The sequence below is a fragment of the Larkinella rosea genome (genome assembly GCF_003858635.1).
In the GTDB taxonomy this organism is placed as follows: domain Bacteria; phylum Bacteroidota; class Bacteroidia; order Cytophagales; family Spirosomataceae; genus Larkinella; species Larkinella rosea.
The window spans coordinates 519,043-749,728 of sequence record NZ_RQJO01000010.1 but is presented as its reverse complement, the minus strand read 5'-3'; the positions used below and the strand labels follow the sequence as shown (position 1 = coordinate 749,728).

Here is a 230,686-nt window from a genome sequence, read left to right as displayed (position 1 = left end):
ACGGCCCTGGCAATCTTCGGAATTTTATTGGGCAGCTACCTGACCCGGTTTGTGGCCGGTTCGAAATTGAAAAAAGCCTTCGGCTGGTTTGTGCTCGCAATGGGGGTCTATATCATCGTCAAAGAAACTTTTCTTTAATCAGTCCGGCGTGTAACAAAAGTCACGGAACGCCCAAAGCAGCCATTTTACCTTTGAATCCGATTTACCCATTGACCTGATTTTCGTTTGATCATAACCGAATCGATTACCATGAAAATTGAACAGATTTATACGGGCTGTCTGGCCCAGGGCGCTTATTACATTGAGAGCGAAGGCGAAGTCGCCATTATCGACCCGCTACGGGAAATAAAACCGTATGTGGAAAAAGCGGCCCAAGCGGGTGCCACCATCAAATATGTGCTGGAAACGCACTTTCACGCCGATTTTGTGTCCGGCCATCTCGATCTGGCCCGGCAAACCGGAGCTGACATTGTTTACGGGCCACTGGCGCAGCCCAATTTCAAAGCCCACATTGCCACGGACGGCGAAGAACTGCCGCTGGGTTCGGTAAAAATCCGGGTACTGCACACACCCGGCCACACGATGGAATCGAGCTGCTACCTGTTGATCGATGAAACCGGAAAAGAAACCGCGCTTTTCAGTGGCGATACCTTGTTCATCGGTGACGTCGGACGGCCTGATCTGGCTCAGAAAGCGGACCTGACGATGAACGACCTGGCGGGTTATCTCTACGAGTCGCTGCGTACTAAAATCATGACCCTGCCGGACGACGTTCTCGTCTACCCGGGTCACGGAGCGGGTTCGGCCTGTGGCAAAAACATGAGTTCAGAAACCTCCGATACGCTGGGCAACCAAAAGCGGTTTAATTACGCGCTACGGGCTTCAATGTCGAAAGAAGAGTTCATTCGGGAAGTAACCGATGGCCTGCTGGCTCCCCCGCAGTATTTTCCGCAGAATGTTGCGCTCAACAAACAGGGGTACGAAAGCATCGATACGGTGCTGGAACGGGGTGCGCACGCCCTGAGCCCGGGGGCCTTTGAAGCGGCTGCCAACGAAACCGGGGCTTTGATTCTCGATACCCGTCCGGCGCAAATTTTCCGGCAGGGCTTTATTCCGAACTCGATCAACATCGGACTGGGCGGGCAGTTTGCTCCCTGGGTTGGTACGTTGATTCCGGATGTAAAGCACCAATTGCTGCTGGTCTGTGAACCGGGGCAGGAGCAGGAAGCTCTGACGCGCCTGGCGCGGGTGGGCTACGACCAGGTGCTGGGTTTTCTGGCGGGCGGTTTTGGCCCGTGGCAAGTCAGTGGTAAGGAAATCGACACCATTTTGTCGGTATCGCCCGAGTCGCTGGCCAGCCGGATGGCAGAAAATGAAGGGGAGATCATCGACGTTCGGAAACCCGGTGAATTTGCGGCCGAACACATCGCCGGTGTGCGGAACATACCGCTGGAATACCTCAATGAGCACATGGCGGAATTGCCCAAAAATAAAACCCTGTTTATCCACTGCGCCGGGGGCTACCGCTCCATGATTGCGGTTTCCATTCTGCGAGCCAGGGGATACGAGAATCTGGTGGATGTAACGGGCGGTTTTGACGCCATCAGAAAATCCGGGCTTTTTGAGATCACGGATTACGTTTGTCCGACTGCTTTGAACAAGGAATAGACTGGTTTTTCACAGATCCGGTAACTAAAAACTTACAAATTGATGGATTTATTCGGGTTGATCCGTCAGCCCTGGCCGTGGTATGTGGCCGGGCCGCTGATTGGGCTCACGGTACCTGCATTGTTGCTGAGTGGCAATAAATCATTCGGCATCTCGTCGTCGCTCCGGCACCTCTGTGCGGCCTGTTTGCCCGCCAATATCCCCTTTTTTACCTACGACTGGAAGCGGGAGGTCTGGAACCTGGTTTTTGTGACCGGTATTTTGATCGGCGGTTTTCTGGCCGTTCAATTTCTCCACAATCCGGCTGAGGTTCAGATTTCTCCCCAAACCGTTGCCGATCTGAAAGCGCTGGGTGTTCGTCATTTTACCGGAATGATGCCGGCCGATATTTTCAATGTCGACCACCTTTTCACGCTGAAAGGACTGGCGTTTTTCGTGCTGGGTGGTTTTCTGGTGGGTTTCGGCAGCCGCATGGCCGGAGGCTGCACATCGGGCCATGCTATTATGGGGATAGCCAACCTGCAAGGGCCGTCGGTGGTGGCCACCTGCTGTTTCATGGCGGGCGGTTTTGCCATGACGCACCTGTTTTTGCCTCACCTTATGAAATTGTTGTAAATCCGGAAGAAACTGATGGAAAAAGTGGAAGAAACGTTGATGTGCGATGCACCCAATGACTTGAAACAAGAGGAGCATGTTGTCGGAAATCTGAAATACGGTATCCTTGGAATTCTGTTTGGGATCGTCTTTGTCAAGGCCGAAATCATTTCGTGGTTCCGGATTCAGGAGATGTTCCGGCTGCAAAGTTTTCACATGTACGGCGTCATCGGTTCGGCCATCGCCGTGGCCATGCTATCCGTTTGGCTCATCAAACGATTCCGGCTCAAAACCCTGGCGGGCGAAGACGTGGTATTTCATCCGAAAAGCTTCCGGCCCGGCCAGATCTACGGAGGCCTACTGTTCGGCCTGGGCTGGGCGTTGACCGGCGCCTGTCCCGGCCCGTTATTTGCCCAGATCGGAACGGGTTATGGGGTGGTAATCGTGACGCTCCTGAGCGCCATTGCCGGAACCTGGGTGTACGGTTTTTTCCGGGATAAACTGCCCTGAGAAGTTTGCAGACTCTAAACGACTGCGTCTTTATTGTATTTTGCCCGGTATTCCAGGGGCGACAGACCGGTGATTTTCCGGAATACTTCCCGAAACGCTTTTACATCCGAATAGCCCACTTCATACATCACTTCGTTCACGGTTTTGCGACTGGTTTCGAGGGCTTTTTTGGCTGATTCGATTTTGACCCGCTGCGCATATTCGATGGGGGTATTTCCCGTGGCTTTGATAAACCGCCGGTCGAAGTTCCGGCGACCAACCGAAAACCGGGCCGACAAATCCTCCACCGAAATTTTTTCGTGCAGTTTACTTTCGATGTACGACTGCGCCTGCTGCACCATGTCATCACCGTGGAGCTTCTGGCCGGTAAAAATGGTGAAGGCCGACTGGCTGTTCCGGTCCATCTCAATCTGAAATATTTTGGAGCAGTAAATGGCGGTTGGCCGGTCGTAGTATTTCTCGACGAGGTAAATTACCAGGTTCAGGAACGAATACGCCCCCCCATTGGTGTAAATCCCATTTTCGTCGGTAATCAATTGGTCGGCCTGCAACTGCACCCTGGGGTACTGATTTCGGAACGTATCGGCCGCCGACCAGTGCGTCGAGCATTTTTTTCCATCCAGTAAACCGGATGACGCCAGCAGAAAAGCCCCGGTACACATGCTGGCTACTTCCGCGCCGTCCTTGTATTGCTTTTTGATCCAGTCAATCAACAACTGATTTTCCTGTGTGGCTTTCAGGTGGCTCCGATCCAGCGACGGAATGATAATGAGATCGGTTTTGGCGATGGCCGAAATGTGAACCTGGGATTTCACCGTAAACAAACCGCCGTAGACTTCCGCCTTGTCGGAAAGGCCGGCCAGCGCGACGGTGAACAACTCCTTTCTGCCGGTTTCCTTCCAGTAGTCGTTGGCGCGGGTAATGACTTCGTAGGCCCCAACAATACAGGCGATGGTGCTCAGGTTGCTCTGTCCGTCCGGAACAATGATCGTCAACTGTTTCATCGGCTTTTTTTCTCAAAGATAGTCATTCGATTGCGTCCAAATCAACCCGTTACAAAGTCCATTTTACACCCTCTCGAAGTACAAATAAGACCATACATTTGCAGGACAAATTTGACAACAAATCAACAATGACAACATCTGATTTCACCAAAACCCTGTTGGTTGACCAAACGGCGGGCGAAGTTTTCAAGGCCATCAATGATGTTCGCGGCTGGTGGTCCGAAGATTTTGAAGGCGACTCCCAGAAGCTGAACGACGAGTTTTCGGTCCGGTTCGGCGATGTGCATTATTCCCGCCAGAAACTGGTCGAGGTCATCCCGGATCAGCAAATCGGCTGGCTGGTGACGGACAGCCAGCTGAATTTCCTGCAGGACAAAAGCGAGTGGACCGGCACCCGTATCCATTTTGAGATTTCCACCGTCGGGCCCCAAACCCAAATTCTCTTCACGCACCTGGGCCTGGTGCCCGGAATTGAATGTTTTAACGACTGTTCCAGCGGCTGGCGGTTTTACCTGGGAAGTTTACAGAATTGGATCACAACCGGGGTCGGGCAGCCGAATCTGGTGAGCCAGGCCTGAGTTTCGGATCTGTTCGGTAACGTGTCAATTGGTGTTGATGTAAATAGGTACGCAACACGTCACCCGCATCGATTGCGTACCTGACGGCACGCGATAGAATTTGGAAATCTACCTTGCTACAAACATGTCGTACCTACAGCACGTAATCGACATAGATTCAGCCACGTCCCTATTTTTTTAACTCAACTAAAACGGATACACTACGAAACAACGCATACGATGAACAAGCAAAGTTTTACAACCACCCTGACCGTCGACCAGTCTCCGAAAGCGGTTTTCGACGCCATCACGAACGTTCGCGGCTGGTGGTCCGAAGAAATTGTGGGCCATACCGCAAACCTCAACGATGAATTTTCTTACCAGTATCAGGACGTTCACCGCTGCAAAATGAAACTGATCGAAGTCGTTCCGGCGAAAAAAGTGGTTTGGCAGGTGCTGGACAATTATTTCAGTTTTACCGAAGACAAAACCGAGTGGATCGGCACGAACGTCATTTTTGAAATCCTGAAGCAGGATAACCAAACGCAGCTCCGCTTTACGCACGAAGGCCTGGTTCCCGACTACGAATGCTACAACGCCTGTGTGCACGGATGGACACAATACATCGATCGCAGCCTGTTCAGCCTGATCACCATCGGGAAAGGGCAGCCCAACACCAGCAAAACCGCTTACACGGTTCACGAAGTAGCCGCCCGTTTCCACGAACTGGCCCAGCAGGAGAAGTGGTTTGAAATTCAGGACGAACTTTTTGCGAACGAAGTCAAGAGCCTGGAACCGGCTAATTCGCCGTATTTTCAAAGCACGCAGGGCAAAGTATCGGTTCGGCAAAAAGGGGAAGATTGGGTGAAACGCATTGCCGCCGGTCATCGGCTGCACACCACCGCGCCCGTCGTGGGCGGCAATCATTTTGCGGTCGGCCGGGAAGTCGATATTACGGTGGAGGGACACGGCCGCGTCCAGATCAACGAAATCATGCTCTACGAAGTGAAAAACGGCCAGATTGTCTCCGAGCAATTCTTCTATTAGACCTCATTTCAATTTCAGGGATGCAACATACCCGGTTTTATTCACGAACCGAACCGGGTATGTTTAGCCGGTTGGGCTGTCTTACTGATAAAAACCGTCGATCGGGGCAGTATCTGGCCCGCCGATTGGGCTATTAGCTATTGACACGCAGCCAAACCAATGCCATTCCTGAACCCTGCTTTTAAAACGTATTCGAACCGATCCGGCTTCCTTTGCCTGAGTTTTTTTCTGTTGCATTTTACGGTTTTACGGGCCGAAACCGTCTTTTCGGTGCAGTCCGGCGGCTACCGGTTTTCCTGGGATCTGGCAAAAGACTCGGCGGTTTTGACGAAAGAAAAACCGGTCGCCATGCTCTGGAAGGGGAGTTTATTGCCCGCTTTCTCGCTTCAGACGGCATCCGGCGAAAATCAGTACGTAAAAGCCACCGTTTCCGACGCGGCCAGTCTGCGCGGAGACGGTGGTTCTGTTCAACTTGCTTTTGGTACCGTTGGCACGGGCGTTCTCGAACTTGATTACAGTCAGGGTATTTTTCGGATCAGGAAGCTGACGGTAAACTGGAAAGGCGATGTGCCGAAACTGATTTCGATGCATTTCGGCACCTCGCCCCTGAAAACCGCCGAGAAAAACCGGGCACCGAGTCCGGAACAACCGTTCTGGCCGGATTGGGAAGCCGCCGGGGTCTGCATTCCGAGTGCCAAAGGAAACCCGATTCAGAGTTTTTTCCGGATGTGGGATTTTGGTCAGGCCACCCTGCCGCTGGGGAGTTTCGGGCCGAGTCTGGGAACGCCTTACGCGGCCGCCTATCCCCGCCCGATTTACAGCTGCGCGATGGGCAACGATCCCGGCTGGCTGGTGCTGGGCGCAGGTTCGATTCCGGATGCGGCCATGGTTTTCCAGATTCAGTCGTCCAACGGTAGTTTGCAATATTTGTATCGGGAGGATCTGTGGAACAAACCGGCCGGATCGCAGCGTGTCTGGACGGAACCGCTCCGAATCGCCTGGTCCGCAACCGCTTACGATGCGTACGAAGCGTATTTTAATTCATTTGGTCCCTTCACACCGGTTTCCGAAACGCACCAGCTCAACGTCTGGAACACCTGGGGCGACTTCAAAAACCGGGACTTCAACCTGAAAGCCATTACCGACAAAGCTCTTGATTTTAAGGCCGATGTGCTCGCCATCGACGATTCCTGGGAAAGCTCGCAGGGCAGCGGATTGTGGTTTGAACAGCGGTTTCCGAATTACCGGGCCGATCTGGACTATGCTCGTTCGAAGGGACTGAAAACCGGGTATTGGCAGAACGTGGTCTGGATCGACAAACCGGAGCAATTCGGGCTGACGGCCGACGATCTGCTCTGCGGAACCGATGGCCAACCCGTCAAAACGTCCTGGAACATGAATCCGCACGGCAGCGGAAATTACTGCCTCGACCCCAGTTCGGCCAAAGCCGTCGCCTTGATTCAGAACCGTACACGGAAGATTGTCAGGGAGTTAAAGCCGGATTTGTTGAAGCTGGATTTCGGCTACGGCGTTCCGAGCCCGAACCTGGCAACGGCCCGCAACCCGGCGTTTCGGGGGGAGAAACTGGCGTACACGCTCATCAAACTGATTGCGGATGCCGCCCGCGAAATCAATCCGACCATCACGGTGCAGTATTATTCCATCCATCCGCTTTTTCGGGATATTCAGAACCTGCTCGCGCTCGATGATCTGGGCGACGCCGGTGGGCGGGAAGCGGAAGGCCACGGCCAGTGGAGCATCTGGAGCTCGCTGGCGGGGCGACAGGGCATGGCCATCATGGCGTCGAGCGGTTACGACTGGAATGCCGACGACGAAGTGTTGCTCAATACGGCCATTATCGGGTCGCAAGGGGCGGTTTTACCCCGAAAGCTGAACGATGGTTCGGCGGTTCCGGCCCGGAAAATCAGTCGCCGGGTGGCACTGGCGCGCTGGCACCGGCGGTCGGTGGGCTGGACTCCTCTCTGGCTGAACAGTCCGAAAGGCGATTTTTTGCAGGAACCGAAACCCAACTGCTGGGGGCGGCTGGAAAATAACCGGTTAACGGCGCTGGCCCTGCGCGAAAGTTCGGTTCCGTTCGACCGGTCGCTGATTCGGAATATTCAGTTTCGGGGCCGCTGGGCCATCATTTCGCAGGACGATCAGAGTATTTTTGATGCAAAAAAAGTGGCGTTGGTGCCATTCGATGGCGGTTTTGTAGAAATGCCATTCGGAAAAGCGCCGTCGAAAGTGGTCGCGGTTTTCAACAAAGAGGAAAAACCGTTCAAACTTTGGGAGTGGAAAGCCGGAAAACTCCGAATCGATGCCCACTCGTTGCAGAGCAATCCTTCCTTGAATGGTTTTCTGGTTTATAAATGAGAAAGTAAATTGTTTCGCGGAGTTAAGCGGAGGTTAGCAGAGTTTTTTCTCTGTTAAACTCTGCTAACCTCCGCTTAACTCCGCGAAATAACTCTTACCATAAATATGAAATTTCTACTAATAACCTGTAGTTTTCTGTCTACAATCCACGCCTTCGCCCAATCACGAACCCGGCTTTTCGACGCGGACTGGCGGTTTTTGAAAGACAGCACCGTAACCGCCGAAAGCCGCGACTTCAACGACGCCAGCTGGCGAAAACTCGATTTACCCCACGACTGGAGCATCGAAGATCTGCCGAACCAAAGCCCGGACCAGGTAGCCGGGCCGTTTTCGCGGGCCAGCGTCGGGGCCACATCCACCGGTTATACGGTTGGCGGCACGGGCTGGTACCGGAAGGCGTTCAAAATCGGTCCATCTGAAAAAGGGAAAACCGTATCCATTTATTTCGATGGCGTTCACATGGAAACCGACGTTTGGCTGAACGGGCATCACCTGGGCTACCATGCGTACGGGTATACGCCCTTTTTTTACGATTTGACACCCCATTTGCTGCCGCCGGGGCAGGAAAATGTGCTGGCGGTTCGGGTAAAAAATAGCGGCAAAAACAGCCGCTGGTACACCGGTTCGGGTATTTACCGGCACGTCTGGCTGACCGTTGCCGAACCGGTTCACATTGCACCTTTCGGTATTTCGATTACCACACCGCAGGTTTCCGAGAAAGCCGCTCAGATACAGGTTGTTACCACTGTCGAAAACCCGTCCGGAAAACCGGTTCCAATCACTTTACAAACTTCGTTGATCGCGCCGAATGGGAAAACCGTCGGCAAAAATCAGCAAACGATTACCGTAAGAGCCAACGGACAAACTGAGGGAAAGCAACTGATTACGATTGCCAATCCGCAACGCTGGTCGCCCGCGACGCCCCGCTTGTACCAAACCAAAGTCGTGCTTCTTGCCGGTAAAAAACGGCTCGACAGCGTGACGACGGCCACCGGCATCCGGTCGATTGCCTACAGTGCCCAAACCGGTTTTCTGCTGAACGGGAAGCGGTTTTTGATGAAAGGCGGTTGTGTTCACCACGACAACGGGCCGCTGGGTGCCGTGGCCATCGACCGGGCCGAGGAACGCAAGGTGGAACTCCTGAAAGCCAACGGATTCAATGCCGTTCGGACGAGCCACAATCCACCGTCGACGGCGTTTCTGGATGCCTGCGACCGGCTGGGGCTGCTCGTCATCGACGAAGCGTTCGACATGTGGCAGCGGCCCAAAAAACCGCAGGATTACCACCGGTTTTTCGATGAATGGTGGCAGCGGGATTTGCAGGCCATGATTCACCGCGACCGCAACCATCCGTCGGTGGTGATCTGGAGTATTGGCAACGAAATCAACGAACGCGCCGAACCGTCGGGGCTGGCCATCACGAAAAAGTTGACCGAGGAAGCCCGTCGGCTGGACCCCACCCGACCCGTAACGGAAGCGCTTTGCGTGTTTTGGGAACATCCCGGCAAGGTCTGGACCGACTCCGACCCGGCTTTCGCGCTGCTGGACATTGGCGGTTACAATTACGAGTGGAAAAATTACGAATCGGACCACCAGCGCCATCCGGATCGGGTGATGGTCGGAACGGAAACGTTCGCCAAAGAAGCTTTCCAGAACTGGCAGATGGTGGAAAAACACCCCTATGTCATCGGTGATTTTGTCTGGACGGCGATGGATTACATGGGCGAAACCGCCATCGGGCATTCGCTTTTGCAGCCGAAAACCGACAAAGACAGCACGATTGCGGTTTTTCCGTGGCCGTGGTTCAACGCCTATTGCGGGGATCTCGACCTGATCGGTTTCAAAAAACCGCAGTCGCATTACCGGGATGTGGTCTGGCGGAACAGTCCAATCGAACTGGCAGTGCACAGCCCGATTCCGGCCGGCATGAAAGAAACCGTCACCAATTGGGGCTGGCCGGACGAACAGCCGAGCTGGACCTGGGCGGGCGCGGAAGGACAACCGCTGCAGGTGCGGGTTTTTTCGCGCAGTCCGTTGGTAAAACTGGAGTTAAACGGGAAAGTGATCGGTGAGCAAACGATACCGGACACGTCTGTTACGGCCACATTTACGGTTCCCTATCAGCCGGGTGTTTTGAAAGCAACCGGTTTTGAAAACGGCAAACCAGTCGGTTCGGTTGAGCTGAAGACCGCCGGAAAACCGCATCGTCTTCGGCTCAAAGCCGACCGTTCGGTCGTCCGCGCCGATCGCAACGATTTGTCGTACGTCGCCGTGGAGGTGGTCGATGAAAACGGTAATCGGATTCCGTCGGCAGCGGTTCCGGTTTCGTTTCAGTTCAGCGGGGAAGGCCAGCTGGCGGGGGTCGGCAACGCCAATCCGACGGATCTGAGCAGTTTTCAGAAACCACAAAAATCAACGTTCCGGGGCCGTTGTCTGGCGATTCTGCGCCCGAATGGCAAACCGGGAATCCTGACGTTGAAGGCCACGGCGCCGGGTTTGCTGGCGGGGGAGATTACGGTTTCTGTGCGGTAAATGGCAGTAAATCAATACTTCCCGGATTAATTAATTGTGACCGGAATTGCTACTTCTGAATTCATTTAGTTGTACACTATATAATATTAATTATTGATTGTACATTTAAGGCATTTTTAATCATTTTTATAACTTCTTTATTCTATTCAAAATGAAAATTAAAATTTATCTATTCGTTACCTGCCTGTTTACGCTGACGTTGTTTGGCTGTTCCAAATCCGAAGAAGAATCCGTAGCGCCCGACACCGCAAGTTTACTGGTTCGTAAATGGTCATTCACTGACATCAGCGTTAAAACAAACGCCAAAACGTATTCAATTCCCACCAAAAGTGGCGCTTTATTTGGCGATGATAATGTCATTACATTTAATAAAGACAATACCATATCCTATCTTGATGGGGGAAAAACCGTATCGGGTAAATGGAAATTGTCAAACAGCGATAAAATGCTTTCGATAACCGATGCAGATAATACGACCATTAACATGACCATCAATAGTCTGACCAGCACAGCCATCGACCTTGCCAGTGCCAATGCGGATATTACAAAAACGAATCCTACGCTCGATGAAATGGTCGTTGGGTTTGTTGGCGAATACCTGTTGTATACACTGGATAAAGATGCAGGAGGTACGATTGATTTCACGAAGGAACCGGAGTATAAAACGCTTCAGATTCTGGCAAAGGGCAAAGCGCTGTAAGCCGGAAGTCATTATTGGTGCCGGATTCGAAAATCCGGCACTTTTTTACCTTATGAGTGAGAAAATTTATGTTGGAAATTGATCAGTGAAATGGAACCCCAACACCCGCATATACCACCATTAGAATTGCTTTATTTTTGTTAATACCGCTGCGTAATTTATAAAGCACCAGGATCCGTATTCTTTCCCCAAACGCAACTAATTAATGAACTTATTTAAGATTCTAATGCCACTACTGCTATTTTGCTCATCCGGAAGTGCCCAACAAATTCGTGCAAATCTCCTGGATAGTATTGCGATTGCAGGGAGTAATGGCACTTATCCTAACCTTGAAGGAATTACGATAACCCAACGTGGCAAACTTATTTTCGAGAATTATTTTCATCAGTTAAATAAAGATAGTCTGCATGATTCCCGCTCTTCTTTTAAATCAGTTACGGCAATTTTGATTGGTATTGCCATTGACAAAGGATTTATTAAAAATGTGCATGAAAAAGTATATACTTTTTTTCCGGAATATAAGCCATATGGAAACTGGAATACTTTAAAAGACAGCATGACCATTGAGCACTTGCTGGAGATGAAGTCTGGTTTTGATTGCGAAGAATGGGAAGGAAGCAAAGATTGTGAAGACGACATGGCAAATACACAAGACTGGATAAAGTTTTGCCTTGATCTACCAATAAAAAATAAACCAGGTACTCAGTGGGATTATACATCAATTAACTCAATGCTGTTAGGGGGTATCATTGCTCATGCTACACACATGACGGTTTCAGATTTTGCAGATAACTATCTATTCAAGCCTTTGGGCATTACCAAATACAGGTGGACTAAAGATCCGGTTGGCCACGAAATGACGGCGGGTTCTTTTTATATTTCTCCGAGAGATATGAACAAAATTGGGCAATTAGTTTTAAATGAGGGTGTTTTTAATAACAAAAGGGTTGTTGCCGCGAAATGGATAAAAAGAATGACAAAGGGACTTATAAAAATCGAAAACTTTTCAAATGTGCGGATTTCTAAAAATAAAACCGCTTTCCCACAGCCTACATATTATGGTTATGCCTGGTATTCTGAAGAAATAAAGACCGAAAAATTCAAACACTCGGTTGTTTTTGCTTCCGGAAATGGTGGACAGTATATTATGGTGATCCGAGATTTAGATCTGGTGGTAACATTTACGGGAAACAGCTACAATTCTTCAAAATCAAAACTGCCTTTTGATTTACTGATAAAATACATAATGCCTTATTTTAATCAGAAATAACACAGCTATAACAAACGATTTTCTACAAGCGGGGTAGGAGATATTTCCAGCGTTATCGAAAAGGGGATTAGCAGTTAGTTGGTTTTAGGTAATTTCAGGTTATTGTCCCTTCACCGAAAATACGTATGTCCCCGAGCCAATGCCCAGCCCGGATTTGCCATTTTCAGTCCGAAGAACCTTGATGTCATTGCGGTTTTCAAGCGATTTTCCGCTTTCGGAAATCCGGTCGGCAGTCGATGCCGGCAGAAAAACCGTTGCCGTTGTGTTGGCCGGAATGCTCACCGTTAGCTCGAGTTGCGAACCGGTTTTCTTCCATTCGCTCCGGATCGGGCCGTAGGGCGAAACGTACCGAACGTTGGTGTGCGTGATGTCGCCCACCACCTCCGGTTTGATCACGATGGCTTTGAAACCCGGCACGTTTTCGTCCTGCTGAATGCCACCCAGACCGCTGTAGAGCCATTCCATGAGGTGCCCGAGCATGAAATGATTGTTGGATACAAACCGCAGCGCGGGCCAGGATTCGGTCAGTGCGGTGGCGCCGTGGGCCAGTTGGTAACCGTAGCCGGGCACATCCGAGCGGTTGTTCATGGCATAAATGGCGTCCGACGCATCGACTTTCGTCAGCGCCAGCAGCAGATACCGGAACCCGATGCCGCCCGCCGTCAGGCTATAGTTGTTTTCTTGGAGACTCTTCAGCAAACTCGCCGTAACAGCGGCTTTATTTTCGGGCGTCACCAGATTCATGTAAATCGGCATGGCGTTAGAGGTCTGACTCCCAGAGCCATAGTAGCCTTTCTCTGCATCGTAATATTTTCTGTTGAACGCCTGTTTGACGCTTTCGGCCAGTTGGCGATAGTGATCGGCATCGGCGGTTTTTCTGAGCAAACGGGCGGTTTTTTCCAGAATCGTCAGGTCATAGTAATACGTAGCCGTCGCTGTAATGCCTTTCGGCGTCAGCTGCGATTCGCCGGGCGGTTTTGGCCCCAGATCGCACCAATCGCCCAATCCGTGGGTCAGAATGTGGTCACTGGCTTTGGTCCCCAGGTAGTTTACGTACTTTTTCATCATGTCGTAACTGTCCAGCAGAATGCTTTTATCGCCGTACCATTGGTACGTATACCAGGGAAGAATCGCCCCCGCGCTGCCCCATTCGGGCGAATCGCGAAAACCGCTCACAAAAGCAGTGTATTCCGGCGCAATGTCCGGAATCAGGCCGTTTGCCAGCTGTGCCGACTGCATATCTTGGATAATTTTTGGCAATAGCGTTGCCAGATCGTAGGTGTAGCGGGCCGAACCGCTCATGAGGTGGGTTTCTTCCAGCCAGCCCAGTTTTTCGCGGTGCGGACAGTCCGTTAACGTGCTGACCATGTTGCTTTTAATGGCCCAGTCAATCAGTCGGTCGATGCGGTTGAAGAGCTCGTTCGAACACGAAAACGTCCCGACGGTTTCGGCCGAACCCCGGATGTGCAACCCTTTCACGGCGGTCAGCACCGGTAAATCGCCTGGCGGGTTTGAAACCGTACTGACCAAACGTTGATCGGGAACCGCTCCTTCAATTTGCAGGTACCGAAAACCGTAGTACGTAAAGCGCGGCTGCCAGGTTTCGGTACCGCTTCCCTTTAGCGTGTATTGATAAAAATGCGGATCGCCGGTGGCCTGCTGGGTCACCAGACTATCGTTGCCCAGCAATTCGCCGGGTGTAATTCTGACGACCGAGCCGGTTTTTCCCCGTACCGAAATCTGCGGAATACCAGACATATTCTGTCCCAGATCGACAACGAAAATACCCGCTTTCGGCTCCGTTATCCGCACGGGCGCAAACGTTTCCATGATTTTTACGGGCGGAGCGGTTTGCGAATGCAACCGGGGCGGCCCCTGAACGACGAGCGGGATTTGCCAGTTCGAATCATCATAACCGGCTGACATCCAGCCGGTCTGCTCCAGCGTGGCATTCCAGTCTTCTCCGCCGTAAATGCTGGAATACGTGATCGGACTTTTGGTTACTTTCCAGGACTGATCGGTAACAACTTCTTCCTGCGTGCCGTCGATATATTCCAGCTGGAGCTTGCAAATCAGTTTCGGATAACCAAACGAGCCCACAATTTTCCGGTATCGCTCCACGGGAATGTTGTAAAAACCGTTGCCGAGCAGTACGCTTACCACATTGGTGCCTTTAGCGAGTGAGGGCGTCAAATCGTAGGTAGCATACAGGGCGTATTGGTCGTAATTGGTCCAGCCGGGATCGATGAAGTGATCTTTCACCCGCTGTCCGTTGAGACTCAATTCATAATGACCTAAACCAGAAATAAAGGCGGTGGCCCGTTTCAGCGGTTTTTTTAGCGTAAACTCTTTGCGGAATTGCGGCAGTGCGTTCTGCGCCGATTTCCGGTCTCCGAGCGGTTTTTTCGACACGGGATTGTGAACAAACGGAACAATTCGCTCCGACGCGGGCAGGTCTTCCAGGGCAATCCACTGCGCCTTTCCCCAATCGGCTGGCGTCAGCAAACCCATTTGCCAGGATGCGGTTTTACTCCAGGCCGAGGGTTGGCCGTCCTTGTCCCAGGTCTGCACCTTCCAGAAATACAGCCGACTGGCCCGCAGCGGTTTTCCCTCGTAAACCACCTGAATGGACTGGTCGGAAACCTGTTTGCCCGAATCCCAGAAATCGCCCTGATTGGCCGCTAGTAACTTTGGATTATCGGACACCAGAATCCGGTAGGCGGTTTGTTTTTGCCCCCGAATATCCGACACCAGCTGCCAGCTTAACCGGGGCTGACGACGCTCGATACCCAGCGGATTATCACGGTAGTCGCACCGGAGTCGGGTTAGCGTGGGAGGGGCGTTTTTGACGGCCCAGGCATTCAAGCTGAGCAGCAAAAAATAGAAAAGGCAATGGCAAACTAACTTCATAAAGGTCAGGATGGGCCGATTTGGTAGCAAAAAACAAATATCATCAGAAAGAAGTAAGCTTTTTAGTGAAAAGAATAACTAATAAATTAGTTATTAAACTTATTTGTTAGTTACTTTGGGTTGTCTGGCGGATTTTGACGAAGATCGGCTGATAAATTTCAGTCAATAGGAGTAAATCCGCCAAAATAGTACCAACTAGCTTCCGACTTTCATGAAAAACTGGCTGTTGATTACATGCATTCAATTTCTGATAGGCAGCTCACTTGACGCATTTTCACAGCATCAATCACAAGCCTACCTGCTTACCAGCGTGTTTGATTCTACGGCGAATTCCTTTACGTATATCCATCCCGCCAAGAACCACATCAATGTAAAACTACCAAAGCTTGAGTCGAAATATTATTCCTTATCCCGGAGTATAAAACTCCCTGATTTTAATACAGAAATTGCCGTTTTGATTGGAAGAACTACGTCAAATGTGGATTATATTATCATTGATGCGAATTTTAATCAGGACCTGTCGGACGATCAGGTAGTGTATTTTCCGGATACGTTAAAAAGTCCTACGAAGGGTAATTACAAACGATTTACAACCGATTTAAAAATAGCCGGAAAAACGCTGCCAATCCAATTTGATTATTCAATCATTAAACCCGTTCAGCTAAACATTGATCATGGTGATCCGCTGGAAAATAAGATTCATTTTATGGTGCGACCTTACCAGTACCGGTATACTCAACTAAAAGTGGATACAGCCTCGTATAAGCTGGTTTTGTTTTCAAAAAACATTTTTGATTTCTCAAAAACCTCTTCGTATCTGCTTGTTGTTCCGGATCGGATTGACATCAAAACAATAAAAAGCACGTATAAAGCCGATAACAAGTACGTAAAAGGAGATATTATTTTAGTCGGGAATAGTAAGTTTCTGTTTGAAAAGATATCTCCAGCCGGAGATTCCATTTATCTGGAATCAATGAATTTGAAATCAGATGTTTACGGAAGCAAGGTTGGCTTTCTGGCGGCTGATTTTTCGGGAAGCGATGTAATGTCGAACGCACCGGTTTTGTCGCAAAAATTGAAGGGAAAGTACATTTTACTGGATTTTTGGGGCACTTGGTGCGCGCCCTGCCTAAAAATCCTGCCGGATTTGAAGAAACTGCATACAACGCTCGATAAACAAAAAATAACGATGATTGGGGTGTGTTACGATAAAAATATTGGAATCGTAGAAAACTTCCTGAAGAAAAGAGAAATTGACTGGACTCAGTTATTTGATTCACAAACGAACAGTATCTATGCGATACAATTTTCGGTATCATCCTATCCAACCTTTATTGTTATTGACCCTTCCGGAAAAATTGTTTTTAAAGACGAAGGATTGACGGGATTTCAACGGTTGTCGGAACAGATTGAAATGATTATTACTAAAAATTGAACACCTGCAAAAGTGCTCGGTAGCGATGCTGTTTTATTCAATAGCTGAGCACTTTTGATCTATTTGCGTATGCTATTTATATTCCTTTGTATAACCTGGCCGACCATTTTTAATGATAAAAATGATCAACACGCTGGCGGGCGTTGTTGGGTCCGGATTGCGGGTCAATGAGTGCATTACGTTTCGTTTCTCGTAAAACATTTGCCCGGCGGTATAGGTTTTCGGGACACCTTTGTCGAGCCCGATTTCTACTTTTCCTTCCACGATATACCCAAAAAGTTCGGCGTCGTGCCGATGGGCTACGGTATCCTGGCCACCCGGCGCAACCGTCATCAGCGACGACTCCATTTTATAGTCCTTTAATTCCGGGTCGGTGAGCATTGTCGCAAAAACCGGGGCAAAACTCAGCGGATCCGGTTTTTTCTCCATTTGTGTAGCGTGCTGGTGCTGCGAAAAACCGGTCGAAATCCGGAGGATGCTAAGAATAAGAACAATCCCTGTTTTGATTGGAAGGATTTTGAAGAACATTTTGCGGGCGTTTAAGGGTGAACGCCCGCAAAATAACCGGTTCCTGGGCCAATGTAGTAGTCCAGTTTAAAAAACCGGGTAGCCCAGTGTGCTTGCTGATTTCTTAGATCGTAACCACCACTTTCCCGGCGGTTTTACCCGTTTCGACCTGTACGTGGGCTTCTGCCATTTGATCGAACGGAAACGTTTTGAAAACGCGTGCTTTCAACTGGCCTTTTTCCAACTGATTGGCGAGTGTTTGCATGTCGTCACCACTGGATTTAACCCGAAATGTGTAGCCGTTGATGCCCTTCGCTTTGGCTTTTTCGGTTACCAGTTCATTCAAACCGCTCGGAATACTGATGATGGTGCCGCCCGGCTTGATCACCTCCAGCGAACGGTCGATGTTCTCTCCGCCAAGGGTATCCAGCACAAAGTCAATCCCGGAAACGACCGCTTCAAACGGCCGGGCTTTGTAATCGACGTGTTCATCGGCCCCCAGACTGAGCACAAAATCGCGGTTCTCTGCCGACGATGTCCCGATCACGTAGGTACCTAATTGGTGGGCGAACTGCACGGCAAAATGCCCCACACCACCGGCTGCGGCATGGATCAGCACCCGCTGGCCTGCCTGAATGTTGGCGTGATGCACCAGCCCCTGCCAGGCCGTGAGTGCGGCCAGGGTTGCGGCAGCGGCTTCTTCATGCGAGATCGTCGCGGGTTTCAGGGCGAGCTGATCGGCCGGGGCAGCTACGTATTCGGCATAGGCTTTTCCGTGGCCGGGAAAATTCACCATCCCAAAAACCGCATCGCCCACCCGGAAATGGGTTACATCTTTTCCGATTTCGGCAACAATGCCGGAAACGTCCCAACCCAAAATAATCGGGTCAAACTCCCGGAGTAGTCCGGTAACCCCTTTTCCAACCCTGGTTTTTACGTCTACCGGATTGATACTGATCGCTTTGGTCCGGATCAAAACTTCGTGGTTGGCGATCACGGGTTTGGGAATGTCCTGCAGAACCAGGTGCTCAACGCCACCGGAACCGTTTAACGTTATTGCTTTCATTTGGGTGAATGATTTTGATTGGACGCAAAAGTATACCGGATTTTCCGGTAAAGTCGGGTATATATTTTCGTGTTTTTGGTAGATACCCATCATGAAAAAAGAAAGGAAAGAGCCCGACCGCTTTCCGAAAGGAATGGCTGGTGCGTTGAATCCGACCAGTTTTTTAAGGAATCGTATCAGGAAAAACGAAGGAGCGAAGGCAATTCGGGGCGAATAAAAACCGCTTACATCGGGCGGTTTGCGCAGCTAACGGAGGGCTTCCTTTCAGGGAAATTGGGAGAGAAACGGAATCTGAAAAACTCATTGATTGTTAGGGTATTACTAAAAAAAACAGGTTAGTGAAACGTTTAGTAAGTATATACGTCAATAAGTTGTTTTTTTTATATTTATAGTTATACTTTACCTGATATTTAACAACAAAACCGCCTGCACCCTTATGAAAAAGACGTACTTACTTCGTGGATTACTTTATTTATCCGTCATTGTTGCCTTTTATAGTTGTGGCGACCACCTCATGCCGAACGTTTCACCGGGTTCTCCAACGGAACACCTGCGGATTAAGACGTTAACGCAGGAAATCGGCGATCCTACTGCCCGGGGCATGTTGACGCAGTACATCAGCACGTTCGGTTACGATGGGCAGGGGCGTTTGAACGCGATTACGACTACCCAGAATCCCAGTCAGGATGCGCCGGTCGAAGTCAGCGCTTTGACCTACAACGACCAGAACCAGGTCACGCAGCTCAAGCGCGAAATTACGCCTTCGGGTCAGGCAAAAATTACGGAAACCTATTCCTACACGTACGTCAACAGCCAGATGACCCGGCTGTATTATACCAATGATAAAGACGGACGGGATGACAACGTCTGGAATCTGACATTTACCTACAATCCTGATTTTAAGGTGAAAAGTAGCCATAAAACCTTCGCAACCGGGGGGGCATCCTATACCGAAGACAGTGATTACTTCTTTACCGGAAACAACCTGACCTCCGTTAATACGACGGTGCAACAATCGCCAGGCCCCGGGGGAGGTACATTTACCACCACCTTTACGCACGACGCGAAAATAAACCCGTTTTACAATGTCGCCGTTATTCCGGCACCTTATGCCACCGCCGGGGTGTCTACGCCCTTCAACGGAATCGTGGATTTCTATACGTACTACGGCGGAGTTGACAATGTGCTCCACCTGAGCCAGAACAATGTAACCTCGGCCGCAACCGTCGCCGGGGGAACGATTACCTATGCGTACACCTACAACGGCAACCTGCCGGCAACCCGCATAACCACCGATCCCAATAGGCCCCAGGAAACGTTGACCTATACCTACGAGAGCTTTTAAGGTTCGAACAGGCACCCGGTTTTCCTAAGCTCGGGGTGTGCGTCCCGATTTCGGTTCGATTTGCGCCGGACTAATCCAGCCTTAACAGAACCGAAATCGGGACGTTTTTTATTGGCTCAAGACGAGGTAAAAGCGTTTGGCTGGCGGCCTTGAAAGAAAGTTATACGACGGAATTTGTGACTCATTTCCGCTGAAAAAGTCTTAAAGAAAATACGGAAGTGGGCGGTTTTCTCGTTTTTAAAGGGTAAAAATAGTCAAAAACCGGGATTAGGTATAAACCGCTTATTTACAAAATACTACGTCAGATTTGCCGGGTGGATCAATCAGTTTTACGACCATTTTTGCCTAAAAGTTTGACGAAAACTATTTTTTGTCCTATTTTTATCGACCATACCGTACTTACCTTGAAGAATACTTAACCATTATGTAACCCCATTCCCTGCTCATGTCGAACCTGAAGACGACCCTTCACGGCCTCCGATTGGCTTGCACCGTACTGATCTTTGTTTGCATTGTTCCCCACAGTTGGGGAGCCTATTTTCAGGCCGACACCAACGGAGTCAGAGCCGACACAACCCAGGAACCGATTGAAATAGTGGATGTTCCGGATATTTTGTCCGTTCCGGAAGCCGTTCTGCGTGATCGACTGGCCAAACTGGAGCAGAGCATTCCCCTGAATTACAACAAAACCGTCCACGGTTTTATCGATTATTTTACATTCCGCCGTCCGAGTTATACCAAAAAGGTAATGGAACGGATGCCGATGTTCTTCCCTTTGTATGAGCGCCTGCTGGCGCAGCACGAAATCCCCGACGAACTGAAATACCTCTCAATCGTGGAGTCGTCGCTCGACCCGAAAGCGGTTTCGCGCGTTGGTGCAGGCGGTTTGTGGCAGTTCATGCCGTATACGGGCGCGGACTTCAAACTGTATCAGGATGAGTACATTGATGAGCGCATGGACCCGGTGAAGTCGACGGATGCGGCCTGTCGGTATCTGAAAGATCTGTATCGGATATTTGGTGACTGGCACCTGGCACTGGCGGCTTACAACAGCGGGCCGGGAACGGTGAAACGCGCCATGCGACGTTCCGGGGGCGACTCTTTCTGGACGATCTACAATTTTCTGCCCAAAGAAACCCGCGCCTATGTGCCGCAGTTCATTGCGTTGACCTACATGATGAACTACGCCAACGACCACGGGATTTACGCTGAACAACCTGAATACCCTATTCCCTGCGATACCATTCACGTGAACGGTTATCTGTCGATCGAGCGGTTTTGCCAATACAGCGGGGTGCCGCTGGCCGAGGTACAGAAAATGAATCCGTCGATTATGACCGGTATTTTGTCGGACCAAACCCGCAGTTTTGTGCTTCGCGTTCCGAAGGCCCATTTTGATTATTTTGCCGCCAACCGTCGCGCCATTCTCGATTCGGCCGGGCGCACGCCCTCGCTTTCGACCAATATGCTACTGGCGTCGACCGAAAGCGTAACCTATACGTCAGACTCCTCCAAAAAACGGGATTATTTTCCGTTTACGAACGCCAATGAAGAACAGGCGCGGGAATCTCAGCCCGTCGTAGCGGCCAATGCCATTTCATCGGAAGATGATGATATTGAGAAGGTTGTCCGGCGAAACCCCAAAAAAGTAGTTTATGTCGTCAAAAAAGGGGAAGCGCTTTCGCGGATTGCCGAGAAATACGATGTGGACGTTTACGACCTGAAAAAATGGAACCATCTGCGTTCAACCCGCATCCAGCGGGGGCAGAAACTGGTGATCCTGCGCGAAACGCCCGCACCGGAAACCGCCAGCCGTCTGGCCAAATCGACAAAAAACCGCAGCAGCAAACCGGAAGTTGCGAAACGCACCAAAACGTATAAACCCAAATACCACCGGGTTCAGGATGGCGATACCCTCTGGAATATCTCGCAGCGCTACAGCGACCTGACCGTTGATCAATTGAAAAAACTGAATAAAATTAAAGGAAATTCGCTCAAGCCCGGCCAGCGCTTGATTGTAGGGTAACGCCAGATTCCGGTTACCAATGACGACCCGCGTTTCAGCTTCGGAATGCGGGTCGATTTATAAAGAAAAACCGGTCGTGAAAACCGCCTGGCAGAAACGGGCGAACTGCTTGCTGCCGGTGAGGAAATAAGCCGTTGCATGACCGCATAAATCAACCTTAATTCGTATATTTGTCTGTTTAAGACCGGTTTGTAATCGGTTGAAATAGCTATCTATGATTGCGTATATTTCCGGAAAGATTACCCATAAAGATCCCACACTCGTTATTTTGGAAGCCAATGGGGTCGGCTATGAAATCCATATCTCGCTGTATACCTCGACGGTTTTGCCGAAGCTCGGGGAACCGTCCAAATTGTATACGTATCAACATATTCGTGAGGACGCCCAGACGCTTTACGGCTTCGGCGATCTGGACGAGAAAATCCTTTTTATGGATCTGATCGGTGTGTCGGGAATTGGACCCAACACCGCCCTGACCATGCTGTCGACCATGACGCCCGTCGAACTCCGTCAGGCCATTCTGATGGAAAACGTGGGAGCCGTGCAGAAAATCAAAGGGATCGGCAGTAAAACCGCTCAACGGGTTATATTGGAATTGCGGGATAAGATGAAGAAAGCGGGCATTCTGGCCCAGGCCGGTACGCCCAATTACCGGATGGCCATCAACCCCGTTCGTGATGAAGCCCTGGCGGCACTCGTCACCCTGGGAATTCCCAAACCAACGGCCGAGAAAAGTCTCGATACCATCCTCAAACGGGAAGGTGAGGATCTCAGTGTTGAACAGCTTATTCGTCTGGCTCTTAAGTAATTATGGGTTATAAATGATGAATGCCTGGTAAACAGGTATTTGCTTTTTAACGCATAACGCATAACTCATCATTCATAACTAAAATATTGGCAGGGTTTTCGCCGTTTGGTGTATTGAGATGACTATGAATTAATCTAACTACCTATTCCACCGAACTAAATTATACGTGCTTCTCTTGGAATGTGTTGAGTCCCACCGATTGACCCGGCTGAGGTTAGTATATGACCGGCTTGGGCCTGGGCTGATTGTGTTGTGTGCGTTAATATTAGGATCGACCTGGATGAACCCGGTAGCCGCGCAAACTCCCGCCCGTCGGCGCCCTGTGTCATTGGCCGACTCCATTGCGCGGGCGCGTCAGGACAGCATTCGGGCGACCCGTTCGGCGGAGCGCCGACCCATTATCCGTTGGCGGGACCGGTACGTGAGCCCGTTTTCCGTCGTTACCCCCAAATCCCCTTTTTTACTGCGCGATCCGCGGGCGGTTTCCACCGAAGTACAGCTCAATGGTCCTGATCAGATTTCGGTATTGGAACGAATCGGCGGCCAACCGGAATCATCGCGACCCACATCGGCAACCGCCACACTACCCGCAGCTACGACGGGTGCCATTGCTCCAACACCGGGTATTCCGGGTTCGCCGACCCGACCCTCGCCGGGTTTGCCCTACCGGCCGGCCGAGACCATGTCCTACGGAGACTATAACCGCTTACAGAACCAACGTGTTCAAAAAAGTTTGTGGCGGGAATACAGCGCGCGTACGGACGGGCAAAGCGCTGTCAGTGGCCGGGGCCTGCTGCCGAAGCTGGAACTGCCGCCGGTTTTCGATCGCCTGTTTGGCGGGAATCTGGTCGATTTCAAGCCGAATGGGTTTGTGATGCTCGATTTCGGGTATCTCTACCAGTTTATCGATAACCCCATTATCCCGGTTTTGCAGCGTCGAAACGGGAATTTTATCTTTAACGAACAGATCAACATCAACTTCAACGGGAAGATTGGGGAACGGTTGGGCGTAACGGCCAACTACGATACCAAATCCAGTTTCAATTTTGAGAATGTCCTGAAACTGAATTACCGTCCTCCGGTTCCGAACCTGCCCAATGCAAATGGCCTGACCAGCGGACTGCCCGGTTTGCCCAGCCCGGGCGGTTTGCCCAATGGATTGCCATCGACGGGCAGTCTGATGCAGCCAACGGTTCCGCCGTTTCAACCGCAGGATCCCAGCATTATTCAGGGCCTGGAAGCCGGTAACATCAGCTGGCCGCTCAGCAGCCAGTTAATTCCGGGTGTGCAGAACCTGTTTGGGGTGAAAACCCAGCTCCGGTTTGGGAAATTATACGCTACGCTGGTGGCTTCCCAACAGCGTTCGAAGCAGGAGGAAATCACCATCAAAGGCGGTAATCTGCAGAAAAATTACGAAATCCGCGTCGATACCTACGATGAAAACCGCCACTTCTTCCTGTCGCAGTTTTTCCGTAACAATTACGAGCGGTCGCTGAAACGCCTGCCCCAGATCATGTCGGGGGTTACGATTACGCGTTTAGAAGTATACGTGACCAACCGGACCAATACCACGACGACCCTGCGGAACATCGTCGGTTTTGCGGACCTGGGCGAACCACGACCTTACAACACCGCCAATCCGAACGTGCAGCCCGTTAACCCGGATGCCAACGCTGCCGCAGACAATGCGACCGGCAACGGTCTGTTTGCCAAAGTGTCTGCCAATACGGGCATCCGCCAGGTCGATCAGGCCGGTTTTTTGCTGGATGGAACCTTCGGGTTTGCCAAAGGAATCGATTATGAACTGCTGCGGGGGGCCAAACGCCTGACCGAAACCGAGTATAAATTTCAGTCGGAACTGGGCTACATCTCGCTGGTAACGCCCCTGCGCAACGACGAAGTGCTGGCCGTTTCCTATGAGTATACCTACCAGGGGCGAAAATACAAAGTGGGGGAACTGACGGAAGATTACCAAAACCGCCAGGATAACGAAGTGCTGATTCTGAAGCTGTTGAAGTCGGCAACGATCCGGAACAACACGCAGTTGCCGATGTGGAATCTGATGATGAAAAACATCTATTCCCTCAACACCACCCAGATCAACAAACAGAATTTTCAGCTGCGGATCATTTACAAGGACGACCTGACCGGGATCGATAACCCGAATTTGCAAGAAGGACCGGGTGGTGTGAAGGACATTCCACTCGTTCAGGTGTTCAACATGGACCAGGTGAACGCCCAGCTCGATCCGCAGAAGGACGGTAATTTCGATTACATTGAAGGCGTCACGGTCGATAGTCGCTATGGCCGGGTTATTTTCCCGGTTCTGGAACCCTTCGGATCGTATCTGGCCAACCAATTGAAGAATGACGCCTTACAGGCCAAGTACGTCTACAATGAGTTGTACCGCAACACCCTGGTCGACGCCCAGCAGGTGGCGGGTAAGAATAAATTTTTCCTGAAAGGCAGTTACCAGTCGGCCACGGCGGGCGAGGTGACCTTGCCGTATGGTGTCGACGAAAAATCGGTGCAGGTAACGGCGGGCGGAGTGCCGTTGTCGCCCGGAACCGACTTTGTGGTCGAGTCGCAGATTGGCCGGGTTCGCTTCCTGAACGAGAGCATGATGAACTCGGGCCAGGAAATCAAGGTGAAATACGAGCGGCCGGATCTGTTCCAGAACCAGATCCGGCGGTTGGTCGGGACGCGTCTGGACTACAAAATGAGTCCGGAAGTGAACATCGGGATGACCGCCATGAACATGCGGGAAACCCCGGCCGGTTTCCTGACGCGCGTCGCCATTGGCAACGAGCCGGTGAACAACACCATTCTGGGTTTTGACGCCACCATCCGGAAAGATTCGCGGTTTTTAACCAAGCTGCTCGATGGCCTGCCACTGATTCAAACCAAGGAATTGTCGAGCATTGCGTTTCAGGGCGAAGTGGCGCAGTTGTTTCCCGGTGTGGCTCCGCGGGTGAACAACAATGCGTTCATCGACGACTTCGAAGCTGCCCGAACCCTTTATGACCTGACCCGCCAACCGACCCGCTGGCGGCTGGGCTCGACTCCAACGACGCCGGAGCGGGCTTTTCCGCAGGGGACATTTGCCGAACCGCTGGCGTTTGCCTACAACCGCGCCCGGATCTCGGTCTATACGGTGGATAACACCTTCAGCACATCGACTGGTATTGCCAATAACCGGGTGCCGCAGAGTACGTTGACGGACGAAGATCTAAAGAATTTTTACGAGCAGTTTTTCCTTTCCAACGAACTCTTCAAAGGGCGTTCGGCGCGACTGGTCAACCTGCCGGAAAACATTCTGGACGTTGCCTATTTCCCACGGGAGCGCGGGATGTATAATTTCAACCCGAACCTGACGGCGGATGGGCGGCTGGCTGGCGATCCGAAAAAGAACTTTGGTTCGGTGATGCGCGCCATTTCGTCGGATGCGGATTTTGACAATGCCAACATCGAAAACATCGAATTCTGGTTGATGGACCCCTTTTTAGGACCAACGGATGCCAAATATGCAGTGATTAACGACGGTTTCGAGAACAAGCCCAACTCCACCGGTGGAAAACTGGTGTTTAACCTCGGCGACCTTTCGGAAGACGTGATCAAAGACGGTCGGTACGGTTTTGAAAATGGTCTATCGGTTCCGAATGGCCTGTCTCCCGACTCAACAGCCTGGGGGCGTGTCACGCGTTCGCAGTTTGTGACCCAGGCTTTCGATAACGTCGCCCGGCCGCAGCAGGATGTCGGTCTGGATGGGTTGAGTAACCGCGAAGAAAACCGGTTTTTCAAGAGTTACATCGATCAGGTTTCGCCCCGACTGAACGCGGTGGCCCGTGAACGGCTGCTGAGTGATCCGGCCAACGATGACTTTATTTTCTACTACGGCCAGCGGGCCGATTCCGTCCAGCACATTGTCAGTCGGTATAAACAATACATGGGGATGGAAAACAACTCGCCCGAGTTGCAGGACCGCAACCAGCTGGTGACCCCCGCATCGACGACCTTGCCCGACATTGAAGACTTGAACACCGACAATACCATCAACGACAACGAAGCCTATTACGAATACGAAGTCGACCTGAGACCGGGTCAGCTGGCGGTTGGGAAAGGCTATATTGTCGATAAAGTGGACGTGCAGACCAAAGCCGGAAAAGCGGTAACCTGGTATTTGTTCCGGGTTCCGGTGCGCGATAATCCGAAGAAAGTCGGCAACATCAACGGGTTCAAATCCATGCGGTTTGCGCGGATGTACCTGACGGATTTTGAACAACCGGTTGTGTTGCGGTTTGCGCAGTTGCAGATGACCTCCAACCAATACCGGAAATACACCGGCGATCTGTCGGCCCGGGGCTTGCAGGAAGTGCCGGAACCCTATGATGCGCAGTTTAAGGTGACGGCGGTAAACATTGAAGAGAACAGCGCCCCGGGTACTAACAAATACGTGTACAAAGTTCCCCCCGGTTTTCAGCGTGACCGTGATTTTACGCAGATCAACCAGGTGGAGCTGAATGAGCAGTCGATGAGCCTGAGCGTCACGAATTTGCGCGATGGCGATTCGCGGGCGGCTTTTAAAAACACCAATACCGATCTGCTGTTTCGGGAACGCCTGAAGATGTTCATTCATATGCACAATGAACAGAACGAAAGCGGTCAGGTGTCGGCGTTTATTCGGTTGGGAACGGATTTTACGGATAACTACTACGAAATCGAAATTCCGAAACTGGTCAATACCCGCGATGGAAACTTGCCGGACGATGAGGTTTGGCCAGCCGCCAACGACCTGGACATTGCGATCGATGAACTGATTAACCTCAAGGCGGAGAAAAACCGCCAGTTTACGCGAACGTCGGCGCAACCCTTTTCCATGCTGAGTCTCGACGGGCGGTATAACCTGACGGTGGTCGGAAATCCGGATTTGAGCGCGGTGCAGGTGATCATGATCGGGGTGCGGAACCCCAAATCACCCGACGAACAGGCCAAGAGTTTTACGATTTGGGTGGACGAATTCCGGGCCAACGGATTTGACCAAACCGCCGGGCGAGCTGCGGTCGGGGTGCTGAATGCCAAACTCGCCGATGTAGCGACGGTAACGGCTTCGGGCAAAATCACCACGTTTGGGTTTGGCGGAGTCCAGCAACGGATTGCCGAGCGTTCGCGGGAGACCTCCACGGAATACGGTATCCAATCCCAGATTTCGGTTGATAAGCTGTTGCCCGAAAAATGGGGATTGCGGATTCCCCTGTTTGTCAATTACGACAAACGGCTGATTCAGCCCCATTTTAACCCGCTCGATCCCGACACGCCACTGGAAACGACGCTGTCGACACTGAACGAAAATGAACGGGAAAAATACCGGCGGCTGGTGGAGGACAACTCGGTCCGGCGCGGTTTTAATCTTTCGAATCTGCGGAAGGTGAAAACCAATCCGAACGCCAGGAATCACTTCTATGACGTTGAAAACCTGGCATTTACGTATGCGTTCAACGAAGCGACCCGCACCAATATTCTGACCGAGCAGTTTGTGCAGAAGCAAACCCGGGGCAGTTTGGCTTATGTGTACAGCGCCCAACCCAAACCGTTCGAACCGTTTAAGCAGTTCCAGTCTCTGGAACGGCCTTATTTGCGGTGGCTGAAGGATTTTAACCTGACGTTGTTGCCAACGCAGGTGAGCATTCGGGGGGAAGTGGACCGTAGTTTCGTAAAAACCCAGCTCCGCAATTCGGAATTGACCACCGCAGGGATGGTGCCGCAGTTTGAAAAATACTTCTGGTTCAATCGAGACTACAATTTGCAGTGGAATTTGACCCGAAATCTGATTTTGACTTACCGGGCACATACGAACGCGATCATCGACGAACCCGCCGGGGATCTGAATACGCAGGCAAAAATCGACTCGGTCTGGGCCAATGCCAAACGGTTTGGCCGAACGAAAAATTACGAGCAGGACATTCGGACAACCTACCGGATGCCGCTCGACAAGCTGCCTTTGCTCGATTGGATCGCTGCTGATCTGACCTACAATATAAACTATCAGTTTCAGGCCAACTCGTTTGGGATTACCGATACACTGAATGTTCCGTTTGGCAATATCATCCGGAACAGCCGGGATTGGGGGGTGCAGGGACGGGTGGATTTCATCCGGCTGTATAATAAAATCAAATCGCTGCGGTTTGCCAATACGCCGTCGGTTCCGCGAAAAAACTTCACCCGAAACCCCGGAGATGTTGAAGATATTCAGCGAACGGAAAGCCGGTTGCTGAAAAGTTTTGTCCGCACGTTGCTGACCATCCGCGGCATCAACTTTAATTATACAGTTCAGGAATCGACGATATTGCCCGGTTTTCTGCCCACGCCCCGGTTCTTTGGCCTTTCGCGCGAAAATGCCCCCGGTTTGCCGTTTGTGCTCGGAAGTCAGGATCGGAACATCAACCGCAAAGCCGCCGAACGGGGCTGGCTGTCGAAAAGCACGGTGCTCAATCAGCCGTTTACGCAAACACGCGGGGTGAAATTCGACGCCCGAACCACGCTGGAGCCTTTCAAAGATTTCCGGATTACGGTCGAAGCCCGGCTGACCCGGCAGGATAGTTACCAGGAAACGTACCGGGTGGATACGGTCGGTGGGTCATTCAGAAGCCTGAGCCCGTACCGCAACGGGCAGTTCAGTATGTCGTTCCTGTCGTTCAAAACCGCTTTTTCCAAGTTGAACAAGGATAATTCATCGCCGATTTTCGACAAGTTTGCCGAGTATCGTAAGATCATTCTGAATCGCCTGATTCGGGATAACCCTGCATCAGGAAATGGGGGACAATACAATCTGACATCGCAGGATGTACTGATTCCGGCCTTCTTCGCAGCCTACAGCGGAAAAGATCCCAATACGGTGAAATTCAATCCGTTTCTGCGCTTCCCCTTGCCCAACTGGCGCATCGATTACAACGGATTGTCGCAACTGAATGGGTTTAAAAAACTGTTCAGCGCCTTCACACTTACCCACAGTTACAACTCGACCTACAGCGTCGGGAACTTTACGTCATCCCTCGATTACGAATCAGCATATGTCAACCTGGCTGTGATGGGCTACCCGCTGGCTTCGCGTTACAATACACAGTTTCAGTACGTTCCGATTTTTGTCATGAGTACGATCACGATGACGGAGCGGTTTGCGCCCCTGGTCGGAGTTACGTTCCGGACCCAGAGCAAAATCAGCGGAGGATTGGAATACAATCAGGACCGCAGTGTGGCCTTGAACCTGTCCAACGCGCAGGTAGCCGAACTGAGCAACAAAGACATCACCTTCCGGTTTGGTTTCACGAAAACAAACTTCAAAATTCCCTTTAAGATCAACGGAGCCTACAAACGCCTGAAAAATGATCTGACCTTCAATTGCAACCTGACCTTCCGCGATACGCGGACGGTTCAGCGGAAATTTGACGATTCGTCGGTCTCGGCTCCGACGAGTGAAAACGGCGTTGGCGAACAGATCATTACGGCCGGGAACGTCAACTTCCAGTTGCGGCCGCAGGTGAGTTATGTGGTCAGCCGCCGGTTAAACGTGCAGGTTTATTTCGACCGGACGTTTAACGATCCGCTGGTTTCCAACTCGTTCCGCCGGGCCACCACAGCCGGTGGGGTCCAGGTGCGGTTTAATCTGGCCGAATAACCCGGTTTTTCCGGGCGTTTTTTGGAAGCAGTCAAATCAATCGGGCGGTTTTTCCAGTTGTGATTCTGACTAGATGACGAACCATGGAAATTCGCCTGCGAATACTTCTACTGATAGTGCTTCACGGAGGCTTGTTTTCGCCGGTTTGGGCTCAGGGACAGGTGGTGCGGTTTGTGAAAAAAGTGCTGAACGACACCTCATCGGCAGCTACATCAAAACTGCTGGTGTTTCCGACGCTCGGTTTTTCGCCCGAAACCAGTCTGGAAGTAGGCATCCGGACGTTCTCGTTATTTTATGCGAAGGGCGATACGGTCGTCAACCGCCTGAGCGAAGTCAATCTCAATACCTTCGTAACGCTGAAAGGCCAGTTTGGTGCCTTGCTCGAAAATGCCGTTTATACCAACCGGAATACGTATTTTTTTCTGGGTCGGGCGCGCTACCAGCAGTTTCCGCTGCTCTATTACGGCATTGGTCCCGCCACCTCCAAGTCCAGTCCGGTGTTGGTCAATTCGGTTTATTTTCAAATCCGCCAGCGCATTCTCCGCAAGGTCAAAAACAACTGGTATGCAGGCATTGAAGCCGATTTCCAAAGCATTCGGCGGGTGAATTTTGAATCCGAGGAAACGCCAAACTTTGAATTACCGGTGGGCGGAACGGGTTCTGAAACAACAGGACTGGGGCTGGCGCTGGTCTACGACGATCGAAAAAATGTCCTGAATGTTCGCAAAGGACAGTTTCTGGAAACCGGAATTTTGTGGTACCAACCCGGGTTGGGCAGCGATTTCAGGTACCGGAGCGTGGTGCTCGACGGGCGGTTATACCGGCCACTGGGCCGCCCCAGCCGGGTGCTGGCGGTGCAACTGGCCGGAACGTTCATGACCGGGCAGATTCCGTTCAATAACCTGGGCCTGATCGGGGGCGAATCGCTGATGCGGGGTTATTACCTGGGGCGCTACCGTGACAAAAATGTGCTGGCCACGCAGGCCGAACTCCGCTGGTTACCGTTTGGATTCAGTAAACGCTGGGGTGGAACGGTGTTTGCCGCAATGGGGACCGTTGCGCCCTCGGTGGGGGCCGTCCAGCTCAATCACATTCGCTGGGCTGCGGGCGGGGGAGTGCGGTTTTTATTTTTCCAGAAAAAAGATGTGTTTCTCCGGGCCGATCTGGGCATTACGCGCGAAGGAACGGGCCTATACATCTCGCTGGGCGAAGCATTCTGATCACCCGATATTGCGCCCGATCCAATAAACAACCACGATTCCAAAGACAACCAGACTGGCTGTTTTTCCGTAAAACCGCTGGTGGAAAGCCGCCTGTGTTTCCCGCAAAGGCGTGTACTCCATTACCAAACCGGTCAATACATACGGCAGGGAGATCACCATCAACGGATTATGGTGATACGCCTGCCGCAGGTTGCCGTGCAAGAGTTGATGAAAACAGCGTTGCGAACCGCAGCCCGGACATTCGAGCCCGGTGAGCAGCCGAAAGGGGCAGGGCGGAAAGAACGACACCCGGCTGGGGTCGAACCAGAAATAGACCGAAGCCATTCCCAGCAGCACCAGCGCGCCGATCACCATCCCCGGTTTTTTAGAAATAGGAATTGGTAAACCCACTGAAAACGCCGACAACAATCGCGATGATGTATAAGACCCAGAAACCGATCGAGACAAAAAAACCAACTTTGGTCCATTTGGCGGCTTCGTCGGAAGCCCGCTGCGCACCGGCAAAATCGCCGTTGCCGTAACGGGAGTCGACGTTGGAGGCATTGACAATACCGGCAATTCCAAAGGGCAAACAACAGAAAAGCGTCACCAGGATCGATTCGACCAGCCAGGTTTTAGGCCGCTGGGAACCGCCGACCAATGGTTGATTGGGCGTATACGACTCCTGAAACGGTCGGCTGGCGGGCTGGCCCTGGACGGGGGGCAGCGACGGATTATACGGTGGCACCGGAGCGCCGGAAAGCCATTCGTTGATTTCGGGAACCGTGCTGGCAGCCACCCAGTCGGGCAATCCCTGCGTCCAGACTTTGGTGTCGGGCTTGATCGGTTTTGACCGTAATTCTTCCAGCGTAAACGGGCCCAGCTGTTGGTTGCCCTCCAGGTAGTAATATTGTTTCATGTAGAAAAAGTAAGTAGCGGTTTTGGGATTGATACTGAATGGGATGGCAATCAATCCGCTCCGTCGTAGGGAAAGATAGCGGATTGAAAGATAGAAAAAGATGGCAATTGATGCGGTATATGAAGGGTGCTTTTTTTGTAAACGGTAACAAAGTGGTATCAACTTCAATTTTTCGGTCACGATCCTTCCGGCGAAGGAGTAATAAAGCGGGGTAAAAGCCTTTCAAAAGATCAGATAGAACGGTTTGAATCCAAGTCAGATGCTCCGGAACTTTGCTGCCTGGTGGCCCGCCAGTTTATTAATCGCATTGATTGTTGCCTTTGTACCAGTCCCTTTCCCGGATTCACCCGATACCGACTGGCGCGAATACAACGGCAATGCCGAAAAAAATCATTACTCGTCGCTCCATCAGATCACGCCCGAAAACGTCAGCCAACTGACGAAGGCCTGGGAATACGCTTCCGGAGGTGCCGATTCGGTACGCAATCAGACGCAGATGCAGTGTAACCCGATCGTGATCGACGGTATTTTGTACGGCGTTTCGGCGGGTTCGCAGGCGTTTGCCCTGGATGCGGCCACCGGACAGGAACGCTGGAAAACCGCCCTGAACGACGAAACCTTTAAAATGAACAGCCGGGGCGTTACCTACTGGGCCAATGGGGCGGATAAACGTATTTTCTTCTCCTTCGGACACTGGCTGTATGCGCTCGATGCCGCGACCGGAAAACCGGTACCGACCTTTGGGCGGGCGGGAAAAATCAGCCTGCGCGATGGCCTGACCCGAACCGGCGCCGACGATTACGTGATTTCCAATACACCGGGCATCATTTTTGAAAACCGCATCATCGTCGGGACCCGGGTATCGGAAGGGCCGACGGCGCTGAAAGGCGATATTCGGGCCTACGACGTTCGAACGGGGCAATTGGTCTGGACGTTCCGAACGATTCCGGAACCGGGCGAATTTGGCTACAACACCTGGCCCAAAGATGGCTACCGGAACGTGGGCGGTGCCAACAACTGGATGGGCATGGCGATCGACCGGAAACGCGGGATCGTGTATGCGCCCACCGGTTCGGCTGCATTCGACTTTTACGGCGGAAATCGCCTGGGCAACAATCTGTTTGCCAATTGTTTGCTGGCGCTTAACGCCCGAACCGGGCAACGGATCTGGCATTACCAGCTCGTCCACCACGACATCTGGGACCGTGATCCGCCCGCTCCGCCGAATCTGCTGACGGTGACTCATACGGGCCCCGACGGTCGGCCCCGAAAAATTGATGCGGTGGCCCAAATCACCAAACAGGGACAGGTTTTTGTGTTTGATCGGGTAACCGGAAAACCGCTGTTTCCGATCGAGGAAAAACCGTTTCCCGCTTCCGATATTCCCGGCGAAAAGGCGAGTCTAACCCAGCCAATACCCCTGAAACCAGCGCCGTTTACCCGGCAGATTTTTACCGAAAAAGACATCAACGAAACCGTAGCCGACCGGGACGAGATTGTAGGTCAACTGCGGGCCAGCCGAACCGGAACGCCGTATAATCCGCTGGGCCGACAGCGAACGATCTTTTTTCCGGGAACCGATGGCGGAGCGCAATGGGGGGGAGCCGCCGTTGACCCGAATGGCATTATCTATATTCCGGCCAAGGAAATACCGGTTTATTCATCACTGGTGGACGCCCCGAAACCAACGGCGGTGAGCAGTGCGGAGAAATTGTACGCAACGAATTGCGGGGCCTGCCACGGCGCCGACCGCCGGGGTGATCACAGCGGAGCCTATCCGTCGTTGCTGGGGATTGCCGATCGGATGAAACCGGAAGCGATTCATCAGCTGTTGCAGAAAGGGCGGGGCATGATGCCCGCTTTTTCGCATTTGTCGGCGGCCGAACGCACGGCCATTGTCGATTTTATTTCCGGGGCAAAAACCGGTCAGGAGGCCGTAGCGACCACGAAAACACTCACCTGGGTGCCGTACACGCACACGGGTTATAACCGTTGGTACGACCGAAACGGGTTTCCGGTCAGCCGCCCGCCCTGGGGAACGCTGACGGCCATCGACCTGAACACCGGCGATCACCGCTGGCAAATTCCGCTGGGTGAATTTCCGGCGCTGACCCAACAGGGACTGCCACCGACCGGAACCGATAACTACGGCGGCCCCGTTGTAACGGCCAGCGGCTTGCTTTTTATTGCCGCAACCCCCGACGAGAAATTCCGGGTCTTCGACCGACAAACCGGCAAACTGCTCTGGGAAACGCAGCTACCGGCGGCTGGCTACGCAACTCCCGCAACGTATTCGGTGCGCGGCAAACAATATGTCGTGATTGCCTGCGGTGGTGGAAAACTGAAAACCCGCTCCGGCGACCGGTACGTGGCCTTTGCTCTCAAATGAGTACTAACAACGCCGGTTCGGGGGTTTGTAAAACCGGTTTACCTGTGTAAATTGCAGCGCTAAACGAAACGTTACGTATGAATTTTCCCGGAGAATTAAAGTATACGCAGGATCACGAGTGGATTCGCATCGAGGGTGACACTGCCGTTGTTGGAATTACGGATTTTGCCCAGAGTGAATTAGGTGACATCGTCTTTGTGGACATTACGAGCGTGGGTCAGAGTTTGGCGAAAGGCGAGGTATTTGGATCGATCGAAGCCGTTAAAACTGTCTCGGATCTCTTTTTGCCGATTGCCGGCGACGTACTTGAAATTAATCCGGAAGTTGAAAAATCGCCCGAACTGGTCAACGATGACCCCTATGGCCGGGGTTGGATTATCCGTTTGAAATTGACCGATGGTGCCGAAACCGATGACCTGTTGTCGGTCGAAGCCTATAAAGATTTGGTGGGTGCTTAAGCCACCGATTTAATCAGGAAGCTCCACCCGGGGCTTTTTTTTTGCATTTTCCATGAAAGTACTTATCCGTGCCGCCCGAATCGTAGACGCCCAGTCGCCCTTGAATGGACATGTTCGTGACGTGTTAATTGAAAATGGTCTCATCCGCCAGATCGGCGAGTCGCTCACCGTTGAGGAATCCGACGGCCCGATTCAGCTTATCGAACGGGACGGGCTGTGTATTTCGCCGGGTTGGGTCGATATGCGGGTTTCGGCGAAAGACCCCGGTTATGAGCAGAAAGAAGACCTGAGCACGGTTTGCCGGGCGGCCATGCTGGGCGGTTTTACCGACATTGCGGTTTTGCCCAACACCAAACCGGCGCTCGATTCAAAAGATACGCTGGGCTACATCCGACAGGCCGCGCAGGGCCATGCGGTCAACGTGCACCCCATCGCGGCCATTACCAAACGGACGGAAGGTCAGGATTTTACGGACATGATCGATTTGCACCATGCCGGAGCAGTGGCCTTCTCGGATGGTGAACTGCCGTTGACGCATCCCGACCTGCTACTGAAAACTTTGCAATACCTGCGGCCGTTCAACGGGTTGCTGATGAACCGACCGGAAGAGCAGAACCTGACGCATTTCGGGCAAATGAACGAGGGACTTTCCAGCACCCTTTTGGGCCTGAAAGGAATGCCCGCGATGGCCGAAGAAATGATGATCGAGCGCGATCTGCGGCTTCTGGAATACACGTATCCCGGGGCCACCGGGCGGTCTGTGGGGACGGTTTTACACTTTTCGACCATTTCGACGGCACGTTCCGTGGAACTGATTCGGCAGGCGAAGGCGCAGGGGTTGCCGGTAAGCTGCGACATTGCGGCTCACCAACTGGCGTTTACCGACTCGGCCCTGATGGGTTTCGATACCAATTTGAAGGTAAATCCACCATTCCGGCTGCCCGCGGACGTTGAAGCCCTGAAGCAGGGATTGGCCGACGGAACCATCGACGCCATCGTTTCGGACCACAATCCGCAGGACGACGAGAGCAAAAACATCGAGTTCGATCACGCTGAATTTGGCATCATTGGGCTGGAAACCGCTTTTGCGCTGGTCCGAACGCATTTTCCGGAACTGCCACTGGAGGATTTGATCGATAAATGGACGAATCGGCCGCGTGAAATTCTGCGGCTGCCCGCGCTGACCATCGGTGAAAACCAACCGGCGACGCTGACGTTGTTCGATCCGGAGGTGGAATGGACGTATGAACGCACGGCTTCGCGGTCAAAAAACTCGCCTTTTTTTGGCAAGACGTTGCGAGGCAAGGCGTTAGGAATTATAAACAAAGGTTTTGTTGACCATTTATAAAACCCGGTGAAACAACTTTTTGCATTTTTTAACCATCCCTTGCTAAAGCTCCCCGTTTTTTTCGGGCTGCTGGCGGGTGTATTGTGTTTTGTGTATTTTCTGGTGCTGTCTTCCCTGAATATCATGCCGTTAGGGAATAAAAAAGTACTGGATTTCGGATTTCAGATCATCATGATGGTAGCGGCTGTCTGGTATTACCGGAAGAACATTGGGCACGGTTTTCTGCACCTCTGGGAAGCTCTCACCATCTGTTACGTGGTCAATACGGTGGGCGCGTTGCTGACGGCCTGGCTGATTTATTTGTTCCTGAAATACGTTGATCCTGCCGTTTTTACGCAATACCTTGACGAAATGCGGCAGTTAATCGTCTCAACGAAAGGGCGGCTGGTTGAAACGCTGGGGCAGAAGGAGTACCTGAGTGTGCTCAAAGGCGTTGACCGGATTACGCTGGAAACGCTGGTAGGCGACGAAATCAGCAAGAAAACCGTACTGGCCATTTTGCCCGTATTGGTTATTTCGTTACTTTTTCGGAAGCAGGATTACAGCCTGTATAATCCGGCGCCCGACGCACCCAACCCTTCAAAATCCCCTAAATCGTAATTAACTAAACGTGTATTGACATGGAAGAAAAACCGTCTACCGCCCGCCTTGCCCTGAAATGGGGTCTCATTTCCGGGGTTGTTTTTATGATCTGGACCACCATCATCAACGTGGCGGCTCTGTACACCAATCAATCCGTCCAATGGGTAAGCCTGATCATCTCCATTGTGGTCATTATCATGGCCATGCGCGAATACCGCACGTTGAATGGCGGTTTTATGAGTTTCGGCGAAGGAGTTGGTTTGGGAACCTTGCTATCGGTCGTTTCCGGCCTGATCTCGATTACCTATAACCTGATCTATACGAATTTTATCGATACCACCATCCGCCAGCAAATGCTGGACAATGCCCGCGAGCAACTCGAAAACCGGGGCATGGCGGATAGCGACATCGAAAAAGCGATGGAGATTACCGAGAAAGTGCAAAGCCCCGGGTTGCAGTTTGGAATCGGTATTTTGTTTGCGGCCATTTTCGGGGTCCTGATTTCCCTCGTTGTAGCCGCCTTTCTCCGCCGGAATCGCCCTCCCTTCTCCGATTTTCAGAATTAATAGTGAGAGGTGAGATGTTTGACAAGAGAAGTGAGACATGCAATAAATTGATTACTGAATGAGTTATTTTATCTTTTATCTCTTGTCTATTCTCTTTTAGTCTCCTGAACATGCTTCCAGTTTTTCGGAAAGAAATCAACGGTTTTTTCAGCTCTCCAGTTGCTTACGTCATCATGATCGTGTTTCTGACGGCGGTGGGGCTGATGCTGTGGGTCTTTCCCGATACGAGTTTGCTGGACTATGGATATGCTGATCTGGGCGTTTTTTTCAACCTGACACCCTACGTCATGCTGTTTCTGATTCCGGCCATTACCATGCGCTCTATTGCCGAGGAAGTGCGGGCCGGAACCATCGAATGGCTGCTTACCAAACCGCTGACCCGCTGGCAACTGGTGCTCGCTAAATTTCTGGCCAACTGGCTATTAGTGGTACTGTTATTGCTGCCAACGCTGGTATATTATTATTCGGTTTACCAACTCGGTAACCCGCCCGGCAACCTGGATTCGGCATCGGTTTTCGGATCGTACGTGGGGTTGCTGTTGCTGGGGGGCGTGTTTGTGGCGGTGGGCCTGTTTGCCTCATCCATCAATGAAAATCAGGTAGTTGCGTTCGTTTTGGGCGTATTTCTGTGTTTTCTGCTGTACGTTGGCATCAGTTCGGTAGCTGGTCTGGAGTTTTGGGGTTCGCTGGCCTACCCGCTGACGTGGCTTGCGCTCGATGAGCAATACCAGGCGCTGGGCCGGGGCTTGATCGACTCCCGGAATGTGCTTTATTTAATCAGTGTAATAATGGTTTTTTTATTTCTGACCGAGTGGCGAATGACCGCCCTCACCCGCTGATATGCGACTGGAAGTTCTGATCAAATGGGCCGCCATTGCCTGGACAATCATTATTTTTATCGGCTGTGCCTGGCCGAGCGATTACCCCTCGCCGGGGCTAACGGTGAATGATAAGCTGATGCACATCAGTATTTTTGGCCTGTGGGCTTTGCTTTGGGTAACGATTTACCGGTTTCCGGCGCGCCTGTTCGTAATTGGCGTCATCTACGGTTTTCTGATCGAGATTTACCAGTTGGTAATGCCCATCAACCGGGATTTCGAATGGCTGGACCTGGCCGCTGATGCCGTTGGTATCGTTTTGGGGCTGGTGGCTGGCACACTGGTGATACGACGGTTGATGAAGGGCTGAGTTATACTAAGAACCAAAATGAAAAAGGATCTCTGAAAAGCTCAGAGATCCTTTTTCATTTTCTACGGTTTCAATACCGTCAAAACCGGCGGCCCAACCGGGTGTTCACACTTGAAATCCTGCCCCAGTAACCGGGCTACGGTAGCCGCCAACTGGTTCTGATACAGTACCGGGCCGCCGGACTGTTCGCCCGTGGGCGGGGTGTCGGGACCGATCACGGCAAACCACATCTGGTACGAATCCGGCGTTTTCGTGCCGTGGCCTTTCCAGGTTGCTTTGGGCGTATGACCCCGCCCGTGGTCGGTAGTGACAATCAGCGTCGTTTTTCCGGCGTATTGCGGAATTTGCTGCACGGTTTTCCAGAGGTCGGCCAGGAACGCATCCACGGCATGGACCATCCGCAGATCGTCGGCGTAGCGACCGGCGTGGGCCAGCCCGTCGGTTTCATCGAATTGCATGAACAGCACTTTCGGGCGGTTTTGGAGTAGGTAATTCTTCGCCATGTAATAGGTCAGGAAATCACTGCGGACCGTTTTATCCCAGACTTGCGGAGGAATGGTGGACATCATGCTGTTGAGCAGCGAATCCGCAGCGGTTTTTGGTGATGGAATCGGCTCGTTGCCGGAGTTGGCGTAAATACCGGTTTTCTTCTCATTCACGGCCGCTTCAATCACATCCCAGGACGAAAAAGCCGCAATTCTGCCTTTGTAGTCGGGTTGGTTGTGTAAGAATTCGAGAACGGTGGTATTGGGGTTATCGATTTTATCGTTCGATTTGATGCGATCGTCGGCGTAACCGGACAGAATTTCGTTGTAGCCCGGATAACTGAACCAGAACGGATTCGAATTATTGACCCGGTTGTTTTTCAGTCGGTTGCCATAAAGCTGGCCCTGCCTGGAAACCGTGTTCCAGAGAAAAGGGAAAACCAACTGGCGTCGTTGCTGCTGCGTCGAAGCCCAGAAGTTTTTGCGGGCCGCCGAGGTGTCCGGCGAATAAACCGGATCGAATAACAGCGTCGAATCCGCTCCGGTGAAGACTTCCTGCCAGCGGACGCCGTCGAGCGTGACCAGAATGACGTTTTGGGTTTGCTGCGCATTCGCGAGCGAAAAACCGCTCAGCATCAGCAAAAGAATCCGACAAAAATGACGTAAGGATTGGTTCATGCCAGGTAGAATAAAGCTTGGGTGGGGGATAGATGGAAAGGTAAAATAGCAAAAAGCCAGCAAACTCTTCCGCATGGTGGCTGTTAATTTTTCGTGAAGACTTGAAAAAATTTGTACCTTGAAAATTCAATTTCCGACCCTGATAACCGTATGAATCATCCTCTTAACCGCCGGGAGTTCCTGAAGCAGAGCAGCGCGGGAGCCCTCGGATTCGCTTTATTTCCAACCCTTCGGAAAGTGGCCCCCAGCGACCGCCTGCGCATCGCCCACATTGGTCTGGGCGGAATGGGCAACAACCACATGGGCTGGTTTGCCAAACTGCCCGAAGTTGAAATTGTGGCGCTGTGCGACCTGGATCAGGACCACCTGAACGGCAGCCTGAAACGCTTGTCGGAACTGAATCCCGGAACAAAGGCGCAGGGCTACGGGGATTTTCGCCACATTCTGGACCGGAAAGACATCGACGCCATTACTGTGGCCACGCCCGACCACTGGCATGCCCAGATCGCCATTCTGGCTTTCCAGGCCGATAAGGACGTGTATGGCGAAAAACCGCTCTCGTTCGACGTGCGTGAGGGGCAGAAAATGTTGAAGAACCTGAATCGGCACAAGCGGGTTTTTCAGCTCGGAACCCAGATTCACGCCGGTGATAACTACCACCGCGTAGTCGAGCTGATTCGGGGCGGAGCCATCGGCAAGGTGCATACGGTTCGTTTGTGGAAAACCGGTTTGCCACCCGATCTGGGTCCGGCTAATTACCAGACGCCACCTTCGACGCTGAACTGGGATATGTGGCTCGGGCCGGCCCCGCAGTCGCTGTATACGCCCCAGCGGTGCCATTTTACGTACCGGTATTTTCTGGATTATTCGGGCGGGTTTTTTCAGGATTTCTGGTGCCACATTGCCGACGTGGTCTGGTGGTCGATTCAGCCGAAAAACCTGAAAAGCGTCAGCGCGACCGGGGAAGCACCGGACGGAATTGCCGACGCGCCCAAGTCGATTACTATTGATTACGAATTCGAAAACCTGAAACTCCATTGGACTTCCGAGCCGCCCAACGTGCCGGGGGCCGCTAAAAAGGGCATTGGAGCCTATTTCGAAGGCGATAAGGGAACGTTGCTGTGCGATTATGGCTCCCGGGAAATCACCATCAACGGGGTGATCATGACGGATATTGCCGAGATTCCACAAACCATTCAACGTTCCCCCGGCCACCAGCAGAACTTTGTCGACGCCGTCAAATCCCGCTCGCAGCCCGAATCCAATCTCGAATACGCCCGGCAAATGACGATGCCGATGCACCTGGGACTCATTTCCTACCGGCTGGGTAAAAAGCTGGAATGGAATGCCCGAAAGGAAAAATTTGTCCACGACCGGGAAGCCAACGCCTATCTCTCGCGGGAATACCGGCGTAAATGGGACTTGATCTAGCGGTTTTCACACACGCGCTCAGGTGTCCGACGTGACGTACAATTTCAGCCGGATGCGATCGGTCGTATTTTGCCGGTTGCCGAGCGTTGCCCGTTGCAACATGGTCTTCATCGTGGCTTGCCCAATCGGAACCCGCAGCAGCATCGGTCGGTTGACCGCCTGACCTTTCATGACCTGATTGACGTAATGCGTGATGTTGAATACGTACGCATCTTCCAGTTCAATGGCGTTGGGTAAAAACGCGTAGGTGGCCACGGCCGAGGTCGCGCCGGTACTGGTGCCCGGAACCGCATCCGTGGTTTCATTCTGGTTGTTGGTAAAATAGAGACCGAGACTGGATGGGGGGGCAGCATTGTCGCGCACATCCTTTCGAACGGGTTCGATGATCAGTTCGGCCAGATTCAACCCAATGAACTTCTCCGGTTTGATGAATTCGGTCAACGACGGTATTTCAATCCGCGTACTGAGGAAAGCGCCCGGAACCACAAACGAGGTGTTTTGCGTCAATCGACTGGAAACCGCATCCGACGCCCGTTGCAGCGACTGCAATGGGGTGCCGGTCCGGTTGTTGGTTAACTGCGTAAATTGCGAAGCCACAAACGGAAAAAGCAGGTTGTGATTCGTTTGGTTGATGTCATTGCTGCGGTAATAAAGCCGGATTCCGGACAGCGACGACGTCAGGTTCAACCCGAGAAAAACATTGTTGGTCGACGAACTCAGAAAAGCCATTCCCTTCCAGAAATCCCCCATGGTTTCGAGGCTGTTGATTTCTTTGCTGATCAACTTGTCGTAAAACGACTTCGCCAGTGCTTCCGGAATCCGGATCCGAACCTGCCGGATTTCCTCTTTGAACTGGGGAACAAGGGTGGTTTGAAGCAATGGTGTGGGATTGTAGGCCACCGATTGCGTATTGTAATGAACCGCCCCGGGTTCGATGGGTTGCCGGAGTTGATGCACCTGGAGGGTAAACGGACGGAGGGTGTCGCCGACCGAATAAGCGTGAACGACCTCCAGAACGAGTGAATCGAATCGAATGCCTTTTTGGTCGGGCAAATCGTTGGTGACGTACGATAAAGAGGCAAAACCGCGGGCCGACATCAGCCCGGTTTGCGAATCGGACCAGCGACCGACCAGAATGCTGCTGTCGGAAGAGGTTACAAACGAATCCGGCACCATGATGGTTGACAGATTGACGCTCACCGTATCGATGTATTGAAGCAGCATTTCGTCGGGTTTAACCACCCCCTGACCGACGTCCAGGTCTCCCGACATACAGGCCGAAAACAGGACCCCGGCCAGGATCGGTAGCGCAAAAAAGCGCAATAGTGTTCGCATAGAATAGTTCTCGGAAAAATAAATCAGGTAGAATGGGTTTACGGTTTACCGTTTTCAGTATACGGTTTTCGGTTGCTGGCGCATGCCAATGGCGTGTCGCGGTTTACCAAAAAACGTATACGGTATACCGAAAATGGTAAACCGCAAACCATAAACTCGTTACTGCACTGTAATGCCCAACTGGCTGAGCTCCGACGGATTGAGCGTGGGCGGAAATTGCCCCTGACGTAGTTTGGAAACGACGCGCTCGCCGACTTTTCGGGCCAGCATCTCCGTGGGAAAACCGTGCTGGCCCGGCTGGCCCGGCACGGTTGGCTGATCAATCACGGTTTTGCCATTGTGAACGATTTGGTAACCCCAGCCGTTTCCGGTGGCCCTTGTCTGGAGCTCATAGTCCGGTTTTCGAAAAAAAAGACTGTAGACCGTTATCAGCGCCAACCCAACCAGTAAGGTCGTGAGTGATCGAAACTGTGTGGTTCTCATCGACTTAGTTCGTTGATGTATCCTGCACAAGCGTTGGGTCGTATTCCCACAAATCGTCGAAACGGCCGGAACCGCTGCTGCCGGTGGTGATGTATCCCTTGCCATTGATGGCGAAACCAAAGGCATACTGGCGGCCGGTGCCCTCAAACGTGCCCTGCTCGTACCAGTCATCGGTGGCGGAGTCATAGACCCAGACGGCATTGCTGCCATCCCCAACGGTTACGTACCCTTTTGTGCCGATGGCAAATCCGACGGCGTAGCTGCGCTGCACCAGTTCGTCGCTTTCGAAGTCTCCTTTTTCAATCCAGGTGTCATTGGCGGCATCGTAGGCCCACCAGTCTTTTTCGGCCGAGCCATTGTTGTTACCGGTACCGACATACGCCAGACCGTTGATAACGAAGGAAATCGCGCCCAGCCGCTTTGCCCCGCCGTAGCTGGCAATTTTTTCCCAGGAATCCTTGGAAGGGTCATACGCCCAGAAGTCTTTCAGGTAATTTCCGTCGAAACCGGTGCCGACGTATCCTTTGGTGCCTACCGAAAACGCTACGGCATTCCGCCGGGCGGTGCCACCAAAGTCGGCAATGCGTTTCCAGGAATTGGTCGCCGGGTTAAACTCCCAGAAATCTTTCAGCCGTTCGCTGTTGACGTTCAGTCCCGTACCAATGTAACCTTTCGTGCCAGCCGTAAAACCGACCGCCGTGTTGCGGGCTTCTCCCCCAAAATCAGCGAGTTGGGTCCAGGTATTTTTGGCGGGGTTGTACGACCAGAAATCTTTCAGCCGGTCGTTGTCGGCGTTGGTTCCCGTACCCATGTAGGCGATGTTATCGAGAACAAAACCGGCTACGGCATTTCGGGCCACCCCTTCAAAATCGGATCGGCGGTTCCAGTCACCCAGCACGTCAGCTGTATCTTCATTTTTACAGCTGGTGAGCACACTCCCCCATAAGGCCCAGATCAAGGCGTAAAAAACGAAGGTAAGTGTAGCAGAACGGCGGTTTTGAATAAATTTCATTGTTGTTGAGAACGGATTGCGCGGCCAGGGCTTGAATGAACTTTTCATAGAAAAAAGGGGAAAGTGAATAAACGGAAAAGCCGTTGCCGGACTGGCAACGGAATGGGGAACCGGGTACTGAAAGATGTTGTCTGGTATTGATCATGAATTTAGAGTTGATTATTTCGTCGTTTTTCACTGGCCGAACCGGCGCGATTGCCCCGCAGATTAAAAATCCCCGGCATGGTGCGCAGGTCATACCGGAGGGCGTAAACATAGCGCAGGGAAATGCCTACGCTCCAGCCGCTGCCGTTGCTCTGCAGAGCGGCTGCCTGCGACTCTCCGCGATTGACGCTGTACATTAGGTTGGTGGTGATTGAGTTACTAAGTCCCCAGATTTTTCGGGTAAAAAAACTGAGTTCGGCGCGTCCACCGAGTCGGACGGTGTATTCCGCCGAGGCTTCGGCCATCGTGCTGAGGGCGGAACTCAAACGGGTTTCACCGAAAATCTGGATGGTGTCGAGCCGGGCGCGGTTGGTGCGCCCGAATCCACCCCCCGAACCGCTGTAATTATATCCTTCTACTAAAAAGCTGCTCACCTGCCGGCCGTTGTTTGGAACCGCCCAGACCCCGGCACCGAGCCAAAAACCGGATCGTCCGGGAGCCCGGCGGCCAAACCGCAGGAGCCTTTTGCCCCGCAGCACCAATCCGTTTTTGTTGTTCTCGAACCGCAGGTCAAGGGCGTTTGAACCGCTGCCAACAACCAGTGTGTTGTGGATGGGTGAGCGGGCATAACCACCTTCAACTGCCCAGCGTTCGTTGCTGACCCAGCCCACCACGGCGCTCCAGCCGGACCGGGTGGTGGCTTTGGTACTGATCAAGCCGTTGAAAGTCTGGTCGAGCTGACTCTTGTCCATTCGGAAAAAACCGTCGGCACCCACGTACCAACGTTCACGGATATACGCTTCTCCATAGCGGGCCACCAGCTGTTTCATGTCGGTTCGGCGCGTTTTTGCCGATCGCTCGACCGGGTTGTAGGCATCGATGGACTCCACCGATGGACGATAGTAGTCGCTGATTCCCTGGCCCAATGCCGGGCAAACAATAACGGAAAGCCAGAACGTGGTGAGAGCGGTTTTCATGAGAGATGGCCTGCTTAGACGTGTTGCTTATAGCTTGAAAGTTTTAACGTTTAACATGTTTTTAATCATCCGACCCCCTCCGGCTTTCCGTTGGAACGACGAACCGAGGCTGGTCAGGTGGTTGGGCTCTGCCGCGGCCCGCCGGGCAGTACGGCTGCCAACTATCTGAAACAGAGCCTCATTCAGCAGCGCTTCGTTCACATCGCCGAGCGGCAGCAGGTTAATGGGCTCCTGTACTTCCACATTTGGCGTGAAGCCGGACGAATAATCGGACTGTCCCAGACTATTAAAAGATTTGAAGACGATTGGTTGCATGCCCCATTTTATTTTTCCGGAATCATCGACAATCGTAATAGACCCCACATTTTTGCCATAGGTTGTAGTGCCGATGGTTGTAACGGTCATATAAGGTCGGAGGCCGTTGATAATCAATTCGCTGGCCGAAGCGGTTCCTTCTGTCGTCAGCACGAACACCCGCTGGAGGTTACTGCCGATGTTCTGCGATTTGTTGACAAACCGTTGCAGAAAGAACTCATCACCGTATTGCTGCTTGAGATAGGGCGTCAGGCTGGTGTTCCATTCTTCCCGGAAATACACTTTCGTTTGGTCCACATTCTTGCCGATCAGGCTGGCCAGATTGGCCGAAGAAGACGTATAACCGCCCGGATTGTAGCGCAGATCAAGAACCAGTTCGTTGACGCCTTTGGCTTTGAAATTGCTGAAAATGGCGTCGATCTGATCGTCGTATTCGGAACCGGTGCTGTTATTAGGCGCCGGAACAAACTGATTGTAAACCAGGTAGCCGACGGTTTTTCCGCCGACGTTATACACCGAATCCATAAAAACCGGATTGGCCTGGAAAGTGGTGGCCGTAACCGAAATGGATTTGTCGGTATCGACAAGGGCACTGTTCTGCACTTCGGCCAGGCCGAAGGCAAAAGACGTACCGCCCGAATACAGCAGCGAAGCGTAGTTGCTGGTGGTAAGGGTTTGTCCGTTGACTTTACTGATGATGTCGCCCCGTTTAAAACCAGCTGCGGCCGCCGGGGAGTTGGGTAGCACATACAACACCTGCGCAATGACGTTGGTTGAACCCTGGGAACGCAGGTACAGCGTAAATTCCACACCGGTGGTGGTGGATTCTCCGCTCAGCGAAGCCGACAGGTCATCGGCATTTTCCTCGATCCACGAAAACCGGTCGCCGTCGGGGCGCAACGTGGCGTCAAACGAGTACAGGAGCGACTCAAAAAAATCCGAAGGAGCCAGCGTCAGATCGGGGGTGGCGGGAATTTTATCGTTCCAATAATAATACTCCCGCATGTTTTCCAGAATCCAGTTATCGACGGTTTGATTATCCGACGTTGTACCGGTCGCTGTTGGCGTTACGAGATCGGTTTGTTTATTGCACGACGACAGCAGCCAGATGGACAGCAAGGCCATGCCCCACCCGGCGGTTTTTAGGCGCAACGTATTTTTCATAGATTATTTCAGGTTGTATTCAGTATCACTCCTCCCATTCAAACACACAGTCACCCGTTTCCCCCGGCAGCGATGCCATCTCATCGCCGAACCGGGGAAAAGAAAGGTGAGAAACTTACATCCTCGGCTTCAGCTCCTGTTTGAAGGTGCCATCAGCCGCAAAAAGAAGCGCAACCGGTTTGCCATCACTCGTTTTCACCATCACAATGAATTCGCCCTCCGGGGTTTTGGCGGCATCTTTCACCGTCGAACCGGCGTAATGATCCGTCACGTACTTTGTCACGGCGGCTGGCAGATCCGCCACGGCCACAGCCGTCAGTTTACCCCGAAGCGGTTTGGTGACTTCCTTGTTGAAGCTGCCGTCGGTATTGAACAGCAAAGTTTTGGACTGATTGCTCACCACAATCATGACCAGGTAGCCACGGGTACTGTCCTTGGCCGCAGTTTTGATTTCCGCTCCGGCATAATTCGCGCTGACGTAGCTGGTAATTGTAGCTGGCAGATCCGAAACGGCGATTTGCTCCAGGCTGCCTTTTTTGCCGGGACCGCCTTTTCCGTGCGGACCACCACCCTTGCCACCGGGTCCGCCTTTCAGCGCCAGCTCTTCGTTAAACGTGCCGTCCGCGTTGAATAACAGGGCTTTCCCTTCGCCGTTCTGCGTGATGGCGACCAGAAAATTTCCGGCATCGTCTTTGGCGGCATAATCCGTTGTGGCACCGGCGTAATGGGAAGAGATGTAGCTGGTAACACCCGCCGGGAGGTCAGTGACCGCAATTTTCGTTACTTTCTTTTTGCAAAAAAAACCGGAACTGTCGGAAGCCAGCCGGGCCGAACTGATGGATAACGTGGAAGAATCAGAAGCCGGATCGACCGACTGTTGACTCTGATTACATCCGTACAAGCACGCGCCAAGAACCGTCAATGCAATTAACAGGGATTTTTTCATGGTTTTGATATAGTTATAATTGGTTGGTAATGAGTTGGTGAGTACTAGGTGTCCAGTTTTAAATGGCCGGTTGTGATGCTGGGTTCGGTGCGGAAAAAATCATAGAGCCGACGGCCGATCAGTTCGTGGCTGATGGCGTTCAATCGTTCGCGGTCGCCGGTGATGAAAAACTCTTCCCGCGAATCAACCAGCGCCTGTACATCGAACACCTGAAAACCCCGGTGGTGGCCTTCACTTTTTAGAATGGCACTGCCTTTCCGGCGCAGCCAGCCGCTGACCGGTTCACGGTGGGGGAAAGGTGTCATCAGAATAACCCGGCTCCGGTGAAACCGCAGGGTTTCCAGGATCAGCGTCAGGTGACTGTACATTTCGCGCAGCGGTTTGACCCGGCCCAGGAACGACTGCCCCCGTAATTTCCAGGCATTCAGGTATTCGATTAGCTTTTCGCCCGTGCTGGGCCGAAGCACCATGCGGGCATCGCGCAGGTGACGGTTGGCAATCTGTAGAATGATCAGATCATACCGGCGGAGGGGCACCCGTTGCAGCACGTCCGCAATGGTGCAGAGCGCCATCGGAGCGTGGTAAGTGACGACGACCTCCAGTCCTCCGCGCTCCAACTGCTGCACGAACTGATCGATGTAGCTTTGCCGCGTGTTCAGCCCCGAGTCGTAATGGAGACTATCCGCAATGACCAACAGATGTATTTTCATTGCCTTATTCATTTCAGGTTCGGCGTCGGAGCGGTTTTGCTGGCCTGGAAGCCTCCCGGTTTTCCAACGATACAATTGCCATTACGCCGGAGAATTTGGCACCGTTGCAGCGGTATTCGAAAAAAAAGGCAGAAATTGAGGAAAAAGAAAAAATAAAAAAAAGTCGTTGGCTCCTGCAACAGTCGCCTGATTTTTGACGTATTGGCGGTGTATGCGTGAATTATTTACTTAAATCGTTACGGCCTTGTTCTTCCGAAAGCGCCCTTCCTTCGCGGAAAACGATATTGATAGTGTGATTGAAGCCTGCCGCAACCATGATGCGCAGGCTCAGCGCGTTTTGTTTAAAAAATTTTATAGTTATTCCAAAAGTATCTGCATGCGGTATTCGGCCAATACGGAGGAAGCAGAAGAAGTATTGAATGAAAGTTTTTTGAAGGTATTTCAACGGCTGCACCAATACGACGCTTCGCATCCTTTCAAAGCCTGGCTTCGGTCCATTCTGATCAACACCTCAATCAGTTACTACCGCAAATACCACAAATTAGACACGATGGCGTTGGAGGCCGGTCAGGATGTGGCATTTGAGGACGATGTGATTGGCCAGATTTCGGCCGACGAAATTCTGGCACTCGTGCAGCAATTGCCGCCCGCTTACCGAACGGTGTTCTCGATGCATGTAGTAGATGGCTACAGCCTCCGAGAAATTGCCGAGGTGTTGCAAAGTAACGAAGCCACGATCCGTTCGCATTTCCTGCGGTCGCGGCAACGCCTTCAGCAGGCTATCAAGTCTGCTTATCCACACCTGTTTCCATCCGATCCTGCGATTCCTATTCGTTACTATGAAAACTGATAAATTTGAGGAAAATATACGACAAAAGCTGGAGGGCATAGACCCTCCGTTCCAGGAATCAGATTGGTTGCATCTCCGGTCTTTTCTGCGTCGCAACGGCATACCGTCCATGGGCGGTGGAGCTGCTCAGTGGCTTATGCCGATGTTGAGTGCCGCCACGGTGGCCGGGCTGGTTATTCTGACGGTGTGGCAATACCGCACCAATCAAAACCTGGAACAATCCGTCCGGACACTCCGGGATTCGGTGACGATTCTTCAACAACTTCCGGTGGAAACGCCGGTGGCAGTGGCACCGAAAACCGATACGGTTTACATTACCCGTGAAGTTCCGGTGCCTGGTTTGGTACCCATTTCGCCGAAATACCGTTCGGATGATCGAACCCTGGCGGAACGTCTGGAAACGAACGAACGCGAATCTGCTTCGGACAACGCCAATTCAACGGATGAGCAGTCGCAGGGGACGGGAGAAAATCGGCCCCGGAGCAACGGTTTTCCGGAGCGTTCGGGGACCAAAGAGCGGTTTTCTGAATTGGAAAACCGCCTGAATGAAGGGGAACGGCCGAATCCTTCAAATCGGAGAACGGAGTCATCGGAACGGAATTATCCCCGGTTGTCGAATCCGGCCAATTCGGTGGGCGACCGCTGGAACCGACAGGATGAAACGCGGTATTCGGGGCGGCAAAAACCGACCGGTTTTGAAACCACGCGGCCTTTGTCATTCAATGGAAATGGCGATTCGGGTTCCGGCAGTGGATCGGATCGTTCGGGATCGGGCTCGCCTTTGGCCGAATCGGCTTCGATTTCCTGGGAACCGGTGCCGACCCGGCCTTTGGAAATTGATTCGAGTTATTACACCGAACGATTTGATCGTCGAATCCGGCGCATGCGGGCTTCTTCTCCGCGCCTGGCTGCGTCGTCGCTTCTGAAACCGGAGGTTGAAAAACCGAAAAGCCCGTTTGTACACGTACGGGCGGGAGCCAGCGCCCAGATTGGCGGGCGTCAATCCGGTTTTGGATTTGCGACGGAAGTGCTGATGGGCGAACACCTGACCATTGGTCTGGGCCTGAATACGCTGAAAGTAACGGGTGAAAAATTTGTGAATGAGATTCAATACTCCTTCAATCGCAGGAGTGATTTTCGGCGGGATTACCCGGGCAAAGTGCCACCCGAAATCCGCACGCAGATTCTGGACATCAACCGGGGGGGATCGACCCTGCAGTTGCCCATTACGTTCGGCTACCGGATTCCGCTCGGCGAATCGGTAACGCTAACACCTTCTGTAGGAGCTAGTTTCAGTCTGGAAGCAAAGGATAAAATTACGTACCTGCATCAGGTTGGCCCGTTTGATTACATCGAGAAAAAGTTCTCGGAGAAATGCACGCCCAACGTTTATAATAGCTGGCTGGTGAACGTTGCCATCGAGAAACAGTGGGGTCACTGGGTGGTCCAGGCCAGTCCGTATTTGTCGAATCCATTGATGTCGACGCAATTTAGCCTGAACCACACGTCTGCTGGTATGCGGGCGCGGTTGCTGTATCAGTTCTAAAAACCGATTTAACCCAACGACGATTTAATTGCCGGACGACCCCGTCAGTTTGCCGGATCGGACCTGAAGCAATGACGCATTCGGTTTTTTTAGCAGGTATTTCTGGAAAACAGAGTTTTCATGCATCAGGTATTGCTTCGCGGCTTTGGGTCCACCGTAGGTTTTTGCTAAAAACTCAAGTGTATTTGTGCAGCCTTTAATGAACGGTTTTTCAATGGAATTCTGAGGCTTGTCAAACGGAAAAAAACCGGCATAGAGTTTAAAAACCGAAATAGAATTAATAAAAAATAATAGTCCCGCGGCAACGGAAATCCAGTGCCGGGTAATTGATTCGCTCACTAGTTGTTGGACGATAAATAAGCCCAATATACACAAGGCCGGGGCATTGGCTCTCATCTGCAAGTCGTTCCACATGCCGATTTTATAAAGGGGTAAAATACATAAAGTAGCTAAGGTGACCCAGAGTATAGGCAGGAGGTTGGTCGCGAGCGTTCTTCGGAGAAAGAAAACCCACAGTATAAAATTTGAAAGAACATACAGAAGGTAATAAACCGGCCACTCGGGCACACCGGCCTGCCAGATAAACATATTTGTTTTGTTATTGGAAATCACCTGGGAACTGGTTAGATAAAAGGCGATTGGCAAAAAACCTAAACCGGTTAGCAGTAAGTGGATAATCGTTTTTCCATCTTTTAATACCTCAAAACGGTATTTCCAGCTGATAAAAACCATGAAAGGAGTGAGTCCAATTGTGGCAAAAGGGCTCCACATCATGCAGCTCAACCAGACAATGGTCAACTCGATAAACCGCCATTTTGTAAAGTTCGTATACACAAATAAAAAATACCAGGCGCCGATAATTGCAGGTAGAACGTGCTGCGGTGCCCAGGCAATCTGGTCGGAGAAAGGCGACATATAGATCAAATGATACCCATTGATGCTGACGAAGTTCGGCGGTAAATAGGTCGTAATGCCCAATTCCCGGAGTGTGCGGATAAAAAACCAGCTATCGTTAAAAAGTAAAATGAGCATGACAACCCATCCTGCTCTTTTAGGACTCAGAACAACGATCCAGACCAGAGCGAGCAGAAGACCCAGCCAATTCCAGAAAAAAGCGTAATAGCGACCATATTCCAATCCCGTTAATTTGCACAAAAAGGCTACGGGTAAGTAGTAGGCCGTGTAATAGCATAAATAAGCATCGTAATCTTTATAGTAGACCGGCCAGTTATAGACACTTAAATCATAATATTTAAAATTATTAGTTAAGAAGTCCAGTATCTGCTGATTGAATTCACCAATGCCAAATACAATTGTAATAAATAAGGACGCAACTAAAATGATTATAAATTTCGGAATTGTTAGGGAATAACTACTGAAATTAAAATCATTTATGTGGCGAATGAGCTGAAAAATAATACCTATAACCAAAACAGAATTGATCAGCGAAAACGGAAAAGAAAGCCAGGTTGATAAAAATAATACCGACGGAATTGCGAGATACAAAATGGATGAGATCCGTAAGGTATTGACGAACGATTTTTTTTCTTTGAACATGATTTAATGAGAACCTTCTAGTCAATTATTCCCTGCTTCCTGAGTATGAAAAAACGTTAGAACAACTTCGTATACACGTTAATTAAATAAAGTTGTTTTAGTAGCTTTTTACCTGATCAGGAGTCTGGTTATATGGTCCGGTTTTCTGGGTTATAGTGTTAGGGAGGTTGGATTCGGAAATGAGGATGACTCCAGTCCCAAATATAATTGATAACCAGGCTCTTATTCAATTCTACTGATAAACGGTTTTATTTTGTGCGGTAATTCACCTGAACACCCGTTTTCCAGTATACGAGCGCGGTTGCCGAGTAATTTTGATAAAATGGAGCGAGGGGCGAAATCAGACAGAAAACCCCGGTCTTTCTTTTACCTGCTTCGGTCTCATTTTTAAAGTCAAAACAAGAATCATAAAAAGGTCGTTAAAAGTATAACCAAACTGCCTTTCTATGAAACCACTACTAGGAGCCAAAGCCAGTCCGGCAATGGTACATTTCGCGCTGCTCTTGCTGCGGATCGGTGTATCGGCATTGATGTTGACGCACGGCTGGCCGAAATTCATTAAACTCATAACGGGCAATTTCAATTTTGGCGATCCCATCGGTATCGGTAGCGCTCCCTCGCTGATTCTGGCCACTCTGGCAGAATTTGGCTGCTCCCTACTCATCCTTCTCGGTTTTCAGACCCGGGTGGCGGCTATTGTCCTGATGATCAATATGCTGGTGGTCACCTTTTTCGCCCACGGCACCGATCCATTTGGGAAAAAAGAAATGCCGTTGTTATTCTTCCTGATTTACCTGACCATCTATTTCGTGGGGCCGGGCAAACATTCGGTGGATGGCCGAAGCAACAAAACCTGGCCTGGTTGATGGAAAGACGGATAAAACCAAAAGGGCTATTGCTGCAAACGAAATCCATGACCGTTTACACAGAAGTGCCGCGAAATTGGTCCGGACAGGCTGATTTTTCCTACTTTTAATCAGACACTTTTGATGTAATACCCGTATGCTCCGCGACGTGTTCGCTTTTCTGGGAAAGCTATACCAACTTCTCGTTTCGCTGGTTCTGGTGGCGCTTCTGAGCGTGGGGGCCTGGGCAATGTGGCATTTTTACGAAGAAGAACGACTGCAAAATCAGTTTTTGAAGGAAGGCAAGGTTGTTGAAGTGCAGATTTCGGACACCGATATTTCACAGCGTTCCTGGCGCGACATACTGGGTAACGTCACCTACATCACGTTCCCGTACCAGCACAAAAACTACCGTGCGCGGGTGGTTCGGGACACGGCCTGGGTGAGTTCCGGCGACCGCGTCAAGCTGCTTTATCACCCGGAGCGCGACGAGTTTCGCCAGCAGCGTATGGAGCGAAAACCGGGCCGGGTGACGTCCCGGCTGGTTCACTGGAGTTCGGTCGGCGGGTTCAGCCAGGAGCATAAATTGCTGATTGGCTTTTTGGCAGTATCCACGTTTTTATTCTTTTTTGCTTCGGGCGTACTGGTTTCCTTAACCGGTTTGACGATCCTGCAAACCATCGCCCGGTTTATGCTGGTCATAGTGCTGGGCTTAGCGGCATTGTTTTTTTCGTACGACACCTGGGTCTATTTTCAATATTACCGACACATCAAAGCCAATGGGCAGCCGCTGGAGGTAACGGTGCTGGATAAAGACCGGCATCGCGTGGGCCGGGGCAGCAGTGCTTCATCCTTTGAATTGTATGAATATGATGCCACGGTCAACTACCGGACTGGCCAACGGGTCGTTCCAATTACGGAGAATGAATATGAAACGCTAAAACCGAAAGAATCGCTGCGGGTGCTCTACGATGCGGACCTGGATGATCTGATGTCGGCTACCTATCCGGGCAATTATTCGCAGGTAATTGTGCCGCTCTTCTTCTGGATTTTATTCCTCGTCATTTTCTGGAATACGGTTTCCGGGTCAAAAACGAAGCGTTGAGAGGGTAATACGGTTTTCAGTATTCGGTTTACGGGTTTCGGTGAGTAGCTCCGAGCTCGTTTTACCGTAAATCGAATACTGAAAACCGTATCCTATTTATTTGCATTGAACGCTAACAGCAGATCGTCACCGGCTGCGGATTTTCCGGAAACATTGAAAATGATGAAACCGCCGTCTGCGTCGCCTATCCGTTCGCCGTCCGAATAAAGCCCGAAGACTTTCCCGGATTCCTGCACTTCGATCTCAAATTTCTCCAGAATGGGAAGCGTGCCTTCGCCTTCGATAAAAAGCGACAGGTCCAATATGGCTTTTCCGTCCGATTTTCGGGTGATTTTAGCGGTTCCTGACGCAACGGTTTTGCCACTTTCCAGAACCGGTAATTTTTCCAGTTCAACTTCATTGGCTCCGTTTATGAAATGAAATGAAGTTAGTTTATACGTCCCCGCCACTTTGGCCGCAGGTTCGGTCAATGATTCCTGCTCGTCGGGTTTCGGATCATTGTCTTTTTTACAGGCGATAAAAGCTCCGAGGACAAACAGGAAAATGACTAATTTTTTCATTGGTAGCGTTGTTTCGTTCGCTGCAAACCTAGCGTTGAATGCACCGAAACTCAACCAATGAATACATGAATCGTCAATTTGCCCTCCTGAACCGTTAGCAACCCCGATTGAAGGTGTCCAATGGCAACGTGCGGTTTTTGAATAGCCCGGTCCCCTTTCCTTAGTTTAGCTATACGCTGCAATTCTGACCAAAAACCGGGTTCGAAAAAGCCCGGCATCTTTCTTTCAAGGTTCGTAGCTGACCCGGAATCGGCTCAAATCCGGCGGATTAATCCGTTTTCGTTCCACTTCATAGTCAAAAATGATGCGCCCGAGATTGGCCAGAAAGGGATAGCCAATGGTCTGGTAATCGTATTTGTCGTCGTTGAAAATACCGTCTTCGTTGCAGTAAATAACCGCCGACAACAGAAACTCCACGCCTTTGTCAAAATCCACGATGTAGGCATTGTCGATCAGATACCCGTAAGCGCCACCAATTTTATTGAAAATCCGGATGGAAGGAGGAATCTTGCTTTTCGCATCGCCAAACACCAGGAATTTGGATATACTGTCGTAGAAAGTCGTGTCGTATTTTGGGTGGTTGGATTCACGCGGCAGTTGCGACATGTAGCGGTACAAAAATCGGTAGTCGTCGGAAGTCAGGTCAAATTTTTCGCGGGCCGGAACATCGTCCGGAAACAAAACCGCCCGCAGCATTTCCTGTTGGTCTTCCAGCGAAAAGTAGTTTTTTTCGGTAAAATCGAACGATTCTTTCACCAGTGTTCCATTCTTCATGTAACCGACGCCCCGGCGAATCGGTTTGTCGGGCCCGACGATTTTGTCGCAAACCTGCGCCGGTTGCTGGTACAGAACCGTATCGGATTTCGCAAACGAGATGGCGTTTGTATGGCGGTTTTGTTCGGGCGTTAACGGCAGCGAAAGCCGGTGAACTATCCGGAGATTCCGGTAACCTTTATCGCGCAGTTTTTCGTTAAAATCACACGCCCCAATGAACTCATACAATCGGTTGAAGGCGTTGTTATCACTAACGAGAAAAATCTTTTTGGCATACTGCGCCACCGAAGGTAACCCATTTTCGGCCGACAAATCTTTGCGGGCCGTTGTCTGGTAAGTCTCCGACGAATCGGTCAGCATTGGCGTATAAATTGACAGGCCGGGGTGTTTTTTACTGAGCTGATTGATCTTCTCCAGGGCAAGCAAAACCGCCGGGAATTTGACGGTGCTGGCCGGATAAAAATACCGGTCTTTGTCGAGCCGGTAGCGGTAACTTTTGAATAGCGGGCGGTTTTGCTCGTTGCGGTTAATCTGCGTATACAGGATTTGAACGTCGTATTTCGCCGGATTTTCGAGAATACGTCCGAACAGTTCCGGATTCTTTTTCAGCAGTTCTTCCAGAAACTTGTCGGTATGCTGGGCGTAAACGGCCTGAAAAACCGGAATGGTAAGCAGGAAATACAGAAGTAAACCGCTGATTTTCGGGTAATTATTCCGGAATGTCTTATGTACATCACGTTTTTCCATACAGTTGGTCGCCTAATTGTTCGATGTCCTCGGGTTGGTGCAGCGCATTGATGACGATGCGGGTGTTGGGCTTGTCGGTGGGCGATGGATAGGCAAACGAATAAACAAAAATCCGGTTCGCTAACAGGGACGAATATAACCGATCCTGCACAGTATAAAAGACCGGATAATCAGGAATATGCTGGAATAAATCCGAATGACCAACCCGGTTTTCGAACCGGCGGATGTTGGCCAGCAGTCGTTCAAAAGCCGAGCGGTAGATTTCCGTTGCCCGGCAATAGGCGTACAGATAGGCCGGAGGCATGGGCGAACAGGCACCGAAAAAAGCCGTGCGCCGAATGGCGTTCAGGGTTTCGGAATTGGCAAAAATAACCCCGCCGGGCATCCCCATCGCCTTCGCCAGTGAAGCCGTGATGATCAGCCGGACGTTGGGCCGAACCGGAATTCGGTCCCGGATTCCGCTACCGCCCGGGCCTATAACCCCAAGGCCGTGCGAATCATCGACCAATAGGGTAATTTCCTGATTATCGGGTAATTGATGAACCCAGTCGAACGAGTAATCGATCGAAAACAGGGCATCGACTGCGTTCACCGCAATGACGATGTGTTGCGTGGTGGCAGCCGACACCAATCCGGGCAGTTGCCGGGCCCAGGCGTCGAACGATTGTTGGGGGAGGGTTAGGGTCGGTTCCTGCCAGATCGCCGGGTGTGCATTAGGGCCGTAAATAAAGCCAAAATCCTGTGCCTTGAGCCAGTTCACCACGGCCTGCCCCGCCAACATTCCCGACGAGACCGTTAAGGCGGCTTCGGCGCGGGCAAATTCGGCGAGTTTGGCTTCGGCTTCTTCGTAGATTCGCAGTTGGAAATTTCCGTTGCGCGATGAACCGAAAACCGTACCGTATTGCCCCATGCCTTCGATCAGCAACGCCCGAAAGTGGGCATTCTGGGCGATTCCGAGGTAGGACGTACCGCTGAAAAATAAACATTCCTGCCCGTCGAGATCGATGGTTCGGCCGGGAAGTTGATCAATTTTAAAATTTTCCGTCATAGGTTGGCGCCCGTTCCGTTTTCTGCCGCGTAAATCACCCGACCCCAGTCGAAGGTCACGCCCGTGGCCGGGTCGTTGGCGATGAGCAGTGTACCGTCCATGTCCACGTAATCGAGCAGGGGCAGCAACTGCGCAATGGCCGAGATACCCACACTGGTTTCGTTCATGCAGCCCACCATCACTTTTAACCCCAACTGACGCGCTGTATCAATCATCCGCCGGGCGGGCGTCAGTCCTCCGCATTTGGTCAGTTTGATATTGATGCCGTGAAAATACCCCGCGCAACGTTCCACATCATGTTCCACGATGCAGCTTTCATCGGCAATAACCGGGAGCACACTCTCCTGAAAAACGCGTTTCATGCCTTCCCAATCATCGGCTTTGAGCGGTTGTTCGATGAATTCGACGCCCAGCTCTTTCAAAACGACTGCGTTCTGAAGGGCGGTTTCGGCCGTCCAGGCGCAGTTGGCATCTACCCGAAAAACCGCATCGGTGTGTTTCCGGAGTTCGCGGACAATGGTCAGATCGTCGGGCGTGCCGAGTTTTATTTTATACAACGGCCAGGGCAGTTCCTGCATTTTCTGAACCATCGTTTCCACCGAATCAATCCCGATCGTGTAATCCGTAATCGGGTTATGGGTGGCATCCAGATTCCAGTGTTGGTAAAGCGGTTGTCCGGCCCGTTTGGCCACCAGATCGTGCGCGGCTTCGTCTAAAGCGCACTGCGCGAACGGGTTATCTTTCAGATGGGCATGACTCCATTGCCAGAGTTCTTCGGCGGTTTTCCATTCACTGGCTTCAATCAGCCCGCGTATTTCTTCGAGGGCTTCAATCATTCGGTCGATGGTGATGCCGTAATATTTGTTGGAAGTGGCTTCGCCAAAACCGCTCAGCAGACCATCCCGCAATTCGACAATGAGCGTCGGCTGTACGTTGCGCGAATCGTGAGCGATCGTAAAGGTGTGTTTCAGTCGAAGGTCGAAACGGTGAAAACGGAGTGAAATGGGCATGTTGTACATTTTCGTTTAAGGATGATGGAGGATCGACCATGGACGATTGACCATTGACGATCGTCCATTGTCATTTGTCAATCGTCGATGGTCAATCGTCAGCAATCCACCCCTCACTGCCGGTTTGAAATCATGATGGCCGTCAGGTCTTCGGCGTTTTTCAGGTCCTCCGCGATTTTCCGGTTCCAGCGTTCCTGTTCCGCCTGGTTGATGCCGTGCTGGGTTTCGTCGTCGTATTGTTGCTGCCAGCGGTTCATGTCGCGGTACGCGTCCAGATACAGAAACTGCACCCGGCTGTTGTAATCGTCGAGGTCCATGTGTTCGTCGGCGGCAATGCGCTGTTTAAACCGTTCAACGATCAATTTGGCAATATCGAAATGTTTCTGTTCGTGCCGCAACCCGTAATCGTCCTTGTGGCCCGGTCGCACCCATGACATGTTTTTGACCATGAACGTCTTGAACGTCAACTCCACCAGAATATACCCGTTCACCCACCGGCTGTGGCCTTCGTAGGAAAACGTCGGAAAAATGGCGGCTGCGTTCCGACTGCCCAGCCGGGGTTCGGCCTGGAAATCGTCCCAGGTCAGCGGGCGGAGCGGATGATAAAAAACCGTATCGCCCGATGCCTGCTGAATGCTGTGGTCGATAAACGCAAACTTAATGCCTTTGACCAGCGCCGGGCTTTTGTCGCGGTTGATTTTTATCCAGTTGGAAAGGTACTGGACGGCATTTTCCAGCGCTTTTCGGGCCACAAACTCCAGCCGATCCGTCTGCCCAAACGAGCGCGTATAAATCGTTCGGGCCGTGTAAGTGGTCAACTGAACGGGTTTTCCTTCCCGCATGACGTCGAACGCCAGTTCCAGTCGGCAGGTACCGTCGACCTGACTATCGGTTTTGGGCTTTTCCGTAAATGCCAATTCCTGGATGCGAATGACCACCGGTACGCGCATCGAATCGGGCCGAAATCCGACGCTTAGTAAATCGTCGAAAACACCGCGCAGCTCCTCCTGAATCCGAACCGGAATGGCGGTTTTGGGTGCGGACAAAATGGCTCCGATCTGCGATTTTCCCCTGCGTTCGTCCAGAATCCGCAGCAACGAAAAAGTGCTGGACCGCAACACAATGGGTTCTTTCTTGAATGCCAGCCACACCGGTTCCTGCGGTACCGGCAACGGCCGCAAAACCAGCAAAAACCAGGTGAGCCAGAGGAGTTTCATGTTCGTTGGATGCGTTAACGAAATGTATAAACCGGAAACGCTTCGCTTTCGTTAAATTCGGATCGTTCGGGCGGTAATTCCATAAAACCGTTGCAATGCAACAAATTGGCGTAATCGGCTGATCCACTGCCGGGTAAAGGTTTCGCTTGCCACACGCCTTCCGGGTTGACCGATAAACTGACCGGTAAAAAATACGTTAATTTTGGCGGAAAAGAAACCACCTGGGCCAATTGCGCGACGGATGGCGGCAAAACCGGCAAACCGATAGACCCTTTCAGCCACGGCACCAGATACCGGTAGGCGCATAAAAACGTCGAAACCGGATTTCCCGGTAGACCAAAAGCCACTTTCCCAGTGTCGGAGGCACCAAACCAGAAGGGTTTTCCAGGGCGTTGTGCTACCTGATGAAACACTTGGTTGACGCCCAATTTTGCCATTACTGTTGGCACAAAATCGGCTTTCCCGGCTGAAACGCCACCGCTCAATACCAGCGCGTCGTAGTCTGCCAGAATCGTTTTCAGTTCGGTTTCCATCGCCAGCGGGTCGTCGGGCAAATGAAACAGGGCGGTTTCAGCCCCGGTGGTTTGTAGAACGGTTTGTAAAAGATAGGTATTGGATCGGCGGATCTGATACGGTTTGGGGCTTTCGGACACGTCGACGAGTTCGTCCCCCGTCGAAATCAGGGCAATTCGGGGCGGCTTACTCACCAAAACCGATGTTTTTCCGACTGATGCAGCAACGGCCATTTCGGCCGGACCAAGTCGGACGCCCGCCGGAACCAACTCCTCGTTCTGTTTCCGATCCACGGCCCGGTGGTGAATATTCTGGCCCAACTGAATGGTTTCGAGTCGGATTTCGGCGGTTCCTTCAACCATCTGAATATCCTCATACCGAATGACCGCATCGGCGCCGGCGGGTAACATGGCGCCGGTCATCACTTCCAGACAGGCGGTTTCGTTTGTCAGCGTCTGGGCGGGTTGCCCGGCAAACTGGGTCCCAATGATCGGAAACCTCCGTTGTCCATTGGCAAAGGCACGGTATTGAATCGCAATGCCATCCATCGAAACGCGGTCGAACGGCGGCAGATCGCGGTCGGCCACCAATGGCTCGCGGAGAACCCGTCCGGCAGCCTGCGTCAGCGGAATGGACTCGGCGGAAACCACCAGTGAATGATTAAGGACGAGGGAAAAAGCTTCGGAAACGGAAAGCATGGTCGGTTTTTTACAAGAAAACGAAAGATGTGAACGCAATAACGCGGATTGCCGGGAATTTACCAGCATGTTAGTAAATACCCCACAACCCGCGTTTTTCGATCAACTTCTTTTAGTCCTCGATCAATATTCCCATTTTGCCCATCCGGTAATCGCGGTAGGCTTCCATCACTTCCACTTCATTGTTCAACACAAACGGTCCCTGGGCAATGATTTTCTCCCCAATGGGCTCGCCCGACATGAGCAGAATCCGGGTATCTTCGAGGGCTTCAAGGGTGATGCCAGCTCCGTCGTTTTCCGGAACCACCATATAGCGGGCATTGACCTCCGTCTGATCGCCCACGCGCAATTTTCCGTCCAGCAGATACAAAAATGCGTTGTGGCTGGCGGGCAGCGGCAGGTAAATTTTTCCCCCGGTTTTTAACTGTAAAGTCGCCGAATTGATCGGAGTAAACGTCGGAATCGGGCCTTTCAATCCCAGCAGCTCACCCGAAACGACGTTGACAGTGACGGTTCCGTCTTCGCTCTCAAAAACCGGTGTTTCTTCTTTCAGCAGCGGATAATAAGTTGGCTGATCCTTTTTATGGGATTGGGGCGTATTCACCCACATCTGAATGATTTCGAGCTCGTCGGAAAGTGGCCGTTCGCTGTGCATGATGCCCATGCCGGCGTTCATCCATTGCGTACCGCCTTCGAAAACGCTCCGGTCGTTGCCCCGACTGTCGCGGTGGCGCACCCCGCCTTTGAAGACAAACGTAACCGGTGAAAAACCCCGGTGGGGATGCGGCCCAACGCCCGAATGATCAGGGTTTTCATTTTCTTTCAGAAAGCTATGCCCGTGGTGCAGTAAAACAAATGGATCAAGGTAGCTTAGGCGTCCCGAAGGCAGCGGCTGGCGAACCCGGAGTTCTCCCATGCTCATTAGGGGTGCCGGTATCAATTGCTGGATGGTGCGTTCCGTTTTCATTTTATTCCGAGTTTAAGAGTATCAACATTTAATGTATATACATTAAAATTGATAAGAAAGTTCAATTGCATTGCTTTCCCAACGGCTTGTTATTCGTTATAGTTGACCAGGTGAAAATTTTTGATGTTTTTTGCCAGATTGGCGGTTTTGCTAAAAAAACCGGCCTTCAATAACCACGAATAACCAAACGTACACACGGCCACGGCCTCACCCCAGAAAATTCCCTGATGGTCTTCAAACCATTTTTTATCGATCAGCCAGCCGTTTGCGCCCAGCAAAATGATCAGCATGGAAACGATCATGACAAGGCCACTGGCCCGGTACATGAAGATATCCAGCGGTTTTGGTTTCTCGTCAGAAGAGTCGTCTTTGGGAAAACGCAGTAAAGACATCAGAGCCAGGCTACCTAAAAAGATTCCCGCTGATGTAAAATGCACGGTTGAGCGGGTGCAATTATCCGCAATGAACGTCGCAAAATACGGGGGTAGCTGACGGGCATCTTTATATCCGATGTTCGTGGGGAGAATCACAACCAGCATGGCAAATACGGCCGCCGTGGTTGAGAATATAAAGTCGATCAGTTTCTTGCCTTTATACGCAAGGAGAACAACCGCCAGTATTCCTAATGTGCTGCAAAAAATACTGCCAACACGGGTGTAATAATAATGACTGATTGAACTGAGGGGCTTTGGATAACAGCTATATACGAAAAGTCCACCCACCAAAATAAATGGAAGGAAAAAACCAAGCAACCCGATGATGATCCGAATCGTGTCCTGACCGGAAACAACGGGTTTTTCCGGCGCTTTCGGATTTGAATTGTATTCGAGGAGAGCCATGAAGCGAGGAGGGGAGTAAACTTTTCGCTAAGGTCAACAGAGGAGGAATAAAATAACATGGGGTATTTCCCGTATTTTACCGGGTGCTTTCTGCCCGATTTCCAGATTTATTTGCCGAATTCAGGGAAAAAACCGTCTTTTTAAACTCCTGATGACGCTTACTCGTTTACCTTCTGAATCTATTTTTCAATACAATGACTGCCGACGCATCCACGGGACCAACTTCGTTGACGTTAAAACCAACGATTTCTGATCAAACCGCTACCGGCCAAACCGGTGTTCATTACGAAGTATTCGTCCGCGCTTTTTGCGACTCCAACGGCGACGGCATTGGCGACCTGAACGGCGTTACCTCGAAACTGGACTACCTGAAAGACCTCGGAATTGCGGCCCTCTGGCTCATGCCCGTCAATCCGTCGCCCAGTTACCACATGTACGATGTGACGGATTATTACGGGATTGCCCCCGAATACGGCACGATGGACGACTTCCGGCGGCTGGTTTCGGAAGCGCATCGGCGGAATATCAAGGTCATCCTGGATTTTGTGATCAACCACACCAGCCGCCAGCATCCGTGGTTTGTGGAAGCCTGCAAAAGCAAAGACAACCCGTATCACGACTGGTATGTCTGGATGGCGCAAAAAGACATCGATGCACTGAACATTGCCACCCGGGAAATCACCGCCGATTCGCAGGAAAAAAGTCCCTGGCACCGTGTTCCGGGTGCCCCCTTTTCGGAGAAATACTACGCGTTGTTCTGGAGCGGTATGCCCGACCTGAACTATGACAATCCGGAGGTGCGGGAAGAAATTTACAAAGCCGGAAAATTCTGGCTAACCGATGTGGGCGTCGACGGTTTTCGGCTCGATGCCGCCCGGCACATTTACCCGGAGTGGGAAGAACCGAAAAACCACCAGTTTTGGGAGGAGTTCGGGCAGGTGATGGAAGCCGCCAAACCGGGCGTTTATACCGTGGGCGAAGTCTGGACGCGGGCCGAACGCATTGCCCCGTATTTTCGGGGACTGAAAGCCAATTTCAACTTCGACCTTAGTCTGGCGTTGCAGGAAATCCCGTATAAGGAGCGGGATACGGCGGAAATCGTGCAGATGCTGGTTCGGAATCACACCATTTTTGCGGAAGTAAATCCGAATTTCATCGATGCAATTATGCTTTCAAACCACGACCAGACGCGGATTGGAAGTTTTCTGAACGGAAATCAAAACCACCTGAAAGTAGCCGCCAATTTACTACTGACGTTGCCCGGCAATCCGTACGTATATTACGGGGAAGAAATTGGGATGCTGGGCGCAAAGCCCGACGAAAACATCCGGGAGCCGTTTTTGTGGGATGAAAAAAAGCAGGACCGGATGCGAAGCCGCTGGCGTCGGGCTAAATTCTCAACCGATTCGACAGTAGTCCCACTGGCAGCGCAGCAAACCGACCCCGGTTCCCTCTACAATCATTACAGGCGGCTGATTCATTTTCGCAACAGCCATCCGGTTTTGAACGACAACCTGAGTAAGCTGGAAGCCAGTCAAATTCAGCACAAAAACGTGATTGCATTTACCCGAAAATCGGGAAACCGGTCGGTTCTGGTGATTCACAACCTGACGAAGCGCGGACTGGATGTGGTAATTTATCCGCTGGAACTGGCGGAAGGCCAAAAAATCGTGCTCGATACGGTCGGTGGCGCCAGCTTACTGAACGACGGCAACGTGCGGGTTCCGGCGTATGGGTGTGTGGTGCTGGAATAAGTTGGTACAACTGATTATTAATTAGCGTTTTAGCAGGCATTGTTCGAATATAACTTCTATCTTGTTACGGAATTTTGCGCGTAACAAATGGAAAAAATTTACCTCACAAAACGGTACATCAGAAAACCGGGTAAAGCAATTGCACTTCTTTTGTCCATCGTAATCCTGTTTGAAGTGTTCGGGTGGACGTTGCATTTCGAAAAAAAGGTGGCCCAGATTCGTCACTTTGGCGGACCACTCGCGTATTTGTATATCGTGCTACGTGGGGGTATCTTTCCCGAATTAGTTACCCTGATTATGGTTCTATTTCTGGTAGAGCTGACGCATACTGCACTCAAAATTTATACCGTCCGGTTTTCATTATCAGCCATCCTGCGGTATGAAATTACTTTTTTACCGGTAATGGCGCTGGCCTTTTTCTTTTTCAATCCCATTACGCAATCTGTCCGCTATTTGCTGGTTAACTTTCCTGTTTATGATTTGGCAACCTATTGGGATACGTATATTATCGCCACCTACTCCCTGAAAATGTATTTCAATTACCTAATTCCCGTTTTATTGATTGGTTACATTTCCATTAACCTTTCCCTGCTGAGCGATTTACTTCGTGATGTAAGGATCTGGAAATACCGGAATGCTATTTCCGGTTAACGGTTTGTCTATCAGGTTTTTATCCTTTTCGTGATGGAGCAAACCTGGCATCGGTTTTCTGCCCTGCTGAAGGGAAAACCATCTCCGACGGCGAATTATAAAAATCCCGTCCTTTGATTAATCCCGCATTACTTCTGATTTTACTAAATTTGAATTCCTGAAAGAATCCGGGGAATGTCGGTATTTAGATCGAAAAACCGGGGGAGTACCTTTAGTGACGAGTTAAAAAGCACCATGAAACGAACGGGTATCAGTTTTTTATTACTCTATATGATTGCTGCCGACGGTTTTTCGCAATCCCTCAGCCAATTTGTCGATGCCGTTCGGAAGCAGTATGCGCCGGATAAGCGGGTAGCGATCTTCAACGTGGAAGCTGATTCGTCGGGACAGCTAACCGGTTTTACGAATTTGCCGGAAGCCAAACAGGCGCTACTTGCCCAGCTCAAAGCCGCCGATCGGGCCGTTGTCGATCAGATTCAATTGCTGCCCGCGTCGTCGTTGGGGGAGAAAATCTACGCGATTGTCAATGTGTCGGTCGCCAATCTGCGTTCGAATGCCCGCAATGCCGCCGAATTGTCGACGCAGGCATTGTTGGGAATGCCGTTGAAGGTTTGGGACAAAGATCGGAGTTGGTACGAAGTTCAAACGCCCGACCAATACATTGCCTGGACGGATGCGGGAGCCATTCAACTCATGACCAAAACCGACTTTGAACAGTGGCAGTCGGCCGAAAAAATCATTTTTACGCGCCCCTTTGGTTTTGTCTACAGCCAGGCCGACAAACGTTCCCAGACCGTATCCGACATCGTTGCCGGAAACACGCTGGTTTTGCTCAATGAACAACGGCAGTATTTTCAGGTGCGGTATCCCGACGGCCGGACCGGTTTTGTCGCCAAACGGGAAGCGCAGCGGTTCGATCGCTGGCAGGCAGCGGCCAAACCAACGGAAGATGCACTGGTGAGCACGGCAAAACAGTTCATTGGTATTCCGTATTTGTGGGGCGGCACCTCGGTCAAAGGCATGGATTGCAGCGGTTTTACCAAAACCGTCTACCTGCTCAACGGGCAGATGTTGCCGCGCGATGCCTCCCAACAGGTCAACGTCGGCGAAGAAATCGCGACACCGGGCAAGAACTTTGCCTCGCTCAAACCGGGCGACCTGCTTTTCTTTGGCGAACCCGCCACCGCCGATAAACCGGAACGCGTCGTGCACGTGGGAATGTGGATTGGTAACAACGAGTTTATTCATTCATCCGGCCACATCCGCATCACCAGCGTTGATCCGACCGCACCCAATTTTGATGCGTACGAACTGAACCGGTTTTTACGGGTGAAGCGGGTGGTGAATTGATGAAAGACCATTGACGATTGACGACCGACGATTGACCATTAACAAAGGAATGATAAGCTTATGACCCTTTGTCAATGGTCGATGGTCAATCGTCAATAGTCTTTTCTAACCCCTATCCAAAAAATGTCCTCACCGGTTCCGGTTTACAAACTTCAGGCTTTTCCTCGGCACGAGCCCAACGCGCTTTTTTACATGACGCGCCTGGAAAAACTGGTGCAGGAATTCAAGGGCATTGATAAACCGCACTCGCACACGTTTTACCTCGTGATGTGGATCATTAAAGGGAGTGGCACGCACACGATCGACTTCAAAACGTACGCCATCGCGCCCCATCAGCTCTATTTTCTGACGCCGGGGCAAGTGCATAGCTGGCAGTTGTCGGCGGATGTGGAAGGGTTCAACCTGTTTTTTGAAGCGAATTTTTTCCGGAGCCGCTTTCCAAATCGTTTATTTCAGTATCCGTTCTTCCATTCGCACCAGCACCAGCCGTTGCTGGAAGTGGCCAGTTCGGCGGCTCTTTTTCAGGATTTGTTTCGGTATGCCTGGCAGGAATACGATTCGCAGCAACCCAATCGTCCGGAGGTTTTTCTGTCGTTTGTCCACCTCATTCTGGAAACCGCCAACCGGCTTTATACGGAACGGCAAACGGAAACCGATACTAACCTGTTCGATCGAATAAGGCAGTATGAAGAATTGCTCGAGCAGCAGTTTCTGACCGTTCGGGAAGTGGCGTCCTATGCCGAACAAATGCACCTGACCCCCAATTACCTCAATGCCATCTGCAAAAAAGTGCTTGGAAAAACCGCCAGCCAGCTTTTGCACGAACGACTGGTGATTGAAGCCCAGCGTCTGCTGACCCACACGGCGCAATCAGTGAAGGAGATCGGGTTTCGGCTGGGGTTCGAAGATCCTTCGTATTTCGTCCGATTCTTCAAAAAACACACGCACCAGACCCCCGCCGAATTTCGTCAGTCGGCGGCCTGATCGTTGATTTGTACCATACCTATCCGGTTTTGTCTTTTCGTTGGGAAAAAACACATTGTACCTTTGTCATGTACTCACGAACTAATGCGGTGGGTACCTGAGCCATGCTGAAAGACAATCGATTATACAGTGTCGTATTCAATAAATGCCCGCGCTGCCATCAAGGCGACTTTTTCATTACCAGCAGCGCCTACAGCCGCCGGTTTGACGAAATGCACGAAACCTGCGAGCATTGTGGTGAAGTGCTCACGCCGGAACCGGGATTCTACTGGGGATCGATGTTCGTGAGTTATGCGTTTTATACCCTGTACACCTTAGCGACTTTCTTCACGTTTGTTACCTGGCTGAAGGTCGATCTGGATTATTACCTGATTGGACTGGTGCCAACGCTGGTGGCTTTGACACCGTATTTTTTCCGGCTGGCGCGCCGTTCGTGGCTGACGTTTTTCATCGCCTATGATCCGCAGAAAAACCGGTCGGCGAGCGGGAAACAGCTGAAAATTTCCGCTTGAGTTGATTTGTTACACACCTGAATAAGTACTAAAAACCGCCCCCGATCGACTGTGATTGGGGGCGGTTTTTGTTTGGAATGCTTATTTTAAACGCTGTAAAAAGGCCACACTTTCCGGCATCTGTTCCATCGAGCGCGACGATTCGTCTTCAATGAAAAAGTGCTTGACACCCGACTTTTTGGCTTGTTTCATAATTTCCGCAATCCCCAGATCCCCTTTTCCAATCGCCACATTCGATTCCACGTCAACGTGACCGGTGTTGTTACCGGGCGTACCGGGTTTGCGATCTTTGAGGTGCATGAGCGGAAACCGGTGCGGGTATTTTTTCAGGAGCGCAATCGGGTCCTGACCGGGGTGTTTCACCCAGAACACGTCCATTTCAAAGTTTACGTACTGCGGTTCGAGGTTCTCGGCCAGGTAGTCGAAAAACGTACCATCCTTGTAGGGCTGGAACTCATAACCGTGGATGTGGTAGCAAAATTGAAGGCCGTGGTCTTTCAGGAGTTTACCGGCCGTGTTGAGTACATCCGACGCCTTTTTGGCGTCTTCCAGCGTAAAGATGTCGCCATTGTGCGGTATCCAGGCACACATTACGTATTTGACGCCCAGCGCTTTGGCTTCTTCAATCACCTTGGGAACGTTGTTTTCCAGATCGGCGTACGAGGCTCCGGTGCTGATGGGTTTCAGACCATTTTTGTCGAGCAGTTTCCGGAAATCCGCGTATGAAAGGCCGTAGGTTCCGGCCAGTTCAACTTCCCGAAAGCCCATTTCCCGGACTTTGGCCATTGTTCCGGCGACATCTTTCGGAAACTGCGCCCGAAAACTATACAGCTGCAGGCCAACCGGCGATTTCGGCTGTGCCAGGGCCAGAGTTACCAGGCCGACAACAAACAGGACTGAAAACAGAGACTTTTTCATAGGTTACGGAATTAGGGTTGCCTAATGGGTCGAAGGAAAATTAATCAATCATCCTAGTTAATCCTTTAATCTGTGGAATCCGAGTTCAGACGGTTTTATTTCGCACTCCTGACTTTCTTTACATCCTCCGCTGAAACGGCCTCGGCTTTGTTGCCAAAACTACTGCGAATAAAGGTCAGCACATCGGAAATCTCCTTGTCGGAAAGGAAATCGTGGGCTGGCATGACGTTATCGAACGTGTCGCCGTTGATTTCAATGGGCTCCTGTAACCCTTTCAGAATCACATTGATCAGCCGGGTTTTGTCGCCCGTCACCCAGTCCGATTGTTTCAGGGGCGGATTCAGGTTCGGAACGCCCCCGCCGTCGGCCTGGTGACAGGCCAGGCAATATTGTTCATACACTTGCTGCCCCGGTCCAGCAACGGGTTTTGGAGCCGGTTTTTTAGTTTGTGCAAAAAGAGATGAAGTCAAAAGGCAAAGACTCAATGCAAACACAATTCTCATAACGAAAAATGACTTTTTGTAAAGATAGGCCGGAAGGAGGAGGAAAGGAAGGAGGGAGGAGCGGATGAAAGGAAAATTGTCCGGCGAATCTCTTTTTCCTTTTGCTCGTTTTTCCCTTCCTGCTTACTTTTTTTACTCCTTTACCTGCGTATCAAAAACGCCCGTTAGCACCTTTCCATTGCGTTTTACCTGCACCCAGATGCGATAGTGGCCCGCCCGCGGAAAAGCATACGGAAATTCCACCATGTTATTGACTTTCATTTGATGCGACATCGGCGGCATGGAAGCCATCAGAATGGCATTTTTCTCGGCTTCGGGCAGGGTTTTCAGTTGGGAAACATAGCGATCGACACTGTCGCGGAACAGCTTTGCGTTGGGATAGTGAAAACTGCGCGTGGTGTCGGCAATGCGGTTAACCAGGAACGTTTCAGCCGCCATCGAATACGTTCCGACCGGATGCAGGTGGATATAAACCGTCCCGTCCGATCGCACAATGGCCGCGTGCCCACCCATGCCCAGGTAAGGCTCCAGCGGAGCGGGTTTTCCCAGCGAATCGGCAACGGCGAATTTGAGCAGGTAGGGCGTGCCGGTTTCCAGCACCTGAGCGGGTTTGTCGGTCCAGAGCATGGTGGCACCGTCGGCCAGTTTCGAGCTGGCACCCGGAATGCCACACAGCACCATGTCGTCGTCGAGGTGGGGGAGACCCACGGCATTCGATCTAACGCCCATCGGTTCTGTCACCAGCCAGCTATCGTCCGGATCCGTTTCTGACCGGTTTTTTGAATCCACACCGGTTTTTTGCGTCCGGCCCGGGATAGCAACCGTATCCGTCAGCGTTTCCGAAAAACCGCTCCGGAACACAATGTCGGCGTAGACCAGGTAGTTACCTGCGGGCAGATTCGGCACGTTTGAACGAAAATCGGTGGTGCCGTCCCGGTCGGGGTGCAGGTGGGCGAACGCATCCAGACCCGGCGTCCGAACCAGAAAAACGTGCATCAGTTTTCCGTGATCGGGTACCAGAAAGCTCAGCCGACGGTTTTTCGTTCCGCCCTGTGCAAAACCGGACGTATCCAGGCGGATGGTCAGAACCGGTTGATGAACTGCGTTTTCGTGAACTTCGGAATGGATGGGCAGGGCAACATACAGTTCATGGTTGCGGTAATGATTGGCCCAGGCGGTCCACCACGCCCGCCAGCCCGTTAGCCCGACGGTGATTAAAATAGCCGCAATGCCCATCCCAACCAGCCGCTTCCGCCGGAACGAAACGGGGACTGACTGACCCGGTTTTACCGTTCCATCGGCCAGACTGGCGCCAACGGTGGTGATGAACAGAACAACGAGCAAAACGCCAAGTGCGGCCAGACCAAGACCCGTGCCGGCAGGCATGGGCGTCATCGTTGTCGGAATCGACAAAACCGGAACAACGATGCTGGCTTTGCCATCGGGGCCGTCCAGTTTCAGTTCAATACTGGACGAACCGGAATCCATCATCCAGACGACCCCTTCGAAGCGGTTGGCGGCCACGGGTTTCATTTCGTCGTGAACGGGAGCCCCCTCGTCGCCGGAGCTGAAATAAATGGGGCGGGCCAGCACGGTTTTGGCGCGACCGGCTTCGACAAAAATCGTCACTTTGGCCGTTCCGGGAACAACATCCGGCGGAATGACGCTCACCATCACCTGGTATTTTCCGGCCTCTTTCTGCACCATCACTCCCGGACTACCGATGTGCGCAAAGCCAGGGAGTGAATGCGTGAGGTAGAGAATGAGTGAATAAAAAAATAGCCTTTGTTGAAAGTGCTTCACAGGTAATTGCACGGAAGATTCCAGTTTAACTTGAAATGCCTAAATCGTTATCGCTGTACTTTTTTCATCCAGTTTCCCCACAGCAGACCAATTCGCGCGGATGCGATTGCCCAGAGAATCGCAATGCCGATGCCCAGTAAGAAATCCGGGGTCGATTCGAGCCAATGGGGGTGGAAAGTGGTGTGATAGGGCGAGGTGGGGTCATCGCTGTACGACATGGACTCGGCCAGAAAAAACCAGTTCCGGGCGTAGGGCGAGGTTTGCAGAAAGCCACCGAAATACCATTGGACGACGCTGATGATCACTATAAAAACCGTTCCGGTGAGAGCCGACAGCAACCAGTCGTTGAGCCTGCCGTTTCCAAACCGGTGCAGTAACTTGTCCAGCACAAAACCCGGAATGACCAGTAAAAGGGGGAAGACAAAAGCCTGATAATGCGTAATCGGGTTCAGAACCGGTCCAAGCCGGGGCGTTGCGGGAAAGAGTGGCAGAATCCAGCTCGGAATCAGCATCGCCAGCATGTACGCGAGGGTGGTAATCGTAATCGGATACCGCAGGGTGGATGCTCGTCCGACTGCCAGCAGGTAGAACGGGAACGCAATGCCCATCGTGATGTAGGACGAAGAATGGTGGGAGGTCCAGGGACCCAAATTTTCGGCCAGCATCGTATAGAGAATACTCAGGAGTAAACCGGCGGCAATCGTGAACATGATTTTGAGCCGCTGGGCCTGCCGGTGGTTCCATTGGGTGTCGGAGCCGGGGCTGTTGGGCTGCGTGCCGGACGCCCGGTTCTGCAACGCCAGCACGCCGATCATGGCGCCGAACTGTACCGTCATCATTCCCACCAGTAAAACCGTATGCGGTGGTGTAAGGATTTGAACATCAAGACCATAGGTATTGTGCCACCAGTCGTCGAAAGGGGCCGAAGTCAGCATGGTCAGCGCACCCCAGACGCAGTACATCGCGCCCAGCGAACCGTAGAAGATGCCCCAGAACCGGACGGAACCGGTCCGTTCGGGATTTCCTTTGGCGAATGTCAATTGTAAAATCTTGATGCCCGAAAACAAACCCGCTACGACCGCACCAACGTACATGAGCAAATGCGGGGGGGCAAACAGACCGTCGCGGCCGATACTAATGTGCCACATGATGTCCCAGAGCAATCCCCACACAATGCAGAGCGACGAGAACACGACAGCGTAGATGTAAGTGGGTATGTTGGTTCGGGTAATCGGGGGAGAAAGAGTGGCTTGCATGGACTCTTTAGCATTTAGAAGAACGGAAGTAAATATAGGAAAAAGACCCCGAAAACTACATTTTTAGGGCCCATAGTTATGATAGTACGTCGTTTAACCAGAAAAAGACCCGTGAATGGGTCTTTTTCGATTTGTTTTTTTCAGCGGGTTCAGTCGGCCTTGATTTCGATTCCGTGTTTTTTAGCCGCCCGCTGAATGCGGTCTTTGATGGTTTCGACTTCATCGGCGTCGTACTTGGCCGCGTTATCTTTGTGGTTGATGTACGACCAGGCCGCCCGGACGTGCTCCGGGGTGTCGATCGGATACTTCTTGTTGGTTGGGTCGGCAAACGTAACGTCGCCGTATTGATGCAGCCCCTCTTTCGGACTCACATCCTCCCGTCGATCAATCTTGTTCATAGCGTTGCGATGTTTGACTTATTTTCAAGTTTGGTACGAACGTACCTTTTGTAGAAAACGGTAGAATCGCGCGTTCGGGTTTCGGAGAAGCGGCATCTTTATTATTTGGTCCCTGATGAATCGGACATCGTTCCACCGGAACTTGGGTTCCTTGCTACTTGATTCCGTTTTGATAGAGCGGTTTTACCAGCTTAAACCGGTTTTAACTAAATAGCCACGCAGCAGTGGCTATTCTTTTATCTCAATCCGCATGGTTACTATTTTTTAGTTATATATCTAAAATTCAGTAGGTTAAATCAAAAAAACTATTCCTTTTTGATAGTCGTAGAAGAGTGTTCCACCCAACAAGCGATCGCTGGTTGGATCATATTGCCAGGCCTGCATTTTCCGCTTTTTAGGGACGAGACATCAGAACGATCCATGAACAGCTGACACATTCCTGATTTGCCGGAAAATCAGCGACCATGCGCACGCCTTCCGGTTTGTTAAGCCGGACCGTCGCGGGTGGCCCTCCAAGCGATCAGGGTTTTCGGTGGTTTCTTTTTACCTTTCCGATTCGAACGGCACCTGTTGTGATACCTTTATGAAAAAGATTCTGTTGACCACTTTTGTAATGGCTTCCCTGATGGCTTGTAATTCTAATAACGGGCAGGAAAACACTGCCGGCAATACGGATTTTGCAAAAACCGTAGACGAGTACTACGAAGAACGGCTGAAGCTGTACCCGTTGGAAGCTACCTTTCAGGGCGATAACCGCTATAACGATCAACTGCCGAACAGCAATTCGCAGGCGTTTCTCGATCAGACGAAGGAATTTTACACCGAAAGTCTCAAAAAAGTAACCGCATTTGACCGGGAAAAACTGCCGGAACAGGACAAAATCTCGTATGACATTCTGAAACGTGAGCTGGAGCTGCAACTGGAGCAGTTCAGGTACCACCTTGAATACGTTCCGTTTTCGCAGTTTGAGGGCTTGACGCTGACATTCGGACAACTGGGGAGCGGGGCCGGAGCGCAACCCTTCAAAACCGTCAAAGACTACGACGACTGGCTGAAACGGGTATCGGCGTTCACGGTTTGGGGCGATTCGGCGGTTGCTAATTTCCGGAAAGGAATGGCCGCCGGGATTGTCTGGCCTAAAAGCCTGGTCGTTAAGATGATTCCGCAAATGACCGATCTGGTGGTGACTGATCCCACCAAAAGCCTGTTCTACGGACCGATTACGAAACTGCCCAAGGATTTCAGCGCGGTTGACAAAAACCGCCTGACTTCGGCGTATAAAATTGCCATTCTGAACGAAATCGTACCCACGTATAAAAAACTGGGCGATTTTCTGAAAAATGAATACCTGCCCAAAGCCCGCACTACTTCGGGCGTCGATGCCGTGCCGCTGGGACCGGAATTGTACCGGTATCTGGTGAAAACCTGGACGACGACGGATAAAACACCGGAAGAAATCTACCAGACCGGTTTGCGGGAAGTAACGCGGATTCGGGGCGAAATGGAAAAAGTGAAGGCGCAGGTGGGTTTTAAAGGGACACTGAACGAATTTTTTACGCACTTAAAAACCGACCCCAAGCTGTATCCGTACCAACAACCGAAGGAGGTGCTGGATGCCTTCAACGCCATTCTGGCGCGGATCGAGCCGAATCTGAAGAAAATGTTCACCAAAACGCCGAAGTCGAAGTTCGAAATCCGGCAGACCGAAAAGTTCCGCGAAGCTTCGGCCAGCGCGGAGTACAATCCGGCGTCGGCGGATGGCAGTCGGCCCGGTATTTTCTACGTTCCGATTCCGGACGCCAAAAAATTCAACATCACTTCGGGTATGGAATCGCTGTTCCTGCACGAAGCCATTCCGGGCCACCATTATCAGTTCTCGTTGCAGCAGGAAAATACCGATTTGCCCAAATTTCGGCGGTTTGCGTGGTATGGTGCCTACGGCGAAGGCTGGGCGCTGTACTGCGAGTCGCTGGGCAAGGAACTGGGCATTTACACCGATCCGTATCAGTACATGGGCGCGTTGAGCGACGAAATTCACCGGGCGATCCGGCTGGTGGTCGACGTGGCGATTCATACCAAACACATGACCCGCGAAGAAGCCATTAAGTACATGATGGAAAACGAACCGATTGCGGAAGACGGCGCCGTGGCCGAAATCGAGCGGTACATGGCGATTCCCGGACAGGCGTTGTCGTACAAGATCGGAGCGTTGAAAATTCGGGAACTGCGCACCAAATACGAAGCGCAACTGGGGGCCAAATTTAATCTGGCAGCTTTTCACGACGAATTTCTGCAAGACGGCTGCATGCCGCTGGACGTGCTGGAACATAAAATGGATGCCTGGGCCGAACGCCAGAAGGACTAGTCAGGGGCTGAAAATCAATAGAATGATACAAATTGGAAAAATAAATACCCTGGTCGCGCTGCGCGATACGAGCGTTGGGGTTTTTCTGGGCGATGAGGAGGGAAATGACATCTTGCTCCCCAATAAATACGTCCCTGATTCACTGCGGCTCGACGACGAGATCGATGTGTTTGTGTACACCGACTCCGAAGACCGGCTGATTGCCACCACCTTGACGCCCAAAATCAGGCGCAACGAGTTTGCGCGTTTGCAGGTGGTTTCGGTCACGAGCGTGGGAGCGTTTCTGGACTGGGGGCTCGAAAAAGATTTGCTGGTGCCTTACCGTGAGCAAAGCCGCCCCATGGAAGTGGGTCGCTGGTACGTGATTTATCTGTACCTCGACCACGAAACCGACCGGCTGGTGGCTTCCAGCCGACTCAACCGGTTTCTGGATTCGCAGGTGCCCAATCTGGAAGAAGGGCAGGAGGTGGCGCTGCTGGCGTGGGAGCCTACCGATCTCGGCATCAACGTCATCATCAATAACCGCTACCGGGGACTGGTGTACGCGAATGAAATTTTCCGGCAGGTTTATCCAGGCGACCGGTTGACGGGCTACATCAAGCAGATCCGCGACGACAACCGGATCGATGTCAGTCTGCAAAAACCGGGTTACGAACACGTCGAACCCAACGCCCGGCGGATTCTGGCTGCGCTTAAAGAACAGAGCGGATTTCTCTCCCTCAACGATCACAGCGAACCGGATGCCATTTATCGGGAGCTGGAAATGAGCAAGAAAACCTTCAAAAAGGCCATCGGAGCCTTGTTTCGGGAACACAAGATCGTGATTAAGGAAGACGGGATTTACCTGGTGTAAGTTACCCGATCTGTCCGGTTTTGGTAGCTCATCAGCTTCGCGCTTTTAAGTTGCAGTATGGAAAAAGAGGATACCGGCACTCAACCAGAGAAGGATATGCGGACTTTCCAGTTGCTATGCGCCCCCAAAATAGGTGTGTGTATTCAATAATCTCAGAGGTATTTTTTCAGATAGGCAACAATGTGCGTCCAGTCGGTAGGCAGAACGCTGTGACCTCCTTCGTGCATAAAATAGCCGAGATGATTCATTAACAGTGACGTATCCTCCGCGGCAGGCATCACTGTCGTTTCCGGTGCGGTTTCGCCAAAAAGCCTGTAAACCGGAGCCGCTGCCACTGCCGACAAAAACTCGCCCTTCGGGTCCGACCAGTAATCCGTGCTGCCGGTCTGGAGCAGGAGCGGCCGGGGCGCCATCAGGGCGACCAGCACATGCCCGTCGATGGGCAGCGTGTTGATCTTGTCGGCATACGAATGGTAGTTGGTTGCAAATTGGTACAGATACCGGGAAGGATCGGTAATGTGTCCGACGGTTTCCCCAAAATTGCGCCGACTCAGGGCCGCTCCCCCTTCGCCAGAGATGCTGGCTACCACCACTTTATACCGGGTGTCGTGGATACCCGCCCACAAAACCGCTTTTCCCAGGCGGGAAGCACCCTGCAAAGCAATGCGTTTCGAATCGATCTGTTTATCCGTTTCAAAGTAATCCATCGCCCGGCTGAGCCCCCAGGCCCAGGCCGAAATCGCTCCCCATTCATCGTTGGCGGGTTCGGTCTGACTGGCTTTGAGATAGGTCTTCCGGATGCCATCGCGGATGCCTTCCTTGAAATCGGGCTCAATTGATCCGTAATACACACTGGCAAAACCAATACCGGCGTCCAGAAACTGTTCGACATTCATTTTGCCGAAGGGCGTCGGTTTGTCCGCTTTCGCCCGTTTCCCGTCTCTCGTCCAGATTGTGCCGACGCGTAAACCGGGATCATCAATGAGCTGATTATACGCCACAAACGAAATGTTCATCAGGAGAGGAACCGGTTTTTTGACCGCACTGGGCAGGTAAATCACCAGATCCATTTTGTGATCGGACGTATCGCCGGTAAAATACACGGTCACCTGTTTACGGATTGCTTTGCCGTTAAAAGCGGGTGTTCCGGGATCGAAAGCGTTGAATTTGAGCGATTTCGGGCGGTCGGGCATTTTGCCGAACTGAATTTCTTCCACGAGCTTTAGGAGCTCCGGGCGTCGTTTCTGCGTCCATTGTTTGGCCGTGGTGACCGGTTTTCCGTCGGCAAATTTCAACAGTTCGGGCAGGACGTAAGAGCCCACGGAATCTTCCTGATAATTGACGGGGATACCGGCCACTAGCGTGGGGCGGTTGGCGGTCTGCTGCTGGGCAAAAGTCGCCAGCGAAACCATCATAAACAGGGTCAGGAGCAGGGGTCTTTTCATCGTTTCGGCTGATGAGTTTAGCAGGAAATCAACCCGTAAAGGCCAACAAGTCAGGAAACTACCCGTTCGTTCCCGGAGAAGCCAGAACAGCGGCTTTGGCAATTCGATAGGGCTTTTTAACGGTTTTAGGCATTTTTAAAGAAATCCTTTTCCAGCCCCAGCGTAACCGTAGCCCGGCTTTTGTTGTAATAAAGCGTGTCGTATTTGTCGCCCGGATACTACTATTTTAAACTTTAGTGCTTACCTTAAACCGGTTATTTCAATTAGCCAGGTGTTCTGTTCAATTAAGACAAAAGGGTCTTTCTATTATTCACTATCATCATCAAAACCCAAAAAAATGAGCAAGATTACAGTAAGTGACGGTACCGAAATCTATTACAAAGACTGGGGAACCGGACAACCGATTGTTTTTCATCACGGCTGGCCTTTATCGGGCGACGATTGGGATGGACAAATGATGTTTTTCTTAAATCAGGGATTTCGGGTTATTGCGCACGATCGCCGGGGGCATGGAAGGTCTAGCCAAACGGCCGACGGGCACGATATGGATACCTATGCCGCTGATGTTGCAGAGCTTACCAAAGCGCTTGATTTAAAAGATGCCATACACGTTGGCCACTCAACCGGTGGCGGTGAAGTGATTCGCTACGTAGCTAAATACGGCCAGGGACGCGTTGCCAAAGCCGTATTGGTCAGTGCCGTTACCCCGATCATGGCACAAACCGAAACCAATCCGGATGGCATTCCTATGTCGGTATTCGATGAAATACGGGAAAATACCGCGACCAACCGCCCCCAGTATTTTCAGGATTTTACCCTTCCATTCTATGGGTACAATCGGGAAGGTGCCAAGGTATCGCAGGGTGTTCGGGATAACTGGTGGCGTCAGGGAATGATGGGCGGCATAAAAGCCCATCACGATTGCATCAAGGCTTTTTCACAAACCGATTTTACGGAAGATCTGAAAAGTGTGGACGTGCCGGTGTTGGTTTTGCACGGCGAAGATGATCAGATCGTTCCATTCCCGCTGACCGGCGCCAGGGCGGTCAAGCTGTTGAAAAACGGGAAACTGATTTCATACCCCGGTTTTCCGCACGGAATGCCAACGACCGAAGCGGCAACTATTAATGCCGATCTTCTGGCTTTTTTTAAAGCCTGATCGCGAAAAAGCAGCAATCAAAATCGAAAACCGTCAATTCGTTGACGGTTTTTTAATGAAATAGCAGGCATCTAAAAATCCAGCCCTTTTCTAGGGCGAATCCACATTAACGGCGGCCTGAATGAGCGGCAGCCGAACGATAAACCGCCGGTTTTCAGCGATTATTTCCGGACTGGGCTGGTCGAGTTTCTGGTACTGGGCCAAAATGGTCGACAAACCAACGCCATTTGACAGAATCGGTGTACGCTTGCGTTGCAGGTTATTACTCACCATCAGATATCCGCCTTCATCGGTCGCAATGTCGATTTGCAGCGGCTCGCTGGCCTGCACAATGTTGTGTTTGACGGCATTCTCGACCAGCAGCTGAAGCGTCAGCGGGGGCAATAAACGGTTTTGGTAAACCGGATCGACCTGAATCCGGAGCTGTAAACCGTTGCCGTGACGGGTTTGGAGCAGGTGATAATACGATTCGATGAAATGGAGTTCACTGGACAGGGTGGCGACGGACTGGTCGCGGGTGGTGAGCAGGTACCGGTACACCTGACTGAGCTGATCGACAAACAGGCTCGCCCGCTCCTGATCGTCGTCGATCAGCGCCGACAACGAATTGAGGCTGTTGAAGAGAAAATGCGGGTTGACCTGCGCCTGTAAAGCCCGCAACTGAACATTGGTTTTTTCCTGTTCCAACCGTCGCATCGACAGCTCATTCTCCAGCCGTTCCTGCTTGATTTGTTCGGTCAACTGCGTCTGTTCCACTGCTTTAACAACGGCCATGTGGCGCTGATAAAAAACCAGGCAAAGCGAAAAACAGAGTAATTCAAGAATTCGGCCGCCCCAAAGAACCTGCCGTTGCAGATCGATCGACACGACATGGTCCGGAAAAGGCCAGCGGTGTAGCAGGGCATAAATCAGGACATACAGCTCATTCAGCAGCATAAAAATACTGCCCATGATGAACGTCAGCCCGGTAGCGTGTCGTTTTTTGGCCGCAATTCCGATTCCGACCGCGCTGAGTCCGATCAGTAAACTCCAGTACAATCCCGAAACGCTATGGCCCGCCAGCGACTGATACCAGTTTTCATTCCCTGAAAGCAGTAAAACTGTATCGAGCAAAACAAAAGCCGATAGCCCGAACTGGCCCCAACGCCAGCGTTGCCGCGACGAAACGGGCCAGTTCACCCCGTTGAAAAGCAGAAAGATCAACTCCATCAGCAGGAGTTTGACCAGACCCCGGTGCAGCACGTGAATGACCAGATAACCCGCTTTCGACAAAACTACGGTTTCGCCGAAGAGGGCGAAAAAAACCGCCTGGGCGAACGAAATGAGCACCACCAGCGTGAATAGTCCGTCGATCCAGCTCTGGGAAAAACTCCAGCGCACGGCGTTCAGCACCAGGATGGCGCTCACCGCGCCAAAATAGAAAAACATGACAGTTTCGCCGGACATACGCAAACGAATCGGATTATCCTGGTGGTTTACTGCCCAATCGTGTAGAATTCGTACGCAATTTTCCAGGTAAATTCCTTACCCGGTTCGACGTTGACGGCTACGAAAGGCTCGGGTGACAGGTTTCGGGGATTCGACCAGAAGGCCAGCTTCGACAGCGGCCGGTCGCCCCGAATCCGGACACCCGCACCGGTTTGGGCATTTTCAACTTTGATGTCGTAATCGGTGGCGCTGGTTCCGTAGCCATCCACGAGCGTGTAAATGTTTTCGTGGCTCTGGAGCGGACGGGCAAAGGTGAGCGCCTGCCCGCTGTTGGACAAAATTCCCCTTAAATCACCGGTTTTGGCCGTAAAGGGAAACTCAACCTTGAAACCCGGCCCCGAAGGCAGCTGATCGAAGACCAGAAAATTGTGGTTGAAAACCGCCGTTTCGATCCGCTTCTTCCCGGTATTTTTCAGACGGTGTTCCAGCACCATTTCCGGTTTGTTCGGGATCAGCTTTACGGTTTTTTCGTATTCATACGAATAACCGGCGGCATCCTTCAAAACATGCGTAAACCGCACCTGATCGCCCTTTTTCTGCACGGACCATTTGCCCTTGTCCACATGCTGGTAGTTTACCATGAATTTATACGGCTCGTTGTCGATTTTCCGCAGACTCCCCACGCCCACTTTTACAAACAATTCACCAGGTTTGGCCTGATCGTAACCCAGCGGATCAAAGGCTTCGACGGGACCCGTGATCGCGTCGTGCAGGAACGGATCGTACTTGTCGAACCACTTGCCGAAATAGCTGTGGCCTTTGTATTCCAGATTCGCAATCACGCCCGCCCAGTCGAAGCGGGTTCCCCGGTAATAACCGGCCTCGGTATCGGGCAAGTACAAGGTTGCTTTGACGGAATTATTGGAAATAACCGCCTGCGGAACCTCATCAGCAGTGGCGGCAATCAGGAAAGTGACCAGTAAAAGGGCAAGGAGGGAGGTTTTCATTGCGGTTTTTTGAGTTTAGGAATTCTTGTTTAAGGTATACGGTTTTCGGTGTACGGTTTTCAGTTTTCGCCGGACCGACGTTTCAGAAGCTGACGCAAGCTGAATAAAACGCGTTAGCCAACCGTAAACCGTATACCAATTTTACAACGCCTTCAGCAATCCTCTCCGGCGGAGCAGCGGTTTGATGTCCGGTTCGGCACCCCGGAATTTTTTATACAACGTCATCGGCTCTTCGGTGCCGCCCTTTTCGAGGACATTCTTGCGGAACGACTGGGCCGATTGCGGATCGAAAAGTCCTTTCAGCTTGAACACCTCGAACGCATCGGCATCGAGCACCGCCGACCAGATGTAACTGTAATAGCCTGCCGAATAACCGCCCGCAAAAATGTGCTGGAAATAGGTGCTCCGGTAGCGCGGGGGAATCTGCTCGATCAGGCCGATTTTATCCATCGATTTCTTCTCGAATGCCAGCACATCGGTGGGCGTCTGGTCGGGTTTCAGGGTGTGATAATCCATGTCGAGGAGCGAAGCGGCCAGGTATTCGGTCGTTTCAAAACCCTGGTTGAACAGGCTGCTTTTATTGATTTTCTCGATCAGTGCGTCCGGAATCACTTCACCGGTTTTGTAATGTTTGGCGTAGAGTTTCATCATTTGCGCTTCTGTCGACCAGTTTTCCATGATTTGCGACGGCAATTCCACGAAGTCGCGGGGTACCGAGGTACCGGACAAACTGCCGTAAGTCACGTTGGAAAGCAACCCGTGCAGGGCGTGACCGAATTCGTGGAAGAACGTCCGGGTTTCGTCCAGACTTAACAATGCCGGGGCGTCGCCCGACGGCCTGGAGAAGTTACAGACAATGGAAACTACCGGACTTATTTTCCTGCCGTTTTCCACTTCCTGCCGCCGGAAACTGGTCATCCAGGCACCCCCGCGTTTGCTGGCGCGCGGGTGAAAGTCCATGTATAGGATGCCGATGTGTCGTCCGTCGGCTTCCTTGACTTCATAGCCCTGCACGTCTTCCTGGTAAACCGGTAAATCCGCCCGGCGTTCGAAACGCAGTCCGTAGAGCCGGTTGGTGAGCATGAAAATGCCTTCGCGCACGTTTTCCAGCGAGAAATACGGTTTCAGTTGCTCGGCGTCGAGGGCGTATTTTTGTTTGCGTAGTTTCTCGGCGTAATACCGCCAGTCCCAACTGGCGAGTTTTTCATTTTTGCCCCGGCGGGGATCCGCATCTTTATCCATCATCGCCTGCAACTCAGCGGCTTCCTGGCGCGTCACCGGCACGGTGGCGGCCCAGAGTTGGTTAAGCAGTTCGCTCACTTTGGCCGGAGTCGAAGCCATGCTTTCTTCCAGCACATAAGCCGCGTGGTTTTCGTAGCCCAGCAATTGCGCCTTTTCGGCCCGCAGCGTCACCATTTGGGCCATAACTGCCTTGTTGTCGCGGGCGTCGTCGTGATTGCCCCGTTCGAGGTACGCCTTTAAAATCTGCTCGCGGAGCGCCCGGTTATCGGCGTAATGCAAAAACGGCATGATGCTCGGGTTTTGCAGCGTAAAAACCCACTTTCCGGGCAAGTTCCGCTTTTTGGCTTCATCGGCTGCCGCGCTCACCAGCGAAGCCGGCAAACCGCTAAGGTCCTCCGGTTTCTCGATCACCAGCGCATAGGCGTTATTTTCGGCCAGCAGGTTTTGCCCGAACTTGATCGTCAGTACCGAAAGCTCTTCGTTGATTTTCCGCAACCGATTCTGTTTTTCCGCCGTCAGCGCAGCCCCGCCCCGGACGAAATTCCGGTAGGTTTTTTCGAGCAGCCGTTGCTGTTCGCCGGTCAGCTTGAGTTTATTGCGCTGGTCGTATACGGTTTTTACCCGCTTGAAAAGCGCCGGATTCAACGAAATATCATCGCCATTTTTCGCCAGTTTCGGTGCTACCGACTGGGCGATTTTCTGCAATGCTTCGCTGGTGTTGGCATTATTGAGATTGAAAAATACCGTACTGACCCGGCTCAACAAATCGCCACCGGTTTCCAGCGCTTCGATGGTGTTGGCAAAGGTCGGAGCCGTTTTTTGACTGGTAATTTTCGTAATGTCGGCCATCTGCTGTTTGATGCCTTCATCAAATGCCGGTTCGAAATGTTCAGGCTTGATTTTGTCAAAAGCCGGTACCCCAAACGGCGTGTTGTACGCACTAAAAAAAGGATTATTCACGGTGGTTTGTCCGTTCGCGGGCCCTAGAGCCGTCAAAATGAAAGTCGATGCCAGAAAAGTAAGCGTTAATCGCATAGAAAGACGCGTTGAATGAAGTCATTCAAAACTACTGAATCGCAGTGCGAAAGCAAAATGTATCGATACTTACCCACGGACCGCCGGGCGGCCCGTGGGTACGTTTAAACGCTGATTCTGTCAGTTCATACCCAACTTTTGCCGGTTTAGTATGTATTGCATTGATTATCAGATGGATTAGTAGCTACCTTTGTCATGTCTAAAGCGGGAAATAGTTGAATGTAACTGAAAATAAAGAGCCGGAAACGATAGATCATTTTCCGTACACTTTTGTCCGCCAGCGAACAGCAGTTGTCCGGCATCGTACAGTGAAAAAAGGAAGAAAAATTTTCTGACTGCTGATTATCAAATTGTTACAGAATTGGCACGGCATTTGGCTTATTGGTAACCGAACACGTAAACAACAACTTTTGAATCATAACAGTAACAACAACAACGATAACAACAAATACTAAACGTAAACAACACCATGTTAAATCTCCTGAGTAACCTGATCTGTACCGCGCTGTTGAGCGCCCCTGTCGTTAGCGAACCGGCAAACCCCAAAGCACTGCCATTCGAAGTAAGCGCCTACGTAACCAGCGAAAACAAGATTCGGGTGGCCGTTGAAAAATCGGCTCCTGAGTCGGTAGTGGTTTTACTGCGCAACAGCAAAAACGAAATCCTTTTTCAGGAAATGATTTCGAAAAAAGAGCTGAAATATGCGGCCAAACTGGACATGAAAAACCTGACCGATGGCGCGTATGAACTGGAATTTAAGTCGGCTCAGGGAGCGATCCGCAAGCAGGTCAACGTGGCTACCAAACCGGTAGCGGAACCAGCCCGGGTGATTCTCATGAATACCCCCGCAGAATAATGTAATTTAGAGTGTAGATTTAGACAAACTGGAAACCCACTTCTGCCCGACGGAGGTGGGTTTTTCTATTTTTGCCGGAACGGTTTCTCAGGAATATTCGACTAATTCGCACTATCATTGCGCGAAACCGGTTGCGGCCCGGAGTTCAACGTACATCCCATGAAATTTGACGATTATTACATTGCCCCCGAAATCAAGCGGAATCTGAACGAGCTGGGGTTTAAAAAACCGACCGATATTCAGTTTAAGTCGATCCCGAATATCCTCAAGGGGGAAGACGTGCTGGCGATTGCCCAGACCGGCACCGGAAAAACCGCAGCTTTTGCCATTCCGGTGGTCAACCTGCTGTATGAACGTAAAACGTCGCGACGCGCCGATGGAATCAAGTGCCTGGTGATGGTGCCCACCCGCGAGCTGGCGCTCCAGATTGCGGGTGTTTTCGAGCAGCTTTCCCGGCACCTGAACCTGAAAGTGTTTTGCGTGTTCGGTGGCGTAGAGCAGGGACCGCAGATCGCTCAGCTGGAGTCGGGCATCGACATTCTGATTGCCACGCCCGGCCGCATGTTCGATCTGGTGAGTCAGGGCTATATCCGGTTGCAGCGGGTCGAAATTCTGATTCTGGACGAAGCCGATCACATGCTCGATCTGGGTTTTATCAGGGACATTCAGGATTTGATGCGGTTTTTGCCCCGGAAACGACAAACGCTGTTTTTTTCGGCGACGATCAACGAGAAAATCAAGAAGCTGGCGTATTCGCTGGTGCATAATGCCATCCGAATTCAGATTTCACCGAAAGATCCGGTGGCGAAAAACATCGACCATTCCGTGGCTTTCGTCGGGATGGACGACAAGCGGTTTTTTCTGGAACGGCTGATCAACGAGCACGCGGAGAGCAAGATTCTGGTGTTTGTTCGAACCAAAGTCCGGGCAGAGCGGGTGCAGAAGGCCCTCGAACGGGTCGGGATCAAAAGCGAAACCATCCACGGCGACAAGGAGCAGCCGGATCGGTTGAAGGTGTTGAATGCCTTCCGAACCGGAGCGGTTAAAGTGCTGATTGCCACTGACGTCAGTGCGCGGGGCATCGACATTGCCAATGTGGATTACGTCGTCAATTACGATCTGCCGGAACAACCCGAAAACTACGTCCACCGCGTGGGCCGGACGGGGCGGGGCACCCAGAAAGGCCAGGCTTTTTCGTTTTGCAGCCCCGAAGAAAAACCGATTCTGGACGAAATCGAAACCTTTCTGGACAAACCGATCCGCGTGGCCCACATCGACCAGATGGATTATTCCGAAACCGTCGACGCCAGTAAGGAAGCCAAATTTGACTTGAAGGCACTGATGAAGGAAGCCGAGGAATTTGAGTCAGGCCGGAAGAAAAAGAAGAAAAAGTAGCAATACGGTTGCCAGCGTCAATTACGGTTTTAGTTTCCCATAACTGTTGTTGTAGACTTTCCCTTTTTTGGGATGCGTAAACTTCAGGGCCGACCAGATTTCGTTCACACGGAGGCTTTTGCTTTCGACCAGCCCGTAATCGTAGCCGATTTCAATCACTTTGGTGAGCGTCAGATCGGTGTTTAGTTGCCGGTTTTTCGGCCACGAAACCCAAAGCGTTCCGGTTTCTTTTAGATGGGCTTTTAATCTTGAAAACTCTTTATGAAGTTCCGTCTGCTGCGTGACAAACAGGTGAATGTAATCGAACTCGCCCGAAAGATTGGAGGCCCGGTTAAGATTGGGAAGATTGATGGCTTCCAGCGCATCGTCCGGCGCGTCGAGGAAGAAGGCACGGGCACCCGGTTTGATGCCCATTTTTTCGGAGACGGTTTTGACCATGATTGTTGCGTTGTTTTAAGACAACAACCCACAGGTGATCACAATGTTAGGCAGAATTGCGTTCAACCAAAGAAACACAAGCCTTTTTAACGCATTTCGGGCAAAAGAAGCCATTTCATCACTTCCTTTGCCCGAAAAATAACAGCGGTTTTACTCGACCGGAATGCGGTTTATTTGAGCGAATAGGCTTTCACCGTATTGTGGAAAAACGTCGGGACGTACAGCGTTTTGGTGGCTGGATTGTACCCAACATCCGCCGAGTTGATTTTCTCTTTGGTCGTGTCCAGTTTCAGGTCCGTGCTGCCGTCGGCCTTGACGTGCCAGATTTTTCCGCTCCATTCCGTCACGATGTATTCCTTTTTGCCGAGGGCCACAATGCCATCGATACCGCCGGTAACCTTGGCAATGGTGCCGAGTTGCTTGGTGGCCGGATTCATCGTATACAAGGTGCCGTCGCCGTTGCCGATCAGCACCTGATCGTTTTCGAACAGCAATCCGTTGGTGCCTTTGAGCGGAGCGCCGGACAGTACCTCACTGGTTTTTCCGTTCGTTAACGCCCACACCTGACCGTTGCCCGAATCCGTGATGTAGACAATTTTCTTTTTGGCATCCACGGCGATGTCATTCAGGAATTTTGCCCCGGCGATCGGATACCGGTTGAGGATTTTACCCGAAGACAGCGCAATTTCCGCAACCTGATTCATTTCGGTAACATAGAGTTTGTCACCCAAAATCCCCATGCCTTTGGTCGAATTGAGATTTTCGGCAAATTTCAATTTGATCACTTTTCCATCCAGGCCCACTTTCGCAATGAAGCTGCCTTTGTTATCCAGTGACGGGCCGCCGTTGATGCAGGCAACGTACAATATTTTCTGGCCCGGATCGAACAAAACGCTTTCGGGCGTCCGGATCGTTGTGTCGGTTTCCCAGACCGCTTTCAAATCGCCGGTTTGCGCTAAAACGGAAGGCGTAACCCGAACTAATAAGGCCATTAATAGAATGAAAACTGATTTTCGCATGATTGGCAAGGTTAGAATATGGAGTAAGAAGAAAGGATTCTAAGCGCGGCCAATGTATGGAATTTCTGCCAAATTTTTGACTTCGCTCAATCTGAATAATTGAAAAAGCCCTTACTTTCCTTGTTCCCTCAACGGCTTCAGAATTTAAACATGGACGGTTTTTCATAAACTACTTCAAATGAATCAGGAGGGACTACTAAGGCTACACACACAAGAAATACTCTATACAAACCTTCCCCAATGAATTGTTCCTTAAAATCTCCCCTTTGATGAAAATTAGTTTATGTCATTAGGCCCTTCGTCCATTGGAAGATCCACCTTTGAAAGATTATGAAATGCAAAATTGGTAAAGATCACTGTGATGATATCCTAGTGAGAGAAGTACACGGGCAAGCTTCATACTGACCTGAGTTACTTTGTCGGGTATTGTCCGTCTAAGGTAATGATTCTAACTTCTTTACTATGAAAACAATTTCTACCATCGGCGCTATTCCAACAAATAGCCTCTTGCCTATCCTGCTGTTATTTTGCATGATGATCTCTGTTCGGAGCAACGGGCAGCAATATACCATAAATCAAGACGCTTTGCCTATCGATTATACGCCTTACTTACGAAACGGGACTTTTAAAAATATGCACGATGTCGTCAGCAAATCGCTGGTTATGCTTAGAAGACAAGGTGTCCGATACGATGGTAGTGTGGGTTATTATGCTGGAACGGCCTATTTTATCAAAACCGATCCGGACAAAGAATATTATTGCCTATTGACGGCGGGGCATAACTTATTTGACGGGATAGACGTAGATCGAAGCAATGAAGTATATGGTCTAGATTTCGCATATCAGCCTATCTTCTTCACGGATGCTGCGTCCCGACTTGGGGGATACGGAAATTATTCAGTAGCGTGGGCCGATCGGCAAGATCCGAGGATGCAATTCTATAGCAATAATGTAACAGTTGTCAAAGCTCGCGTGGCCGGTAATAAGCATGACGACTGGACCGATTTTGCTCTGCTCAAATTGGACAAAGATGATTTGCCCCCTGGCATTGATTTGGTGCAACTGGGATATGAATTTAAAGATGAATTTCCGGTCAGTCGGTTGAAGGACGACCCCTATAAAACGGGATTCGTCCTTCATCACTCGCTTTACTGGCCCACGTTGTTTTCCTACATCACCGCGTCGGATTATAAAAATCAATTCAAGGACCCCTCCCCGCGTAATGTACCTAATACTTTCAGCACCATGTTTAACTTTAAAAGGGTCAAGGGAAAAATGACAACTGGGGCTTCAGGATCACCGCTTGTAATTCCTTACAGCACCTCCAATAACGATGGATCAGCCATTGGAATTCACGTCGGCGTCGGTGGTGATTTAGGGTTGCCTGACGATGAGACTGAACTCGCCTTTTATAAACTTTCCAATATCAAAAGTCTCATCCGAAAACATTGCTTTAAATCAGAGGATGAAGAAGAAAACAAGGGAAGTTCTAGCGAAACGACGAAGATTGTCATATCGCGGGCGGATGCAGCCATTAAGGTGGCAAAAAATGTGTTGAATTCTATGAAGACAACTATCAAGAATTTGGCGCCTAATGTAGTACGACCTTTATCTTCTCAGAATGAACAGGAATCCGTCGATGCGATTGCCAACAAATCGAAAGAGGCTTTAGAGATACTGGATAATCTTTCGGATGCAGTAGCGAATCGAAAACCCCTGAAAAAGATTCATCAATTGTTCGATGAATATGATTTAAAAACATTAGATCTACAGAAAATGCTGCAGCAAACGACTCTGGATGACATCGGCCGGGGGGATACCGTTTATGATCCGGAGAAAATAGCCCAATTAATGAAAACGCTGGAACATGTTGGGGGTTCGTTCGATGACGTCGAAACAGATAAGGTCATTGGAACATTTTATGTGAAGGATTTGCTCACGCAGTATGTTCCGGTGGCTTTTCAATTTATCCTCTCCAAGTTGAATATCCAGAAATTTGTCATTGGTCGAACGTTGGGGCGAATATTACAACCTCAACCAGTTGTACGGGACACTCCCTTTTATCAAATGCAGGCCCCGGAGGAGTTATCGGCTATTCGGCAAAAGGTTAGAACCGTTCTCAATGAGATGAATTCGGTCCTGGCCGATTTCCCGTCGTATAAAACCAAGAATAAGTATTTGTACGATGGGTCGCTGGAGTATTATTATTATCTCCCCCAATTCTCCAATAGTTTTTTAACCAAGAAGTATTACAGCCTGGAAATTAGCTTAACAAAAGGCCTGCTGAAAACGATTTCTGATGAACTAAGTAACTTGTATTTTCAAAACCTACAGCATTTTAGAGACTTCGAATCCAATGGGAGAGGGCGTCTAATCAATCACTGCACACTACTGAATCAGCAACTGAATGCTGACCTGGAATCATTTGAACAATTGAATTATCCGGAAGGGTTTGTAAAGCAGATTGATTCAAATGCCGGTTTTTCTACCTCTTATTCGCATTTTGTGGGATCGTCGACGAGTTCCCGAAAAATAACGGATCCACTCGACAATTTAACCTGGAAAAGTTTTGGTCTGACGGAAGGGGCAAAGATGAGCCCTTTTCCCTACAAGGATCTGAAGGCCCCGGTGGAAGTGAAGCGGAAAGACGTGATTGGAGATGACGATGTTAATGTTCCATATGACCCTAAGGGAGATATTCAGGAATATTTGAAATTGTTTTTTACCAGGCAATCCTTTTATTCGAGTAATCTGCAGGTCGGCGGTGAATTGGATTTGGAAAAAGTGAGATTTACCTATCACCCCTACCTGGCCAACTATCTTAAAGTTAACTCACAATCCATTCAAAAAGAAGTATTTTTTGACTGGAAGGGAGTTCAGCCATCCGTCACTTTAAAACAGGTTTTTGATGATATGAAACCACAACCAAAAAAAGTAAATCTGTGGAAGGAAGCCAATCCGGATGTATCAACTTATCTAAAATCAGTAAGTACTCCATTGCAGCTAGAAAAAGTATCTTCTATAGTACCCAATAAATATTATATAAATGCCTTTACGATTTATGAAGATTTAGTTTTTCAACGATCCGTATTGGAAGAGGCCTGGGATAATAAATACACTGATGAAGTTTTATATAAAACAGACCAAGACTATCAATCGATTCCTAATGTAAAAGAAGACTTTCAAACGATCGAATCGGCCCTCAAAAACAATTTACAAATAACATACCGTTTGACTCTCGGAACAAATTGGAGTTACGAACCATGGGTATATACGCAAACCCTCTCGCCGGTACAATCACCATCTAAAACGTCATCCCGGCAACCCGCAGTAACAACGGTTAAAGTAAAAGAAAGAGTAGATGCAGAAAAAGTAATACTATACCCCAACCCGGTAAAAGATCAACTTTTCCTGAAAGGGCTAACTCTGACAAGCCTACAAACGGTCAATATTTCGGATATTTCAGGTAAAGCGTTTCAGTTGCCGGTTCAATCGCAGGGAACCGATCAGAAGGTCGATGTTCAATCCCTACCAGCAGGTTTATATTTTCTTAAAGTTCAGCCCGAAAATCAACCTCAACAAGTTCTCAAGTTTGTGAAGGATTAACCCATTACTGATCGGGATTGAAGTGGTGAAAACGCGCCTTCATCTAATGTTCAATCAAACAACCAAAAGACCGTTCGAAGCCGGGGTGTTTAAAGAATAGTGTGGTGATTGCAACTCGATGATGAGAAAAAGCAATTAGTCGTCACTCTCCCCAGTATTTTTGGAGTTAGGAAACTAAACAGGAGCTTTTGTTAATGGACATAACTGCAAGAATTCAAACTAGTTTCAATTTTTGCAGCTGTGTCCATTAATAAAAGCGGTTTTTAATACGCTACAATCTCTTTCTTGCTCGATTCAAGTTTCCGGTACGGATTTTCCAGAAACTGCTGCATAAACCGCGTCATGTCTTCGCCACCGACGCCATGTGCTTCATTCCGGAACAGCAACCGCTGGCTGTTGGGCATGTAGTGATGAATCCTGTCGATGTAGAGCGGCCGGCAGGCGTTATCCAGTTCGCCATCAGCTAGTAAGGCCGGTTTGTTCGAGTAAAAAGGTTGTTTGGTTTCCGGTTTGACGGGCGGGACTTTCCAGCAATCACACAATTCTTTGTACACATCATTGATGTGATACCCCTTCAGATACGGAAACGCATCGTAGAGTTGCTGGCTAATTTTTTCGCTGTGATACGCCGTCTGATCCGCACAATACACCGACAGGCGCATCCCCGACGGACCGTTGCCGTACTCGAACGTGCGATCAAGCAGCCGCTTGATATACGGGTAATGATTGCCTTTGATCAGATCAGTTATGACCAGAGGCAGGCGTTTATAATACGTATTTACCAGGATTCCCACTAAATCACTGCGAGTGTATTCAATTCGGACCGTGTCCTTCGTGCCCTTTTCCAGATACGGAATAGAGAACGGTTTCGTGCCGATGGATGTAAAATACTGCTGAAACCGTTCTTTCAAATTCCCGTAAACCGCTTTGTCGGTCGAGTCCCGGGCGACGCGTTCGAACAGGATGTTGAGCGACTCATTGAAATTGGCCGGTTCATCTTCATCAATCGGGACAAAGGTCGGCAGGGGCGAATCCAGAATGAGTGACCGGATGCGGGACGGATCTTTCTTCAAAACCGCCAGCATGAGCCCTCCGCTGTAGGAAATCCCCAACAGATTGACCGAATCCACTTTCAATGTAGCCAGCAGATCGTGAATATCCGATACGGTTTCGTCGGTATTGTAGCCCGAAAGATCGATTCCGCGGGCCTCGAGTGCCTTTTTGTAGCGTTTGACACCGACCACCATCATGCTGTCTTTGTTCCGGTTTTTTCGGTATGATTCTTTAATGGCGTCATCCAGCTCGGGGCTCGACAGATGGGGTTGGGCGTAGCGGGTTCCCCGTTGTTCAAAGGCAATGCAATCGCGGTCGTTGATGAGGGGCGATCGCGCAGCTCCTCTGGCCCAGCCTAACGAGCTGGCGCCCGGTCCCCCGCCGGTGAACAGCAGTGGATCTTTCTTTTTGTTCGGATTTTTGCTCTCCACCAGCACGAAGGGCAATTTGATGGTTTTTCCATTCTTTTTCGACCGGTTTTCGGGCACAATCAGGTACGCGCAACGGGTGCGAAAACTGCTGTCGATCGAAACGGGGCAGGAACAGGGTTCAAGGGAACGCACCACTCCCGGCTGGGCGTAGGCGTAGAGAGGGGACAGGAGAAAAACTGCCTGCGTGATTAACATCGAAAGTTTGTTCATCAGTTTTTGAATTACTTTTCGACAAAACAAGGCGGTTTTGGATCGGGATTTTAGTAAAAAACGGACAATTTCATCCGACGTTCTCGATTAATTTTCGGCCGGTGAATTTTACGACATCCTTGTAAAAATGGCTCATGTCGTAATAGCCAAAGTCGTAGGGTGAAAACCGGTTTTTATGCGCAACGTACTGGTGTAAAGCGGTTCGGGCGCGTAAGGTCGTAAAGTAGTTTTTGGGAGCAGTTCCCACAACCCGGTGAAAGTAGCGATTGAGGGTTTTGGATGTCGAAAACAGGCGTTCCGCCAACTGGCCGGTATTCAAGGCCATGCCGCTGGCGTCGAACGTGCCAATCGTACATTCCACCAGGTGCCGGTAATGGTCAGACTTTTTCCGACCGGTGTACTGGCTCAGAAAATACTGCTGGAATAGTGCAACACGTTCCTCAAAATCAGGTAGTTGGCGAATGCGTTGCAGGAATGTCGCCGGAAGAACGGTTTCCAGCTTCACGACCTGGTCGGCCAGTTGAACCTGATTGATGCCCAGAATAGCCTCCAGACCGCCGGGGTAAAACTTGACCGTGAAAATGTGATCCGTGGGCAGGTTGTGCCGTTCTACGACGGTATTTCTCAGAATCAACACGTCAGCACTCTTTTGAATCGGGTGCCGGGCCGATCCCACGGTCAGTTGATACGGTTCGCCCAGATTGATGTAAAACGTGGGCGTCCAACTGGGAAACATCCGAATGGAAAACCGGTTGGTGGCAACCGTGCGAAAGGTTTCTTCCGCCGACGATTCGGAAAAAAACTCGATGTAGTCGGCCAGTTCGTTTTCGGGAACATAAAACCGGTACAGTTTCCGGATGTTATCAAAAATTTCCGTCATCGGATTCAGACATTGAACGCACTCTAACGCCTTTTGCAAGGCGGTTTTTGAAAAATTCGTTCCTGAAATATACGGATTTCCTATTTTAACTGCTCATCGCCAGCGGATTGAGCGACTGGTGCGTGGCAGAAAAAACGTTCGGATCAAAACCAGACGGCGAGCGATCTGATCTGATCGGTCGTATGCCGTGCACCCGCCCTGATCGCCCTCACGTTTTGAATTTGTTGCTCAGGTTGTTTCGGACAATATAAGGCATTTCCTCAATCGATTCGATCAGATCAAGTTTTACCTGCTTTGGCCGAAAATTGATCGGGCCTGAAAATTCGTAGGGAATGGCCGAAAAAAGCTTTCGCTTTCCTTCATAAACCGTGAAAACAAGGACAGAGTCGTCGGTTTTCGGCAACGGATCGAATAAAATGAGCAGAAAGGCACCCAAAGGGCTACTGTTCAGGATGATTTCAGGCTACGTCTCTCCGCGCTATGGCCAGAAAACCGCCGATTCCGGCCAGCAAAAAGGTCAGCATCCCAATCCAAACGTAGGTATACTGCCAGTCGTCAGTCTGAATGGAACTGTTAAAGACCAAAACCGGCCACAAATACGGCGAAGCGCGGCTGATGGGCAGCGACCGCGAAATTGCCCCCGTCAGGGTCACCATCAGCCCAAAGCCCGCCGGCAGAATAAAACTACTGAATCGCATTCCAAGGTAGAACTGAACCGCGATCATACCCAAACCGCTCAGCAGACTGGCGAAACAGCCTTCCGCCAGTACCCGGTGGAGTGAAAATAATTGAAAACCATACTGTGGTTTCAGCATTCCCAGCAGCCAGCCACCGCCTTCGGCCAACCCAAACACCAGCAAATGACTCAGGAGAATAAGCCCGGTCAATACGACCAGTTTGGACACATATACACTCCATTTGGGCATTGGAAGGCTATACACGGTTTTCCAGGTCTGGGACTGGTGTTCGATGGCATGAACCAATGCCGATTGCAGGCTGGTGTAAATGGGAAATACGAATAGCGTCCACCCGATCAGAATGTGCGTGGAATACGCAAGCCAGGGATTCACGTTGTGCTGGTAAAGTCGATTGCCATCCAGATAACTGGCCATAAAAGCCACGACGACCACAAAAACCGGTGCCAGAATCGCCAGCCAGACCACCTGCGTTCCTTTGGCTTTTAGCCGTTCCTGCGCGAAACTGCGCGTAAAGTAATCAAGTTGTTTCATCGGTTTTCGAGGGTTTTCGGGTGACTTGTTAACGTGAAAAACAGGTCTTCCAGCGTTGGCTGATGCATGTGCAACTTGTAAATCGACACGCCCTGATCCAGCAGCAGGCGGTTGATGGCACCGATTTGGGGTCTGTCCTTCACGGAGACAGTCAGTTGTTCGGTCCCGCCGTCCAGGAGCTGGTAACCGGCGCGTTGCAGCAGAGCGCGTGCGGTCGCGTTATGATCCGTTTCGAGGGAAAGTACGGGCAACTGGAGGTGTTGTAGCTGGGCCATCGTTCCCTGAAATAGCAGATGGCCTTCGTTGAGAATCGCCAGGTGCGTGGCCATCTTTTCCATTTCTCCCAATAAATGACTCGACACAAAGACGGTTTTTCCGTGACGCTGACTCAGTTCAATCAGTAATTCCCGAATCTCCCGAATTCCGGCGGGGTCCAAGCCGTTGGTCGGCTCGTCTAGAATCAACAGGTGGGGATCACCCAGCAGCGCCATCGCAATGCCCAGGCGCTGCCGCATCCCCAATGAATACGCACGGACTTTTTGCTGTGCATCACCGGTTAGCTGCACCATGCCCAGCACCCGATCGATCTGCTTTTGGTCGACCTGCCGGGCCAGCCGGATCACTTCCAGATTATCGCGGCCCGACAGGTGGTTATACAGGGCGGGCGATTCGATGAGGGCGCCAATGCGGCTTAAAATTTCCAGTCGGTGCGTCCGGCTATCCTTGCCCATTAACCGGATGGCCGTTGAGGGGCTTCGAATTAAGCCCAGCAATAACCGGATGGTGGTGGTTTTCCCCGAACCATTTGGCCCTAAAAATCCGAAAATGCTGCCGGTCGGAACCTGTAAATTGAGATCGTGCAAAACCGGGCGATTGTGGAAGGCATGGCTGAGGTGATGCGTTTCGATGCTAAAAGGAACCATAGTTTTTCGTTTCCCAAAGCAACTTCCCTGCAACGGGACCAAAAAATAATGTCGACGGAAAGGCGTCGCTGCCCGTTAAAACCGCAGCGGAGCGGGGCCGAAATTTTCGTCGGCAAAAAAGGGGCTTCCGGCGCTGTCAGGAGCCTTTCTGCGGGAAACGGCGGTTCGGAAATGGTTCTTTTGTACCTTGTTGCGATGAAACCGACTCCAACGTGGACACTTCCTTTTCTGCCATCGCACGGGTCCGTGTGGTTGCACGGAACGGCCTGGACACTTTACCTGTCCTTGATTGTGTATATGGCCACTGCGAACGGAACCCCGGTTTTGCTGGCTCATCCCAGTGTTCACCTGGTGGGCCAGGTCATCATTTTTTACGTAAACTACGGTTATTTCATCCCCCGGTTTCTGGGTCGGATGAAGATTGCCCGGTTTTTACTTTTCAATCTGGGATGCATATTCCTGCTGGAAATGACGACCATTCAACTGTACCACGCGCTTCGAAGCTGGTACCTGGGTCCGTCGATCACCGCTTTTCCGCTTACGTATACAAACCAGCTGGTGCTGCGGTTTTTCGAACTGGTATTCTGTGTTGTTTTGGCGGCAATGGTCCGGTTTACGGGCGATTGGTTCGTTCATCAGCAAAAAGCGAAAGACCTGGAAAATACGCAGCTGCGAACCGAATTATCGTTTCTGAAGTCGCAGCTGAATCCGCATTTTCTGTTTAACAGCCTCAATTCGCTCTATGCACTTTCGCTACGGCAGGCGCCCGAAACAGCGCAGGGCATTATGCACTTGTCGCAGCTCCTGCGGTATATGCTGTACGAAACGAATGAGGAACGGATTGCTTTAAGCAAAGAAATAGAGATCATCCGTCGGTATCTGGATCTGCAAAAACTACGGCTTCCCACTCACTTTTCCATTCAGTTCGCCGTCAATGGACCGGTAGAGCCCGTCCAATTGGAGCCTTTGCTGTTTGTGCCCATCATCGAGAACATTTTTAAACACGGGGAGTCACCGGTTTTTATTCGGGTAGATATTTCGGAGCGGTTTATTCAGATGTGCACGACCAATCGAATCCGGAGCCGGAAATCGGAGGGAGTGGGTGGAATCGGGCTGAATAACCTGCGTCGGCGGCTGAAGGTTTTGTATCCCAACCGCCACCAGTTGATGCTGGAGGAAAAGGATGAGACTTTTTTTACTACGTTGGTACTCAATCGTTAGGTGTGTTATGATCAGATGTCTGGTGGTCGATGATGAAAGGTTAGCGCTGGAGGTGATGGAAAACTACATCGAAAAGATCCCTTTTCTTCGGCTGGTTCAACTGTGCAGCAGTCCCATGCAGGCATTGCAGGTGCTTTCCCGGACGCCCGTCGATTTGCTGTTGCTGGACATTGAAATGCCGGAACTAACCGGTCTTCAGTTTCTGCGCACCCTGAAAGACCCGCCGTTTGTCATTTTGACTACTGCCTATCAGGAGTTTGCGCTCGAAGGATTTGCCGTCAACGCCATTGATTATTTACTGAAACCCATTCCCTTCGAGCGGTTTCTCACCGCGATTCATAAAGTACAGCAGCGCATGGCCATTCCGGCGAAAGAAGTGCCTTTACCGCCCGCCCCCAAGGTGGCTGCGTTGGAAAGTATTTTTATCCGAAGCGAATCCCGAACCGTTCGGATCGATCTGGCGGATATTCTGTTTGCGGAAAGCCGCAAAGACTACGTCCTGATTCACACGCAGGAAAAGAAATGGGTTACGCAACTCACCCTGAGCCGGTTGGAGGAAAAGCTGCCGCCCGGTCACTTTGTCCGCATTCATCGCTCGTTCATTGTCGCTATCCATAAAATAGACAGTATTGATCAAAACCGGGTTGAAATAGGCGGAAAACACATCCCCATCGGGGATTTTTACCGTGAAAATCTAATGAAACGAATTGGATAAGGCGTTTGTCTGAAAGGGGACTGACCGGATCATTCGTTTCCGGTCAGTTTCCGAATGGTTTCTCGGTAACTCATCCCAATCGGGACATCCCGATAAGCGGTTTCGATCAGGTTGCCATGAACAGCGGTAATAGCCGCAATCGGTACGATAAAGGAGCGGTGTACCCGCAAAAACTCGCTGGCGGGCAGCAGCTCTTCCAGCATTTTCATCGTATAAGCCGCGAGGAGGATTTTATCGGTCAGGTGTACCTTTACGTAGTTTTGCATCCCTTCAATCAGCCTGATGTCAGCCAGGTCCACTTTCACCAGTTTATGGTCTGCCTTCAGGAAAAGATGAGTACGGTTTGGGGATGGCCGGGCGGTTGACTCCGTCTGTTGTTTTCGGCGCTGCGCCTTTTCAAGGGCCTGTACTAGTCGGGGTAAGGCAATGGGTTTGAGCAGGTAATCCACCACTTCCAGCTCAAATCCTTCCAGCGCATATTTGGGATAAGCGGTGGTCAAAATAACCAGGGGCGGTTCTTTCAGTGAACGCAAAAAATCGATGCCCGATACCAGCGGCATTTTAATGTCCAGAAACAGCAGATCGACCCGATTCAGGTGCAGTGCTTCGTAAGCCTCCAGGGCATTTTCGCACAGTTTCACCAACTGAAAGTGGGGCAGACTGTGCATGTAAACCTGCAGAAGTTTGCGCGCTTGCGGTTCGTCGTCGACAATCAGGTAATTCATGCCTTTTGGATGTGGAGTTCCACGCGATACATATCCCCGGTTTGCTCAATATGCAGCGTATAGCGACCCGGAAAATAATGCGCCAAACGCTTTCGCACATTCGGAAGGCCAATTCCTCCCGGTGTTCCCGCATCCGGACGGCAGGTATTTTGGGTGGTTAAAACCAGCTTTTCCGGATCATTGAACAGCTCAATGGCAATGTGAATCCGGGCAGTGGGCAAGGAACCGCCGTGTTTAAACGTATTCTCGATAAATGGCAGAAAGACATGCGGGGGGATGGGATAATCCGGATCGGCATTGCGGAATTGAAAGCTGATGGCGGCCTGCTCATCAAATCGGACTCGCTCAATGGTAACGTAATTGGTCAATAGCTCCAGTTCCATCTGCATACTGATGTATTCCCGGGTACAATCATACAACGAAGTGCGCATAAAATCGGCCAACCGGGTGAGCAGATCCACGGAGCGGTCTTTTTCATTCTGGATAATAAACGATTGAAGATTGTTGAGGGTATTAAAAAAGAAATGGGGATTGAGCTGCGCCTTCAGCGTGCTGAGCTGCAACTCGGTATTTTGCTGGGCCAGCCAGGCTTGCTGAAGCTGCGAACGGTAGGCGTCCCGAATGAATTTAAGCAGGATCGGAATGAGGATAATTTGGGCCAGGCTGGTCAGGCTGCTGAAAAATGTCTGCACCAGAACCATCGGCTGAAACTGGTTCTGAATGACCATTTGCCAGAAATCCTGCCCAACCACCCCGGCCTTTTTTAAATTGTACCAATTCAGAATCAATTGAATGTGGTAGGTGCGCCACAGAACCGCCAGGAGGTAATAAGCGATCAGCGACGCGAGAGCCGCCAGCCAGTTTCGCGTCTTCAGCAGGGGGACGATTCCGTAAACCAGGGGATAAAAAAGGAATAAAGCCAGGCCCATACCGACCAGCGTGACCGCATAATGCTGTTGCCAGGTGATGCGGACCACTACATTCTCCCGCATTCCGACCGAAAATAAAACCAGCCAGAAGCCCACATGCAGGGCTACCCGATACGGAAGATCGGTTAAGCTCCTTTCCCAAAATTGTTTCAACGCCTTCACCCGGTGAAGATAAACACGCGAGGGCATTTCACCACCGAAGAATGACGAATCCCACTCCTTGGTTGACGAACCGATCTTCTGCCCGTACCAATAAAATAACCCGTCGATGGTCCAGGGTTTACTAGTCTACGGATCAGATCTCGTCAACGTATCTCCCCGGTTCGTCAAGATTGCTGGATTAATCGGCTGTTGACCAGTTGCTTCGTTCATCACTTTGAAACCTGGACCATCGGATAAAATGAAAACCCATTTGTTTATCAGCTTACTAAGCGGTCTTTTCTTGATTGCTTCTCCATCGCAGGCGCAACGATCTTACCGGCCACTTAAATCAGTAAAAGCTTATGTGAAGATTGCCAGCCGGGTTGTGAATTACGCGGGAAAACAATATGCGTCTGTTTATCCCGAGTTGCGTCAACCGGCTCAGGACTCCACCGCTGTATTGATGCAGCGCTATCATCGCCGGTTTGAATATATTTTACAGAATAAAACGCAGTTCAACGATCTGGCGGATTGGTATCCCGATACAGTTCGTATGAATGCGGTTTATACCCACCGGCTGGAAGCCAGCAAATCATTCCTGATGTACCTCAATCAACTCCTGAAACCGTTGATTACACCCGCCAGGGGCAGGCCAATCACCTACCGGACGGACGAACTGATGCTGGTGGCTTCCCGCTTTTTCCTGTGCGATCAGGTGCGGCCCGATACCACGGTCAGCTGGCACGTTTGCATTGGCCTGAACGGCATGAAGGAAGCGAATTGGCCCAACGATTATACGTTACTGGAAGCCTTCTGTTTTGAAGCCATTTTTGACAAGATGTTCAGTAAAAACCCGGAAGACACCCGCTACATGAACCAGTTTTTGAAGGCCGTCGATGAGTCGACCCAAAAACGCAAACCGTTCATGACCGGCAAGGTGCACTTGTTGGAGCAGGTGAGAAGGGATGTTTTCCGGGCCATGCAGTCGGACCGCATTCTTCAAACGCATTTATTGAGCTATTATCACCAGCACGCGGCAACGTTGCCCTTCCGGATTTTGGAAGGTTTTTAAAAACACGCTGAAAAGTCATTCCTGGCCACTATGGATCGTTTTCTAACGATCCTGCCCGCGCCATCTTGGCATACCCAACTAAAAAAGAAGGGAAACGCCATGATCTAAAAAACGGAGGTCAGACAAAAACCGCCCCAGTTCCCCTGATAAATGGGCATAATGGCGGTTTGTTTCCGACGAATCACCAGGTGTTTCAGCCAGGGATACGCCAGGTAAACGGCTTCGGTGGAAGCAATTCCGATACCGGCCCCGAAAAGGACGTCGGCCAGCCAATGCCGGTTTTTGATGATCCGAAATCCACCCACGGTGGTCGCGGTTGCATAACCGGCGATGGCGTACCAGGGGCTGCGTCCGCCGTATTCCTTGGCCAGCAGGGTGGCTCCCGTAAACGCGGAAGCGGTATGACCCGACGGAAACGAGTCGTGGCCATTGCCGTCGGGCCGGGGATAGGCCACGGTATATTTAAGCGTGAAGGTCAGGCCCTGCGCCAGGCCATTTGCCAGAACGGCCAGCGCAAGCTGATCGCCAAATCCGTGTTTCCCTTTGACCCCCGCAGCGCCCAAACCCAGCACCACCACCGTGGGCGTTAGTTGCAGGTAGTCATCGACGGACGACCGGAAATGGGGGAATTGCCGGAGCACTTCGCTCCGCACCTGCCGACTTATGGGTCCCTGAACCAACAAGCCGGCCGTCAGTAAGGTGGCCGGAACAATGAAAGTCGTCGGGCGGAAAACCGGTCGGTTGTTTTCGACACTAACCGGGTTGAAAGCTGATCGATTGACCGTGACAGACGTATCGACGGGGGCGATCTGGGCCTGAATTGGCCTGTTGAAACTGAGCGAACCAATGAAAAACCAAAAAATGAGTTGTTGCTTCATTCCGTATCAGATTGGGTGAACTGCCGGTGAATACCGGTTTGCCTCGAAGGTATTCTTTGATTTTGAAGAAATTCTGACGGCCTTATGGCGGGTTACAGAACCAGTGTTCCGCCGACGATTAATGGGGTTCCCACGACGGTTTTTAGCGTTAGGGGTTCACCCGGAAAGAGAACGGTCAGGGCAATACTGAGTATATCGACCAGAGCCACCTGCGACACGGCGCCCAAGCCTTTGCTCCCTATTTTGGCAAAGATGGCCGTTAAGGCGGCAAAAAAAGCGGATAACAGAGCGAAAAGCCACCACATAGTTCCGGTTTGATGGAAAGGTATACTACCTCAACGAAATCCAGACCAAAAAATGAGTGGTTGACGCTATTTTAGATTTGTACCGATGTCATCGCGTCAGAATGTCTTCACGATTGCGGCACTTTCGGGGTGCGGAGAAGCCACCAACTTCCTATTTTCAGACCGGTGATTTTCGTTACGTTGCAACTTTCCTGATTTTGACCGGTCTTATTCCGATAGTGGATCAAAACGAAGATACGAGACGGATCGACCAGGCGCTGGTTGAGCAGGTGTTACGGGGTGACACGAAGGCCTTCGCGTTGATTATTAAGAAAACCGAGGGCCTTGTGGCCCAAATCATCTTCAAAATGATCGCCAACCGGGAAGACCGCAAGGACATCGCCCAGGACGTTTACCTGAAGGCTTTTCAACACCTGAACGGATTTCGTTTTCAGGCGAAACTCTCGACCTGGATCGGCCAGATTGCTTACCACACCTGTCTGACGTGTCTGGAGAAGAAGAAGCTGGTTTTGGTAGATTACCCGGCTACCGAACCCGATCACGAATCCCTGGATCGGCTGGGTGTGCCCGTGAATCCGTTTGAAAACGAAATCGAAAATCAAATGCTAGACCGGGAATTTTCGCAACTGGTGGCGACCGAAATCGACAAACTCGCGCCTTTGTATAAGACCTTACTGACCTTGTACCACCAGGAAGACGTAAGCTACCGCGAAATCGCGCAAATTGTACAACTTCCGGAAGGTACCGTGAAAAGCTATTTATTCAGGGCGCGGAAAATCCTTCGGGATCAGATTCTGCGAACGTATAACCCGCGAACGTTATGAAAAACGACCATCCTGCCGATGAGGGCATTCAACAGTTTGTTTTACACAAAACCGATTGTGACCAGCGTCTGATCGATCATATCGCCCATTGCCCGGAATGCCAGCGCAGGGCAAAACTGTACGTCCTCCTTCGGGAACGCATAGAAGGGCTGGAAAAACCGGTTTTTGAGTTTAACCTCACGGCGGTCGTCATGAGTCAACTCTCTCTACCCAAATACGTCGGAGTTTTCGAAAACGTACTCAGTTACGTGCTGGTGGCAATGGCCGGTTTGTGGGTGGGACTGGTTTATTACCTGATCAGACCCGATCTGGTGAAGCTGGTTTCGGCCTTGTCGCCGATGTTTATCTATTTTTTCGTCCTGACCGCGGGCGGGGTTTTCTTTTTTCTGCTGGCGACGCTATACGCGGATTTCCAGCAAAAACTGAAAACGCTCACTTTTCGTTGACGGAACTGCAACAAACAAAACGGCTGCGGGTCTAATCAGGTAACAAGCATGATTCAATCAAAATGAAAAAGTTACTCAGTGTGCTGGCCGGAATGGCCGCTCCTTTCGTCGTACAAGCCCAAAATACCACTCCGTACATCGACCGGGATCTCGTGGCAGTGGGCGTCGCGCTCGTTGCCGGAGGGTTCGGACTGCTCTTTATACTGGAAATTATCAAACGTCTATTTGCTTACCAATTGAAACGCAAAGCGCTGGAACTCGGTCTTTCCGAGGTTCCGGCGCAAACCGGGCAAGAGTCGCGGACGACGATCAAATGGTTCGCAATCTGGACCGGCATCGGAACCGGCCTGACGCTCGTTTATTTGACCCTTCCCGTCGGCATTCATTCCCTGGCGATAATGGCTTTCTGTCTGGCCGCCAGCTTCCTGGGGTATTTCTTTTATCTGAAACAATCCCGAAACTAAAACACCCAATCGAATAACGGTCATGAAACGAACTAAACGGCCCGCAACCTGGGCCTGGCTGCGCATTGCCTGTTGGGTACTCCTGGTAGTTCGTACGCCATTGGCTTGGGCTCAGAAACAACTACCGGTCGTTCGGGCAACCGCCCGATCGGTGGACGTCCGTGACGGGGGCATCGTGCGGAAAGGTGTCTGGAACTTGTCGCCCGAAATCAGGCCCGACATTTACTACGTCCTGGAGCCGGTGCGACCCCGGCGGATCACGTTTTATACGGACATCGATTCCCTGTCGTTCGACGTAGTTCCGGGGCAAAACTATGATTTTCTCATCGTGTTGAACAAAACCGATACGTGTTATACCCGAATCGAAACGGCAAAACCGGTGGTGCAAACCCAGGCCAGTTCGGATCCGCTCAAGCGGTTTTCGGTGGATCAGGTTCGGCAGGATTTTACCCTTTTCTGCGAAAACCTCCGGCAGCAACACGCTGGTTTATACCGCTACCGATCGAAAAAAGAAATGGATCGACTCCTCGACAGTTGCCATGCCACCCTGAGTCATTCCATGACTTCCACCGAATTTTCCAACACCATTCGGTTCGTGATCAGCGCCATTGGCTGCGGGCATACCAATTGCAGTCTTCCTGCCGAACTCATGGACTGGTACGGTACATCCGCCAAAATGTTTCCCCTGCAGCTCTGGTTTTCGGGTCGGAAGGCATTTTCGCTCTGCACCAGTCGCACCGGTATTCCCGCCAAATCCGAAGTAACCGCGATCGACGGTCGACCCATTGATGAAATCCGGCAAACCCTGTTTCGCTACCTGCCGTCGGATGGTCGAATTCAATCCAGGAAGTATTGGATCATGAACCGGGATGGTTTTCCCTTTCTCTACCGGTTTATCTACGGCGACAAAACCGCTTTTAGGGTGACCTACAAAACCCCAACCGGTGCTATTCAAACCACTTCTTTGTCGGCCGACAGCTTGAAAAATACGTCTTGTTTTCAATACAACTCGGGATCCGAAAAACTACTTCAGTTGACTTACACGGCTGACAACGTGGCTTTACTAACGATAAAAACCTTCAGTAATGACCGGTTGAAAGCCTCCCGTGACGATTTTGAGACGTTTCTGAAAACCGCATTCAAAGAGCTTCAGGCAAAAAACGTAAGCCGTTTGCTGATTGATTTACGGGGCAATGGCGGGGGAGATGATGTGAACGGTTCGCTGTTGTATTCGTATTTGACCACTAAACCGTTCGCTTATTTTGCTTCGTTACAATCCACAACGCAGACCTTTTTGAATAAAACCGATCATCCCGGGTTAGAAATGCAGAATCCGAGCGAAAACAATTACAAGGGAGCGGTTTACTTCCTGATCGATGGACTCAGTTTTTCCACAACCGCCGACTTTTGCGCCATTGCCAAAAGTAATCACCGGGGAACGTTTATCGGGGAAGAAACCGGTGGGGGATACGCGGGCAATAATTCCGGCGAAATGTTTCGGATAACCTTACCGAATACCGCCATTCGCATCTCCATTCCCAAAATCCGGTATGCGAATGCCGTGAAGAAAGTGACGCCCGACGATCGGGGGGTTATCCCGGATTACCCGGTTAACCCAACCATCAACGAACTGCTTCAGAAGCGGGATGTGGCATTGGAGTTTGCCGTTGACCGGGCCCGGATGAGAAAACGGTCAAAGTAAGCGATGCGCCCCGTCATTTATTGGATTTTTATTTTCCAAGGTTTTATTTTACTCGAAAACTACATGGACGTCCGTTTGGGAATTGATTGTTTTCTGGATCAATCTGCTCATTATCAAGGAAAAAAGCTGGCGTTGGTGACGAATCACGCGACTACCACGTCGTCGTTTGTTCCTTCACGGCAGGCCTTGAAAACCGCCGGTTTTTCAATAACAAAACTTTTTTCACCCGAACACGGTCTGGAAACGATTGGCGCCGACGGGCAATTTATGCCAAACGGATTCGATTCCCTAACGGGCCTGCCCGTTGTCAGTTTATACGGCGATAAACTCCGCCCCAGTGCCGACGATCTGGCGGATGTCGATGCTGTCGTGGTTGATTTGTCGGACATTGGCTGCCGGTTTTACACTTATTTGTGGACACTCACGCACGTTATGGAGTCCTGTGCGGAATACCGGAAACCGCTCATTTTGCTGGATCGGCCGAATCCATTGTCCGGGGACTTGCGGCTGGCAGAAGGGCCGATGCTGGACGAAAACCGGTGTTCGTCGTTCATTGGCCGCTGGGCCATTCCAGTACGGCATTCCTGCACGATGGGCGAACTGGCGACGTTCTGGCAGCACCAGCGGTTACCCACTCTGGCATTGACCGTTGTCAAAGCAGCAGGCTGGAATCGATCGTGGTTTCAGCACGACTGGCAGCCGTCGTTCGTGCCAACTTCGCCCGCGATGGTTAGCCTGCAAGCGGCTTTGCTGTATCCGGGTTTGGGGTTGCTCGAAGCCACGAACCTGAGCGAAGGTCGCGGAACGGCTTTACCCTTTCAGGTAACCGGTGCGCCCTGGCTGGATGCGGCAACGTTGGTAACCCGTTTCAATCACGAGCAACTACCTGGCGTTGTGGCGCGTGAGTTGGTATTTATTCCGTACATCGGTAAATATGCCAGCCAGTTGTGCCGGGGCATTCAGTTTCACGTAACCGATGCGGCCCGGTTCAGGCCGGTTTTGGCGGCTCTGATTTTCATCAAACTGGTGAAAGATCATCAGCCGGATGCATTTGGCTGGAGCCCGTATCCAACGCTGGTTAATCCTTCGGGAAACCAGCATCTGGACCGGTTATTGGGTGTGTTCAACGCCGAAGTTCTCTTTGACGAACCCCGCCCGGTTTTTCTGAAAACGGTTAATGCCCGACTGGATTGCGGAGAATGGGCGCAGGTGATTGAGTCGTTTTTGTTGTATTAAAAAACAGCCCGACTACAAAGTGATCGGGCTGTATAAAGAGGTCGGTAACGCTGATAACCCTAGCATCAGCCTTTTAAATGAACCAGAGAAGGGCCTGATTGTCAGAACGGATCGAATCAAACGCCCAATTAACCACATAAACGGGCCTTCTCAGGGTATAAATGATGAATGTTTGATGAATTAATCCACCACAATCTTCTTCGTTGCTCGCGTCGTTGGCCCCTGAACGGAAAGCAGGTAAGTTCCCGGCACCAACTGGCCGATTGGAAAGGCATGTTCAGCCGGTGTAAGGATCAACGAACGCTGTCGAATGATCCGGCCGTGCGGATCCGCCAGTCGTACCTCAACGGTTTCGTTTGCCTGAAAGCCACTGAATGACAGCGTAACAACGCCCTGCTGCCGTCCGACGGGGTTCGGATAGACCCGAACGACCGGTTGGCCGTCGGGCTCTGCGGTTGCCAAACGCGCCGGGCTTAGCGCCGAAAGCTGAAGATTGTCTACATAAAACGCCGAATTGATCGCTCCGCCCGTGTCCTGAAAATACAAATCATTTAGCGTTGCCGGGCTTCCCAGACTCGCTAACGGAATGGAAATCAGTGTCCAGGCATTCGCCGTTGGCCGAACCGTATACCCCTGCGAACTCGCATTGAACGTCACCTTGAACTGCTGCCCACCAGCGGGGCCGCCGTGTACCCAGAACTGAAGCTGAGAATACGAAGCCAGATTGACCGGCGTGTCGGGGTGCAGGTACAAACCGCCCCAGCCCGCCGTATACTGCAACGCCAGTGACTTGCTGCCCGCTTTCACCGGAGTTCCGTTGTTGTAATTGCGCGTAACGCTCCACGACCAGTCGCGCCAGCCGGTTTTCAGAGCGTCGTCATAAATCAGCAAACCGCCCGGTGCGGGCTCGGTGGTTCCGCCGGTAACGGTGACGCTGGTAGTTGCTGTGCTGGTGCAGCTGTTCAGATTGACCGTCAGGGAGTACACCCCCGAAGCCGCAGGAGTTGCGTTGGCGATCGTCGGATTTTGCGCTGAAGCCGCAAAACCATCTGGTCCACTCCAGGAATACGTAGAGCCGGTTCCGGCATTGGCCGCCGTCAGATTGACCGATTGACCCGCCGAAACCGGGCTGTTGCTCGTCGCCATTGCGGTTGGCAGCGGTTTAACCGTCACCGCCGTGTTTGCCGTATACGAGTTTCCGTTACTTAAAACCGTTAGCTGATACGTTCCCGAAACCGCATTGGTCAGGGTCGGATTCTGAACCGAAGCCGTGAAACCGTTCGGCCCCTTCCAGTTATACGTCGCGCCGGTGCCCATGTTCGAAACCGTGGCCGAAAGGTTCAGCGGCTGGTTCGCACAAATCGGACTGTTGCTCGATGCGCTGACGGTGGGCGTTGGCGGGGGAGTGGTTCCTCCCGCCGAAACCAGTTGCAACTGATCGATGTAAGCTGCTGGCTGCGAGCGATTTGTTACATCCTGAATAAAAATATCCCGCAAGGTCGCCGGATTTCCGAAGGCCGAGAACGGCACGGTGACCAGCGTCCATTGGTTGGCCTGAGGGGTAAATTCGAAGCCTCCGCTGCTGTTGATCACTACCTGCATCCGTTGCCCCGCATTTGGTCCGCCATGTACCCAAAACGTTAATTTAGGATACGTACTCAATGAAACCGGGGTTTCTGCGTGCAGGTATAATGCGCCCCAACCGACGGTATTCTGAACGGAAAGTGATTTCGAACCGCTGTAAACCGGTGAGGTGGCGTTGTAATTCCGGGTCATGTTCCACGACCAGTCGACCCAGCCGGTTTGGAGTGCATCTTCGTAAATGATCAGTGAAGAGGGATCAGGAACCGGATTCGTTCCCGTTACCGAGACAACCGTCGTTGCCGTCGCCGAACAACCATTCAGGCCCACGGTCAGCGTATAGGTGCCTGATGCGGAGGTAGTTGCGTTCGATATGCTTGGGTTTTGCAGATTGCTGGTGAAGGCATTGGGACCTTTCCAATCGTACGCAGCACCGTTTCCGGCGTTAGCCGCCGTCAGGTTGAGCGACTGCCCGGCCGTCACCGGCGTGTTGCTCGAAGCCGTTGCCGTGGGAACGGGATTGACCGTTACGATTGTACTAACGGTTTGCGCCGTTCCGCCGGAGGGCGTTACCGTGAGCGAATACGTTCCGGAAGCCAGGGTCGTAGCGTTCGGAATCGTCGGATTGGCCGCGGTCGATGAAAAACCGCTCGGACCACTCCATCGAAATGATGCACCCGCTGGGGCATTGGTTACCAGCAGATTGACGGTTTGGCCGCTGCAAACCGGGCTGTTGCTCGTGGCCGAAATCACCGGTGGTTCGGTGGTTCCGCCCGGGCTGGTGAAATAAGCGACCAGAAACGTGTAACCGGCCTGGTTATAAATGGCCGGTTCCGTGATTTCCCACGACGGTTCGGGGTAGCTCGTGTTCCAGTTGCGGTAGGCTTTCATCGGGGGCTGGTTTTTCGGCGGACTGGCCGAACCGGTGTAATACTGATTTGGACCGCCGACTACAAAACCGGGTGGCGGACCAAATTGCGAACCCGCGCCGTCGTACCGCGCCGACCCATCGCGGAACCAGCTGTGGTAAAACTCATCGACGCTGTTCTCGGCCCCGGCATTCGCTCCGCGGCTGCCCATGTTGCTCAAATACGTCCAGGAAAGTGGATTTCGACCGTGAAAATAATGCAGATACTCTTCCGCAATTTCCTTATAGACAGTGGATTTGGTGGGATTGACGCCCAGTTCGACCGACAGAATCGGCAGCATGGCCCAGAGCGCTTTTTGCAGATTCGAACCCCAGGTGTAATGACCGCTCCACATCATACCCAGGTACGGATCGCTTTTCTGGTTGTAATACGATTCGATAAACCAGTCCATGGTGTTCTGGAATTTGCTTTTGATCGCCGAAACAAGGGTCGGGTTGGCCCCGGCGGTTTTGGCATAGACGTAATACGCCCGGCTTAACTCCCAACCCAGCGACGCATCCAGGTAATCGTTGGCAAAGGGGTGAAAACCGTTCTCGCTCGTGCCGCCGATATCGTTGTAATTGGCTTCGAAATACGACTTGTATTTGGCCGTTCCGGTGGTGGCAAACAGTTCAGCCGCGGCCGCAACCCGCCGACGTTTGTCGTCGTTCGAATCCGAACCCGCATCGGCAGCCGCCATCGAAGCTCCGTCTTTACCAGACGCGGGCTGCATCCCGGGCGTCGCTTCCAGATACGCCCAGGCTTTTTCCGACGCCGTCCGTAAGGTGTTGACATAACCGGGATATTGCCCCGCGTAATTACCGTACAGCCGGGCTGCATGCGCCATGATTGCCGCAAAAGTAGCTGTCGACCAGGTGGTTATGGGCGTGTAATACCGGGCTTGCGTATCCGTCGCCGGATCGTCGGAACCGTTCTCGTAGCTCGTCACCGATACGCGGTTGTGAACACCACCGTTTTCGGCCTGCATTCGCAGCATCCAGTCCAGTTCCCACTTCAGCTCATCCAGCAAATCCGGTACGCCATTACCAGACTCCGGAATGTTGGTGTTGTCGGGAAAAGCCGAAGGCCGGAGTTCATAGCCCACCATCAGATTCCACATCGTGTGGTTCAGAAACGGAATGTACTTGTTGTAATCGCCGGCATCGTACCAGCCACCGGTGACATTCCGCGGGGTCCCGGTTTGCGCCGATGAACTGTACAACAGCGCGTTGGCGTCCTGCATGTGGGCCGGGCCGTGCGTCCAGTTGCCACCGTACTGGGCCGGAATGGAGGTGCCGGAGCGCTGGTAATAAAACGTCCGGGTCGATGCCTTCAGCGCATTTGCGTAGATGTCGTCGCGCACCTCAAATTCGTACGAACGCAGGTTGTTCGCCGGATCGAAAACGTAATACGCGCCGGGTGTTGTCAGGCTCGAAAAGTCGCCGTGCCAGGCTTTGTCGCCCGAATCGGTGTGGAGGTTGCCGTTGTTCCAGATCGTTACGTTGCCCGTAAAAACCGTTCCATTATCGGACGACCGGCGAATCTGGAACTGACTGCCCGGCGTGTAGGCCAAACCGTTGTTCTGGCCGTTGACGGGATTGGCAAACACGACGATTTTCTTCGCCGACGGTCGCCAGCCAAACTGATCGACAATAATCTGTTTGCTGATGGACTGTGCTTCCGCCGTTGAAATGAGCAACCACCCGGCAAGGAGCCATTGGAGTGAATGCCAGATTCTGCTTCGGAAAAGCCGATTTTCTTTTTTCATGCTTTTGTTGTTTGGTGAAAAAAAAGGTTGAATCCGTAAAGTAGATTCCAAAACCGGTCCGACTCCAGAGCAAGCAGGCTGAAGTGCACAATTCGGGCCATCAATTGACTATTTCGTGGACCGGGATACACGGGAAGAGGTTGGTTTTGTCAGACAGAAGAGCGATTTTGTGACGGTAGAATTGCAGGAGGATTTGGCCGAAGCAGTGAGGTCAGCGGAAAAAAATAGCCCACGGTTTTAACCGTGGGCTGAGTGACCCGATTGGGTAGAGTAGATCTCCGGTATGATTTCGACCGCAATTAAACCGTTTCGATTTTTCGCTCGGCGGTTTTGCCAAATTTGTTCTGGCTATCGTACGCCAGCCCCAGCCCGACGCTGGAGAGTTTGTTTTCATCGGCGATGGCCGCGTTCGGGAAAAGGCGTTTGAATTCGGCCTGAACCAGTGGCACTTCGGTCGAACCGCCGGTGAGAATCACGAGGTCGATGTCCTGTTTTCGCACGCCCGCATTCTGCAAACACTCGGTGGCCGAGGCAATGATTTTGTCGACTTCTCCGCGAATCGATTCTTCAAACAAGGTTCGTTTGATCGGAATGAAAAAATCCGGTTCCACAAAATCGAACGGGGTTTCGTAGGTGTCAACGTTGGTGAGGGCAATTTTCGCTCCTTCGGTAGCCGCCAGAACCGTGTGCCCGGTTTCGTTTTCCAATACGCTTAACAGCCGTTTATACCGCTTTTTGTCGTGCGACTGGAACAGCAACTGCCGCGTCTGCATGATGAGTTTGGGCGTATACAGAAAGTTAACTCTGCTCCATTCCGCCAGATCGTGGAACGGTTTTAAGGGAACTTCCAGGTTTTTCTCGCCGTAGTGGCTGCGGTAACCGAGTTCGGGCATGATGGCCGCCAGACTCAGGTCTTTATCGAAATCGTTACCACCCACGCGCACCCCGGTATTGGCCAGAATATCCGACGACCGGTCGTTTTTGCGGGCCGCCTGATTCGAGAGACGGATGACCGTAAAATCGGAGGTTCCTCCGCCCAGATCGGCCACAATCGCCAGTTTCTCCCCGGTTAATTTTGCTTCGTGGGCGAAAGCTGCGGCAATCGGTTCAAACTGAAATTCAATGTGTTTGAAGCCAATTCGCCGGGCAATTTCCAGCAATTCGGCCTGCGCCTGGGCATCGGCTTCCGGCGATTGATCGATGAAATGAACCGGTCGGCCCATCACCACGTGCTCAATTTCCTGACCTGCTTCAGCATCGGCTTTGGCCTTTAGCGTTCGCAAAAAGGAAGAAATGATGGTCGAAAAATTCATGGTTGTGCCGTTTACGACGGTTCCGTGTTTCATCAGGGGCGTACCCAGCACCCGTTTCAGACTGCGCATAAACCGCCCCTGCTTCCGGTCGAAAAACAGATTGACCGCATTTCTGCCGTAAAAAGCTTTGTTATCGTCGCGCTGGAAAAAGATGGCACTCGGAATGGTTACCTGGCCGTTTTCGACCGGAACAAGGCTGATTTCGCCCGCATTGTCAATGGCAATACTTGAATTGGAGGTACCAAAATCGATTCCGCAGGAAAGGGTTGTCATCCGGTTTTGTCTTAATTTTTAGCGGGCAAAAACCGCTCGGCGTCCGAAAAATAATGCGGACGAAAACAGGCTTGCACGGCTTGTGGAGGATAAAAGGGGCGCAAATGTACGTCTAAAAATTGGTTTTGAAGTTGAAAATTTCCTACTTCAAGCTTAATAAATAGAATATGCCGGAATCTAAACCGGTTTTAGCCGTATTGAAATAGCATCTTTACCCGAAACCAACGGATACAAATGGACTTTGAAGCAGTAGCCGCCCAGTTACGAAAACCCGATGGCGAATTCGGAAAACAGGTCGGGGCCAAAATGAACGAAAGTAACTGGTACATCAACCAGTACCTGATTGAAAACCTGAACCTGAAAAGCCACGACCACCTGCTGGAGATCGGGATGGGCAACGGTTTTTTTGTCAAGGACGTTTTTGCCAAAGAGCCTTCGGTCACTTACGTAGGTTGTGATTTTTCCGAGACGATGGTGGAAGAAGCCAGCCAGTTAAATCAATCGTTTATTGAGAACGGCCAGGCTCAATTCATAGTGGCTTCCACGACCAGGCTGCCGTTTGCGAACGAAACGTTTGATACGGTTTTTACGATCAATACGCTGTATTTCTGGGAAAAACCGTCGGAGGACCTGGCTGAAATTCGCCGGGTTCTGAAACCAGGCGGGGAATTACAGATCGCCATCCGACCGAAGCCCCTCATGAAAAAGCTGCCTTTTACGCAGTACGGTTTTACGTTGTACGAGAAAGAAGACGTTGTGGATTTGCTTTCTGCCAGCGGTTTTCGCCTGATCGGGGTAGTTGAAAAAGACGAGCCTGTGCATCAGAAAGTCAACGGCGATTCGGTTCAGATGGTAACTGTAATTGTGCGAGCCGGAAAATACTAAGCAACCCGTTTTATTTCACTTCCGGTCGAGCTATGGTAAGCAATGCAGTATTTCGAGAATTGGCGCTGGCGCTTCCGGATACGGTAGAACTCCCGCACTTTGAAAACACGTCTTTTCGCATCAAAAAGAAAATTTTTGCGACCTTGTCAGAGAAAAATAACCGGGCCTGCCTGAAATTTTCGGAGGTTGATCAATCGGTTTTTTCGTCGTTCGACCAAACCGTTATTTACCCCGTTCCGAACAAATGGGGCAAGCAGGGCTGGACGTTTATCGAATTGGCAAAAGTGGAAGAAGAAACGCTGATCGACGCGTTGAAAACCGCTCATCAGCAGGTGGTCAATGCGTCCCAACGTAAACCGAAAACGAACGGGTAAATCGCACACATTGGTTGCCGCAATTAACGGGTATTCTGGTGCTTTCAGTCTCCTGGAGAGAGGAATGGATTTCTGGAAATGGCGGGATAAATTGCAGTAAATCGGCCTGAGCAAGCCCTTTTGATGAACTAAGCTCCTACCTAATACGGAAAGAATGGCATGAGAACGCTAGGAATTTTCATCCTCCTCTGGTTTGGAATCCGTCAAACGTCGGCTCATGCCCAACTGGATTCCATCCGTGCCACTGCAACACTTTCTGAACATCCGAGAATTCTGCTTAGCCAGGGTGAAGTTCAGGCACTCCAACAGGCAATTCAATCCGATACCAGCCTAGGTCTCGTTCACCAACTACTGTTAGCCCAGTGTGATAGTATATTGCTGAGCAAGCGGAGTGCGTTAAGTCCCACGCGGGTGGGTCGTATCCAGCACAGCGACGTCCGAGAAGCGCTGCGACGGCTTTTTGCCCTTTCCTACGGCTGGCGATTGACGGGGCGGCAGGCCTATTTTGACCGGGCAAAACACGAACTTTGGATGGTGCTGATTGTCTATTGGCATCGGGAGCAGGTCGAACACCTGGCCGAAATCACCACGGCGGCTTCCCTGGCTTACGATTGGTTGTATAGTAACTTATCGCCCAGAGACCGTGATTTTGTGCAAAAAACAATCATCAAAAAGGGACTAGAGGCAGCTTTCATTCCTCGCGATAGCAGTTGGACCGTTCCCACCGATTATCAAAAACAAGTTGTTAACACGGGCCTGGTTTTCGGTGCGTTAGCCATCTATGAGACTCAACCGGAACTGGCTCGTTCAATCTTAAACCGGTCGATACGTTCGACCAGGCAATTACTGACACACTACGAACCGGACGGGGCTTATCCTTATGGCTATTCGGCCTGGAGTTACGCTACGAGTTTTACGGCTCTATTAATCAGTGCTTTACAGAACGAATTTAAAACCGATTTTGGCTTACTGGCCCAAACTGGCTTTTTAAAAACGGCGGCTTACGGACTCCATATGCGGGCTCCTTCGGGCAACTGCTTCAATTATGGGAAAGCCGATCTGGAAGCCCCGCTTCAACCCGTCCAATTTTGGCTTGCCCACCGGGCGGAGAATCAGTGGGCCGGATGGAAGGAACGAAACTGGTTAGTAAGCAAAAAGGCGAATGCCTGGCAGAAAGAAGCGCTCTTACCCGCCCTGTTGATCTGGAGTTATCGTCAACCGTTGACTGGGAACAGTCAACCTCCAGGCCAGGTATGGGTAGGTAGGGGTAAGGCTCCCATTGCGCTGCTCCGCAGCTCGTGGCACGATTCAACCGCCTTGTTTATGGGATTAAAAGCAGGGACTCCCTCACTGGCGGATGCCCACATGGATGTCGGTTCATTTGTAGTCGAGTCGCAGGGGGTTCGATGGGCGATCGATCTGGGGCCTCAAAATATGGATTCCTTACAATTGGCCGGTGTCGATATGCAACAAACAAACCAGAATGCCCCCCGCTGGTTGGTTTATCGAAATTCAACAATGGGGCACAACACCCTGGTGGCGAATTATGGCGCTCAACTGGTGAACGGATTTGCTCCAATTAGTAGTCATTCCAATCAACCGGCTTTTCTGAATGCGATTACCGATTTGACCTCCCTGTATGCAGATGATCTGGTGAGTGCCCGACGGGGTGTTGCCATACGTAATGGCCGGTCCATGCTCGTTCAGGATGAGGTGGAAACCGGTTCTAAAGAAACGGTTATGCGGTGGGCGTTTGTAACGGGAGCGGAGGTTGAACGGATTGATTCGCACCGGGCCATTCTTAGCCAATCGGGCAAGAAACTGCTGGTTGCCCTGGACCCGGGTTCGGGGCTAACACTGCGTACCTGGTCGACCGGGCCCCGTTATGAGCACGATTCGGTTAATCCGGGCACAATGCAAGTGGGTTTCGAAACCACAATTCCTCCCGGAACGAAACGATCGTGGAAGGTGGAATTCATTCCTGAAATCGTTTCACTTGAAGCCGTTTCACCGATGGTTCCGCTGGCACAATGGCCCCATGAATAAGCGTGTATTCAACTAGCTTGTTGATGGGTAAGCTGACCTTTGAACAACGGACAGGAACTAACGATAACAAGCTTGATGATGGAATCTGTAACTAAAAATACGGTCTGCTAACGATGGATTTTCCCGCCGGTGAACTGTTTATTCTACTCTTCTTTTCAGTCGGGTTGACGCTCGTCGGCATTGGCTATTCCATCTTTCGGAAGCGCCGGAACCTGACTCAAAACGGAATGGCCGCCAAAGGCATCGTCATCGGATTGCACCGGATTGAGCGACGCGATTATCCGCTGGCACCTTCCATTCGGTACCAGACCGCCGAAGGCCAGGAGGTGGTTTTTCACAGTTCGGAAGGGCGGAATCCGCCGAAATACCGGGTGGGCGACGAAGTGACGCTTTACTACGATCCCAGCGATTTCCAGCATGTTCAGCTGGCGGGTGATTACCTGATGGTGTATGTATTTTCCGGAATGGGAGCGGTTTTTCTGCTGCTTTCCGTTTGGGAAGTTGCCGATTCGGTCGGAACGATCTGGCAGTGGGTGTGGGGAAGTTAAACAGAAAACCGCCCGAAACAAAAAAGCCGACCCTTCAACCAGGTCGGCTCTGTGAAAAGAAACGCAATCCTTATTTTTTACCGGCAAACCGGATTTCAACCGTGTCGCCATCCGAGGTTCCCGATGCTTCGAAAACCAGTTTTCCGGCCGAAATTTCGGCAATTTGTGAACCGCCATCACTGAAGAGACCATAATTTGCTCCGTCGGCTTTGACTTCATATTCACCCAAATCCAGTTCCCGATCGTCTTCACCCGTTGCTTTGAGCAACAGAACCAGTGAAACGATTCCGTCCGAGGTTTTTTTCATCTGGGCTGTAGCCGAGACCGTTACGCCTTGCTGCGTAACCGGTAAGGTTTTGTAAGTAACCACGCTTTCGCCATTGACTTCGTAGGCAAATGAACTCAGTTTGTAGGTTCCGGCCACGGCGCTGGCGGGGTCTTTTGGGGTTACTTCCGTTTTTTCGGAATCTTTTTTACAGGCGGCAAAGGTGACCAGTGCAAACAGGAAAATCAGTACTTTTTTCATCAGTGTAGTTGTTTAATGTTCGATACAAACGTAGCACCGAACGTACCCGGCAACCAATTACTGGTGACATGAACTGTTACTTTTGATTCCTGAAACGTTATCAAACCGGATTGATTCCGCTCCAATGACTTTCCGGCAAAAAGGCGGATTGGGACCAAATGATCTGATTGACACCCTCCCAGTGGGTATTTTTCGAACAAACCGGTTTTCCGAAAGTTCTTTTAGAAAGCAATCATCTCAACGCATGAAAACGAAACATTGGATTTTGGGGCTGTCACTGGGGCTGCTCACGGCCTTTTCACAACTGGCTTGTGAGTCCAAAACAGAAAAGAAAGCCGAGAAAGTCGGCGACGAATACAAGGATGTCATTAAGGCCCAAAACGAGGGCGATAGCAGCGGTGTGCAGGAAGAACAGGCCGAACTCGATTCGGCCCGCCAGGATTATCGGGAGCTGGCGAAAGACTCGACACGCAAGGAATGAGTTCGGAAACGTCATAAAAAACCGGTACCGTTTCTTCGGAGCTTGTACCGGTTTTTTTATGGTTACCGGCGCTTCGTTTGCTCGAACGACAGATTTTCCGAAAAGAACTGCAATACTTTTTTCTCGATGCGCTCACCAATGCGGTTGATGTGGTCGCCATCGTACTCCTCGTAGGTGTGTTTGATCTGATAGTCGTTCAACACGCTGTTCAATACTTTATTGCTGGCGGCAATGCCCACGTCTTTCGATCCGGCGTCGAAAGCAATGGCGTGTAATTTTTTGAGATTGGGAATGTACTGATCAATCATGGCGAGGGGGGCATTCGCGGCCATTTTGGCCATCAGGCCCGCTTGCGTTTGCGCGTCTTTGGAAGGCAAATCGATGTAAAAAGGCGGTTTTTTCGGATTAGGAGTCCAGGCAGCTGCCGTCGCAAAAGCCGCTTTTACCCCGAAATCCGCTTTTACGAGCGCCGAATCCGACTGAATTGCTTCGATCCGGGCCAAAGCGGCTTCGTTGCGGTTTTGATTCAGGTTGGCATTCATGCAGCAGGGGCTCAGCAGGTAAATGCTGGAAAAAATTTCGGGGTGTTTCTGGCCGATGCGCATGGTGCCATAACCACCCATCGAGTGTCCGGTTAATCCCCGGCTGGCGGCAGTCGCGATCGTGCGGTAATGACTGTCGATGTAACTCACCAGTTCGTAGGCGACGTAATCTTCCCAGTTGCCGGTGGTCACCGAATTGGAGTAAAAACTGCCGAAAAACCGGGTGTAGGCGTTAGGCGTAACGATAATCATTTCGCGCACGGCGGGGTCGGCAAACGCTTTATCGACCACTTCCGGGAGATTGATCCAGTGTTTGGTAAAACCGTACCACTGGGCGTCGTTGTCGGTAAAACCGTGCAGCAGATACAACACCGGATACCGGCGGTTTTTGTCCGTTTTATAACTGGGCGGTAAATAAACCGAAACGTCGCGGTCGGGAGAGTCACCGGACAGGTTGCCTTCCAGCCCTTTTCCGTGAACTTTAATGCGCTCTGCAGTGCCTTTCTTGGGAGAAGCAGTCTGGCTTTTGGCGGGGAAAGTGATGAAGAGCGCGAAGCCGAGGAGCAGCGCCGGAAGAATAGCGGTTTTCATGATCGATTCAGGAATGCGTTGGTTCGGCAACTTACTGATAAGTTGACCAATGACCAAAGCATTCCGGAACCGTACCTGTAAAAATCATCACCATTTAAACTGATTATTGGCTTCGGCCGCATCGTCGGTTTTGGTCGTAAAAATCGAGCGGGTCAGGGCGGTTTCGCTGTCTTTGCCTTTGGCGCGTTGCTCACCAATTCCGCCCGGTGCGGGCAGCAGTAAATTGATTACCGACAGAACCTCCGCCGTCAGTCCCGGAAGCAGGCCGTGGACGGCGGCAGCTACTTTGGCGGGTAACGAAATGATCAGTTCGGCCCGGCCGTAGCGGCTGGCTTCCAGAATTTGCCGGGCGCTTTCTTCCGCACTTTTCGACAAAACCGGCAGCGAATCGCCAATTTTGAACCAGGCATATTCCTTTTCGTTCTGGCCTTTAAACAGCGCATTTCTCGGGCTACCCGTCCGCATCAGTCCCGGGCAAACCGTGGTGACGTAAATGCCGTCTTTCAATAATTCGGAACGAAGCCCTTCGGAATACCCGACCAGCGCAAATTTACTGGTGGAGTACGGCATCAGGTGCGGAAATGCCACTTTACCGCCAAAGGAAGCAATATTGATGATGCGGGAACCGGTTCCTTTTCGGGCGCGCATCTGGGGCAAAACCGCATTGATGGTGTGAAACGCCGACCAGAAATTGGTTTCCATCACTTCCCGAAAATCGGCCTCCGTGGCGTGTTCGAAGGGCGTTACCAGAATCGTACCGGCGTTGTTGACCAGCACATCGACCGGCCCGATGGTTTCCTGGACGGCCTGAATGAAGGCCGTTACCTGCGCTTTATCCGTGATGTCACAGGCATACGTAAAAACCGTACCGCCGTTCAGTTCCAGATCGGCTTTGGCCCGTTCCAGGTCGGCTTCGTCGCGGGCGCAAATGGCGATGTTCGCTCCTTCCTGCGCAAATTCCCGCGCCAGCACCAGCCCTAATCCGCGCGACCCGCCGGTGATGACCACGGTTTTTCCGTTAAAATCGGTTTTACGCCAGTGATCGAGCATCGTTTTTGCCGCTACGGCAACGCCAATGCCCGCCAAACTCCACAGGCCAAGTTTGTTCGTGTTGGATAACCTCATCGTTCGTGTGTCTTTCCGGTATATAGGTATTCAACTGGCTTTCCGCTGGAATGTTGCCGATCCGGGGCAGAACCTTTTGAGTTCTGATTCTGAAAAACCGGTTTTTTCGGCGGAGAAGGATCACCCTGCCCGCGGTTTTTTCCGGTTGGATGACAAATTGTTTCGGTTGAAACCTAATGCTTTCGCGAAAACCGGTGGCCGCGGAGAATCTTTGCTATACGAAAAGCAACGAAATCGGCTTTTCGACTAAACAACAAAAACGACGGAACACATGAAACGAGTTACCTACCTTCTGGTCTGGCTTTTCCTGTACGGCCTGTTTATGGCGGCCTGTAAACACGATATTGATCCGGCAACGCCGGTTGCCGAAACCCCCGGGACAACTAACCCCAATCCTCCAAAACCTGAAACCGGGGCCGTTCAGCCGGTAGGCATTCCGCTGGGAACGGCGGTGGTTCAAACGATTGGCCCCACGGGTGGTTCCATTACGGCCGAAGACGACCGGTTTACCGTCACGATTCCAGCCGGAGCTTTGACGAAAGACGTCGAAATTTCGGTTCAGCGCATTACGAACACGAATGGAACGGGCGTCGGAGATGGTTACCGGATGCTGCCGGACGGCCAGCAGTTTGCCAAACCGGTGACGATGACAGTGCATCGTACGGCCGAAGAAGGGCGACGGACTTTCCCGAAAGCCTGTGGAATTGCGTACCAAAACGCCAAAGGAGTCTGGATGGCGGTCGGTGGTACTCAGGTTGACACCACCAACCACACGGTTTCGATTGAAGTGAATCACTTTACGGATTTCACGTTTTTCGAGTACGTTTACCTGGAACCTGAGTTGACCGCCATCGATCCGGGGCAATCCGTCGACATCAAGCTCTTTGGCCTGAGCTCGATCAATTGGCTCCTGGAGGATTTTCCCAAAGGTTCGGAGCGGCCGCTGCCAAAACCGACTCCGATCGAATACCTCGACGGCTGGGAAGTACGGGGTGAAGGTAGTTTGCGAGGTTCCGGAAAAGAAGTAACCTATCAGGCGCCCAGCCAGCTACCGAATTCAAATCCGGTGGTGGTGGTGGCCAAACTGAAGTCGCCGGGAAAAGAAGTGGCCCAATTGCTTTCAACCATTTACGTACTCAAAGAAGGTATATCGCTGCAGGCCGGTGGGGGCGACTGGGTTCATTTTCCGAAAGCCGGGGCGCACCTGCGGGGAACGATCAAGGGGCTTGACGGAGAAAATGGCCAACAGACGGTGAACATCAAATGGCAAGCGGGTGCCAAACCGATCGATGCCCTCGGAATCTACCCCTGGGCGAAGGATTATCCGGGCATTATCTATCGTCCGAATCCGATTACGGAATATACCCACTTATACATTGTCAATAAACAAGTGTATGTTAGCCCGGGATCACTGAAGGCTTCGAATATGCAGTATGGTGTCATTATGGGCACGTTTGATGTGCAGTCATCGGGGGTTATAGTGACTTCGATCCCACCGGTGGTTTCCACGTCCTCCCTGCGAGGGGTGTTCCGGGTCAAGTGCATGGATTGTGTCAGGTAATCCGTCAGAACAACAGCCATTGCCAGTTTATTGAAAGCAGGTCGCGGCACCGTGTTGCGACCTGCTTTTTATGTATTCTGGTACTTATCGGATAAAAAGTAGAAATGATCGGTAAAAACCGGTCGTTTGTCGATGAATGAGGGGGTTTGAAAGAAAAAAATAAAACCGCATTAAACGTTGGGGTGGGTTGGTCCTCTAAGAGACATATTACAACAAATAAACACGACCAACCATGAAAACGACCATCTTCACGCTCGTCACATTTGCAGTATTAAGCGCCGGAACGGCAATGGCTCAACGCGGTTATGACAACGATCGCTACCCGGCTCCCAACCCAAGATATGACGACAACCGATACAATAACCAACGGTACGACGACATTCAGGAAGACATCCGGATTGACCGGCTGGACGCCATTGTCGGCTTGTCACGGCATCAGGAACGGCAATTGAAACGCATCGAAGACCGGTATGATTACCGCGAAATGGAAGCCGCCAGACGCCGGGACCCGCAGGCTTATCAATACACGCTCCGTCGGAAAAATCAGGAAATGATGTCGGTGCTGACGCCGTTCCAACGCGAGCGATTATTTGCTTATCAACAACAATACCGCCGGAATGATCGGGGTTATTACGGTCGCCGGTACTAATGAACGAGGGGTTTAAAAACGGAAAAAGCGGAGCAATCCGCTTTTTTTTGTTTTGCTTATTGCCAGACCTGAAACCGTTTGACGCCAATGCTGATGGACTCCGGACCGGGACGAATGCCGCCCCGGTGACCGATCAGTACTCCCAATTTTCCGCGCCCCGCCGATTCGACATTCTCATCGAAAAGTATTCGCCCATTTACACTGACAGTTAGGTGGTTGCCAAACCGCTCGACGCGGATCACTTGGTTATTTTCACTGGCAATCAGGCCACCCAGATTGAAATGTTCGTCGTCATCACCGGTTTCGACGTACAAGGTGTTGGGTGACGCGTAAGCGGCCTGGTAGTGTTTTGGATTCTGGTCGCCCTTATATTGGGCATCCCAGAAAATACCGGCGAAGGCATCCGAGCCCCAGGTACCCGTCTGCATTTCGGCCGCAAAATCGCCGAAATCGTCTTTCGAGGTCATAAAATAATCCTGCGCATTTTGTCCCTTGTAAATCAGGCCCGTGAAATCGAGTTGGTTTTTTTCGAACTTGAAATACGGGATCTTTTCGTACCGGAAGGCAAGCTGTTCGAACCGGTTTTTGGCAAAATTCTCGTCGATGACCAGCTTCATCATGGCTTTTTTCGCTTCGATTTCTTTCTGAAAAACCGCCTGTTCCTTCTGACGAATGGCTTCTTTTTTGGCGTCTTCGATTTTCTGCGCGGCATCCTGTTTTCGTTTTTCCTGTAATGCGGCCACATTTTCCGGTTTGTTGGCCCATTGGACAAACAGATAGCCAAGAGCCAGAATAGAAACGATAACGATGGCTAAGATTTTCATGGGTTTTTGGAAATAAAAAGAGGAAATTAATTGCACGCGACTTTCAGGCAGTTGATGACGGATTTTGGAATTTCTTTCAATTTTTCGCATAGATAGTCGCCTTCCGACAGGGCAACTCGTTTCCATTTTCCGTGGCTAACCTTCAGGATCTGACCCGCCCCCTGCGCGGTTTCCTGCTTCTTTTTATCGAGGAGATTGAGACTGACCTCGGCATATGCTCCGCAAAAACCGCCACTGCTGACTTCCACTGGTTGCTGGTCGATTACTTTGCCGGATTCGAGTTCAGCCATGTAGGCTACTTTTCCAATTTTGATCTGTAGAAACACATCACCTTTGGAATGCGCATCGGGCTGGCGGGCTTCACTAACGAGGTGGGCGATCAAGGTCGATTCTTTGGGAGTTTGCGCCCGCACCGGACGAAAAGCCAGGAAAAGCGCATCAAATACAAGCGTGCCTACCACTAATAAACGTGTTTTCATCGGGCCTCAAATGCCGGTTATTCCGAAAGGTAACGGGCAAAAGTCTTCCCGATAACCAAACTCGATGTCGGGTGGGGCTGGGTTTGCAGGTGGTGATGAACCGGTCATATCCGGCAAAACCGGTTTTTCGAATGGCGGTCAATTGCCCTGAACGATGGCTTCGTAAAACTTGTCGAGAATCAGGGAGCGTAAATTAATCGTCGGCTTTCCGTAGGTTTTGGAATCGTCGGGATACACGCGATTGGTCAGGCAGATGTACACCAAATTGTACTTGGGATCGACCCAGACGTAGGTGCCGGTGTAGCCCGTATGGCCGTAAGACAAGGGAGAAGGGTAGGCTTTCGGGCCTTCTTTCGGATTGGCCGCCCGCGCAAAACCGTATCCGCGACCACTCGCTTTGGATTGCTCCGACGTGAAAAGATCAACCGTAGCGGGCTTGAAATAGGTTATTCCTCCATACGAGCCTTTGTTCAGATAAAGTTGCCACAAAATGGCGAGGTCGTTGGCGTTGGAAAACAGACCGGCATGCCCCTCAACTCCGCCCGCCATAGCCGCCCCCGGATCGTTGACGTACCCCTGTACCCGCATACTCCGGAACCAGTTGTCGTTTTCGGTGGTCGGCGCAATGCGGGAGGGGGGAAACCGGTTCCGGGGCAGAAACCCCATCGTCTGTAACCCCAGCGGCCGGTAGAATTCGTGCTGCACGTAGTCGTTCAGTTTTTGATGCGTTACGGTTTCAATCACCTCTTTCATCATGTACATACTGACGTCGCTGTACACAAATTTCCCCCGGGTTCCTCCGGTGGATTTCAGCGTCACGGGCCACATGACTTCTTCAAAATAATTGGCCCGCAGGAAATAACCATCGGCCACTTTGGTTGGGAAAGCCGCGGAGGAATCCTTGCTTAAATCCAGCGGTTTGAGCTGTTCGTAGAATTTGATGTAGGGCGTATACCCGGCTTCGTGGAGCATCGCTTCCCGAATGGTGATCGTCGCCTTGTCCGGGATCGACCGGGTGCGGGCCACATACGTGCTGACGGGCGTTTTCAGGTCGATGATGTTCTGATCGACCAGTCGCATGATGGACGGTGTGGTGGCACTGACTTTGGTGACCGACGCCAGATCGAAAAGATCGTCGGGCTTGGTCACTTCCTCCGGCGAATAGGTGTGATGCCCGTATGCTTTATGAAAAACCACCTGCCCGTCCTTCGCCATCAGCACGACGGCTCCGGGCGTTACGTGGTCGGCAATGGCCACTTTCACCAGTGAATCAACGGAAGTCAGGCGGTTGCTATTCACCGAAACGGCTTCGGGAACCGAATAGCCCAGCCGAATTTTTTGCGTCGAATAACCGCTCCCCTGCCCAAACGACTTGCTGTAGGTCGCCGGAAGGCGATTGGAGGTTGCCAGGCCCCCGAAGAGCAATTGGGCCGCGACCGAAGCACTTTCGGTTGACTGAACCGGACACCAGATAATGGGAGAACGCAGCGATTCCAGATCCGCCAGCTTCTTTCCGTTCCCGGCCAGCACCACAACTACTTGGTTGATGGCTTCCTGATCTTTGATGAAATTCAGTAGGCGGGCGTCAATGGGTGTTAAATCCGAAAGCGTGACGAGAATCAGATTGTACAGTTTGAGCCGGTCATGCAGCGCAAACACGGCCGAATCGGTTGGTGCGGGTTTAAGCGAAAAGCTGGTAACCCGGCTGTATTTGGAAACAAGGCTGTCAAAAACTGCCGGATGCCCAAAGGCGTTGTGTACACTGGCGATCCGTAAATCCCGGAGGTTGACGACGGGCACCAGCCCCGACGGATTATTGAGTAGCACAATCTGCTTTTCGGCATTTTTGATGGCCATTAACCGGCGAAGGTTCGTGGATTGATTTTGGGCAAAACCGGTGCTCCACCCCAGCAACAGCAGCAGGCTCGTCAGAAACTGTTTCATAGGTGGCAAGTAACGGGATTATTGCTGATTTTTCAACCGTTTCCGCTTTGGGATTCAATTTTCATCGTCAGGGGAAAATGCGGTTTCCCGGCAGTAAACCGATTAAAAGCCGTCTTTGGAAAGTATAATCCCACCCGGCGGGTCTTTTTCCGGCAGTAATTGTTTCGTTAACATGTTCAAAATGAATCTACAAAACCGCCCGATTCGGCTTCCCGCGCTGTTTGCTGCTGTCGTTTTTTTGCTCCTGGTTTTTACCGGGAAAATCGCCGTTTCCCAAACCGGTTCGCCGGGCAACACCGAAAATAAAAAGAAAGGCTCACCGCTTCATCTGTTTATCATCGGCAACAGTTTTTCGGGAAATGCGGCCAAATACCTGCGGGAGTTGAGCGAAGAGGGCGGGCATGAGCTGACCATTGGCCGGGCCGAGCTGGGCGGTTGTTCGTTGCAACGCCATTGGGAAATTGCCGAAGCCGCCGAGGCCAATCCGGACAATCCGAAAGGCAAGGCTTATAACGGAAAATCACTGAAAATGCTGCTTTCGGAAGGGAAGTGGGATGTCGTAACGCTGCAACAGTATTCGATGCTTTCGGGCGATGTGGACTCGTACCGGCCGTATGCGAAGAAACTGTACGACTATATTAAAAAGTTACAGCCTTCTGCCAACATTGTGTTTCACCAAACCTGGGCCTATCGTGCCGACGCCGACGGTTTTGGCCAGGTTGCCCAGGGAGTTCTGGCCAAAAGCGAAAAGGAAATGTGGGAAAAATCGCGGGCGGCTTACCACACAATTGCCCGCGAACTGGGCGCTTCCCTTATTCCCACCGGCGACGCGTTCTGGCGGATTAGCTCAGACTCGAAATGGGGTTTTCAGAAAGATACCGGTTTTGATTATAGCCAGCCCCAGGCGCCCAATCTGCCGAACCAAAACCATTCGCTGCACATGGGTTATACCTGGAACAACAACAAACTGGGGTTTGATTCGCACCACGCCAATGCGGCTGGGTGTTACCTGGGTTCGCTGGTCTGGTACGGTTTTCTGTTCCACGAATCCCCCGTCAGGCTGAAGTTTGTTCCCGAAGGCGTAGCGGATGATTTTGCCGCGCAGTTGAAGAAAACCGCCTGGACTACGGTTCAGACGGTTGGCAAAAGTAGTGTCAAATAAGCGGGTTGACGCAATACCAGCAAAAAACCGGTCCAACGCGGGCCGGTTTTTTGCTTTTAGTTCAGGGCGATCAGACGTCCTGAAAAGCTGGGGAGGGGCTGCTGAGTTGTCAGCGTAAGGTGATTAACCCTGGCATGAAAACCGTCGGTGATGACAACCTGATAAGCGCCGTCGGGCAAGGTGCTGATGTCCATCATGATCCGGGCGGTTTTCTGCCGTTTCCCAACCCGCTGAACGAAGAATTCGTGGCCACGGCTGTTCACCAGCCGGACTTCAACCACTCCGCCCACCAACTTATCGACGGCGACCCGAAGTTTCCCCTGGGCGTCGGTGTAGAGACTACTCTGATAGCTGCGGACGCTGGAGGTCGGGAGGGGTTGGCTGGTGGCTGCGGAAGTAGCAGAAAGGCTACCGAAGCTCAGTGCAAAAGCGAAAAACAGCGGTTTGACAAGCGTTTTCATGATCTGAGGAGTTTAGTGTGATATCCGTTTTGGATGATTCAAAGGTCAACTTCAGAGCGGGAAAACGCTGTCACAAATCGGTCATTGGCTACCATTTTTGAGAAATGGCAACTTTAGAATGCCTGCCAAACTAAAAACCGCACGAACATTTTCAGAAATAAGCCTCTTCGATCACGATCCGGGCATTGGCCAACTCATCGTCAATGGCAACATCGCAGCTCAGACACCGCATGCCATCAATGCTGACGGCGCAGGTTCCGCAACTGCCCATACCGCTGCAGATTCCGAAACCAGAAATCGGAAGGTAATCGGCGATCAGGCTCATCAGCGAATAATAGTGATTCCGGCGGGTCTGCACCGGCCATTCTTCACCCCGGTAAACCAGCGTAAACAGGATCGTATTTTTTTCCGAGTTTGTCAACCGAATGAAAAGCAAGATTGCCGAAGAAAAAACGGTGCCGTTATTTTTCAAAAACGACCGATTGCGGTTCCGCTCCGTTTTGGGTGACAATTCCGGCAATGGCCTGAATCATCGGATCGGGGCCGCAGATGTAAAACGGTTTTTGGAAATTGTCGACGTGCTTTTTAAGGAAATCCTCGTCAATGTACTGCCGTTGTTGCCTTTCCGTCGTGCTTCGGGTAATCACAAAAACCGCATTGTCGCCCAGCATTTCTTTCAGCTCTTCCGCGTAAATGACATCGCTGGCGGTTTTATTGGAAAAGAACAGCTTGTTGTTTCCAATTTGGTTGTCCTTGTATAACTGGCGAAGGATCGCCATAAAGGGCGTGATACCGGCTCCTCCCGCAATAAAATACCCTTCGCCCTGGTATTCAATCATTCCCCACGGTTCATCGAGGATCAATTCGTCTCCTTCCTCCAACTGACCGATTTGGTTGGTAACGCCGTCGTGGTCGGTGTAGGATTTGATGGTGAATTCCAGGTACGGGTCGGTGTTGAGTGAGGTAAAGGTAAAAGGGCGTTTTTCGTCTTTCCAACCCGGTTTATTGAGGGAAACGTCGGTGGCCTGGCCGGGTGTGAACGCATAGTTTTCCGGTTTTTCCAGGCGAATGCGCCGGACGTTGTGCGTAACCTGCGAGATTGACTGAATCGTTAACGTGTGTTCCATAAGGCTCAATTGTAAAAGGTTAACCGGGCAAAACCCGGCGCCGGGCGGTTTGCAGTAGAAGGAGTGACCCTTTGAAAAGGTTCAGGAAACAGAAGTGAAAATCAGTAAGTTTTTACTTTCAAGCTGCTTTAACGGGTAACCAATTGCCAATCCGTAAATCAGTATTACCAAACCAAGCCATCCGATGAAAAAAATACTCCTCGCCATTGCACTTTCGGTCAGCGCCTTTTCCCGGTCTTTTGCCCAACAACCGGCTCCATCGGGCGCACCAGCCGCCCCGCCCATGCGCTTGACAACCACGGCTTTCCCGGATGGTGGGATTATTCCGATCAAGTTCACCCAGGCGGCTCCGGGCGCGGCACCGGGAGGTGGAACGTCGCCGGAACTAACCTGGTCGAACGTGCCGCCCGGAACGCAGAGCTTCGTGTTGCACATGCACGACGTCGATGTCGCCCGCAACAAAACCGCCGACGACAATCTTCATTGGCTGGTCTGGAACATTCCGGGAACGCTCACCAGTTTGCCTGAAGGCATTCCGGCGGGGGCGCAACTCTCCGATGGCAGTTATCAGGTGAATGTGTTTACGCCCTCGTATCGCGGGCCGGGCGCAGCGGCTTCGGGGCCATTGCACCATTACGTTTTTGAAATTTTTGCGTTGGATACCAAACTCGATATAAAGCCCGGCGCTGACGGCGAAGGCTCGGCGGTTCGGGCCAAGATTTTAAAAGCCATCGAAGGCCATGTGATTGGCAAAGCCGCTTACGTTGGTTTGTTTAAGCGCCCGCAGTAGATCGTGCAATTTCGAATTCGTTCTAATCAAAAACGGCGAACATCATAAAAGAAAGGTTCGCCGTTTTTATTTTCAAATACAATGACGCATACGTAAGCCGAAGAACTGATTGAGCAAGCAGAATATCCCATTCGGGTAATAGACCGTAGTAAGCCTTTTAAATACGACTTGTTTATGGAAATATAACCAGTATTAAATTATTTCAACGGTTCCGGAGCGTCCGAAAAATGTTTGTATTTCCCAAGCAGCCGACCAAGGAAATACGTAAACGGCATAACGGTTTTTTTGACGAAAGCCGGAATTTCAGCCATATCGTACTCCCGGGCGTAGCGGGTCAGTAAATAAGCGCCGTCGAACAATTCCGGCTGGCCTTTGCCTGATTTGTTTTGGGCTTCAAAAATTGATGACAGAAAGAAAACGATGGTGTTGGCGGGTTGAATCCAGCCCGTGCAGCTCAGTTCGTCTTCACCGGCGTTCCAGAACTTATGCGGTGTTCCGCGTTTAAACAGGACACTTTCGCCGGGATAGGCATACTGAACGTCCTGACCTAAAACCTGATAGCCCATTTTCCCGGACGTTACCGTCAGGCATTCATCCTGCAGATAATGGGTGTGCATGGGCGGGCCATGATGGGGGGTAACCCGGTTTTCAACGATAACCTTGTCACCTTGCGCGTCTTTTTCGACGGACAGAAAAGTGAGCTTTTCGCCCAGACAGTTCTGAATGGAATGTGGATAATTGATGTTCATTTTCTTTGATGTTTTTGCAAAAGTAAGTATTTTTGGACAATGTCCAAATTTTTTATGACAACGGAAGAAAAAATTGTTGCCAAAGCCCTTGAACTTTTTAACGAACGGGGAATTGAGTATGTCGGACTACGTGAACTGGCGGCTGTGCTCGGAATACGGGTTGGCAATATCACCTATTATTTCCCGACGAAAGACGATTTGGTTGCCCGTTTATCGGCGGACCTGGCTGTTTTAAATTCGCGGATTACAACGGATCACCTGAGTATCTATTCATTGTTGCAACGTTTTGCGAACGTATTTGGAAACCACGTTCAATACCGATGTTTGCTGCTGAGTTTTGTTCATTTGATCGAACAGAACAAAGCATTGTCCGAAGCGTATAAAGCAACGCAGGATTTGCGCTATAAATCGCTGCGGGAAGACCTGTCGTTGCTGCAAAAAACCGGTTATTTGACCCCCGAAACGGAGGTGGAATTTGTCCTTTCCATGATCACGCTTCTGGTTCGGTTCTGGATTTCGGAGGCCAGTATTTCGTTTCGTCACCTGAGTCCGCCGGAGCAAATCAGCCATTATGCATCGTTGCTGGCCAACTTCCTGATTCCGTATGCAACACCAAAAGGAAAAGAAGATATTCAGCGGTTTTTGGACGATTTATAAAACCGGATTGGATGGAGTTGCGAACATCAATCAGTGAATACGTTTTTTCGACTTAACTTGGTGACTGCCTAATCGTTACTTTTGTCAAATGCGGAAGATTCTTTTCGTATTGCTAATCATTCTGGTTTCAAATTGCCAGTCAACAAACGTGTATACGATTGATGATGTTGGTGAGATTCAGCGGTTCAGCGTTAAAAATAGGGGGCGGAGCCTTTTTGATCATCCTATCAAAGTTTCCGTGGAAGGCAAAACCGACGGCGGGGGTTACATTTACCTCACCGGGGCCGAACAGGGAATTTTACCTCCGAACCAAGCCAATTTTGAAGTTAAAATTCACAAAGGCCGAAATAAGAAAACCCGGGATTGGAGCGTCACGCTGCCCAGCAACTACGCACTGAATTTTGTTTATGTGCCAATCGACGCAAAGGAAGGTGACTTAACGGTTATCGTGGAATGGTAGAACGTTTTTTGAACGCTTAATTGACCACCTTAAAGAAATTCCATTCCTTCCGAAAGTCGGCTTTCATGGTGCCTTTCGGGAAAACGTGGTGGGTGTTCGCCCATTCGTTCCACTGTTTATCGAGTTTGGTAACCAGATCTGGGTTTTCGGCTGCCCGGTTTTGCCGTTCCGTTCGGTCGGCTTCCAGATCATACAGTTCCCACGGCTGGCCGATCATGCCCACGGCTTTCCACCTGCCAAACCGGATGGCGCGGTGGTTTTCGTGCTCCCAATACATGTAATCGTGCAATTGACGGCCCCCTTTCTTCAACACCGGCATCAGACTTTTTCCCTCAATGGGTTGAATGGATTGCCCGTTGGCCTGCGTCGGATAGGTCGCTCCGCTGACCTCCAGAAACGTCGGCATGATGTCGATCAGGTAGCCGGGGGTTGCCGTAATTCTGCCTTTCTGGCTAATTCCGGCCGGATAATGCACGATGAGCGGGGTGGAAATACCGCCCTCATACGAAACGTGCTTGAACCCTCTGAAGGGCGTATTGGAGGCATTGGCCCAAACCGCTCCGTACGAAATTGCGCCCGATTTGGCGGGTACGTTGATGTCGGCAAGCTGACCTCCGCCTAAAACACCACCTTCCTGACAGGCCCCATTGTCGGACAGAAAAACCAGCAGCGTATTGTCGAGTTGCCCGCTTTTCTTCAACTGATCGACCAGTTTGCCGATGTTCTGGTCCATGCGGGAAATCTGGGCCGCATACACCGCCATGCGGTAATCCATTTCCCGTTGTTTGGTAGTGTCCTGTTCCATCCAGGCCGGATAGATGTCCGGACGGGCCGAAAGGCCCCATTGTTTCGGAACGATACCGGTTTTTATCTGCTTCTGCAACCGTTGTTCCCGGAGTGCATCCCAACCCTGGCGGTATTTTCCCCGAAACCGCTCAATGTCCGTGGATAGGGCGTGCAGCGGCCAGTGTGGCGACGTAAAAGCCAGGTACAGAAAGAAGGGCTGCTGGTCTTTTTGCTCCTGCAGGAACGAAATGGCATGATCGGTAAACGCGTCGGTGGTGTAAAACGGCTGACTCACTTTTTCAACGGGCTCGTTGTCGCTCCAGATGCCGCGCGGATGAACCGGATCGAGGTAACTGCTGGCACCCGACAACAAACCGTAAAACCGGTCGAAACCCCGCTGGCGGGGCCGCAAATCCGGCGTAGCGGAGCCCAAATGCCATTTTCCCGCCATGTACGTATGATAGCCCGCCGATTTGAGCACTTCCGCCAGCGTGACGCAGTTGCGGTTGATTTCACCCCGGTAACCGTACACGCCGTAATCGTAATTAATGGCGTTGTTGGGCTCTTTGGTCATGTGGCCGATGCCCGCCTGATGCTGAAACAGACCCGTCATCAGCGACGCGCGGGTGGGACAGCACCGGGCCGTGTTGTAAAACTGCGTAAACCGGACGCCCTGACTCGCCAGCTGATCAAGGTTGGGTGTTGGAATCTCGGAACCGTAGCAGCCCAGATCCGAATAGCCCATGTCGTCGGCCATGATCAACACAATATTGGGTCGTTTGGCAGCTTTTGGCGCGGGTAAATGAGGATTGGAAACCGATCGATCGGTCGATTCCGGCGAGAAAAAACTGCTGAAAGCGGCCAGAAAAACCGTAGTTACGGGGAAGAAAATGCTCAGCAGGACAGAGGAGAAACGTTTCTTTTTCATGAAAAGTGGAGCGGTCAGATTTATGGAATAGCTATTCGGTTATCGCCGAATTCCGCCGGGCAATGGCCTGCGCCAGCACACTGGCGGCAATCAGCTGGAGCGCGTGGTACATCATGATCGGCAACAGAACAATGCCGACGACGTTGGCCGGAAACAGCACGTTGGCCATGACACTGCCCTGAACGAGTGATTTTTTGGAGCCGCAGAACAAGGCCGTAATCCGGTCTTCGCGGCTGAAACCAAGCAACCGACAGACGACACTGATCAGGCCGTAGACCAGAAAAAACAGGCCGAGCATCAAACCGCCAAGCACCAGCAGATCCGGTCCCGTCAGGCTTTGAAACATCCGGCGCTCGAAGGATTCGCAAAATGAGGTGTAAACGATCATCAAAATCACGATTCGGTCGAAATGAGTGAGGTATTTCTGCGTCCATTTGGCAAAACCGCTCAACCGGCGGTTTAACAGCAAGCCCAGCACAACGGGCGCAATGACCTGTAAGGCCAGTTTCCCGATCACGCCCGCCAGGTCATACTGACCGGATTCGGTGGTTAAGACGAAACCCATCCAGACCGGCGTAATAAACACCCCGATCAGGCTGGAAATGCTGGCGTTGAAAATGGCCGCGGGCATGTTTCCGCCCGCAATCGAAACCATCACGACGGACGACGAAACCGTCGACGGGAGGGCGGCCACGTAAAACGTACCGAGCCACAAAAGAGCGGATTCGTCGGTTTGAAATAAGCCTTTTGTGCTGAGAACGATGATCGGAAAAACCACAAAGGTGAACAAATGAACCACCGCGTGCAGTTTCCAGTTGCTCAAACCTGCCTTCAGTTTCTCGAAATTCAGCTTCAGTCCGTAGAAGAAGAAAATAACCGATACGCCATAATTGGCCAGGCTCGACAGCGAGAAAGGCCCTTCCTGCACACCGGGCGTCGGACAGAGATACGCCAGCCCGATCATGCTCAGCAGCGCCAGCAGAAACCAGTCCAGCCCGGCCCGGCCCGCCAGCGTACGGAGGGAAGAAAACGTAAATGTTGAGGAGGTTGGGTGGCTTTTCACACACTAAAATCGATTGGGGTGGAGACGGCTAATCAGTTCATCTGCCGCCTGAAAAACGCCAGGGCTTCCAGGTACACATTGATGTCGTTCGGGTAATCGTGTTTGCCATTCAGCACCTTCAGCAGCGTCACTTCCGGTTTTCCTTTTTCCTTGTACGTATACCGTTCAATGGTTTTGCCGTCGTTGGGATCGGTATCGGGCAGGAGTTCTTTCTGCGGTTTTCTTCGATAACCCGCTAATTCCGACCAATACTGAAACGTCCGGTCGGTCGACCGCACCAGTCCCAGGCTAATCCCATTGGTTTTGACTTCCCCACCTTCGTAGGGGTTTGTTTGATCCGCCGTACCATTCACGATCATGACCGGAACGGCCATCCGTTTTTCCACACAGTCGAAGTTGTTCGTGTCGGGCAGATTGGCAATGAGCGCGGTAATAGCCCGGAACCGTTCGGGCATCGTCAGTGCCAGTTTGTAGGCCATGTGCCCACCCCCGGAGGTTCCGACGGCAAAAACCCGCCGGGTGTCGATTTTGTACTTGTCGGAAAAATAGTCGATCATTCCGCCAAAAAACGCGTTTTCGTTGATGTTTTCGATATTGGCCGCCGACTGAGCGGTTTTTCGGCACTCGTTCCAATACCGCTTGTACCCATCGGGATAAACCAGCAGAAGGTTCTCGGCGGGGGCAACTTCTTCCAGTTTTTTTGCGCCGTTCCGAACGCCCTGCCCATTGCCGCCCGACCCGTGCAGGGCAAAAATAAGGGTAGCCATCGGTTTCGCCGGTTTCAGAAAATGAAACGTCCGGTAATGGCCGTCAATCCATAGCGAATCGCTAACGAGCTGGCATTGCGCCGTTCTGATCGACAATACGAATAAGAGAATGGTGAACAATCGTTGCATGAATCAGGAGTGCCGACCGGTTTTTACGGTTTGATTTTTACTAATTTCTTCTGGATAAATACCTCGGCATACCGCTGTCCCAGCGCCCGGGCCGATGGTGTGTCAAAATGGGTGGAATCGCCTTTGTGGACCAGGCCGGTGGCCAGCACGCAATACGAATTCGGAATCCGTTTCGTGGCCCGTTGCAGGGTTTGGTTGATGATTCCGGCATTTGGATTGCGGTTAACGACAAAATCGCCCAGCGTTCCCACCACAAACGGTACGTCGGGTGCGTTCAACTCCTTCCGGAACCGCTGAACGAGTTCAACCAGTTTGTCTTCGTAAACAGTTGCCTTTTCGGGCGTGGAATCCGATTCGCCCTGATGCCAGATAAAACCGGCCAGCTGACCGTTCTCAAGGGCTTTGCGGGCCCGGCGCAACGCGTCGTCGTAGGGATACGACTTCGTTGGTTCGTAATAGGCACCCGGTTTCCAGACATCGATTCCAGAACCGCCGACCGCGCAAGGCACCAGGCCTATGTTGAGGTTGGGATAAGCCGCAGCCAGTTTTTTCGCAAACGACAAACCCGGCCCCACGCCAATAACGGCGGGTTTGTCAAAGTGCATCGGGTCGCGGGCCGGAACCCAGGTTTGCTCTTTGGTCAGCATCCAGACGTGCGGGTCCGGCTGCTGATCTTCTGCTTCGGGGACCCCGCGTCCGGCCATATTGGACTGACCAATGAGCAGAAACAGCTGGAGTCGGGGTGGCACGTCTTGCCGGAAAGCCAGCGTGATACCAACAATGAGCGCAAAAAAGGCGGTTTTGACGACTCGGGTCATAGCATTCGTTTTTTAGCAAAAACCGTCTCGTCGTCAATTATACTGAGTTTTTCAGGATAAATGCCGTTTTTCTTACGGAGAACTAAAAAACCGCCCGGCGAATGACGAAAGCTACCGGTTTTTCAAATCCGTAATCATCTGGTACGAAAAGTAACTTAACAGCGCCAGAACCAGCCCGATCGCGACCCAGATGACCCAGGGATTGGCGGCAAAAAAGGAGGGAGAAGATGCGGCTGAAACCGCAACCGGCGTTGGCATAAGTGCCAGGATACTCGGCAAGCTACCCGGTATTTTATCTTTAAAATAAGGCAAATCGTAGGTCGGTGCACCCACCGCCGGATTACCCAGCGCGAAGTGATACGAATTTCCCGGCTGCAACTCCGCCACCACGTACGTATTCAGTTGCCAGGCCTGGATCGCGCCAATTTTCAACGGCTGGTTGTTCTGATTTTCGATCAGCAGGTACAACTCGTTGGTTTGCAGATTCGGCAGCAAAACCGTGTGCAAGCTGTCGATGGAGTTGAGTTCGAACGTTTTCAGGGTTTCAAATCCCGTTTGCAGCCGTCTGCGTTTCGTTTTCCAGGTCCGGCGTTCGGCCAGTTCCACACGTCGGCGGTATTCCACCGGATAGTCAACCGAAATGGTCAGTTTATCCGGTCGCGATAGCGTATTAAAAGCAATCCGAACCTGACTTTTATGATCTTCCGGCTGTTCTTTCTGCGCAAACGAGACGCCGGGAATCGCCGAATACTGGCCTTCGTCGGTGGTAGTCGTGTAATAACCGACTTTGAGAATGTTCAGTGGGGCACTCAGCGAGTCGTTGATTTCCAGTTGGTAATATGCATAATCGCTCAGCGGAAAACCGATGATTCGGGCTTCCGAGGTCGTTTCGGTGCTGGCGACCGGTTCCAGCAGATAATTATCTTCAATGCCGTACCAGGTTTGGGCGTCGTTGCTTCCGCTCAGCCGGGCCTTTTTGCGGAGGTTCGTGTTTTTAATGATCAGCCCAAGGGAACTGATCGGTTTTCTGTTGCCATTTCGCAAAACCAGCTTGGTCGAAACGGCGGAAGTTATTTTACTAACCAGCTCATAGTCGTTGAATTGAACCTTTTGGTTCGGTTGGTCCCGGTTCAGAATGTATGGTATTTCCTGCTTTTTTTCGTCGAATAACCGAATATCGCTGCGGTCCGCCTTCAACTGCCCGACGACCGCAGGAGGCAGCAGAATGCGGTAGTAACCGGTTTTTTGAACGGCCGGAATTTCGGCCCGGAAGCCGAAGGACTGCGCCCGACCAATAAACGCAGCCACTACCAGCAAAATCGTGCAACTAAGAAACCGGCTCCTGGGGCGCATGGGTATCGTCGATGAGAATTAATTTCCTGATTTTCTGGTACATGAACGAAATCACCAGCAGCAGCACGCCCAGAGAAATAAAGGCGGCAATTTTTCCGCCCTCCGAAATGCCCTGAATGTCGTACAGGAAGAGCTTGGCGATGGTCAGGCCAAAAAGACTGAGCGACAAAATCCGGAGCTGGCGGTTTTTGCGGTTCAGGCCCACCCACATAAACACGAACGCACAAACGCCCCAGAGAATGGGCAAACCGACTTTATTGATCTGAATCAGGAGTTCGTCGAAACGCTGCATTGCGGGCTGACCCGCCAAACCACCGGTTTTCGATCCCGCAAAACTGAAGTAGATCACGTGCGCAAACAGCTCGGAGGTGGAAATATAAACGATCACGTAACCCATGAACCAGGGCCACAACCGGAGTAGGATGGGCGGCAGCGGCTCCAGCCGGGCTTTGTTGCGGTCGATGAACCAAAGAATCAGCAGGGCGAAAACCACGCTGAAATAATGAACCGGAAAGCCGATCAGGCTGGGTTCGGAGCGAAGAAAATAGTCGTTCAATAGCTCCATCGTGGCCGGGCTGAACGTGGCCAGATAGGCAATCATTCCGACCAGACCGAGCCCGGTAGTGATCCACATCAAGCCGCGTTGGCCCGCTCGACCGGCCCAAAACAGCAAACCGGTTGCGAAGGCCAGGTTGTAACAGCCCATCAGTATAACCTGATTCGGACCAAAACCGATGCGGTTGGCGGTTTGGTAATCCAGTTCGAAAATGCCCGCCAGGTAGAGTGTCAGAATCAGCATAAACCGCACGAACGACCGGTAGTTGTGCACTTCCAGTTGACCAATCCAGAACTGGAACGGAGCGGTCTGGGTGTTCAGCAGACGGAGAGTGGCGACCAAACCGACAACGGAAACGATGCTGGTGACGAATGCTTTATTGAGAATGATGGGCATTGGCGGGTTGGCATCGGCTCCGTACAAAGCCGCCCAATCCATCCCTAAACTGACGAACATCAGTCCCAGCACCAGGATGGAAGCCGTCGAGATGAGCTTCAGGCCGGATTTTTGCGACAGCCACAACAGCAGTACGGCTTCGAGCGCCCAGAACATGGTAATGAAATTGCCTTCCAGTTGAATCGGGATTGCCAGACTCACAAACGTAATAACCAGGCCGATCAACAGATAAATCAGGTTGCGATCAATGGCCTCCCGACGATACAGGAACGTCGCCAGACCAAAGTTGATGACGGCCAGCGCCACCGTAAACAAGCCCTGAAGCGCTTTGTGATCGCTGTTTTCCAGAATCACCATTCCGGCGGCAAAAAAGAACGCCGTGCTGCTGAGCAACAAACTGATTTCCAGCGCCGAAAACCGGGTGTTTTCTTTCAGGTTATTGATCAGATTCATCGCCATGAAAACGACGTAAAACAGCGTGGCAAAAACAAACGCGCCCGGGGCCGGTAGTTTATGGTCAATGACCACGTCGGACAGCCAGGCACCATAGAGCAAAACCGTAAAACCGTAGGCGACAATGTGTACCAGATTCCACTTTTTGAAATACGCCAGCACCAGCATGCCCACATCCAGAATCAGGATGTACGTCAACAGCACTACATAATTTCCTTCGCCGGTACTGACCATAAACGGCGTTGCAAAACCGCCCACCAGCGACACCACGGCCAGCTCGACCCGGTTGTAGGTTATCGCCAGGAGGATCGAAAAACCGGTGATGACCACCATGATGACAAAGGCGGTTGTCTGGCTGAAAATGTGGTAATCCTGAAACGCAATGGCGATCGTGAAATACAAAACCGCCAAACCGCCCCCGACCAGCACCGAACTGAAGGCTCCGAACGAATTCCGCAGCCGATGCGCCACGCCAATCAAAGCGCCACCCGCCAGAATACCGATCAGCACGCGGCCAATTTCATTGATCCAGTTCTGATCGATGGCGTATTTAACGAAGTAGCCAATGCCCAATACCAGAATACCGATCCCGATTTTGTTGATGAGGTTTTCGCCGATGAACTTCTCCAGATCGGGATTGTCGCGCAGAAACCGCTGAAAGAATGACAATTGCGGCTCGGCCGGAACCGGCGGTAAAGTGGGCAAAACCGGTGCCGCTGGTTCCTCGCTGACCTGCGGAATCGGCGGAGGCAGAACGCCTTCCGGATTGAAAACCGGTGGTTCGATGATGACCGGTTCGGGAATGGATTCCGGTTCGGGATGAATGATAATGGGCGGAGCCGCTTCTTCCGTGACTTCGATCACCGCTCCGCGTTCGTCCAGGATGGTATGTTTCGTTAGCGAAACGGGCTGGTCGCCGGTTTCGAACAAGCTGCGGATTTGGGACAGGTCGGCCCGCAGGCGGCCCAGTTCCTCGTTCTGGTGCTGAACCAGTTGTTTGACATCGCTGAATCGACTGAACCCAATCAGAATCAGGACAATGACGATGACTAACAGAAACGCTTCCATAGAGCGATTGGCTGGTGGGTAGGAGGTAAAAGTCGGTTTAGGTTGACTTGTACGCGCTGGTAAGATACACGAAGCGTGCGCGTCAGGCAAACCTTTTCAGGGTAAAGTTTACGAATTGGACGGGGCTTCCCTACCGCAACTTGACAATTGGCGGAAATGGGTTGACAAGTCACCAACTCTGGTTTGTAACTCGCAGGCATTGATCGGTGAAAAACTCCGGCTGATCGGTGAAAACCGTCTCCCGGTCGAATGGACGAAAAACCGGTTAAACGCAGCTTCAAAACCGCCCTCTAAGAATCAGTAACGCACAAATAAACAACTTACGATCATGAAAACGACAATCTTATCCCTCGTAGCCGCAGCCTTAGTAAGCATCAATGTTTCATTGGCTCAGCGTCCCTATAATCCGAATGCCAACCGTCCGAACGCTCCGTTCAACAACACCAAACCCGGTTCGCGTTTCGACGATGTGAAAGAAGACATCAAAATCGATAAACTGGACGCCATCGTTGATCTGTCGCGGAAACAGGAAAAAGAATTGAAGCGCATCGAGGATCACTACGACCATATGGAACTGGTGACGATGCAGCGCCGGAATCCCCAGCAGTTTCAGCGTCTGCAGGCCCAGAAACAGCAGGAAATGCTGGACGTGCTGAATAAAAAACAATTGCAGAAATGGATTGCTTTCCAACAATCCAACAACCGCTTCGACCGTGGAAACGGTTATGGTCGCCGGGGCTAATCCCATCGGGTTCAACTACTATCTCAGGCCCGCCTTCTCCAACGAGAGGGCGGGTTTATTTTTTGTGGAAAGCCCGGTTTTGCATTGAGTGGTGTCAATCTTTTCGGTAATTTGCCGTATGACTATTCCACCGCTGGATTTAATCCTTTTGCTCGGAACGGCCCAGGGGTTTATCCTGGCGGCTTTGTTGTGGTTGAACCGCAAGGGGCGTCGGTTGTCGAACCGCTTGCTGGCGGCTCTGGTCGGTTTGCTGGCGTCGGCCAGCCTGGCGGTCGGGATTCCGATCGCGAATGCGTGGATCAACCTGTTTGTCGATTTTGTGCCGCTGATCATCGCAATGCCGTTCGGACCGCTGGTGTATTTCTACACCCGTTCGATGCTCGACTCCGATTTTCGGCTGGGCAAACGGGAAAAGCGGCATTTCTGGCCCACAGTGATCGATTTTGGCAGTAAGCTGATGGCCTGGATCTTTCTGTTTGGCCTTTTATTTGGCTTTTTCGAGCACAACGATAACCGAAAAGTGGGCTGGCTGATGGACGAATACGATAAGTACGCCGACATCCCGCGCTGGGTTTCGGCGGCCATCTACCTGTTTCTGACCAACCGCTGGCTATCCCGATTCCGGCAATCAAATCCGGAACCGACGGAACAGCAACAGTCCAAAATGCGCTGGCTCCGGCAATTCCTCACGGTTTTTCTGGTCTTTCAAACGATCTGGCTGCTGCATCTGATTCCGTACATTATTCCCCAAACCAGCAATGCGCTGCTAGACGCGTTTGGCTGGTATCCGCTCTACATTCCAATTGCGATCATGATTTACTGGATTGGGTTGGGTGGCTACCTGAATGCACGCAATACCGATTTTCCCCAAATCGAACCCGTTCGGAAACCAATCACCACGGTTTTGCCGGACGAACTGGTTCAGGAAACGTCGAGCGGGTTGCGGAAGGCGATGGAAACCGATAAGCTCTATCTGGACCCCGAACTGACCGTCGAGAAAGTGGGGCGGCATTTGCAGGTTTCGCCCAAAACCATTTCGGCGGTGTTGAATCAGCACCTCGGCAAAAGCTTCAATGGGTTCGTCAATGAATACCGGCTGGAAGAGGTGAAACGGCGGCTCAACGATTCGGCTTACGCCAACCTGACGCTGACCGGCATCGCGTTCGAATGCGGTTTTAATTCGCAGGCCACTTTCCAGCGAAGTTTCAAACAGCTGACCGGTTTCTCCCCCAAAGAATACCTGAACCGACAGGCTGCGTAATTTTTACAATTCCGAATCGAAGTTTATCAGCCCACGGTTTTAACCGTGCGGAACCGGGACGGTTGGAATGGGATTGGTAACAACCGTTTTAACGGTTTTGAAATACCAAAACCGTTAAAACGGTTTCGATTGGTCATTGGGTTCGCCTATTTCCACACGGTTAAAACCGTGGGTTGATAAAACGACCGTAACACTCTTCGTATACGAGGCTTTCATCATTCAATCTACCTAAAATTTCCTCTCAAATCCGGATTTGAGCAGATTATGGATGTGCGTTTGGCGTGTTTTGGGCAAAAAACAGGTCCATGCAGTATTCAACAAATCACATTCGGTTATTTCTTTTGGGATTCATTTATGTCCTTTTCGCCGGTTATGTGACCGCCCAATCGACAAACTACCTGACGCTTTCCGGAAAAATTACCAATCAGGAAACCGGCGAACCGGTGCCGTTTGCGAGCATTTCGGTGGTGGGGCGGGGCATCGGGACGGTTTCCAATGTGGTCGGCACGTTCGTACTGAAGGTGCCGGATTCGTACGCGAACGACAGCCTGAAAGTGTCCAGCGTCGGGTATCAGTCGTTTAAAAAATTGGTTTCGGCGGTAACCGGTCAAAACCAGCTCATTGGCTTGAAAACCGCAGCCGTGACGCTGGACGAAGTGCAGGTACAGGCCCGCCGGAAAACCGCCGAGGATATTCTGCGGGAAGCCGTGGCCGCCATTCCACGCAATTACGACACGACCTCGGTGCAGATGACGGCTTTTTACCGGGAAGACCAGCAATTTGACAACAAACCGGTGGTTTCCAGTGAAGCGGTGTTATCCATCTACAAAGCGGCTTATAACCAGACCGAAACCAAAGATGGAATGAAGGTGATCAAAGGCCGGAAAAAGGAGTATGATCGGGCCATTCATCAATTACCGCCCGTTATCAATTTAAGCAACGGAGCCCGGAACCTGCTGCTTTACTGCGACTTAGTAAAGTTGGCTTCTTATCGACGAAACATTATTAATGAAAGGAATTATGCGTATTACGATTTAACGCTAAGCACTCTCAAGGGCGATCGACTGATGTATGTCATCGATTTTAAACCCGGCAAACGAAAGCGAAAAGCGTTTGGCACGGGTAAGCTCTACATCGACGCCCAAACGATGGCGTTTGTTCAGTTTGAATTCCAGGCTACGCAAGCCGCAGTTGATGCGGAAAACAACCGCGACTGGTTCTTAAAAATGATGGCGTCGGCGGTCCATAAACTGACCCTGAAATTTACCGATTTAAAGGAAGTTGTTACGTTTGCCCAACACGAAGGCCGCTGGAATATGAGCAACGCTGAAAGGCAATACGGTTTTCGTATCAATAGTCCGTCGCGGCACCTGATCGACAAACGCTGGGAAGTATCCACCAGTTTGACTGTTACAGAGGTTGGGCCAAAAGGAGTTCAACCTTTTACCGAAGGCAACATCGCTGAAAACAATAGTCCATTTCAGCACCTGATTGGCGACCAGAACGACCCGAATTTCTGGGAAAACTACAACATTCAGCAACGCGCTTCAACGGATACGGTTTCGGGGAAAACCGAGATTCTGGTTCCGGCCACGGCAAAACCGGATTCCGGCAAAAACAGGGTTCCTCACCGGATTTCGAAACCGGTCGGCAATCGGCAGAACGGGTTTAGCCGCGCCGATACGCTGCGGGGGCAACTTACGCCCTTGCGCAGTAACTACGACGTGACGTTCTACGACCTGGCGGTGAAGGTGAATATTGATCAGAAAGCGATTAGCGGTCGGACCAAAATGCGGTTTCGGGTGCTGGCTCCGCTGGATAAATTACAGCTCGATTTGTATGCCAACATGTCCGTTCACCGGATTTCATTCGCCGGAAAACCGCTGACTTACTCGCGGGAGTTCGATGCAGTTTTTGTGCAGTTTCCCGAACAACTCCAGCCCGGCCGCGAGCAGGAACTGGACATCGAGTATTCGGGAATTCCGCAGGTGCCGGATTTCAAGGTGCCGATGATGGGCGGTTTTTTGTGGCAAAAAGACAAGGACGGCAATCCGTGGGTGCAGGTAGTTTGTCAGGGTTCGGGCGCGAGTTTGTGGTGGCCCAACAAGGATCACCTCTCCGACGAGCCCGACAGCCTGCGCATCCGGGTCACGGTACCGAACGGGCAGATGGCTGTTTCCAACGGTCGATTGCGGCAAAAAACCGCCCTGCCGGGCAACTGGACGGAATACGAGTGGTACGTGAGCTACCCGATCAACAACTACAACGTGACGCTGAACATCGGCAACTACGCCCACCGGCGCGAAAGCTACGGCCCGGATTCGCTGACGCTGGATTACTATTGCATGCCCTACCACCAGGAAAAATTTCGCTGGGTATTCGACGGCGTCAAGCCGATGCTGGCAACGCTGGAAAAGCATTACGGCAAATACCCCTTTCCTCGCGACGGGTTTACGCTGATGGAATCACTCTACCCGATGGAACACCAGAGCGCGGTTTCGTTTGGAAAAATGCCGAACGACAGTACTGGTCCGCTGACGCTGGCCGACACCTTGAGACACATGCAGTTGGTCTGGCACGAGGTGTCGCACGAATGGTGGGGCAACAACCTCAGTTGTCAGGACATGGCCGACCTGTGGATTCACGAAGCGTTCGCGACCTATTCGGAGGGATTTTACCTCGACTTGGCCATGCCGGAAGAGGGCGAACTGGGCTACATCGCGTCCTTGCGGCCACAGGTAATTGGCAAAGAGCCGGTTATTGGGGTGCGGGATGTGAATCACATTCACTACGAAATTGGCGATATGTATTCGAAAGGCGCGCTGATGCTGTATACGTTTCGCCACGCGCTCAGCAACGACCGGCTTTGGGCGGATATTCTGAAAGGGATGCAGCAGCGGTTTCGGTTACAAACTGTGACAACGAAGGACATCGTCGGTTATATCAACGAAAAAACCGGTGCGGACTACACCTGGTTTTTCGATCAGTATTTGAATCATACCTCCATTCCGACGTTGGAAGTTCAACTGGTACAAAGAGGTTCGTCGCTGGAAGTCAGGCACCGTTGGAAAGCCGAGGTGCCGAATTTCCGGATGCCGATTGCCGTCACCCAAAAACCGGATCAGTTTGACCTCATCAAACCCACGACGAACTGGCAAACGATGATGTTGCCGAACATGGAGATCGACGACTTTGAAGTAGACGAAACCCGGTTTTTCGTCAAGGTGGAAGTGGAAGAACCGCAAAGCAACCGGCAATAAGGACGCTCAAATCCGGATTTGAGCAGATTCCGCACCGGTTTTGGTGCTGTTTTGTGCCAAAAACAACAACCCGATGAAAATACGCTTTTGGGCGCTAAGCCTTCTTCTGACCGTTGCCACCATCACCCAACTCCGGGCGCAGCAGACCGCCAGACCACAAACCACCGCCGACAAGCTGGATGAATACCTGACGGTTTCTACCCAACTTCACCGCTTCAACGGGACGGCCCTCGTGGCCCGCAAAGGCGAAATCCTCCTGAAAAAAGGCTACGGCTGGCGGGATGCCATCCGGCAAATTCCGAACGATACCAACAGTATTTACCAGCTCGGGTCGATTACCAAGACGTTTACGGGCGCGGTGATTCTGCAATTGCAGGAGGAGAAAAAACTGTCGCTGAACGATAAACTGACCAAGTACTTTCCGGATTATCCGCAGGGCGACCAGATGACGCTGGAACAGTTTTTCCTGCACACCTCGGGCATTTACGATTTTAAAAAGATTCTGTACGGCCCGGACAGCGCCCGGCTGACCCGACCGGTTTCAAAAGAATGGATGCTGGCACAGTTTCGGGATAAACCGCTGACGGCCAGGCCGGGAACGGCGGTGAACTACACCAATTCGGGCTATTACCTGCTGGGGCTGATTGTCGAGAAAGTCACCGGAAAACCGTTCGAAACCATTGTGCGGGAGCGGTTTTTGAAACCGTTGCAGTTGACAAAAACCGGGTTTGATTTTATCAACCTGAAAGACCGCGGAAAAACAACCGGTTATTCATTCCGGAAAGACTCGGTGCTGGTGGCACAATCGCCGGTGGATTCCACGGTGGCCTATGCGGCTGGCGGGATGTATAGTTCGGTTGGCGATTTGTACCGCTGGTCGCGGGTGGTGCAAAACCGCCAAATGCTGAAACCGGAAAGCTGGGAAATGGCCATTTCGCCCCCGAACAAGGGCGGTTGGGGCTACGGCTGGGGGATTACGGCGATGAACGGAACTAAAAAACTCATCTTTCAGAACGGGAATATCAACGGTTTTGGGACCTTCTACGTGCAAATTCCGGAAGACGATGCGGTCATTATCCTGCTGAGCAATGTCGATGATGTGTCGGACCTGACCTCATTGGATCCCATTGCCACGGATGTGCTGAAAATCCTGTACGACATACCCTACCAACTTCCGGCGAACCGAAAAACCGTTGCGGTCAGCGAAACCGTGCTTCGGCAATATGTGGGCAAGTACCAGTTGGAACCAAAACGTACGCTGGCCATTACGCTCGAACGCGGGAAACTGTTTTTACAGGTAACCGGTCAGCCGAAATTCGAGCTGTTTGCCGAAAACGAAACCAATTTCTTCCTGAAAGCAGTAGAAGCCCAATTAACGTTTCAAAAAGACGCCAACGGAACTATCACTCAAGTCGTTGTGCACCAGGGCGGTGACATTGTCGCGAAGAAAATCTAACCCTGTCAGGGGCTGGCGGACGCTGACAGGGTTATTTGACCACAAATTCTGAATCCTTGACGCCGTCGTTGATTTTGACTTTGTCGACCGCGATCTGCATCTGAAACTGACCGTTCCCCTGCGAAATGGTGGATGGATATTTGAGTCCTTTAAAGTCTTTATAATCAGTATACTGGGTGGTTTGCTGCATTTCACCACGGGGCGTTTTCTGCGTTGCCACCGACTGAACTTTCAAACCGGAAGTCGTATCGTAAAAATCCGTCCACAAGGCCGTGCCATCGGCGGCTGTATGTTTCACTTTGTAGGCCTCTTTTCCATCCACTTTTTCAATTCCATCCACCGTGCTTTTAACCCCTAATTCCGCAAAGTGCAATTCCGGGATAAGTGTTCCCATCAGGATACTTTGCTGCGCGTCTTTTCCTTCCAGGACCTGACCATTTCCGCGCATGCCGCCCATCGCCACCTTGGTGCCGTCGCTGGTCATTTTGAAAACTTCCATGCCGCCAGCCAGCATCACCCGCGAATACTTATTCGGCGCTTTCTGCTTCAAGGTGATGTTCATCGAATTGCCCTGCATTTCGGTCGACATCTGGATGTTCAGATCGGTAATGGTCGCCAGGAAATCCTTGCCGCCAATAGCCGCCACATATTTAGCGAAAATTTCGTCAGCGGAGGGCGTGGTTTGGGCCGATGCCCAAAGCGAGAGCGCAGGCAACAGGAAAAGGGTGAGAATGATTTTTTTCATGATCGTAAGAGAAGGTTTGTGACCAAAACTAACGAAAAAACCGATTACCGTACAAAAAACCGGCTGCGGGTTCGGTCTTTAAAACTTCGATGTGGGAATTGGAGTTAGAAGGAGGCAACAAAACCAAACCGATGGCAACCTACCAACAACTTCACGACTGGATCGTCACCCCCACCGAAGCCGTTGCGCTCCAGCAGCAATTGCGGCACGAAATCCGGATTCAGCCACTGACCAAACCGGCCGAGACGATTGCGGGCTGCGACATTTCGTTCAACAAATTTGAGGAGACGGTTTACGCCGGCATTGTAGTGCTGCGGCTGGATACGCTAGAAGTAATTGAGGAAGTGGGAGTTATCAGTTCGGCCACCTTTCCGTACGTACCCGGTTTGTTGTCGTTTCGCGAAATTCCGTCGCTGCTCGAAGCCTGGTCGAAACTCAAAACGGAACCCGATGTGGTGATGTTCGATGGACACGGAACCGCGCATCCGCGCCGGATTGGCATTGCGTCGCACGCCGGTTTGTTCCTGAATCGCCCGACGTTCGGTTGCGGCAAATCGGTGCTGGTGGGAAAGTACGACGAACCCGCCCCCGAACGCGGGGCGTGGTCGCCCATGAAGCACTACGGTGAAACCATCGGCGCGGCTTTGCGTACCAAAAACCGGGTGAACCCCGTCTACGTGTCGCCGGGTCATCTGATTGATTTGCCAACCGCTATTGATTTGACCTTACGTTGCAACGGCGGTTACCGGATTCCCGAACCGACGCGACGGACGCACAATTTAGTCAATGCCCTGCGCCGGGAACGTACCGCCGGACGATAGTCCGTGCGACTACCAAACTCCAGCAGGCCAAGAAACGTACGGACTAAAGTCCGGCGGTACGTTCTCCGGTCAAAGTTATCATTTTTACATTCAGGCACCGTTTTCCGACACCTCAGTAATCTCGCTCTTTCGCTTCAACACCTTTTGGAACATCTTTGCCGAGCGATGGAAAAAATGAACGACAAATGGCTGCGCCTGATTGGCATTCCCGTGGTGGCGGTGGTGGCTAACTTCGTTTTTTACCAGCCTGATAACGGCCCCGAAGACATCAGTTGGTTCCACGGTTTGTTGATCAGTCTGGTCGAGTGGACGGTTTTACTCGAGGTAAACCGGCAGGGAATCTTGCTCGCCCGACGGTATTATCCGCGAATCAACCAGACCAAAAAACGCATCTTTCTGGAACTGGCCTGGTTCATTGGTGCGACGATCATTCAGCGGGTGACTGTCAATTCTATTTATGATGTGACGCAATTCTGGGGCTATCCGCTGCCGGGTGGGGCCTACTGGGTGACGACACTGGTATCGTTCCTGTTTACGTTGCCGATTGCGGCCATTTACGAGGGCCAGCACCTCTACCGTCAGTGGTGGACAGCGTATTATGAAGCGGAACAACTCAAAAAAGAGAACCTGCAAAGCCAGTTGGATTCGCTTAAATCGCAGATCAATCCCCATTTTCTGTTCAATAGCCTCAGCACGCTGTCGTCGCTGGTGACCGAAGATGCCAAACAGGCCGAGCGGTTTATTGACGAACTGGCGTCGGTGTATCGGTACGTACTCCAGACCAACGAACAACCGCTGACGACCTTAGACAACGAATTGCATTTTATTCAGGCGTATTTCAACCTGTTACAAATGCGGTTTGGGCGCAGTATAGTGCTGGACCTGGACATCGATGAACGACTTTACGATTTTCTCCTTCCGCCCTTGACGTTGCAGTTATTGGTGGAGAACGCCGTTAAACACAATGTGGCCTTGCTCTCAAAACCGTTGCTGATTCGAATCTATTCCGATGAGGTTAATAACTTGTTTGTAATCAATACGTTGCAGCGAAAACAGCTAGTCACGTCTTCAAACCGCACCGGGTTATCGAATATAATAACCAAATACAGGCTCCTGAAACAGCCCGATGTAGTTGTTCAGCAAACCGATGATGCGTTTCAGGTCATGATTCCGTTGATTGAAATGACTAAATATGACTATTCTAATCGTTGAAGATGAAGACGCAACCGCCCGCAAGCTCCGGAGACTGGTTCAGGAAGTTGAACCCATGGCTGCGATTGCCGGGATGACGGTTAGCGTGGAAGAGTCGGTAGAATGGCTGCAAACGCATCCCAGACCAGACCTGATTTTGATGGATATCGAACTGGCCGATGGACAGAGTTTCGATATTTTCAACCGGGTTTCCGTAACAAGCCCCGTTATTTTTATCACTGCTTACGACGAGTACGCCATCAAAGCTTTTCGGGTCAACAGCGTCGACTACCTGTTGAAACCGGTCAAGGAGGCTGATCTGCGGGCGGCTTTAACGAAACTGCGGACGATGAAAAAGGCCCTGCTCGACAACCCGGACGGTTTAAAAACGTCGCTGGCCAACCTCTTGCAGGAAATGACCGCGTCGTCGGGTTCGAAACCGTTATCTCCGGATTTCGTAAAGGCTGCGCCTACGTACCGCGACCGGTTTCTGGTCAAGCAGGGGCAGCGTCTTATTTCCATTGATTTGCAGGATGTTGCCTATTTGTTCACCCGCAATAAAATGTCGTTTATCAAAACCCGCGATGACCGCGAGTGGCTGGTTGATTACACGATAGACGACCTCTCGACCATGCTGGACCCGAAGCGGTTTTTCCGGCTTAACCGCCAGATCATCGCTGAACTGCGGGCGATCGATAAAGTAAACCTGTATTTCAATGGAAAGTTGAAAATCGGTCTGCGACCGGTTTTTGACGAAGAAGTGGTGGTCAGCCGGGAAAAAGCCGGTGAATTCAAGATTTGGTTGGGGGAATAAAATCCGACGTTTCAGAAGCAAAACTCAACAATTCAGTGGCGGCCCGGTTTGGGCAGCGGTCTTTTTTGGTGAGTTTTGAAACGCCAAATCGAACAGCAAATGCCATGGAAGTCAGGATTTTAGTTGCTTTATTGTTTCTTGTTCATTGTTCACTCGCACCCGCAGTTGCCCAGACACTGACACCGGAGCAGTTGCAAATCGACTTCACCCGGTTTCGGGCCGCGATCAACGAGGTGCATCCAGACCCTTACCGCTATACGCCCAAACCGGTATTCGATTCACTTTGGACGGCCACCCAGGCCCAACTGAATCGGCCGATGACCCAGCAGGAATTTTACGTGACGATGACACCTCTTCTGGTGGCACTGAGGGATGGACACGTCAAATGGATTCGGGCAGGACGGGATGAGCATTATCCGTTCCATACCGATAAACTGTTTCCGTTGAAGGTCTACGTGGCTGAAAACCGGGTTTGGGTTAGTGGGAGTATGGGCCAAAAAATCATACCCGATGGAGCCGAACTGTTGCAGATTAACGGACAGCCGGTTGACGGAGTTGTTCAGAAACTACTGCCGAATATGACGTTTGCGGATGGGTATACCGTCAACGGAAAGTACGAAGATTTGAACCACTTTTTCGCCGGATACTACGCGACGTTCATTACGGCACCGGAGATGCACGAAATTCATTACCGGATTGGCAGCGAGGAAAGAAACGTCACGCTTCCGTCGGTCACCCTTGATCAGGTTAAAGCCTACGAAGCCGCGCACAAACCAGCTCCGCATAAACCGTTTCGGCTGTCGTTCGTGGATGATGCCCAAACCGCCATCATGACGATCGAGCGGTTTTGGGACAATAAAAAAGAACAGGATTATTCGGCATTCCTGAAAGAATCATTTCGACAACTGCGTGAGAAACAAATACAAAACGTAGTTCTCGATTTGCGAAACAATGAAGGGGGCGAAGAGAAGTACGGCGTGATGCTCTATCAATATCTGGCCGGAAAACCGTTCCGCTACTACGACCACATCCGCGTTCGGCAAAAGAAAAAATATTCCTTTCCGGCCTGGACACCACCCTTGTATCGGCGATTCAAATGGTTGGTTGTTAGGAAAAAAGGCGATGGGTACGTATTTACCAAACAGGCCGGTTTAAAGACGCAAAAACCAGTGCGCGATGCCTTCCACGGTAAGCTGGTGGTGCTCATCAACGGACTTAGTTTTTCGGTAACCACCGAGTTTGCCGCCCGTGTTCAGGCCGATAAGCGGGCGCAGTTTGTCGGACAGGAAACCGGTGGGGGATATGTCGGCGACAACAGCGGTATTTTTGCCATTACTCACTTGCCCCATTCCAACATTGATCTTGGCATCGGCATGTTTGGGTTCCGCATGGCAAACTTACCGGCAACGCTCAAACCCGGTCAGGGAGTCATCCCGGATCATGTCGTGGTGCCGAGCGTCGAGGATATTTTAACGAACAACGACCCGGCAATGAAGGAGGCAATTCAACTGATCCAGAGAAAGTAAAAAAAGGTTATTTTGCGGAGTTGAGCGGAGAAGGCAGAGGTAAGCGAAGAAATTATTTAAAAAACTCTGCTTACCTCTGCCTTCTCCGCTCAACTCCGCGAAATACCTGAAACTCTTTTTAATAACTCGTCTCCTCCAGCTTCACTTTCCCCCGAAACGTCCAGAAAACAAAAACCGTGTAGGTCAGCACCAACGGCATCCCGATGACCGCAAAGAGTAGCATGGTGCGCAGTGAACTGTCGGTTGAAGCGGCTTCGTAGATGCTGATGTTTCCCCGTGCATCGTAGTTGGAAAGCACCAGATTAGGATACAAACCCGACGCAAATAAAATCAGCAGCAAAGCCGTGGTGACGCCGGAAGAGATGAATCCGCGCAAATACCGCCGTTTTTCGATCATCCGACGCATGTTCAGCACGATCAAAACTGCCGTCACGGGCAAGGCGAACATGACCGGATATTTGTGAAAAATAGCTTCCATGTGCGGCACGTAAATCAGCGTGGCCATCGACGAGGTGATGAAACACAGGATGAAGAATTTGCTGGTCTGGTTGATCAGAACCGTCATACGGGCGTAGAGCCGGTCTTCGGTTTTCATAGCCAGATACATCGCCCCGTGCAGCATGAACAACGATAGAACCGTCACCGAGATCAGCAGCGCGTACGGGTTGAAAAAATCCAGCAATCGTCCGACAAACTGGTGGTTTTTGTCCAGCGGAATGCCCTGAATGAGATTGCCCAGGATCAGCCCGAACAACAACGCGATGGTGCTGCTCGACAGGCAATAACAAACGTCCCACAGCGTGCGCCACCATTTCATTTCTTCTTTGCTCCGGAATTCAATCGAAATGGCCCGGAAAATAATTGCCAGCAGCAACAGCATAAACGGCAGGTAAAAAACCGACAGCAACGTGCCGTAGACCAGCGGAAAGGCGGCAAAAAGCGCTCCGGCCCCAATCACCAGCCAGACTTCGTTGCCGTCCCAAACCGGGCCGATGGCGTTCAGGGCAATCCGGCGGCTTTGTTCTTTCCGAAAAAACAAATGCAGGGCGCCCGCGCCGAGGTCGAAACCATCGAGAATACCGTACCCACTGATGAGCGCACCAATCAGCAAAAACCACCAGGTGGGGAGATCGAGACCGAGGATTGTGTCCATGTTTGTCAATTAAGTGATTGGGTCCATGTTTGTCAATCATCCACTCAATCAAAATTAAATGGGAGATGGATTAAATTTTGAACGGGGTGTTTCCGGGTCTTCCGGTGACACGTCCAGGCCGTGCTGGATTTTTTTGTTTAACAGATAAATGAACAGGACAAACAGAATGATGTACACCAGTGTGAACAGAATGAGGGAAATCAGGACGTGTTCGGCTTTGACGGCTTGCGAGAGGGCGTCGGAGGTTCGGAGCAGACCGTAGACCACCCACGGCTGTCGACCCACTTCGGCGGTGTACCAGCCGACCTGATTGGCAATTTGGGGCAGCAGCACCGATCCCACAAAAACCGCCATCAGCCAGCGGTTTACAAACAGTTTTTTGCGGTAAAGCAGAAACAACGCCAGCCCGCACAATCCGATCAGCGTCATGCCGATCCCAACCATCAGGTGGTACGTTTGAAACACGAAATTGATGGCTCCGGGGCGGTTTTCGGGTTTGAAACTGTTCAGGCCGGGAATGGGCTTTTTAAAATCCTGATGCACCAGAAACGACAAACCGCCCGGTATTTTCAAGCCTGTGGTCTGCTGGTTTTTGGCATCGACCCAGCCCAGAATGTACAAATCGGCGGGAGCGGTTTCGAAGTGGCCTTCCATCGTCGCCAGTTTGGCGGGCTGGTATTTGGTAACGACTTCGGCGGATTGGTGGCCCGTAAACAATTGCCCCAGCGAGGAAATGGCGGCCACCCACAACGCAATCGTGAAGGCTTTCTGCGAATGAACCACGTATTTCCGCTTCATGATGTACCAGGCGCTGACGCTCAATACCAGAAACGAACCGGCCAGAAACGCGCCGATCAGGACGTGCGAATACCGTTGAATGGACGATGGGTTTAGAACCATTTCCCAAAAATCCGTGACCACGGCCCGCGCCTGCATCCCGGTTCCTTCAATTCGATACCCCGCCGGGGTTTGCTGCCAGGAGTTGGCGACCACAATCCAGAGGGCGGAGAACATGGAACCAAGAGCTACCAAAACCGTCGACAGAAAATGAACGCGCGGACTGACGCGGTTCCAGCCAAAAATCAGAATACCCAGAAAAGCCGATTCGAGCGCAAAAGCGAAAATTCCTTCGGCAGCCAGCGCACTCCCGAAAATATCCCCGACGTAACGGGAGTACACGGCCCAGTTGGTGCCGAATTCAAACTCCATAACGATGCCGGTGGCGACACCGATGCCGAAAATGAGTGCGAAAATCCGGATCCAGAACCGGGTCAGTTCTTCATAAACTTTATCTTTTGTCTTTAAATACAGCCCTTCCATGAAAACCAGGCACACGCCGAGGCCGATGCTGAGGGGCGGATAGATGTAATGGAAGGCAATCGTGAACGCGAATTGGATGCGGGAAAGTATTTCAACGTTGTCCATAGCCGGTGGAGATGGGAATGCGGGCAAGTTACTACGGAACTGGACACGAAATAATGGTTTTGAACAAGATTTATTGGTTGTATGGATCTGTAACGGAAACGGTGACTTTTCGTTGGCTGGAGTGTCTCACCAACAGTGAACTTTAAGCCCAGAAACACAGCGATCCTCACGCCTTTGGGGCGGGCCGAACTGTTTTATCCGAGTTGTGAACTGCGAAGCGTACCCCAATATTTTAACCCGATATCCAACTATTGTGGGATGCTTCACGAAATGATCTGATTTATTTCGTGTAAAGGAATTTCAGGGTAATACAGGGAGTCTTGGCCTGTTTGTCTTTTCTTATAACAAGGTATATTGGATATTTCGGATGGCGACCGGGCCATGATCGCCCTGAAACATCAGAGGTCCTAAAGTACGCTCGTCGTCAAATGCCGCAGACCGGGTGGGGCCAGTCACTTCGACATTCTCGTGGATCACTACCCCATTGAGCACTACCCTGACGAATCGTGCATTCGCCGTTTTTCGGCCATTTTTGTCAAATCGAGGAGCACGGAATACGATCTTGAAATGCTGCCACGCTCCCGGGGCTTTGCTGGCATTTTGGTCAGGAGCCTTGCCTTCAAAGCCTTTTTTAGAACCTCGATTTTCATCCCAGCGTTGATAAATTCCCCCGCAATCATAAAAAGCGGGGGTCTCCACTCCCCAGCTATCGTAGATCTGAACTTCGTAACGCCCCTGAAGGTAAACCCCTGAATTCGACTTCCGGGCGATGATAAAGTCGAATTCCAGGTCAATATCACCATGCTTCATGTTCGTAAACAAATGTCCGGTATCTGGTTTAACGGGCAAATCAAGAACGATTCCCGTTCCCGGTTCAAAGCTATTTTCATCCGTAGACGGACTAAAGCGAACCGCACTAGCCAGCTTCCAGTTGCTCGTCACCGGATTGAATTCGCCCAGATTATTTAGGGAAACCAAATGTGAAGTGATTTTTCTTTGGGCTTTGCTTTCCCACGAGCCGAATAAAACAACGCAAAACAGACCGATAAGTGGAAATTTCATTTCTGTGGAATCAAAGGGTTTGGTTTTCTCGCCGGTGAACGGCTTATACCTTGTACTTTCGGTAGAGCGCTCCCCAGGGTTCCCGCATGACGCGGGAACGCAACTGATTCGCAGCGAAATTTTCTATAAACTCCTCCTTCTCCGGATTCCATTTCAAATCCTGGTTGAGCAATAAGGCAATATTCCCGAGATGCGCAACAGTGACAGAACGATGGCCTATCTCCGCCGGAGCCGCCGTCGGTTGCCGGGAAATTACACAGTCAATAAAGTTGCGGTAGTGATTTTCACTTTTATACAGGTGGATTTCCTGCTCGCCAATAACCGTACTATCGATCTTTTCGGGAGTCACCTTGTAACTGCCTCTCGACACCCAGATGTTCCCTTCCGAACCGTGAAACGTAATTCCACGGGGTGCACGGGATGCGTCTGACCCCACAATCAATTTAACGCCGTTTTCGTAGATACACTCAAAATAGAATTCCACCGCCGTATTCCAGACCGGATCGTTTGACCACTTCGCTTTGGGGTTCCTGATTTCCACCGGACCGGTATGATCCGTACCCATTCCCCATTGGGCAATGTCCAGATGATGCGCTCCCCAATCCGTTACCATACCCCCCGAATAGTCCAGATTCCACCTGAAGTTAACAAAGGTTCGTGCCGGACAGTAGGGAGCCTCGGGAGCTGGACCCAGCCAGGTTTGGTAGTCAAAATCCTTCGGAACAGAAGTTGGAGCGGTCAAATGGCCGGTTTTGCCAAAATCGGGCGTTCCTCCGGGTAAGCCACAAACCACCTTTTCCAATTTGCCAATTCGGCCATTTCGAACCAATTCGCAGGCCCGGAGAAACTCGGGTCCAGATCGTTGCTGACTACCCGTCTGAAAGACAACCCCGTATTTCTGCACGGCATCACGCATAGCCTGGCCTTCCGAAATCGTAAGCGATAGTGGTTTCTGACAGTACATCGCTTTGCCGGCCCGGGCAGCCATCAACACCGGAATGGAATGCCAGTGATCAGGAGTTAGCACCGCCACCGCGTCGATGTCCTTGCGATCAATAACTGCTTGGAAATCGAGGTACCCTTTGGTCGATTTGTACGGTTTGTTGTTCGCCTTACTGTAAAAATCATTAACCAACTCCATGATGTATTCACGACCGCCAACCCTTCCGTCCCAGTAACCCGTGCTTTTCCTGTTGATGTCGCAAATGGCGGTTACATGTACCCGTTTGTCGGGGAGGAATCCTTTTACGTCATTCTCGGCCTGATTGCCCGCTCCGATAAAGGCTAGATTGATCCGATCTGACGGATTTACAAATCCGTTTTTCCCCAGGGCCGAAGCAGGAATCAACGTTGGGAGCGCTATTGTCGAGGTGACAACGCCAGCGGCATTTTTGATAAAAGCTCTTCGTTGCATGTTTATGTAGTATTTTGGGTCAAGGGTCCCGAGTCAATTCAAAATTAAAACCGGTTAGTACCCGGGATTCTGGCCACTTTTACGTATTTCCGGATTGCTATCCATTTCAGAAATTGGAACCGGCATCGGCAAAGGAATGCCGACATCAAAGCAAATTATCCTATTGGGCCCATACCAACGTCTGTTTTCGTCCAGGTTTCGAGATTGGTAAATCCTGCTTTGTGCCAACGTCTTGAATCATCCCAGCGAATGCGCTCTTCGCCCACCAGCTCACGCATTCGCTCGTCCATGATACGCTGCGTAGTCACGGTCGATAAAATGGCAATATAGCCTTTTCAAAATTAGGACATGACTGGAGCATAATCAACAATTCATCCCTTTTTGACCCTATCAGTTCTCAATGCAAGCAAAGGGTTTAGTCGGGGGCAGGATATCGGTTCAAAAAATGGGTGTCAATCATCACTTTTAATGACAATCACTACCACATTTTTTCTCATTGATGAGCTTTTGTGATCAGGAGAACAAACTAAACGGACCATTCAACCCCCAATGAAGGCAGGAACAACAGAGCCGCCCACGTGGCTCATTCATCGGGTCAACGTGGGCGTTAAGCAGGAAAAAGCACATGCGGACGGTGCGGGGCTTTGGCGACGATGCGGAAAAAATTAAATGCGTGCCCTTGTGAATAGCCTGGAAAGCGGCCTTAAACCAAGCAGGCCTAACTGACGAGTTAGCGGTGGTTCTGTTTAGGGTAATTAGCAGAAGCCTTTATACTTTTTATCTGATTCGTATGCCTTTGGGTATGGGCAATCCAAAGCAAGGTATATTGTTGAAGGTCTCGAACGCGCCACACACCGGCATCTTCGGAACGAAAAATGAAATGCAATCTAAAATCAGCTTTGGTTTCTTTCACTAAATTTATTACTTCATTTCGAAAGCGATTAAAATAGGCTAGTAAGTCTGCTTTTGTTTCAAAGCGTCCTAAGGGTTGAGCAACAAAGGGTGCCTTCAACTTGATCGGGTCGGTCGTATATGCCACCATAACGGAATCAACTCCTTTCACTTTCTCCACCCATTCAGGCATTTCAGGGGTATATTGATTATTTAATAAATCCCAATATAATAATTCATCATAAATGCCTAAATGTTCGGCTACTTCCGCAATTGACCATTTAGCACTGTCAGGCTTGAAATGGATCTGTTTCTGCGTTAAGCCTGTTAACTCATTCAAGAAATCGCTTTGTGATGATTGCAAACCTTCGACGAGAAATTGCCTTTCTTTTTCAGTCCAAAGCGAGTGTTTAGTTTGCGCAAAAGACACGACACTGAAACAAAGGGCACTTATGATAAATAGACTTTTCATAGACTAATTTTAAAAGTTATGACCACTTACACATCACGATACGTCGGTTTAGTGGATTAAACTAAATAGCGGGAAAGCACTTTCTGCCCTTATTTTAACTCACTGAAATGTTTATAACTAATGGAAAAACGGCTGACCTGCGTTGAAACTTGAATCGTTGAAAATGATTTTAACGAGAACCAAAACGAAAGTCCGTAACCTCAGGTGTTTCGTCGAATATCAGCTTATTCGGTTTGTTACAAAGCTAAACACCTTCACTGAGGTACGATTGTACAAATGCGACATTTTGACTGATACTCGATCAACTCGTCGTTGGCTTTTCATGGACAGTATCGGGCGTTTGTCCAGGATTTGAATAAACGCGCGGATCAAAACCGACGGTTTTATGCTGAAAAATCGTACACATTTAAAAATGGCAATCTGCTAAAAAGATAAGCCATTATTTAATCAATAATTACTTCAATTCTCAGTTGGTTAACTAATGTGTAAAATATTGGCCACTAAAAATCATGCCTTTTTGAGCCCTTTATTTACTTTTTTACCAACAGATTTAATGGGAATTAAAACGTCCATTCAAAGTTTATTGAGATTTTGATGAAGTTAGGGATATCACCTTGATGTAATTCTGAAAGGTTACTATAAAGTAATGGTTCAACAGAGAGGCAATTATGTAAAGGCAAGCTGTTAAAGCCCGGAGGGATATTTAGTTATCGGCAAAACTGCCCCGGATTTTCAATATCGAACTATATAATTGACATTCCGGCAGTAACTGGGTTATTTTTTAAAAGTCCGGGAAATGGCAATTGATAGGGTTCTGAAATCCAGTAGACATTTCTAATCGTAAAAGCGTGATTTTTACTACGTATTGTTCCGGCATCGGGCCAGGATCGAATACTTTAGGTCCATGACGAATAGAGCTTCTTGTAGTGGTTTTCAACTCCCTTTTTCCTTTTCTTTCAATTTTTGTTTGACGTAATCAGCCGGGTATTGCAGGGCGATTTCGCGGATTTTGAAGCTGAATTCCGTGAAGGTTTCCTCCCAGAGTTTGGCTTCTTCCGGCGTGTAGTCGTAAAAACCCTGCGCATTGGCCACTCCCCGGCCGCCACTTTTGACAATGTCGTCAATCAGCTTCGGCACTTCCGTGCTGTTGTTGAGCGTCGGCAGCAGGTCTTTCATCACGGTGTAATACGCCGGAACGCCCGTCAGGTCCATCCAGCGAAAAACGCCCACCAATGTCATGAAATACCCCGCGTTGTTGCGGCACGAACGGTCCACGTCCTCCACCGTCGCGTAGCCCTTCTCCACCAGACTGATCGCTTCCCGGTACATGGCGTACATCAGCCGGTTGGTGATAAAACCGGCAATGTCTTTTCGGACCAGAATCGGCTCTTTCCGCCAAAAATGAGCCAGTTCATAGAGATACTCGCCCTGCGAAACCGCGCTGTCGTCCCCGCAAATGATTTCCAGAAACCGGGTCGTGTGGGCCGGTTCGGCCCAGTGCAGCCCAAAAAACCGCTTCGGGTGCTGCGTCAGTTGCTGCAACACGCTGATGGGAATCGCCGACGTATTGCTCGCCAGCAGCGCGTCGGGCGCAATCACCCGCTCCACTTTTTGGTACACCGACTCCTTGATCGCCCGGTTTTCGATCGTGCACTCGATGACCAGTTGACAGGGCCGAAGCTCCTGATAATCCTCCGTCAGGATCAGCTTACTCAAATAATGATCCGGCTGCTGATCGATCAACCCGTGCTGCAAAGATCGCTCGAGGTGATCCTGAATCCGGGTCAGGGCATAAATCAGATCGTCGGGAATCGGCGCGACGGCCACCACGGGATGCCCCGCAATCAGTAAACAGGTGGTAATGCTGCAGCCCATCAGCCCCAGGCCAACGAGGCCAACCGGGATCTCTTGCGGAATAAGATTCATGCGTAAACTAGTATTAATAAGCCACTTATAGAATAACCACCTGGCCCGTCCGCACCGATTCGTCACAGGCGAAGGCAATCCGCAGGCTGTTGACGGCGTCCTGCATGTGATCCGTCAGGTCGACATCCTCCCGGATGGCTTTGAGAAAATACCGCTGCTCGCGGTTGCACAGCTCCTGGTGGTCGGGTTCGTCTTCCAGATTGATCCAGGTATCGGCTTTGGCGAATTTTTCGTTGGCGTCCAGCTCCGAATGATGCACCCGGATCGACTCGGTTTTGGTGTGCGCTTCGATGGACGACGACTTGCCTTCGCCCCCGGCCTCTTTGGCCACGATGGAAACGCTGCCTTTCGGCCCGAACACATCCTTGACGAAAAAAGCGGTTTCGCTCACCATCGGTCCCCAGCCCGCTTCGTACCACCCCACCGACCCGTCATCGAACCGGATCTGGAGTTGGCCGTAGTTGTAGTTATCGGCGGGAATTTCGTCCGTCAGCCGGGCGCCGATGGCGTAGACCTGAACCGGTTTTGAACGCGTCATCTGGCACATCACGTCGATGTAATGCACCCCGCAATCCACGATCGGGCTGAGGCTTTTCATCAAATTCCGGTGCAGCGTCCACATGCTGGTGTCGCTCTGCTGGTTGAGGTTCATGCGCATCACCAGCGGTTTTCCCACCTCGTGCGAAAGCTCCACAAACTTTTCCCAGGATGGATGATGCCGTAAAATATAGCCCACCACCAGCTTTTTTCCCGCTTTGACGGCGGCTGCCACCACGCGCTCGGCCCCGGCCACCGAGTCGGCGACCGGTTTTTCGATAAACACATGGCAGCCGGCCTCGAACGATTTGACGGCAAATGCCTCGTGTGTATCGGGGTAGGTGGAGATACAAACGGCATCCGGTTGGGTGGTTGCCAGGGCCTGGTCGAAATCGCTGAACAGCGGATAACCGCCCCCCAGTTTTTCATTTAGAATTTCCTTGCTTTTGCCGGTGGAGACGATGCCGCAGATGTCAAAGCCCTCCAGGTTGTGGTAGGCCGTGGCGTGGGAAGAGCCCATGTTGCCGCATCCCACCACCAGGACGCGCAGCGATTTCAACTGATCGGACATTACAAATTTCGGTTAATCGGTTTTGGTTTTATTTTGCTCTGTACCCCTGAATCCCCTAAAGGGGACTTGTAACCCGGATTTGAAAGTCCCCTTTAGAGATCTGGGAGTACAGGTGTTATTTCCGTAACGGACTCAATTGTACTTTTCTGACAAACAGCTCGGCGCCTTCCGACTGAATCTGGATACGCCCTTTCGACGGCTTTATCTGCGTCGCCTGATTGACCAGCGTTCCGTTCAGGTAAATGGTTACCTGGTCGCCTTCGGCCACACAAGTTATCGTATTCCACTCCCCGAGCGGTTTTTCCACGTCTTTCGCGCCCCGAAACCCCTTGACATCCTTCCAGTTCGGGTCGCGGTCGAACCAGTCGATGCGGCCACTGTGGATGGTGACGGGCGTACCCGAAGGCGAAAAAACGCGCCCCCCGCCCTCTTTTGGGGGGGCAATGGTGGCCGTCAGGGCGTAGTTGTCGCTGCCGTCGCCGACGACCAGAAAATCACCGGTTCCGCCTTCAATGAGCTGGCATTCGATGGAGCGCATCCAGATGCCGCGATACCCGCCGTCCGGCCCGGTCGAGTGCAGGAGCACGCCACTATCGCGCGCCCGGTCGGCCCGGGGGGCGTAGGTGTTGTCGCCCCATTTGAACTCCACGGTCAGCGTGTAATTCGCGTATTCCTCGTCGGTAATGATGCTGCCGTATTCCTCGCCCGAGACGTGAATCAGTCCCTTTTCGACCGTGAATACATTCTTGACATCGTTCTCCCGGCCCCGTTTTTCCACAAACCGGTACCAGCCATTTAAACTTTTGCCATCGAACAATTGTATTGTTGAGTTTTGGGCATAAACGAGTGGCGTTTTGGATAACAAGTAAAGGAATACAAAGAGGGAAATACCTGGATACGGGATTGTTTTCATGGTGTGGATATAATTATAAAACCGGCGCTAGTTGTTTTCCTTTGCTTTCAGCATGCGGTCCAGCCGATAAGGGAGGGCTTCCAGAAAGGCGGTTAGATGGGCCATTTCGGTTTGGGTAAGCGCCTTATCGAGGCCGGGAGGCATCATGGAGACTGTTTGGGGTTCAATGGCTTTGATCTCCGACCGCGGGATTCGCAGCCCGGGGCCAGGGCCTAATTCCATCACGACGGTTTCGGGAAGCTGCTCTTTGATAATACCCACGTAGGCCGTTGTTTGGGTGACTACCCGGAAGGTTTCATACTCTCGCGCAAAACTCGCACTTGGGTACACCACGGCTTCCAAAATGTCGTGTTTGGAACGAATTTCACCGATATTGGTCAGATCCGGTCCAAAATGTCCTCCTTCCCGGCCCACCGAGTGGCAGGTGAAACAGGACGCTTTGCCGAAAAACAGCTTGCGACCTTCGCCCACATCACCGCCTTTCAGCCCCGCTTCTATTTTCTGCAGATTGGACAACCGCCCGGCATTCTGGGCCCTGATTTTCGCCATCAGGGATTCGGCGAGGTTTTGCACGGAAACCGGGTAGCTTTTCAACAGCCGCTGCAAATCCTGTTCAGAAACATTGTCCAGTCGACCCGTGTCGGTCCCGACGCCGGCAACCAGTTCATTGCCAACCTGCTCGCTCGTACTGCCTTCAAAGGCTTGCATCAGACCCGGTAAAAGAAACGGATCGGCGTTAGGCAGTTGGGTCCGGGCAATGACCAGCAACTGGTCGTTGGTCAGTTCGGCATTGTCCAATAGTCGAACCGCCCTTTGCCGCAAGGGCGACTCATTTTCGGGGCCCAGGGATTTCAACAGCAATGCAAATTCATCCTCCGAGAGTTGCGGGAGGCTCATCACCCGCGCACCCAAGGCTTTCAGCCGGAAGTCTGAAGAAATCTTTGGGTCGCCCGCGATCTGATCGAGCTTGCTTTGCAGGGACGTAAGCCGCCTTGATTCGATCAACGACAAAACCTGGGAGCGGACCGATGGCGAACCACTTTGCAGCAGATTGCCCATTTCGCTGGTCCAGGACGCGGGCAGTTCTTTCAGCGGGGATTTGCCGACCACATTGAGGGTAAGTAATTTGCGGTTTTCCGAAATGGCGGAGTTCCCCAACTGGCTCGCGACAAAATCCTGCAGTTTTGGTTCTTTGATGCATGTCAGCATCAACTCCTGCATCGAAAGGGCATCAGAATCGGAAAGATCTTTTTGTGCCATCCGTTTTTCGAGAAAGGCAATCACCATATCGGTCCACTCGGGGTGGTGCGAAGCAATCCAGATTCCCGTATCCCGAATCCGCGCATCCTGACTTGCCAGCACCGGGGCTAAATGCTCCTTTTTCAAGGGCGAGTTGTCCATCTGATCCAGGGCAATCAGTGCAGCGGTTCGGACAGGGGCCGACGGACTTTCCAATGCCTTGAGTAACGGAGCAGGACTTTTCAGCAAAATCAGCGAATGAATAATGGCGTGCCGGACAAACCGGTCATTTCCCTCTCCCGAGGCTTTCAGAAGGGCCGGTACTGCCTTCACATCCCCAATTTGCCCCAATGCCGTAGCCGCTTGCCGACGAACGGGGAACTGGTCCTGTCCAACCATTTCCATCAGTTTCGTAACCGATTTTTTGTCATTCGCCAAACCCAATGCCCGGACTGCCGCCGTTCGGACGATGGCACTTTTATCGTTCAATGCATTCCGGACACCATTCCAGGCGGTTTCCGTTTGCATTCTGGATAAGGCAAATACAGCGTCCGCTTTCCAATCCTCAACTTTGATGGCAGACATGGCTTTCAACATGGCAGGAACTGAACTTTCCCCCCGTTTGACCAGCTGATTAATGGCGTTATCGCGGACAAAAGGCCGGGCATCGGCCAGGTAATTTGCCAGATTGCCTGGACTTAAATCTGCCCATTTTACCTTTTTACCCCAGGGGTCCGCTACGACCGGCGCACCGGTTTTTCTGATCCGGTAAATACCGCCCCGCAATTCCGGCTTCGACACCCGCGACAACGGGCAACCTTCGATAAACCAGCCACCCGTCACCACAACCAGCAAGCTACCATCGGCATCCTGTAAAACATCCGTCGGGTGTGAGTCCGGCGCCGACGATTTCATAAAGACTTCGTCGATGGTTTTGAAACTCCCTCCATCGGGTTGCACACGATGCCGCATCACCCGGCCGGTGTTGAACTCGGCGTTAAACAGATTGTTCTGATACTCAGCCCCCAAAACCGTTCCCCGGTAACGCATGATGCCCGAAGGGGCAACGCGGGCCAGCTTGGTCATCACCGGCATCAGGTCTCCGGTCAGTTTAAGCTTGTCTTCGGCAATCACCGGGTTCGGTTTGGGGTAGGTGCCGCCTTCTACCCAGTGCATGAGCGCATCGCGCTGACCATCGCGGGGGTCTACAAAATAGGTCATGGTTCCCACCGTTTCGCCGGAAGGCATAAACACCAGTTCGATCGAGTTGTCGAAACCGCCGGCCGCCAATGCTTCCAGCCCTGACCCATCGGGACGGCACCGCCAGATTCGGGTTGCTTTTCCGCTCAGCACGGTTCCTTCTTTGGTTTTAATGTGAAACCCCCGGCGGGCATCGGTCATGTACAACCAGCCGTCGGGGCTTAAAAAAGGACCGCTTAACGTTGCTCCGTTTGCGTGGAAATTCCAGCCGGAAAGCAGGATTTCCTTTTTATCGGATACGCCATCACCATTCGTATCGGTGTATTTCGCCAGATTAGGTGCTTCGGCCACGTAAAGGCTGCCCTGGTAAAACACGCCCCCTTTCGGAAAGGGAATACTGTCTGCGTAAATATGGCTTTTGTCAAACGTGCCGTCCTGATCGCGGTCTTCCAGTAACCGCACCTGGTAGGACGGGTTTTTAAGCATCGCTTCCGTGCCCGCGGTATTGGCCCCGGTCGACTCAAAAACAAACAGCCGGCCTTCTCCGTCAAAGCTGGCAAACATCGGGTAGGAGAGAAGATCGGGAGAAACCACAGGCTCTATCGTAAAACCGTCGGGTACAATCAAACCGGGGGGGGGCACCGGTTTTTGGGAAGTTGATCCCAGTAGGCCGAAGCCCAGTAATACAACCGCGATATAATATACCCCTTTGTACCTTTCACTTTTCCCATTGGCCATTGATGCCGCCATTTTCTTTTCTTTCATTGCTAGTGGTTATAATGATATTGCCGAAAAGAATTCCACCGTAAACGAATTACAACGTGTCGATCAGAACCTGCCCATCCACCATCACAAGTTTGATTTGGATGTCGTCGTCAAATAGGACGATGTCGGCCCGTTTTCCTTCAACCAGCGTCCCGAGTTGCGTAGCTCCCATGATGCGGGCGGGAGTAGATGAAGCCATTTTGACGGCGTCGATTAGGGGAATATTCGCCTGATGAACCATCGTACGCACCAGTCGGTCCATGGTCGCGACGCTACCCGCGAACCCGGATCGATCCGGCATTTTGGCAACCCCGTCTTCAACAATGACACTGATTCCATGACGAAGCGATCCCAGAATACTGGTTCCCTCGGGCAAACCCGCCCCTCTCATCGCATCCGTAACCAGGGCGATGCGGTCGGGGCCTTTCATTTTATAAACCAGTTGCAACAACGGGGGCGGTAAATGAATGCCGTCAGCAATGATCTCCACATCCATTTCAGGGATTAAAAAAGCGGCCTCCACCGCACCGGCATACCGGAATGTACCCCGGCGAGTCACGCCGTTCATGGCGGAATACAGGTGAGTGGCCAGTGTGTAACCGTGATCAAAACCGTTGACAATATCATCGTAAAGGGCATCGGTATGAGCTAAAGAAATTAAGATGCCTTTGGATACGGCATATCGCGCAAAATCCAGTGCACCGGGCAGTTCCGGAGCTGCGCTCCAGCGGGACAATACGCCGGAAAACCGGTCGATCAGGGACTGGTACTCTTCGGGATCCGGATTTCGGATGAACCGGGGGTCCTGGGCACCGCGCTGATTCAGAGCAAAATAGGGGCCTTCCAAGTGCATCCCCAGAAAACGGACACCCCCGGTATTGCCTGCCATTGCCCGCTGGCAGACGGTTAGCGTTTCGGCGAGTTCATCTTTACCCGCCGTTAGGGTGGTCGGTGTCATGGCCGTTGTCCCATGCCGAAGGTGCGTAGCCGCAACTGTCCGGAACGCTTCGTCGATTGCATCCATAAAATCCGCCCCGCCACCTCCGTGCACGTGAATATCGATGAAACCGGGTGCGATGTAGTGGCCACCTGCGTCGATCTCCGTTGAACCGGGCGCGCAGAAGGATCGTTCATGCACGCCGGTAATGACGCCATTTTCCACCTGCACGCTCCCGTTTGGGATACACCGCCGGGGCGTCAGGATTTTGCCGTTAACGATGCTGTAAAGGTTGGGTTTCATTGCCGGGCCCGCGCTATCATGGATTCCAGGGTAACGAATGCGCCATGCTGCTTTTTGCTTTCATCGGCCGCTTCCATCAACGCCAGGACTTCAATCGTTTCCTGCTGTGTTACGGGGACTTTGCCCGTTTCGAAGAAATTAATAATCTGGGCCAGCAGGGGTTCATACCCGCCAAAAGGACCTAATACACGCTCCCCGGCCTGGGTAAAAACCGTTCCGCCGTACCCCACCTTGGCATTTCTCAGTCCCCGAAACGTCCCGATACGGTTATCCGCCCACATTCCAATCACCAGATCGCAGTCGGGTTGGGAAACCCGGGACACTTGCTGACAACCGGGTCCCATGGCGGCCATTAAGGTTTCAATTCCGTGGATGCCGTACCAGAAAAGATCCGGATGGGAAGGTTCGATGGTTGCCGGGCTGAACGTATCCGCTCCGATGACTTTCTCCTTTTTCAACTCGTCCATGCCCTTGATATACCGGAGCGAGGAGGTTGAAAAAACCGGCACTCTGTATTTTTCGGCGGCATTAAAAATGGCCATTGCCTCCCGGAGACTGGCCGCCATCGGTTTATCAATAAAGAGCGGTTTTCTCGCGGCCAGAACTTCCAGCGCCTGCGGCAGGTGAAGCGTACCATCGTTCGTTTCCAGCAACACAAAGTCGACCTGCGCCAACAGCTCCCGGATCGACCCGACAATGGCTACCTGGTATTTGCCAATTTGCTCAATGTATCCCGGAATTCGCTCCTTGCTGCTTTGAATTCGCTGGCTGCCATACGGGTAGGCTGCGACGACCTTGTAACCTTTGTAGGTATCGGATTCGACAGCGGTATGTAAGGCTTTGGTAAAGGCCACGCTATGCGATGTATCCAGGCCAATGATACCGATTCGCTTTCCCGGCTGGATCATCCGGACCGGTTTTAAGGGATTGAAAAAAGCCAATGGAAGGCTTCCCGCGATTGTCGTTTTGAGGAAAGTTCTTCTTTTCAGTGGTTGAAAATGGGTCATGGTTCCTGCTTTTGATTCTTGAGGATGGGCTAAAAACCGGAAACTTCGTACACCTTCAGGATTTGACTGGCGCTGTCGGCATCCAGAAATAAGGCAGCATCGGGGTGTTCGCGAAGGATGGAAGCCGGATATTGACTGGTTATTTCCGGGGTCGTCAGCGTTAAAAAAACCGCCTGCGCCTTCCGGGGGCCTGGAACCATGCAAAACGCATAGTCTGCCTGAAAAAGAGCAGGAACAGTGAGGGTAATGGCTTGCCGGGGGACGGCTTCCAGTTCAGGAAAACAGCCATCATTCACCTGCTGCCTGCGACAGGGTAAATCCAGTTCAACCACTTTGACAAGCCTTTTATCGTGAAAATCGGCCACGTGCGGGTCATTAAAGGCAATATGGGTATTCTCACCAATGCCAAGACAGACAATGTCGGTTGGAAATTCTTTTAACAGGGCCGCATACCGCTCGCATTCCTGATTCAGATCCCTGGCGTTCCCGTTGATCAGGAACATTTGCCCCAACGGAATTTTGTCGAACAAATGCTCCTTCAGATACCGACTGAATAGCTGCGGAGCATCCGGCGACAGTCCAACATACTCATCCATGTGAAAAGCCCGGATACGCGACCAATCGATGGACGGGTCCTGGGCCAGTGCAAGCAGCGTTTCGTCCTGAGAAGGAGCTGCGCCAAAAACCATATTGATGGACTCTTTGTCCCGAAGAAGCCGATGGATCGCTGCCGCAATTTCCGTCGCTGCGGCTTTGCCGAGTTTCTGGCGGTTTTGAAAAATGGAGACGCTTAAGAGGTCTTGTTGAAACTGTTTCATCAGTATTTAAAATGGAAAGGATTAGCGTTCTGTTCGGATAGGTACGGGTTTCCAGCTCTGGATGCGATAGCCTTTGAAGGCATAAAAGATCAGGTAAGCATAACAGGGAAGCAAAATCACGTAGGCAAACCGGTGATCATAGGCATCCGCCAGATAGCCATAAATCAGTGGCATGATAGCTTGTCCGCAAAGTCCCATGATCAGGATGGAAGCGCCCAGTTTAGTAAATTTCCCCAGATTGTCGAGCGCCAGGGGCCAGATACCGGCCCAGATCAACGAATTCGCCAACCCTAACAAAACAACCAGCCACAGTGACACATCCGATTGATACCCCAGCAGGCTTATGTCCGCTTTTGCAAACAAAATGCCCAACGAAAGCGCGGTGCCCAGCACCGTGCAGGCTCGGAAAATGGAAAGCTGACTGAAAAACCGGGGGATCAGAACAATTCCCGTACAATAGCCGATCATGGTAGCCAGCAGCGTAAACGACGGAAAGGGCCGGGCTTTTGTTAGCGGAATTCCCATCGAACCCGCATAACCGATCACGGTGTCGATGGCAATCACGTGGGTGCCGACGTGGGTGAAAATGGCTACGGCACCCAGAATCAGGTAAGGAAACTGCCAGATGCTTTTTTTTTCCGGACCAGCCTGCTGCGTTTGAAGTGGTCCCTCATCCGTATCGATCTCCGGCAGCGGAGAGAATTTCACCAGCGCACCCAAAGCAATTAAAACAATTCCCAGGCACGAATACGGCAACATGACCCGCCGAACCAGCGCGTCCAGAAAGATTTTTCGTTCGCTTGTCGCCAGGTCGGCCAGATGGGCAATGGTCTCGCTGTCTTCCGGCCGCAATAGAAAGAATGAAAAAATAAAAGGGGCAAGGATACCGGCCCCTTTGTTGCAAATCCCCATGATACTGATTCGCTGCGCGGCCCGCTCTTTCGGGCCCAGCAGGGTAATGTAGGGATTGGCGGCAGATTGCAGGATGGCCAGACCGGTTCCGATGGTAAACAATCCACAAAGAAAAATTTCGTACGTCCGGGTGTAGGCAGCGGGCAGAAAGACAAACGCGCCGGTTGCCATCGCCAGAAAACCCAGCAGCATTCCGTTTTTGAACCCGACTTTTTTCAATAGGAACGAAGCCGGTACCGACATCACAAAATAAGAGATGTAGAAGGCAAAGGCCACCAGATACGATTGGAAGTTAGTTAACTCACAGGCAATTTTGAAATAAGGGATTAAAATGGCGTTGATCCAGGTGACAAAGCCGAATACAAAAAACAAGGTGCCGATCACAACGATAGACCGGTTAATTTGCGGTTTTGTAAGCGCTGCTAAAGGAATACTTTCCATGAAAAGGCCGTGGTTATTCAACCTTCCCGCCCGGAGGCAGGAAGGTGTAATATTGTTTAAAGGGATATGGTGTGTTTAGATCGTCAGTTCCCAGCCGGGTTCATAGGTGCGCGCCCAGAGCTTTTTGCCTTTCGCACTGTTGAGGATGTGGCCGTTTGTCGGATCGGTGAGCAGGACGTCGCCGGTTCGCCAGGCGATGTTTCCCAACTGGCAGAGCAGCGTACTGATGTGCCCGTTGGGAATGTCGGCGTTCAGGGTGGCACCGGTTTTGATGGCGTCGAAGAAATTCTGGAAGTGCAGCGAATCCAGATTTTGGGAAGGGTTGGTTCGGTCGAGCAAATTCATGTTGTCTCCTTCTTTGACGTTCTTGACCACGGCGCCCTTCAGGTCATAAATAATATACCCATTTCCGTTGATGGTCAGGGAGCCGTTTTCGCCGTAAAAGGTCACGCCCACGCCGATGTCGTCCACCCCGTGGCCGTTACAGCTTCTGGCTTCCCAAAGAATACTGCTTTTGTTGGCAAACTCCCAGGTAATGATCTGGGTATCCGGCGTTTCCCAATCATCGGAAAAGTGATAGCGGCCACCGGCGGATGTCACCCGCACCGGATACTCAACCCCCATTCCCCAGCGCAGCATGTCGAGCATATGCACCCCATTGCCAACGGCCTCGCCGGTGCCCCAATGCCAGAACCAGTGCCAGTTGTAGTGCACCAGATTATCCCGGTAGGGCCGTCGGGGGACGGGTCCCTGCCAGAGGTCGTAGTTGAGCCAGGACGGAACTGCCGTTTCTTTTCCTTTCCCGATGTCCAGCCGCGTATTGGCGTACCAGCCCTTTCCGAAATAAACCCGGCCGATCGCGCCCGCGTGCAACTCCTGAATGGCTTTGACGATGTTGGGCCACGAACGTCGCTGATTGCCCATTTGGATGACGCCTTTGTATTTTTTGGAAGCCTTGACCAGAATTTCCCCTTCATTCGGATCATAACTGCACGGTTTTTCCACGTACACGTGTTTCCCGGCCTTCAACGCCATAATGGACGCGTGGGCATGCCAGAAATCCGGCGCGGCAATGACCAGGGCATCCAGTTGTTTATCTTCCAGGGCCTTTCTGAAATCCGGCGTATCCACCGGTTTGCTGTTTTGCACCTTCGTCACTTCGTCAATCGATCGAGCCGATGCCCGGCTGTCTACGTCTGAAATATGAACGACCCGGCTGTTGGGTTGGGAGGCAAAATTCTTGGCCAGGGCCCGGCCCCGGTTATTCACTCCCATGATACCGACATTGACTCGTTCATTGGCGCCAATAATACTGGCATAACTCCGGGGACTGAAACCGGGTAAGACTCCCCCCAATGAAAGGGCGGCTGTACCTTTTATCGTGGTGGCAAGGAACGTTCTCCGGTCGCTTTTTTCTTTAATCATGTTGGTTAACGGGTTTTTCTTTGGATGTTCAATAAGTCGTTACCGGCGCTGGCGGAAGTGTTGCGCAATAAGCCCCCACCCAACCCCTGAAATTTAAGGCTGTCGGCATTGTTCGACCTTATTTGGTGACGGAATTAGAAGTTATGAAAGGCTACTCATCGGTGATCGCGGTGAGGGCGGGTTTGTTTCGCTCAAAACCGGCATAACCAAAGTTCTGGTTGATCACACCCCGGCTATTTCCGCTGATTGCGCTGGCGGGAATCGGCCAAAGTACGTGATATGCACTCATGGTGTATGGATTGCCATAACGGGTTTTGGCGCCTTTGTTGTAGAACTCGGTTTTTTCCATGATCCGGTCGAACCAGAAATTGGTTTCCGAAAAATTGGCCAGCGAATACGACTTGCCATTGTAGGCAGCTTTACCGGTTTTGGCAAGGATGTAGGCGATGCGGGTCAGCTCCACCTTCCGATGCTCCTCGTAATAGAGTTCACGCGCCCGCTCGTCCAGAATGGTCCCGATCGTAATGGCCGAAGGTAACAACGGTTGGGCATTCGCCCGGGTCCTGACCTGGTTCACATCTTGGGCGGCCAGGGCCAAATCCCCCTTCCAGAAATAAGCTTCGGCGCGCAGGAGGTAGGTTTCCGCCAGCCGGAATACGTACCAATCCGTCCGTCCTCCAAAGGCCGGAGTACGGTCCAGGTCCGGAATGTAAAGCTTATACTGCGGCCACTCGAACCAGTTTCGGATCGTATCACTACACAGCAACACGCCTGAGTTGCTATACAGCTGAATGGGCTTTCCGTAATACGGGTCCCCAATCGTTTTCAGGTTGGGATGATTGTAAACGAGGTCCTGCATGCGCATCCAGTTGCCCGGCGCGTGCCGGAAATCTTCTTTTTCAGCGGCTCCCCAAACCGCGCGGGTGGTATACCAGGTAGCCCGGGCCTTGCCAACACCTCGGCCGTAGAAGGTAACCTGATCGAGATTGATACCGGCCTGGTCCACCGTCCCGCGGTTTCCGTTGGGTGTCAGAATGTTATTCCACCACAGCGGGACGGCATTGTACATGAGATCGCTGCCATTGCTGCCCGTAAAATTACCGGCTACATTTCGCCGGTCGATGACGAGCATCAGAGCTTCCCGGTTTTCGGGCAACGCCTTGTTTTCGGGCCGGTGCAAGTCCCAGGTTATATTTTTTGCCGCGTTGCCTTTGTCGACGCCAAACCGGCTGGTCATCAATGCGTAACGGCCGCCGTCGATCACGTTGCCAGCGGATTTTATGGCATCATCAAAAAGGCCCAGCGCGAGATTGACTTTGGTCAACAGGTGACTGACCGCCCCTTTGGTGACCGACCCTTTATCCACATCATCGCTGACCCATTCCTGAGCAAACTCTAAGTCCTGCTTCATTCGTGTCAGAATCACCTCCCGTTTGGTCGAATAGTAATCCAGCTTGGTACCCGTCCGCTCTTTCAACTCCAGCGGCACATCGCCAAACTCATGGCACAGCCCATAATACCGGTAGGCCCGGTGAAAATAGGCGGCTCCCAGGATGGCATTCCGTTCTTTTTCCGAAGCGTATTTTGGCTGGTCAATTCGGCTGATCACCGTATTCGCGTACCGGATGCCTTCGTAATATTTCTGCCAGAACCAACCGATTCGGGTGGTGGCCGAATTGTTCAGGTCGGCGTCCGGCGTAATCTGCAGGTTCAGGTTCTGCGAGGGCTTGGCCGCATCCGTCGTTCCCTCGATGGCCACTTCCGAAAACACGAGTTGGGTGGTAATCGGGGAGCCGGTGCCGAGCCATTCATCCCGGAGCATGTTTTCGCAGGAGACCAGACCCGCCTGCAGGGCTTCCGGGTCCGAAAAAGTGGTTTCGGGAGAAAAGAAAGAGAGGGGTTTAGGCTTCAGGAATTCAGTATTACACCCCGCCATCAAAAGAAGCACGATGGCCCCAGCCAAATTGTAAATGCGTCGTTTCATAACTTTAGGTCTATATAAAACCGGTTTTCAAATCCTTTCCAATACCTGGCTTCCGCCAGTTGTGCGGCATGAACGTTTTCCAGCATCATCACAGCGAGACGTTGATGCCCAGTGTTGCCGTTCTCGGCGTCGGGGCGCTGTTTTCGGGATCCCAGAAGCTCCACTCCCGACTGTAAACTGCCACGTTCCGTACGCTGAAATAAGCCTTCGCATTTTTCAGCCCCAGTCTGCCGAACAAAGTGGCAGGCAAATTGTAGGCGACGGATATATTTTCGAGTCGGACAAAAGACCGGTCACGGTATACACTATACGATGCGCTTCCGTCGCTGGAAGACAGCCGGGCGTAATCGTTGATCGGGTTCTCGGCTGTCCAGTAAGGCTGCATATAGGCATTCACCCGGTCCATATACCCGTTCTGGTTTTTGGCGGTATTGAACGAACCCTTATGCCCCCAGTACGAGTACATCATGAAAGAGAGGTCGAACCGCCTGAACAGCCGGAACTCATTGCGCAGCGTCCACCGAAACCGGGGCTCGGTGTAACCCAGGAACTGCCGGTCGGCATCGGTATATTTCCCGTCGTTGTTCACATCCTGCAATTTGAAATCACCCGGTTTTACCCCATATTTCTGGGCCATCTCGGCTTCGTTTTTCTGGTACACGCCCAGAATTTTAATGTCCCAGATCACGTCCAGCGGCTGGCCGATAAACCACTTGTTGGTGATGTCGTTGGGCTCGCGGGTGCCAATTACCTTTCCCTGACTATCCAGAATGTTTTGCCGGTCGCCGTACAGGCTGATGATTTTATTCCGATTCATCGAAACGTTCAGGGTCGATTTCCAGGTCACGAGCGGGGTGTTGATGTTGACGGAGGTCAGGTTAAGCTCGATGCCCCGGTTTCGTATTTCACCCAGGTTGGCCCAAACCGTCTTAAAACCGGTGACGTCCGGTAGGGAGCGCTGGACCAACAAATTCGTGCTGGTCATTGTGTAAGTCTCAATACTTCCGCTGATGCGGTTCCGCAGCATCGAAAAATCTACGCCGATATTCAGGGACGATTTTTTCTCCCACTGAAGGTTTTCGTTGCTCATCCGGTTGACGTACAGCATGGAAACCTGTTTGAGGGTGCCGGTGGGTGAAACATGCAGGTACTTTCCGGCCACCAGATCGGAAATGGCTACGTAGCGACCAATGTCCCGGTTTCCGTTAAAACCGTACGAAAAGCGAAGTTTTAGATAATTGAGCCAGGAGGAGTTAAAAAACTTTTCATCACTGATCACCCAGCCCAAGGCAGCGGCCGGGAAAGTGGCCCGCGGATTTTTCTGGCCGAAGGCCGAGTAGCCGTCGCGTCGCAGGGAAAGTGTCAGCATATACCGGCTTTTGAACGAGTAGAACAGGCGGCCCATGAGGGCGTCGGCGGTGCCGTATTCATCGTTGCTGGTTACGATGGGATTGCGCCCGGTGCCGATGTTGTGGAAGCCCAGTTGGTCGCTGGGGTCAAAACCGCTGTTCTCAATCCGGTTTTGCCAGCTCTGGTATTTTTCCATGTTGGCCAGGAACGTAATGTCGAGGTCGTGCGACTTGCCAAACGTTCTTTTCCATTTAAACAGGTTGTCAATCTGCCAGCTATAGATATCAAGCTGCTCCCGTTGTGCATAGCCCCCCGCCTGAGCCCACTGCGGACTGTCGGCGGACTGGTGATTGAAATACCGGTATAATTCCAGTCTCGGCGAAAAGTTAGCCTGATAGGTAATTCCAAAAGGCAGCGTTACCACGGAATAGATCGTACTGATCAGCGTATTATTGATACTCAGGCGGTTGGTATAGGCTTTCGCCAACGCAGGATTCAGCGCAATCTGATCGTCCTGGGGGCTGAGCCGTTGGTTGCCCTTGTCATCAAATTCGGAGCCCCAGGGCGAAGCGTTCACCATGTTACTCCAGGTCATGGGCACGTATCCGTCATCCCGACTGCTGAATTGGGTGTTGATCCCGATTTTAAGAAACTTCGCAATACGGGCGTCGAGATTGAGCCTGGACCGAAACGTCCGGTACCGGTCGCCCACGACAATCCCCTGATTATCCATGTACCCCATCGAAATGTAGTAGGAAATATCGTCGTTCTTTCCGGAAACACTCACGTTATAATCCTGCTGAACCCCTTGCTGAAAAACCTTCCGATACCAGTCGATGGTTCGGCCCGCTTTGTAGTTATCAATTTCTACCTGACTCAGGTTCAGGCGGTTTAGCCAGGTCGTTGTCGGGTCTCCTGTGGCTCCGTCCAGAGCGAGCCAGTCCTTTAGCGGCATGGAGCTCGGCAGGGCGTTCGGGTTCGTGTATTTCAGCGGATTTTGATTGGCGTTCATACTCCGCTGCACGTCGGCGCGGAAATACAGAAAATCATTGGCGTTATAAAGAGGCTGATCATGAGCCAGCGTCGTAATACCGGTGTTGGTATTCAGCGTGATCATGGCCTTTCCGCTCTGGCCACTTTTGGTGGTAATCAGGATCACGCCATTGGCCGCTTTAGCGCCGTACACGGCCGCCGAACTGGCGTCTTTCAGCACGTCGATGGTCTGAATGTCATTGGGATTGATATCCAGCAACTGACCATAATAAATGATCCCATCCAGAACGATTAACGGATCTCCGTTGGCATTCAGGGAGTTACTTCCCCGCACCTGAAGCGAACTCGCCGGTTTGGCCGACGTGGAGTAGCCCACATTGAGCCCGGCAATGTTTCCCCGTAAGATATCCTGCACCGAGGCCGGGTTTTCGTTTTCCAGCCGAGTTGCGCTGATCTGGGCTACGGCGCCGGTCAGGTCCCTTTTCTTCTGGGTTCCATAACCCACTACCACGATTTCTTCCAGCGTTTTGTCGCTCTCCAGCAAAACAACCTCCAGGCGGGTCTGGTTTTTCAACTCAACCTCTTTCGTCTGGAAACCCACGAACGAGAAAACGAGCACCTGATCCTGATTCCCGACCTTCAGGGAAAAACCGCCGTTTTCATCCGTCGTGGTTCCGACGGTGGTGCCTTTCACCACGATATTTACACCGATGAGGCTTTGTCCCTTGTTATCCGTCACTTTGCCGCCAATGGTGATTTCGGATGCTTTGGCGAGCATCGTGGGAAGCACTCCCTGGTTGTTGGCAGCTGTCAGGGATTTGGCGGCCGTGGATGACTGGTTCTGCAAGACCAGAATCTTCTTATCCTCGACAATGTAATTAAACCGGGTTGGGCTAAAAATCTCGTCCAGAACGTATTTAAGGGATTTGTTACTGGCTTTAAAAGTTACCAGCAACCCACTTCTGGCAACATCTCCTCCGTACATAAAACGCAGCCCCGATTTGGTGGCCAGTTCCTCCAGAACAACTTTCAGCGGTGTATCCTGAAATTTTACGGTGATCTCTTTTTCCAGCACTTCCTGCGCGCTCGCCGGGTGCCCATACAAGGCCGTGGCCGTCAAAATAAAGAACAGCACAACAGACCACCTGGCGCCTGTGGCGATACGGTTTACTTTGAATAGTAGATTTAAATACATAGTTTTACACGGGTTAGTTGTTTCATACCAACTCGGCGGCTTCTCGGGCCATTGTCAGTTGTAGGTTTAAAAACAGTTAACTTGTGCCCCTTTCTTGTTTGGCGATGAGGAGGGGCTTTTTTTGGCCCAGCTACTTCCGGCAGCCGCTGCCTGTTATGGTTACCGATGTTTCATTTTGCTTCCGGAGGGTTAAGTTGTTGACTTGACAGACGTTTTCTAAGAATTTCAGTGGGTTGTCTCCGGCCTTCAGTTCACCGTAGAACGAGCATTTGGAAAGATCCGCTTCTGTAATAATCTGTTGTGGGGAGATTTTTTGAATATCCCTCACAATGTCAGCCAGACTGGTTCCTTCGTAACGGATGTTGCCTTCTCTTCGGCGTAGTAATTCCTTTGCCGAAGGATAAACACGCATGGCAACGTCCTGTGAATCAGGTCGTAAATAAGCCTGCTGAAACGGCAAGAGCTTCAGTTCCGCCGACGGCTCAGTTGCTGCCGAAACCGAAACCTTGCCGGTCAGCACCGTGACGGTTGCCGACTTTTCATTATCGTACGCATCGATTCGGAAAGATGTGCCCAGAACCCGGGTGATTAATTTCCCGGAGTTGATCGTAAATGGGCGGTTTACGTCCCGGGTTACCTCGAAAAATGCCTCGCCATCCAGTTTAACCGGGCGCTGATTGCCGGAAAACTTCTGCGGATATTCCAGGCTGCTTTGGGGCCCAAGCCAGATCTGAGTGCCATCGGGCAAGGCAATCTTCCTGCGCTCATACCGGGTCGTTACCTTTTGCCATTCACCGGTATTCCAATCGGGAATAAACTTCTCCATCAACAGCCAGGTAACCCCGATGACCAGTAACACACTTGCCGCATAGCGCAGAAAAACCGGGAAATTCCGGCGGCCAAGGACAGGTTCAGCCCGCACCTCCGTTCGTATCTGCTGATCAATTCGGTTATAAATGGCCTCCAGACGAGGTTTGAGATTCTGGTTTGCCTGCTCACCCGGCTCACTTTCAAATTCCATTTCCGTTTGAATCAGCAAACGCAACTCCGCTTCATCCGTTGTACTGAAATGACGGAACAATCGGGTCAATTCCGGCGGAGTCAGCATTCCGGCGAGAAAACCCGGGAAAAGGTCATGGATGTCTTTTGGACTCTTCAAAATGCTTTTTTCTTCCCTATATGCGCCGGATTGGAAAACACACTAGTCCCGTGAAAAAAAAATATTTTTTTCGTTCCCGGTTTTTATTGCTGTCCCGGAACAAAAGCCATTCCTGAACGAATTCCGGTTATTTTACAGAAAGAGGGAAAGCAGGCAAAAAATGGAATCCTTGTGCTGCCGGAGATACTGGCGCACGCTGGCGCTGGCTTTCACAAGGTGGTTGCTGACGGTAGAAGGCGAAATGCCGAGCGTACTGGCGGCCTCTTCATAGCTCAAGCCTTCCAGTTTGCAAAGATTAAAAACCTGCTTTTGTTGCGGAGATAGTTGCTGGATCGCTTTTTGAAGCAAATCCTGCTTTTCCCGCGAAAAAAGTTCTTCTTCAAATGCGATGCGGTTTTCCTTGCCATACCACTCGATCATCTCGTTCTGAAGCCGACTATCCAGGGCGAGTTTCCGGAAGAATTGAAACACCAGATTTTCGGCCACTTTGTAAAGCCACGGTTTTACCGGCAGGCCCGGGTCGATCGTTTCCCGTTTTTCCCACAGCTTTACAAACGTTTCCTGCAACAAATCTTCGGCAATGTGATCCACGCGGGTTAGTCTCAGAAGTCTCCGGAGCAACCCGTCAGCGTACCTTTCGTAGATCGCACGGAAAGCCAGATGGTCGCCCTCACGAAGACGGGCCACCAGTAGTTTTTCCTCGTTTTGATCAACTGAGACGTTCATAAATTCCGGATCAGGGAGATGGAATTGCAAAAAACCTTTGCCGTGTTGGTAAAACTACAAAATATAATTTTTGAAATTTTAACCACCCAAATATATTATTTTGCTTTGCATCGGAATGAGTATTTTGATTCCTTATTCTGCTAAAGGTTATTTTACCGGGCATTTCCCCAAGTTTGCTTAAAGCCGTCCGGACTTGACACAACACGAGTTGCGCTAGTCATTCATCGGGAAAATAAAGCCTGATTGGTCTGAAATCCGGCTGCCAAAGCGAAGAATGACCCTGACGATTGTTGCCTGCCACTGAAAACTCTCCCGTAAATGAATGTTAGCGGGTCCTTTCAGCTACTTATTCAGTTATTGCTACCTGCTGTTGATTGGGCATAGTCCCGAGATTTTGGGCCGCCATACCTTTGTTGCGTTCAATAATCATAAACAACAAAATCAACTTCAATGAACAAGTTAGTGAAATCGTGCACCATGGCTTTGGTTAGTTTAAGTGTAGCAACAGGCTTAACTTCCTGCGAAAAAAACCAGTTAGTGGAACCCCTGAAACCGGCGTCCAAACCGGTTGGCAGCGAAAGCGAATCAGTCATAACCAGCGGCCAGGCCCTGCTGCGCAAGCAGTATCAGGTAAAGAAAATCGACGGGTCGGACTCGAACGGGAATTCTCACCAGATCATCTTTCAATATCCCCGGGAAGGTGGTAAGCTGGTGACCGTGTTGAGAGGTTCCAGCCAGCGGTTCGACTATGCGTATGGTAACCAGGTTATTACGGCAACCATTTCTGAAAAGAACAACATCGGTAATTTTCAGAAAAAAACGATCTGGACGTATAAATTGGATGGCAGCGGTCGGTGTTATGAGGCCAAATACCTCAATTTCGATCAAAACGGTCAGCCTAGCAGTTATGAACCGGTGCTGACGTACCACTACAACGGAACTGGTAAATTGATTACCATCAAAGAAAATGGGGCCGATAAGGTGGTCCTGACCTATAATGCAGATGGTGACCTGATTAAAACCGTTGTGGATCAGGATTTTGAGACGACCTTCGCTTACGACAAAGTCGGCCTGTACGCGGGCAATTTGAAATCGACGGGTCCTGACGGCCAGGTTTGGCCTGGTTTAGTGGCCGATAAGCTGTCTTTCAACCCCTGGAATCTGTCTTTCATTGATGAGTTTCTGCCTATCTTTGGCAAGTTACGGACTCACCTTCCCCGGCGCTACCAGACCCGCTTCATCCCGACGAACAAGATCGGTTTTGATTGGTCATACGGGTATATCCTGAACGAAGACAATCAGGTTGTGGAATCCAATCGGGTTACGAACCAGGGCCTCACGATGAAGGATATATATACCTACAATGTAACTCAATCCAACCAGAATCAGCAGTAAGTTCCCAAATCGAACACGTTTTCCCATCCGTAACCTCGAAATACCGATGGTTAGGGATGGGAAACGTGCTTTTTAGTTGCCCGGCGGAATACAGCCTGCGCAACGTCGGCGGCCTGGCCATTGGCCTGACGGCTTCGATTGACCTTAGCCCTAAAAACGGAACGATGCAAAGGCTATTTCTGCGTAATGCCCAGACGTTTTTAGGAGGGAAATCAGATGTGTCTTCACTGTACAGTGAAGACACATCCTTTGTTCTGCTTACTTTTTATCAATAGCCTGGATTTTGTATCAACGCACTATTCTTGTCTATTTCTCCTTGTGGATAAGGAAGTACATTGTTCTTTTCCCCGAAAACCAGCGAAACGCCGGCCGGATTTTTAACGGCCGCAAATTTTGCGGCTGCAATCCCCCAACGTTTCAAATCAAAATAGCGATGTCCTTCCATGGCCAGTTCAATTCGCCGTTCGTGACGAATAAACTCCCGCAACGTTTCTTTCGTCCCATACAGCGTTTGGTCGACCTTGGGCAAGGCGACACCCGTTCGGGTACGAATCTTGTCCAGCGCGTCATAAATCGTCGGATCCGGGCCTGAAGCCTCATTTTTGGCTTCAGCATAGGCCAATAGAACTTCGGCATAGCGCATGTGCACAATGTTCATATCGGTAACCGGAATTTTGGACCGGTCGAAGGGCAGCTTGGAAAGGTCCATGTATTTTCGTTGGGCAAACCCTGTCAGGATTGGATCCGTCGTTACAAACGTCGAACCATCCGGATTTATATAGGGATCACCCGGAACCTGAATGGTCATTTTCAACCGTGGATCCCGTTTCGCATACGGATTTGCGGGGTCATAGCCCGAAGTCGGGTCGGTAATCGCCTTGCCCGTAATGGTTTCATAATCATCCACCAGGTTTTTATAGGGTTGATTCCCCCCATACCAGCCGATTTCCACCAGCATGCCTTCGTTGCCCTGCGGATTGTTGGGTGCCAGGTATTTGGTGGAGAAAATAATTTCCGGATTTCCCTGCTGGGTTGGCTGTAAAAAGAGATTCGAATAACCGCCCTGGAAGATTGAAAACGTATTGGTGGCGATGATGGCACTGGTTAACGTGACCGCATCGGCCCAGTTCTGCTGATAAAGCCGTACCCGTGCTTTCAACATCTGAGCACTGGCCCGGACGGCATGCCCGGCGTAGGCCGTTGCGGGCAGTTTCGATATTGCGAAATCCAGGTCTTCCACAATAAAAGCGATCACGTCAGCTTTGGGACTTTTCGCTATTTTGGCCTCTTCGGCCGTTTTGGGAGCGGTTTTATAAAGAATGACATCGCCAAAATACTGCACCAGCTCGAAATAGAATAGGGCTCTCAAAAACCGGGCTTCGGCAATGTATACATCCTTGGTTGCCTGCGGTACGGCAGCAACACTCCCGACATTCTCCAGAAAATAATTGGCCGAGGCTATACCGGCATACGGCTCATTATACAACGAAGTAGGGACATTGGATGGGTTAATAATACCAATACTGGGGTTTTGAAAGCCGATTTGGTTGTGCCGGTCGTAGGAATTGTCCGAATACCCATCCAATATGGCCCGGCGATGTCCAAAAACGACACTCTGTAGCCTGCGGTAGACACCCACCAGCGCCATGTCCACATCGGCCTGGGTTTTCCAGAAAGTAGCGCCGGAAATGGCGTTCAGTGGATTTTTGTCCAGGTAACTGTCATTGCAGGAACTGGTGCCAAGCACCAAGGTTGCCAGCAGGGCAGAAAAGATAAATTTATGTCGGAAGTTCATTTTTTACAGGTAAGATTAGCGTGAATCGGATTCACATTTTTAGAACTTGATGCTTAACCCGGCGGTGTAAATCCGCAACTGCGGGAACTGGGCAAACCGGCCGGAACCGGCCCGTTCGGGATCGTTGCCTTCGTAGTTTGTCCAGGTAAGCAGGTTGTCGCCGGAAACGTAAACCGTCAATCCTTTCGATCGGATCTTCTTCAGAATCTTCTCATTAAATGCATAAGACAGGTAGAGATTCTTTAAGCGCAGGTAAGACGCATCCTGAATAAAATAGGTTGACGAATAACCCGCTACGCCCGCATAACCGGTCAGATAGGTCGCCGGAACCGTATTGCTGGGGTTGGTGGGCGACCAGGCGTTCAGGAATCGCAGCGGAGGGGCTGAGCCTTGTTGAAAGGGTTCGTACCCCCATCCGCTTATCTGGGTATTAACGCCTTGAACACCCTGGAAAAAGGCCGTCAGACTGAATCCTTTCCATCCTGCATTGAGGTTGAACGAATAGTTGTACTTGGGAAATCGGCTGATCCGGATCCGGTCTTCCGGCCCTACGGTTCCGTTGCCATCCACATCCCGGATCTTGAGGTCACCCGGTTTTAACGTGCCCGACGAAGGTTGCTTGGGGGAGCTATCGATATCGGCCTGACTTTGAAAGATGCCAATCCAGTCGTAGACAAAAAAGTTGTTATAAGGCTGACCCACCTCAATCGTACCCAGCGTTGGAGCCAGCAGTTTGGTAACCTTGTTGTTGTATTTGTGAAACAGCACACTGACCCCGTAATTGAAATCACCAAAGCTTTTCCGGTGCCGCAGCTCCAGTTCAATACCCTGATTTTGCATGGCACCGGCATTGACAATAGGGGGCGTCAGGCCAACGCTGCTGGGCAAATCCGCCCGGGTGGACAGAATATCGGAAGTATTCCGTCGGTACCAGTCGATAGTCGCGCCAAAGAGACCCCTGAAAATATCGATGTCCAGACCGAAATCCAGCATGGATGTTTTTTCCCATTTCAAATCCTTCGTGACCAATCGGGTCAGCTGCGCACCTGAAGCCAGCGTTGAGTACGGGTAAGCCGTCAGACTGAGTACATCCTGATAGGGGTAGGTTCCATTGATGCTGGTCCCGTTTACCAGTGAATTCCCCAGTTCCTGATTCCCCAATACACCATACGAAGCCCGGAGTTTCAGGTTATTCATCCAGGATAATGAATTCCTGATGAATCCTTCTTCGGATAGTCTCCAGCCAGCCGAGCCTCCGCCAAAGGTACCAAACCGGAAGTCGGGGCCAAACCGCGAACTCCCGTCCCGGCGAATGTTGCCTTCCACGAAATATTTGCCTTTGTAATCGTAAGTGACCCGGCCAAAAACCGATCGCAATGCCCATTCCGACGCCGTCCCACCGGTCACCTGGTTGTTGGCGCCACTACCATCCAAAACCATGATGGTCGTGTTTGGAAAGTCATAGCGCTGACCGATGATGTTCTCCGTTAAATTATTCTGTTGCTCAAACCCCGCCAACAGGCCCAGATTGTGATCCTGTCCAAACTGCCGGGTGTAGTTCAGCGTACTGAAAAAAGTTTTGGTGATGCTGCGGCCTTCTTCCTGGCGAAGTCCTGAAAACGTAGGATTTCCATTCGCAACCTGGACATAGGTGCCTGACGCGTCGGGTTGATACGCGTAGGAGGGCGAGGGAAACTGCCGGTTTTTATACTGACTGTTCAGGAACGTTACCCCCGCCTTACTAATCCATTTTAAGCCTTTCAGGAGGTCGATTTCAGCGAATACCTGGGCATTAAGATTGTATGTTTTTGTAAACTGCCCGCCTGTGGCGTATACTTCCTCCACACTACGATTTCCGGCGCCGTTTCCAATAAAATCCCGGTTGGTCGCCCTGCCGCTTCCGTCCGGCAGAAAAGGCATAAACGTTGGCGCTGACGCATAGGACAACAACAGCAAATCATCGTTGACCAGCCAGGGGGCCTTCGCATCCTGAAACGACAGGTTCAAATTGGTACCTACCCGTATCCGTTTATGGACCTGGCTGGAGAAATCGATCAGACCGTTGTACCGTTTGTATAAATACCCTTTTGTGATACTGTTCTGATCCAGAAAGTTGAAGGAAATATTATACAGCGTTTTCTCATTGCCACCGCTGAAGCCCAGGTGGTGATTTTTAATCGGACCTTTGCCCAGCACGTAATCCAGCCAATTGAAATTCGGGTATTGAGGATTGTTGGAATTGTTACGATACAAGTCGATCTGTGCCTGGGTGTAAATCGGGGTTTGTCCGCTTCGTGCTCTCGCTGAGTTGTACATTTCCATGTATTGTACCGAGTTCGTAATCAGTTCCGGCGTCCTCGTCGCTTCGCTAATCCCATAGCTTCCGGAGTACTCGATTTCCGATGAGCCGGCTCGTCCTTTTTTGGTCGTGATCAAAATGACCCCGTTACCCGCCCGTGCACCGTAAATGGACGCAGAAGCAGCGTCTTTCAAAACCGTCACACTTTCGATATCCTGCGGAGAAAGATTTTTGATCGTACCAATGATTCCATCCACCAGAATCAGGGGACCATTGGATGCCCCAAAGGAACCAAATCCTCTCAATTGGTAGGAGGCATCATCACGACCGGGTTCACCCGTAGACTGGATCACATCCAAACCGGGAACCCGGCCCTGCAACAGATTCTGCACATTGGGGACGGGGCGCTCGGTAAGTTCTTTGCCCGTTACGGTTGTTACAGAACCGGTCAGGTTGGCTTTTGTGCGGGTTCCGTACCCAACAACGACCACCTCGGAAAGTGAGGACGCTTCAGCCACCAGGTTGACATTGATGGTGGTTTGTGCGCTAACGACGACTTCCTGCTTTACATAGCCAATATAACTAAACACAAGTACTGTATTTTCAGAAGCCTGAATGGTGTACTTCCCATCCGCATCCGTGACCGTACCGGTGGTTGTTCCTTTCAACTGAACGTTGGCACCCGGCAGGGGGGCGCCACCATTGTCTGAGACCGTTCCCGAAACCCTGCGGCCCTGCGCCAACAGCAGTTGACTGGACATAATCAAAACCAGGATGACCAGAAACGATGTTGGAACCAACCCCTTGAAACGGGCTACTCGGGTAAAAGGTCTTCCTTGTTGAGCAAAGCGACTTTGGGCCGGGAGCCAGTCTCGATGCACTTTCGTTTGAAATGGGTAGTTTTGTTTCATAAACCGGAAAGAATTTAAGGGATTTGAAAGGGTGAATAGGAAAACTGTTTTCTGGTTAGAATTAAATTTTGTTTTTCATATAAGCTGACCGATTATGCGCCATTTGGCGCTACACCGGTCAGAAATCATCTCAATTACTTATAAAGATAAGTTGGATAAAAAATACTAATTTTTATAACTTTTGTCTAGATGTTTTGCAAAACAGGTGGATTTTCATAGAATTTAGTAGCAGGATAAGCGTCCTGATCCGAATTCTTACCAGTTGCTTTCTAAGCAGATGACAAATTAGGATTGGTTCCGCCCGTCTGTCATAGACGAATGTTGGTTGTCAGAGTTACATCTCAATTTTGCTCGATCACGTTCGCGACATACTCAGTCTGTTTCACTAAAGTGTCAACTTAGGGGTCAACAGATTTCAGGACGAGACATTTTCGTTACGGAAATGGTATACGCGCAACAAACAGGGCGAATTAATCCGCTATTTTCACCCGATCAACGGCTATCGGATTAGAATTAAAAAATAAAAAAGTTATTTCGCAGCGTTAAGCGGAGGATAGCAGCGTTTTTAATATTTCTCCGCCAAACTCCTTGTAACTCCGCGAAACAAACCATTCATATGCGCCCTTATATCCTTGCCGAAGCCAACTGGAAACACATCCACGACCAGCCCATCGAATTAGTCATTCTGCCCTGGGGAGCCACCGAAGCCCATAATTACCACCTGCCCTATGCAACGGACGTGATTGAAGCTGACACGATTGCGGCCGAATCGGCGCGACTGGCGTGGGAACAGGGTGCGAAAGTGATGGTGTTGCCGACGATGCCCTTTGGTGTCAATACCGGTCAGACGGATATTTTGCTGGATATCAACCTGTATCCGAGCACCCAGAAGGCGATTTTGAACGACATCATCGAAGTGTTGAACCGGCAGGGAATTTACAAATTGCTGATTCTGAACAGCCACGGCGGTAATGACTTCAAAACTATGCTGCGCGAGCTGGGCGTTCAGTATCCGGCCATGTTTCTAACCACCTGCTCGTGGTTTCATACACTGGATAAATCAACGTACTTCGACGAACCCAAAGGCGACCACGCCGATGAAATGGAAACCAGTCTGTTGCTGCATCTGCGTCCGGAATTGGTGCTGCCGTTGGAAGAAGCGGGCGATGGAGCGGCCAAAAGCTGGAAGGTGCAGGCGTTGCGCGAAGGCTGGGCGTGGGCCGAACGCAAATGGTCGCAGGTGACGGAAGACACCGGAATCGGCAATCCGAAGGCGGCTACGGCGGAAAAAGGTAAGCGGTATTTTGAAGCTGTGACCCAGAAAATCAGCGGTTTTCTGGTCGAACTGGCGAAGGTGGACGTAAAGGATTTGTATGAGTAATCGACTGAAAATCGCATTGGATTAATTACCGCTGTAACGGATGTCTTCACTCAAATTTTTTACCCTGCTCGGGTGGCTGCTTACGTGCAGCTGGCAAACGGGCCTGGCCCAATCGAATCCGAACAATAAAAACCGGGAGAAATACGACTACCTGCTGTACGTGCCGAAGGATTACCCGGCCAGTCAGCGGGCGTATCCACTGGTGATCAGTTTGCACGGCAGCTCGTTGAAAGGCAGCGATTTAAACAAAGTAAAGCGGTACGGTTTGCCGCATCTGGTCGATCAGGGTCGTGAATATGCGTTTATCATTGCTTCCCCGCAGTGTCCGGACGGTAAAGTGTGGTCGACGGACAATTGGTTCGAGCCTTTGCTGGAGGAGCTGACTGCTAAATACCGGATCGATCCGAAGCGGATTTACTTAACCGGCATCAGCATGGGCGGGTACGGTGCCTGGCAAACCGCCGTGGCGTATCCCGACAAGTTCGCGGCCATTCTGCCGTTGTGCGGAGGCTGCGACGATTCCACGCAGGTTTGCCGAATCAAAAACGTTCCGGTCTGGACCTTCCACGGAATTGACGATGATGTAATTTCGATTGACGAAACCGAGCGGCTGGTGAAGCGTTTAAACCAATGCAATGGCAGCGTGAAATTCACGAAGCTGGACAAGGTCGGGCACGCGATTCAGTATCTGTACGAAGATAACTCCCTCTATGACTGGTTGTTGAAGCAGCATCGTTGAAGACTTAAGCAACGAACGATTTTGAAAGAAGGACCTGACCGGTTTTCTGAATCTGTTCGCGAAGAGCGGGTTCGTTAATGCGATCATATAAAACCAGATCGAACCGAAGCGGAAGCCATAAATCGTCCAGTGCGACGGATAAATTGAGCAGGTCGTCGAACGTCAATTCAGGACCTTTGAGCGCAATATCAATATCCGAACCGGGTCGGTGCGAGCCTTTCGCCCGGGAACCGAATAAGATAGCCTGCCCGACCCGGTGATTCCGGGCCAGGACCGCCGTAATGGCGTTTAAATCCGTATCGTCTAATCCGTAAGGCATCCGCTACTCGTCAAAAACGGAGGATTGCTGACTATTCTGTTCTTCTTCCAAACGATGCGCCAGCTCGTTTAGTAAGCTAACATATTCATTTTTAACCGATACTGCAATCTCATCGGCTATTTCTGCATTGTAAATGTGACTGGTCAGATTACGGCTTTTATGCATCCGAACCCAGGCAAAACCGTCGATGTAGCCATTCTGAAAAGCTTGTTCAATGACCGGTTTTGGGCCAGCAATTTCGGCATATCCTCTATCCCACAAAAAATCCTGCATCGTTTTCCAGGCCAGCTCGTAGGTATATTCAAACGCTTTGATCAGACCTTGTTCTTCCAGTTCGTTCAATTCCCCTTTTTCAATGAATTTGTTGAGTTGGGTCAGGGCTTTTTTATAACTTCCGAAGCGTTGTACCCACCGAATTTCCTGCTCCATGCGTATCGGGTTAATTCATCAAATCTACTGAATATTCCAGTGGTTTTACAAAAAAGCCCCGTTTCGGTGTAGACGGAAAACCGCTTGCACCGAAACAGGGCCGTATTTTGCAAATTGTTCTTACTTCTTCGCCGAATACATCACCCGCCAGACTTTGCCTTTGACCGAGTCCGTAATGTACAGCGAACCGTCGGGTCCCTGGGCCAGGCCCATCGGGCGGTGTTTGGCGTCGCCGGGGCTGGCCAGATCGAGTTTCCCGGCATTGACGTCCGTACCCGGTTTGCCCTGTTCGTCCACCCCCGCAAAATTCTCCGCGAACACCTCGTACTTGCCCGACGGTTTTCCGTCTTTGCCGAACGGTACGAAAGCCACAAAATAACCGCCCTGTTTCAGCGGAGCGCGGTTCCAGGAACCGTGGAAGCAGATGAAAGCACCGTTTTTGTATTTGGCCGGGAACTGATTGCCCGTGTAGAACAGCACATCATTGGGCGCCCAGTGGCCGGGGAACGCCATGATCGGTTTATCTTTTCCCGCGCACCGGTCCTGAATTTTTCCGTCACCGCCGTATTCGGGCGCCAGCATTTTTTTGCTCTGCTCGTGGTCGTTGTAGCAATAGGGCCAGCCAAAATCCGCCCCTTTCCGAATCATCATAAACTCTTCCGATGGCAATTCGGCGCTAACCTCGTTGGTGAACTTACCGCCCCAGTTGTTGAGGTTGTCGCGACCGTGTTGCAGCGCGTAAAGCGAGTTGGAAGCCGTGTTCCAGTCCAGAGCCACTGCATTGCGAATGCCCGTGGCGTAGCGGGTGCCGTCGCTTTGTCGCTGATTCAGTTTGTTGGCGTCGAATTCCCAGATGCCGCCGTAGTTTTCCAGAATCGGGCAGGGGTCCTGACCTTTCGAACCCGGCTGACGGTCTTTTTCCTGACAGGCATTCGACGGAGCGCCGAAGGTCACATACATCTTTCCGGCGGGGGAAAAGGCCAGCGGTTTTGACGCGTGCTGGCGTTGCAGCGTCAATCCCACCACGATGGGTTCGGGTTTGGTGGCCGGATCGACCAGGCCATTAGTGATCCGGTAGCGATACACCGACGTATCCGATGACGCATACAGGTAGCCGTTGTAAATTGCCATCCCGGTTCCGGCGTAACTCCCGAACGCAACGGTTTTATCCGCCTTTCCATCGCCGTTGGTGTCCTGCAGTTCGATAATGCCTTTGCCGTCTTTCAGTTTGTTGAGTTTGACAAAAACCGTTCCTTTCGCATCAATCGCGATGTGCCGGGCCGATCCCAGTTCGTCGGCTACCGTCAGTGCCCCAAAACCGGTCGTTAGTTTCAACCCACCGTTATCGGGGTCGGGAGCGGGCAGGGCCGTGGAATTTCCGGGAGCGAAAACCCCGGTTAGGCTCGAAAAAGCCGAGAGAAGCAAAACGATGGCGACTTCGGCCATCATAAATTTTCCAGTCTTCAGCGGGAATCGATTTTTCATGGGATGAAGGATTTTAGGACTGCCGAAATATTTACGAAAAGAAAAACGGGAATACATTATTTTTACAAACCCAACTCCGCAAAAGTTAAAAAGTTCAAGTAGCGATTAGGGTAAAAATGACACTTATTTTCCCTTTTGCAAAGTAAGCAGTCATTCGGTCAGACTTGCAACTAATTGCTTTAAACACTGAAACTTTACCTATTCGATGAATCCCATTCTACGATGGTTCAACCGGGGAACCGCTCTGCTTCTGCTGGCGGGTGCATTACCGGTTTGGGCCCAATCTGTTGACGAATCCCTGACGCCCTTGCCCACCGATCGAGTGCCGTCACCACCTGCCAACTGGAAACCGGCGGCTTCGGTTCTGGCGAATCCCTTCAAGGCGGACATTAAGACCAAACCCGGAACGGGCATTCTGGTTGGAACCGCCGGTCAGCCGCTGACGCTGTTGACCAACGCCAGTGATGTTCGGCTGGTGATGGAGGTGATGCTGTCGCCGGCCGCGGAGGCAACCCTGTCGTTTGGCTCCACGAACGTTCGGCTGGCCGATAATTGGGGAAAACCGGAGGTCAATACCAGTACATCAGGTGCCATTGAAGGCAGTGCGGCTTTATTACCGCTACAGAATGCCGGAAAAGCACCCGGTTTGTGGCAACAGCTGGAAGTGGTGATCCAGAGTGGAGGCAAAGGACCGGCCACGCTGGAGAAAATGGTTCTGAACGGTACCCTGATTCAGGAAAATAGTGTGCTTCCGAAAATGTCCGGCGGCAACAGCGGCTCGGTCGTTTTAAACGTAAAAACCGGTACGGTCGCCATTCGGAATATTGGCTATCAGTTAATTACGGATCGCCCGGTGGCCAAACTGACCAATATCCGTTACAAACTGTACGAAAACAAAACGGAAACCACCTCCCCGGCCGAATTGCCCAATCTGCGGCTGGTGAAAGAAGATACGGTTTCGGCACTGACCTACGAAGTGGCGTTCGGACAACCGCGCTGGCACGGAATCGTCTACACGGGCGATCTGGTGGTTGACAAAACCGGCCCCTACACGATTGCGCTGCAGCAGGGCGGTTTTGCGTCCCTGCAAATCGATGGCAAAGAAATTATTGCGAACAAGCGGCTTGATCTGGGCTACATGAATACCGCAAAAATCAACCTGACGGCCGGGAAACATCCTTTTAACCTGTTTTTCGGACGGTCGTGGCCCCGGCCGGGTTTGGGCTTTTTTATCTCCGCACCCGATACCAAATTTCAGGCATTGCACCCCCGCGCATCGCTTCCCGAACCCGATCCCGTTGGCGAAATCGCGGTGGAAGCCGGCGCCAAACCGGCGGTGATTCGTTCGTTTGTTAATTTTGGTGCCAAAAAGAAGACCCACTGTCTGTCCGTAGGTAGTCCATCCGGTTTAAATTACACGTTCGATCTCAATCAGGGGGCTTTGCTGCAGGTATGGCGCGGAGAATTTGCCGATGTGACCGACATGTGGTATGAACGCGGGGAGCCTCAATTATTGAAACCGCTGGGTACGCTGGCGGTTTTGTCGGCCCAGAACCCGCTGGCATTGATGGCGAACTCAAGCCAGTACTGGCCCGATAGTTTGTCTGACAACGAGTTGAAATACAAAGGGCTGTCGATCGATAAGCAAGGGTATCCGATCATGCAGTTCCGTCTCCGGGATCTGGATGTCAACGATGCGGTTTTGCCCGATGGCGACGGCAAATCGTTTACCCGCACCTTAACGGTCAATGGGCCGGACAACGAGACCCTGTATTGCCGGATGGCGGTTGGCGCAACGCTGGAGGAAGTGGCAAAAGGGTTGTATGTAGTGGATGGGAAATACTACGTCCGGCTGGATCCGAAATTGAAACCAACGACGCGCACGAGTTTCGGACGGCAGGAGTTACTGATGCCGGTTGCCGTGAAAAACGGTTCGGCGACGATACACTATTCACTTTTGTGGTGATCGAAATGGAGAATAGTCTTTCATGGGCGGACTTCGAAAAAGTGGAGATGCTTACCGGCACCATTATCGCCGTCGACGCATTTCCGGAAGCCCGGAAACCCGCTTATAAACTCACCATCGATTTTGGTTCGAAAGGCGTGAAACGGTCGTCGGCGCAGTTGACCCGACTTTATAATCCGGACGATCTCCTTGGAAAGCAGGTCGTTGCTGTAGTGAATTTTCCACCCAAACAGATTGCCACGTTCAAAAGTGAATGCCTGGTATTGGGCGCAGTTGGCCCGGATGGTGAAGTAACATTGCTGCAAACCGAACGTAAAACAGAAAACGGCTCCCGAATTGCCTAGTTATAAAAATCATGAAAAATAAACTCTCGTTTCTCTTTTTTGCCTTCTTTATCTCGTCCGTGGTTGTGGCGCAACGCCCGTTGACGGAAGACGATTATTACCGGCTTGTCACCGTTCCGATTCCGGAAGGCGTCAAGCTGGAGGTTGGCGGAATGGCCGTGCTGCCCGATGGCCGACTGGGCGTTTCGACGCGCCGGGGTGAGGTCTGGTTCATCACCAATCCGTATATGAAAGGAAGCCGTCAGCCGCAGTTTAAGCGGTTTGCCTACGGTTTACACGAACCGCTCGGGCTGGCGTACCACAACGGGGCCATTTATGCTACTCAGCGGGGCGAATTGACCAAAATGATCGACACCGATGGCGACGACGAAGCCAATGAATACCAGTCGGTCGTGAAATGGCCGCTGTCCGGTAATTATCACGAATATTCGTACGGCCCGCTGTTTATGCCGAATGGCGAAATGCTCATTACGCTCAACCTCGACTGGATTGGCTACGGAGCAAGTTTAGCCAAATGGCGGGGCTGGATGCTGAAAGTAACCGAAAAAGGAGAGTTGAAACCGTATGCGACGGGGTTGCGCTCGCCCTCGAGTTTCCGGCAGTTGCGCGATGGCAGCATTTTTTACACCGAAAACCAGGGAGACTGGGTTGGTTCGGGCCGGATGACGCACCTCGAACTGGGCGACTTCGCCGGGAATCCCGCCGGGTTGCGGTGGTCGTCGGAGCCGGGCTCGCCCGTGAAACTGAAACCGGAGGATGTGCCGAGTACCGGAAAACCGATGCATGAAGTGGCCAAAACCGTCAAAGGGCTGAAAGTTCCGGCCATCTGGTTCCCGCACACGATACTGGGCATTTCAACCTCCGATATTGTGGAAGATACCACTTCGAACCGGTTTGGGCCGTTCGACGGTCAGTTGTTTGTGGGTGATCAGGGACACAGTAAGATCATGCGGGTGTTTCTGGAAAAAGTAGCGGGTGAGTTTCAGGGTGCCTGTTTTCTGTTCCGTTCCGGCTTCCAGTCCGGTATTCTGCGGATGGCCTGGGGGCTCGATGGCTCCCTGTTTGTCGGACAGACGAGTCGTGGCTGGGCGGCTACCGGCAAAGACCCATACGGTGTTCAGCGGTTAGTCTGGACGGGACAGACGCCGTTTGAAATGAAAGCCATCCGGTCGATGCCCGACGGCTTTGAGTTAGAATTTACGCTTCCGGTTGACAAGAAAACCGCCGGAGATCTGGCTTCCTACAGCATGAACAGCTTCACGTATAAATACCACCGAATCTACGGTAGCCCGGTTGAAGACGCCCGGCCCGTTCCGATTCGGGGCGTTGTGGTGTCGGATAATGGCTTGAAAGTGAGGATTGTAGCCGATACGGTTTTGCGTGAAGGGTTTGTTCATGAAGTTAAAGCCGAAGGCGTCAAATCCGCGGCCGGTCTGGCGTTACTGCATAATACCGGGTATTACACGCTGAACCACATTGCACCGGGAACGAAACTGACCATTGCGGCTCCCGCGAAACACACTCACAGCGACATGACAATGGCTTCCACAAAAACGGAACCACCGGTTTCGGGTGCCAAAGGGAAGGCCGCCGTCAATGCAAAGCACATTACCGAACAGCCTGCCGACTGGACCAACGGCCCCGACCAGGTGATTACGATCGGTACGGTACCGGGGTTGAAATTTGACAAGACACAGGTGGAAGTGAAAGCCGGGAGCCGCATTAAGTGGATTTTCAATAACAACGACGACATGCTGCATAACTGCGTGATTGTAAAGCCCGCAACCGCCAACGTCGTCGGCGATGCAGCCCTGAAACTGAATTTAAACGGTTCCAAAATGCAGTATGTGCCCGTGACGCCGAATGTGCTGTTTCATACGAACCTGATGCAACCCGAAAGTTCCGAATCGCTCTATTTCGTTGCCCCAACTACGCCGGGTGATTATCAGTTTGTTTGCACCTTCCCCGGTCATGCATCGCTCATGCAGGGGACGCTGAAAGTCGTTAAATAATGAAATGCTTTCTTAAAAATAGGTGGTTAAACTTCGATTTTAATCACCTGTTTTTATGTCTGATTATATTGGAAACAACTTGAAGAACTATTTACTGCTCAACAAATTACGAAGCGTTTTCTCCGCGCTGGTCGGCAAACCGGGCGATGCTACCGTTGAAAGCCGTATATTTAATTCAATATGCGTGGTGGGTATTGCGGCTATGTTTTATAACATTCCATTTAATTACTACATCGGATTAACCGAAGCATCCCTTATATCCCTAGTTCTCTGTTTCGTTTTTATATTTTTATACTATTTATCACGGATTAAAAACCGGTTTTATATCAGCATTACACTGGCCGGAATTTTACTGAATACGTTATTAGGGATTAATTATTTTTTTAATGCCGGCGTTATTGGGTCTTCCCTTCTGTTATTTATCCTCATTTATTCATTAATAGCAATTACCTCACCCAGACGCCAGCAATTGTTCTGGTTTGGATTGAATCTGTGCGTCGTTTTCGGCCTTCTTACCATTGAATACTTTTATCCGGAAAGTGTCGTCGGTCATTATTCAAGCCGTTCAAACCAAATTATAGATGTGGCGTCAACGTATTTGGTAGGGATTGTACTCATCTATCTGGCAACGTATTTTTTCAGGAAAGCCTACAAGGCCGAGCAGCGGCTGGTTGAAGAAAAATCAGCCATGCTCGAAGAACTGAATGCGGAGAAAAACAAGTTATTCTCCATTATTTCGCATGATTTACGTTCGCCACTGGCTTCCGTTCAGCACTACCTGGAAATATTGGGAGAAACTGAAGTTGACGACATACAGAAAAGAAAAATTGAAGCGGATCTGCTGCACGTCGTTGGCAATACGCAGGATATGCTTAATAACCTGTTAGGATGGTCGACCAGCCAGATGGGGGGAAAAAAAGCATCGATCACTCATGTAAATATCTTTTCGGTGCTTCGACCTATTCTGGAGATTTATAAACCGCTGGCTATTAAGAAAACCATTCGACTTACCCACGCGGTTGATGAATCTTTATGGGTTCGGGCTGATCACAATATGCTGGAACTTATCCTGCGAAATCTGGTCGGGAATGCGTTAAAATTTACCCCTTTTGGAGGATCGATCCGCATCGAAGCCGTGAAGTCGAAGCCGGATATCCGGATCGAAATAAAAGACAACGGCGACGGAATCAGCGATGAAGATAAAGCCTATTTATTTTCGTTAAAATCCCGATCTACCTACGGAACCAACAATGAAAAAGGCGTTGGACTGGGATTGTTTCTTTGCAAAGAATACGCCGAAGAACAGAATGGAAAACTGTGGTTCGAAAGCGAGCAGGGCATTGGCACCAGCTTCTTTTTAGCGTTGCCGGAAGCAGGTTAAAAGATAAACGGGTTGCACAGTTTGGGCCGAAAACAACTGCCGATAAAACCGTGCAACCCGTGCTTCATCAATACCCGATCGTAAACCGCTGACGGATGTGCTGCGGATTTTCCAGTTCATCAAAAACCGCTACGGCAAGGTCCTGAACCGAAACTTTGCTCACCCCATTTTCGTCAAAAACCGGTTGATCGAGGCCCTTGCGGAATTGCCCGGTGCGCTCGCCCGGTTCCAGCAAAATAGCCGGGCTTAAAAATGTCCAGTCCAAAGTCTCTTCTTTTTGCAGAATGTTGAGGTAATCACGGGCGCTCAGGGCTCCGGCTTTCCACTCGGCGGGGAATTGGGGAGTATCGACCAGTTGAAGCCCCGGCGCAGCTTCCAGGCTTCCGGCTCCACCGATGACCAGCAGACGCTTGATACCGGCTTTTTTAACACCATTCTGAATGGCCAGCGAACCGGCCAGGTGGTCATCGTAGATGTTGGGATTTGACCAGCCGCCGTTGTAGGCGCTCACGACCGCATCGTGACCTGCCACCAGGTTGGCTACTTCCTCATCGTTCAACACGTCGCCTTTGACCAGTGTCAGATGCGGATTTTCAGTCGTTCCTTTTTCCGGATTTCGGGCAATTGCCGTTACGTCGTAACCACGGTGTAAAGCTTCTTTCAACAGGTGGGAACCCACGTAGCCAGTGGATCCGATCAATGCGATTTTCATGGTTTTATATCTAGTTTAAACTGGAATTATGGAACTGTAATTGAAATGGTTACAGTTTTATTCAAAAAAAATTAATGAAATTGCTCACTAAACTCAGCCAGCGTGGTTTGATGTAATTGACTGATCATGGCGTTTTCGGCGGTCTGAAAAAGCGTATCGAGGTGGCTGTTAATCTGGCGTCCCACCGGACAATCCGGGTTCGGACTATTCCGGGTTTGCCCCAGCAACGACGCAGGGCGCACGGCCTGGTACACCTCCGAGAGCAGGATTTTTTCCGCCGGTTTGGCCAGACTACTGCCGCCATTCTTGCCTTCTTTGCTGATAATCAAGCCTTTCTTACGCAGGTTGCTCACTTCTTTCCGAATCAAAACCGGGTTGATGTTCACGCTGCCCGCCAGGTAGTCCGACGATACCCATTCAGGGCCAGCTTTGGCAAGCAAGGTCAAAATATGGATGGCGATGGAAAACCGGCTGTTGGTCATTCTGTAATACTATTTGTTACAGTACAAATCATCCTGCGCAATAATTCCCGGAAACCGATTTTTTTTTGAGAAACCGGGCTGGCAGTTCTCATCTCTTTTCCTTATTATCGAGTAGAATACCAATCTTGTGCGTTATATATCCATGCGATTCATTTTCTTATTTCTGATCTGCCTCAGCATTCTGGGAACGGCCACTGCTCAACGAGCTGCTGATTCAACCTTTTATCGCCCCGGCGTGGCGGTTCCAGCTTACCTGAAGCCCATTGAGCGATCGTATGGGGCTTATTATTACGGAGGCAAACGGCTGCGGTCGTCGAATTCGCTGGAAATTCCCTTCAATGAATTAAATGATCCGATTGTGAACCGGCATTTTCGAACCTACCGAACGTTTGTCGTGATTGGCCAGGTCGCTGCCGCTATTCCGCTGGTCTACGTTCTGACGCGAAACCGCGGAACGTATACCCGGTCGGGCGACTATTGGGCCGTGTATTTTGGCTCCATTGGTGTTTCACTGGGCCTGAATATTATTGGCGGTTCGAAGGTCCGAAAAGCCGTTACGGAATACAACCGGGCGCTCGCCAACGCCCGATTTGGGTTTTCGGCGCAACCTCTTCCCGGAACAACAAAAACCGCCTTTGGCTTTAGCCTGGTGCAACGACTATGAAAAACACGGAGCAAAATGAGTCAGATGATTTGAACTTTCGGGAACTGTTTTCGGAAGACGAAACCCGTGCGTTCTACCAACCCGAACTGCTGTTGCCGACGCGCCGGATTGCATTCTGGTCGCTTGGCGCATCAGTTTTACTGGCCGGAGCCCTGGTGGCATCGTGGTTTAATCAGCAAAACCGCCTGCTTATGCGTCCGAAACCCACTCACCGGTTTACCAAAAATTCAACGCAGCGTCCGACCCGACGCAGCAAAAACGATACGACGCTGTATCTTCGTCAGTCATTCCGATAACTTAACTCATCCATTTTCCGAATGAAATTCGTTGCCTGTTCGATTACACTTCTCCTCGTTTCACTGGCCGTTCAGGCTCAGACGACGGTCAATCGTGACCCGATCATCGCCCAGCTGGTGAGCGAAATCTCGGCGGACAGCCTGCGGGCGCACGTGACAAATCTGGTCAGGTTTGGAACGCGTCATACCCTGAGCACTACGGCACCCAAACGCGGCCTGAGCGCGGCCCGGCAGTGGGTGTTGAGCCGGTTTCAGCAGTACGCCAAACAATCGGGTGGGCGATTGACTGCCCAAATCGACACCTGGACGCTGCCACCCGACGGCAAGCGCGTCGATGTGCCGACGCAAATGGGCAATGTGATGGCGACGCTCAAAGGAACGGACCCGAATGACGATCGGATTTTTCTGGTGAGTGGCCACATCGACAGCCGCGTAACTGACGTGATGAACCGCACCGCCGACGCACCGGGTGCCAACGACGACGGTTCGGGAACGGCCGCCGTCATCGAGCTTTGCCGGGTGATGAGCAAGATTCCGTTTCCGGCCACCATCATTTTCGTGACGGTTTGCGGAGAGGAGCAGGGGTTGCTCGGTGCCGATCACCTGGCGCAGCGGGCCAAAAATGAGAAATGGAACCTGGAAGCCTTGCTGAATAACGACATCATGGGGTCAAATAATAGCCCGGATACACGCGTTATCGACAACACAAAAGTTCGCGTATTCAGCGAAGGATTGCCTGGCTACCAGACCGATTCGCTGGCGGCCAACATCCGGCAATACGGGTTGGAAAACGATGGAAAATCGCGGCAACTGGCGCGGTATACCAAAGAAGTGGGAGAGCGGTATGTCGACCAGCTGGAAGTGGTGATGGTGTATCGGAACGACCGGTTTTTGCGCGGGGGTGACCACACGCCATTCGTCAATCGGGGATTTCCGGCGGTGCGGATCACGGAAATGAACGAAAATTTTGCGCATCAGCACCAGGATTTGCGGACGCAGGACGGTGTGGAATACGGTGACTTTGTGAAGTTCATGGACTTTGAATACCTCCGGAAAAATACGGCTATGAATCTGGCGGTTTTGGCGAATCTGGCCAAAGCGCCGTCGATGCCCCAGAATGTGACGGTGGAAGCCCGAAACCTGACCAATTCCACCAGTTTGTTCTGGCAGACGCCCAAAGCCGGAGGTTCAGCAGGTCGGAAAATCAAAGGGTATTATGTGCTGATGCGGGAGACTTATTGGCCGTTCTGGCAAAAGAAATTTTTTACGGACAAAGTGGGCCTGACACTGCCGTATTCAAAAGACCATTATTTCTTTGCGGTTCAGGCCGTTAGCGAAGATGGGAACGAGAGTTTACCGGTGATTCCGCGACCCAGTTTGCGGTAAAAATAGTATAACAAAACCGGGTCCGCCGAATCACTTCATTGGTAAAATAAAGCATTGACGCAACGTTTTGGCGGTTTCGCGCGTACTTCAAAAGAGAAAATTCCGGCTTTTTGGCAATAAATTTACAAGCTGAGCATTTTTTTTGTAGATTTCGTTCATAACGGTCATCTCATCCAATCACACTAAAACAGTTACCTCACAAAAACCTGACAATCTATGAAGCGTTTACTTTATTTAATTTGCGTAGTGGTGTTTGCGGCTGGCCTGAACTCATGTAACAAGGACAGCGATCCGGCACCCGATCCGTCGGTCGGTTCGTGGAAGTTAGATCGGATTCGGACCAGCGGTTTTACGGGCGTTTACGCAACGGCTGGTTACAACGCTGATAATGATCCTGCGATTTTCGATTATCAGGATAGCTTTATTACCAAAACAGACAAGACATTTACTGGAACGCTTCGCACCAGCGGTCGGGTGATTGATTACAAAGGCAACTGGACGTTTGCCAACAATCAATTGTCATTGAAAGACGATCAGGGTAATGAAGATGTATATACGTTAGATGCTACGGTTACACCAAACCAACTGCTTTCGAAAGCAATAACGAGCAGTGACTCGTTGACCAACCCGAGCACGAAGAAAGTTGAAGTGGTTACCTATACTGTTCAATTCGTTTACCTGAAACAGTAAAGAATTTTCAAAAGAGTTATTTCGCGAAGTTGAGCGGAGAAAAAAAAGAGCTAAGCAGAGAAATTAACCTCCGCTTAGCTCTTTTTTTTCTCCGCTCAACTTCGCGAAATAGCCTTTTTTACACTCATTCCACCGGCTTCACATTATCATCCGACACCCGGTCGATCAGCTTGTTGTACGGGTCAATCCCGGCTTTGGCCGGTTTGCCTTTTACGACGAATTCGAGCGTATGCGTACCGGGGCCAAGCCACTGTTTTTTCAGGTACAGCGGCACTTTTTCGGTCATGCCTTTCTTGTTTTTAGCGTCAGCGGCAAAAATCCCGATCTCGATCAGGTCCTTTGCTTTGCCTGCACCGGTTTCTTTCCCCGCCTTGTCGTAGTACAGCTTTTTAGTCTGCACCGTCATTTTGACTTTATACTGGTCGTTTTTCAGCGGTTCAGCTTTGGCTTCCGTAATGCGGTTTTCGTAGAGTGTAATTTTCTCGAAGTTATCGGTCAGGAAATACTGGAGCGAATCGGGCGTGGCAGCCTTGATGTAACTGTACCAGTCCCGGCTGGTCGTAAACGGTGCTTTTTGCTGAAACGCATCCCGCTGGACGTATTCTTTGAACGCCCGGTTGAGCCGGTCTTCGCCGATATAATCCTGCAGGGCAAACAACACGACTGAGCCTTTGTCGTACCAGACGTACGCCCGCGTGTCGTTGTCGAGCAGCGTTTCCTCAAACTTGTCTTCCGACGACCGCCCGCGCAGATACCGGTCGAGGCTGTATTTCAGACGGGATTGCATGATGTTGTCGCCGTACGTCTTCTTCAACACCATCAGGGATGAATACTCGGCCATCGACTCCGAAATCTGGTTGGCACCCCGCGTATTGCTCGGCATCACCTGATGCCCCCACCACTGGTGCGCGACTTCGTGGGCGGTTACGTAATAGGCATAATCGGTTTTGTCGGGATCGCGAAAATCGCCCACCCAGCCGAAACTTTCGGCATAGGGCACGGTATTCGGGAACGATTGGGCAAAACTGGCGTAACGCGGAAACTCCATGATCCGCATCTGCCGGAATTGGTACGGACTAAAGTTGGCGTTGTAGTAATCCATCGACGCCTTCACGGAGTTCACATATCGATCGATGTTCCGTCCGTGCGTCGGGTGGTGATACACCTCGATGTTGACGGTTTTGCCATCGGGTGCTTTCCAGATGTCGCGTTTGACGGCATATCGTGCCGAACTGACGTTCATGAAATAGGCAATCGGCGCGTCCATTTTGTAGTGGTAATACTTGCGCCCATTGGCTTTCCACTCTTTTTGCAGATAGCCCGGCATGATCGCAATCTGGTCGGGCGCGGTGCTAACGGTGCCTTCAAACGTAATCCAGTCGCCGTCCTGCGTAAACAGGAAATTGCTCCGCCCCCAGGCGTCGGTGTAGGGCGGTTGCTGGTATTGCTTGATGGGCAAACCGTATTTTTTGCGGTATTTATCGCTGGTCAGTTCACCAGCGGGATTGTAACCGAAGGACGGGAAAATACCGGTGTCGAAAAAGGTTCCGTTGTACACCAGTTCCCGGTTTAAGCCGCTGTTGGTGAAACCTTTTGGTTGGGCGGCAATGGTGATTTCCATGCGGGCCGTGTCGCCGGGCTGGAGCGTGCGGGGCAGTTTGTAGATATAATACCGGAAAACCGTATCCTTCAGCAAAATTTTTGGATCCTGGCCGTCGATCAGGAATTTCTCGGTTTTGGGGTGATTGTATTCCGGCGAAGCAAACAGCAAATGCAGCGAATCCAGCGGGCGGGCAGTTTTATTGACCAGCGTATAAATCCCATTGGCGGTGACCCGCCGTTCTTCCGGGACGAGGTCGATCTTAACCTTCAGATCGGTAATTTTCGGATGGGCGGTTCGCTCGTAGCGGCTGTATTTTTTCTCATAACGGGCCTGCAGTTCCCGGGTTTCGTCGGCGGTCTGGTACTTGTTCAACACGCTGACGTTGTAGTAAATCCAGATTCCGGAACCCACCCAAATAAGCAGAAAAACCGCTAAGGCCGTCGCTGATGGCTTATTGAACCGGAGTTTAGCCAGTCGCCAGCGGGTTTTGAGGTCACCTTCACTGCCCCGGTTCCAGAACAGGTTGCCGATCACGAGCAGTGCAAATCCAAACGCCAGCCAGTACAGATTGAACCAGGCCAGCGGTTTTAGAAAATGCCCGAAACCGTTCATGTCCGAAATCCGGTAGCCGGGCGTGTAGCTGTAGAAAAATAGGTTATAATCCAGTTCTGCGAAGTTCCGCAGGGCCACCATCACCACCCAGATTCCGACCGTAATGATGTGTCCTGTAAACTTGCTGTTCACCATGATGTGCACAAAAAACGCCAGCATCAGCAGTTGCAAATATTCCGGGAACTCGATCAGGTACAGATCCGTAAAGTATTGTCCGAAGTCGTACTCAAAATAGCCTTTAACGGTTTGGTTCAGAACCCCGCTGATAATCACCAGATTGACCAATAAGAAGCAGATGACAGCCAGCGCCAGAAACTTCGCGCCATAGGTCACCCAGTTCGGTACCGGCAGCGCGTCGGCAATGTTGTCGAAGTGAACGGCTTTGTCGCGGTGCACGCTCTCGCCGGTGTAGAAAATGATCAGAATAAAGACGAACAGAATGTAGTCGAAGTCTTTGACTTCAATCATGTAATAAGTGGTTGGCAGTGAGCGGGTGCCCATAATCTGATCGGCAAACCAGCCATCCAGAAACAGAAACAACACGCCACCCATCAGAATGACCAGAAAATAAACGTCTTTGATGATGTTACCGAACTCCAGTTTCGTCAGCCGGAAGAGGTGTCCGAAATAGGCATTGGTTGAAAAGATCTTTTCGGCAACGGGCAAAGTCAGGAGCGGTTTTGCCTTTTTAGCGACGGCTTCGGCTTTCGATTTTTTACCCAGTTTAACGGCTAAAAACCGCTGAAAATCAAACCGGAAGAGCGTGTAAAGCAGCGTTGCCAAACCGATGCCACCCCACAAAAGCCGGTTCAGCAGCACGTTTCCGTCCAGCGTGGCATGGAGTTCGTTCTGCTCGGCGGGCGTCCAGTATTTGGTAGCATTGGTAAACGTATTGAGCGCAAACGGATCGAGCAGGTCGACAATGTCTTTGTTTTCCAGATCCGACGCCAGCGTGATGCCCAGCAGATAACCGATGAACAGCAGCAAACTTCCGGCGTAGGTTACAAACACATTCCGCGTTAAAGCAACCAGACTGAAAAACAGGCTTCCGGTGAAGAAAACCGTTGGAATAACGAAAACCAGCATCGGTTGTACATAATCCCACAACCGGATCGGACCGTAGCGTTCGACGTTGTCGGCCAGATTCAAAACCGGTCCCAGCAACGATCCGAGCGCGATGCCCAGGCAGGTACAGCCCATGATCCCGATCAGGATGACGAACGAACCCAGGTACCGGCCAAGCAGATAACCGCGTTCGCTGATGGGGTAGGAGAAAAAATAGGAGCGGGTGTTGTGTTCAATGTCGCGGTAAACCGGCACGCCCATCACCGCCGAGCTCAGCATCGTGGCAAAAATACTGGTCAGGATCAGCAGGTATGAAATTGCGTAGGGCGAATTGACATTGGCTTTTTCGGACGCCGGACCGTTGCCGTAAATCAGAATGAGAAAGGTGTACAGAAAAAGCAGAAAACCGTAGAGATAGGTAGCCGGACGTTTCAGGCGGTAAGCCAGTTCAAAACGAAATATCTTGGTAAACATAAGGGAATTAAGAGTTATGAGTTAAGAGTTAATGAATGCGCACAGATTTTTTAACTCTTAATTCTTAACTCATAATTCCTACCTCTTGATGGCTCGTGATTTTGGAGAAGTAAACGTCTTCCAGGTTGGCTTCGACGGGATCGAAACCAAGCTGAGGAGTGTCGCTGTAAATATGGATTTGGGTTTTACCGCCCTTAAGCTGCGTCGAAATCACCTGATGGTTGGCTTTATAAGTGTCCAGTTCGGCTTTTTCGATGATTTTGCGCCAGATTTTTCCCTGAATACCCGCCACCAGATCGGCGGGGTGTCCCTGCGCAATCACGTTTCCGAGGCTGATGATCGCCATGTCGGAGCAGAGGTTGGTGACGTCTTCCACAATGTGCGTAGAAAGAATGACGACGGTATTTTCGCCAATTTCCGAGAGCAGGTTATGAAACCGGTTGCGTTCGGCGGGGTCCAGACCGGCGGTAGGTTCATCCACAATGATCAGGCTGGGACTGCCGATGAGCGCCTGGGCGATGCCAAACCGCTGTTTCATCCCACCCGAAAACGTACCCAGATTCTTCTTTTTGACGTGCGCCAGATTGACTTTTTCGAGCAGTGCTTCGACGATCAGTTTCCGTTCCCGGCTGTTGTTGATGCCTTTCAAACTGGCAATGTGGTCGAGCATGGTTTCGGCCGACACTTTCGGATAAACCCCAAATTCCTGCGGCAAATAGCCCAATACGCGCCGGATGGAATCTTTCTGGCGCAGCACATCGATGGTTCCCAGGGGCGTATCTTCCAGCAGAATCTGACCGCTGTCGGCTTCCTGCAAGGTTGCAATCGTGCGCATGAGCGACGATTTACCCGCCCCGTTCGGTCCCAACAAGCCAAACATGCCTTGCGGAATCGTAAGTGTGACATTGTGCAGCGCCTTGACGCCATTGGAATACGTTTTATTCAGATCGGTAATCGTCAGTTTCATTGGAGGATGGGTTAAGTTAAGTCATTGATCGGTTCGGCGGATACGCATTTTGAGTAGAAAGTAAGTATAGTATATATTTCGTCATTTTTCTATTGGAGATGCAAAATCTTTCTACGCATCTTAATCAGGGAAAGTACGCATTTCAGGAATCGGTTTTCGAAAAAGATCTAGTTTAAAATTAAGCTGATTTTGCCGGAAACAGTGGCGGTTTTGGTAAAACTACTTTGAATTTAAAGTGATTATTGGTAATAATTTCAAAAAGAATATAAATCTACTTTCAATAATAAACTGTTTTAGAAAATTTGTTTATTTTTGAAATGACGAAATTGCATTTGGCTTTATTCGGAAATAATAAAATCTCATCGTAGTTTAGTACAAAAAAATTACGAAACCTACGAAATCATGGACCTTCCCATCTCTCGCCGAAATTGGTTACGCACGGGTGCTCTGTTAACCGCCGGTCTTACATTAAACCGGTCGTCTTTCGCGCTCAATCCGGTTGCGGTAAATGCACTGCACGAACAAACGCTCTTCAACGAATTTGCTCAGTTGGGTCGGGAAATGCCGAAACTGAAAGCCCGGATTGCCTTCAACGAAAATCCGCACGGAATTTCGAAAAAAGCCAAAGAAGCGCTCATCCAGGCGGCTGAAGTCAGTAACCGGTATGCCATGTTCGAAGGCCAGGAACTGAAGCAGTTGATTGCGGCTAAGGAAGGCGTCAAACCCGAGAACGTAATGCTTTCCGCCGGATCGTCAGAATTGCTGACGGCGATGGCGGTTTATTATACGGGGAGTGCTGCCAAAAGCAGTGGCGGTACCATTCTGACCAGCCAGTTTACCTACGACGATTTTCTGGGTTGCGCCAAAAAATTCGGTGCCAAAATCGAAGCCGTACCGCTGACGAAGGAATACCGCTACGACCTGGCCGCTATGAAAGCTAAAGTTACTGCGGATACCCGATTGGTTTATATATGTAACCCCAACAACCCGACGGGAACCGTTGTGCCGGTGGCCGATCTGGTGGCTTTCTGCAAGGAAGTGTCGCCCAAAGTACCGGTTTTTATCGACGAAGCGTATATCGATTTTCTGAAACCGGAAGAACGTCCGGCCCTGCCGAAACTCGTGGCGGAAGGCTACAACCTGTTCCTGACCCGCACGTTTTCCAAAATACACGGTTTTGCCGGTTTGCGGTTGGGCTACGCCATTGCACCCGAAAAATTCCTGCCCGAATTACAGAACTACTCGCGGGGTGAGTGGAACCCGAGTGTAACCACGCTCAAAGCCGGAATTGCCAGCTACCAGGACGAAGAGTGGCAGAATTTCTGCCGCACTGAAAACGACAAAGCCCGCGAATTGCTCTATAAAGGGCTGAAAGAGAAGGGGTACGAATACGTTCCCTCGTATGCCAACTTCGTGTTGTTTCCGATCCGGATGAAAACGAAACAGTTTGAAAAAGAAATGTTCGGCAACGGCATTCTCACCTCCACCCGCGAATACAACGCCCAGCCCTACTGCCGCGTCAGCGTCGGCACCGTAGACGAAATGGGTATGTTTATGGACGTCTTTAAGAAAATAGCCTGATCCAATGAAGAATGAACAATGGACAGCCTTTCATTATCCATTGTTCATTCTTCATTCTTCATTAAACTATGACCCGACGGAATTTTATTGAATCAACCGGAGCAAGTTACGCAACCTTACTGGCGTGGGGACTTTTAAAACCGGCGCCCGCCGAAGCGTTCGATTTACCGGCCAATGGACTCAAAGAAGGAAAAGCCCGAAAAGTAGTAATTCTGGGCGCGGGTCTGGCGGGAATGGCCACCGCCTACGAATTGGGGAAACTGGGGTACGATTGCACCATTCTCGAAGCCCGGAGCCGCTCCGGTGGCCGCGTCTGGACGGTTCGGGGCGGAACGAAGGAAACTGAAATCGGCGGCACGGAACAAACCTGTACATTCATTGACGGTCAGTATTTTAACGGCGGAGCGGCCCGGATTCCGCACAATCACCACCTCACGTTACATTATTGCCGTGAACTGGGCGTACCGCTTCAGATTTTCAACGGTTCCAACGAGTCGGCCTGGTTGTATAACGACGGCGGGCCGGGGTCGCTGGCCAACAAGCGGATGCGCATTCGGGAATACCACAGCGATATGCGCGGTTACACGAGCGAGTTGCTGGCGAAAGCGCTCGATCAGGCGTCGCTCGATCAGCAGTTGACGAAAGAAGACGTCGAAAAGCTGGTCGATTTTCTGAAAAATGAAGGTGATCTGAATACCGGCAAGCTTTACAAAGGCACGAATCGCCGAGGGTACAAAACGATGCCCGGCGCCGGGGCTGTTCCCGGTGACCTGGTCGATCCGTATGGGTTGACGGAGTATTTACGTTCCGGTTACATGCAACCGGTTTTTTACAACAACGGCGATTATACGTTCGAGCAGCATTCGACGCTCCTCCAACCCGTTGGCGGGATGGATGCGATTCCGAAAGCACTCGAGAAAAAACTGGTCGGAAAGATTCAGTTCAATGCACCGGTGAAGGAGTTGCGGAAAACGGAAAACGGCGTTCGGGTGGTGTACCAGAAAGACGGAAAACCGACCGAAATCACCGCCGAATTCTGCGTTTGTACCCTGCCGTTACCGGTTTTGAAAAAGATCGAATCGGACCTGTCGCCGATGGTGAAGCGGTCGGCGGATTTTATTCCGTACATGAAAACCGGTAAAATCGGGCTGCAATTCAAACGGCGGTTTTGGGAAGAAGACGACGCGATCTACGGCGGAATTTCCCGTACCAACATGGATATCAATCAGATCTGGTATCCGTCCTTCGACCTGATGGGCAAAAAAGGCGTGCTGATCGGCTATTATAATTTCTACAGCCGGGCCGAAGCGGTGGGGGAACTATCGCTTCCCGCACGCGAAAAAATGGCGTTGGAGCAGGGGTATAAAATTCACCCGCAATACCCGCAGGAGTTCGAAAACTCGTTCTCGCTGGCCTGGCAGAAAATTCCGTATAGCGAAGGCGGCTGGGCGGTTTACGACGATGCCATCCGTCGGAAATTCTACCCCGCGCTGCTCGAACCGGATGGAAACATTTATTTTGCCGGGGAACATACGACGTACCTGACGGCCTGGATGGCCGGAGCGTTTACGTCTGCCCGGCGGGTGGTCGATTCACTGCACGCCCGGGTGGGTGAGTACACGAAAAAATAACGTACCCACGGACCGCCGGGCGGCCCCGTTTAGTCCGTGTAAACTATACTGTCAACTCAGAGTAATAAAACTCACGGACTTTAGTCCGTGGGTACGTAATTAAACCATCTACTATGAAAACTAACTTACTTCGTCAATTCCTTGTCATTGGTTGTGTTGCGGTTTTGCAACTGGTTTCGCTACGCGTTTGGGCGCAGACTGCGAGCATGTCGCTGGATCAGTTGAAGGCCATTAAGGCCATTAAAATTGGTAATCTCGAAAAAGATACCTATTTCAAATCCGGCGATTTTATTCTGGATCGTTACGAAGAACGTCCGGCCTACGTCTTCAATTACAGCGACGGGATTCCCCGGAAAATCTATTTGTACAAAATTTTCACGGCTGCCGACACCAAAGAACTGGGTTTGCTGGCGGTTTATGAAAATGGAAAAACCAAAGAAACCAAACCGTTCGTGGTTCCCGGTGCCAGCGCCGATCGCAAGGCGTGGGATGCGTACATCGATGATCTGAAATACGTTGGTGAAAAAGAAGCCGGGCTGATGTCGGCACTCGGTTTTGTACTCTCCCGCGAAATGGCGCTGCTGATGGGTGGCGGAACGAAAGAAGAAGGCGGTGAGAAGAAAAAAGAAGAATACAATTTCTGCTTCCCGGCTGATGCGGTCGTAACGCTGGCCGACCGGCAAACGAAAACCATCGACCAGATCAAAGCCGGTGATGACGTAATGGCGTACGATGCCAAAACCCGCTTGCTGGTTTCGGCGAAAGTACGGGAAGTAACGATTCACCAAAAACCGAATCTGGCGATTACGGGCGTTTGGATCACTCCGGTTCAGGAAATTTCCGCCAGCCATTCAACGACACTGACCAAACCGGTGTTGCTGGAAGCCACGGCGAACCACCCCGTTCAAACCGCCACCGGCGCGAAGAAATTAGGTGATTTGCAAAACGGCGATGTTCTCTACCGTTTCGACGGCGCAAGCCACTCGGTAGCCGCCTGGAAAGTCGCTCATACTCAATCGGATATCCGGACGATCAACAAAGTCTACAACCTCGTTACCGATCGCGGCAGCTACCTGGTGAATGAAGTGGTGGTGCTGGATAAGTAATCGGTTTACGGTATTCGGTGGCTGACGCGTTCCAAGTCAAGAGCGCAAGCTAGCATGCGTCAGCCACCGAAACGTCGGCCCGGCGTAAACCGAATACTGAAAACCGTAAACCGCTCATTCACATTCCCCAGGCCGTCATTCCCCCATCGACGGCAATCGTTTGGCCGGTGATGTAGCCCGCTGCGGGCAGGCAGAGAAACGAGACGGAAGCCGCAATTTCTTCCGGTTTCCCGGTGCGGTTCATCGGCGTTCGTTTCAAAATTCCTTCCAGTTTCTCCGGATTGGTCAGCACCGGTTCGGCCAGTGGCGTCAGGACGTACCAGGGCGCAATCGTGTTGACCCGAATGTTATCTGTCGCCCACTCGACGGCAAGGTTGCGTGTCAGTTGGTGGAGAGCGGCTTTGGTCATGCCGTAAATGGAACCGCTGCTCGTGTGCGTCAGGCCGGACACCGACGATACAAAAACTATACTTCCCTTCCCCGACTTTTTCAACAGCGGATAAGCCGCCTTGCTCAATTCATAGCCCGACCGCAGGTTGGTGTTCAGCAGGAAATCGAACTCGTCGGTGGTGTAGTCGACGGTCGGTTTTCGGATGTTCGTTCCCGCATTGTTGATCAGAATATCCAGACTTCCCCAGCGTTCCTTCACCGTTTCGATCAGTTGCGTTGCCGCGCCGGTTTGACTCATATCGACCGCCAGTCCGTCTACCGAAAAACCGCTCTGCCGGTAATCACTCAGTTTTTGTTGAAGCAGGTTGTTGTCGCGGGCGACGATAAACACATCTGCGCCAAATTCCAGCAGTTGTTTTACGATGGCCTCGCCAATGCCTTTGGTGCCGCCGGTGACCAGCGCACGGTAGCCGGTCAGTTGCCAGAACGCATTCATAATGTTAGGGATTACACGGTTTTCAAAAACCGCAAGAAACGAAGTCAGCGACAGAAAACCATTTGATTGGTTGATAAATTACCGTAACGATGAATTTAGCAGGTCAAAAATCCCAGCCCACCGTTTTAACGGTGGGTTATGTGAGAAAAATTGAACCACCATTAACCGTTTCAACGTTTTTCGATCCGGGTTTTAAACCGTTAAAACGGTTTTTATATAGGTCAGATTTTCGCTCAGCCCACGGTTAAAACCATGGGCTTGTATTTTTAAAAAAAGAATAAAAATATTTTGTACAATCCTGAGTATTATTTGAATTATCGCACCTATTAACCACCAGTCGCGCCGTTCGACCTCGTCATTTTCTGACTACTCATTCTGAATCCGGTAAATCGCAGGGATCATGTTGAAACCCGATCTAAGTCAAAAATACCAAAACGCCTGGGAGAAAACCGATGAAACGTTGCTGTGGCAGCAATTTCGGGAAGGGTCACCGCTGGCTTTTCAGGAATTGGTGCAGCATTTTTACCGCGAACTCCATTTTTACGGCGGCCGGTTTACCCGCGATTCGGATTTGCTGAAAGACTGTCTTCAGGATTTGTTCCTGGACTTGTGGACCTACCGCGCCAAAATCGTGCAAACGCAGTACATCCGGCCGTATCTCTACAAATCGCTCCGGCGGAAAATTCACCGGGAGGTGCAGCGCCATTCGTCGGTTGTCAACGAAGACGGCTTTGCATTCGACGATGTGAGTTCGGAAGAAATTACGGCAGAACAGGCCCTGATTCGGACCGAATTGTCGGATTACCAAACCGCTCGGCTAAATGACTTGCTGGCGCAATTGTCGGACCGCCAGCGGGAAGCGATTCACCTTAAGTTTTACGGAGAATTATCGAATGATGAAATCGCCGACATTCTGGCCGTTAACCGGCAATCGGTGGCCAATTTACTGTATCGCGGACTGCGTCGGCTGCGGGAAAGCTGGCCTTCGTTGTTGTCGATGATCGGTTACTGGTTTCTGGGACACTGATAAAAATAACCGCACCCTGAGTATGGCACCGGCAAGGACGCCTATTAACGACCGAAGCCCTTCCACAGCACCTCTATGAAAGCGTATCAACAGTTTACCGTCGAAGATTTCCTGATGGATGCCCGGTTTCTGGCGTGGGTTAAACACGGCCAGCCCGAGGCCCGGCAATTCTGGGAGCAATGGCAGCGGGAAAATCCACAGCAACGGGCCACGTTATTGCTGGCGAAAGACATGGCGGAAGCACTGAAAAACCGCCCGCACAATCTATCCGTAGAGCAGGAAATACTGGAGGTGGAACGGATCGTCAAACTGGCCAGCTATGCCCAGGAACCGTCGCGCTGGCAGCGGGTTCAGCAATCGTTCAGCCATCGCTACTGGCAGGTTGCGGCCACCATCCTGTTGATATCGGGCATCGGTTTAGGCTGGTTTCTATTGCGCGAAAAACCGGGTTCGCTGCCGGAAACCGTTGCGTTTAGCGAAAATGAAAAACCGCCTAACGATCAGTGGGTCAGTCAGGTAAACGGGACCTCGCAACCGGTCGATTTGACGTTGCCCGATGGGAGCCGGATGCGGTTGATGCCGAACAGCGAAGCGCGGTATCCCCGCACATTTAACCTGGATCAACGCGAAATTCAGTTGAAAGGCGAAGCTACCTTTTCCGTTGTTCATGAAGGGAAGCGCCCTTTTCTGGTGTACAGCGGCCCGCTGGTGACGCGCGTTTTGGGCACCCGATTTCGGGTGCAGGCCCGCGCCGGAGAAAGCCGAATGAAAGTCTCGGTGATTTCGGGCAAGGTGTCGGTGATGGACCGGCGCGACTGGAAAACCGCCCAACGTCCGGATTCGAAGGAAGTGCCGGGAGTGGTACTGACTGCCAATCAGCAGGTTACGTATGATGCCAGCCAGAGCCGCTATCAGAAAGAACTCGTAACGCAGCCTGCCGTGCTGGCCCAGCCCGAAAACCGGGAGTCTTTCAATTTCGAGGATACGCCGGCGTCGGGCGTTTTTGAACGGCTGAAAAAAGCCTATGGTGTCGAAATCATCTATGATCCGACGGTTCTGCGAAACTGCACCCTGACGGCGTCGATGGCGGGCGTGCCGCTGCACGACCAACTCCGGCTGCTGTGTGCGTCCATCGGGGCCTCCTACGAAGTGGTCGACGCCCGGATTATTGTCACCAGCAAAGGCTGTCAGTAAACCATACCAAAAAAGAAAAGCCCGCTATGGTGCGAACATAGCGGGTGGAATTGACCGATCCGGCGGCACTTTTCGGGCCACCGCGGACCGGTGTAGCTACTCCTTTGCCCGGAATAACTAAACCACCTCCAAGTTATGTACAAGTTTACAAATCACGAAACGATTCGGATGCTTATGCGAATTTCGTTCCTTCAGGTGTTGCTGACGGCCTTGCTGATGAACAGTGTGCTGGCGGCCCGGGCGCAGGAACTGCTCGATCAGCGGGTGAGTGTTCGGCTGGATAACCACACCATCCGGCAGGCGCTGACGACGCTGGAAAAAACCGCCCATGTCAAGTTCGTGTACAGTCGTCAGATTGTTCAGGTCGACCGGAAAATCACGCTGGCGGCCAGTGACGAGCGCCTGGTCGATGTGCTCGACCGGCTGCTGAAACCGCTGCAACTCCGGTACGTGGTGACGGGGAGCCAGATTGCGATTATTCCCGGCCCGGTTTCGGAAAGCCCGAACGACGACCAATCCGCAACGATCACGCCCGAATCCGAAAAACCGGTAGACCGGGTGGTGAGCGGGAACGTGACGGACGAAAAAGGGGAGGGCATGCCGGGGGTCAGCGTCGTGGTCCGAAATACGACCCGGGGCACCACCACCGATGCCGATGGGAAATTCAAACTGAGCATTCCTGACGAACGGAACGACGCCGGGGCCACCATTCTGGTTTTTTCGTTTGTCGGTTATTTGAATCAGGAGGTGCCGGTTGGCAACCGGTCGACATTGGATATTCATCTGAAAATCGATACCAAAAGCCTGGAAGAAGTGGTTGTGGTAGGCTACGGAACCGTTAAGAAGAGTGATTTGACCGGTTCGCTGTCGCAGGTAAAGGCTAAAGAACTCAATTCGTTTCCGAATGCCAACGTGTTGCAGGCGCTGTCGGGTCGGGCGGCTGGCGTGCAGGTGTTGCAGAATACCGGTGCGCCCGGCGCCAGCGTCAGCGTCCGGATTCGGGGCACTAATTCCATTCAGGGTGGCAATGAGCCGTTGTACGTGGTCGACGGTTTTCCGCTGTCTGGCAGCAATCCGACGGTGTTGAACAACGCGGATATTGAAAACATCGAGATTCTGAAAGATGCGTCGGCAACGGCCATTTACGGGTCGCGGGGCGCGAACGGCGTGGTGTTGATCACCACCAAACGAGGGAAATCCGGCAAAACAACCGTGGATTTCGAGACCAGTTACAGTACGCAGACCTTGCGGAAAAAACTGGATTTGATGAATGCGAAGGAGTTTGCGACCTTTTACAACGAACAGGCCGCCAACGACAACCTGAAACCGTATTTCACGCAAGCCCAGATCGACGGTTTTGGGCAGGGTTTCGACTGGCAGGACTTCGTCTTTCAGCGGGCACCCATGAAAACAGCCGCGCTGACCATCAGCGGTGGCAGTGAAAAGACTCAATTTTCCATTTCCGGCAGTCTGTTCGGGCAGGACGGCATTATTCGCGGTAGTGATTACAACCGGTATTCGCTCCGCACCAACCTCAATCACGCCATCAGTAAAAAACTATCGTTTAATCTGTCCTCGACCTTAACCAAAATCACCACCAACGCCCGCAACAGCCAGGGCGGTAACCGGGGCGCGTCGCTGATCGCGGGGGCGATTTCGGCCCCGCCGGTTCTGACGCCTTACAATGACGACGGCACCTATCGGGTGTTCGGCACCACGTACGCGTTCATCAATGCGGCCCTGGTCAACCCGATCAACTCGCTCAACGAGCAAACCAACCTGACCAAAGGAAACCGGGTGCTGACCAATGCCGCCTTTGTGTACAATCCGATTCCGGAACTGACGCTCAAAATTTCGGGCGGTATCGAAAACGCCGACGACCGCACGGATTCGTACACGACCAACAACTACGTCGGATCGCAGGGCAGCGCGGGCGTCAGCACCAGCCAGTTTACCAGTCTCCTGAACGAGAACACAATTAGTTACAACAAAACCATTCGGCAAAAACACAGCATTTCGGCAGTCGCCGGTTTTACCTACCAGGATTTTGTCAGTACCTCGCTGTATGGCAGCGGGTTAGGCTACATCAGCAATGCCAGCCAAACCTACGATCTGGCAGCTGCCGGAACGCCGGGGATTCCGACGTCCAGCTATTCCAAGTCGACGCTTGCGTCTTTTCTGGGGCGCGTCAATTACGCCTTCGACAGCAAATACCTGGCAACGGTCAGTTTTCGGATGGACGGTTCGTCCAAATACAGTGCGGGCAATAAATGGGGCCATTTTCCGTCGGCGGCCGTGGCCTGGCGGGTTTCCAACGAGGATTTCCTGAAAAACAATGCCTTCATTACCGATCTGAAACTCCGGGCCAGCTGGGGGTTGACCGGTAGCCAGGCTATTGGAGCTTATGCGACACTCAACCAGTTGGTGTCGGCCAAAACCATCTTCGGCGACGCGCTGTATACGGCTTACGCGCCCGGCACGAACCTGCCCGGAAATCTGAAATGGGAAACCACTGAACAGAAAGACATCGGGGTAGACTTCGGGATTTTGGGCAACCGGGTTGTGCTGACGGCCGACTATTACGTCAAAAATACCCGGGATCTGCTGAATACCGTGCAGTTACCGTCTTCGCTGGGCTTTATAACCACGCTTAAAAATGTCGGCGAAGTTCAGAATAAAGGCGTTGAACTGGGACTGAATGCAAACCTGTTTTCGGGCGTATTTAAATGGGATATCAACGCCAACATTGCCTTTAACCGCAACAAGGTCATCAAACTCTACGGCGGGCAGGATATTCTGGGCGGTTTTGTCGACATTTCGGCCATTACCGACACGCGGAATATCCTGCGGGAAGGCCAGCCAATGGGCCGTTTCTGGGGATATCTGGAAGACGGTTTTGACGAAAAAGGAAAGATAAAATACAAAGATCTGGACGGTGATAAGGCGATAACCGTTCGGGATAAAACGTTTATTGGTGATCCAAACCCGAACTTTATTTACGGGTTTAACTCCAGTATGTCGTACCGGAATTTCGATTTAACCGTCTTCATTCAGGGTACGCAGGGGAACGATATATTTAACACCAGTTCCATCAATAATACCGTCGATTACGGCTACGGCCTGAACATGCCCCGCGAGGTTTTTCTGGATCATTGGACACCAACGAATCCGAACGCGAAATACCCGGTGATCAGCAGCACCACCCGTACGAACGTATCCGACCGGTTTGTGGAAGACGGTTCGTACATGCGGTTGAAAAACATTCAGTTAGCCTACAATTTGCCCGTTCAGAAATGGGGTGTCAAATGGATTCGAAACGTTCAACTGTATGCCAGCGGTCAGAACTTACTGACGTTAACGAAGTATTCGTGGTGGGATCCGGAAGTGAATTCCAACGGCGGTGCCAATTCAACGGCGCAGGGGTTTGATCACTTTAGCTATCCCACTTCCAAATCCGTCACCTTTGGCCTCCGGGCGGGATTTTAAATGCATTGAGTAAATGAGGGTTGAGTGATGTAAAAATCATTTGGCAGCTTCGCTCTTTCTTCACTCAATCGCTCATCCATCAATCACTCATTGATCCATGAAAAAGCTACTACTATTCCTTCTCCCAATGCTTCTTCTCCTATCCTGCGAGGATATTTTAAAAGAAGAACCGAAGACCCTGGCGGTTGAAACGTATTACAATACAAAAGCCGAAGTAGAATCGGCTGTCAACGCCATTTATGTGCCCTTGCGGAGCAGTTCGACCAACGGCATGGGCGTTTATATGGCGGTTTTGGAAGCGCATATCGATTACGCCTATGGCCGGGGAAGTTATGCGGTTTTAAATAATTTTCAGGGGCTGGATAACGTCAACATCAGCCGCGTTTCCGGGGCCTGGGAAGCCTATTACCTCAGCATTCGGAATGCCAATCTGGTGATCAAAAACGCACCGAATGGAAAAGCGATCAGCAAAACCGATATCACCGGTTATGTGGCCGAAGCGAAATTTCTGCGGGCCTTCAGCTACTTCCACCTCGTGCGGAACTGGGCCGGAGTGCCGCTTCGGACGGAGGCCAACATGACCGAAATCGACGCCAAACGAAACACCGTCGACGAAGTGTATGCCTTGATTCTGGCCGATTTGAAGGAAGCCGAAACGAACCTGCCCGATCAGGTCACGCAGCCGGGGCGGCCCACCAAATGGGCGGCCAAAACCATGCTGGCGGATGTTTATCTGGAGCAGGGAAAATTTGCCGATGCGCGCGACAAAGCCGATGAAATCATCAAATCTGCTAAATTTTCCCTGGTTCCGGTCGCGTCGTCCGACGATTTTCAGAAAGTGTTCGGCCCGGATTTGATCTCGACGCCCGAAGAGATTTTTTACCTCAAATTCTCCCGTCAACCCAGTCAGGGCAATCTTTTTCCGACGCTCATCAACCATCCCGGCACCAAATTCCTCGGCGGGGGCGGGGGCGTTTTCGGCCTCCACAGCGACAGCACGAATCCGGTTTACCAGAGCTGGGATAACGCCGATCTTCGGAAAGGAATCTGGTATTCCTGGAATATCGGCATCGGCGCAACGACCTTGTTGAGCAAGAAATTCATCGATCCCAATTCGCTCGAATTTGCCGGGGCCGGTAACGACGTGCCGTGGTATCGCTACGCCGATGTGTTGCTGATTTACGCCGAAGCAGCGGGTCGGGCGGGTAGCGCGCCCACGGCGGCCGCGATGGAAGCGCTCAATCAGGTGCATCGCCGGGCGTACGGAAAAACCGCTCTGACGGCCTCAACGGTCGATTTCAAACTGGCGGATTACCCAACGACGGCTTCGTTTCTGAATCTCGTGGTCAAAGAGCGCGGCTATGAATTTCAGTACGAAGGCAAACGGTGGCTGGAGTTGAAGCGGACGGGAAAAGCGCAGGAAATTATTCAGGCAGCTAAAGGGAAAACCATTGCTGACAAACATTTTCTGTGGCCGATTCCGGTTTCCGAACTGAATTACAACAAGGCCATCGATCCGGTGAAAGACCAGAATCCGGGGTATTGATTTCTACCAACTTACCAGCGAACTCATCATGGAATCCATTGAAAATAAACCGGAGATCACCGGAATGTTTAACCTGAACCGCCGGAAATTTCTGCAATCAACGGTCGTAGGGGCAACTTCCCTTTCCGGTCTTGGTTTGTCGGAAAGCGGTTTTTCGCAAACCCAAAAAACCACCACTTTCCCGGAACCAGCCCAAAATCTGCCCATCAAGGGCGAGGTTGATGTACTGGTCTGCGGAGGTGGCCCGGCTGGCATCGCTGCCGCCATCACGGCCGCCCGCGCCGGTGCCCGGACGCAGTTGCTGGAAATCCACGGCTGTCTGGGCGGGGTCTGGACGGCCGGTTTGCTGACCTATATTTTCGATTTCAATAAACCGGGTCTGACGAAAGAGATCATCAAAAAGCTCGACGAACGCGACGCCCGGCGCAATAAAGTCCCTGATCAGTTTGTCTACGCGCCGGACGAAATGAAGGTGTTGCTCGAAGAAATGTGTACCGATGCCGGGGTGAAATTTTTGCTGCATACCCGCGTGGCGGCTGCTTACAAGGATAAAAATCAGGTGACGACCGTCATTACCGAATCGAAATCGGGGCGCCAGGCCTGGAAGGCGAAGGTGTTTATCGATGCCACCGGCGACGGCGATCTGGGTGCGCAGGCCGGGAACAGCTGGGAAATCGGGCGGGGGGGCGATACCTGTCCCTGTCAGCCGCTGACTCTCAACACGTTGGCCGTCGTGAAAGAGGCTGCCGCGCTCAAACCGTACATTTCGTTTTATCAGGACGACAACGGCAAAGCGAACATGGACTGGCACGTGAAAGCGACCAAAGCGTTCATGAGCGAGATCAACCGGGCTGGCATTACGCCCTCGTACGGCATGCCGACGCTCTTTCTGATTCGGGACAATCTGGTGATGGTGATGGTCAACCACGAATACAACATCAAAGCCTTCGATGCCGATGAAATTACGGAAGCTACCGTTCGCGCCCGGGCGGAAGTTTACAACATCGTTCGTGGACTGAACAAGCTCGGCGGACCCTGGGAAGGCATCCAGATCGTGGCAACACCCGAACAGATCGGGATTCGGGACGGCCGTCGGATTCACGGTCGGTATACCGTCACCAAAGACGATTTGGCGATGGGTGCCCGACACGAAGATGCGGTTGTCCGGCCCACGTTTGGTGTCGATATTCACGCATCGGATCGGAAAACGAACGAGACCGAAACGATCTCGCGGGGCGGTATCAAGATGAAACCGTACGACATTCCGTTGCGGGCGCTGATCGCCAAAGATGTCGATGGATTGATGATGGCCGGGCGCTGCATCAGTGGCGATTTTACGGCCCACGCCAGCTACCGCGTCACCGGCAATGCCGTGGCGATGGGCGAAGCCGCCGGGGTGGTAGCTGCGCTGGCGGCTAAAAGCAAACGATTGCCCCACGAAGTCGAGTGGAGCGAAGCCGTGGCGGTTTTGACCAAACTCGGGATGCGGGGTTGATGAAAACCGCTCTTTTGCTGTGGATTGGGTTAATTGCTGCTGCGAAAGCCAAGGTCGTTTTGCCGCCGATTCTGGCTTCGGACATGGTTTTGCAGCAGCAAACCGAGGTCGCGATTTGGGGGTGGGCCGATCCGACCGAAAAAATAACCGTTACGGCGAGTTGGGAAAACCGGGTCGTGAGCGTAACCGGCGCTGCGGACGCGACCTGGAAAATCCGGCTGCGAACCCCGAAAAGCGGTGGACCGTATTCGATTGCAATCAAAGGGAACAATACGGTTTTGCTGACCAACATTCTGATTGGCGAAGTCTGGGTTTGTTCGGGTCAGTCGAACATGGCGCTTACTGCGGCAGGTGGTGTAAAGGATGCCCGCGCCGAATTGCCGACGGCCTACAACCCCAACATCCGGTTGTTCAGGATGGGTCGCCGGGCGGCCGCCACTCCGCAGGACAACGTGGGCGGAAACTGGGCGGTTTGTGATTCCGTTAGTTTGAAGCGGTTCAGCGCCGTCGGTTACTTTTTCGGGAAAAAACTGCAAACCACACTCGGCGTTCCGATTGGCCTGATCGATATGTCCTGGGGTGGTTCCAAGATGGATACGTGGCTGCCCGAATCGCTCGTCAACCTGTATCCCGAAACCCGGCATTCGGGCCGAACGATGGTCAAAACGCCCTGGGCACCGAATATTCCGGGCGTGTTGTATAACGGAATGGTCGCACCGATTACGTCCTTCGCCATTGCCGGGGTGATCTGGTACCAGGGTGAATCGAACCGGCACTATGCCCCGGCGTATGCCCAGTTGACGCGTTTGCTGGTGGAAAGCTGGCGGAGCGTCTGGCAAAACGATTTTCCGTTTTATTCCGTCCAACTGGCGCCCTACCGGTACGGTGGCACGTTTGAAACCGCTTTGATCCGCGAAAACCAGGCGAAGGCGATGGCTATTCCCAAAACCGGGATGATCGTAACGACGGACCTGGTCGATAATCTGGATGACATTCATCCGGTCTATAAAAAAGAAGTCGGCAATCGATTGGCCAACTGGGCTTTAGCCGAGACGTATCAGCAAAGAATCGACCCTTACAAAAGTCCGCAATATCGCTCCATGCTGATCGCGGGAAACCGGATTCGGCTTATGTTTGATCATGCTCCCAACGGCCTGATGGCGAAAACCGAGCCAATTACCGAGTTTGAAATCGCCGGAGCCGATCGGGTTTTCAGAAAAGCGCAGGCCCGGATTGATCAACATACCGTCGAAGTGTGGGCCGATGGCGTTGAAAAACCGCTCGCCGTCCGGTTTGCTTTCCGCGACGCCCCCGAACCTAATTTATTTAGTCAGGAAGGACTGCCGGTCATTCCGTTTCGGACGGATAATTGGGCGTTGGGATTGGATCGACAGGGAAATGATTGAGAATCATTCGCTTCGCAAACTTTTCACCGGATTCATCAACGCTGCTTTGATACTCTGAAAACTGACCGTTAGTAATGTGACGAATAGGGCCCCCAGGCCGGATGCGGCAAAAATCCACCAGGAAATCTCCGTACGGTATTCATAAGCCTGGAGCCAGTTATGCAGAAAATAATACGCCACTGGGGTCGCAATCGCCAGCGAAATTACGACCAGAAAAACGAAGTCTCTGGAAAGTAATCCCCATAGATTCAGCACCGAAGCGCCCAATACTTTCCGAACGCCAATCTCTTTAGTACGCTGTTCAGCCACGTAAGATGCCAACCCGAACAGGCCCAGACAACTGATGAAAATGGCGAGTATGGCGAAGACCGATGCCAGTTTGCCGATCCGTTCTTCGGCCGCAAATTTTAAGGCGAATTGCTGATCCGAGAACTTATAGTCGAACGGACTGCCGGGGCTGAACTGACGGAAAACCGCTTCGATTTTTGCCAATGACTCACTGGTGCTGCGTTGCGGATTCAATTTGATATTGATGACACCCGCCCAGTCATAATTTAACACAAAAACGGTTTGGTAAACGGGTTCGAAAGGAGAACCCATCACCATGTCTTTGACAATGCCCACAACCCGGAAGGGCTTTCCATTCCACTTGACAATTTTTCCCACCGGGTTTTTCAAACCCATATAGCGGGCTGCCGTTTCATTCAGAACCATGCCCGACGAATCGGTCGAAAAGCTCCGGGAAAAGTCCCGCCCGGCCACGAATTGCCACCCCACCGTTTTACCAAAATCATGGGTAACAGCAACCGTCCCAAACTGCTCTTTGAAATTCGGATCTTTGCCCTCCCAGTCGAAACCGACATTCTGGGAACTCAACTTCGTTACTGGCGTCGAGGAAGTGGACATTTCCACCACGGCACCCGTTTCGATCAGCTCATTCCGCAGCGCATTGTAACGGCCAGACAACTCCGGCGTATTCATGGCAACCGTGATCAGCCCATTTCGGTCGTAGCCAATCGGCCGGTTTTTGGCGTATTGGATTTGACGGAAAACGATGATCGTGCCGATGATCAGCGTCACCGAAACCGTAAACTGAACGATGACCAGCACCTTCCGGGGAATGGAAGCAAACCGGCCAATCCGGAAGGTACCCTTCAACACATTTACCGGCTGAAAAGAGGATAAATAAAGGGCGGGATAACTGCCCGCCAACAGGCCCGTTAACAAACTAAATCCCAGACCGGATAGCCAGAAAAGCGGCTCATTCCACAGAATCGTCAGTTTTTTGTCGGCCACTTCATTAAAGAGAGGTAGCAGCAGCAACACCAGCAGAAAGGACAGCACAAATGCCACCGCAACCACCAGCAGCGATTCACTGAAAAACTGACTGATGAGTTGGGAACGAACCGAGCCAACGGCTTTGCGGATGCCCACTTCTTTTGCTCGCTTTTCGGAACGAGCCGTTGCGAGATTCATAAAGTTAATGCAGGCCAGCACCAGCACAAAAACACCGATAATGCCAAATAGCCAGACGTACTGAATCCGACCTTCCACGTTACCTGATTTGTCCCAACCCGAATACAAATGCCAGCGACTCATGGGATGCAAAAACACTTCCGGTTTCGCAAAAGCCACTTCCGGGACATGCTTCAGCCGGAGGTCGCTGATTTTTGCCGAAATCGCATCAAAATCAGCTTTGGGAGCAATCTGGACCAGAATCTGGAACGAATTATTTTCCCATCCGGCATTATTTTTTATCCAGGGTTCCGATGATACGTACAAATCCCAGGGCGCGATAAAGGTCATGTCCCTGAATTCGGTGTTGTAAGGAAGATCTTTATAGACACCGGTTACCTTGACGTTCAGCTTGTTGTCGATCCTTATGATTTTGCCCATTGGATCATCCGTGTTTCCAAAAAGAGCCTGTGCAACGGATTCAGACACTAAAATGGAAGCCGGTTCTTTCAAGCCTGCCCGTGTGCCACTGAGCATCTTTAAAGTGAACATGTCGGGCGCTTCCGGACTCAGGAACGTACCGGTTTTGATAAATTTCCGCTCGCCATACGCCAAAATGTGCTCGCGGGTCCGGGATGACATGACGACATGGCTAAAATTGTCCGCGTAAGCCGTTCGAAGTTCGGTTCCCAGTGGGATAGGCATGGACTCGCCCACGCCATAATCGCCATTAACAGTTGCGCTTTGCAGAACCTTTGCAATACGGTCATAATTCTGGTGATACTTGTCGAAGGACAACTCATCATACATCCAAAGACCGATCAACAGGGCCACTGCCATACCCGTAGCCAGTCCGCCAATGTTGATAAATGAATACCCCTTGTGCTTGACAAGGTTTCTGAAAGCGATTTTGAAGTAGTTGCGTAACATAGCGGTTCGGGCAGGATTTGGGTATTCATCGCGAAGGCTGGCAGCGTACGGCGGTCCGGGCCGGAGCGGTTTATAAAAAAAAGGTGTCAAGCATTGTAAAACGGCCCGGCAATATTCCCAGCGAGCCTGCGCCGGGCTCACCTCCCGGATGCGCTTGTAGAACATTTCATGCAAGTCGCCCTGGATGTATTCCAACAGGTGCGGGGCCACAAACCACGCCAGCAGACGGTCGGCCCAGCGAGGTGGCTCAGCGGGCTTGGGCGGTCCAGTCGGGTTTGGCAGTTTTTTCATCAGTGGAAAAATCTATTAGATACAATAAGTTAAATCAAATCTGATGCCAGATGAAAAAAAATGCTCTCAGGCAGTGTAATGCCCGATAATGAAGGAAACGCTGTCCAAAAACGGACGTATTGTTGTCCAATCGTGGACAGTATTGATCGACGATTGACCATTGACTAATGACCATTGTCCACCGTCAATTGTCAATCGTCGATGGTCAATCGTCAATGGTCAACCGTCCTTCTTTTTTCCGCCAAACTTTTTCTAAAAAAATCCCAACTGCCACTACGTATATTCGGCTTTGAATTTGTCTTTAATTCCAACGGGACTAAAAAACCGGAAAACAGCCGTTTAAATCGTCGTGTATGCGGGCCGCTTTTACGCCAGAACCTTCGGAAAACACCGATCCAACAAATACCAGCCGACCCGTTGGGCTGAATGAATGGGAACCGGTGCAAACCCTGGATTCCGAACTTTTCATTCGGAAAACCTTCGAAACCGATCCGAAAAAGGGGTGTGAGTTGCTGTTCCGCCTGTACTACAAACCGCTGTGTACCCACGCCGTCCGGTTTGTGTACTCCCGCGAAATTGCGGAGGATCTGGTCGCCGATATTTTTTATAATTTCTGGAACACGCAGGCATTCAGTCAGGTGCAGCATTCCTACCGGGCGTATTTGTTCCGGTCGGTTCGAAACCGGGCTTACAACTACCTGATGAACGAATTGAAGAAAAACGATTCGCTGGATACGGTTTTGCAACTGGAATCGGCTTCGTCCGATGCGCCGGAACGGATGATGCAGTTCGAAGAATTGTACCGGAAAGTCGATGAACTGGTGGCGACGCTTCCGCCCCAGTGTCAGAAAGTATTTATCATGAACCGGTTCGAAGGCAAGAAAAACCGGGAGATTGCCGACGAACTGCACCTGTCGATCCGCACGGTTGAAACCCACATTGGAAAAGCGCTGGCGACCTTGCGAAACGGCCTGAAACATGTCTGGATCTGGGCAATCCTGCTGGCGGGAATCGGCAATTTACCGGGCTGAGCCAACTTTCTTCCTTCCCGACTACGTGTGTTGCCGCCCATTTTTGTCTATCTAGAAACGGCGTCAGAACCGCAACCGCTTCCGACGAACCAACGCTTGAATCCGATGATCAACAAAGAACTGGTGTTCGCCCATTTTGCCGGTCAAATCACCCCCTTGCAGAAGCGGCTGATCGAACAATGGTTGCAGGATGAAGCCAACCAGGAATCGTTTTACCGGTGGCTGGTGGAGTGGGAACACCTGTCGCCCTCGTATGCGCCCGAACTGGATTCGGCGCTGGATCGGTACGTACGGCACATGGAAGCAACTGCGCCGGTTGCTGCCATCCATGTCGGAACCGGAACCGAACCCATTCGACGGGGCGGTTTTTCCAGACGCTGGCTGGCTGCCGCTGCGGTTTTTATTGGCGTAATTCTCGCGGGCTGGCTCGGTCGGGAGCGGATCTGGTACCAGACTTACCAAACCGCTTTTGGCGAAACCCGGTCGATCAGCTTGCCGGATGGGAGTAAGGTGACGCTGAATGCCAACTCCGAATTGCAGGTGCCGCGTTTCGGATTCGGCGATCAGACGCGGGAGGTTATCCTGTTCGGAGAGGCTTTCTTTTCAGTAACGCACCAGGTTGGTAATCAGAAGTTTCTGGTGAAAACCCGCGAGAATTTCAACGTAACCGTGCTCGGAACCGAGTTCACCGTCTACACCCGGACGCGGGGCGGCAAGGTGATGCTCCGCCGGGGGAAAGTGCAGCTGAGTTATACCGAAAACCGGCACCAAAAAGAGGTGATGCTGAAACCGGGTGATCTGGCGACGTTTGGCAACCAGAACCGGTTGCAATTGCGGAGCCACGTCGAACCCGAAAAGTATTCCGCTTTTACGGAACGTCGCTTCGTTTTTGAAGACATGCCGTTGCGTGAGTTTGGCGAAATGCTCACGGAAAACTACGGCTTGCAGGTCGAAATCAGCACCGATTCACTGGCCCGCCGAACCATTGTGGGATCGTTCCGGGCCGACAATGCGGACGATCTGCTCAACACCATTTCTGAACTTTTTGGCATTCGGGTGATCCGGGATAAAAATACCGTCCGGTTCGTCGAAGACCAGTAACCATTCCTAAACCCTTTTTACGTCAATGAAAAGACCCTTACGAAAAACGCTCTGGGGAGGAATTCTAGTTGCCTTACTTTCCCTCCCGAGTTTCCCGATCTGCGCCCAGACGTTTGCCCGTGTGCAGCAACCCGCATCCCGGCAGGAAAACAATCCGGAAGTCCGCAAACTGCGCGATGTGCTGAAGGATTTGAAAAACCATTACGGAGTCGATATTCTGTTCGAAGGCGGTTTGCTGGAGGGCGTTACGGTACCGTCGGGATTGCTGAATCTGAACCGAAAGCTGGAGTTCAATCTGGGCAAGCTGCTGAACTCGACTGGTTTATATTACAAAAAAACGCAGAATGGCGCGTACCTGATTCTGGATAAAAAGCAGGATCGCCGGAATGCCGATAGCCCGGAAGTGCTGCAAAAAGCAACCGAAATAACCCCCGGCTCGACCACGCCACTAACGGCCCAGATTCTTCCTGAACCGGAACCGGTTTCGGGAAAAGAAATAAAACAAGTTGACGATCAGGTCATTACCGGAACCGTTAAAAGCGAAACCGGTTCGGGATTACCCGGCGTCAGTATCGTCATTAAAAACACCACGCGGGGAACAACCACCGATGGCGACGGAAAATTCAGGCTCAGCATTCCAACCGGTCAAGTGACCCTGATTTTTTCCTTTGTTGGCTACCTGAATCAGGAAATGGAGGTCGGAAACCGCACGACTTTCGACGTTCAACTGGCGCCCGATACCAAAGCCCTGGGTGAAGTCGTGGTGGTGGGCTACGGTACCCGAACCAAAAGCTCCCTAACCGGCGCCATTGCCTCCGTCAAAGCCGAAGAGTTGAAAGCCACACCGGTGGCCAATCTGGCGCAGGGCCTTCAGGGGCGCGTGAGTGGGCTCGACATGCGGCAAAATTCGGGAACGCCCGGCGGGAATATCAGCGTGCGCATCCGGGGGACGAACTCCATCAACGGAACATCGGAACCGCTGTATGTGATCGACGGCATCCAGATTTCGGCTTCGTCGGGCGTCAATGCCGCCAATCCGCTTTCGCAGATCAACCCCTCCGATATCGAATCCGTCGAGGTGCTGAAGGATGCGGCTGCCACCGCCATTTATGGAGCTAGAGCGGCCAACGGCGTCGTTTTGATCACAACCAAACGCGGCAAAGACGGCGTAACGAACGTTTCCTACGACGGCTACGTCGGTCAGCAGGAAACCACGCGGAAGCTGGGCATTCTGAACGCGACGCAGTTTGCGCAGTTGGAAAACGCGACGTACAGCCCCACCGTGGTGTATCCCAATCCAACCGCGGTGGGTGCCGGAACCAATTACCTGGATTTGATTTTTCGCAAAGCGATGATTCAGAACCACCAGCTTTCGGTGAATACCGGCACGAACAAAACCCAGATTGCGCTCGGAGCAAATTATTTTAGTCAGCAGGGTGTCATCAAAAAGACGGATTATGAGCGGTATGCACTCCGGGCCAACATCGATCACCGAATCAGTGACCGATTCAAAGTGGGCACCAGTTTGTATTACACCCTGACGGGCGAAAACCGGGTGAATGCGGGCGGAACGGGCGTGAACGTCACGAGTGCCCGTGAGGGAATTCTGGGCCGGGCGGTGGCGGCTCCACCCACCTTGCTGCCGTACAGGGCCGATGGCAGCGTGTATTCCTTTGCCGATCAGTTCAACGGACGATACCGCGAAACCGTCAATCCAATGGGCGAACTGGCGAAGAAAAACTACACCAACGGAAACCGCTTTCTGGGGAATCTCTACCTGGAAGTCATGATTCTCAAAGGCTTGACATACCGGGCCAGCTTCAACGCCGACCTGTCGTCCAGTTTGCAGGAACAGTATTCGCCCCGCTCCATCGTCGATTCGATTTCGCTGAATAACCCCAACGCCGTGAATGGGTCGGCCAGCAACAACAGCAGCTACGCGCGGACTTTGCTGCACGAAAGTATTCTGACGTATAAAACCCAGTTTGGTCAATTTCACACCCTCAACGCCACGGTGGTGTACGCCACCCAGTCGGATGTGTTGCAACAAAATAACCAGACCGCTTCCGGTTTTGGCAACGACTTCACCGAAAACTGGTCGACGGCCAATGCCACGGTGTATGCGCTGTCGAGCTTCCGGAATAAAAGCAGTTTGAGTTCGTGGCTGGGCCGGGTAGCCTACGGTTTTAAAGACCGCTACTTTCTGGATTTGACCGGCCGGATCGACGGTTCCAGCAAATTTGGCGCGAACAACAAATACGGTTTTTTTCCGGCGGTGTCGGCGGCCTGGCGGGTGATTGAAGAGGAGTTTATGAAACCGGTCAAGTTCATCAGTGATCTGAAACTCAGGGCCAGCTACGGAGTAACCGGAAATGCGGGGGCGATCGGGCCGTACCAGTCGCTGGCAACCGTGAGCGGGCAGGGCTACAACTACAATTTCAACAATGTAACCCAAACCGGCATCAATCCGAGCGGCATTGCCAACCCGGATTTGAAGTGGGAACAGGCGACACAACTCGATATCGGTCTGGATGTGTCCTTTCTGAATAACCGCCTGAATGTCGTTGCAGATTATTACCACAAACGCACCGATAACCTGCTCTTCACCAAAGCCTTACCGATGTCGTCGGGCTACACCACGATCACCGGAAATTACGGTTCGATCCAGAACAAGGGGCTGGAGTTGGGTCTGAACGGCAAGATTCTGACCGGAGCGGTTAAATGGGAAGCGTCGGGGAACATCACCTTCAACAAGAACAAGGTCTTGGCGCTGGACGGTATTCAGAACGAAATTGCCCTGTCGAGCTACTCCATTCTGAAAGTTGGGTATCCGCTGGGCATTTACCGGACGTACATTCTGGACGGCATCAACCAGACCGGCGAAACCTTTCTGCCCGGTTATGACGCCCGGACGGGTGGCTTCAAAATCAAGGATGTCAACGGCGATGGTAAAATCAGCACGGACGATCAGGTGATCGTCGGCAATGCGCAGCCCAAATACTTTTTCGGTTTTTCGACGCTGGTGAAGTACAAGAATTTCGAGCTGAGCGGTTTTGTGCAGGGCGTACAGGGCAGTCGGTTGTTCAACGGGTTCCGGTTTACGTTCGAAACGCCATCCGGCCAGGTCAACCTGCTCGAAGGAACGGCCAACCGCTGGTCGGCGACCAATCCCAACAACGAATATGTCAAACCGGCGCAGGGCACGAACCTGCCGGTGGGCGATCGCTGGGTGGAGGATAATTCCTACATCCGGGTCAAGAACCTGACGCTGGCCTACAACCTGCCCCGCGTCAAATTTACGAAGGGCATTCGGGCGTATGTGGCTGGTAATAACCTTTTTACGTTAACCAAATACCAGGGCTGGGACCCCGAATCCAATAATTACGGCAGTGCCAACGCGCTGTTCTACGACAACGGTACGTACCCGGCCGCCAAATCGTACGTAGTAGGTCTTCAGTGTACATTCTGATTCGTAACCCCTGACTTTCATGAAACGATCTTTTTCAACATCCATTCTGGTGGCGGTTTTGGCGGTTTTCTGCTTCAGCGCCTGCCGGGAGCTAGACGAAACCGTGTATTCGTCGGTCATCACGACCAATTTTTACAAAAGTGCGCAGGACGCCGAAGCGGCTTTAACGGCGGCTTATGGCTCGATCAACGATCTCTTCGACCAGGCCCCTATTGTTTTTGCCGGTGATTTTGCCGGGGATCAGCTTTGGGTAAAACCGGTCGTGGGTCGCAACGTCTTTGCGGTTTACAGCTACGACACCGATTATTCGGGGCCGAAAAGCTTTGGCCGGACCGCCGAAAGCCCCTATGGGTTGTGGCAGTTTTGTTACAAAGGCATCGAAAATGCCAACTGGGTGATCGACCGGGTACCGTCGATTGCGATGGAAACCAACCGCCGGAACGCCATTGTGGGGGAAGCCCTGTTCCTGCGTGCGTTCTACCATTTTACGCTAACCAAAAACTTCGGAGACGTAGTCATCCGAACCGCGCCCAGCCAGAGTGAATCGGACGCGCTGGTGGCCAAAAGCCCGAAAGCTGACGTTTACAAACAAATTTTCAAGGATCTGGACGAGGCCATTGCCAAACTGCCTTCGTATTCCGCATCCACGATTAAAGGCCGGGCCTCCAGAGAAGTCGCCATCGGTTTGTATGCCAAAGCGGCTTTGTACGCGGAAGATTGGGCAACCGCCAAAACAAAAGCCCTGGAGGTCATCAATTCCGGGAAATACACGCTGATGCCGAATGTGCTCGACGTATTCGACGTCGAAAAAGAGGATGCGGCCCGGCAGGAAAATATGTTTGCCTTCGAAGGCGACAACGCCACCCGGGCGCGCGGCACGACCTTGATGGGATTCTGCGGCCCCGCCAACAGCGCCAGCCGGGATTACGGAAACACGACCTTCGGCTCCATTTTTGCCTTCCAGGCGTTTTTTGATTCGTTTAGTCCCACCGACAAACGGCGGCAATTGCTGGACACGAGCTTCGTCAGCGTCGCGGGGAAAGTGGTTCCGCAGAAGGAAATTACGCCCTATACCGTGAAGGGCGTTCTGATCAAAAAATACATGGATAAAAACTCCGTTGGGGCCAAAGGCCGGAACAACGTCCCGATGCTGCGGCTGGCGGATGTGTACCTGATTGCGTCGGAAGCGGAAGCCCGGCTGAACGGCCCGACGGCGACGGCCTACCAATACCTCAACGCGATTCGAACCCGGGCGGGGCTGGCCAATCTCCAGACGGGGTTGAGCAAGGACGATTTTATCAAGGCGGTTTTGCAGGAACGAAGCTGGGAGTTTTTTGCCGAAGGCGACCGCTGGTACGACCTGACCCGCACCAACACGTTTCTGACGGTGATTCCGAAAGCAGTCAACGAGGTGTATCCGACCCGGACGCCCTTGCCCAAACACCGCTATTACCCGATTCCGCTGGACGAAATCCGGGCAAATCCCAAACTGGAACAAAACCCGGACTGGAAATGAGGCAACTCCGGCAAAAAACGGCTTTGAGTTTTTTTGGCTTGATCCTGCTATTGTTCAGTTCGTTTCAGCTAAAAACCGCTGCGGTTTTGGGACAGAAATCAAGCTCGGAAGACAGCCTGAACGTGGAAAAAGCGCATCAGGAAATCTGGCGACGGTTTATCGACGAGCATGCCATCCTGATCGATTTTGCGGATTTCGACGGGCGGTTTGACCGTCCGACGGCAGCTGAGTTTCGGGAGAATAAACCCAACGCGCTCGGCTGGTGGACACCCACCGAAAACGGCTCGATGTTCAACGGCTTGTACCTGGACGGCATTTGCCAGCGCTGGATGCACCGACGCAACGAAGCCGACCGGCAAAAGGCGAAGCGGCTGGCGCAGGGATTGCTGTTTCTGGCTTCGATTGGCGACACCCCCGGTTTTATCGGACGTGGTGTGGCGACGGACGGCAAAACACCCCCGGCGATGGGCTCCAACGACCAGACCTCGCCCTGGTTTTACGGACTCTGGCGTTACCTTGATACCGGTATGCCCGACCCGCCCGAACGGCGGCAGATCATTGCCAAAATGACGGAAGTTGCCAACGCGTTGCTGGCCAACAACTGGCGGTTGCCGACCATGTCGTATTCGCCATCGAAATACCGCAATTCATTTGCTACTTTCAACTGGGAAGGCGCGCCCCGTTTGCTGTTCATCCTGAAAGCCCTGCACCAGTTGACCGGCGACGCCAAATGGAACCAATTGTATCAGGATGCGGCCCGGGAAATGGGCGGGGAACCCCGGCGCAGCCGACTCCAGATTTGCGCGGAAGGCATGAAATTCGACATTCCGAAGCAATTTCGATGGACGGGCGTGTCGAGTACGGTGGACGTGCGGGCGCTGTGGGAAATGGAAAAAGACCCGGAAATGCGAAAGGCCTACGAAGAGGGGCTGAATGCCAGTGCGCGCAGTGCCGCCAGTGGAATCAGTTTGTGGCATCAATTCGATCGCAACGATCAGAAGACGTTCCTGCACGACTGGCGGACGCTGAACCAGTGGTGGAAACCGCAGCACAGCGAACAGGACGCGCTCGATGTTTCGCAAACGGAGTTGAACGAACTTGTGAAGTTGTCTCCGCGCCGGAATCAGGAGCTGGGGTTTGTCCGTGAACCGCTCTGGATGGCGTGGATTGTCACGATGGCCCCCGACCGGAAGCTGGTGGAGCAACACCGTTCCGAAATCCGGGGTGCGTTGACCCATTTCCGGGCTGACAAACTGTATTATTCGCAATTCTTTCCTGCCGAAGCGGTCTGGTTTCGTCTTCAGAACAAGTAACCAGTTTTTTTATGAAACAACACTTGCGGTTTTTGGGCACCGGTTTTCTAGTGGTCATCGGCTTGTCGGGTAGTTTGGTAAAAGCACAAAACCGTCCGGTTTTGCCTTCCGGCGATTCGCTGCAACGGCAGATTGAATTGGCTCAACAGGAAATCAACAGGCGGTTTTTGAGTCCGCAAACCGGAATTTTGTACGATTACGCCGGTCGGGACGGAAATACGTTGATTCCAACGCCGGAGGAATGTCAATCGGATAAACCGAACGGACTGTCGTGGTGGTCGCCGATCGAAAACGGGGCATTTTTCAATGGGATTTACCTGGACGGCCTGTGCAATCGCTGGAAACTGACAAAAAAGAAAGCCGACGCGGAGGAGGCCCGGAAAATTGCCAATGGACTGGTTTTGCTGGCAACGGTCGGAACCGTACCCGGTTTTATTGCCCGGGGCATTTCGACCGACGGAAGGAGTCACCACGTCGCCGGTTCCGACGACCAGACCGGGCCGTGGTTTTACGGCATCTGGCGGTATATCAAAAGCGGGATTCCCGATGAGGCCGAAAAAAAACGGTTGATTGGCCTGATGGAAACGATTGGTAATGCCCTGGAAAAAACCAACTGGCAATTGCCGTGCGACCGGGACAACTACGGTTTTCGTGGCAATCTGACCGACAAAGGCTGCCGGATTTCGGCCCGGCTGGTGTTTATTTACCGTGCCCTTTATGACGTGACCGGAAACAAACACTGGCTGGATGGTTACCACCAGCGGCTGAACGAAATCCCCGAAGGCGATTCGCTCAACCGGCTGGAATTGTGTGCACAGGGCTTGCCGTACGAAACCGCTAACCCGGAAAAAGGCAATAAAACGGAAAACGAGTTCTGGATCACCGGTGTTTCGCAGGCCAATCTGAAGGCGCTGGCCGACATGGAACAGGACCCGGTTTTACGGGAAAAATTTCGGAAAGGGCTGCATGCGAGTGCTGAACGGGCTGCTTTGCATGTATCCCGGTATAAAAACTTCGACAACGCCCACAACCTGGCGTTCAACGAAAACTGGCGGCTGCTGAATACCGGATGGAAACCGCAACCCGACATTGCCACCACGCTCGAGGTGGCGCTACAACAGGGGCGGGAGTGGAGTAAACAGTCGCCCGCCCGGGTCTACGAAGACAAACACATGCGCGAACCGCTGTTTGCGGTTTGGGTGGTGCTTTTGTCTGGTAACAAAGCGTTGATTGAGAAGTATAAACCGGCGTTGAAAAATGCGCTGATGCAGTATGACTGGAAACGGCTGTATACGGCCCGTTTTTTTGTCGTTGTCCCGGCTTATTACGAAGCGAAACTGAACCGACTTTTCTGAGCGCCCCCAATCGAATCGGTCCTGAAAAGCCGACGCAAAAGCGTCGGCTTTTCTCATTTTAAATCGGGTAGGAGCCCCGCGATTTCTGGCCGTTCACCCGGAATAGGATACCGGCGTGAGTGGGGTCGGCTAAAAATCGCTGAAAGAGTCGGTATCGGCGACTACATCCGGTAAATAGACAGAAATTAGCGCTGAATACGAGCCTGAATGAGGAGTTTTTTGATCCGTTTGACTTCTCTTGCTGCTAAGCGGTTTTTTGGGTTTTATTACTACATTTACACGATTTATTCCAACCCTCAACTTTACGGGTCGTTTATGAACTCAACTCGTTATTCATCTCTATTCCGGATGTCTCGCCGGGCGATAGCCCTGTCTACGGCCGGCCTTATCATTGGGGGCGTTCTGGTTGGCGCCTGGCAAAACGACAACCTCAACCAGGCTTCCGGCGCGTACCTCGACCGGCTTTTTGCCGGACTTTCGGATGATGACAAACACGATCCGAAATATGCGGTAGGGAGCCTGAATGTGGCACCGGGACTGGAAGCTACCCTCTTCGCTTCGGAACCGATGCTGAGCAATCCGACGAACATCGACGTCGATGCGCGGGGCCGCGTCTGGGTGTGTGAAGCCTATAATTACCGGGCGAATATTACCGGTAGTGCCACCCGCCCCGAGGGAGATCGCATTCT

187 protein-coding genes (2 of these 187 running past the window's edge) are annotated in these 230,686 nt (G+C 51.5%); 95 read left to right on the top strand and 92 right to left on the bottom strand.

Annotation, left to right across the window (positions count from 1 at the left end; all coding sequences use genetic code 11):
• From EHT25_RS23945 to EHT25_RS23930, 4 genes are all read left to right on the top strand, one after another.
• On the top strand, window positions 1-138 hold the final stretch of the coding sequence (locus EHT25_RS23945; protein ID WP_124877685.1) for a sulfite exporter TauE/SafE family protein. 660 nt of this gene lie to the left of the window's left edge; only the last 138 of its 798 coding nucleotides appear in the window; its start codon lies off the left edge, out of view; the stop codon is at window positions 136-138.
• Window positions 139-249: 111 nt separating this feature from the next.
• Entirely contained in the window at window positions 250-1,668 is a 1,419-nt protein-coding gene (locus EHT25_RS23940) for an MBL fold metallo-hydrolase (RefSeq protein WP_124877684.1), read from the top strand.
• Between the two features lie 42 nt (window positions 1,669-1,710).
• Window positions 1,711-2,283 (top strand): YeeE/YedE family protein, encoded by a 573-nt coding sequence (locus tag EHT25_RS23935; protein WP_124877755.1) that lies wholly within the window; start codon window positions 1,711-1,713, stop codon window positions 2,281-2,283.
• Window positions 2,284-2,298: 15 nt separating this feature from the next.
• Window positions 2,299-2,772, top strand: a complete 474-nt coding sequence (locus EHT25_RS23930; protein ID WP_124877683.1) for a DUF6691 family protein — start codon at window positions 2,299-2,301, stop codon at window positions 2,770-2,772.
• A gap of 14 nt (window positions 2,773-2,786) precedes the next feature.
• Here the strand turns inward: EHT25_RS23930 and EHT25_RS23925 are convergent, their stop codons facing one another.
• Entirely contained in the window at window positions 2,787-3,776 is a 990-nt protein-coding gene (locus EHT25_RS23925) for a GlxA family transcriptional regulator (protein WP_124877682.1), read from the bottom strand.
• A 128-nt stretch (window positions 3,777-3,904) separates the two neighbouring features.
• On the opposite strand from EHT25_RS23925, the gene EHT25_RS23920 reads away from it, so the two are divergent.
• The 6 genes from EHT25_RS23920 (at window position 3,905) to EHT25_RS23895 (ending at window position 12,258) form a co-directional block, all read left to right on the top strand.
• Window positions 3,905-4,354: an SRPBCC domain-containing protein gene (locus EHT25_RS23920; RefSeq protein ID WP_124877681.1), complete on the top strand. Its 450-nt coding sequence runs from the start codon at window positions 3,905-3,907 to the stop codon at window positions 4,352-4,354.
• Window positions 4,355-4,573: 219 nt separating this feature from the next.
• Entirely contained in the window at window positions 4,574-5,380 is an 807-nt protein-coding gene (locus EHT25_RS33250) for an SRPBCC family protein (protein WP_229311778.1), read from the top strand.
• A 159-nt stretch (window positions 5,381-5,539) separates the two neighbouring features.
• Window positions 5,540-7,756: an alpha-amylase family protein gene (locus EHT25_RS23910; RefSeq protein WP_124877680.1), complete on the top strand. Its 2,217-nt coding sequence runs from the start codon at window positions 5,540-5,542 to the stop codon at window positions 7,754-7,756.
• Window positions 7,757-7,861: 105 nt separating this feature from the next.
• Window positions 7,862-10,288, top strand: a complete 2,427-nt coding sequence (locus EHT25_RS23905) for a glycoside hydrolase family 2 TIM barrel-domain containing protein (RefSeq protein WP_124877679.1) — start codon at window positions 7,862-7,864, stop codon at window positions 10,286-10,288.
• A gap of 151 nt (window positions 10,289-10,439) precedes the next feature.
• The gene (locus tag EHT25_RS23900; protein ID WP_124877678.1) at window positions 10,440-10,988 is read left to right on the top strand and encodes a lipocalin family protein; all 549 of its coding nucleotides are present in this window, start codon (window positions 10,440-10,442) and stop codon (window positions 10,986-10,988) included.
• Between the two features lie 226 nt (window positions 10,989-11,214).
• The gene (locus EHT25_RS23895) at window positions 11,215-12,258 is read left to right on the top strand and encodes a serine hydrolase domain-containing protein (protein WP_221622323.1); all 1,044 of its coding nucleotides are present in this window, start codon (window positions 11,215-11,217) and stop codon (window positions 12,256-12,258) included.
• A gap of 99 nt (window positions 12,259-12,357) precedes the next feature.
• Here EHT25_RS23895 and EHT25_RS23890 read toward each other — a convergent pair whose 3' ends face one another.
• Window positions 12,358-15,168, bottom strand: a complete 2,811-nt coding sequence (locus EHT25_RS23890; RefSeq protein ID WP_124877676.1) for a glycoside hydrolase family 78 protein — start codon at window positions 15,166-15,168, stop codon at window positions 12,358-12,360.
• 211 nt (window positions 15,169-15,379) lie between these two features.
• Here EHT25_RS23890 and EHT25_RS23885 point away from each other — a divergent pair, with 211 nt between their 5' ends.
• Entirely contained in the window at window positions 15,380-16,603 is a 1,224-nt protein-coding gene (locus tag EHT25_RS23885; RefSeq protein WP_124877675.1) for a TlpA family protein disulfide reductase, read from the top strand.
• 72 nt (window positions 16,604-16,675) lie between these two features.
• On the opposite strand, the gene EHT25_RS23880 is transcribed toward EHT25_RS23885, so the two are convergent.
• Both EHT25_RS23880 and EHT25_RS23875 read right to left on the bottom strand, forming a co-directional pair.
• The gene (locus EHT25_RS23880; protein ID WP_124877674.1) at window positions 16,676-17,131 is read right to left on the bottom strand and encodes a cupin domain-containing protein; all 456 of its coding nucleotides are present in this window, start codon (window positions 17,129-17,131) and stop codon (window positions 16,676-16,678) included.
• A gap of 103 nt (window positions 17,132-17,234) precedes the next feature.
• Window positions 17,235-18,176, bottom strand: coding sequence for an NADP-dependent oxidoreductase (locus tag EHT25_RS23875; RefSeq protein ID WP_124877673.1), 942 nt, complete (start codon window positions 18,174-18,176; stop codon window positions 17,235-17,237).
• 436 nt (window positions 18,177-18,612) lie between these two features.
• On the opposite strand from EHT25_RS23875, the gene EHT25_RS23870 reads away from it, so the two are divergent.
• From EHT25_RS23870 to EHT25_RS23850, 5 genes are all read left to right on the top strand, one after another.
• Complete coding sequence (locus tag EHT25_RS23870) at window positions 18,613-19,521, top strand: hypothetical protein (protein ID WP_124877672.1); 909 nt, start codon at window positions 18,613-18,615, stop codon at window positions 19,519-19,521.
• Window positions 19,522-19,966: 445 nt separating this feature from the next.
• The gene (locus EHT25_RS23865) at window positions 19,967-21,547 is read left to right on the top strand and encodes a lytic transglycosylase domain-containing protein (protein ID WP_124877671.1); all 1,581 of its coding nucleotides are present in this window, start codon (window positions 19,967-19,969) and stop codon (window positions 21,545-21,547) included.
• Between the two features lie 214 nt (window positions 21,548-21,761).
• Window positions 21,762-22,355, top strand: a complete 594-nt coding sequence (gene ruvA, locus EHT25_RS23860; RefSeq protein WP_124877670.1) for a Holliday junction branch migration protein RuvA — start codon at window positions 21,762-21,764, stop codon at window positions 22,353-22,355.
• 280 nt (window positions 22,356-22,635) lie between these two features.
• Complete coding sequence (gene sov, locus EHT25_RS23855) at window positions 22,636-30,027, top strand: T9SS outer membrane translocon Sov/SprA (protein ID WP_124877669.1); 7,392 nt, start codon at window positions 22,636-22,638, stop codon at window positions 30,025-30,027.
• Window positions 30,028-30,110: 83 nt separating this feature from the next.
• Window positions 30,111-31,247, top strand: a complete 1,137-nt coding sequence (locus EHT25_RS23850) for a BamA/TamA family outer membrane protein (RefSeq protein WP_124877668.1) — start codon at window positions 30,111-30,113, stop codon at window positions 31,245-31,247.
• On the opposite strand, the gene EHT25_RS23845 is transcribed toward EHT25_RS23850, so the two are convergent.
• Window positions 31,248-31,604 carry a DUF2752 domain-containing protein gene (locus EHT25_RS23845; protein ID WP_124877667.1) on the bottom strand — a complete coding sequence of 119 codons (357 nt, stop codon included), beginning with the start codon at window positions 31,602-31,604 and terminating at the stop codon, window positions 31,248-31,250.
• Between the two features lie 10 nt (window positions 31,605-31,614).
• Window positions 31,615-32,148, bottom strand: a complete 534-nt coding sequence (locus EHT25_RS23840; RefSeq protein WP_124877666.1) for a CD225/dispanin family protein — start codon at window positions 32,146-32,148, stop codon at window positions 31,615-31,617.
• Between the two features lie 259 nt (window positions 32,149-32,407).
• Between EHT25_RS23840 and EHT25_RS23835 the strand changes: the two genes are divergently transcribed.
• The 7 genes from EHT25_RS23835 to EHT25_RS23805 all read left to right on the top strand — a co-directional run bounded on the left by EHT25_RS23835 (window position 32,408) and on the right by EHT25_RS23805 (window position 38,679).
• Complete coding sequence (locus tag EHT25_RS23835) at window positions 32,408-34,537, top strand: outer membrane protein assembly factor BamB family protein (protein ID WP_124877665.1); 2,130 nt, start codon at window positions 32,408-32,410, stop codon at window positions 34,535-34,537.
• A 77-nt stretch (window positions 34,538-34,614) separates the two neighbouring features.
• A complete protein-coding gene (gene gcvH / locus EHT25_RS23830) occupies window positions 34,615-34,995 on the top strand; it encodes a glycine cleavage system protein GcvH (protein ID WP_124877664.1) in 381 nt (126 codons plus the stop codon).
• Window positions 34,996-35,047: 52 nt separating this feature from the next.
• Window positions 35,048-36,343: a dihydroorotase gene (locus EHT25_RS23825; RefSeq protein ID WP_124877663.1), complete on the top strand. Its 1,296-nt coding sequence runs from the start codon at window positions 35,048-35,050 to the stop codon at window positions 36,341-36,343.
• Window positions 36,344-36,382: 39 nt separating this feature from the next.
• Complete coding sequence (locus tag EHT25_RS23820) at window positions 36,383-36,943, top strand: DUF4199 domain-containing protein (RefSeq protein ID WP_229311777.1); 561 nt, start codon at window positions 36,383-36,385, stop codon at window positions 36,941-36,943.
• A gap of 20 nt (window positions 36,944-36,963) precedes the next feature.
• The gene (locus tag EHT25_RS23815; protein WP_124877661.1) at window positions 36,964-37,491 is read left to right on the top strand and encodes a DUF4199 domain-containing protein; all 528 of its coding nucleotides are present in this window, start codon (window positions 36,964-36,966) and stop codon (window positions 37,489-37,491) included.
• Window positions 37,492-37,601: 110 nt separating this feature from the next.
• Window positions 37,602-38,330, top strand: coding sequence for a gliding motility-associated ABC transporter permease subunit GldF (gldF, locus tag EHT25_RS23810; RefSeq protein ID WP_124877660.1), 729 nt, complete (start codon window positions 37,602-37,604; stop codon window positions 38,328-38,330).
• 1 nt (window position 38,331) lies between these two features.
• Window positions 38,332-38,679: a VanZ family protein gene (locus EHT25_RS23805; RefSeq protein ID WP_124877659.1), complete on the top strand. Its 348-nt coding sequence runs from the start codon at window positions 38,332-38,334 to the stop codon at window positions 38,677-38,679.
• A gap of 62 nt (window positions 38,680-38,741) precedes the next feature.
• On the opposite strand, the gene EHT25_RS23800 is transcribed toward EHT25_RS23805, so the two are convergent.
• Window positions 38,742-39,842 (bottom strand): alkaline phosphatase family protein, encoded by a 1,101-nt coding sequence (locus EHT25_RS23800; protein ID WP_229311775.1) that lies wholly within the window; start codon window positions 39,840-39,842, stop codon window positions 38,742-38,744.
• Between the two features lie 150 nt (window positions 39,843-39,992).
• Here EHT25_RS23800 and EHT25_RS23795 point away from each other — a divergent pair, with 150 nt between their 5' ends.
• Window positions 39,993-41,273, top strand: coding sequence for a Gfo/Idh/MocA family protein (locus tag EHT25_RS23795; RefSeq protein ID WP_124877658.1), 1,281 nt, complete (start codon window positions 39,993-39,995; stop codon window positions 41,271-41,273).
• An 18-nt stretch (window positions 41,274-41,291) separates the two neighbouring features.
• Here EHT25_RS23795 and EHT25_RS23790 read toward each other — a convergent pair whose 3' ends face one another.
• From EHT25_RS23790 to EHT25_RS23760, 7 genes are all read right to left on the bottom strand, one after another.
• Window positions 41,292-42,608 carry a DUF4270 family protein gene (locus tag EHT25_RS23790; RefSeq protein ID WP_124877657.1) on the bottom strand — a complete coding sequence of 439 codons (1,317 nt, stop codon included), beginning with the start codon at window positions 42,606-42,608 and terminating at the stop codon, window positions 41,292-41,294.
• 159 nt (window positions 42,609-42,767) lie between these two features.
• A complete protein-coding gene (locus EHT25_RS23785; protein WP_185731465.1) occupies window positions 42,768-43,091 on the bottom strand; it encodes a DUF4907 domain-containing protein in 324 nt (107 codons plus the stop codon).
• Window positions 43,092-43,095: 4 nt separating this feature from the next.
• Window positions 43,096-44,103, bottom strand: a complete 1,008-nt coding sequence (locus tag EHT25_RS23780; RefSeq protein WP_124877655.1) for a Kelch repeat-containing protein — start codon at window positions 44,101-44,103, stop codon at window positions 43,096-43,098.
• Between the two features lie 149 nt (window positions 44,104-44,252).
• Window positions 44,253-45,224, bottom strand: coding sequence for a hypothetical protein (locus EHT25_RS23775; protein WP_124877654.1), 972 nt, complete (start codon window positions 45,222-45,224; stop codon window positions 44,253-44,255).
• 27 nt (window positions 45,225-45,251) lie between these two features.
• Window positions 45,252-46,703 carry a S41 family peptidase gene (locus EHT25_RS23770; protein ID WP_124877653.1) on the bottom strand — a complete coding sequence of 484 codons (1,452 nt, stop codon included), beginning with the start codon at window positions 46,701-46,703 and terminating at the stop codon, window positions 45,252-45,254.
• Between the two features lie 115 nt (window positions 46,704-46,818).
• Window positions 46,819-47,649 carry a PepSY-like domain-containing protein gene (locus EHT25_RS23765; protein ID WP_124877652.1) on the bottom strand — a complete coding sequence of 277 codons (831 nt, stop codon included), beginning with the start codon at window positions 47,647-47,649 and terminating at the stop codon, window positions 46,819-46,821.
• A gap of 44 nt (window positions 47,650-47,693) precedes the next feature.
• Window positions 47,694-48,359 (bottom strand): SGNH/GDSL hydrolase family protein, encoded by a 666-nt coding sequence (locus EHT25_RS23760; protein ID WP_124877651.1) that lies wholly within the window; start codon window positions 48,357-48,359, stop codon window positions 47,694-47,696.
• Here EHT25_RS23760 and EHT25_RS33035 point away from each other — a divergent pair.
• From EHT25_RS33035 to EHT25_RS23745, 3 genes are read left to right on the top strand one after another with little or no spacing between them, the layout of a single operon-like run.
• Window positions 48,359-48,556: a hypothetical protein gene (locus tag EHT25_RS33035; RefSeq protein WP_124877650.1), complete on the top strand. Its 198-nt coding sequence runs from the start codon at window positions 48,359-48,361 to the stop codon at window positions 48,554-48,556. The two genes, EHT25_RS23760 and EHT25_RS33035, sit on opposite strands and share 1 nt — an antisense overlap.
• 47 nt (window positions 48,557-48,603) lie before the next feature.
• On the top strand, window positions 48,604-49,209 hold the full coding sequence (locus EHT25_RS23750) for an RNA polymerase sigma factor (RefSeq protein WP_124877649.1): 606 nt from the start codon (window positions 48,604-48,606) through the stop codon (window positions 49,207-49,209).
• Entirely contained in the window at window positions 49,199-50,755 is a 1,557-nt protein-coding gene (locus EHT25_RS23745) for a hypothetical protein (protein WP_124877648.1), read from the top strand. The genes EHT25_RS23750 and EHT25_RS23745 overlap by 11 nt, the downstream gene beginning before the upstream one ends.
• A gap of 24 nt (window positions 50,756-50,779) precedes the next feature.
• On the opposite strand, the gene EHT25_RS23740 is transcribed toward EHT25_RS23745, so the two are convergent.
• Window positions 50,780-51,910, bottom strand: coding sequence for a hypothetical protein (locus EHT25_RS23740; RefSeq protein ID WP_124877647.1), 1,131 nt, complete (start codon window positions 51,908-51,910; stop codon window positions 50,780-50,782).
• An 848-nt stretch (window positions 51,911-52,758) separates the two neighbouring features.
• Between EHT25_RS23740 and EHT25_RS23735 the strand changes: the two genes are divergently transcribed.
• Entirely contained in the window at window positions 52,759-53,178 is a 420-nt protein-coding gene (locus tag EHT25_RS23735) for a DoxX family protein (protein WP_124877646.1), read from the top strand.
• A gap of 136 nt (window positions 53,179-53,314) precedes the next feature.
• Window positions 53,315-54,262 carry a hypothetical protein gene (locus tag EHT25_RS23730; protein ID WP_124877645.1) on the top strand — a complete coding sequence of 316 codons (948 nt, stop codon included), beginning with the start codon at window positions 53,315-53,317 and terminating at the stop codon, window positions 54,260-54,262.
• A 92-nt stretch (window positions 54,263-54,354) separates the two neighbouring features.
• Here EHT25_RS23730 and EHT25_RS23725 read toward each other — a convergent pair whose 3' ends face one another.
• From EHT25_RS23725 to EHT25_RS23690, 8 genes are all read right to left on the bottom strand, one after another.
• Entirely contained in the window at window positions 54,355-54,822 is a 468-nt protein-coding gene (locus EHT25_RS23725; protein WP_124877644.1) for a hypothetical protein, read from the bottom strand.
• 225 nt (window positions 54,823-55,047) lie between these two features.
• Complete coding sequence (locus tag EHT25_RS23720) at window positions 55,048-56,343, bottom strand: serine hydrolase (RefSeq protein WP_124877643.1); 1,296 nt, start codon at window positions 56,341-56,343, stop codon at window positions 55,048-55,050.
• Entirely contained in the window at window positions 56,330-57,391 is a 1,062-nt protein-coding gene (locus EHT25_RS23715; protein WP_124877642.1) for an aminotransferase class I/II-fold pyridoxal phosphate-dependent enzyme, read from the bottom strand. Before EHT25_RS23715 ends, EHT25_RS23720 begins: the two co-directional genes overlap by 14 nt.
• Window positions 57,388-58,395, bottom strand: a complete 1,008-nt coding sequence (locus tag EHT25_RS23710; protein ID WP_124877753.1) for a dipeptide epimerase — start codon at window positions 58,393-58,395, stop codon at window positions 57,388-57,390. Before EHT25_RS23710 ends, EHT25_RS23715 begins: the two co-directional genes overlap by 4 nt.
• Before the next feature lie 119 nt (window positions 58,396-58,514).
• Window positions 58,515-59,618: a DUF922 domain-containing protein gene (locus tag EHT25_RS23705; RefSeq protein WP_124877641.1), complete on the bottom strand. Its 1,104-nt coding sequence runs from the start codon at window positions 59,616-59,618 to the stop codon at window positions 58,515-58,517.
• A gap of 14 nt (window positions 59,619-59,632) precedes the next feature.
• Window positions 59,633-60,829 carry a molybdopterin molybdotransferase MoeA gene (locus tag EHT25_RS23700; RefSeq protein ID WP_124877640.1) on the bottom strand — a complete coding sequence of 399 codons (1,197 nt, stop codon included), beginning with the start codon at window positions 60,827-60,829 and terminating at the stop codon, window positions 59,633-59,635.
• Between the two features lie 112 nt (window positions 60,830-60,941).
• The gene (locus tag EHT25_RS23695; RefSeq protein WP_124877639.1) at window positions 60,942-61,796 is read right to left on the bottom strand and encodes a pirin family protein; all 855 of its coding nucleotides are present in this window, start codon (window positions 61,794-61,796) and stop codon (window positions 60,942-60,944) included.
• Window positions 61,797-61,885: 89 nt separating this feature from the next.
• The gene (locus EHT25_RS23690; RefSeq protein ID WP_124877638.1) at window positions 61,886-62,635 is read right to left on the bottom strand and encodes a hypothetical protein; all 750 of its coding nucleotides are present in this window, start codon (window positions 62,633-62,635) and stop codon (window positions 61,886-61,888) included.
• A gap of 194 nt (window positions 62,636-62,829) precedes the next feature.
• Between EHT25_RS23690 and EHT25_RS23685 the strand changes: the two genes are divergently transcribed.
• The 5 genes from EHT25_RS23685 to EHT25_RS23665 all read left to right on the top strand — a co-directional run bounded on the left by EHT25_RS23685 (window position 62,830) and on the right by EHT25_RS23665 (window position 67,886).
• Entirely contained in the window at window positions 62,830-64,389 is a 1,560-nt protein-coding gene (locus tag EHT25_RS23685; protein WP_124877637.1) for an alpha-amylase family glycosyl hydrolase, read from the top strand.
• 87 nt (window positions 64,390-64,476) lie between these two features.
• Window positions 64,477-65,040 carry a hypothetical protein gene (locus EHT25_RS23680; RefSeq protein ID WP_124877636.1) on the top strand — a complete coding sequence of 188 codons (564 nt, stop codon included), beginning with the start codon at window positions 64,477-64,479 and terminating at the stop codon, window positions 65,038-65,040.
• A 234-nt stretch (window positions 65,041-65,274) separates the two neighbouring features.
• Complete coding sequence (locus tag EHT25_RS23675) at window positions 65,275-66,390, top strand: C40 family peptidase (RefSeq protein ID WP_124877635.1); 1,116 nt, start codon at window positions 65,275-65,277, stop codon at window positions 66,388-66,390.
• Between the two features lie 123 nt (window positions 66,391-66,513).
• On the top strand, window positions 66,514-67,374 hold the full coding sequence (locus EHT25_RS23670) for a helix-turn-helix domain-containing protein (RefSeq protein ID WP_124877634.1): 861 nt from the start codon (window positions 66,514-66,516) through the stop codon (window positions 67,372-67,374).
• Window positions 67,375-67,478: 104 nt separating this feature from the next.
• Window positions 67,479-67,886, top strand: a complete 408-nt coding sequence (locus EHT25_RS23665) for a DUF983 domain-containing protein (protein WP_124877633.1) — start codon at window positions 67,479-67,481, stop codon at window positions 67,884-67,886.
• 81 nt (window positions 67,887-67,967) lie between these two features.
• Here the strand turns inward: EHT25_RS23665 and EHT25_RS23660 are convergent, their stop codons facing one another.
• From EHT25_RS23660 to EHT25_RS23640, 5 genes are all read right to left on the bottom strand, one after another.
• Complete coding sequence (locus EHT25_RS23660) at window positions 67,968-68,804, bottom strand: sugar phosphate isomerase/epimerase family protein (RefSeq protein WP_124877632.1); 837 nt, start codon at window positions 68,802-68,804, stop codon at window positions 67,968-67,970.
• A 95-nt stretch (window positions 68,805-68,899) separates the two neighbouring features.
• The gene (locus tag EHT25_RS23655; RefSeq protein WP_229311773.1) at window positions 68,900-69,274 is read right to left on the bottom strand and encodes a c-type cytochrome; all 375 of its coding nucleotides are present in this window, start codon (window positions 69,272-69,274) and stop codon (window positions 68,900-68,902) included.
• A 165-nt stretch (window positions 69,275-69,439) separates the two neighbouring features.
• Complete coding sequence (locus EHT25_RS23650; protein WP_310588774.1) at window positions 69,440-71,110, bottom strand: DUF8832 domain-containing protein; 1,671 nt, start codon at window positions 71,108-71,110, stop codon at window positions 69,440-69,442.
• A 47-nt stretch (window positions 71,111-71,157) separates the two neighbouring features.
• On the bottom strand, window positions 71,158-72,366 hold the full coding sequence (locus tag EHT25_RS23645) for a hypothetical protein (protein ID WP_124877629.1): 1,209 nt from the start codon (window positions 72,364-72,366) through the stop codon (window positions 71,158-71,160).
• Window positions 72,367-72,515: 149 nt separating this feature from the next.
• Window positions 72,516-72,764: a DUF6582 domain-containing protein gene (locus tag EHT25_RS23640; RefSeq protein ID WP_124877628.1), complete on the bottom strand. Its 249-nt coding sequence runs from the start codon at window positions 72,762-72,764 to the stop codon at window positions 72,516-72,518.
• Between the two features lie 583 nt (window positions 72,765-73,347).
• Here EHT25_RS23640 and EHT25_RS23635 point away from each other — a divergent pair.
• The gene (locus tag EHT25_RS23635) at window positions 73,348-75,129 is read left to right on the top strand and encodes a DUF885 domain-containing protein (protein WP_124877627.1); all 1,782 of its coding nucleotides are present in this window, start codon (window positions 73,348-73,350) and stop codon (window positions 75,127-75,129) included.
• Between the two features lie 22 nt (window positions 75,130-75,151).
• Window positions 75,152-75,982: a CvfB family protein gene (locus tag EHT25_RS23630; protein WP_124877626.1), complete on the top strand. Its 831-nt coding sequence runs from the start codon at window positions 75,152-75,154 to the stop codon at window positions 75,980-75,982.
• Between the two features lie 152 nt (window positions 75,983-76,134).
• On the opposite strand, the gene EHT25_RS23625 is transcribed toward EHT25_RS23630, so the two are convergent.
• Window positions 76,135-77,427, bottom strand: coding sequence for a glucuronyl esterase domain-containing protein (locus EHT25_RS23625; protein WP_124877625.1), 1,293 nt, complete (start codon window positions 77,425-77,427; stop codon window positions 76,135-76,137).
• Window positions 77,428-77,764: 337 nt separating this feature from the next.
• Between EHT25_RS23625 and EHT25_RS23620 the strand changes: the two genes are divergently transcribed.
• Entirely contained in the window at window positions 77,765-78,586 is an 822-nt protein-coding gene (locus EHT25_RS23620) for an alpha/beta fold hydrolase (protein ID WP_124877624.1), read from the top strand.
• 90 nt (window positions 78,587-78,676) lie between these two features.
• On the opposite strand, the gene EHT25_RS33245 is transcribed toward EHT25_RS23620, so the two are convergent.
• The 3 genes from EHT25_RS33245 to EHT25_RS23605 all read right to left on the bottom strand — a co-directional run bounded on the left by EHT25_RS33245 (window position 78,677) and on the right by EHT25_RS23605 (window position 83,298).
• Entirely contained in the window at window positions 78,677-80,014 is a 1,338-nt protein-coding gene (locus EHT25_RS33245; protein WP_229311771.1) for a sensor histidine kinase, read from the bottom strand.
• A gap of 47 nt (window positions 80,015-80,061) precedes the next feature.
• Entirely contained in the window at window positions 80,062-81,021 is a 960-nt protein-coding gene (locus tag EHT25_RS23610) for a hypothetical protein (protein ID WP_124877623.1), read from the bottom strand.
• Between the two features lie 141 nt (window positions 81,022-81,162).
• Entirely contained in the window at window positions 81,163-83,298 is a 2,136-nt protein-coding gene (locus EHT25_RS23605) for a M3 family metallopeptidase (protein ID WP_124877622.1), read from the bottom strand.
• A 469-nt stretch (window positions 83,299-83,767) separates the two neighbouring features.
• Here EHT25_RS23605 and EHT25_RS23600 point away from each other — a divergent pair, with 469 nt between their 5' ends.
• On the top strand, window positions 83,768-84,154 hold the full coding sequence (locus EHT25_RS23600) for a DUF3244 domain-containing protein (protein WP_124877621.1): 387 nt from the start codon (window positions 83,768-83,770) through the stop codon (window positions 84,152-84,154).
• A gap of 159 nt (window positions 84,155-84,313) precedes the next feature.
• Entirely contained in the window at window positions 84,314-85,549 is a 1,236-nt protein-coding gene (locus EHT25_RS23595; protein ID WP_124877620.1) for a DEAD/DEAH box helicase, read from the top strand.
• Window positions 85,550-85,570: 21 nt separating this feature from the next.
• Here the strand turns inward: EHT25_RS23595 and EHT25_RS23590 are convergent, their stop codons facing one another.
• Both EHT25_RS23590 and EHT25_RS23585 read right to left on the bottom strand, forming a co-directional pair.
• A complete protein-coding gene (locus tag EHT25_RS23590; protein WP_124877619.1) occupies window positions 85,571-85,987 on the bottom strand; it encodes a hypothetical protein in 417 nt (138 codons plus the stop codon).
• A 170-nt stretch (window positions 85,988-86,157) separates the two neighbouring features.
• Window positions 86,158-87,006 carry an NHL repeat-containing protein gene (locus EHT25_RS23585; RefSeq protein WP_124877618.1) on the bottom strand — a complete coding sequence of 283 codons (849 nt, stop codon included), beginning with the start codon at window positions 87,004-87,006 and terminating at the stop codon, window positions 86,158-86,160.
• Between the two features lie 462 nt (window positions 87,007-87,468).
• On the opposite strand from EHT25_RS23585, the gene EHT25_RS23580 reads away from it, so the two are divergent.
• Entirely contained in the window at window positions 87,469-90,612 is a 3,144-nt protein-coding gene (locus EHT25_RS23580; protein WP_124877617.1) for a T9SS type A sorting domain-containing protein, read from the top strand.
• A 263-nt stretch (window positions 90,613-90,875) separates the two neighbouring features.
• On the opposite strand, the gene EHT25_RS23575 is transcribed toward EHT25_RS23580, so the two are convergent.
• The 5 genes from EHT25_RS23575 to EHT25_RS23555 all read right to left on the bottom strand — a co-directional run bounded on the left by EHT25_RS23575 (window position 90,876) and on the right by EHT25_RS23555 (window position 95,338).
• The gene (locus tag EHT25_RS23575; protein ID WP_124877616.1) at window positions 90,876-92,306 is read right to left on the bottom strand and encodes an alpha/beta fold hydrolase; all 1,431 of its coding nucleotides are present in this window, start codon (window positions 92,304-92,306) and stop codon (window positions 90,876-90,878) included.
• A gap of 70 nt (window positions 92,307-92,376) precedes the next feature.
• Window positions 92,377-93,186, bottom strand: coding sequence for an AraC family transcriptional regulator (locus tag EHT25_RS23570; protein WP_124877615.1), 810 nt, complete (start codon window positions 93,184-93,186; stop codon window positions 92,377-92,379).
• A 208-nt stretch (window positions 93,187-93,394) separates the two neighbouring features.
• Entirely contained in the window at window positions 93,395-93,622 is a 228-nt protein-coding gene (locus EHT25_RS23565; RefSeq protein ID WP_124877614.1) for a hypothetical protein, read from the bottom strand.
• A gap of 22 nt (window positions 93,623-93,644) precedes the next feature.
• Entirely contained in the window at window positions 93,645-94,415 is a 771-nt protein-coding gene (locus EHT25_RS23560; protein ID WP_124877613.1) for an ABC transporter permease, read from the bottom strand.
• Complete coding sequence (locus tag EHT25_RS23555) at window positions 94,412-95,338, bottom strand: ABC transporter ATP-binding protein (RefSeq protein ID WP_124877612.1); 927 nt, start codon at window positions 95,336-95,338, stop codon at window positions 94,412-94,414. The genes EHT25_RS23560 and EHT25_RS23555 overlap by 4 nt, the downstream gene beginning before the upstream one ends.
• 48 nt (window positions 95,339-95,386) lie before the next feature.
• On the opposite strand from EHT25_RS23555, the gene EHT25_RS23550 reads away from it, so the two are divergent.
• Entirely contained in the window at window positions 95,387-96,559 is a 1,173-nt protein-coding gene (locus tag EHT25_RS23550; RefSeq protein ID WP_185731464.1) for a sensor histidine kinase, read from the top strand.
• Window positions 96,560-96,566: 7 nt separating this feature from the next.
• Window positions 96,567-97,274, top strand: coding sequence for a LytR/AlgR family response regulator transcription factor (locus EHT25_RS23545; protein ID WP_229311769.1), 708 nt, complete (start codon window positions 96,567-96,569; stop codon window positions 97,272-97,274).
• A gap of 29 nt (window positions 97,275-97,303) precedes the next feature.
• Here the strand turns inward: EHT25_RS23545 and EHT25_RS23540 are convergent, their stop codons facing one another.
• Complete coding sequence (locus tag EHT25_RS23540; protein WP_124877609.1) at window positions 97,304-97,999, bottom strand: LytR/AlgR family response regulator transcription factor; 696 nt, start codon at window positions 97,997-97,999, stop codon at window positions 97,304-97,306.
• Complete coding sequence (locus EHT25_RS23535) at window positions 97,996-99,117, bottom strand: sensor histidine kinase (protein ID WP_124877608.1); 1,122 nt, start codon at window positions 99,115-99,117, stop codon at window positions 97,996-97,998. The genes EHT25_RS23540 and EHT25_RS23535 overlap by 4 nt, the downstream gene beginning before the upstream one ends.
• Before the next feature lie 211 nt (window positions 99,118-99,328).
• On the opposite strand from EHT25_RS23535, the gene EHT25_RS23530 reads away from it, so the two are divergent.
• On the top strand, window positions 99,329-100,141 hold the full coding sequence (locus EHT25_RS23530) for a hypothetical protein (protein WP_124877607.1): 813 nt from the start codon (window positions 99,329-99,331) through the stop codon (window positions 100,139-100,141).
• A 104-nt stretch (window positions 100,142-100,245) separates the two neighbouring features.
• Here EHT25_RS23530 and EHT25_RS23525 read toward each other — a convergent pair whose 3' ends face one another.
• A complete protein-coding gene (locus EHT25_RS23525; protein WP_124877606.1) occupies window positions 100,246-101,019 on the bottom strand; it encodes a phosphatase PAP2 family protein in 774 nt (257 codons plus the stop codon).
• 92 nt (window positions 101,020-101,111) lie between these two features.
• Window positions 101,112-101,324, bottom strand: coding sequence for a DMT family transporter (locus EHT25_RS23520; RefSeq protein WP_124877605.1), 213 nt, complete (start codon window positions 101,322-101,324; stop codon window positions 101,112-101,114).
• Window positions 101,325-101,425: 101 nt separating this feature from the next.
• Between EHT25_RS23520 and EHT25_RS23515 the strand changes: the two genes are divergently transcribed.
• From EHT25_RS23515 to EHT25_RS23495, 5 genes are all read left to right on the top strand, one after another.
• A complete protein-coding gene (locus EHT25_RS23515) occupies window positions 101,426-102,148 on the top strand; it encodes an RNA polymerase sigma factor (protein WP_124877604.1) in 723 nt (240 codons plus the stop codon).
• Window positions 102,145-102,594 carry an anti-sigma factor gene (locus tag EHT25_RS23510; RefSeq protein WP_124877603.1) on the top strand — a complete coding sequence of 150 codons (450 nt, stop codon included), beginning with the start codon at window positions 102,145-102,147 and terminating at the stop codon, window positions 102,592-102,594. The genes EHT25_RS23515 and EHT25_RS23510 overlap by 4 nt, the downstream gene beginning before the upstream one ends.
• A 62-nt stretch (window positions 102,595-102,656) precedes the next feature.
• Window positions 102,657-103,058 (top strand): hypothetical protein, encoded by a 402-nt coding sequence (locus tag EHT25_RS23505; protein ID WP_124877602.1) that lies wholly within the window; start codon window positions 102,657-102,659, stop codon window positions 103,056-103,058.
• Window positions 103,059-103,080: 22 nt separating this feature from the next.
• Window positions 103,081-104,760 (top strand): S41 family peptidase, encoded by a 1,680-nt coding sequence (locus EHT25_RS23500; RefSeq protein ID WP_124877601.1) that lies wholly within the window; start codon window positions 103,081-103,083, stop codon window positions 104,758-104,760.
• 63 nt (window positions 104,761-104,823) lie between these two features.
• Window positions 104,824-105,996: an exo-beta-N-acetylmuramidase NamZ family protein gene (locus EHT25_RS23495; RefSeq protein ID WP_124877600.1), complete on the top strand. Its 1,173-nt coding sequence runs from the start codon at window positions 104,824-104,826 to the stop codon at window positions 105,994-105,996.
• 180 nt (window positions 105,997-106,176) lie between these two features.
• Here EHT25_RS23495 and EHT25_RS23490 read toward each other — a convergent pair whose 3' ends face one another.
• Together EHT25_RS23490 and EHT25_RS23485 are read right to left on the bottom strand one after the other, a co-directional pair.
• Entirely contained in the window at window positions 106,177-110,253 is a 4,077-nt protein-coding gene (locus tag EHT25_RS23490; RefSeq protein WP_124877599.1) for a glycoside hydrolase family 9 protein, read from the bottom strand.
• A gap of 299 nt (window positions 110,254-110,552) precedes the next feature.
• Window positions 110,553-111,839: an Hsp70 family protein gene (locus tag EHT25_RS23485; protein ID WP_124877598.1), complete on the bottom strand. Its 1,287-nt coding sequence runs from the start codon at window positions 111,837-111,839 to the stop codon at window positions 110,553-110,555.
• A 234-nt stretch (window positions 111,840-112,073) separates the two neighbouring features.
• Between EHT25_RS23485 and EHT25_RS23480 the strand changes: the two genes are divergently transcribed.
• The 4 genes from EHT25_RS23480 to EHT25_RS23465 all read left to right on the top strand — a co-directional run bounded on the left by EHT25_RS23480 (window position 112,074) and on the right by EHT25_RS23465 (window position 115,692).
• Window positions 112,074-112,724: a class I SAM-dependent methyltransferase gene (locus EHT25_RS23480; RefSeq protein WP_124877597.1), complete on the top strand. Its 651-nt coding sequence runs from the start codon at window positions 112,074-112,076 to the stop codon at window positions 112,722-112,724.
• A gap of 32 nt (window positions 112,725-112,756) precedes the next feature.
• A complete protein-coding gene (locus EHT25_RS23475; protein WP_124877596.1) occupies window positions 112,757-113,098 on the top strand; it encodes an MmcQ/YjbR family DNA-binding protein in 342 nt (113 codons plus the stop codon).
• 159 nt (window positions 113,099-113,257) lie between these two features.
• The gene (locus tag EHT25_RS23470) at window positions 113,258-115,144 is read left to right on the top strand and encodes a heparinase II/III domain-containing protein (RefSeq protein ID WP_124877595.1); all 1,887 of its coding nucleotides are present in this window, start codon (window positions 113,258-113,260) and stop codon (window positions 115,142-115,144) included.
• 113 nt (window positions 115,145-115,257) lie between these two features.
• Window positions 115,258-115,692 carry a DUF3592 domain-containing protein gene (locus tag EHT25_RS23465; RefSeq protein WP_124877594.1) on the top strand — a complete coding sequence of 145 codons (435 nt, stop codon included), beginning with the start codon at window positions 115,258-115,260 and terminating at the stop codon, window positions 115,690-115,692.
• A gap of 70 nt (window positions 115,693-115,762) precedes the next feature.
• Here the strand turns inward: EHT25_RS23465 and EHT25_RS23460 are convergent, their stop codons facing one another.
• Entirely contained in the window at window positions 115,763-116,218 is a 456-nt protein-coding gene (locus EHT25_RS23460) for a hypothetical protein (RefSeq protein WP_124877593.1), read from the bottom strand.
• Window positions 116,219-116,462: 244 nt separating this feature from the next.
• Here EHT25_RS23460 and EHT25_RS23455 point away from each other — a divergent pair, with 244 nt between their 5' ends.
• Complete coding sequence (locus EHT25_RS23455; protein ID WP_124877592.1) at window positions 116,463-116,699, top strand: hypothetical protein; 237 nt, start codon at window positions 116,463-116,465, stop codon at window positions 116,697-116,699.
• 62 nt (window positions 116,700-116,761) lie between these two features.
• Here EHT25_RS23455 and EHT25_RS23450 read toward each other — a convergent pair whose 3' ends face one another.
• A complete protein-coding gene (locus EHT25_RS23450) occupies window positions 116,762-117,832 on the bottom strand; it encodes an alpha/beta hydrolase (protein ID WP_124877591.1) in 1,071 nt (356 codons plus the stop codon).
• 87 nt (window positions 117,833-117,919) lie between these two features.
• Window positions 117,920-118,957, bottom strand: coding sequence for an SDR family NAD(P)-dependent oxidoreductase (locus tag EHT25_RS23445; RefSeq protein ID WP_185731463.1), 1,038 nt, complete (start codon window positions 118,955-118,957; stop codon window positions 117,920-117,922).
• A 271-nt stretch (window positions 118,958-119,228) separates the two neighbouring features.
• Between EHT25_RS23445 and EHT25_RS23440 the strand changes: the two genes are divergently transcribed.
• Both EHT25_RS23440 and EHT25_RS23435 read left to right on the top strand, forming a co-directional pair.
• Window positions 119,229-120,518, top strand: a complete 1,290-nt coding sequence (locus tag EHT25_RS23440; RefSeq protein WP_124877589.1) for a hypothetical protein — start codon at window positions 119,229-119,231, stop codon at window positions 120,516-120,518.
• Window positions 120,519-120,750: 232 nt separating this feature from the next.
• Window positions 120,751-121,167: a hypothetical protein gene (locus EHT25_RS23435; protein WP_124877588.1), complete on the top strand. Its 417-nt coding sequence runs from the start codon at window positions 120,751-120,753 to the stop codon at window positions 121,165-121,167.
• A 56-nt stretch (window positions 121,168-121,223) separates the two neighbouring features.
• Here EHT25_RS23435 and EHT25_RS23430 read toward each other — a convergent pair whose 3' ends face one another.
• The 3 genes from EHT25_RS23430 to EHT25_RS23420 form a co-directional block, all read right to left on the bottom strand.
• Entirely contained in the window at window positions 121,224-121,991 is a 768-nt protein-coding gene (locus EHT25_RS23430) for a hypothetical protein (protein ID WP_124877587.1), read from the bottom strand.
• 26 nt (window positions 121,992-122,017) lie between these two features.
• Complete coding sequence (locus EHT25_RS23425; protein ID WP_124877586.1) at window positions 122,018-122,470, bottom strand: hypothetical protein; 453 nt, start codon at window positions 122,468-122,470, stop codon at window positions 122,018-122,020.
• 138 nt (window positions 122,471-122,608) lie between these two features.
• A complete protein-coding gene (locus EHT25_RS23420; RefSeq protein WP_124877585.1) occupies window positions 122,609-124,414 on the bottom strand; it encodes a serine hydrolase domain-containing protein in 1,806 nt (601 codons plus the stop codon).
• A gap of 181 nt (window positions 124,415-124,595) precedes the next feature.
• Here EHT25_RS23420 and EHT25_RS23415 point away from each other — a divergent pair, with 181 nt between their 5' ends.
• Window positions 124,596-125,576, top strand: a complete 981-nt coding sequence (locus EHT25_RS23415) for a DUF4886 domain-containing protein (RefSeq protein ID WP_124877584.1) — start codon at window positions 124,596-124,598, stop codon at window positions 125,574-125,576.
• Between the two features lie 56 nt (window positions 125,577-125,632).
• Here the strand turns inward: EHT25_RS23415 and EHT25_RS23410 are convergent, their stop codons facing one another.
• From EHT25_RS23410 to EHT25_RS23400, 3 genes are all read right to left on the bottom strand, one after another.
• Window positions 125,633-126,037, bottom strand: a complete 405-nt coding sequence (locus EHT25_RS23410) for a hypothetical protein (RefSeq protein WP_124877583.1) — start codon at window positions 126,035-126,037, stop codon at window positions 125,633-125,635.
• 151 nt (window positions 126,038-126,188) lie between these two features.
• Entirely contained in the window at window positions 126,189-126,458 is a 270-nt protein-coding gene (locus EHT25_RS23405) for a 2Fe-2S iron-sulfur cluster-binding family protein (protein ID WP_124877582.1), read from the bottom strand.
• 40 nt (window positions 126,459-126,498) lie between these two features.
• The gene (locus EHT25_RS23400) at window positions 126,499-127,164 is read right to left on the bottom strand and encodes an FAD-binding oxidoreductase (RefSeq protein ID WP_124877581.1); all 666 of its coding nucleotides are present in this window, start codon (window positions 127,162-127,164) and stop codon (window positions 126,499-126,501) included.
• 184 nt (window positions 127,165-127,348) lie between these two features.
• Between EHT25_RS23400 and EHT25_RS23395 the strand changes: the two genes are divergently transcribed.
• A complete protein-coding gene (locus EHT25_RS23395; RefSeq protein WP_124877580.1) occupies window positions 127,349-127,954 on the top strand; it encodes a YbhB/YbcL family Raf kinase inhibitor-like protein in 606 nt (201 codons plus the stop codon).
• 197 nt (window positions 127,955-128,151) lie between these two features.
• Here EHT25_RS23395 and EHT25_RS23390 read toward each other — a convergent pair whose 3' ends face one another.
• A complete protein-coding gene (locus tag EHT25_RS23390; protein ID WP_124877579.1) occupies window positions 128,152-128,703 on the bottom strand; it encodes a cupin domain-containing protein in 552 nt (183 codons plus the stop codon).
• A 39-nt stretch (window positions 128,704-128,742) separates the two neighbouring features.
• Here EHT25_RS23390 and EHT25_RS23385 point away from each other — a divergent pair, with 39 nt between their 5' ends.
• Together EHT25_RS23385 and EHT25_RS23380 are read left to right on the top strand one after the other, a co-directional pair.
• A complete protein-coding gene (locus EHT25_RS23385) occupies window positions 128,743-129,360 on the top strand; it encodes a TetR/AcrR family transcriptional regulator (RefSeq protein ID WP_124877578.1) in 618 nt (205 codons plus the stop codon).
• Window positions 129,361-129,448: 88 nt separating this feature from the next.
• Window positions 129,449-129,820: a hypothetical protein gene (locus EHT25_RS23380; protein WP_124877577.1), complete on the top strand. Its 372-nt coding sequence runs from the start codon at window positions 129,449-129,451 to the stop codon at window positions 129,818-129,820.
• Between the two features lie 16 nt (window positions 129,821-129,836).
• Here the strand turns inward: EHT25_RS23380 and EHT25_RS23375 are convergent, their stop codons facing one another.
• The 6 genes from EHT25_RS23375 to EHT25_RS23350 all read right to left on the bottom strand — a co-directional run bounded on the left by EHT25_RS23375 (window position 129,837) and on the right by EHT25_RS23350 (window position 138,137).
• On the bottom strand, window positions 129,837-131,534 hold the full coding sequence (locus tag EHT25_RS23375; RefSeq protein WP_124877576.1) for an arylsulfatase: 1,698 nt from the start codon (window positions 131,532-131,534) through the stop codon (window positions 129,837-129,839).
• 31 nt (window positions 131,535-131,565) lie between these two features.
• The gene (locus EHT25_RS23370) at window positions 131,566-132,597 is read right to left on the bottom strand and encodes a bile acid:sodium symporter family protein (protein ID WP_262707851.1); all 1,032 of its coding nucleotides are present in this window, start codon (window positions 132,595-132,597) and stop codon (window positions 131,566-131,568) included.
• Between the two features lie 32 nt (window positions 132,598-132,629).
• Complete coding sequence (locus EHT25_RS23365; RefSeq protein ID WP_124877575.1) at window positions 132,630-133,493, bottom strand: CE1 family esterase; 864 nt, start codon at window positions 133,491-133,493, stop codon at window positions 132,630-132,632.
• Between the two features lie 23 nt (window positions 133,494-133,516).
• Window positions 133,517-134,311, bottom strand: coding sequence for a sialate O-acetylesterase (locus EHT25_RS23360; protein WP_124877574.1), 795 nt, complete (start codon window positions 134,309-134,311; stop codon window positions 133,517-133,519).
• 111 nt (window positions 134,312-134,422) lie between these two features.
• A complete protein-coding gene (locus EHT25_RS23355) occupies window positions 134,423-135,664 on the bottom strand; it encodes a hypothetical protein (RefSeq protein ID WP_124877573.1) in 1,242 nt (413 codons plus the stop codon).
• Entirely contained in the window at window positions 135,639-138,137 is a 2,499-nt protein-coding gene (locus EHT25_RS23350; protein WP_124877572.1) for a DUF2339 domain-containing protein, read from the bottom strand. Before EHT25_RS23350 ends, EHT25_RS23355 begins: the two co-directional genes overlap by 26 nt.
• Before the next feature lie 328 nt (window positions 138,138-138,465).
• Between EHT25_RS23350 and EHT25_RS23345 the strand changes: the two genes are divergently transcribed.
• The 4 genes from EHT25_RS23345 to EHT25_RS23330 all read left to right on the top strand — a co-directional run bounded on the left by EHT25_RS23345 (window position 138,466) and on the right by EHT25_RS23330 (window position 144,856).
• Complete coding sequence (locus EHT25_RS23345) at window positions 138,466-138,879, top strand: hypothetical protein (protein ID WP_124877571.1); 414 nt, start codon at window positions 138,466-138,468, stop codon at window positions 138,877-138,879.
• Between the two features lie 118 nt (window positions 138,880-138,997).
• The gene (locus EHT25_RS23340) at window positions 138,998-140,140 is read left to right on the top strand and encodes a helix-turn-helix domain-containing protein (RefSeq protein WP_124877570.1); all 1,143 of its coding nucleotides are present in this window, start codon (window positions 138,998-139,000) and stop codon (window positions 140,138-140,140) included.
• A gap of 305 nt (window positions 140,141-140,445) precedes the next feature.
• Window positions 140,446-143,400: a M1 family metallopeptidase gene (locus EHT25_RS23335; RefSeq protein ID WP_124877569.1), complete on the top strand. Its 2,955-nt coding sequence runs from the start codon at window positions 140,446-140,448 to the stop codon at window positions 143,398-143,400.
• A 73-nt stretch (window positions 143,401-143,473) separates the two neighbouring features.
• Entirely contained in the window at window positions 143,474-144,856 is a 1,383-nt protein-coding gene (locus tag EHT25_RS23330) for a serine hydrolase (protein ID WP_124877568.1), read from the top strand.
• 31 nt (window positions 144,857-144,887) lie between these two features.
• Here EHT25_RS23330 and EHT25_RS23325 read toward each other — a convergent pair whose 3' ends face one another.
• Entirely contained in the window at window positions 144,888-145,601 is a 714-nt protein-coding gene (locus tag EHT25_RS23325) for a hypothetical protein (RefSeq protein ID WP_124877567.1), read from the bottom strand.
• Window positions 145,602-145,732: 131 nt separating this feature from the next.
• Here EHT25_RS23325 and nfi point away from each other — a divergent pair, with 131 nt between their 5' ends.
• The 4 genes from nfi to EHT25_RS23305 all read left to right on the top strand — a co-directional run bounded on the left by nfi (window position 145,733) and on the right by EHT25_RS23305 (window position 149,953).
• Window positions 145,733-146,422, top strand: coding sequence for a deoxyribonuclease V (nfi, locus tag EHT25_RS23320; RefSeq protein ID WP_124877566.1), 690 nt, complete (start codon window positions 145,733-145,735; stop codon window positions 146,420-146,422).
• A gap of 165 nt (window positions 146,423-146,587) precedes the next feature.
• On the top strand, window positions 146,588-147,634 hold the full coding sequence (locus EHT25_RS23315; protein ID WP_124877565.1) for a sensor histidine kinase: 1,047 nt from the start codon (window positions 146,588-146,590) through the stop codon (window positions 147,632-147,634).
• On the top strand, window positions 147,615-148,427 hold the full coding sequence (locus EHT25_RS23310) for a LytR/AlgR family response regulator transcription factor (RefSeq protein WP_124877564.1): 813 nt from the start codon (window positions 147,615-147,617) through the stop codon (window positions 148,425-148,427). Before EHT25_RS23315 ends, EHT25_RS23310 begins: the two co-directional genes overlap by 20 nt.
• A 104-nt stretch (window positions 148,428-148,531) precedes the next feature.
• Complete coding sequence (locus EHT25_RS23305; RefSeq protein ID WP_124877563.1) at window positions 148,532-149,953, top strand: S41 family peptidase; 1,422 nt, start codon at window positions 148,532-148,534, stop codon at window positions 149,951-149,953.
• A 118-nt stretch (window positions 149,954-150,071) separates the two neighbouring features.
• On the opposite strand, the gene cydB is transcribed toward EHT25_RS23305, so the two are convergent.
• From cydB to EHT25_RS23210, 19 genes are all read right to left on the bottom strand, one after another.
• Window positions 150,072-151,106 (bottom strand): cytochrome d ubiquinol oxidase subunit II, encoded by a 1,035-nt coding sequence (gene cydB, locus EHT25_RS23300; RefSeq protein WP_124877562.1) that lies wholly within the window; start codon window positions 151,104-151,106, stop codon window positions 150,072-150,074.
• Between the two features lie 54 nt (window positions 151,107-151,160).
• Complete coding sequence (locus EHT25_RS23295) at window positions 151,161-152,531, bottom strand: cytochrome ubiquinol oxidase subunit I (protein ID WP_124877561.1); 1,371 nt, start codon at window positions 152,529-152,531, stop codon at window positions 151,161-151,163.
• A gap of 339 nt (window positions 152,532-152,870) precedes the next feature.
• Complete coding sequence (locus EHT25_RS23290) at window positions 152,871-153,593, bottom strand: 3-keto-disaccharide hydrolase (RefSeq protein WP_124877560.1); 723 nt, start codon at window positions 153,591-153,593, stop codon at window positions 152,871-152,873.
• A 43-nt stretch (window positions 153,594-153,636) separates the two neighbouring features.
• Window positions 153,637-155,007 carry a Gfo/Idh/MocA family protein gene (locus EHT25_RS23285; protein WP_124877559.1) on the bottom strand — a complete coding sequence of 457 codons (1,371 nt, stop codon included), beginning with the start codon at window positions 155,005-155,007 and terminating at the stop codon, window positions 153,637-153,639.
• A gap of 155 nt (window positions 155,008-155,162) precedes the next feature.
• The gene (locus EHT25_RS23280; RefSeq protein ID WP_124877558.1) at window positions 155,163-155,315 is read right to left on the bottom strand and encodes a RagB/SusD family nutrient uptake outer membrane protein; all 153 of its coding nucleotides are present in this window, start codon (window positions 155,313-155,315) and stop codon (window positions 155,163-155,165) included.
• A 422-nt stretch (window positions 155,316-155,737) separates the two neighbouring features.
• A complete protein-coding gene (locus EHT25_RS23275) occupies window positions 155,738-156,370 on the bottom strand; it encodes a DinB family protein (protein WP_124877557.1) in 633 nt (210 codons plus the stop codon).
• Window positions 156,371-157,303: 933 nt separating this feature from the next.
• On the bottom strand, window positions 157,304-158,296 hold the full coding sequence (locus EHT25_RS23270) for a 3-hydroxyacyl-CoA dehydrogenase family protein (protein WP_124877556.1): 993 nt from the start codon (window positions 158,294-158,296) through the stop codon (window positions 157,304-157,306).
• A 25-nt stretch (window positions 158,297-158,321) separates the two neighbouring features.
• On the bottom strand, window positions 158,322-159,404 hold the full coding sequence (locus EHT25_RS23265; RefSeq protein WP_124877555.1) for a Gfo/Idh/MocA family protein: 1,083 nt from the start codon (window positions 159,402-159,404) through the stop codon (window positions 158,322-158,324).
• Between the two features lie 115 nt (window positions 159,405-159,519).
• Window positions 159,520-160,317 (bottom strand): 3-keto-disaccharide hydrolase, encoded by a 798-nt coding sequence (locus EHT25_RS23260; RefSeq protein ID WP_124877554.1) that lies wholly within the window; start codon window positions 160,315-160,317, stop codon window positions 159,520-159,522.
• A gap of 27 nt (window positions 160,318-160,344) precedes the next feature.
• The gene (locus EHT25_RS23255; RefSeq protein WP_124877553.1) at window positions 160,345-163,521 is read right to left on the bottom strand and encodes a PVC-type heme-binding CxxCH protein; all 3,177 of its coding nucleotides are present in this window, start codon (window positions 163,519-163,521) and stop codon (window positions 160,345-160,347) included.
• Between the two features lie 49 nt (window positions 163,522-163,570).
• Entirely contained in the window at window positions 163,571-164,761 is a 1,191-nt protein-coding gene (nagA, locus tag EHT25_RS23250; RefSeq protein ID WP_124877552.1) for an N-acetylglucosamine-6-phosphate deacetylase, read from the bottom strand.
• Entirely contained in the window at window positions 164,758-165,669 is a 912-nt protein-coding gene (locus EHT25_RS23245; protein ID WP_229311767.1) for a Gfo/Idh/MocA family protein, read from the bottom strand. The genes nagA and EHT25_RS23245 overlap by 4 nt, the downstream gene beginning before the upstream one ends.
• Window positions 165,670-165,797: 128 nt before the next feature.
• Entirely contained in the window at window positions 165,798-166,586 is a 789-nt protein-coding gene (locus EHT25_RS23240) for a glucosamine-6-phosphate deaminase (RefSeq protein WP_124877550.1), read from the bottom strand.
• A gap of 21 nt (window positions 166,587-166,607) precedes the next feature.
• Window positions 166,608-167,939: a sugar MFS transporter gene (locus tag EHT25_RS23235; protein ID WP_124877549.1), complete on the bottom strand. Its 1,332-nt coding sequence runs from the start codon at window positions 167,937-167,939 to the stop codon at window positions 166,608-166,610.
• A gap of 75 nt (window positions 167,940-168,014) precedes the next feature.
• Window positions 168,015-169,364 carry a Gfo/Idh/MocA family protein gene (locus EHT25_RS23230; protein ID WP_124877548.1) on the bottom strand — a complete coding sequence of 450 codons (1,350 nt, stop codon included), beginning with the start codon at window positions 169,362-169,364 and terminating at the stop codon, window positions 168,015-168,017.
• Window positions 169,365-169,515: 151 nt separating this feature from the next.
• Complete coding sequence (locus EHT25_RS23225) at window positions 169,516-171,348, bottom strand: RagB/SusD family nutrient uptake outer membrane protein (RefSeq protein WP_124877547.1); 1,833 nt, start codon at window positions 171,346-171,348, stop codon at window positions 169,516-169,518.
• Window positions 171,349-171,436: 88 nt separating this feature from the next.
• On the bottom strand, window positions 171,437-174,886 hold the full coding sequence (locus EHT25_RS23220; protein ID WP_229311765.1) for a SusC/RagA family TonB-linked outer membrane protein: 3,450 nt from the start codon (window positions 174,884-174,886) through the stop codon (window positions 171,437-171,439).
• Window positions 174,887-175,016: 130 nt separating this feature from the next.
• Window positions 175,017-176,045, bottom strand: coding sequence for a FecR family protein (locus tag EHT25_RS23215; protein WP_124877546.1), 1,029 nt, complete (start codon window positions 176,043-176,045; stop codon window positions 175,017-175,019).
• A gap of 132 nt (window positions 176,046-176,177) precedes the next feature.
• Window positions 176,178-176,771 carry an RNA polymerase sigma factor gene (locus tag EHT25_RS23210; RefSeq protein ID WP_124877545.1) on the bottom strand — a complete coding sequence of 198 codons (594 nt, stop codon included), beginning with the start codon at window positions 176,769-176,771 and terminating at the stop codon, window positions 176,178-176,180.
• A 450-nt stretch (window positions 176,772-177,221) separates the two neighbouring features.
• On the opposite strand from EHT25_RS23210, the gene EHT25_RS23205 reads away from it, so the two are divergent.
• Entirely contained in the window at window positions 177,222-178,166 is a 945-nt protein-coding gene (locus EHT25_RS23205) for a hypothetical protein (protein ID WP_124877544.1), read from the top strand.
• Window positions 178,167-178,222: 56 nt separating this feature from the next.
• Complete coding sequence (locus tag EHT25_RS23200; RefSeq protein WP_124877543.1) at window positions 178,223-178,441, top strand: hypothetical protein; 219 nt, start codon at window positions 178,223-178,225, stop codon at window positions 178,439-178,441.
• On the opposite strand, the gene EHT25_RS23195 is transcribed toward EHT25_RS23200, so the two are convergent.
• Both EHT25_RS23195 and EHT25_RS23190 read right to left on the bottom strand, forming a co-directional pair.
• Complete coding sequence (locus tag EHT25_RS23195; protein ID WP_124877542.1) at window positions 178,435-179,961, bottom strand: RagB/SusD family nutrient uptake outer membrane protein; 1,527 nt, start codon at window positions 179,959-179,961, stop codon at window positions 178,435-178,437. The genes EHT25_RS23200 and EHT25_RS23195 overlap by 7 nt on opposite strands.
• Before the next feature lie 39 nt (window positions 179,962-180,000).
• Window positions 180,001-183,021, bottom strand: a complete 3,021-nt coding sequence (locus EHT25_RS23190; RefSeq protein ID WP_229311760.1) for a SusC/RagA family TonB-linked outer membrane protein — start codon at window positions 183,019-183,021, stop codon at window positions 180,001-180,003.
• A gap of 766 nt (window positions 183,022-183,787) precedes the next feature.
• On the opposite strand from EHT25_RS23190, the gene EHT25_RS23185 reads away from it, so the two are divergent.
• A complete protein-coding gene (locus EHT25_RS23185; RefSeq protein ID WP_124877540.1) occupies window positions 183,788-184,552 on the top strand; it encodes a creatininase family protein in 765 nt (254 codons plus the stop codon).
• 40 nt (window positions 184,553-184,592) lie between these two features.
• Window positions 184,593-185,291, top strand: coding sequence for a carboxylesterase family protein (locus tag EHT25_RS23180; RefSeq protein WP_124877539.1), 699 nt, complete (start codon window positions 184,593-184,595; stop codon window positions 185,289-185,291).
• A gap of 4 nt (window positions 185,292-185,295) precedes the next feature.
• On the opposite strand, the gene EHT25_RS23175 is transcribed toward EHT25_RS23180, so the two are convergent.
• The 3 genes from EHT25_RS23175 to EHT25_RS23165 all read right to left on the bottom strand — a co-directional run bounded on the left by EHT25_RS23175 (window position 185,296) and on the right by EHT25_RS23165 (window position 187,524).
• Window positions 185,296-185,610, bottom strand: coding sequence for a nucleotidyltransferase domain-containing protein (locus EHT25_RS23175; protein ID WP_124877538.1), 315 nt, complete (start codon window positions 185,608-185,610; stop codon window positions 185,296-185,298).
• A 3-nt stretch (window positions 185,611-185,613) separates the two neighbouring features.
• Window positions 185,614-186,039, bottom strand: a complete 426-nt coding sequence (locus EHT25_RS23170) for a nucleotidyltransferase substrate binding protein (RefSeq protein ID WP_124877537.1) — start codon at window positions 186,037-186,039, stop codon at window positions 185,614-185,616.
• 120 nt (window positions 186,040-186,159) lie between these two features.
• Complete coding sequence (locus EHT25_RS23165; protein ID WP_124877536.1) at window positions 186,160-187,524, bottom strand: PQQ-dependent sugar dehydrogenase; 1,365 nt, start codon at window positions 187,522-187,524, stop codon at window positions 186,160-186,162.
• Window positions 187,525-187,729: 205 nt separating this feature from the next.
• On the opposite strand from EHT25_RS23165, the gene EHT25_RS23160 reads away from it, so the two are divergent.
• The 4 genes from EHT25_RS23160 to EHT25_RS32765 all read left to right on the top strand — a co-directional run bounded on the left by EHT25_RS23160 (window position 187,730) and on the right by EHT25_RS32765 (window position 193,227).
• Complete coding sequence (locus EHT25_RS23160) at window positions 187,730-189,490, top strand: PA14 domain-containing protein (RefSeq protein WP_124877535.1); 1,761 nt, start codon at window positions 187,730-187,732, stop codon at window positions 189,488-189,490.
• A 5-nt stretch (window positions 189,491-189,495) separates the two neighbouring features.
• The gene (locus EHT25_RS23155; RefSeq protein ID WP_124877534.1) at window positions 189,496-189,834 is read left to right on the top strand and encodes a tRNA-binding protein; all 339 of its coding nucleotides are present in this window, start codon (window positions 189,496-189,498) and stop codon (window positions 189,832-189,834) included.
• A gap of 11 nt (window positions 189,835-189,845) precedes the next feature.
• On the top strand, window positions 189,846-191,846 hold the full coding sequence (locus tag EHT25_RS23150; protein WP_124877533.1) for a plastocyanin/azurin family copper-binding protein: 2,001 nt from the start codon (window positions 189,846-189,848) through the stop codon (window positions 191,844-191,846).
• 583 nt (window positions 191,847-192,429) lie between these two features.
• A complete protein-coding gene (locus tag EHT25_RS32765; RefSeq protein WP_185731461.1) occupies window positions 192,430-193,227 on the top strand; it encodes a sensor histidine kinase in 798 nt (265 codons plus the stop codon).
• 67 nt (window positions 193,228-193,294) lie between these two features.
• Here the strand turns inward: EHT25_RS32765 and EHT25_RS23140 are convergent, their stop codons facing one another.
• Entirely contained in the window at window positions 193,295-193,939 is a 645-nt protein-coding gene (locus EHT25_RS23140) for an NAD(P)-dependent oxidoreductase (protein WP_124877531.1), read from the bottom strand.
• 71 nt (window positions 193,940-194,010) lie between these two features.
• Window positions 194,011-194,421, bottom strand: a complete 411-nt coding sequence (locus EHT25_RS23135) for an Rrf2 family transcriptional regulator (protein ID WP_124877530.1) — start codon at window positions 194,419-194,421, stop codon at window positions 194,011-194,013.
• Window positions 194,422-194,563: 142 nt separating this feature from the next.
• Between EHT25_RS23135 and EHT25_RS23130 the strand changes: the two genes are divergently transcribed.
• The 4 genes from EHT25_RS23130 (at window position 194,564) to EHT25_RS23115 (ending at window position 197,457) form a co-directional block, all read left to right on the top strand.
• Window positions 194,564-195,085 (top strand): hypothetical protein, encoded by a 522-nt coding sequence (locus tag EHT25_RS23130; protein WP_124877529.1) that lies wholly within the window; start codon window positions 194,564-194,566, stop codon window positions 195,083-195,085.
• Window positions 195,082-195,381 (top strand): hypothetical protein, encoded by a 300-nt coding sequence (locus tag EHT25_RS23125; protein ID WP_124877528.1) that lies wholly within the window; start codon window positions 195,082-195,084, stop codon window positions 195,379-195,381. The genes EHT25_RS23130 and EHT25_RS23125 overlap by 4 nt, the downstream gene beginning before the upstream one ends.
• Before the next feature lie 21 nt (window positions 195,382-195,402).
• Window positions 195,403-196,767 (top strand): M20/M25/M40 family metallo-hydrolase, encoded by a 1,365-nt coding sequence (locus EHT25_RS23120; protein ID WP_124877527.1) that lies wholly within the window; start codon window positions 195,403-195,405, stop codon window positions 196,765-196,767.
• Between the two features lie 216 nt (window positions 196,768-196,983).
• Window positions 196,984-197,457 (top strand): hypothetical protein, encoded by a 474-nt coding sequence (locus EHT25_RS23115; protein ID WP_124877526.1) that lies wholly within the window; start codon window positions 196,984-196,986, stop codon window positions 197,455-197,457.
• 124 nt (window positions 197,458-197,581) lie between these two features.
• Here the strand turns inward: EHT25_RS23115 and EHT25_RS23110 are convergent, their stop codons facing one another.
• Entirely contained in the window at window positions 197,582-201,211 is a 3,630-nt protein-coding gene (locus EHT25_RS23110; RefSeq protein WP_124877525.1) for an ABC transporter permease/M1 family aminopeptidase, read from the bottom strand.
• A gap of 64 nt (window positions 201,212-201,275) precedes the next feature.
• Window positions 201,276-202,178 (bottom strand): ABC transporter ATP-binding protein, encoded by a 903-nt coding sequence (locus tag EHT25_RS23105; protein WP_124877524.1) that lies wholly within the window; start codon window positions 202,176-202,178, stop codon window positions 201,276-201,278.
• Between the two features lie 402 nt (window positions 202,179-202,580).
• Here EHT25_RS23105 and EHT25_RS23100 point away from each other — a divergent pair, with 402 nt between their 5' ends.
• From EHT25_RS23100 to EHT25_RS23090, 3 genes are all read left to right on the top strand, one after another.
• Complete coding sequence (locus EHT25_RS23100) at window positions 202,581-203,759, top strand: pyridoxal phosphate-dependent aminotransferase (protein WP_124877523.1); 1,179 nt, start codon at window positions 202,581-202,583, stop codon at window positions 203,757-203,759.
• 68 nt (window positions 203,760-203,827) lie between these two features.
• Window positions 203,828-205,390: a flavin monoamine oxidase family protein gene (locus tag EHT25_RS23095; protein WP_124877522.1), complete on the top strand. Its 1,563-nt coding sequence runs from the start codon at window positions 203,828-203,830 to the stop codon at window positions 205,388-205,390.
• A 113-nt stretch (window positions 205,391-205,503) separates the two neighbouring features.
• Window positions 205,504-206,496, top strand: coding sequence for a Hint domain-containing protein (locus EHT25_RS23090; protein ID WP_124877521.1), 993 nt, complete (start codon window positions 205,504-205,506; stop codon window positions 206,494-206,496).
• Between the two features lie 118 nt (window positions 206,497-206,614).
• On the opposite strand, the gene EHT25_RS23085 is transcribed toward EHT25_RS23090, so the two are convergent.
• Entirely contained in the window at window positions 206,615-207,382 is a 768-nt protein-coding gene (locus tag EHT25_RS23085; RefSeq protein WP_124877520.1) for an SDR family oxidoreductase, read from the bottom strand.
• Window positions 207,383-207,782: 400 nt separating this feature from the next.
• Between EHT25_RS23085 and EHT25_RS23080 the strand changes: the two genes are divergently transcribed.
• The 6 genes from EHT25_RS23080 to EHT25_RS23055 all read left to right on the top strand — a co-directional run bounded on the left by EHT25_RS23080 (window position 207,783) and on the right by EHT25_RS23055 (window position 217,536).
• Window positions 207,783-208,409: an RNA polymerase sigma factor gene (locus EHT25_RS23080; RefSeq protein WP_124877519.1), complete on the top strand. Its 627-nt coding sequence runs from the start codon at window positions 207,783-207,785 to the stop codon at window positions 208,407-208,409.
• Between the two features lie 75 nt (window positions 208,410-208,484).
• On the top strand, window positions 208,485-209,603 hold the full coding sequence (locus EHT25_RS23075) for a FecR family protein (RefSeq protein WP_124877518.1): 1,119 nt from the start codon (window positions 208,485-208,487) through the stop codon (window positions 209,601-209,603).
• A gap of 135 nt (window positions 209,604-209,738) precedes the next feature.
• Window positions 209,739-213,089 (top strand): TonB-dependent receptor, encoded by a 3,351-nt coding sequence (locus EHT25_RS23070; protein WP_229311759.1) that lies wholly within the window; start codon window positions 209,739-209,741, stop codon window positions 213,087-213,089.
• A gap of 127 nt (window positions 213,090-213,216) precedes the next feature.
• Window positions 213,217-214,635: a RagB/SusD family nutrient uptake outer membrane protein gene (locus EHT25_RS23065; RefSeq protein WP_229311757.1), complete on the top strand. Its 1,419-nt coding sequence runs from the start codon at window positions 213,217-213,219 to the stop codon at window positions 214,633-214,635.
• A gap of 28 nt (window positions 214,636-214,663) precedes the next feature.
• Window positions 214,664-216,130, top strand: a complete 1,467-nt coding sequence (locus EHT25_RS23060) for an FAD-dependent oxidoreductase (RefSeq protein WP_229311756.1) — start codon at window positions 214,664-214,666, stop codon at window positions 216,128-216,130.
• Window positions 216,130-217,536, top strand: a complete 1,407-nt coding sequence (locus EHT25_RS23055; protein ID WP_148095905.1) for a sialate O-acetylesterase — start codon at window positions 216,130-216,132, stop codon at window positions 217,534-217,536. The genes EHT25_RS23060 and EHT25_RS23055 overlap by 1 nt, the downstream gene beginning before the upstream one ends.
• A 3-nt stretch (window positions 217,537-217,539) precedes the next feature.
• Here EHT25_RS23055 and EHT25_RS23050 read toward each other — a convergent pair whose 3' ends face one another.
• Window positions 217,540-220,212 carry an ABC transporter permease gene (locus EHT25_RS23050; protein WP_185731460.1) on the bottom strand — a complete coding sequence of 891 codons (2,673 nt, stop codon included), beginning with the start codon at window positions 220,210-220,212 and terminating at the stop codon, window positions 217,540-217,542.
• A 353-nt stretch (window positions 220,213-220,565) separates the two neighbouring features.
• Here EHT25_RS23050 and EHT25_RS23045 point away from each other — a divergent pair, with 353 nt between their 5' ends.
• From EHT25_RS23045 to EHT25_RS23015, 7 genes are all read left to right on the top strand, one after another.
• A complete protein-coding gene (locus EHT25_RS23045) occupies window positions 220,566-221,243 on the top strand; it encodes an RNA polymerase sigma-70 factor (RefSeq protein WP_124877515.1) in 678 nt (225 codons plus the stop codon).
• Between the two features lie 105 nt (window positions 221,244-221,348).
• On the top strand, window positions 221,349-222,344 hold the full coding sequence (locus EHT25_RS23040; RefSeq protein ID WP_124877514.1) for a FecR family protein: 996 nt from the start codon (window positions 221,349-221,351) through the stop codon (window positions 222,342-222,344).
• 25 nt (window positions 222,345-222,369) lie between these two features.
• Entirely contained in the window at window positions 222,370-225,813 is a 3,444-nt protein-coding gene (locus tag EHT25_RS23035; protein WP_229311755.1) for a SusC/RagA family TonB-linked outer membrane protein, read from the top strand.
• A gap of 19 nt (window positions 225,814-225,832) precedes the next feature.
• Window positions 225,833-227,329, top strand: coding sequence for a RagB/SusD family nutrient uptake outer membrane protein (locus tag EHT25_RS23030; RefSeq protein WP_124877513.1), 1,497 nt, complete (start codon window positions 225,833-225,835; stop codon window positions 227,327-227,329).
• Window positions 227,326-228,642 (top strand): hypothetical protein, encoded by a 1,317-nt coding sequence (locus tag EHT25_RS23025; protein WP_124877512.1) that lies wholly within the window; start codon window positions 227,326-227,328, stop codon window positions 228,640-228,642. The genes EHT25_RS23030 and EHT25_RS23025 overlap by 4 nt, the downstream gene beginning before the upstream one ends.
• Window positions 228,643-228,653: 11 nt before the next feature.
• Window positions 228,654-229,997: a hypothetical protein gene (locus tag EHT25_RS23020; RefSeq protein ID WP_124877511.1), complete on the top strand. Its 1,344-nt coding sequence runs from the start codon at window positions 228,654-228,656 to the stop codon at window positions 229,995-229,997.
• 315 nt (window positions 229,998-230,312) lie between these two features.
• Window positions 230,313-230,686: the 5' end (the start) of a PVC-type heme-binding CxxCH protein gene (locus tag EHT25_RS23015; protein ID WP_124877510.1), read on the top strand. It continues 2,737 nt past the right edge of the window; 374 of the gene's 3,111 nt are visible here — the first part of the coding sequence; its start codon is at window positions 230,313-230,315; its stop codon lies off the right edge, out of view.

Coding starts and splice junctions, on each gene's coding strand:
- EHT25_RS23935 (WP_124877755.1), top strand. CDS start 1,711: ATGGATTTATTCGGGTTGATCCGTCAGCCCTGGCCGTGGTATGTGGCC.
- EHT25_RS23695 (WP_124877639.1), bottom strand. CDS start 61,796: ATGAAAACGGAACGCACCATCCAGCAATTGATACCGGCACCCCTAATG.
- EHT25_RS23590 (WP_124877619.1), bottom strand. CDS start 85,987: ATGGTCAAAACCGTCTCCGAAAAAATGGGCATCAAACCGGGTGCCCGT.
- EHT25_RS23700 (WP_124877640.1), bottom strand. CDS start 60,829: ATGCTTTCCGTTTCCGAAGCTTTTTCCCTCGTCCTTAATCATTCACTG.
- EHT25_RS23460 (WP_124877593.1), bottom strand. CDS start 116,218: ATGAAAAAAGTACTGATTTTCCTGTTTGCACTGGTCACCTTTGCCGCC.
- EHT25_RS23295 (WP_124877561.1), bottom strand. CDS start 152,531: ATGGACAACGTTGAAATACTTTCCCGCATCCAATTCGCGTTCACGATT.
- EHT25_RS23520 (WP_124877605.1), bottom strand. CDS start 101,324: ATGTGGTGGCTTTTCGCTCTGTTATCCGCTTTTTTTGCCGCCTTAACG.
- EHT25_RS23850 (WP_124877668.1), top strand. CDS start 30,111: ATGGAAATTCGCCTGCGAATACTTCTACTGATAGTGCTTCACGGAGGC.
- nfi (WP_124877566.1), top strand. CDS start 145,733: ATGGCAACCTACCAACAACTTCACGACTGGATCGTCACCCCCACCGAA.
- EHT25_RS23160 (WP_124877535.1), top strand. CDS start 187,730: ATGAATCCCATTCTACGATGGTTCAACCGGGGAACCGCTCTGCTTCTG.
- EHT25_RS23255 (WP_124877553.1), bottom strand. CDS start 163,521: ATGAAAGAAAAGAAAATGGCGGCATCAATGGCCAATGGGAAAAGTGAA.
- EHT25_RS23230 (WP_124877548.1), bottom strand. CDS start 169,364: ATGATTAAAGAAAAAAGCGACCGGAGAACGTTCCTTGCCACCACGATA.
- EHT25_RS23165 (WP_124877536.1), bottom strand. CDS start 187,524: ATGAAAAATCGATTCCCGCTGAAGACTGGAAAATTTATGATGGCCGAA.
- EHT25_RS23340 (WP_124877570.1), top strand. CDS start 138,998: ATGACTATTCCACCGCTGGATTTAATCCTTTTGCTCGGAACGGCCCAG.
- EHT25_RS23905 (WP_124877679.1), top strand. CDS start 7,862: ATGAAATTTCTACTAATAACCTGTAGTTTTCTGTCTACAATCCACGCC.
- EHT25_RS23425 (WP_124877586.1), bottom strand. CDS start 122,470: ATGAAAACACGTTTATTAGTGGTAGGCACGCTTGTATTTGATGCGCTT.
- EHT25_RS23540 (WP_124877609.1), bottom strand. CDS start 97,999: ATGAATTACCTGATTGTCGACGACGAACCGCAAGCGCGCAAACTTCTG.
- EHT25_RS23845 (WP_124877667.1), bottom strand. CDS start 31,604: ATGGTGATCGGCGCGCTGGTGCTGCTGGGAATGGCTTCGGTCTATTTC.
- EHT25_RS23545 (WP_229311769.1), top strand. CDS start 96,567: ATGATCAGATGTCTGGTGGTCGATGATGAAAGGTTAGCGCTGGAGGTG.
- EHT25_RS23440 (WP_124877589.1), top strand. CDS start 119,229: ATGAAACGAGTTACCTACCTTCTGGTCTGGCTTTTCCTGTACGGCCTG.
- ruvA (WP_124877670.1), top strand. CDS start 21,762: ATGATTGCGTATATTTCCGGAAAGATTACCCATAAAGATCCCACACTC.
- EHT25_RS23765 (WP_124877652.1), bottom strand. CDS start 47,649: ATGAAAAAATCCCTGTTAATTGCATTGACGGTTCTTGGCGCGTGCTTG.
- EHT25_RS23085 (WP_124877520.1), bottom strand. CDS start 207,382: ATGAATGCGTTCTGGCAACTGACCGGCTACCGTGCGCTGGTCACCGGC.
- EHT25_RS23645 (WP_124877629.1), bottom strand. CDS start 72,366: ATGCAAGCCACTCTTTCTCCCCCGATTACCCGAACCAACATACCCACT.
- EHT25_RS23420 (WP_124877585.1), bottom strand. CDS start 124,414: ATGAAACAGTTTCTGACGAGCCTGCTGCTGTTGCTGGGGTGGAGCACC.
- EHT25_RS23050 (WP_185731460.1), bottom strand. CDS start 220,212: ATGAAAAAACTGCCAAACCCGACTGGACCGCCCAAGCCCGCTGAGCCA.
- EHT25_RS23395 (WP_124877580.1), top strand. CDS start 127,349: ATGAAAAAAATACTCCTCGCCATTGCACTTTCGGTCAGCGCCTTTTCC.
- EHT25_RS23375 (WP_124877576.1), bottom strand. CDS start 131,534: ATGAAAAAGAAACGTTTCTCCTCTGTCCTGCTGAGCATTTTCTTCCCC.
- EHT25_RS23690 (WP_124877638.1), bottom strand. CDS start 62,635: ATGGCTCTCCTCGAATACAATTCAAATCCGAAAGCGCCGGAAAAACCC.
- EHT25_RS23260 (WP_124877554.1), bottom strand. CDS start 160,317: ATGAAAACAATCCCGTATCCAGGTATTTCCCTCTTTGTATTCCTTTAC.
- EHT25_RS23220 (WP_229311765.1), bottom strand. CDS start 174,886: ATGTATTTAAATCTACTATTCAAAGTAAACCGTATCGCCACAGGCGCC.
- EHT25_RS23495 (WP_124877600.1), top strand. CDS start 104,824: ATGGACGTCCGTTTGGGAATTGATTGTTTTCTGGATCAATCTGCTCAT.
- EHT25_RS23115 (WP_124877526.1), top strand. CDS start 196,984: ATGAAGCGTTTACTTTATTTAATTTGCGTAGTGGTGTTTGCGGCTGGC.
- EHT25_RS23780 (WP_124877655.1), bottom strand. CDS start 44,103: ATGAAATTTATTCAAAACCGCCGTTCTGCTACACTTACCTTCGTTTTT.
- EHT25_RS23500 (WP_124877601.1), top strand. CDS start 103,081: ATGAAACGAACTAAACGGCCCGCAACCTGGGCCTGGCTGCGCATTGCC.
- EHT25_RS23315 (WP_124877565.1), top strand. CDS start 146,588: ATGGAAAAAATGAACGACAAATGGCTGCGCCTGATTGGCATTCCCGTG.
- EHT25_RS23430 (WP_124877587.1), bottom strand. CDS start 121,991: ATGAAAATCTTAGCCATCGTTATCGTTTCTATTCTGGCTCTTGGCTAT.
- EHT25_RS23885 (WP_124877675.1), top strand. CDS start 15,380: ATGAAAAACTGGCTGTTGATTACATGCATTCAATTTCTGATAGGCAGC.
- EHT25_RS23400 (WP_124877581.1), bottom strand. CDS start 127,164: ATGGAACACACGTTAACGATTCAGTCAATCTCGCAGGTTACGCACAAC.
- EHT25_RS23350 (WP_124877572.1), bottom strand. CDS start 138,137: ATGGAAGCGTTTCTGTTAGTCATCGTCATTGTCCTGATTCTGATTGGG.
- EHT25_RS23470 (WP_124877595.1), top strand. CDS start 113,258: ATGAGAACGCTAGGAATTTTCATCCTCCTCTGGTTTGGAATCCGTCAA.
- EHT25_RS23410 (WP_124877583.1), bottom strand. CDS start 126,037: ATGAAAACGCTTGTCAAACCGCTGTTTTTCGCTTTTGCACTGAGCTTC.
- EHT25_RS23465 (WP_124877594.1), top strand. CDS start 115,258: ATGGATTTTCCCGCCGGTGAACTGTTTATTCTACTCTTCTTTTCAGTC.
- EHT25_RS23310 (WP_124877564.1), top strand. CDS start 147,615: ATGACTATTCTAATCGTTGAAGATGAAGACGCAACCGCCCGCAAGCTC.
- EHT25_RS23120 (WP_124877527.1), top strand. CDS start 195,403: ATGAAATTCGTTGCCTGTTCGATTACACTTCTCCTCGTTTCACTGGCC.
- EHT25_RS23240 (WP_124877550.1), bottom strand. CDS start 166,586: ATGAAACAGTTTCAACAAGACCTCTTAAGCGTCTCCATTTTTCAAAAC.
- EHT25_RS23825 (WP_124877663.1), top strand. CDS start 35,048: ATGAAAGTACTTATCCGTGCCGCCCGAATCGTAGACGCCCAGTCGCCC.
- EHT25_RS23345 (WP_124877571.1), top strand. CDS start 138,466: ATGAAAACGACAATCTTATCCCTCGTAGCCGCAGCCTTAGTAAGCATC.
- EHT25_RS23870 (WP_124877672.1), top strand. CDS start 18,613: ATGAAAAAGACGTACTTACTTCGTGGATTACTTTATTTATCCGTCATT.
- EHT25_RS23365 (WP_124877575.1), bottom strand. CDS start 133,493: ATGCAACGATTGTTCACCATTCTCTTATTCGTATTGTCGATCAGAACG.
- EHT25_RS23770 (WP_124877653.1), bottom strand. CDS start 46,703: ATGAAAAATACGTTGCGCCTAAAAACCGCCGGGTGGGGCATGGCCTTG.
- EHT25_RS23200 (WP_124877543.1), top strand. CDS start 178,223: ATGGGAAACGTGCTTTTTAGTTGCCCGGCGGAATACAGCCTGCGCAAC.
- EHT25_RS23900 (WP_124877678.1), top strand. CDS start 10,440: ATGAAAATTAAAATTTATCTATTCGTTACCTGCCTGTTTACGCTGACG.
- EHT25_RS23205 (WP_124877544.1), top strand. CDS start 177,222: ATGAACAAGTTAGTGAAATCGTGCACCATGGCTTTGGTTAGTTTAAGT.
- EHT25_RS23800 (WP_229311775.1), bottom strand. CDS start 39,842: ATGAACCAATCCTTACGTCATTTTTGTCGGATTCTTTTGCTGATGCTG.
- EHT25_RS23155 (WP_124877534.1), top strand. CDS start 189,496: ATGGAGAATAGTCTTTCATGGGCGGACTTCGAAAAAGTGGAGATGCTT.
- nagA (WP_124877552.1), bottom strand. CDS start 164,761: ATGAAACCCAACCTTTACAGCATCGTTAACGGCAAAATCCTGACGCCC.
- EHT25_RS23620 (WP_124877624.1), top strand. CDS start 77,765: ATGAGCAAGATTACAGTAAGTGACGGTACCGAAATCTATTACAAAGAC.
- EHT25_RS23265 (WP_124877555.1), bottom strand. CDS start 159,404: ATGTCCGATCAGTTGAAATCGCTGCGCGTCCTGGTGGTGGGATGCGGC.
- EHT25_RS23575 (WP_124877616.1), bottom strand. CDS start 92,306: ATGAACAAACTTTCGATGTTAATCACGCAGGCAGTTTTTCTCCTGTCC.
- EHT25_RS23910 (WP_124877680.1), top strand. CDS start 5,540: ATGCCATTCCTGAACCCTGCTTTTAAAACGTATTCGAACCGATCCGGC.
- EHT25_RS23580 (WP_124877617.1), top strand. CDS start 87,469: ATGAAAACAATTTCTACCATCGGCGCTATTCCAACAAATAGCCTCTTG.
- EHT25_RS23485 (WP_124877598.1), bottom strand. CDS start 111,839: ATGACAACCCTTTCCTGCGGAATCGATTTTGGTACCTCCAATTCAAGT.
- gcvH (WP_124877664.1), top strand. CDS start 34,615: ATGAATTTTCCCGGAGAATTAAAGTATACGCAGGATCACGAGTGGATT.
- EHT25_RS23180 (WP_124877539.1), top strand. CDS start 184,593: ATGTCTTCACTCAAATTTTTTACCCTGCTCGGGTGGCTGCTTACGTGC.
- EHT25_RS23210 (WP_124877545.1), bottom strand. CDS start 176,771: ATGAACGTCTCAGTTGATCAAAACGAGGAAAAACTACTGGTGGCCCGT.
- EHT25_RS23535 (WP_124877608.1), bottom strand. CDS start 99,117: ATGCCCTCGCGTGTTTATCTTCACCGGGTGAAGGCGTTGAAACAATTT.
- EHT25_RS23610 (WP_124877623.1), bottom strand. CDS start 81,021: ATGAAAACCTCCCTCCTTGCCCTTTTACTGGTCACTTTCCTGATTGCC.
- EHT25_RS23760 (WP_124877651.1), bottom strand. CDS start 48,359: ATGAAAATACATCTGTTGGTCATTGCGGATAGTCTCCATTACGACTCG.
- EHT25_RS23525 (WP_124877606.1), bottom strand. CDS start 101,019: ATGAAGCAACAACTCATTTTTTGGTTTTTCATTGGTTCGCTCAGTTTC.
- EHT25_RS23020 (WP_124877511.1), top strand. CDS start 228,654: ATGAAACAACACTTGCGGTTTTTGGGCACCGGTTTTCTAGTGGTCATC.
- EHT25_RS23040 (WP_124877514.1), top strand. CDS start 221,349: ATGATCAACAAAGAACTGGTGTTCGCCCATTTTGCCGGTCAAATCACC.
- EHT25_RS23450 (WP_124877591.1), bottom strand. CDS start 117,832: ATGAAAACCGCTATTCTTCCGGCGCTGCTCCTCGGCTTCGCGCTCTTC.
- EHT25_RS23290 (WP_124877560.1), bottom strand. CDS start 153,593: ATGAAATTTCCACTTATCGGTCTGTTTTGCGTTGTTTTATTCGGCTCG.
- EHT25_RS23785 (WP_185731465.1), bottom strand. CDS start 43,091: ATGAGAACCACACAGTTTCGATCACTCACGACCTTACTGGTTGGGTTG.
- EHT25_RS23530 (WP_124877607.1), top strand. CDS start 99,329: ATGAAAACCCATTTGTTTATCAGCTTACTAAGCGGTCTTTTCTTGATT.
- EHT25_RS23940 (WP_124877684.1), top strand. CDS start 250: ATGAAAATTGAACAGATTTATACGGGCTGTCTGGCCCAGGGCGCTTAT.
- EHT25_RS23030 (WP_124877513.1), top strand. CDS start 225,833: ATGAAACGATCTTTTTCAACATCCATTCTGGTGGCGGTTTTGGCGGTT.
- EHT25_RS23625 (WP_124877625.1), bottom strand. CDS start 77,427: ATGAAAAGACCCCTGCTCCTGACCCTGTTTATGATGGTTTCGCTGGCG.
- EHT25_RS23075 (WP_124877518.1), top strand. CDS start 208,485: ATGAAAGCGTATCAACAGTTTACCGTCGAAGATTTCCTGATGGATGCC.
- EHT25_RS23685 (WP_124877637.1), top strand. CDS start 62,830: ATGACTGCCGACGCATCCACGGGACCAACTTCGTTGACGTTAAAACCA.
- EHT25_RS23635 (WP_124877627.1), top strand. CDS start 73,348: ATGAAAAAGATTCTGTTGACCACTTTTGTAATGGCTTCCCTGATGGCT.
- EHT25_RS23435 (WP_124877588.1), top strand. CDS start 120,751: ATGAAAACGACCATCTTCACGCTCGTCACATTTGCAGTATTAAGCGCC.
- EHT25_RS23880 (WP_124877674.1), bottom strand. CDS start 17,131: ATGTTCTTCAAAATCCTTCCAATCAAAACAGGGATTGTTCTTATTCTT.
- cydB (WP_124877562.1), bottom strand. CDS start 151,106: ATGGACACAATCCTCGGTCTCGATCTCCCCACCTGGTGGTTTTTGCTG.
- EHT25_RS23505 (WP_124877602.1), top strand. CDS start 102,657: ATGAAAAAGTTACTCAGTGTGCTGGCCGGAATGGCCGCTCCTTTCGTC.
- EHT25_RS23480 (WP_124877597.1), top strand. CDS start 112,074: ATGGACTTTGAAGCAGTAGCCGCCCAGTTACGAAAACCCGATGGCGAA.
- EHT25_RS23135 (WP_124877530.1), bottom strand. CDS start 194,421: ATGACCAACAGCCGGTTTTCCATCGCCATCCATATTTTGACCTTGCTT.
- EHT25_RS23675 (WP_124877635.1), top strand. CDS start 65,275: ATGAAACGAACGGGTATCAGTTTTTTATTACTCTATATGATTGCTGCC.
- EHT25_RS23605 (WP_124877622.1), bottom strand. CDS start 83,298: ATGCGATTAACGCTTACTTTTCTGGCATCGACTTTCATTTTGACGGCT.
- EHT25_RS23595 (WP_124877620.1), top strand. CDS start 84,314: ATGAAATTTGACGATTATTACATTGCCCCCGAAATCAAGCGGAATCTG.
- EHT25_RS23560 (WP_124877613.1), bottom strand. CDS start 94,415: ATGAAACAACTTGATTACTTTACGCGCAGTTTCGCGCAGGAACGGCTA.
- EHT25_RS23270 (WP_124877556.1), bottom strand. CDS start 158,296: ATGAATCTTATTCCGCAAGAGATCCCGGTTGGCCTCGTTGGCCTGGGG.
- EHT25_RS33245 (WP_229311771.1), bottom strand. CDS start 80,014: ATGTTTTTCTATTTTGGCGCGGTGAGCGCCATCCTGGTGCTGAACGCC.
- EHT25_RS23665 (WP_124877633.1), top strand. CDS start 67,479: ATGCTGAAAGACAATCGATTATACAGTGTCGTATTCAATAAATGCCCG.
- EHT25_RS23790 (WP_124877657.1), bottom strand. CDS start 42,608: ATGCGAACACTATTGCGCTTTTTTGCGCTACCGATCCTGGCCGGGGTC.
- EHT25_RS23835 (WP_124877665.1), top strand. CDS start 32,408: ATGCTCCGGAACTTTGCTGCCTGGTGGCCCGCCAGTTTATTAATCGCA.
- gldF (WP_124877660.1), top strand. CDS start 37,602: ATGCTTCCAGTTTTTCGGAAAGAAATCAACGGTTTTTTCAGCTCTCCA.
- EHT25_RS23185 (WP_124877540.1), top strand. CDS start 183,788: ATGCGCCCTTATATCCTTGCCGAAGCCAACTGGAAACACATCCACGAC.
- EHT25_RS23895 (WP_221622323.1), top strand. CDS start 11,215: ATGCCACTACTGCTATTTTGCTCATCCGGAAGTGCCCAACAAATTCGT.
- EHT25_RS23455 (WP_124877592.1), top strand. CDS start 116,463: ATGAAAACGAAACATTGGATTTTGGGGCTGTCACTGGGGCTGCTCACG.
- EHT25_RS23055 (WP_148095905.1), top strand. CDS start 216,130: ATGAAAACCGCTCTTTTGCTGTGGATTGGGTTAATTGCTGCTGCGAAA.
- EHT25_RS23805 (WP_124877659.1), top strand. CDS start 38,332: ATGCGACTGGAAGTTCTGATCAAATGGGCCGCCATTGCCTGGACAATC.
- EHT25_RS23065 (WP_229311757.1), top strand. CDS start 213,217: ATGCTTCTTCTCCTATCCTGCGAGGATATTTTAAAAGAAGAACCGAAG.
- EHT25_RS23275 (WP_124877557.1), bottom strand. CDS start 156,370: ATGAAAAGTCTATTTATCATAAGTGCCCTTTGTTTCAGTGTCGTGTCT.
- EHT25_RS23390 (WP_124877579.1), bottom strand. CDS start 128,703: ATGAACATCAATTATCCACATTCCATTCAGAACTGTCTGGGCGAAAAG.
- EHT25_RS23730 (WP_124877645.1), top strand. CDS start 53,315: ATGCTCCGCGACGTGTTCGCTTTTCTGGGAAAGCTATACCAACTTCTC.
- EHT25_RS23385 (WP_124877578.1), top strand. CDS start 128,743: ATGTCCAAATTTTTTATGACAACGGAAGAAAAAATTGTTGCCAAAGCC.
- EHT25_RS23920 (WP_124877681.1), top strand. CDS start 3,905: ATGACAACATCTGATTTCACCAAAACCCTGTTGGTTGACCAAACGGCG.
- EHT25_RS23195 (WP_124877542.1), bottom strand. CDS start 179,961: ATGAACTTCCGACATAAATTTATCTTTTCTGCCCTGCTGGCAACCTTG.
- EHT25_RS23570 (WP_124877615.1), bottom strand. CDS start 93,186: ATGACGGAAATTTTTGATAACATCCGGAAACTGTACCGGTTTTATGTT.
- EHT25_RS23175 (WP_124877538.1), bottom strand. CDS start 185,610: ATGCCTTACGGATTAGACGATACGGATTTAAACGCCATTACGGCGGTC.
- EHT25_RS23475 (WP_124877596.1), top strand. CDS start 112,757: ATGGTAAGCAATGCAGTATTTCGAGAATTGGCGCTGGCGCTTCCGGAT.
- EHT25_RS23100 (WP_124877523.1), top strand. CDS start 202,581: ATGGACCTTCCCATCTCTCGCCGAAATTGGTTACGCACGGGTGCTCTG.
- EHT25_RS23490 (WP_124877599.1), bottom strand. CDS start 110,253: ATGAAAAAAGAAAATCGGCTTTTCCGAAGCAGAATCTGGCATTCACTC.
- EHT25_RS23035 (WP_229311755.1), top strand. CDS start 222,370: ATGAAAAGACCCTTACGAAAAACGCTCTGGGGAGGAATTCTAGTTGCC.
- EHT25_RS23515 (WP_124877604.1), top strand. CDS start 101,426: ATGTCTTCACGATTGCGGCACTTTCGGGGTGCGGAGAAGCCACCAACT.
- EHT25_RS23630 (WP_124877626.1), top strand. CDS start 75,152: ATGATACAAATTGGAAAAATAAATACCCTGGTCGCGCTGCGCGATACG.
- EHT25_RS33250 (WP_229311778.1), top strand. CDS start 4,574: ATGAACAAGCAAAGTTTTACAACCACCCTGACCGTCGACCAGTCTCCG.
- EHT25_RS23360 (WP_124877574.1), bottom strand. CDS start 134,311: ATGACCCGAGTCGTCAAAACCGCCTTTTTTGCGCTCATTGTTGGTATC.
- EHT25_RS23600 (WP_124877621.1), top strand. CDS start 83,768: ATGTTAAATCTCCTGAGTAACCTGATCTGTACCGCGCTGTTGAGCGCC.
- EHT25_RS23355 (WP_124877573.1), bottom strand. CDS start 135,664: ATGCGCCCCAGGAGCCGGTTTCTTAGTTGCACGATTTTGCTGGTAGTG.
- EHT25_RS23715 (WP_124877642.1), bottom strand. CDS start 57,391: ATGACGGAAAATTTTAAAATTGATCAACTTCCCGGCCGAACCATCGAT.
- EHT25_RS23245 (WP_229311767.1), bottom strand. CDS start 165,669: ATGATCCAGCCGGGAAAGCGAATCGGTATCATTGGCCTGGATACATCG.
- EHT25_RS23930 (WP_124877683.1), top strand. CDS start 2,299: ATGGAAAAAGTGGAAGAAACGTTGATGTGCGATGCACCCAATGACTTG.
- EHT25_RS23095 (WP_124877522.1), top strand. CDS start 203,828: ATGACCCGACGGAATTTTATTGAATCAACCGGAGCAAGTTACGCAACC.
- EHT25_RS23775 (WP_124877654.1), bottom strand. CDS start 45,224: ATGAAAACCGCTCTCACCACGTTCTGGCTTTCCGTTATTGTTTGCCCG.
- EHT25_RS23225 (WP_124877547.1), bottom strand. CDS start 171,348: ATGAAACGACGCATTTACAATTTGGCTGGGGCCATCGTGCTTCTTTTG.
- EHT25_RS23150 (WP_124877533.1), top strand. CDS start 189,846: ATGAAAAATAAACTCTCGTTTCTCTTTTTTGCCTTCTTTATCTCGTCC.
- EHT25_RS23415 (WP_124877584.1), top strand. CDS start 124,596: ATGAATCTACAAAACCGCCCGATTCGGCTTCCCGCGCTGTTTGCTGCT.
- EHT25_RS23105 (WP_124877524.1), bottom strand. CDS start 202,178: ATGAAACTGACGATTACCGATCTGAATAAAACGTATTCCAATGGCGTC.
- EHT25_RS23705 (WP_124877641.1), bottom strand. CDS start 59,618: ATGAAACTCCTCTGGCTCACCTGGTTTTTGCTGGTTTTGCGGCCGTTG.
- EHT25_RS23680 (WP_124877636.1), top strand. CDS start 64,477: ATGGAAAAAATTTACCTCACAAAACGGTACATCAGAAAACCGGGTAAA.
- EHT25_RS23510 (WP_124877603.1), top strand. CDS start 102,145: ATGAAAAACGACCATCCTGCCGATGAGGGCATTCAACAGTTTGTTTTA.
- EHT25_RS23025 (WP_124877512.1), top strand. CDS start 227,326: ATGAGGCAACTCCGGCAAAAAACGGCTTTGAGTTTTTTTGGCTTGATC.
- EHT25_RS23090 (WP_124877521.1), top strand. CDS start 205,504: ATGAAAACTAACTTACTTCGTCAATTCCTTGTCATTGGTTGTGTTGCG.
- EHT25_RS23865 (WP_124877671.1), top strand. CDS start 19,967: ATGTCGAACCTGAAGACGACCCTTCACGGCCTCCGATTGGCTTGCACC.
- EHT25_RS23875 (WP_124877673.1), bottom strand. CDS start 18,176: ATGAAAGCAATAACGTTAAACGGTTCCGGTGGCGTTGAGCACCTGGTT.
- EHT25_RS23670 (WP_124877634.1), top strand. CDS start 66,514: ATGTCCTCACCGGTTCCGGTTTACAAACTTCAGGCTTTTCCTCGGCAC.
- EHT25_RS23445 (WP_185731463.1), bottom strand. CDS start 118,957: ATGAGGTTATCCAACACGAACAAACTTGGCCTGTGGAGTTTGGCGGGC.
- EHT25_RS23555 (WP_124877612.1), bottom strand. CDS start 95,338: ATGGTTCCTTTTAGCATCGAAACGCATCACCTCAGCCATGCCTTCCAC.
- EHT25_RS23660 (WP_124877632.1), bottom strand. CDS start 68,804: ATGAAAAAGTCTCTGTTTTCAGTCCTGTTTGTTGTCGGCCTGGTAACT.
- EHT25_RS23725 (WP_124877644.1), bottom strand. CDS start 54,822: ATGAAAAAATTAGTCATTTTCCTGTTTGTCCTCGGAGCTTTTATCGCC.
- EHT25_RS23170 (WP_124877537.1), bottom strand. CDS start 186,039: ATGGAGCAGGAAATTCGGTGGGTACAACGCTTCGGAAGTTATAAAAAA.
- EHT25_RS23585 (WP_124877618.1), bottom strand. CDS start 87,006: ATGCGAAAATCAGTTTTCATTCTATTAATGGCCTTATTAGTTCGGGTT.
- EHT25_RS23925 (WP_124877682.1), bottom strand. CDS start 3,776: ATGAAACAGTTGACGATCATTGTTCCGGACGGACAGAGCAACCTGAGC.
- EHT25_RS23550 (WP_185731464.1), top strand. CDS start 95,387: ATGTCGACGGAAAGGCGTCGCTGCCCGTTAAAACCGCAGCGGAGCGGG.
- EHT25_RS23070 (WP_229311759.1), top strand. CDS start 209,739: ATGTACAAGTTTACAAATCACGAAACGATTCGGATGCTTATGCGAATT.
- EHT25_RS23330 (WP_124877568.1), top strand. CDS start 143,474: ATGAAAATACGCTTTTGGGCGCTAAGCCTTCTTCTGACCGTTGCCACC.
- EHT25_RS23125 (WP_124877528.1), top strand. CDS start 195,082: ATGAAAAACACGGAGCAAAATGAGTCAGATGATTTGAACTTTCGGGAA.
- EHT25_RS23190 (WP_229311760.1), bottom strand. CDS start 183,021: ATGTCCAGTCAACTGCTGTTGGCGCAGGGCCGCAGGGTTTCGGGAACG.
- EHT25_RS23720 (WP_124877643.1), bottom strand. CDS start 56,343: ATGGAAAAACGTGATGTACATAAGACATTCCGGAATAATTACCCGAAA.
- EHT25_RS23130 (WP_124877529.1), top strand. CDS start 194,564: ATGCGATTCATTTTCTTATTTCTGATCTGCCTCAGCATTCTGGGAACG.
- EHT25_RS23325 (WP_124877567.1), bottom strand. CDS start 145,601: ATGAAAAAAATCATTCTCACCCTTTTCCTGTTGCCTGCGCTCTCGCTT.
- EHT25_RS23235 (WP_124877549.1), bottom strand. CDS start 167,939: ATGGAAAGTATTCCTTTAGCAGCGCTTACAAAACCGCAAATTAACCGG.
- EHT25_RS23890 (WP_124877676.1), bottom strand. CDS start 15,168: ATGAAGTTAGTTTGCCATTGCCTTTTCTATTTTTTGCTGCTCAGCTTG.
- EHT25_RS23735 (WP_124877646.1), top strand. CDS start 52,759: ATGAAACCACTACTAGGAGCCAAAGCCAGTCCGGCAATGGTACATTTC.
- EHT25_RS23795 (WP_124877658.1), top strand. CDS start 39,993: ATGAATCATCCTCTTAACCGCCGGGAGTTCCTGAAGCAGAGCAGCGCG.
- EHT25_RS23380 (WP_124877577.1), top strand. CDS start 129,449: ATGCGGAAGATTCTTTTCGTATTGCTAATCATTCTGGTTTCAAATTGC.
- EHT25_RS23640 (WP_124877628.1), bottom strand. CDS start 72,764: ATGAACAAGATTGATCGACGGGAGGATGTGAGTCCGAAAGAGGGGCTG.
- EHT25_RS23285 (WP_124877559.1), bottom strand. CDS start 155,007: ATGCAACGAAGAGCTTTTATCAAAAATGCCGCTGGCGTTGTCACCTCG.
- sov (WP_124877669.1), top strand. CDS start 22,636: ATGAACCCGGTAGCCGCGCAAACTCCCGCCCGTCGGCGCCCTGTGTCA.
- EHT25_RS23060 (WP_229311756.1), top strand. CDS start 214,664: ATGGAATCCATTGAAAATAAACCGGAGATCACCGGAATGTTTAACCTG.
- EHT25_RS23840 (WP_124877666.1), bottom strand. CDS start 32,148: ATGAAACAATATTACTACCTGGAGGGCAACCAACAGCTGGGCCCGTTT.
- EHT25_RS23045 (WP_124877515.1), top strand. CDS start 220,566: ATGCGGGCCGCTTTTACGCCAGAACCTTCGGAAAACACCGATCCAACA.
- EHT25_RS23140 (WP_124877531.1), bottom strand. CDS start 193,939: ATGAAAATCGCATTGATCGGATCCACTGGCTACGTGGGTTCCCACCTG.
- EHT25_RS23815 (WP_124877661.1), top strand. CDS start 36,964: ATGGAAGAAAAACCGTCTACCGCCCGCCTTGCCCTGAAATGGGGTCTC.
- EHT25_RS23745 (WP_124877648.1), top strand. CDS start 49,199: ATGAAAACTGATAAATTTGAGGAAAATATACGACAAAAGCTGGAGGGC.
- EHT25_RS23080 (WP_124877519.1), top strand. CDS start 207,783: ATGTTGAAACCCGATCTAAGTCAAAAATACCAAAACGCCTGGGAGAAA.
- EHT25_RS23305 (WP_124877563.1), top strand. CDS start 148,532: ATGGAAGTCAGGATTTTAGTTGCTTTATTGTTTCTTGTTCATTGTTCA.
- EHT25_RS23335 (WP_124877569.1), top strand. CDS start 140,446: ATGCAGTATTCAACAAATCACATTCGGTTATTTCTTTTGGGATTCATT.
- EHT25_RS23110 (WP_124877525.1), bottom strand. CDS start 201,211: ATGTTTACCAAGATATTTCGTTTTGAACTGGCTTACCGCCTGAAACGT.